General features: G+C 49.9%; 164 protein-coding genes, 5 tRNA genes and 10 pseudogenes (2 of these 179 only partly in view). 54 read left to right on the forward strand and 125 right to left on the reverse strand.

Going from position 1 to position 230,686, the window contains the following annotated elements:
- From KMZ15_RS05395 to cysS, 3 genes are all read right to left on the reverse strand, one after another.
- Positions 1-96 carry the 5' end (the start) of an acetyl-CoA carboxylase carboxyltransferase subunit alpha gene (locus KMZ15_RS05395; RefSeq protein ID WP_223691379.1) on the reverse strand. It extends 888 nt beyond the left edge of the window, so the window shows 96 of its 984 coding nt (coding positions 1-96); it begins with the start codon at positions 94-96; its stop codon lies beyond the left edge, outside the window.
- A 95-nt stretch (positions 97-191) separates the two neighbouring features.
- Positions 192-1,094, reverse strand: a complete 903-nt coding sequence (locus KMZ15_RS05400; protein ID WP_223691381.1) for a DNA-3-methyladenine glycosylase — start codon at positions 1,092-1,094, stop codon at positions 192-194.
- A gap of 43 nt (positions 1,095-1,137) precedes the next feature.
- Positions 1,138-2,529, reverse strand: a complete 1,392-nt coding sequence (cysS, locus tag KMZ15_RS05405; protein ID WP_223691383.1) for a cysteine--tRNA ligase — start codon at positions 2,527-2,529, stop codon at positions 1,138-1,140.
- A gap of 122 nt (positions 2,530-2,651) precedes the next feature.
- On the opposite strand from cysS, the gene KMZ15_RS05410 reads away from it, so the two are divergent.
- The 3 genes from KMZ15_RS05410 (at position 2,652) to KMZ15_RS05420 (ending at position 4,711) form a co-directional block, all read left to right on the forward strand.
- Positions 2,652-3,263, forward strand: a complete 612-nt coding sequence (locus tag KMZ15_RS05410; protein WP_223691385.1) for a tetratricopeptide repeat protein — start codon at positions 2,652-2,654, stop codon at positions 3,261-3,263.
- 133 nt (positions 3,264-3,396) lie between these two features.
- Positions 3,397-3,891, forward strand: coding sequence for a peptidylprolyl isomerase (locus KMZ15_RS05415; RefSeq protein ID WP_223691386.1), 495 nt, complete (start codon positions 3,397-3,399; stop codon positions 3,889-3,891).
- A gap of 13 nt (positions 3,892-3,904) precedes the next feature.
- Positions 3,905-4,711, forward strand: coding sequence for a UDP-2,3-diacylglucosamine diphosphatase (locus KMZ15_RS05420; RefSeq protein WP_223691387.1), 807 nt, complete (start codon positions 3,905-3,907; stop codon positions 4,709-4,711).
- On the opposite strand, the gene KMZ15_RS05425 is transcribed toward KMZ15_RS05420, so the two are convergent.
- On the reverse strand, positions 4,694-5,578 hold the full coding sequence (locus KMZ15_RS05425) for an RNA methyltransferase (protein WP_223691388.1): 885 nt from the start codon (positions 5,576-5,578) through the stop codon (positions 4,694-4,696). The genes KMZ15_RS05420 and KMZ15_RS05425 overlap by 18 nt on opposite strands.
- A gap of 172 nt (positions 5,579-5,750) precedes the next feature.
- Between KMZ15_RS05425 and KMZ15_RS05430 the strand changes: the two genes are divergently transcribed.
- Positions 5,751-6,554, forward strand: a complete 804-nt coding sequence (locus KMZ15_RS05430; RefSeq protein ID WP_223691393.1) for an inositol monophosphatase family protein — start codon at positions 5,751-5,753, stop codon at positions 6,552-6,554.
- Between the two features lie 272 nt (positions 6,555-6,826).
- Here the strand turns inward: KMZ15_RS05430 and zapE are convergent, their stop codons facing one another.
- The 16 genes and pseudogenes from zapE to KMZ15_RS05510 all read right to left on the reverse strand — a co-directional run bounded on the left by zapE (position 6,827) and on the right by KMZ15_RS05510 (position 24,627).
- Complete coding sequence (gene zapE, locus KMZ15_RS05435) at positions 6,827-7,933, reverse strand: cell division protein ZapE (RefSeq protein WP_223691395.1); 1,107 nt, start codon at positions 7,931-7,933, stop codon at positions 6,827-6,829.
- A gap of 81 nt (positions 7,934-8,014) precedes the next feature.
- The gene (gene lpdA / locus KMZ15_RS05440; protein WP_223691397.1) at positions 8,015-9,451 is read right to left on the reverse strand and encodes a dihydrolipoyl dehydrogenase; all 1,437 of its coding nucleotides are present in this window, start codon (positions 9,449-9,451) and stop codon (positions 8,015-8,017) included.
- Between the two features lie 27 nt (positions 9,452-9,478).
- A complete protein-coding gene (gene odhB, locus KMZ15_RS05445) occupies positions 9,479-10,729 on the reverse strand; it encodes a 2-oxoglutarate dehydrogenase complex dihydrolipoyllysine-residue succinyltransferase (protein ID WP_223691399.1) in 1,251 nt (416 codons plus the stop codon).
- Between the two features lie 123 nt (positions 10,730-10,852).
- Entirely contained in the window at positions 10,853-13,708 is a 2,856-nt protein-coding gene (locus KMZ15_RS05450; RefSeq protein WP_223691401.1) for a 2-oxoglutarate dehydrogenase E1 component, read from the reverse strand.
- 195 nt (positions 13,709-13,903) lie between these two features.
- Positions 13,904-14,251: an ISC system 2Fe-2S type ferredoxin gene (gene fdx, locus KMZ15_RS05455; protein WP_223691403.1), complete on the reverse strand. Its 348-nt coding sequence runs from the start codon at positions 14,249-14,251 to the stop codon at positions 13,904-13,906.
- Positions 14,252-14,281: 30 nt separating this feature from the next.
- Complete coding sequence (gene hscA / locus KMZ15_RS05460) at positions 14,282-16,159, reverse strand: Fe-S protein assembly chaperone HscA (RefSeq protein ID WP_223691405.1); 1,878 nt, start codon at positions 16,157-16,159, stop codon at positions 14,282-14,284.
- An 11-nt stretch (positions 16,160-16,170) separates the two neighbouring features.
- On the reverse strand, positions 16,171-16,701 hold the full coding sequence (hscB, locus tag KMZ15_RS05465; protein WP_223691407.1) for a Fe-S protein assembly co-chaperone HscB: 531 nt from the start codon (positions 16,699-16,701) through the stop codon (positions 16,171-16,173).
- A gap of 91 nt (positions 16,702-16,792) precedes the next feature.
- The gene (gene iscA / locus KMZ15_RS05470; RefSeq protein ID WP_223691412.1) at positions 16,793-17,116 is read right to left on the reverse strand and encodes an iron-sulfur cluster assembly protein IscA; all 324 of its coding nucleotides are present in this window, start codon (positions 17,114-17,116) and stop codon (positions 16,793-16,795) included.
- 52 nt (positions 17,117-17,168) lie between these two features.
- Positions 17,169-17,585 carry a Fe-S cluster assembly scaffold IscU gene (gene iscU, locus KMZ15_RS05475; RefSeq protein ID WP_223691414.1) on the reverse strand — a complete coding sequence of 139 codons (417 nt, stop codon included), beginning with the start codon at positions 17,583-17,585 and terminating at the stop codon, positions 17,169-17,171.
- A 113-nt stretch (positions 17,586-17,698) separates the two neighbouring features.
- A complete protein-coding gene (locus KMZ15_RS05480) occupies positions 17,699-18,922 on the reverse strand; it encodes an IscS subfamily cysteine desulfurase (RefSeq protein ID WP_223691416.1) in 1,224 nt (407 codons plus the stop codon).
- 41 nt (positions 18,923-18,963) lie between these two features.
- A pseudogene (gene iscR, locus KMZ15_RS05485) lies at positions 18,964-19,419 on the reverse strand (Fe-S cluster assembly transcriptional regulator IscR); the annotation flags it as partial.
- Positions 19,420-19,633: 214 nt separating this feature from the next.
- The gene (gene pssA / locus KMZ15_RS05490; protein WP_223691417.1) at positions 19,634-20,518 is read right to left on the reverse strand and encodes a CDP-diacylglycerol--serine O-phosphatidyltransferase; all 885 of its coding nucleotides are present in this window, start codon (positions 20,516-20,518) and stop codon (positions 19,634-19,636) included.
- Positions 20,519-20,639: 121 nt separating this feature from the next.
- Complete coding sequence (locus tag KMZ15_RS05495; RefSeq protein WP_223691419.1) at positions 20,640-21,284, reverse strand: phosphatidylserine decarboxylase; 645 nt, start codon at positions 21,282-21,284, stop codon at positions 20,640-20,642.
- Positions 21,285-21,293: 9 nt separating this feature from the next.
- Positions 21,294-22,310, reverse strand: coding sequence for a ketol-acid reductoisomerase (gene ilvC, locus KMZ15_RS05500; protein ID WP_223691421.1), 1,017 nt, complete (start codon positions 22,308-22,310; stop codon positions 21,294-21,296).
- 29 nt (positions 22,311-22,339) lie between these two features.
- Positions 22,340-22,831 carry an acetolactate synthase small subunit gene (gene ilvN, locus KMZ15_RS05505; RefSeq protein WP_223691428.1) on the reverse strand — a complete coding sequence of 164 codons (492 nt, stop codon included), beginning with the start codon at positions 22,829-22,831 and terminating at the stop codon, positions 22,340-22,342.
- An 8-nt stretch (positions 22,832-22,839) separates the two neighbouring features.
- Entirely contained in the window at positions 22,840-24,627 is a 1,788-nt protein-coding gene (locus tag KMZ15_RS05510; RefSeq protein WP_223691429.1) for an acetolactate synthase 3 catalytic subunit, read from the reverse strand.
- A gap of 440 nt (positions 24,628-25,067) precedes the next feature.
- Between KMZ15_RS05510 and KMZ15_RS05515 the strand changes: the two genes are divergently transcribed.
- Entirely contained in the window at positions 25,068-25,796 is a 729-nt protein-coding gene (locus KMZ15_RS05515; RefSeq protein WP_223694721.1) for a TetR/AcrR family transcriptional regulator, read from the forward strand.
- Here the strand turns inward: KMZ15_RS05515 and KMZ15_RS05520 are convergent.
- The 4 genes from KMZ15_RS05520 to hemC all read right to left on the reverse strand — a co-directional run bounded on the left by KMZ15_RS05520 (position 25,793) and on the right by hemC (position 30,024).
- Positions 25,793-27,025 carry a heme biosynthesis HemY N-terminal domain-containing protein gene (locus tag KMZ15_RS05520; protein ID WP_223691430.1) on the reverse strand — a complete coding sequence of 411 codons (1,233 nt, stop codon included), beginning with the start codon at positions 27,023-27,025 and terminating at the stop codon, positions 25,793-25,795. The genes KMZ15_RS05515 and KMZ15_RS05520 overlap by 4 nt on opposite strands.
- A gap of 3 nt (positions 27,026-27,028) precedes the next feature.
- The gene (locus KMZ15_RS05525; protein WP_223691431.1) at positions 27,029-28,135 is read right to left on the reverse strand and encodes a uroporphyrinogen-III C-methyltransferase; all 1,107 of its coding nucleotides are present in this window, start codon (positions 28,133-28,135) and stop codon (positions 27,029-27,031) included.
- 18 nt (positions 28,136-28,153) lie between these two features.
- A complete protein-coding gene (locus tag KMZ15_RS05530; RefSeq protein WP_258134736.1) occupies positions 28,154-28,975 on the reverse strand; it encodes a uroporphyrinogen-III synthase in 822 nt (273 codons plus the stop codon).
- Positions 28,976-29,040: 65 nt separating this feature from the next.
- Positions 29,041-30,024, reverse strand: a complete 984-nt coding sequence (gene hemC, locus KMZ15_RS05535) for a hydroxymethylbilane synthase (RefSeq protein WP_223691434.1) — start codon at positions 30,022-30,024, stop codon at positions 29,041-29,043.
- Positions 30,025-30,221: 197 nt separating this feature from the next.
- Here hemC and argH point away from each other — a divergent pair, with 197 nt between their 5' ends.
- The gene (gene argH / locus KMZ15_RS05540) at positions 30,222-31,628 is read left to right on the forward strand and encodes an argininosuccinate lyase (RefSeq protein ID WP_223691436.1); all 1,407 of its coding nucleotides are present in this window, start codon (positions 30,222-30,224) and stop codon (positions 31,626-31,628) included.
- A 141-nt stretch (positions 31,629-31,769) separates the two neighbouring features.
- On the opposite strand, the gene KMZ15_RS05545 is transcribed toward argH, so the two are convergent.
- The 9 genes from KMZ15_RS05545 to apbC form a co-directional block, all read right to left on the reverse strand.
- A complete protein-coding gene (locus KMZ15_RS05545; RefSeq protein WP_223691438.1) occupies positions 31,770-34,043 on the reverse strand; it encodes an arginine/lysine/ornithine decarboxylase in 2,274 nt (757 codons plus the stop codon).
- Positions 34,044-34,167: 124 nt separating this feature from the next.
- On the reverse strand, positions 34,168-34,737 hold the full coding sequence (gene dcd, locus KMZ15_RS05550) for a dCTP deaminase (RefSeq protein WP_223691440.1): 570 nt from the start codon (positions 34,735-34,737) through the stop codon (positions 34,168-34,170).
- 211 nt (positions 34,738-34,948) lie between these two features.
- Complete coding sequence (locus KMZ15_RS05555) at positions 34,949-36,745, reverse strand: ABC transporter ATP-binding protein (RefSeq protein WP_223691442.1); 1,797 nt, start codon at positions 36,743-36,745, stop codon at positions 34,949-34,951.
- A 3-nt stretch (positions 36,746-36,748) separates the two neighbouring features.
- Complete coding sequence (locus tag KMZ15_RS05560) at positions 36,749-38,497, reverse strand: asparagine synthase C-terminal domain-containing protein (RefSeq protein ID WP_223691444.1); 1,749 nt, start codon at positions 38,495-38,497, stop codon at positions 36,749-36,751.
- Positions 38,418-39,215 carry a lasso peptide biosynthesis B2 protein gene (locus KMZ15_RS05565; RefSeq protein WP_258134737.1) on the reverse strand — a complete coding sequence of 266 codons (798 nt, stop codon included), beginning with the start codon at positions 39,213-39,215 and terminating at the stop codon, positions 38,418-38,420. Before KMZ15_RS05565 ends, KMZ15_RS05560 begins: the two co-directional genes overlap by 80 nt.
- Positions 39,216-39,330: 115 nt before the next feature.
- Positions 39,331-39,465: a burhizin family lasso peptide gene (locus KMZ15_RS05570; RefSeq protein WP_223691449.1), complete on the reverse strand. Its 135-nt coding sequence runs from the start codon at positions 39,463-39,465 to the stop codon at positions 39,331-39,333.
- A 100-nt stretch (positions 39,466-39,565) separates the two neighbouring features.
- Positions 39,566-39,700, reverse strand: coding sequence for a burhizin family lasso peptide (locus KMZ15_RS05575; protein WP_223691451.1), 135 nt, complete (start codon positions 39,698-39,700; stop codon positions 39,566-39,568).
- A 196-nt stretch (positions 39,701-39,896) separates the two neighbouring features.
- Positions 39,897-40,430 carry a superoxide dismutase family protein gene (locus KMZ15_RS05580; RefSeq protein WP_223691454.1) on the reverse strand — a complete coding sequence of 178 codons (534 nt, stop codon included), beginning with the start codon at positions 40,428-40,430 and terminating at the stop codon, positions 39,897-39,899.
- Between the two features lie 131 nt (positions 40,431-40,561).
- Complete coding sequence (apbC, locus tag KMZ15_RS05585) at positions 40,562-41,650, reverse strand: iron-sulfur cluster carrier protein ApbC (protein WP_223691456.1); 1,089 nt, start codon at positions 41,648-41,650, stop codon at positions 40,562-40,564.
- A gap of 375 nt (positions 41,651-42,025) precedes the next feature.
- Between apbC and KMZ15_RS05590 the strand changes: the two are divergent.
- Positions 42,026-42,664, forward strand: a pseudogene (locus KMZ15_RS05590) (OmpA family protein); the annotation flags it as partial.
- A 63-nt stretch (positions 42,665-42,727) separates the two neighbouring features.
- Here the strand turns inward: KMZ15_RS05590 and KMZ15_RS05595 are convergent.
- The 4 genes from KMZ15_RS05595 to KMZ15_RS05610 form a co-directional block, all read right to left on the reverse strand.
- Positions 42,728-44,050: an IS5 family transposase gene (locus KMZ15_RS05595; RefSeq protein WP_223691461.1), complete on the reverse strand. Its 1,323-nt coding sequence runs from the start codon at positions 44,048-44,050 to the stop codon at positions 42,728-42,730.
- 429 nt (positions 44,051-44,479) lie between these two features.
- Positions 44,480-45,271, reverse strand: a complete 792-nt coding sequence (locus KMZ15_RS05600) for a hypothetical protein (protein WP_223691463.1) — start codon at positions 45,269-45,271, stop codon at positions 44,480-44,482.
- A 10-nt stretch (positions 45,272-45,281) separates the two neighbouring features.
- Complete coding sequence (locus KMZ15_RS05605; RefSeq protein WP_223691465.1) at positions 45,282-54,980, reverse strand: hemagglutinin repeat-containing protein; 9,699 nt, start codon at positions 54,978-54,980, stop codon at positions 45,282-45,284.
- 147 nt (positions 54,981-55,127) lie between these two features.
- The gene (locus tag KMZ15_RS05610) at positions 55,128-55,286 is read right to left on the reverse strand and encodes an HRDC domain-containing protein (RefSeq protein ID WP_223691467.1); all 159 of its coding nucleotides are present in this window, start codon (positions 55,284-55,286) and stop codon (positions 55,128-55,130) included.
- A 78-nt stretch (positions 55,287-55,364) separates the two neighbouring features.
- On the opposite strand from KMZ15_RS05610, the pseudogene metG reads away from it, so the two are divergent.
- Positions 55,365-57,047 (forward strand): annotated as a pseudogene (metG, locus tag KMZ15_RS05615) (methionine--tRNA ligase); the annotation flags it as partial.
- Here the strand turns inward: metG and KMZ15_RS08965 are convergent.
- A complete protein-coding gene (locus tag KMZ15_RS08965) occupies positions 57,046-60,306 on the reverse strand; it encodes a translocation/assembly module TamB domain-containing protein (protein WP_308710172.1) in 3,261 nt (1,086 codons plus the stop codon). The pseudogene metG and the gene KMZ15_RS08965 sit on opposite strands and share 2 nt — an antisense overlap.
- Positions 60,306-62,021, reverse strand: coding sequence for an autotransporter assembly complex family protein (locus tag KMZ15_RS05625; protein ID WP_223694725.1), 1,716 nt, complete (start codon positions 62,019-62,021; stop codon positions 60,306-60,308). Before KMZ15_RS05625 ends, KMZ15_RS08965 begins: the two co-directional genes overlap by 1 nt.
- A gap of 305 nt (positions 62,022-62,326) precedes the next feature.
- Here KMZ15_RS05625 and KMZ15_RS05630 point away from each other — a divergent pair, with 305 nt between their 5' ends.
- The 5 genes and pseudogenes from KMZ15_RS05630 (at position 62,327) to KMZ15_RS05650 (ending at position 65,766) form a co-directional block, all read left to right on the forward strand.
- A complete protein-coding gene (locus KMZ15_RS05630) occupies positions 62,327-62,512 on the forward strand; it encodes a DUF3460 family protein (RefSeq protein WP_223691469.1) in 186 nt (61 codons plus the stop codon).
- Between the two features lie 13 nt (positions 62,513-62,525).
- A pseudogene (locus KMZ15_RS05635) lies at positions 62,526-63,383 on the forward strand (ScpA family protein); the annotation flags it as partial.
- 74 nt (positions 63,384-63,457) lie between these two features.
- On the forward strand, positions 63,458-64,294 hold the full coding sequence (panC, locus tag KMZ15_RS05640; protein WP_223691471.1) for a pantoate--beta-alanine ligase: 837 nt from the start codon (positions 63,458-63,460) through the stop codon (positions 64,292-64,294).
- Positions 64,295-64,403: 109 nt separating this feature from the next.
- On the forward strand, positions 64,404-64,790 hold the full coding sequence (gene panD, locus KMZ15_RS05645) for an aspartate 1-decarboxylase (RefSeq protein WP_223691481.1): 387 nt from the start codon (positions 64,404-64,406) through the stop codon (positions 64,788-64,790).
- A gap of 64 nt (positions 64,791-64,854) precedes the next feature.
- Complete coding sequence (locus KMZ15_RS05650; protein WP_223691483.1) at positions 64,855-65,766, forward strand: cobalamin-binding protein; 912 nt, start codon at positions 64,855-64,857, stop codon at positions 65,764-65,766.
- A gap of 13 nt (positions 65,767-65,779) precedes the next feature.
- On the opposite strand, the gene aroC is transcribed toward KMZ15_RS05650, so the two are convergent.
- The 5 genes and pseudogenes from aroC to aceE all read right to left on the reverse strand — a co-directional run bounded on the left by aroC (position 65,780) and on the right by aceE (position 73,103).
- On the reverse strand, positions 65,780-66,880 hold the full coding sequence (aroC, locus tag KMZ15_RS05655) for a chorismate synthase (RefSeq protein ID WP_223691485.1): 1,101 nt from the start codon (positions 66,878-66,880) through the stop codon (positions 65,780-65,782).
- Positions 66,881-66,962: 82 nt separating this feature from the next.
- Positions 66,963-67,409: a CBS domain-containing protein gene (locus KMZ15_RS05660; protein ID WP_223691487.1), complete on the reverse strand. Its 447-nt coding sequence runs from the start codon at positions 67,407-67,409 to the stop codon at positions 66,963-66,965.
- Between the two features lie 80 nt (positions 67,410-67,489).
- A pseudogene (gene lpdA / locus KMZ15_RS05665) lies at positions 67,490-68,911 on the reverse strand (dihydrolipoyl dehydrogenase); the annotation flags it as partial.
- Positions 68,912-68,955: 44 nt separating this feature from the next.
- Positions 68,956-70,326 (reverse strand): dihydrolipoyllysine-residue acetyltransferase, encoded by a 1,371-nt coding sequence (locus tag KMZ15_RS05670; protein WP_223691489.1) that lies wholly within the window; start codon positions 70,324-70,326, stop codon positions 68,956-68,958.
- An 83-nt stretch (positions 70,327-70,409) separates the two neighbouring features.
- Positions 70,410-73,103 (reverse strand): pyruvate dehydrogenase (acetyl-transferring), homodimeric type, encoded by a 2,694-nt coding sequence (gene aceE / locus KMZ15_RS05675; RefSeq protein WP_223691491.1) that lies wholly within the window; start codon positions 73,101-73,103, stop codon positions 70,410-70,412.
- Between the two features lie 375 nt (positions 73,104-73,478).
- On the opposite strand from aceE, the gene folD reads away from it, so the two are divergent.
- From folD to KMZ15_RS05695, 4 genes are all read left to right on the forward strand, one after another.
- The gene (gene folD, locus KMZ15_RS05680) at positions 73,479-74,354 is read left to right on the forward strand and encodes a bifunctional methylenetetrahydrofolate dehydrogenase/methenyltetrahydrofolate cyclohydrolase FolD (protein WP_223691494.1); all 876 of its coding nucleotides are present in this window, start codon (positions 73,479-73,481) and stop codon (positions 74,352-74,354) included.
- 7 nt (positions 74,355-74,361) lie between these two features.
- Positions 74,362-76,437 carry a M3 family metallopeptidase gene (locus KMZ15_RS05685; protein ID WP_223691497.1) on the forward strand — a complete coding sequence of 692 codons (2,076 nt, stop codon included), beginning with the start codon at positions 74,362-74,364 and terminating at the stop codon, positions 76,435-76,437.
- Between the two features lie 257 nt (positions 76,438-76,694).
- Positions 76,695-76,931, forward strand: a complete 237-nt coding sequence (locus tag KMZ15_RS05690; RefSeq protein ID WP_223691499.1) for a type II toxin-antitoxin system Phd/YefM family antitoxin — start codon at positions 76,695-76,697, stop codon at positions 76,929-76,931.
- 56 nt (positions 76,932-76,987) lie between these two features.
- Positions 76,988-77,356 (forward strand): CCDC90 family protein, encoded by a 369-nt coding sequence (locus tag KMZ15_RS05695; RefSeq protein ID WP_223691501.1) that lies wholly within the window; start codon positions 76,988-76,990, stop codon positions 77,354-77,356.
- 31 nt (positions 77,357-77,387) lie between these two features.
- Here KMZ15_RS05695 and clpB read toward each other — a convergent pair whose 3' ends face one another.
- Genes clpB through ispD form a run of 3 tightly spaced genes read right to left on the reverse strand, consistent with a single transcriptional unit; the run spans position 77,388 to position 81,271 of the window.
- Positions 77,388-79,985, reverse strand: coding sequence for an ATP-dependent chaperone ClpB (gene clpB / locus KMZ15_RS05700; RefSeq protein WP_223691504.1), 2,598 nt, complete (start codon positions 79,983-79,985; stop codon positions 77,388-77,390).
- Positions 79,986-80,039: 54 nt separating this feature from the next.
- Positions 80,040-80,519, reverse strand: a complete 480-nt coding sequence (gene ispF / locus KMZ15_RS05705; RefSeq protein ID WP_223691506.1) for a 2-C-methyl-D-erythritol 2,4-cyclodiphosphate synthase — start codon at positions 80,517-80,519, stop codon at positions 80,040-80,042.
- A 17-nt stretch (positions 80,520-80,536) separates the two neighbouring features.
- Positions 80,537-81,271, reverse strand: coding sequence for a 2-C-methyl-D-erythritol 4-phosphate cytidylyltransferase (gene ispD, locus KMZ15_RS05710; RefSeq protein WP_223694727.1), 735 nt, complete (start codon positions 81,269-81,271; stop codon positions 80,537-80,539).
- 116 nt (positions 81,272-81,387) lie between these two features.
- Between ispD and mfd the strand changes: the two genes are divergently transcribed.
- Entirely contained in the window at positions 81,388-84,852 is a 3,465-nt protein-coding gene (gene mfd, locus KMZ15_RS05715; protein ID WP_223691508.1) for a transcription-repair coupling factor, read from the forward strand.
- A gap of 32 nt (positions 84,853-84,884) precedes the next feature.
- Here mfd and KMZ15_RS05720 read toward each other — a convergent pair.
- Positions 84,885-84,960: transfer RNA gene (locus KMZ15_RS05720), tRNA-Arg, on the reverse strand.
- A 190-nt stretch (positions 84,961-85,150) separates the two neighbouring features.
- Between KMZ15_RS05720 and KMZ15_RS05725 the strand changes: the two genes are divergently transcribed.
- Positions 85,151-85,741 (forward strand): cytochrome c5 family protein, encoded by a 591-nt coding sequence (locus KMZ15_RS05725; RefSeq protein WP_223691517.1) that lies wholly within the window; start codon positions 85,151-85,153, stop codon positions 85,739-85,741.
- A 34-nt stretch (positions 85,742-85,775) separates the two neighbouring features.
- Here KMZ15_RS05725 and KMZ15_RS05730 read toward each other — a convergent pair whose 3' ends face one another.
- On the reverse strand, positions 85,776-87,848 hold the full coding sequence (locus KMZ15_RS05730; protein ID WP_223691519.1) for a UvrD-helicase domain-containing protein: 2,073 nt from the start codon (positions 87,846-87,848) through the stop codon (positions 85,776-85,778).
- A gap of 884 nt (positions 87,849-88,732) precedes the next feature.
- On the opposite strand from KMZ15_RS05730, the gene KMZ15_RS05735 reads away from it, so the two are divergent.
- Positions 88,733-90,172 carry an MFS transporter gene (locus tag KMZ15_RS05735; protein WP_223691520.1) on the forward strand — a complete coding sequence of 480 codons (1,440 nt, stop codon included), beginning with the start codon at positions 88,733-88,735 and terminating at the stop codon, positions 90,170-90,172.
- A gap of 293 nt (positions 90,173-90,465) precedes the next feature.
- Here KMZ15_RS05735 and KMZ15_RS05740 read toward each other — a convergent pair whose 3' ends face one another.
- The gene (locus KMZ15_RS05740) at positions 90,466-91,011 is read right to left on the reverse strand and encodes an antimicrobial peptide resistance and lipid A acylation PagP (RefSeq protein ID WP_223691523.1); all 546 of its coding nucleotides are present in this window, start codon (positions 91,009-91,011) and stop codon (positions 90,466-90,468) included.
- Positions 91,012-91,810: 799 nt separating this feature from the next.
- On the opposite strand from KMZ15_RS05740, the gene KMZ15_RS05745 reads away from it, so the two are divergent.
- Genes KMZ15_RS05745 through KMZ15_RS05755 form a run of 3 tightly spaced genes read left to right on the forward strand, consistent with a single transcriptional unit; the run spans position 91,811 to position 93,542 of the window.
- Positions 91,811-92,479: a CsgG/HfaB family protein gene (locus KMZ15_RS05745; RefSeq protein ID WP_223694729.1), complete on the forward strand. Its 669-nt coding sequence runs from the start codon at positions 91,811-91,813 to the stop codon at positions 92,477-92,479.
- Positions 92,480-92,517: 38 nt separating this feature from the next.
- Complete coding sequence (locus tag KMZ15_RS05750) at positions 92,518-92,886, forward strand: DUF4810 domain-containing protein (RefSeq protein ID WP_223691526.1); 369 nt, start codon at positions 92,518-92,520, stop codon at positions 92,884-92,886.
- On the forward strand, positions 92,886-93,542 hold the full coding sequence (locus tag KMZ15_RS05755) for a DUF799 domain-containing protein (RefSeq protein WP_223694731.1): 657 nt from the start codon (positions 92,886-92,888) through the stop codon (positions 93,540-93,542). Before KMZ15_RS05750 ends, KMZ15_RS05755 begins: the two co-directional genes overlap by 1 nt.
- Before the next feature lie 304 nt (positions 93,543-93,846).
- Here KMZ15_RS05755 and KMZ15_RS05760 read toward each other — a convergent pair whose 3' ends face one another.
- Complete coding sequence (locus KMZ15_RS05760; RefSeq protein WP_223691528.1) at positions 93,847-94,788, reverse strand: WD40 repeat domain-containing protein; 942 nt, start codon at positions 94,786-94,788, stop codon at positions 93,847-93,849.
- Between the two features lie 62 nt (positions 94,789-94,850).
- On the opposite strand from KMZ15_RS05760, the gene KMZ15_RS05765 reads away from it, so the two are divergent.
- Positions 94,851-95,816 carry an IS481 family transposase gene (locus KMZ15_RS05765; protein ID WP_223691530.1) on the forward strand — a complete coding sequence of 322 codons (966 nt, stop codon included), beginning with the start codon at positions 94,851-94,853 and terminating at the stop codon, positions 95,814-95,816.
- 691 nt (positions 95,817-96,507) lie between these two features.
- Positions 96,508-97,254 carry a hypothetical protein gene (locus KMZ15_RS05770; RefSeq protein WP_223691532.1) on the forward strand — a complete coding sequence of 249 codons (747 nt, stop codon included), beginning with the start codon at positions 96,508-96,510 and terminating at the stop codon, positions 97,252-97,254.
- A gap of 448 nt (positions 97,255-97,702) precedes the next feature.
- Here KMZ15_RS05770 and KMZ15_RS05775 read toward each other — a convergent pair whose 3' ends face one another.
- From KMZ15_RS05775 to KMZ15_RS05815, 9 genes and pseudogenes are all read right to left on the reverse strand, one after another.
- The gene (locus KMZ15_RS05775) at positions 97,703-97,861 is read right to left on the reverse strand and encodes a helix-turn-helix domain-containing protein (protein WP_223691534.1); all 159 of its coding nucleotides are present in this window, start codon (positions 97,859-97,861) and stop codon (positions 97,703-97,705) included.
- A gap of 168 nt (positions 97,862-98,029) precedes the next feature.
- A complete protein-coding gene (locus KMZ15_RS05780) occupies positions 98,030-102,301 on the reverse strand; it encodes an NACHT domain-containing protein (protein WP_258134738.1) in 4,272 nt (1,423 codons plus the stop codon).
- Between the two features lie 442 nt (positions 102,302-102,743).
- Positions 102,744-102,819 (reverse strand) — tRNA-His (locus KMZ15_RS05785).
- 124 nt (positions 102,820-102,943) lie between these two features.
- Positions 102,944-103,672, reverse strand: a pseudogene (locus KMZ15_RS05790) (GNAT family N-acetyltransferase); the annotation flags it as partial.
- A gap of 317 nt (positions 103,673-103,989) precedes the next feature.
- Positions 103,990-104,259 (reverse strand): annotated as a pseudogene (ftsB, locus tag KMZ15_RS05795) (cell division protein FtsB); the annotation flags it as partial.
- Between the two features lie 112 nt (positions 104,260-104,371).
- Complete coding sequence (gene eno, locus KMZ15_RS05800) at positions 104,372-105,655, reverse strand: phosphopyruvate hydratase (RefSeq protein WP_223691552.1); 1,284 nt, start codon at positions 105,653-105,655, stop codon at positions 104,372-104,374.
- A 50-nt stretch (positions 105,656-105,705) separates the two neighbouring features.
- A complete protein-coding gene (kdsA, locus tag KMZ15_RS05805; RefSeq protein WP_223691554.1) occupies positions 105,706-106,560 on the reverse strand; it encodes a 3-deoxy-8-phosphooctulonate synthase in 855 nt (284 codons plus the stop codon).
- The gene (locus KMZ15_RS05810) at positions 106,557-108,242 is read right to left on the reverse strand and encodes a CTP synthase (RefSeq protein ID WP_223691556.1); all 1,686 of its coding nucleotides are present in this window, start codon (positions 108,240-108,242) and stop codon (positions 106,557-106,559) included. The genes kdsA and KMZ15_RS05810 overlap by 4 nt, the downstream gene beginning before the upstream one ends.
- A gap of 162 nt (positions 108,243-108,404) precedes the next feature.
- Complete coding sequence (locus tag KMZ15_RS05815; protein ID WP_223691558.1) at positions 108,405-110,930, reverse strand: DNA internalization-related competence protein ComEC/Rec2; 2,526 nt, start codon at positions 110,928-110,930, stop codon at positions 108,405-108,407.
- A gap of 212 nt (positions 110,931-111,142) precedes the next feature.
- On the opposite strand from KMZ15_RS05815, the gene KMZ15_RS05820 reads away from it, so the two are divergent.
- A complete protein-coding gene (locus KMZ15_RS05820; protein WP_223691560.1) occupies positions 111,143-111,520 on the forward strand; it encodes a CCDC90 family protein in 378 nt (125 codons plus the stop codon).
- Positions 111,521-111,536: 16 nt separating this feature from the next.
- Here KMZ15_RS05820 and lolD read toward each other — a convergent pair whose 3' ends face one another.
- Both lolD and KMZ15_RS05830 read right to left on the reverse strand, forming a co-directional pair.
- A complete protein-coding gene (gene lolD, locus KMZ15_RS05825; RefSeq protein WP_223691562.1) occupies positions 111,537-112,256 on the reverse strand; it encodes a lipoprotein-releasing ABC transporter ATP-binding protein LolD in 720 nt (239 codons plus the stop codon).
- Positions 112,249-113,502 carry a lipoprotein-releasing ABC transporter permease subunit gene (locus tag KMZ15_RS05830; protein ID WP_223691565.1) on the reverse strand — a complete coding sequence of 418 codons (1,254 nt, stop codon included), beginning with the start codon at positions 113,500-113,502 and terminating at the stop codon, positions 112,249-112,251. Before KMZ15_RS05830 ends, lolD begins: the two co-directional genes overlap by 8 nt.
- 73 nt (positions 113,503-113,575) lie before the next feature.
- Between KMZ15_RS05830 and KMZ15_RS05835 the strand changes: the two genes are divergently transcribed.
- The 3 genes from KMZ15_RS05835 to KMZ15_RS05845 are packed head-to-tail and all read left to right on the forward strand — an operon-like array spanning position 113,576 to position 116,546.
- The gene (locus KMZ15_RS05835) at positions 113,576-114,733 is read left to right on the forward strand and encodes a regulator (RefSeq protein ID WP_223694733.1); all 1,158 of its coding nucleotides are present in this window, start codon (positions 113,576-113,578) and stop codon (positions 114,731-114,733) included.
- Positions 114,730-116,424: a single-stranded-DNA-specific exonuclease RecJ gene (gene recJ / locus KMZ15_RS05840; RefSeq protein WP_223691567.1), complete on the forward strand. Its 1,695-nt coding sequence runs from the start codon at positions 114,730-114,732 to the stop codon at positions 116,422-116,424. Before KMZ15_RS05835 ends, recJ begins: the two co-directional genes overlap by 4 nt.
- A complete protein-coding gene (locus KMZ15_RS05845) occupies positions 116,421-116,546 on the forward strand; it encodes a hypothetical protein (protein WP_258134739.1) in 126 nt (41 codons plus the stop codon). The genes recJ and KMZ15_RS05845 overlap by 4 nt, the downstream gene beginning before the upstream one ends.
- Before the next feature lie 22 nt (positions 116,547-116,568).
- Here the strand turns inward: KMZ15_RS05845 and KMZ15_RS05850 are convergent, their stop codons facing one another.
- The 8 genes from KMZ15_RS05850 to KMZ15_RS05885 form a co-directional block, all read right to left on the reverse strand.
- The gene (locus tag KMZ15_RS05850; RefSeq protein WP_223691569.1) at positions 116,569-117,294 is read right to left on the reverse strand and encodes a 3-ketoacyl-ACP reductase FabG2; all 726 of its coding nucleotides are present in this window, start codon (positions 117,292-117,294) and stop codon (positions 116,569-116,571) included.
- A gap of 141 nt (positions 117,295-117,435) precedes the next feature.
- Positions 117,436-117,909: a beta-hydroxyacyl-ACP dehydratase gene (locus tag KMZ15_RS05855; protein ID WP_223691571.1), complete on the reverse strand. Its 474-nt coding sequence runs from the start codon at positions 117,907-117,909 to the stop codon at positions 117,436-117,438.
- 2 nt (positions 117,910-117,911) lie between these two features.
- Entirely contained in the window at positions 117,912-119,087 is a 1,176-nt protein-coding gene (locus tag KMZ15_RS05860; RefSeq protein ID WP_223691572.1) for a beta-ketoacyl-[acyl-carrier-protein] synthase family protein, read from the reverse strand.
- Positions 119,088-119,120: 33 nt separating this feature from the next.
- Positions 119,121-119,558, reverse strand: coding sequence for a thioesterase family protein (locus KMZ15_RS05865; RefSeq protein WP_223694735.1), 438 nt, complete (start codon positions 119,556-119,558; stop codon positions 119,121-119,123).
- Positions 119,558-121,165, reverse strand: a complete 1,608-nt coding sequence (gene hutH / locus KMZ15_RS05870; RefSeq protein ID WP_223694737.1) for a histidine ammonia-lyase — start codon at positions 121,163-121,165, stop codon at positions 119,558-119,560. The genes KMZ15_RS05865 and hutH overlap by 1 nt, the downstream gene beginning before the upstream one ends.
- Positions 121,166-121,229: 64 nt before the next feature.
- Complete coding sequence (locus tag KMZ15_RS05875; protein WP_223691574.1) at positions 121,230-122,948, reverse strand: AMP-binding protein; 1,719 nt, start codon at positions 122,946-122,948, stop codon at positions 121,230-121,232.
- A gap of 55 nt (positions 122,949-123,003) precedes the next feature.
- Positions 123,004-123,279, reverse strand: coding sequence for a phosphopantetheine-binding protein (locus KMZ15_RS05880; protein ID WP_223691576.1), 276 nt, complete (start codon positions 123,277-123,279; stop codon positions 123,004-123,006).
- A 95-nt stretch (positions 123,280-123,374) separates the two neighbouring features.
- Positions 123,375-124,079, reverse strand: coding sequence for a beta-ketoacyl synthase chain length factor (locus tag KMZ15_RS05885; RefSeq protein WP_223694739.1), 705 nt, complete (start codon positions 124,077-124,079; stop codon positions 123,375-123,377).
- A 132-nt stretch (positions 124,080-124,211) separates the two neighbouring features.
- On the opposite strand from KMZ15_RS05885, the gene prfB reads away from it, so the two are divergent.
- The 3 genes from prfB (at position 124,212) to xth (ending at position 127,688) form a co-directional block, all read left to right on the forward strand.
- A protein-coding gene (gene prfB, locus KMZ15_RS05890) for a peptide chain release factor 2 (protein ID WP_223691579.1) occupies positions 124,212-125,316 on the forward strand; the annotation gives its coding sequence in 2 pieces (ribosomal slippage) (positions 124,212-124,292 and positions 124,294-125,316; 1,104 coding nt in all).
- Between the two features lie 21 nt (positions 125,317-125,337).
- A complete protein-coding gene (gene lysS, locus KMZ15_RS05895) occupies positions 125,338-126,846 on the forward strand; it encodes a lysine--tRNA ligase (protein ID WP_223691581.1) in 1,509 nt (502 codons plus the stop codon).
- A gap of 62 nt (positions 126,847-126,908) precedes the next feature.
- Positions 126,909-127,688, forward strand: a complete 780-nt coding sequence (gene xth / locus KMZ15_RS05900; protein ID WP_223691583.1) for an exodeoxyribonuclease III — start codon at positions 126,909-126,911, stop codon at positions 127,686-127,688.
- A 37-nt stretch (positions 127,689-127,725) separates the two neighbouring features.
- On the opposite strand, the gene KMZ15_RS05905 is transcribed toward xth, so the two are convergent.
- The 8 genes and pseudogenes from KMZ15_RS05905 to KMZ15_RS05940 all read right to left on the reverse strand — a co-directional run.
- Positions 127,726-128,628 (reverse strand): LysR family transcriptional regulator, encoded by a 903-nt coding sequence (locus tag KMZ15_RS05905; RefSeq protein ID WP_223691585.1) that lies wholly within the window; start codon positions 128,626-128,628, stop codon positions 127,726-127,728.
- Between the two features lie 15 nt (positions 128,629-128,643).
- Positions 128,644-130,281, reverse strand: coding sequence for an ABC transporter substrate-binding protein (locus tag KMZ15_RS05910; protein ID WP_258134740.1), 1,638 nt, complete (start codon positions 130,279-130,281; stop codon positions 128,644-128,646).
- Positions 130,278-131,951 (reverse strand): ABC transporter substrate-binding protein, encoded by a 1,674-nt coding sequence (locus KMZ15_RS05915; RefSeq protein ID WP_223691587.1) that lies wholly within the window; start codon positions 131,949-131,951, stop codon positions 130,278-130,280. The genes KMZ15_RS05910 and KMZ15_RS05915 overlap by 4 nt, the downstream gene beginning before the upstream one ends.
- Before the next feature lie 107 nt (positions 131,952-132,058).
- The gene (locus tag KMZ15_RS05920; protein WP_223691589.1) at positions 132,059-133,735 is read right to left on the reverse strand and encodes an ABC transporter substrate-binding protein; all 1,677 of its coding nucleotides are present in this window, start codon (positions 133,733-133,735) and stop codon (positions 132,059-132,061) included.
- The gene (locus KMZ15_RS05925) at positions 133,732-135,330 is read right to left on the reverse strand and encodes an ABC transporter substrate-binding protein (RefSeq protein WP_223694743.1); all 1,599 of its coding nucleotides are present in this window, start codon (positions 135,328-135,330) and stop codon (positions 133,732-133,734) included. The genes KMZ15_RS05920 and KMZ15_RS05925 overlap by 4 nt, the downstream gene beginning before the upstream one ends.
- Before the next feature lie 115 nt (positions 135,331-135,445).
- Entirely contained in the window at positions 135,446-137,071 is a 1,626-nt protein-coding gene (locus KMZ15_RS05930) for an ABC transporter substrate-binding protein (protein ID WP_223691597.1), read from the reverse strand.
- Positions 137,072-137,156: 85 nt separating this feature from the next.
- Positions 137,157-138,071, reverse strand: a complete 915-nt coding sequence (locus KMZ15_RS05935; protein WP_223691606.1) for a LysR family transcriptional regulator — start codon at positions 138,069-138,071, stop codon at positions 137,157-137,159.
- 417 nt (positions 138,072-138,488) lie between these two features.
- Positions 138,489-138,631 (reverse strand): annotated as a pseudogene (locus KMZ15_RS05940) (IS3 family transposase); the annotation flags it as partial.
- Between the two features lie 382 nt (positions 138,632-139,013).
- Between KMZ15_RS05940 and KMZ15_RS05945 the strand changes: the two are divergent.
- Entirely contained in the window at positions 139,014-139,970 is a 957-nt protein-coding gene (locus KMZ15_RS05945; protein WP_223691607.1) for a hypothetical protein, read from the forward strand.
- Positions 139,971-140,008: 38 nt separating this feature from the next.
- Positions 140,009-140,842 carry an aminotransferase class I/II-fold pyridoxal phosphate-dependent enzyme gene (locus tag KMZ15_RS05950; protein ID WP_223691608.1) on the forward strand — a complete coding sequence of 278 codons (834 nt, stop codon included), beginning with the start codon at positions 140,009-140,011 and terminating at the stop codon, positions 140,840-140,842.
- Between the two features lie 466 nt (positions 140,843-141,308).
- Here the strand turns inward: KMZ15_RS05950 and KMZ15_RS05955 are convergent, their stop codons facing one another.
- The 7 genes from KMZ15_RS05955 to KMZ15_RS05985 form a co-directional block, all read right to left on the reverse strand.
- Positions 141,309-141,536 (reverse strand): hypothetical protein, encoded by a 228-nt coding sequence (locus tag KMZ15_RS05955; protein ID WP_223691610.1) that lies wholly within the window; start codon positions 141,534-141,536, stop codon positions 141,309-141,311.
- Positions 141,533-149,080 (reverse strand): hemagglutinin repeat-containing protein, encoded by a 7,548-nt coding sequence (locus KMZ15_RS05960; RefSeq protein ID WP_223691612.1) that lies wholly within the window; start codon positions 149,078-149,080, stop codon positions 141,533-141,535. The genes KMZ15_RS05955 and KMZ15_RS05960 overlap by 4 nt, the downstream gene beginning before the upstream one ends.
- Before the next feature lie 34 nt (positions 149,081-149,114).
- On the reverse strand, positions 149,115-150,863 hold the full coding sequence (locus KMZ15_RS05965; RefSeq protein ID WP_223691614.1) for a ShlB/FhaC/HecB family hemolysin secretion/activation protein: 1,749 nt from the start codon (positions 150,861-150,863) through the stop codon (positions 149,115-149,117).
- Between the two features lie 295 nt (positions 150,864-151,158).
- Positions 151,159-152,460: a serine--tRNA ligase gene (gene serS / locus KMZ15_RS05970; RefSeq protein ID WP_223691616.1), complete on the reverse strand. Its 1,302-nt coding sequence runs from the start codon at positions 152,458-152,460 to the stop codon at positions 151,159-151,161.
- Between the two features lie 65 nt (positions 152,461-152,525).
- Positions 152,526-153,848, reverse strand: a complete 1,323-nt coding sequence (locus tag KMZ15_RS05975) for a replication-associated recombination protein A (protein ID WP_223691618.1) — start codon at positions 153,846-153,848, stop codon at positions 152,526-152,528.
- Positions 153,849-153,896: 48 nt separating this feature from the next.
- Positions 153,897-154,616 (reverse strand): outer membrane lipoprotein chaperone LolA, encoded by a 720-nt coding sequence (lolA, locus tag KMZ15_RS05980; protein ID WP_223691620.1) that lies wholly within the window; start codon positions 154,614-154,616, stop codon positions 153,897-153,899.
- 12 nt (positions 154,617-154,628) lie between these two features.
- Positions 154,629-157,001, reverse strand: coding sequence for a DNA translocase FtsK (locus KMZ15_RS05985; RefSeq protein WP_223691623.1), 2,373 nt, complete (start codon positions 156,999-157,001; stop codon positions 154,629-154,631).
- Positions 157,002-157,207: 206 nt separating this feature from the next.
- Here KMZ15_RS05985 and trxB point away from each other — a divergent pair, with 206 nt between their 5' ends.
- Both trxB and KMZ15_RS05995 read left to right on the forward strand, forming a co-directional pair.
- Positions 157,208-158,167, forward strand: coding sequence for a thioredoxin-disulfide reductase (gene trxB, locus KMZ15_RS05990; RefSeq protein WP_223691625.1), 960 nt, complete (start codon positions 157,208-157,210; stop codon positions 158,165-158,167).
- A gap of 382 nt (positions 158,168-158,549) precedes the next feature.
- Positions 158,550-158,780, forward strand: a complete 231-nt coding sequence (locus tag KMZ15_RS05995; RefSeq protein ID WP_223691627.1) for a DUF4351 domain-containing protein — start codon at positions 158,550-158,552, stop codon at positions 158,778-158,780.
- A 7-nt stretch (positions 158,781-158,787) separates the two neighbouring features.
- Here KMZ15_RS05995 and KMZ15_RS06000 read toward each other — a convergent pair whose 3' ends face one another.
- From KMZ15_RS06000 to rpsO, 6 genes are all read right to left on the reverse strand, one after another.
- The gene (locus tag KMZ15_RS06000) at positions 158,788-160,461 is read right to left on the reverse strand and encodes an NAD+ synthase (protein ID WP_223694745.1); all 1,674 of its coding nucleotides are present in this window, start codon (positions 160,459-160,461) and stop codon (positions 158,788-158,790) included.
- 74 nt (positions 160,462-160,535) lie between these two features.
- Positions 160,536-160,898 (reverse strand): preprotein translocase subunit SecG, encoded by a 363-nt coding sequence (gene secG / locus KMZ15_RS06005; protein ID WP_223691629.1) that lies wholly within the window; start codon positions 160,896-160,898, stop codon positions 160,536-160,538.
- 46 nt (positions 160,899-160,944) lie between these two features.
- Entirely contained in the window at positions 160,945-161,715 is a 771-nt protein-coding gene (gene tpiA, locus KMZ15_RS06010; protein WP_223691631.1) for a triose-phosphate isomerase, read from the reverse strand.
- A 9-nt stretch (positions 161,716-161,724) separates the two neighbouring features.
- The gene (locus KMZ15_RS06015) at positions 161,725-162,729 is read right to left on the reverse strand and encodes an NAD(P)H-quinone oxidoreductase (RefSeq protein ID WP_223691633.1); all 1,005 of its coding nucleotides are present in this window, start codon (positions 162,727-162,729) and stop codon (positions 161,725-161,727) included.
- An 18-nt stretch (positions 162,730-162,747) separates the two neighbouring features.
- Positions 162,748-164,910, reverse strand: coding sequence for a polyribonucleotide nucleotidyltransferase (pnp, locus tag KMZ15_RS06020; protein ID WP_223691635.1), 2,163 nt, complete (start codon positions 164,908-164,910; stop codon positions 162,748-162,750).
- Positions 164,911-164,996: 86 nt separating this feature from the next.
- On the reverse strand, positions 164,997-165,266 hold the full coding sequence (rpsO, locus tag KMZ15_RS06025; protein WP_223691637.1) for a 30S ribosomal protein S15: 270 nt from the start codon (positions 165,264-165,266) through the stop codon (positions 164,997-164,999).
- 198 nt (positions 165,267-165,464) lie between these two features.
- On the opposite strand from rpsO, the gene KMZ15_RS06030 reads away from it, so the two are divergent.
- From KMZ15_RS06030 to KMZ15_RS06040, 3 genes are all read left to right on the forward strand, one after another.
- Positions 165,465-166,013: a hypothetical protein gene (locus KMZ15_RS06030; protein WP_223691640.1), complete on the forward strand. Its 549-nt coding sequence runs from the start codon at positions 165,465-165,467 to the stop codon at positions 166,011-166,013.
- Between the two features lie 38 nt (positions 166,014-166,051).
- Positions 166,052-166,128 (forward strand) — tRNA-Pro (locus tag KMZ15_RS06035).
- Between the two features lie 47 nt (positions 166,129-166,175).
- Positions 166,176-166,673, forward strand: coding sequence for a BspC domain-containing protein (locus tag KMZ15_RS06040; RefSeq protein ID WP_223691642.1), 498 nt, complete (start codon positions 166,176-166,178; stop codon positions 166,671-166,673).
- Between the two features lie 62 nt (positions 166,674-166,735).
- Here the strand turns inward: KMZ15_RS06040 and yaaA are convergent, their stop codons facing one another.
- From yaaA to bamC, 19 genes are all read right to left on the reverse strand, one after another.
- Positions 166,736-167,521, reverse strand: coding sequence for a peroxide stress protein YaaA (yaaA, locus tag KMZ15_RS06045; RefSeq protein WP_223691645.1), 786 nt, complete (start codon positions 167,519-167,521; stop codon positions 166,736-166,738).
- Positions 167,522-167,539: 18 nt separating this feature from the next.
- On the reverse strand, positions 167,540-168,295 hold the full coding sequence (locus KMZ15_RS06050) for a Fic family protein (protein ID WP_223691648.1): 756 nt from the start codon (positions 168,293-168,295) through the stop codon (positions 167,540-167,542).
- Positions 168,296-168,439: 144 nt separating this feature from the next.
- Positions 168,440-168,745: a DUF2818 family protein gene (locus KMZ15_RS06055; RefSeq protein ID WP_223694747.1), complete on the reverse strand. Its 306-nt coding sequence runs from the start codon at positions 168,743-168,745 to the stop codon at positions 168,440-168,442.
- Positions 168,746-168,747: 2 nt separating this feature from the next.
- Complete coding sequence (nuoN, locus tag KMZ15_RS06060; protein ID WP_223691650.1) at positions 168,748-170,268, reverse strand: NADH-quinone oxidoreductase subunit NuoN; 1,521 nt, start codon at positions 170,266-170,268, stop codon at positions 168,748-168,750.
- 9 nt (positions 170,269-170,277) lie between these two features.
- Positions 170,278-171,771 carry an NADH-quinone oxidoreductase subunit M gene (locus KMZ15_RS06065; RefSeq protein ID WP_223691652.1) on the reverse strand — a complete coding sequence of 498 codons (1,494 nt, stop codon included), beginning with the start codon at positions 171,769-171,771 and terminating at the stop codon, positions 170,278-170,280.
- A 22-nt stretch (positions 171,772-171,793) separates the two neighbouring features.
- Positions 171,794-173,791 (reverse strand): NADH-quinone oxidoreductase subunit L, encoded by a 1,998-nt coding sequence (nuoL, locus tag KMZ15_RS06070; RefSeq protein WP_223691654.1) that lies wholly within the window; start codon positions 173,789-173,791, stop codon positions 171,794-171,796.
- Between the two features lie 14 nt (positions 173,792-173,805).
- Positions 173,806-174,114, reverse strand: a complete 309-nt coding sequence (nuoK, locus tag KMZ15_RS06075) for an NADH-quinone oxidoreductase subunit NuoK (RefSeq protein ID WP_223691657.1) — start codon at positions 174,112-174,114, stop codon at positions 173,806-173,808.
- A gap of 17 nt (positions 174,115-174,131) precedes the next feature.
- Positions 174,132-174,785: an NADH-quinone oxidoreductase subunit J gene (locus tag KMZ15_RS06080; RefSeq protein WP_223691658.1), complete on the reverse strand. Its 654-nt coding sequence runs from the start codon at positions 174,783-174,785 to the stop codon at positions 174,132-174,134.
- Positions 174,786-174,797: 12 nt separating this feature from the next.
- Complete coding sequence (gene nuoI / locus KMZ15_RS06085; protein ID WP_223694749.1) at positions 174,798-175,286, reverse strand: NADH-quinone oxidoreductase subunit NuoI; 489 nt, start codon at positions 175,284-175,286, stop codon at positions 174,798-174,800.
- Between the two features lie 81 nt (positions 175,287-175,367).
- The gene (nuoH, locus tag KMZ15_RS06090; RefSeq protein WP_223691659.1) at positions 175,368-176,426 is read right to left on the reverse strand and encodes an NADH-quinone oxidoreductase subunit NuoH; all 1,059 of its coding nucleotides are present in this window, start codon (positions 176,424-176,426) and stop codon (positions 175,368-175,370) included.
- Positions 176,427-176,442: 16 nt separating this feature from the next.
- Positions 176,443-178,803 (reverse strand): NADH-quinone oxidoreductase subunit NuoG, encoded by a 2,361-nt coding sequence (gene nuoG / locus KMZ15_RS06095; RefSeq protein ID WP_223691660.1) that lies wholly within the window; start codon positions 178,801-178,803, stop codon positions 176,443-176,445.
- Positions 178,804-178,815: 12 nt separating this feature from the next.
- Complete coding sequence (nuoF, locus tag KMZ15_RS06100; protein ID WP_223691661.1) at positions 178,816-180,120, reverse strand: NADH-quinone oxidoreductase subunit NuoF; 1,305 nt, start codon at positions 180,118-180,120, stop codon at positions 178,816-178,818.
- Positions 180,117-180,593, reverse strand: coding sequence for an NADH-quinone oxidoreductase subunit NuoE (gene nuoE / locus KMZ15_RS06105; RefSeq protein ID WP_223691662.1), 477 nt, complete (start codon positions 180,591-180,593; stop codon positions 180,117-180,119). The genes nuoF and nuoE overlap by 4 nt, the downstream gene beginning before the upstream one ends.
- Before the next feature lie 81 nt (positions 180,594-180,674).
- Positions 180,675-181,928, reverse strand: coding sequence for an NADH-quinone oxidoreductase subunit D (locus tag KMZ15_RS06110; protein ID WP_223691663.1), 1,254 nt, complete (start codon positions 181,926-181,928; stop codon positions 180,675-180,677).
- A 46-nt stretch (positions 181,929-181,974) separates the two neighbouring features.
- Positions 181,975-182,616: an NADH-quinone oxidoreductase subunit C gene (locus tag KMZ15_RS06115; protein WP_223691665.1), complete on the reverse strand. Its 642-nt coding sequence runs from the start codon at positions 182,614-182,616 to the stop codon at positions 181,975-181,977.
- Between the two features lie 61 nt (positions 182,617-182,677).
- Positions 182,678-183,154: an NADH-quinone oxidoreductase subunit B family protein gene (locus tag KMZ15_RS06120; RefSeq protein WP_223691667.1), complete on the reverse strand. Its 477-nt coding sequence runs from the start codon at positions 183,152-183,154 to the stop codon at positions 182,678-182,680.
- A gap of 64 nt (positions 183,155-183,218) precedes the next feature.
- Positions 183,219-183,578 carry an NADH-quinone oxidoreductase subunit A gene (locus tag KMZ15_RS06125; protein WP_223691668.1) on the reverse strand — a complete coding sequence of 120 codons (360 nt, stop codon included), beginning with the start codon at positions 183,576-183,578 and terminating at the stop codon, positions 183,219-183,221.
- Positions 183,579-183,705: 127 nt separating this feature from the next.
- A tRNA-Leu gene (locus tag KMZ15_RS06130) sits at positions 183,706-183,790 on the reverse strand.
- An 83-nt stretch (positions 183,791-183,873) separates the two neighbouring features.
- Entirely contained in the window at positions 183,874-184,998 is a 1,125-nt protein-coding gene (gene bamC / locus KMZ15_RS06135; RefSeq protein WP_223691669.1) for an outer membrane protein assembly factor BamC, read from the reverse strand.
- 303 nt (positions 184,999-185,301) lie between these two features.
- Here bamC and KMZ15_RS06140 point away from each other — a divergent pair, with 303 nt between their 5' ends.
- Genes KMZ15_RS06140 through KMZ15_RS06150 form a run of 3 tightly spaced genes read left to right on the forward strand, consistent with a single transcriptional unit; the run spans position 185,302 to position 192,748 of the window.
- Positions 185,302-186,528: an efflux RND transporter periplasmic adaptor subunit gene (locus tag KMZ15_RS06140; protein ID WP_223691670.1), complete on the forward strand. Its 1,227-nt coding sequence runs from the start codon at positions 185,302-185,304 to the stop codon at positions 186,526-186,528.
- Positions 186,525-189,635, forward strand: coding sequence for an MdtB/MuxB family multidrug efflux RND transporter permease subunit (locus KMZ15_RS06145; protein ID WP_223691671.1), 3,111 nt, complete (start codon positions 186,525-186,527; stop codon positions 189,633-189,635). The genes KMZ15_RS06140 and KMZ15_RS06145 overlap by 4 nt, the downstream gene beginning before the upstream one ends.
- The gene (locus tag KMZ15_RS06150) at positions 189,632-192,748 is read left to right on the forward strand and encodes a multidrug efflux RND transporter permease subunit (protein WP_223691672.1); all 3,117 of its coding nucleotides are present in this window, start codon (positions 189,632-189,634) and stop codon (positions 192,746-192,748) included. The genes KMZ15_RS06145 and KMZ15_RS06150 overlap by 4 nt, the downstream gene beginning before the upstream one ends.
- Positions 192,749-192,763: 15 nt before the next feature.
- Here the strand turns inward: KMZ15_RS06150 and wzxE (KMZ15_RS06155) are convergent, their stop codons facing one another.
- The 5 genes from wzxE (KMZ15_RS06155) to wzxE (KMZ15_RS06175) form a co-directional block, all read right to left on the reverse strand.
- Entirely contained in the window at positions 192,764-194,017 is a 1,254-nt protein-coding gene (gene wzxE / locus KMZ15_RS06155; RefSeq protein ID WP_368859501.1) for a lipid III flippase WzxE, read from the reverse strand.
- An 89-nt stretch (positions 194,018-194,106) separates the two neighbouring features.
- Positions 194,107-194,841 (reverse strand): lipopolysaccharide N-acetylmannosaminouronosyltransferase, encoded by a 735-nt coding sequence (gene wecG / locus KMZ15_RS06160; protein ID WP_223691673.1) that lies wholly within the window; start codon positions 194,839-194,841, stop codon positions 194,107-194,109.
- Positions 194,841-196,166, reverse strand: a complete 1,326-nt coding sequence (gene wzyE / locus KMZ15_RS06165) for an ECA oligosaccharide polymerase (protein ID WP_223691675.1) — start codon at positions 196,164-196,166, stop codon at positions 194,841-194,843. The genes wecG and wzyE overlap by 1 nt, the downstream gene beginning before the upstream one ends.
- On the reverse strand, positions 196,153-197,250 hold the full coding sequence (locus KMZ15_RS06170; RefSeq protein ID WP_223691677.1) for a TDP-N-acetylfucosamine:lipid II N-acetylfucosaminyltransferase: 1,098 nt from the start codon (positions 197,248-197,250) through the stop codon (positions 196,153-196,155). The genes wzyE and KMZ15_RS06170 overlap by 14 nt, the downstream gene beginning before the upstream one ends.
- Entirely contained in the window at positions 197,251-198,513 is a 1,263-nt protein-coding gene (gene wzxE, locus KMZ15_RS06175) for a lipid III flippase WzxE (RefSeq protein WP_223691679.1), read from the reverse strand.
- A 269-nt stretch (positions 198,514-198,782) separates the two neighbouring features.
- Here wzxE (KMZ15_RS06175) and wecB point away from each other — a divergent pair, with 269 nt between their 5' ends.
- The 4 genes from wecB (at position 198,783) to KMZ15_RS06195 (ending at position 208,014) form a co-directional block, all read left to right on the forward strand.
- The gene (gene wecB, locus KMZ15_RS06180) at positions 198,783-199,913 is read left to right on the forward strand and encodes a non-hydrolyzing UDP-N-acetylglucosamine 2-epimerase (RefSeq protein ID WP_223691681.1); all 1,131 of its coding nucleotides are present in this window, start codon (positions 198,783-198,785) and stop codon (positions 199,911-199,913) included.
- 90 nt (positions 199,914-200,003) lie between these two features.
- Positions 200,004-201,299 carry a UDP-N-acetyl-D-mannosamine dehydrogenase gene (gene wecC, locus KMZ15_RS06185; RefSeq protein WP_223691683.1) on the forward strand — a complete coding sequence of 432 codons (1,296 nt, stop codon included), beginning with the start codon at positions 200,004-200,006 and terminating at the stop codon, positions 201,297-201,299.
- A gap of 235 nt (positions 201,300-201,534) precedes the next feature.
- The gene (locus KMZ15_RS06190; protein ID WP_223691685.1) at positions 201,535-202,419 is read left to right on the forward strand and encodes an IS982 family transposase; all 885 of its coding nucleotides are present in this window, start codon (positions 201,535-201,537) and stop codon (positions 202,417-202,419) included.
- 432 nt (positions 202,420-202,851) lie between these two features.
- Positions 202,852-208,014: an NACHT domain-containing protein gene (locus KMZ15_RS06195; RefSeq protein WP_223691687.1), complete on the forward strand. Its 5,163-nt coding sequence runs from the start codon at positions 202,852-202,854 to the stop codon at positions 208,012-208,014.
- Positions 208,015-208,188: 174 nt separating this feature from the next.
- Here KMZ15_RS06195 and KMZ15_RS06200 read toward each other — a convergent pair whose 3' ends face one another.
- Complete coding sequence (locus tag KMZ15_RS06200) at positions 208,189-210,309, reverse strand: hypothetical protein (protein WP_223691690.1); 2,121 nt, start codon at positions 210,307-210,309, stop codon at positions 208,189-208,191.
- Between the two features lie 172 nt (positions 210,310-210,481).
- Between KMZ15_RS06200 and KMZ15_RS06205 the strand changes: the two genes are divergently transcribed.
- Positions 210,482-211,609: a glycosyltransferase gene (locus KMZ15_RS06205; RefSeq protein ID WP_223691692.1), complete on the forward strand. Its 1,128-nt coding sequence runs from the start codon at positions 210,482-210,484 to the stop codon at positions 211,607-211,609.
- 173 nt (positions 211,610-211,782) lie between these two features.
- Here the strand turns inward: KMZ15_RS06205 and KMZ15_RS06210 are convergent, their stop codons facing one another.
- The 4 genes from KMZ15_RS06210 to KMZ15_RS06225 all read right to left on the reverse strand — a co-directional run bounded on the left by KMZ15_RS06210 (position 211,783) and on the right by KMZ15_RS06225 (position 219,408).
- Positions 211,783-216,810, reverse strand: coding sequence for an NACHT domain-containing protein (locus KMZ15_RS06210; RefSeq protein WP_223691693.1), 5,028 nt, complete (start codon positions 216,808-216,810; stop codon positions 211,783-211,785).
- Between the two features lie 306 nt (positions 216,811-217,116).
- Complete coding sequence (gene rffA, locus KMZ15_RS06215; RefSeq protein ID WP_223694753.1) at positions 217,117-218,247, reverse strand: dTDP-4-amino-4,6-dideoxygalactose transaminase; 1,131 nt, start codon at positions 218,245-218,247, stop codon at positions 217,117-217,119.
- A gap of 4 nt (positions 218,248-218,251) precedes the next feature.
- On the reverse strand, positions 218,252-219,001 hold the full coding sequence (gene rffC, locus KMZ15_RS06220) for a dTDP-4-amino-4,6-dideoxy-D-galactose acyltransferase (protein ID WP_223691696.1): 750 nt from the start codon (positions 218,999-219,001) through the stop codon (positions 218,252-218,254).
- Between the two features lie 245 nt (positions 219,002-219,246).
- Positions 219,247-219,408: a hypothetical protein gene (locus tag KMZ15_RS06225; RefSeq protein WP_223691698.1), complete on the reverse strand. Its 162-nt coding sequence runs from the start codon at positions 219,406-219,408 to the stop codon at positions 219,247-219,249.
- A gap of 53 nt (positions 219,409-219,461) precedes the next feature.
- On the opposite strand from KMZ15_RS06225, the gene KMZ15_RS06230 reads away from it, so the two are divergent.
- From KMZ15_RS06230 to KMZ15_RS06245, 4 genes are all read left to right on the forward strand, one after another.
- The gene (locus KMZ15_RS06230) at positions 219,462-219,617 is read left to right on the forward strand and encodes a hypothetical protein (RefSeq protein WP_223691700.1); all 156 of its coding nucleotides are present in this window, start codon (positions 219,462-219,464) and stop codon (positions 219,615-219,617) included.
- A 72-nt stretch (positions 219,618-219,689) separates the two neighbouring features.
- Positions 219,690-219,848 carry a hypothetical protein gene (locus KMZ15_RS06235; RefSeq protein WP_223691703.1) on the forward strand — a complete coding sequence of 53 codons (159 nt, stop codon included), beginning with the start codon at positions 219,690-219,692 and terminating at the stop codon, positions 219,846-219,848.
- A gap of 240 nt (positions 219,849-220,088) precedes the next feature.
- A complete protein-coding gene (locus KMZ15_RS06240; RefSeq protein WP_223691705.1) occupies positions 220,089-222,797 on the forward strand; it encodes a hypothetical protein in 2,709 nt (902 codons plus the stop codon).
- A gap of 252 nt (positions 222,798-223,049) precedes the next feature.
- Positions 223,050-224,147: an ABC transporter substrate-binding protein gene (locus KMZ15_RS06245; RefSeq protein ID WP_223691708.1), complete on the forward strand. Its 1,098-nt coding sequence runs from the start codon at positions 223,050-223,052 to the stop codon at positions 224,145-224,147.
- 569 nt (positions 224,148-224,716) lie between these two features.
- Here KMZ15_RS06245 and KMZ15_RS06250 read toward each other — a convergent pair.
- A pseudogene (locus tag KMZ15_RS06250) lies at positions 224,717-224,872 on the reverse strand (2-hydroxycarboxylate transporter family protein); the annotation flags it as partial.
- 326 nt (positions 224,873-225,198) lie between these two features.
- Here KMZ15_RS06250 and KMZ15_RS06255 point away from each other — a divergent pair.
- From KMZ15_RS06255 to KMZ15_RS06265, 3 genes and pseudogenes are all read left to right on the forward strand, one after another.
- Complete coding sequence (locus KMZ15_RS06255; protein ID WP_223691710.1) at positions 225,199-226,047, forward strand: hypothetical protein; 849 nt, start codon at positions 225,199-225,201, stop codon at positions 226,045-226,047.
- Between the two features lie 199 nt (positions 226,048-226,246).
- Positions 226,247-226,765 (forward strand): hypothetical protein, encoded by a 519-nt coding sequence (locus KMZ15_RS06260; RefSeq protein ID WP_223691712.1) that lies wholly within the window; start codon positions 226,247-226,249, stop codon positions 226,763-226,765.
- Between the two features lie 543 nt (positions 226,766-227,308).
- Positions 227,309-227,530: pseudogene (locus KMZ15_RS06265) on the forward strand (integrase); the annotation flags it as partial.
- Positions 227,531-227,554: 24 nt separating this feature from the next.
- Here the strand turns inward: KMZ15_RS06265 and KMZ15_RS06270 are convergent.
- From KMZ15_RS06270 to pheT, 4 genes are all read right to left on the reverse strand, one after another.
- A tRNA-Pro gene (locus KMZ15_RS06270) sits at positions 227,555-227,631 on the reverse strand.
- Between the two features lie 74 nt (positions 227,632-227,705).
- A complete protein-coding gene (locus KMZ15_RS06275; RefSeq protein ID WP_223691721.1) occupies positions 227,706-228,092 on the reverse strand; it encodes a MerR family transcriptional regulator in 387 nt (128 codons plus the stop codon).
- 30 nt (positions 228,093-228,122) lie between these two features.
- Entirely contained in the window at positions 228,123-228,518 is a 396-nt protein-coding gene (locus KMZ15_RS06280) for an integration host factor subunit alpha (protein ID WP_308710638.1), read from the reverse strand.
- A gap of 43 nt (positions 228,519-228,561) precedes the next feature.
- Positions 228,562-230,686: the 3' portion of a phenylalanine--tRNA ligase subunit beta gene (pheT, locus tag KMZ15_RS06285; protein ID WP_223691724.1), read on the reverse strand. The gene runs 305 nt beyond the window's last position; only the last 2,125 of its 2,430 coding nucleotides appear in the window; the start codon falls outside the window, past its right edge; the stop codon is at positions 228,562-228,564.

Genomic DNA, 230,686 nt, shown 5'->3' on the forward strand with positions numbered 1-230,686 from the left:
ATCAACCGCCGAATCATCTTGCACAAAGCGCAATTCGTCGATTTTTGTTTCAAGCTCAGCGATCGGCTGCTCAAAATCCAAAAAAGTGGTTTTCATTTTATTTACAATCCTTATTTCCCACGCAAAACATGGGCGTCAACACTAAAGTAGGGCTTATATTGAGTGCACGCTTGGGCACTACAACAATCGCTTTAATAATCAACCGGCAGTGGATCAAGGCTACGCCACATATACCAAGTCGCAACTGTGCGCCAGGGTTCCCAATTTGCGGCAACCTCACGCGCCTCGCTGCGCGTAACCGGCTCGCCACTAAAGTAATTCAGTCCAATCGCACGAATTAAACCCACATCGTCAAGCGGCAGCACATTAGGTCTTAGCAGGTTAAAAATCAAAAACATTTCGGCCGTCCAACGGCCAATCCCACGAATTTGCGTCAGCTCCAGGATCACCGTCTCGTCATCCATGGTTGTCCACTTATCAACATGCAGCGCACCCGATACAAAATGCTGCGCCAGGTCAAGAATGTATTCCGCTTTTCTTTTTGACAGGCCGCACTGGGCAAGTGTTTCGACATCGAATTTCAAAAACTGCTTAGGAGTCAATTTAGGGCATGTTTTTTCAACCCGCTGCCAAACCGTTTGCGCCGCTTTCACTGAAATTTGCTGGCCTACAATTGAACGAGCTAAAGTGACAAAGGGTTCTCCCCGGCCAATCAAATGGACCGGACCAAACTTCGGAATCAACTTTTTAAGAATCCGATCGCGCTTCACTAGGTCGGCGCAGGCCTTATCCCAATAGGCTGGCCGCGTGGCAGTAGGCTGCAAGGTGTCGACCGGCAAAGGCACGGCGGTTTCTTGCAGCCCGCGTTTAGCAGCCATGGTGGCTTTCGCTGTGGGCGTAGCTTGGGCCGTCACTACCGTGGATCTCGTCACTTTGCCCATGGTCGATTCAGACGCCACAACTTTGGTTGCCTGGCGCGCTTTTGTCGCGGTTGCCCGTACCGGCGACTTTTTGACCGCGGCCACACTCGAGCGTAATGCTACTTTAGGAACTGTCTTACTGGCTAAGGTCATCGTACCCCCTACTTTGCCCACTCAGTTATCCTATCAGGATCAAATTGCGCGCAGACCATGTTCATCAAGCACGCCTCCATTCAGTCAGCGCATCGGATTTATCCTCAAGCACCACACCCGCGGCCAGAAGCTCTGCACGAATTTGATCTGCTACACGATAATCTTTAGCGCGCTTGGCGGCTTGCCGCTCAGCAATACGCGCGGCAATCACCTCAGCATTCAAGGCGGTGCTCACGGCAGGGGTGATTTGCAAAAATGCCTGCGGCACGCGCGCCAGCAAGCCGAGAATCTCAGCTAAGCCCTTTAACTGCCGCGCCAGCGCCGGATCCCGGCTTTTATTCACGGCGAGCGCTAACTCGAACAGTACAGCAACCGCGATCGGCGTATTAAAGTCATCGTTCATGGCCGCGTGAAACCGTTGCGCATGCGCTTCATTCCAATCCAGCGGCAAGGTATCCGGTTCAGTCTCTTTCAGCGCCGTATAAAGACGTGTCAACCCACCGCGGGCATCTTCAAGATGAGTGTCGCTGTAATTAATTGGGCTGCGATAGTGAGTGCGCAAGATAAAAAAGCGCACCACTTCTGCATCAAAATTAGCCAACACATCGCGAATTGTAGAAAAATTACCCAGCGACTTCGACATTTTTTCATCATCGATCTGCACATAGGCATTATGCATCCAGTAATTCACAAATGCATGCCCATTAGCCCCCTCGCTTTGCGCGATTTCATTTTCATGATGCGGAAACTGCAAATCTTGTCCGCCACCATGAATATCGAATGTGTTACCAAGCAATGAACAACTCATCGCCGAGCATTCAATATGCCAACCAGGCCGCCCACTGCCCCATTTAGAATCCCAGCGAGTATCGGCCGGCTCATCGGGCTTGGCACGCTTCCATAAAACAAAATCAAGCGGATCTTGCTTAGCCGCGTTGGCCGCAACGCGCTCGCCGGCGCGCAAGTCATCGGGAACAAAGCCTGCGAGCTGACCATACGCGGCAAATTTGCGCACCGCGTAATTCACATCACCATCGGCCGCCTGATAGGCATAGCCGTTTTTTTCCAAGGCCTCAATCAGCGCCAGCATCTGCGGCACAAAAGCTGTCGCACGCGGCTCAAGATCGGGACGTTCCACCCCCAGTGCCGCAGCATCTTCATGCATCGCACGGGTAAAACGTGCGGTCAGCGCGGCAATGGTCTCGCCGTTTTCTAAGGCGCGGCGAATGATTTTGTCATCAATATCAGTAATATTCTGGGCATAAGTGACCCGATAGCCAAGCGTGCGCAGCCAACGCCTGACCACGTCAAAAACAATCATGACGCGCGCATGCCCAAGATGACAATAGTCATACACCGTCACGCCACAGACATACATCTGGACTTCGCCAGCCACCAGGGGTATAAAAATCTGCTTGTCGCGCGTAAGCGTGTTATAGATGCGCAGTGAATTCATAGAAAACCGTGAGCCGGCCGTCAATACTTTACCTACAGGCTAAAGTTTACGCACCGGAATTTTGGAAAATAGCGAACGTTTTGTTAAAATGGTCGAGAGTATAACATTGTGGATTTAAAGCTATGAAGACCCCCAGTCTGGCCTATGCCGTGCGTATTTGGATATTCCTCTTATGCGCCGGCGGCACCCTCAGTAGCGCATACGGGCAGTCCAAACTGGCTATGGACAGTAGTATACCCACCAGCCATATTGCCAGCGCTGAGCACGCTGGACTCACCGCTCAACTGCACACGCTAGAGCAACGCATCAAAAACCATCCTAACGATGTGCAAGCACGCTTTAAGCACGCCACCATGCTGACCCAACTTGGCCGCGATCGCGAGGCCGTGAGCGCGTTCCAGGACCTCATCCAACGCTACCCAGAATTACCTGAGCCCTACAATAACTTAGCCTATCTACACAGCAAGCATGGCGCCTATGAAGCGGCGCGCGTAGCACTGGAAACGGCAGTCAGCGCTAGCCCTGACTATGCGCTAACGCAGAAAAATCTAGGCGCGCTCTATTTACAACTTGCCGCCCAAGCATATCAACAGGCGCTTGAGCTCAAGCCGCGCGATACGCTTTCTGCTCAGCGGCAACAGCAAATAGACGCTATTCTAGCCATGCCCGCCAAACTAGGTCATGACCCTGCTAGCCCTCTTACTATCGCGCCGGCCACCAGTGGCTTAAAATAAGAGAGACTCCCTTAGTATCATGTTTTATGTGATGGTTAACTACCCTCACACGGGATGAAGAGAGTTTCCATATTCCCGGTGGATTTTATCCACCTACTTTTTTTCCATTTTTATTTTAATAAGGATATCTTTGATGATCGAATTTCACACCAACCATGGCGTCATTAAACTCGAACTCAACGCTGACAAAGCACCTAAGACGGTCGAAAACTTTATCAACTATGTCAAAAAAGGACATTACGACAATACGATTTTTCATCGTGTTATCTCAAACTTTATGATTCAAGGCGGGGGCTTTGATACTGCTATGCAACAAAAACCCACTGATGCTCAGATTGCTAATGAAGCCGATAATGGTTTAAAAAACACGCGTGGCGCGATTGCCATGGCCCGCACCAGCGACCCGCATTCAGCCTCAGCGCAGTTTTTCATTAATGTGACAGATAATGCCTTTCTCGATTTCTCCAACCCTACCCCACAAGGCTGGGGCTATTGCGTCTTTGGTAAAGTGGTGGAAGGCTTAGACATCATCGATACCATCAAGGCAGTCAAAACAGGCTCAAAGCAAGGCCATCAAGATGTACCCCTTGAAAACGTCGTGCTCCAAAAAGCGCTCATCGTTGAGTAAGGAATTTTCAGAAATGCCTAAACCTGGCAGTGCATCGAATGACCTCATGAGTAATCAGCCAACCGATGCACGGCCGGTTTATTTTATTTCGGACTTACATCTAAGCGCAGCTATTCCATCTACCGTGGCCGCGTTTAGGCATTTCATCGAGATCACCGCAAACGATGCGCAGGCGGTTTATATTCTTGGCGATTTATTTGAGTATTGGATTGGTGACGATATGCTCGTCACGCCCTTTGCCAAAGAGATCAGCGCGCAGTTGCACACCCTGACTGAGCGCGGCATTCAACTTTACATCATGCCTGGCAACCGGGATTTTTTGCTGGGCACGCACTTGGCTCAAGCAGCAGGGGCGAAGATGCTAGAGGATCCATCGATTATTTATGCATTTGGCGTGCGCATTACACTCGCGCATGGCGATGCACTGTGCACTGCCGATCGTTTCTATCAAGGGTTTAGAAAAATTGTACGCTGCCGAGCGCTGCAGCGCTTTTTTCTGAGCTGGCCGTTACCTTGGCGGCTAGCGCTAGCCGCGCGCATCCGGGCACGTAGCCGTGCGCAAAAACGCCCGCATGAACGGATACTAGGAGATGTGACAGAAGCTGCCGTGCGGCAACTTTTTGCACAACACGGCACCACCACCATGATTCATGGCCATACTCACCGGCCCGCCCAACACCAGCATGGCACTGCAACACGCTGGGTACTTACCGATTGGGATTACGATCATGGCAGCCCACGTGGCGGGTATCTAAAGCTGGATCAAAGCGGCATGATGGCGTGGCCGCTAGAGTCTTCCGCACTACGCCACATCGGATGATTTTGTTTTCAATACAATGTGTTTGGCTAGGCCACGCAAAATATTGATTTCCTCACGCTCAAGCCCCGTACGTGCAAAAAGCCGCCGCAGCCTAGGCATCAGCTTTTTCGGCTGTGCCGGATCTAAAAAATCTAAGGCAATCAATGCATTTTCAAGATGCGCAAACATCTGTTCAATTTCATCGTTGGTGGCAAGCGCGCTCACTGACAAGCCATTGGCCAACGCAGGTGTATGATCATTACTAACCTCCTCAAGGCCTGCCATCCTGAGCTCATAAGCGAGTACCTGCACGGCCTGCGCAAGATTAAGTGAACTGTAGACTGGATTAGCCGGAATATGAACCAGCGCGCTGCAACGTTCAACGTCTGCATTGGATAAACCAACACGCTCATTACCGAAAACATAGGCAAAGCCGCCCCCTGCAGCCAATAAACACGCCTGTTGTGCTGCCGCACGGGGCGTGAAAATGGGCGGACTATAACCACGCGGCCGAGCCGAGAGCGCAACCGACCATTGCACGCCAACTAAGGCTTCTTCAAGCGAATCGACAACCTGTACAGACGCGAGTACATCCTGTGCGCCACTGGCCATCGCAATCGCGTCAGGATGCTTAAGCACATTGAGTTCGCGCGGTTTGACCAGCACCAGCCGGGTAAACCCCATGGTTTTCAAGGCCCGCGCAGCAGCGCCGACATTACCGGGATGGCTAGGCTCAACCAGCACAAAACGCGTCAATGTCAAATCACTCCCTAAGCACTGCGCTGATGCTAGCGGGGCCGTTTGCGGGTCATTTTTTTGTGGCATATATGATGTATGGGCAGTCAGTTCATTAAGGTGGTCGGTCAGGCCGGTGAGATCTTTTGTCATAGCCAGTCCGGCTTCCTTATTTAGCAAATTTTAGGCAATTGTAAATGCTTATCCCGCCCATGCGTATGCGCAAACCCTGCATGAAGCATATATCTACCCCTCGAAAGTCCATAAGTCCGTTAAAATAGAGGGTTTATAAATTTGCAAAAAGCTGGTAAAAAGGACCTCATTCATGCATCCTATGCTCAATACTGCCGTCAAGGCCGCGCGCCGGGCCGGGCAGATTATTACCCGTGCTTCGCTTGACCTTGATCACATTCAAGTGAGCAAGAAACAACACAATGATTTTGTGACTGAGGTGGATAAAGCCGCTGAGGCGGCCATTATCGAAATCTTGCTGACCGCTTATCCAAAACACGCCATTTTGGCCGAAGAGTCAGGCCACTCTGGGCAATCCTGCTCTGACTATCAGTGGATTATTGACCCGCTGGACGGCACCACGAATTTTATTCACGGCTTTCCGTATTATTGCGTATCGATTGCGCTCTCACATAAAGACGTGATTATGCAGGCGGTGATTTATGATCCAACCCGCAATGACCTCTATACTGCCTCGCGTGGCAGCGGCGCCTACCTGAATGACCGCCGTCTGCGCGTGGCACGCCGCGACCGGTTAGCTGACGCATTACTTGGCACAGGTTTTCCATTTCGCGATCAACAGGGCATGGATACTTATTTAAAACTTTTTGGGCAAATGACAGAAGCGTGCGCAAGCCTACGCCGCCCGGGTGCCGCCGCACTTGATCTGGCCAATGTTGCGGCCGGCCGGCTCGATGGTTTTTTCGAGCAAGGACTTCATTTCTGGGATATGGCAGCAGGCAGCCTGATGGTGACTGAAGCAGGCGGATTGGTCGGCAATTACACCGGAGACTCAGATTTTGCTGAGCTCGGCGAAATTATGGTGGGCAACGCCAAATTGTACGCACAAATGGCGCAAATTCTTAGCCCATATTCAAAGGTTAATTTAAAAAGCTAATATAAAAGCTTAGGGTTCACGCCCAAAAAATAGAGTCTGCCATACCTATCAGACTTTGTTTTTTTTATGTGAACCCCAAGCTTACCTAGAGTTTTTTGCACGTGGGCCTGTGCTAGGTTGTTCAAACAAATGATAATAAAAAAGGGCACGCAGTATTAAATCAAGCTCCCACTAACCTGAGCTACCTTGCGCCTCGTTGCCTGAGTAGCTCGGCATTTTGAGGGCTCAAATTGTGGGTCTACAGATGCTAGCCACTGATCTTCTCTTGTCAGTTAAGTCGGCGCCGTCAGTGAAGTGCTCATCGCCCGGCATGGTGTTTCTAGGTAGGTTTTTGACTGCATTTCAATAATCCGCGACACGGTACGCGCAAATTCATTGACCAGTGGGCCACCAAAATAAAGCTCTGCAGGTGGCACTTCAGCTGATATTAAGAGCTTAACTTTATGATCATATAAAACATCGATCAGCCAGGTAAAACGGCGGGCCTCAGACGCCATGCGCGGAGTCAGTTGCGGCACATTTGAAAGGATGATCGTATGAAAGCGATTGGCGAGTTCAAGATAGTCATTTTGTGAACGAGGGCCACCACACAGGGTTGCAAAATCAAACCAAACAACTTGGCCAGCACGACGTAACGCAAGAAGTTTACGTTGCTCAATACGCAATAGTGGGCTTTCATCCGGCATGGCTGCCAGCGCCACAAAAGTTTGACGCAAGGCTTCATCAACTGACTCGCTCAGCGGCGTATAGTAAATATTCGCTTGTGCGAAGGTCCGTTGCCGATAATCGACGCCACCATCGACGTTGATGATTTCAAGCTTGGTATTGAGCAGATCGATCGCCGGCAACATCCGGTCACGATGCAGGCCATCTGGGTACAGCAGGTCGGGGTGGTAATTTGAGGTTGCCACAAATTGCACGCCACTTTTGAATAAGCGCTCAAGCAAACGAGACAGGATCATTGCATCGGCAATATCCGACACGTGGAATTCATCAAAGCAAATTAAGCGATAGCGTTTGGCAATATCGCGCGCTAAATGATCCAATGGATTAGCGGTTTTTTTAAGGTCTTCAAGCTGCCGGTGCACTTCACGCATAAACTCATGAAAATGCAGTCGGATTTTATTTTGTAGTGGCACACAGGCATAAAAGCTATCCATCAAGAAGCTTTTGCCACGCCCAACGCCCCCCCACATATAAATGCCTTTAGGCAATTCACCCTGGTTGAGCCACTTCAGGAATAGGTTGGAGTGCCGAGCTTGGTAGTTGACCCATTGATCATAACAACGTTGTAAACCCATCACGGCCGCACGCTGAGCCGAGTCCACACGATAACCACGGCTTTCGAGCTCACGCTCGTAATATTCAATGACATTCATTGCGCACCCAAATAAAAAAGACGAGTCGCCTCGCCTTTTTTATTCGCCTTTGCTGGGCTTTTAGCATTTATTTATCACGCACTACATATTCAGCGCGCGCTTTTCCACGGCCAACGCCGCTTCACGCATCACTTCAGACAAGGATGGGTGAGGATGGCAGATACGACCGATATCTTCAGAGGCGGCTTTGAATTCCATCGCAACCACCGCTTCAGCGATTAAATCGGAAGCGGCAGACGCGACAATATGCACGCCAAGAATTTCATCGGTTTTGGCGTCCGCGAGCATTTTGACAAAACCCTCTGCCTTCGCCATACCCAGCGCGCGGCCATTGGCGGCAAATGGGAATTGCCCCGCTTTGTAAGCACGCCCTTCTTGTTTGAGTTGCTGTTCAGTCTTGCCAACCCAAGCAATTTCTGGCGAAGTGTAAATCACCCATGGGATGCAATTGTAGTCAATATGCGGCTTTTGGCCGTCAATCACTTCGGCGACCATAACGCCTTCATCTTCCGCTTTGTGGGCGAGCATTGGACCTCGCACCACATCGCCAATCGCATAGAGGTTAGGCAGTTTTGTATGGCAATGATCATCGACGTCAATCATGCCACGTTCGTTCACTTCTAAGCCAATATTCTCTAAGCCCAAGCCATCCGTATTTGGCACCCGGCCCACCGAGACGATTAAACGGTCAGCAGCCAGCGTCTGTGCTTTGCCATCTTTATCAGTATAGGCAATCGAAACACCCTGTTGCGTGGTTTTGACTGCGCCGATTTTGACCCCAAGGTGAATCTCTAACCCTTGTTTCGTCAAGTGTTTCCAGGCTTCTTTTGAGACACCCTCATCAGCTGCCGCCAGAAAGCCTGATGAGGCTTCTAGCACGGTGACTTGCGCACCTAGCCGCCGCCAGACAGAGCCAAGCTCAAGGCCAATGACACCCGCACCGATCACCGCCAGTTTTTTAGGTACTGAATCAAACGACAGCGCCCCTTCGTTATCGGCAACAATCCGGTTATCGACGGGGATCTGCGGCAAATGGCGCGCTTTTGAACCGGTTGCAATGATCACATGCTGACCGGTAATGGTTTGTGCCGCACCTTCGCCGCTGACTTCGAGTTGGTAAGTGCCATCACTCTTGCGAGCCGTAAATTTAGCGTGGCCTTTGAACCAATTCACTTTGTTTTTACGAAACAAAAACTCAATGCCCTTGGTCATTTTGCTCACGATGTTGTCCTTGCGGGACAGCATTTTCGCTAAATCAAGAGCCACTTCGCCCTTCACTTCAATGCCATGCTCGGCAAGGTGATGAGCCGTATGCTCAAGGGTTTCAGACGAAGCCAACAGCGCTTTGGATGGGATACAGCCCACATTCAGGCACGTGCCACCCAGGGCTACTTCACCGTTTGGACTTTTCCATTTTTCAACGCAGGCAACGGATTTGCCAAGCTGCGCGGCACGAATGGCGGCAATATAGCCGCCAGGGCCACCGCCAATCACGATGACATCAAATTGATTAGACATAATTCAGGTCGCAGAAGTGATAGAGGATTACAGGTCGAGCAGAAGTCGGGCTGGGTCTTCTAACGCCTCTTTGATTGCCACCAGCGCTAATACTGCTTCACGGCCATCGATGATACGGTGGTCATAAGACATTGCTAGATAGTTCATCGGACGAATCACGATTTGACCATTTTCTACTACAGCGCGCTCTTTGGTTGCATGTACCCCGAGAATCGCTGATTGCGGCGGATTAATGATTGGCGTCGAGAGCATTGAGCCAAATACGCCACCGTTTGAAATTGAGAAGGTGCCGCCGGTGAGGTCTTCTAGCGACAGTTTGCCCTCTTTCGCCTTTTGACCGTATTCAGCAATCTTGTTTTCAATGTCCGCCAAACTCATTTGATCGACATTACGCAATACCGGCACAACGAGCCCACGCGGTGAACCAACTGCGATACCGATATCGAAGTAGCCGTGATAGACGATATCGTTGCCATCCACGGAGGCATTCACGATTGGATATTTCTTTAATGCATGCACAGCGGCTTTAACGAAGAAGGACATAAAGCCCAAACGCGCGCCATGTGCTTTTTCAAATTTATCTTTGTACTTACTACGCAGCTCCATAACAGGCTGCATATTGACCTCGTTAAAGGTCGTCAAAATAGCATTCGTTTGTTGCGATTCAAGCAAGCGCTGTGCAATCCGTGCGCGCAAGCGTGACATCGGCACTCTTTGCTCAGGCCGGCCGTCGAGCGATTGGCTCGTATTGACCGCAGCTTTAACCTCAGGCAGCGCCGGTTTGGCAACCGCGCGCAGTGGCGTGGTGGAAACTGTTGCGACCGCAGGCTTGGCTGATTGAACGGCGAGTACATCACCCTTCGTGATCCGCCCATCGCGCCCACTGCCTTCCAGTTGAGCGGCGCTAATGCCTTTTTCATCCATCAGTTTCGCGGCTGAAGGCATCGCTTTTGCACTGACTGGTTCAGTTGGCGCGGCAGAGGCTGGCGCGCTCGCTGCCGGCGTTGCTTGGGCCTCACTCGATACCGACGCTTGCGCCTCAGTATCAATTCTGGCGATGACTTCATCCGCAATCACGGTGTCGCCGTCTTGGCGGATAATTTGTGCCATGATGCCGGCGGCAGGCGCAGGCACTTCAAGCACCACCTTATCCGTCTCAACTTCAATCACAATCTCATCTTGCGCGACCGCTTCACCGGGACGCTTTTTCCATTGCAGCAGCGTCGCATCAGCGACGGATTCGGACAGCTGCGGGACCTTGACTTCTACAATAGCCATTGACTTTCCTGAACATATCTTTAAAAAACCGACTACACGTCTATTTTGCTACATAACCAACGCTAACGCAAAATACTCGCACACTTATTTCATACAGCGTGGGCCCAATTGGGCCCAACGCTTTTATTTCACGCGCACTGCACCTTTCAAACGGCCAAACGCTCCATCAATAAGCTGCTTTTGCTGCTCATAATGTTTGGCGTAATAGCCGACCGCAGGCGAAGCAGAGGCTGGGCGGCCACTATACGCGAGCTTCTGCCCTTCTTTCATGCCTTCCAGCAAATGATGCTCGATATAGAACCAAGGTCCTTGGTTTTGCGGCTCATCTTGGACCCAGACTACTTCGGTTGCATGCTCATATTTCTTGAGTTCCGTTTCAAACGCTTTATGGGGAAATGGATAAAGCTGCTCAACGCGGATAATTACGGCATCTTTCAGTTTGGCTTCGCGGCGATGTGCGACCAGATCAAAATAGACTCGGCCGGAGCAGAGCACTACCCGCTTGATCTTTTTAGGATCGAGCGCCGTATCGGTTTCACCAATGATCGTGCGGAAGGTCCCTTTGGCAAGCTCAGACAAGCTGCTCACCGCTTCTTTATGACGCAGCAGTGATTTTGGTGTTGCCACGATTAATGGCTTACGGAACAGACGAATCATCTGCCGGCGCAATAGATGGAAAATCTGCGCTGGCGTTGTCGGCTGCACCACTTGCATATTGTTATCTGCGCACAACTGCAAATAACGTTCAATCCGCGCCGATGAATGCTCTGGCCCTTGGCCTTCATAACCATGGGGCAACAGCATCGTCAGGCCTGAAACACGGCCCCACTTGACTTCACCCGATGAAATAAATTGGTCAATCACGACCTGTGCGCCATTCGCGAAATCACCAAACTGCGCTTCCCATACCACCAGCGTGTTTGGCTCAGCCGTTGAATAACCGTATTCAAAACCGAGAACCGCCTCTTCCGACAGCACCGAGTCAATCACATTGAATACGGCCTGATTATCGGTCACATGTTGCAATGGAATATAACTGCCATGATCCCAGCTTTCGCGATTTTGATCATGCAGCACCGAATGTCGGTGTGTAAATGTACCGCGGCCGCTGTCTTGGCCAGTTAAACGTACAGCATAGCCAGAAGCCACTAACGAAGCATAAGCCAGGTGTTCGCCCATGCCCCAATCAAGCGGTGCCTCGCCTTTACCCATCGCACGGCGGTCATTGATCACGCGCTCAACTAAAGGATGCAACTTGAGCGTTTCTGGAATTGTCGTCACGCGCTCAGCTAAGCGTTTCAGCTCAGCCAGTGGCACAGCAGTGTCCGCCGCATCGGTCCATTTACGATTTAAAAATGGCATCCAATCTACCGCATACTTACTCTTGTAATTCGACAACACTGGATCAACCGTATGTTGCCCTTCGTCCATTGCTTTGCGATAGCGCTTCACATAAGCATCCGCTTCATCGCTGGTTAAGACGCCTTGCGCGACCAGCTTTTGCGCATATAGCGCGCGCGTGCCTGGATGCTGAGCAATTTTTTTGTACATCAACGGCTGCGTTACCGCAGGGGTATCTTGCTCATTGTGTCCAAGCTTGCGAAAGCAAACGATATCTAGCACGACATCTTGATGGAATTGCGTGCGGAAATCGACAGCGAGTTGAGTCGCCAGGATCACTGCTTCTGGATCATCGCCATTCACATGCAGCACCGGCGCTTCGATCATCTTGACGACATCTGAGCAATACAACGTTGAGCGCGCATCGCGCGGATCCGATGTAGTAAAGCCGATTTGATTATTAATCACTACGTGCACTGTGCCATATGTGCCGTAACCACGTGTTTGAGCTAGGTTAAGCGTTTCCATCACAACGCCCTGCCCAGCAAATGCTGCATCGCCATGCACTTGTACTGGTAATACTTGGCGTCCATCTAGGTCACCACGACGCTCCATCCGTGCTTTGGCCGAGCCTTCCACGACTGGGTTTACGATTTCAAGGTGGGATGGATTGAAAGCCAGCGACAAATGAACGGGACCACCTGCGGTCGATACATCGCTTGAAAAACCTTTATGATATTTGACATCGCCCGCAGGTAATTCATCAAAGTGCTTACCTTCAAACTCAGCAAAAAGATCTGCTGGCATTTTGCCAAGGGTATTGACTAAGATATTTAACCGGCCACGATGCGCCATGCCAATCACAATTTCTTGCGCCCCTTTGACGCCAGCACGATGCACCAGCTCGTCCATCGCTGCAATAAAACTCTCTCCGCCCTCAAGCGAAAAGCGTTTTTGGCCGACAAACTTGGTATGCAAGTAGCGCTCAAGCCCCTCAGCTGCAGTGAGTCGCTCAAGAATATGCTTTTTCTTTTCAGCGGAAAACTCCGGCGTTGCGCGAATCGATTCAAGGCGTTCTTTCCACCAGCGTTTTTGCTCAGGGTTGCTGATATACATGAATTCAACGCCAATCGTGCCGCAATACGTATCGCGTAGCGCTTTGACAATGTCCCTCAACGTGGCTTGCTCAGAACCAAAATATAAGTCGCCAGCATCGAAAGTTTGATCCATGTCAGCTTCCGTGAAACCATAGAAAGCAGGATCAAGCTCAGCGATCTGCTGGCGTTCTTGGCGCTTAAGCGGATCAAGGTTAGCCCAGCGCGAACCTAGAAAACGATAGGCATCAATGAGTGATTGAACATGCACTTGCTTACGTGCAATCGCCAAATCAGCACTGCCTGCCCGTTGCAAAAACGCATTTGCTTTAGCGCGTTGCGCAAAAGATTCAACGATTGGGCCATGGGCGACATCGTTTGCATTAGAACCATCAACAGCTGGCACGTTCTGCAACGCATCGAAATAAGCGCGCCAATGATCTGACACTGAAGCGGGATTGTTGAGATAAGCCTCATAAAGCTCTTCAACATATGGCGCATTACCGCCAAATAAATACGAATTTGATTGAAATTGTTGCATCATCTGACGCTCACCTTTCCTCAAGTTTGTCGAGAAATAGCGGGTTAATTAAACCTCCCGCAGCACGGCCTGGCCATTTAGCGGATCGCAATTAGCGCCCAGGAAGGAGTGTGTAAACACACGACAGCTTCAATCAAATAACTGACAGAAGCTGCCTATCCATAGATTTTAACATAGCAGACGACAGCACATATGCTCTCAATGCTTTTCTTTTGCATGATTAATTGTATAACGTGGAATTTCAACCACAATATTAGCGTCAGCATCGGCCGGGATAAGCGCTTGGCACGATAAGCGTGAAGTGGCTTCTAGACCCCATGCCATATCGAGTAAATCTTCTTCAATTTCATCGGGACGGCCAAGCTTATTAAAGCCTTCACGCACAACCACATGACAGGTTGTACACGCGCACGATTTTTCGCAGGCGTGCTCGATCTCAACCCCGTTTTCAAGCAATGTATCGCAAATACTTTTCCCGGGTACCGCGTCAATGACGGCGCCCTCTGGGCATAATTCGAGATGAGGTAATACAATGACCTGAGGCATCTAGTGTTCCAGTTTCGATTAAGAGTAATTTTATTGTTCAGTCAGCTCATCCACTTTGCGGCCAGCAAGCGCCGTGCGGATATTTTGGTTCATGCGCCGTGCGGCAAATTCATCGGTGGCGGCTGCTAAAACCTCAATGGCGCGCTCAAGGACATCGCTGTGCGCGCCATTTTTGACTTCCTGCAGCGCTTTTGTGGCGGTATCAATGGTTGCTCGCTCTGCCGCACTGAGCAAATCTGCATCGCGGGCTAAAGCGCTTGCTGTTGCGGCCAATAACCGTTCAGCGTCGACTTGTAGTTCGCGCAATGCACGCGCATGTTTATCGATATTGGCCGCTTGGAAACTGTCATCAAGCATGCGACCGATCTCTTCATCGCTTAAGCCGTATGAGGGCTTAACTATGACTGAAGCAGCCACACCGGATTGCATCTCACGCGCAAACACGGACAATAAACCATCGGCATCCACTTGATAGCTTACTTGAATCCGCGCAGCGCCAGCTGTCATTGGCGGGATCCCACGCAACTCAAAGCGCGCCAGCGAGCGGCAATCTGCCACGAGTTCACGCTCGCCCTGCACAACATGGATCGACATTGCCGTCTGGCCATCTTTGAAGGTTGTAAACTCTTGCGCTCGCGCCACCGGAATGGCCGAGTTACGTGGAATAATTTTTTCCACCAAGCCACCCATCGTTTCCACTCCGAGCGAGAGCGGAATCACATCCAGCAGCAGCCAATCATCCTCATCACGCCGGTTACCCGCTAACAGATCCGCTTGAATCGCGGCCCCCAGCGCCACCACTTGGTCCGGATCAATGCCGGTGAGCACTGGCTGCCCAAAAAACAGTTCAACCGCGCGGCAAACCACTGGCATCCGCGTGGCGCCACCGACTAACACAATGCCTTGCACATCTTTTGCCGCAATCTGCGCATCGCGCAAAGTTTTGCGCATGGTCACTAAGGTCCGCTGTACGAGCGGCTGAACGAGTTCAGCAAACTCGGCCTCGCTCACCGTCACGGCGATCCGTACGCCATTTGAGAGCAGAAGATCAATACGGGTTTGTGGTGCACTCGATAACGCTTCTTTCGCGCTACGCGCAGCATCCAGCAACAGTCGCTTATCGCCAGCAGTTAATGTTGGTGTGTCTGGCGCCGCTTTGGCCAGCACATATTCCAATAATGCCTGGTCAAAATCGTCGCCGCCCAGCATTGAGTCGCCACCGGTGGCCAGTACCTCAAATACGCCTTGCGTCAACTGAAGAATCGACAAGTCAAAGGTGCCGCCACCTAGATCATAGACCGCATAGATTCCTTGCGCGCCACTCTCAAGACCATAGGCAATTGCGGCGGCAGTGGGTTCATTGAGCAAGCGCAAGACGTTAAGGCCGGCAAGCTCGGCCGCATCTTTGGTGGCTTGCCGTTGCGCCTCATCAAAATAAGCCGGCACCGTAATCACTGCGCCAACCAGCTCGCCCCCGAGCGAGGCTTGTGCACGTTGCTGCAAGGCGGCAAGAATTTCAGCCGAGACTTCGACCGGGCTTTTGACGCCAGCTACCGTTTTGATTTGCACCATGCCAGGCGCATCAACCAAGTCATACGGCACGTGCGCCGTATTTTCTATTTCTGCTTTGCCACGGCCCATTAAACGCTTGACCGAAACAATCGTATTTTTAGGGTCAAGTGCGGCCTGTTCCTTGGCCAATCGGCCGAGCTGCGGTTTACCCGTTGCTAGATAGCGCACCACGGAGGGCAATAATAACGCCCCGTCCAGATCAGGCAGTACCTCGGACACGCCATTACGCACCGCAGCAACTAATGAATGGGTTGTGCCAAGATCAATGCCAACCGCCAGCCGCCGCTCATGAGGTGCTGGCGCTAGACCGGGTTCGGAAATTTGTAATAGAGCCATCAGATTGCCTTTTACATGTATTCAAGTTTTTCAATCTGAGCCTGCGCTTCGTGGACGACGCGTTCGATAAACATCAATTCGCGCACCACATCAGCCGCGGCTTGATCCATCTGAGTCTTAAACAGACTCGCGAGTTTTGCAAAACGCGTCGTGCGCGCGGCTTGCAATGTATCGAGCAACACCTCAAGCTCCGGCAGATTTTTTTCTAGTTTTGCGGCTTCAATAGATTCGCGCCATTCTAGCTGTAGCATTAGAAAGGCGCTTGCCATCACGGTGTTATTCTCGGCCTGCGTTTCAATACCGCGTAACTGCAATACATAAATCGCCCGTCGCAATGGATCTTTTAATGTGCGATAGGCATCGTTAGCCCGCGTCGCCCATTGCAAGGCAACCCGCTTTTGAGCCTCAGAATCCGCTGCGAAACGATCCGGGTGAGTATGCGCCTGCACCGTACGATAAGCACTAGCAAGTTTATCGTCATCAATTATGAAACTTGTAGGCAAGCCAAATAATTCGAAATGAGTACTGCTTAAAGATGACATGGAAATTAAGCCGCCAAGCTCTTAGCTAACGACAAAAAACTAGCATAAATCAGCGCTACGCTCAGATGCTAGATTGGTTGCCGCTGCTGTTTTAAATTCGGAATGATTCACCGCACCCACATTCATCTTTGACATTTGGATTCTTGAATTTGAAACCTTCATTCAAGCCCTCCCGTGCAAAGTCCAATTCAGTACCGTCAATGTAAGCCAGGCTCTTTGGGTCAACTACGACTTTTATGCCATAACTTTCAAATACTTGGTCTTCTGGCGCCAGCGCATCCACATATTCAAGCTTATACGCAAGCCCAGAACAGCCCGTCGTACGCACGCCCAAGCGCAAGCCAACCCCTTTACCACGGCGTAGCAAATATTTTTCCACATGCTGCGCCGCTTTTTCAGTCAACGTAATGGCCATCTTCACTCAGAAAAATGTAGGGCGTGTCGCCCTGCTTATTTGCCTTCTAAAATTAAGCCGCTTGCTCAGGTGCAGTCAGCTCAGCCACTTTGCCATGACGCTCTTGATAATCTTTCACGGCAGCTTTAATCGCGTCTTCGGCCAGAATCGAACAATGAATCTTCACTGGCGGCAGCGCCAATTCTTCAGCAATGTGCGTGTTCTTGATTGTCAACGCCTGATCAAGCGTCTTACCTTTAACCCATTCAGTCACCAGCGAGCTTGAGGCAATCGCTGAGCCACAGCCATAGGTCTTAAACTTTGCATCTTCAATCACGCCGTCAGCGCCCACTCGAATTTGCAGCTTCATCACATCCCCACAGGCCGGCGCACCCACCATGCCAGTGCCAATGCCGTCCCCGCTTTTATCAAATGACCCAACGTTACGGGGATTCTCGTAATGATCGAGTACCTTATCACTGTATGCCATGATCTAACTCCAAAAAAAACCTTTTATTGACTCAGCTAATTTCAGCCAAGTTACATACTGCATACCACTTTAGGCGAAGCGCAAATCGTTTATCGAATCGGCTCTAGCCGCCGTCAATGTGCTGCCCAGACGATCGAATTCAGATCGACCCCTGCTTGGTGCATTTCCCACAATGGCGACAAATCGCGCAACTTAGCAATTTTACTTTCCATCAAACGGATCACGTAATCCATTTCCTGTAACGTCGTAAAGCGCCCTACAGAAAACCGAATTGAACTGTGCGCCAGTTCATCATTACGCCCAAGCGCACGCAATACATAAGAAGGCTCAAGCGAGGCCGAGGTACAAGCAGAGCCAGATGATACGGCGATATCCTTGACCGCCATAATCAACGATTCGCCCTCAACAAAATTAAAGCTAATGTTCAGATTGTGAGGCACGCGCTGCTGTGTATCGCCGTTTACATACACTTCTTCCATTTTACTTAGACCCTGCAGCAGTCTGTCATAAAGCGCACGCGCATGCTTAGTGTCAGCGTCCATTTCTGCATGAGCTAGGCGAAAAGCTTCGCCCATGCCGACAATCTGGTGCGTCGGCAAAGTGCCTGAGCGCATGCCCCGCTCATGACCGCCGCCGTGCATCTGCGCTTCGATGCGCACGCGCGGTTTGCGGCGAATATACATCGCGCCAATGCCTTTAGGGCCATACGCCTTATGCGCAGAAAAAGACATCAAATCAACCTTTAAGCGGGCTAGATCAATCCCCACCTTACCTGCCGCTTGCGCTGCATCCACATGAAAAATAATGCCTTTATCGCGACAAATCTCACCGATTTGCTCAATATCTTGGATCACACCGATTTCATTATTGACCATCATCACCGAAACTAAGATCGTATCGGGACGAAGCGCTTGCTTAAAGACATCAAGATCCAACAAGCCGTTTTCTAAAACCTCAAGATAAGTCACCTCAAAACCTTGTCGCTCAAGCTCACGACAGGTATCCAGCACAGCTTTGTGCTCGGTTTTAACGGTAATAATATGCTTACCTTTGCTTTGATAGAAATGCGCAGCGCCTTTTATAGCCAGGTTGTTCGACTCAGTCGCACCCGAAGTCCAAACAATTTCACGAGGATCGCAATTGGCCAAGGCCGCCACTTGCGCACGCGCGTCTTCTACCGCTTGCTCCGCCGTCCAACCATAAGAATGGCTGCGCGAAGCCGGATTGCCGAAATGCTCGCACAAATAAGGGATCATTTTGTCCGCAACCCGAGGATCAACAGGCGTAGTCGCGCTGTAATCCAGATAGATCGGAAGGCGGGGAAGAACGTTTTTCATTAATGACTCCGAAAACCTTAAATTATATCCATCGTACTGACACGCTGGTCACGTAATACGGTCAAGCGAGGCTCAGCAGACATAAACTGCTGAGCCACCAAATCTTGTAGTGATACTGAATCAAGGTACTCACGCATTCTTTGATTCAATGTCGACCATAATCTATGCGTCATGCAATGTCCTTCTTGATGAGAGGCATGATCGCAGCTACCTTTGCCACCGCAGCGTGTCGCATCAAGCGCTTCATCAGCTGCAATAACGATATCTGCGACTGTAATTTCTGCAACTTGCCGGCCAAGTTTATAGCCGCCACCTGGCCCACGCACACTCTCAACAATGCCATGCCGACGCAGCTTGCTAAATAATTGCTCAAGATACGACAGCGAAATGCGTTGCCGCTCGCTAATGACGGCAAGCGTAACAGGGCCTTTGGCGCGGTGTAACGCTAAATCTAGCATGGCGGTCACAGCGAAACGGCCTTTTGTCGTAAGTCTCATAGGTAAGCAAAAACATCAAAGCGGACAAAGTGATCAAATTAGGTTCAGTAGCCTAACTATTTCTATGCACTGCACTCACTAAGTACACTCAATAACCTGACTATCTTTGTCAAGTATAAATAACCTAGGAATTTAGTCAAGTATAGGAGGGCTTTTATTCGCTCGTTCTGTAAAAGAACCGGCAAAAAGCCAAAATTAAGCCGAGCCTAACAGCTCACTCTGTATCACTCTTTTCTGAAGGTTGCCGGTCTTTGGTGCTTGGATTGAACTTACCACGCAGCATACGAATTACCCAGAAGACATAGCCTGAAAGCCCATACAGAACAAATAAGCCAAACAACATAATTGGTGGGTCGGACGACACCAGCACAAAAGCCAGCACCACCAACAAAATCACCCCAAATGGCACGCGATATCGGATATCCAGGGTTTTGCCGCTGTAAAACGGCGCATTTGAGACCATTGTGATGCCGGCATAAAGCGTCAACGTAAAAGCCACCCAAGGCAGCCAACTGAGCTTCATCGGAATCCGGTTATCAATCACCAGCCAGACAAAACCCGCAATCAAGGCAGCCGCGGCGGGGCTTGGTAAACCTTGGAAAAAACGGCTGTCGATTTTATTCAGGTTGGTATTAAAGCGCGCTAAGCGTAATGCCGAGCCCGCACAATAGACAAAGGCCGCGAGCCAACCCCAACGCCCTAAATCCTTTAAGGCCCATTCATACATGACTAACGCAGGCGCCACGCCAAATGACACCATATCGGATATGCTGTCATATTGCTCACCAAAGGCACTTTGCGTTTTTGTCATACGCGCCACCCGGCCATCCATCCCATCGAGCACCATAGCTGCAAAAATCGCAATCGCAGCCATTTCAAATTGCTGATTCATCGCCTGCACAATGGCAAAAAATCCACAAAAAAGCGCCGCCGTGGTAAATGCATTCGGTAACAAATAGATGCCCCGTTTGCGTAAGCGCCTTTGACGCTCAACCCTTAGCGTATCTTCATTATCAACCTCACCTTCGGCTTGACGGCGAAGCGAGCGCGGCAAAAACGTACCGTTTTGACGTACGCGGCGCAGCTTGGAAGCAGACATTCAAATTCCTTTAAAAAAGCGCAGCTGATCTAACATTTCAGGTTATGCGATACCTTTGGGCCAGGGACTTGGGGCGTGCCACAAGTCCCTAGGTTAGGTAGGGGACGCTTGGTCGATTTCTTCAAGACTCAAATTCAGCCAGAATAGTCGAAGTAGCAAACACTTTCTCACCAATCGCAACTTTTGGGCGGCTGCCAAGCGGCAGATACACATCAACCCGCGAGCCAAAGCGGATAAAACCGTAACGTTGACCGCGCTTAACAGACTCATTCGTCGTCACATAGCACAGGATCCGGCGCGCCACGAGTCCGGCGACCTGAACCGCAGTCACGGTTTGTCCTGCCTCTGTTTCGATCACCAACGCATTACGCTCATTCTCAAGCGAGGATTTATCCAGCGCTGCATTGAAAAATGCCCCAGGAAAATAAGCCGCTCTTTTAACCACGCCATCGACCGGCGAGCGCTGCGAATGGGCATTGAAAACATTCATAAATACACTAATCATCAATGCTTCACGCTCAGCGTAGGGGTCGCGGCAAGTTTGCACCGCCACCACGCGGCCATCAGCTGGACTGAGCACAGCATTAGCTTGGCTTGGAATCGGGCGGGGCGGATCGCGGAAAAATTGCACCACAAATACGGTCAGCAGCCAAAATGGCCAAGACCACGCAAAACCGGCAAAGATTTGCACGACGAGCGTCAAAACCGCGATAAATAACAAAAAAGGCCAGCCTTCGCGGGCAATAATTGGGTGAGGATAGTTCATATATGTCGTTTAATTTTTTGATTGGTCAACCAGCTTATTTTTCGTAATCCAAGGCATCATTGAGCGTAATTTGCCACCCACTTGCTCAATTTGATGCTCAGCATTTAAACGCCGCCGCGAAATCAGCGTAGGCGCGCCTGTCAGATGCTCAGTGATAAAGCTTTTTGCATATTCGCCACTCTGAATATCTTGCAGCACTTTGCGCATCTCATCTTTGGTTTTTTCAGTCACAATGCGGGGGCCGGTAACATATTCGCCATATTCCGCATTATTCGAGATCGAATAATTCATATTCGCAATCCCGCCTTCATAGATCAAATCAACGATCAGCTTAAGTTCATGCAGACATTCAAAATAAGCCATTTCCGGAGCATAACCGGCTTCGACCAAAGTTTCAAAACCCGCCTTGATCAATTCAACCGTGCCGCCACATAAAACGGCCTGCTCACCGAATAGATCGGTTTCAGTTTCTTCACGGAAATTCGTTTCAATAATGCCTGCGCGCCCACCGCCATTGGCGACTGCATAGGACAATGCTAACTCACGCGCCAGTCCCGATTGATTCTGCGCCACCGCGATTAAATGAGGGACGCCGCCGCCTTGAGTATAAGTTGAGCGTACCGTATGGCCTGGCGCTTTAGGCGCAATCATAATCACATCTAGGTCAGCGCGCGGCACCACCTGCCCATAATGAATACTAAAACCATGCGCAAAGGCCAGGGCTGCGCCCGCTTTGATATTGGGCTCAACTTCGCGCCGATAAACGCTACCAATCTGCTCATCAGGCAGCAACATCATCACAATATCCGCGCCCTGTACGGCCGCGGCCACTTCTTTAACCATCAAGCCAGCCTGTTCAGCCTTATGCCAAGACGCGCCATCGCGGCGCAGACCAACCGTTACCTTAACCCCGCTATCGTTCAGGTTAAGCGCATGAGCATGGCCTTGCGAACCGTAGCCGATAATGGTTACGGTTTTACCTTTCACTAAAGAAAGATCTGCGTCTTTGTCATAATAAACTTTCATTCATATTTCCTTATAAAATTTCAAGCCATTTAAAGTTTGAGAATACGCTCGCCACGTCCAATGCCTGAAGCGCCGGTACGGACTGTTTCTAAAATCAAGCTGCGCTCAATGCTGTCGATAAAGGCATCAAGCTTGCCACTATCCCCAGTTAATTCAAGTGTGTAGGTTTTATCCGTTACGTCAATAATGCGGCCGCGGAAAATCTCAGCCATGCGCTTTATTTCCTCGCGCTCTTTGCCTACTGCCCTGACTTTGATCAGCATCAACTCACGCTCAAGATACGCGCCATCCGTCAAATCAATGACCTTCACGACCTCAATTAAGCGGTTGAGATGTTTCGTCATTTGTTCAACAATATCTTCCGAGCCAGCCGTCACTAAGGTCATGCGTGATAGCGAAGGATCTTCCGTTGGCGCTACCGTGAGCGTTTCGATATTGTATGCGCGCGCGGAAAAAAGCCCAACCACACGCGACAATGCACCGGGCTCGTTTTCTAGCAAAATAGAAATGATGTGCTTCATAACAAAAATTAAAGGTCTTCTGAGCCAAGCAACATTTCAGTAATGCCCTTACCTGCTTGCACCATCGGCCAAACATTCTCGGTAGGATCCGTCTGAAAATCTAAAAAGACCGTACGATCTTTTAGCCGCAATGCCTCTTTCAAAGCAGGCTCAACATCGACGGTTTTCTCAATCCGTATGCCAACATGACCATACGCTTCCGCCAGCTTAACAAAGTCAGGTAGGGCTTCCATATAAGAGTGCGCATAACGCTTACTATACTCAACTTGTTGCCACTGACGCACCATGCCCAAGTAGCGGTTATTCAGCGAAACAATTTTCACCGGCGTATTATGCTGTAAGCAGGTAGATAGCTCCTGAATGCACATTTGGATCGAACCTTCGCCGGTGATGCAAACCACATCATCGTCAGGATACGCCATCTTCACGCCCATCGCTGCCGGCAAGCCAAACCCCATCGTACCAAGACCGCCAGAGTTGATCCAGCGGCGTGGCTTATCAAAGCGGTAATATTGCGCCGCCCACATCTGATGCTGGCCTACATCTGAACAGACAAAGGCATTACCCTGGGTCAGTTGATACAGGGTTTCAATCACAAATTGCGGCTTAACGATCTCGCTTGTCCGATCATAGTTTAAGCAATCAATGCTGCGCCATTGCTCAATTTGCGCCCACCAAGCAGCCAGGGCTTCGCGTTTGACCGGCAAGCGCCCGGCCTGCAATTGCCCGAGCATATCTTGCAAAATTTCTTTGACATCGCCGACAATCGGAATATCCACTTTGACTCGCTTGGCAATCGATGAAGGATCGATATCAATATGGATAATCTGGCGGGGGGCTGACATAAAATGCGCTGGATCGCCAATCACTCGATCATCAAAGCGCGCCCCAATGGCAATCAGTACATCACAATGCTGCATCGCCATATTCGCTTCATAGGTGCCATGCATGCCAAGCATGCCGAGAAATTTTCGATCAGAAGCACGAAAGCCGCCTAGCCCCATCAAGGTATTGGTGACCGGATAACCGAGTAAATCAGCAAATTGATTAAGCTCAGCCGACGCATTGGCGAGAATAATGCCACCGCCGGCGTAAATATAGGGCCGTTGCGCAGACAGCAAAAGATTCAACGCTTTGCGGATTTGGCCAGCATGGCCCTTGGTAATGGGGTTATACGAGCGCAGCGTAAGGTTTTGCGGATACTCAAAACGGCACGGCATTTTTGAGATATCTTTTGGAATATCAATTAAAACCGGGCCAGGCCGTCCGCTTCTTGCAATATAAAAGGCTTTGCATATCGTCGTTGCCAACTCATGCACATCTTTAACCAAAAAATTGTGCTTCACGCATGGACGTGTAATGCCAACTGTATCGCATTCTTGAAATGCGTCTTGTCCAATCGCCGTGGTCGGTACCTGCCCGCAGAGAATCACCAGCGGCACTGAATCCATATAGGCCGTGGCAATGCCGGTCACGGCATTGGTCACACCGGGCCCTGAGGTGACCAGACAAACACCCACCTTACCGGTTGCGCGCGCATAGGCATCGGCTGCATGGACCGCGGCCTGTTCATGACGCACTAGAATATGCGCAATCTTATCTTGTTTATATAGCTCATCGTAAATATAGAGAACCGAGCCGCCGGGATAGCCCCAAATATATTTAACCTGCTCTTGCTCAAGCGAACGGATCAGCACAGTCGCGCCAATCGAGTCACCTAGAGTAGGCGCATTTGACTCAGACACTGGAGAATTGGCGGCAGAAGATTGCTCGTTACGTTGATTGATTACACTCATTTCTCACCATTTCCAATTTTTGGTAAAAATCGATCAGGTACTTTGCTCGGGGCCAGCTTATGGCTAGCCCAAGCAACTGAGGCTCTCTCATGTCTCAAGGGATGGTGCGGTGGCGTCAATGGCCAGTTTTCAACAGCCCTTTGAGATCCACAACACACAATTTTTTACAATAAGAGAGCACTTTTTACTTAGAACCCAGGACGATAGCTTGCTACTATGCGTCGGTCAAGCAGAAATTTACGCCTTGCTTGGTAGAGCAGATGAGCGCACACAATAATGGTTCTCATTACGCCCCTCAAAATCATTGAGGCTCGTTGTACAAGCACGACACAAGGCCCCGCCTAACTGTGCTTAAGCTCACTATAATGGCTTATAGTCCCGTAATAGATCCAAGCCGCTCTTCTTAGACTTATCTAAATTTAAAATAGGGATATAAAATGATAGACGCAAAACCACCTCGCCGCACGCGTGAGCGCATTCTTGAACTTTCTTTAAAACTTTTTAATGAAATTGGGGAGCCCAACGTCACGACAACCACCATTGCTGACGAAATGGAAATTAGTCCGGGCAACCTTTATTATCATTTTCGCAATAAAGATGACATTATCAACAGCATCTTTACACAGTTTGAACAAGAAATCGAGAAACGCCTGCGTTTTCCAGAAAATCATCGGACGACCATCGATGAAGTGTGGGCCTATCTACAATATATGACCAATTTTCTTTGGCGCTACCGGTTTCTGTACCGCGACCTGAATGACCTGCTGGCACGCAATCGCACACTTGAGACGCATTTCAAACAAATTATGGAACATAAGGTGCGCTTTGCGCGGGATTTATGCGAGTTGCTGGTCGCTGACGGCGAGATGGCAGCCACGCCGGCGGAGATCGAGACCATGTCAACCAATATGTGCGTGCTGGCGACTTATTGGCTGTCCTATCAATTTGTCATGAATCCGCGTAAATATAATGACCAAGCCGCGATTGGCGCAGAGCTAAATCAAGCAAGCCGGCATATTTTATCAGTCATCGCGCCTTATTTACGTGGCCGCTCACGCCAGCTCTTCGATGACCTGCTCAGCGGAAAAATTCCGCCGAAAGAATATGTTTCCCCTGCCAAAGCCGCGAGTCAACAAAATGAGAGTTCAATTTTGAAGACAGTTCATTAAGGAATATTAGGGTACCCCCCCATTTTCAATTCAAACACAAGCGCGCTGGCTCGATAGTGCTCGCTCGCCTGATCACGCTGACCCAGCTCTTCGTGCAAACGAGCCAGCGCCCGATGCGCTTCTGCGCGCAACATAACGCTATCCTCGCTGCGGCTGGCAAGGCGCAATGCTGTTTCCAGAAAAGCTTGCGCTTTGCCCCATAGTTTTTGCTGCTGGCACAACCCCCCCAGCGTAAACAGCAAATCAGGGTCGTCTGGGTGCTCAAGTTGCCATGCCTCTGCTCGTTGAATTAAAGGCAAAGGATCCTGGCCCGCGCATTGAATATAACGCCGTAACAAACACGCATCCCAATGCTCAGCAAGCACTTCCTCAATAATGCGCCGAGCCTCTTTATGCCGCTCTAAAGCAATCAGTAGCTGCGCCGCCAAATCCGCTGTGCGTGGCCTCTGTTGTTCCGAGAGAGGCAGGCTATGCCAACCCATAAGAAGCGCTTGTGCCTCATAACGGCATTCATGCAAAACGTGCTCTGCCGCCACCTGCTGCAAGCGCTGCCACGAACTGGCGAAGGGGTGCAACGCTTCATGCGCATTGAGGGCTTTGATCACCTGTAACACTTGTGGCCAATGCTTAAGCTGTTGGTGCGCACGTAGGGCAATGTGCTGAGCCGAGAAACGGCGCGCGCTTTGAGCTGGCATCTCACTGAGTGCTGCCAAAGCCCCTTCTGCATCATGCGCATCGATGCACATTTTAGCGCTGGACAACAGCCTAGCTTCTTGCCACTGACTTGCAGTGGCCTGCGCCAACCATTCATCGCGGCGGGCATATTCATGCAGTTGATGCGCAGCACGTGCGCCAATCAACGCTGCAGCATCTTTATTTTCCACACTCAGAGAGGCGGTACGAGCCGCTTTTTCCGCCCGGGTAAAGCGGCCAGCAAAAAGGTGACTCACCGCAGAGGACAGCGCATCACGCGCCTTAGCCGCACGTAAACGCATACGATATGCCGCTAAACGTGCGGGCATTTGGAATAAATGAGCCAGCAAACGGAGCAGTAGGTAGAATGCAATAAATGCGGCCACCAGCATCACGCCGAATAAATGGATCGACATATCGATGCGGTAAGGCGCCTGGATAATCAGCACTTGCCCCGTGCCCAAACTGCCCAGCACCGCAATCAAAACAGCTGCCGTAAATAAGAAAGCCAGCCATAAAAGCCCTCGGATTGCCATCGCTTAGCTCCCGCTTTTTTGTTGACGCACAGCTTGCAAGCTGGCCTCTAAACTTGGTAACGCCACGTCGGCAGAAGCTTGTTCAATCTGTTTGATTGACTCAAGCGCACTACTCGTATGCGCTGAGGCCGCATCGAAATAACGCGTCAGAGCAGCTGTCACCCCCTGCACATCCGCTTTTAACTGGACCGCATTACGCGCAAAAAGCGATAAACGTGCCGCTAACAGCCTTAGCTTTAAATTCTCACGTAAAAAATAACCTTGATCCGGCGCAACGAATAAAGTGTCAGCATGATCAAGCCGGCGCACTTGTACGAAACTCGCTAGCTGCTGCATCACGCCGGCCTTAAAACGCTGCCAGCCAATTTGCCACAGGGGCGGCTTGCGCTCAGTCGGACTCTCGCTATTCGCTGTTGGCACGGCTAACGGCACGGCCGCCTCGCCCGCCAGCGGCAACGTATCAACCAGCGCCAAGACCGCATCCAGTTTGAGCGCAAGTCCCATCAGGTCAATATGCGGCGTTGCTTTTAACGCTTCCAGGTCCCGCCCAAGCGCTTTACGCACCGCCAACGCTCGCGGTGAAGTGCTGGCGGCCAATTGCGTATCGGCATTGTGCAGTGTCACCAAAACCCGCTGAGCATTGCCGGTCAGCTGCAACTGCTCATTGGCAAACGCTAAGGTCTGCTCGACTTCAGCTAACATCCAATCATCCCGGCTTTGCGTCAATTTTTGCGAAAGACTCTCCAAGGCCTGCTGTCGAGTTTGAGTTTCGTCCAACTTGCCCGTCAACTGCACCAATTGCATTTGCACCTGGCCTAGCGTATCAAGTGCTTGCTGGCTCTTGATACCCGCTTCAATCAACGCGCGCTCATTGGTCTGTTGGCGCTCAATAAGTTGGGTATTTTCAGATTTAAATTTTTGGTGCAAGACGTAGCCGCCAGCAAGCCCGCCGGCCACCGTCAATAACCAGATCAACCAAAGCCAAAGCATGCCAGCCGCGCGTTGCGGCTTAGTTGCCGCAGGCGCAGAAAGAAATGGCTGCGCGCCGCTGGCTGGTTTTGCTGGAACTTTCGATGAAGCTTCTTGCGTCAGATTTTTATGATCAGTCATGCTTATACGCCTATAGCGCTAACTTGTGGAAAAAAGCAAAGCACGCGCAATCGATTCATCGCCCGCGTGACATTGCGTAATCGTAACAAAACCCGCCGCATCCGCACATTCGGCAATCCGTGCGTGCGGCACAATGATCGGGGAGCGCTTCAGCGCGCTTTGCTCAGCCTCACTTAAATGGGCTTGAGCTAAGCGCTCCAAGTTACGCACCCCTTGCGAACTCGTCAACAGCCAAGCATGCGGCTCACCCGCCAGCAATGCGCGTACGCGTGTCCATTGAGCTAGCGTAGGCACAGGCAGCGCGCGGCGGTAGGCGCTGACCACCTCAATCTGAGCGCCCTCTGCACGTAAGGTATCAGCCAGCCATTCACGGCCGCTGTCGCCGCGTACAATCAGCACGCTACGCCCGTTTAATGAGGCCAAGCCAAGCGTTTGATCGAGGGCTGCTGCCAGCGCCTCAGAGTCATATCGCACCGCTTGGTCTGCGCTCCGCTGAGCCGGTGCAATGACGCGCTGTAATGGCGCGGCAATGCCGTACTGCTTAAGCGCGCGGACACTGCCTGGCCCGACCACAGCGATGGGCACCATCGCTGGCCATTGTAGCGGCAAATGAGCCGAGGCAAATTCAATCGCCGCCGGCGACACAAAAATAACCAGTGCATATTGCTCCAGCACAGCAAATGCCTTAGCCAACAGCGTATGGTCATTCGTTGAGAAAATCTCGATCAGCGGAAACTCAAAGGCCTCCATGCCAGCTACCGCCAATGCCTGGAGCAGGCTAACAGATTGCCCTCGTGAGCCAGTAAGCACAGCGGTACGCGTCATAGCCTGCAGCGGCATACACATCATTGGATTAAACAATGGTAAAGCACGCTACGCCCACGCGCCATTAAAAAACTGCCCATCTATTCGCCATGCGCCGGGGCGGCAGGCGAACTCAGCGCTTGCACAATCTCATGCGCGCCCTGCCTACCTAATTCAGCGGCGACACTCTGCCCAAGCGCTACCGCCTGCGCCAGCGTACTTGGCGTTGCTTGACCTTGCGCGCACAGAACCCGCCCACCATCAGGCGTTGCCACCTTCGCCTCTAAATGCAACAGCTCCCCCTCCCATTGAGCAAAAGCCGCCAATGGCACGTCACAACTACCGCCAAGCGAGCAAGACACAGCCCGTTCAGCCTCAACTGCGAAGGCCGTGCGGTGATGATGCAACGGCGCAAGCCAAGCTTCGACATCAGCACGCTCTGCACAAATTTCAATCCCCAGTGCGCCTTGTCCAGCAGCCGGCAAACTCTCACTCGGCTCCAGCAACAGGCGAATACGTTCACTCAAATCAAGCCGGATTAAGCCCGCAGCCGCCACGATAATCGCCGCATATTCACCGGCATCCAATTTATTCAGGCGGGTATCCAAATTGCCACGCAACGGGTGCACTTTAAGGTGCGGATAGCGCGCGCGCACCATTGCCTCGCGGCGCAAACTCGAGGTGCCAACCACGCTACCCGCTGGCAATCCAGCCAGCGACTCGTAATAAGGAGAAACAAAAGCATCGCGCGGATCCGCTCGCTCCAAAATAGCCGCCAGCTTAAGCCCCTCTGGCAATAACATCGGCACATCCTTTAACGAATGCACCGCAAGGTGAGCCCGGCCATCGGCCAGTGCATATTCAAGCTCTTTAACAAAAAGGCTCTTGCCACCGACCTTCGAGAGGGCACGGTCGAGAATCCGATCACCGCGCGTTGTCATGCCCAGGATTTCAATCTTTGTCGCTGGATATAATTTTTGCAACGCATCGCTGACATATTGAGCTTGCCACAGGGCTAAACGGCTTTGTCGCGAAGCAATCACTAGCGTGCTAGGTGCTCGTAACGGAGTTGACTTAGAATGCATTGCAACACAGGTAAATTAAAAATGAATGGTAGCACGCACTCGCTGCCTTTTTGCAAAAGAGCCGCTTAACTTTGTTCAGTTCACTAAGCTTTACAAACTCTTTCTATATGGATGATAAGCCACGCAGGGCTTGTTATAATCTAAAAATCTTTGAACTGCATAGGCCAGGTGGCCTATCCCCTCTATTGGCGATCTCAATGACCTCTCAGCTTAATAAAAAAGGCGAAGCATGGTCGGCTCGTTTTTCCGAACCGTTATCCGAACTCGTCCAGCGCTACACTTCATCGGTTTTTTTTGATAAACGGCTTGCCTTCGTCGATATCGAAGCGTCACTCGCCCACGCCACGATGCTGGCGGAATGCGCCATCATCAGCCTGGACGACCTCAACCAGATCAAGCGTGGGATGGCGCAAATCCGAGACGAAATAGAAGGCGGTGAATTCAACTGGCAGCTTATTTTAGAAGATGTCCATTTAAATATTGAAGCGCGCCTCACTACACTGATTGGCGACGCGGGTAAACGCTTGCATACTGGCCGCTCGCGCAATGATCAAATCGCGACGGATATGCGGCTCTGGTTACGCGGTGAAATCGATCACATCCATACGCTGCTAATTGAGTTGCGGCGTGTTCTGATCGACCTTGCCCAACATCACGTGGCGACGATTTTGCCCGGTTTTACGCATTTGCAAGTGGCTCAGCCCGTCACCTTTGGCCACCATTTACTGGCTTATGTCGAAATGCTGGCGCGCGACAGCGAACGTTTACTGGATTGCCGCAAGCGCGTTAACCATCTGCCCTTAGGCGCTGCTGCTCTGGCCGGCACCAGTTACCCGATTGATCGGCAGCGGGTTGCCGACTTACTTGGCTTTGATAAGCTATGCGCCAATTCACTCGATGCCGTTTCCGATCGAGATTTTACGATTGAATTCACAGCCGCAGCCGCTCTGATTATGACTCACCTCTCGCGTTTCTCTGAAGAACTGGTGCTGTGGATGAGCCCGCGCGTGGGGTTTATTGATTTAGCTGACCGTTTTTGTACCGGCTCATCGATCATGCCGCAAAAGAAGAACCCAGATATCCCCGAGCTCGCCCGTGGCAAGACTGGTCGCGTCAACGGCAACCTGATAGCGTTATTGACCTTGGTTAAAGGGCAGCCGCTGGCCTATAACAAAGACAATCAAGAAGATAAAGAGCCCCTATTTGATACCGTTGATACCATAACCGATACCTTGCGAATCTTTGCAGATATGGTAAGCGGCATTGAGGTCAAACCCGCAGCCATGCGCGCAGCAGCATTACAAGGGTATGCGACGGCCACGGATTTAGCCGATTATTTGGTCAAGCGCGGCGTACCGTTTCGCGATGCGCATGAAGCCGTGGCGCATGCAGTACGCGTTTGCGTCGAACGCGATTGTAATCTGACCGATCTCACACTGGCTGAGTTACGCGGTATCCTGCCGGAGAATGCATCCTTAATCGAGCCAGAGGTGTTTAGCTATTTAACGCTCGAAGGCTCAGTCGCAAGCCGCCGGCATCCAGGTGGCACCGCACCGGAACAAGTCCAGTTGGCACTTAATGCCGCTCGTGAAGCGCTTAAGTAACGTCAGTGCAAGTTGCCGCTTGCAAAGCGCTAAGTAACATCAGTGCAGATTGCCGCTTGCAAAGCGCCTAAGTAACGTCAGTTCGGATAGTGTAACCTGACGTTACTTAAACTTAATTCAACACTCTATTTGATGCACAGGTCATGCGCTGCGCACACAATCGACAAAATATTCAGCGCGCCCATTCACGGTCTCTGCCACCAGACCGTGAATATCCGTATAAAAACCCGGAAAATGCTGGTTAAATTCACGCGCAAATTGTAAATAACGGACAATCGCACGATTGAAGCGCTCGCCTGGGATTAACAATGGAATGCCCGGCGGATAAGGCGTTAATAGTACGCTCGTGACGCGGCCTTCGAGTTCATTAATCGGCACCCGATCGATTTCGCGGTGCGCGAGTTTGGCAAACGCATCAGCCGGCTTCATCGCAGGCTCCATATTGGACAGATACATCTCAGTGGTCATCCGGGCCACATCGTTTGACTTATAGACCGTATGAATCTGTTGACACAAATCCTGCAAGCCGACTTTTTCATAGGCCGGATAGCTGGCCACAAACTCCGGCAAGATGCGCCATAGCGGCTGATTACTGTCGTAGTCATCCTTAAATTGCTGGAGTTCGGTCACCATACTATTCCAGCGGCCTTTCGTAATGCCAATGGTAAACATGATGAAAAAAGAATAGAGTCCGGTTTTTTCAACAATGATGCCATGCTCAGCAAGATAGCGCGTTACTATCGCAGCGGGGATACCCGTCTCGCCAAATTCTCCGTCTACATTAAGACCTGGCGTGATAATCGTCGCCTTGATCGGGTCCAACATATTAAAACCTTCGGCAAGCGCGCCAAAGCCATGCCAACGGTCATTCGGCGCCAGCATCCAATCTTCACGGTCCCCGATGCCTTCTTCAGCTAAAGCGCCTGGCCCCCAAACCTCAAACCACCAATCAGCCTCATAGTCAGCCCCCACTTTGCGCATGGCACGGCGAAAATCAAGCGCCTCGGCAATCGATTCCTCGACCAGCGCAGTGCCACCAGGCGGCTCCATCATTGCAGCCGCCACATCACACGAGGCGATAATCGCGTATTGCGGGCTGGTTGAGGTATGCATCAGATACGCTTCGTTAAAGCGATGCCGATCAAACGTAGAATGCTCCGAATCTTGCACCACAATCTGCGATGCTTGCGAAATACCCGCCAGTAATTTATGCGTTGAATGCGTCGCAAAAACCAGTGCACCGGTGCGTGCGCGGCCAGCGCCAATCGCATGCATATCCCGGTAAAAGGGGTGAAACTCGGCATGTGGCAACCAAGCTTCGTCAAAATGCAACGTGTCCAGCAGATCTCCAAGCAGCTCTTTAATCATTTCAACGTTGTACACCACCCCATCATAGGTGCTTTGCGTGATGGTCAAGATCCGCGGCCGCACGAGTGGATTTTGCTTGAGCACCTCACGTGCAAACGGGTTAGCTTCAATCTTGCGGCGAATGTTTTCTGGCTTAAATTCATCCCGTGGAATGGGGCCGATAATCCCATAGTGATTGCGTGTGGGCGTTAAAAACACGGGGATCGCACCGGTCATTGTAATCGCGTGCAAAATCGATTTATGGCAATTGCGGTCAACCAAAACAATATCATCAGGCGCCACGGTTGCATGCCAAACAATCTTGTTAGAAGTCGATGTGCCGTTGGTGACAAAGAACACATGATCGGCGTTAAAAATGCGCGCGGCATTATGTTCAGAGGCGGCCACTGGACCCGTATGATCAAGTAATTGGCCCAATTCATCGACAGCATTGCACACATCAGCACGCAGCATGTTCTCACCAAAAAACTGATGGAACATCTGACCAATCGGACTTTTTAAAAACGCGACGCCCCCCGAGTGTCCTGGGCAATGCCATGAATATGAACTATCCGCAGCATAGTGGGTCAACGCCCGAAAAAACGGCGGCGCCAGCGAATTAAGGTAGCTTTTCGCCTCACGTATAATATGGCGCGCCACAAACTCCGGCGTGTCTTCAAACATATGAATAAAGCCGTGCAACTCGCGCAAGATATCGTTTGGAATATGCCGCGAGGTGCGCGTCTCGCCATACAAAAAAATCGGCAGATCGGCATTACGCCGGCGCACCTCGGCGATGAAAGCACGCAAGGCAATCAAAGCGCCCATGATTTCGCCATTTTCATCGACACCGCTGGCGCTGATTTCATCGTCATCAATTGAAAGAATGAAACACGAGGCGCGACTTGACTGTTGCGCAAAGGATGTCAGATCACCGTAACTCGTTAAGCCAAGCACCTCCATGCCTGCGCCTTCAATTGCTTCAGCCAATGCACGAATACCAGAGCCCGAAATATTTTCGGAGCGAAAATCTTCATCGATAATAACGACGGGAAAACGAAATTTCATTAAAGAGGTTTCTCAAAGACGAGGGAGAGAATTTCAAAGCGTGGATACCGGGTAGGTCTGCCCAAGATAGCAAGCACGCAGCGTTTTACTCAAACTTCAGCGGCCAAAGCCGCACATTAAACGCTTAAGCTTTGGGCAAAGTCACGCCTCTTTGCCCTTGATATTTTCCGTCACGATCACGATATGAGACCTCACATACCTCGTCGCTCTCAAAAAATAATACCTGCGCCACGCCTTCATTAGCGTAAATCTTGGCGGGCAGCGGTGTCGTATTAGAAAACTCCAGCGTCACAAAACCTTCCCATTCTGGCTCAAACGGCGTCACATTAACGATAATGCCACAGCGCGCATAGGTCGATTTTCCTAGGCAAACCGTCAAGACACTGCGCGGAATCCGAAAATACTCAACCGTACGCGCCAGCGCAAACGAATTGGGCGGAATAATACAAACGTCTCCCCTAAAATCAACAAACGATTTTTCATCAAAATTTTTCGGATCGACGATCGTTGAATTGATATTGGTGAAGATTTTAAATTCGTCCGCACACCGGATATCGTAGCCATAGCTTGAGGTGCCATAGCTGACAATCTTTTGGCCATCTTCGCCGAGACGAACTTGGTTCGCTGAAAACGGCTCGATCATCTTATGCGTTTCGGCCATACGCCGAATCCATTTATCGGATTTAATTGTCATTCGATGTGCTGAGAAGAGAAGTAAAAGCGACTATTTTACTTGATTGAAGCAGCTTGGTGGGACCCGCTACACATTCGCCGGCCTGGCGCTGAATGTGGTGCCTCGCTGCCGGCACCACCGCTGGCTGACTGCGGCTTAGCTTAACGCAGGTCCACGCTATAAAACAATAGCATGATTGCGCTTAATGCTTGCGCTGCCACTACCTGCCACTTCAAAACGCGGCGCTGACTTGACGCTGTTCAAGCATAGGGGACCCAACCTGCTTATGCCAAAGGCTCGCATAAATGCCATTTTTCGCCAACAAACTACCATGCGTGCCTTGCTCAGCAATCGCGCCATCTTTTAACACTAGGATCAAATCCGCATGTTGAATGGCTGATAGCCGATGAGCGATGATAAGCCGGGTGGTTTGAAGATAACGTTCATGCAAATGCTTAAAAATCGTCGCTTCAGTTTGCCCATCAAGGGCGGCTGTTGGCTCGTCTAAAAGGAGTAAATGACTTTGCCTCAAAAGTGCGCGGGCCAGCGTGACACGCTGCCGTTCCCCGCCTGAGAGTTTGTTACCGCGCTCACCAATTTGAGTTTCGAGCCCAGCAGCTGCAGCCGCAATCACTGGCGTGAGCGCCGCTGTGCTGATGGCCCGCGTAAGCTCTGCCTCTGATGCATGCGGACAAGCAAAATTGATGTTTTCGCGTAACGACCGATCGAGCAAATGCGCGTCCTGAGTGGCATAACTGACCGACTGACGCAACTTTTGCTCAGAAAACGATTCGATCGGTCGACCATCAATCAAAATCGCTCCGCTATCCAATGAATACAAACGCAATAACAACTTCATCAAGGTCGACTTACCAGCGCCAGTCGGGCCGACAATCGCACAAAATGCACCGGCTGGAACGGTAAAGCTCGCATCTCGCAAAACGTATTTACTCGGAGCATGGCTAAAACTCGCCTGCTTAAATTGGATCGATGGCGCTCGCTCAAACAGCGCATCACTAGCAGACTTGAAATCCCAGCGGGTCTCCAATTTATCCAGCAGCTCTTCGAGATTGAACAAACCAAGCCGTGCTTCACGGATGGCATAACCAAAAGAACTCAATGGCAGGGTGAATTGCAAAAGGTAACCATTTAACAGCGCGAAGTCGCCCACGGTAAACCGCTGCGCAAAGATATCTCGGCACGCCATACTCGTCAGCGTAGCGAGCCCAATGCCAACAATCAGTAACTGCAGCACGCCGAAGATTTCCATTTTTCGAGCAAGCTGGACACTCGCTTGTTCTCGCGCCTTGTAAACTCGGTCAAGCTGTCTCAATTCGCCCGCTTCATTTGAAAAAGCTTTGACCGTATCGGCATGCGTGAGGGTATCAATCAGCACAGTTGAGGCACGGTCCGAAGCCAGATTTTTCTGACGCTGTAAGCCCGTATAATAGGAAATCGTTAGGGTCGTGGAATACAGATACGCCGATAAAAATCCGAGTAGGACAAAAGCATAAACCGCGCCAAACATAAAAAATACGACAATGCAAGCTAGGCTAATTTCAATGCAAAGTGGCGCAATATGCCAAAAAATCCCAATCAGAGCACGCATCACACTGTCTTGTGCGCGGCTTACCTCGCTCGCCGAAGCACCGCTTTGGTGGTCACTCAGCGCAGCAGCGGGACGGTTAAGGACTTGGCTAACATAATTGACCGTGATCGACCGTTTGATGCGCTCATTGATTGCCGTCACCAGATACTGCTCACCACGCCGCAACGCTTGTGAGAAAAACCACGCACAGCCATACGCTATACACAGCGCATAAGCGGTGATTGATGAAGTCGATAAATTAGAAAAATCGTCAATCAACAATTTAAGCAGCACTGGCGTCACCACGGCCAGACCAATTGAAAATCCGGTACATCCGGTAGCTGCAATCACTTGCCAGCGCGCATACCGCTCAGCGGTCCATAAGCAGCTAAACAGAAAACGAATCGCCTTAAAGGCTTTAGGCATTTTGACTAATTTCATTGGCTATTGCCATCCTTGAATAAAGAGTTCTGCGGCATAAAGATGAAGAATATCCATAAAATATTCGCTACGACCTTTGCAACTTTCCTGGATTGCGTGACGGGTTTTAATTGGGTCGATATACCCTTGCTTAACAAGAAAACCCTCAAGACAGTGCGCCATCACATGATCCTTATGTTGGCGTATGCCGAGCAAATCGATACCGGAGGTTTCACCTTTGTTACGCCGCCAGAGATGTGGATAGCCGGTTGCCTCGGAGACGGCTTGCCGCACGATAATCCGATTATGGGGACCATCAAAATGACGGTAGCTGGGTATCGACAGCGCATATTCGACCATTGGCTGGCAAAGAAATGGATAATGCGTACCCTTTTTGAATGGATACGCTGGCGTCCTGACATCATCAAGCGCCAAATAGGCGAGGAATAATTGGTATAACTTGCCAGGCAAGCGAGTCTTGGTTTTTTGCATAAACGGATGCAAATGAGAGCGGCCATCAAGGGGGGGTAATTGGGCCGCGTCAGAGATTAAGCCAAATGTGCCGCTCACGCCCTCGGAGGGGTCCGCAGCGAGTGCAGACTTGATAGCCTGCCACCCAATGTGCGCGAGCGATGTTCTACGGATCAACGCCAAATCCATCGCAATCCGAAACAACTGCCGCCAGCGCAACGTGAGCATGGCATCGGCCAGCACGCCAAAAGGCGGCGGTGCTAGAAAGAGCGAATCCCCGCCATGTCCGCTAATCAAAACACTATTTTCACGCTCTTCGAGCCGGCTCGCAAAATGCTGATTAAAGGCCAGCAAGCAATATCGGATATGCGGCTTGGCAACACGCGGCAGATCTTTGACCGGCGCAAACGATAAAACGTCAGTGTCGATTTCACCGAGCTGAGCACCGGCGCTTTGGGCGACGCGGCGGGCATGCTCAAGTTCGTTAGACGAGCCCACCGCCGAATTGTAATAATGAGCGCAAGCAATCCGCTGCTGAGCAGGCGCTACCGCGCGCAATGCCAATAAAACAGAGCTCGACTCTAAGCCGCCTGAAAGTTCTAATACCGGCCGCTCATCGTTTGGCATCTGCAAGCTCAGGTAGTTTTTCAAAATCTCATACGGATTTTGAGAGGCTAAGCCATCTGTCGCGCTCATCAGCGGATTCCAAACCGGCAACATTTCCGGCTTATGTCCATGCGTATAGAAAATAGCGCATCCTGGTGGCAGCTCCGAGACACCCTCAAATGGCAACTCGCCACTTTGCACTGAACCGGTTCGCAGCCAAGTGGTAAAAAACGAGGTATTCCATCCCGGGCGCTCGCCCCTCTCCTTGAGCGTCTGATGCAAGCAGGTCATGCTGTCTGAAAACAACAACCCGTGGCGCTCAGACCATGACCAATAGATTGCCCACTGGTTACTCGGATCGCAACAGCAAATGAATTTCTTGGCTACCTTATCAAAGCAGACAAATAAATACCGCCCCCAAAATTTAGCGGTTAATAAAGACGGGCCTTTTAAGGCAATCTCACGCAAGTCATTTTCATTAATTTCAGTATTGTCTTGCTTTGAAAAAGCTTGCCCATAAAAGCCATAGAAATACGCTTCGCTCTCACGATACAGAGTGCATGTAGTATGGCGCTCGTCTGCTTCCTGCCATAACGCACCGGCTATTTGGCCGGTTTTATCTTGAGTTAAAACCCAGTCCCGGTTTGGCGTTAAAAATTCCTGTGTTTGGGGATAAATGATGCCGAGAACGGTCATAGGGTAATTCCAAGAGCGGTGTTGGAAATTCAAGAATGACGGACAGCTCCTTTCTTCTCAGAGCACTGTCGCCAATGATCGCATGGTCAGTTTCCGACCACGCATGCGCATAAAATGGGAAAGATTGGACGCCAATTAGCAGCTTTGATGCCAGGCCGGCACGCGCACACACGAGCGTTAGCGCTGCAGACCACTCCAGGCATTTAGTGGGTTTTGGATAGAATAAACACGCCCAATTGAGTGCATTCACAAAAGGCGTGTATTCTTCTGTTTGCCCAAAACGCAAATCATTTTGCCCAATAGCTTGAGAACACAGTTGCAAGACGCCAGTGAGCCCCTGCTTTGTAGCGTGCTTGTGTACCGCTCTTAGGTCAAGCATCGCTCTTATAATCCAGCGCCAAGCAGGCCTATGCTCAAAAGCATTATCCGCCAGCTTCCACCCATTAGCAGACATCCCTCCTGTTTGCGGGGAAGGACTGACCGAATTTAATTTGGGATCGACTGCCGGAAAGGTTTGCTCTGTGACTAAATGGGCCTCAATTAATTTTTGCAAAATACTGGTATTGGAGGCAACATTCACTTCAAAAGAAGCCGAATCAAGGCCAAGATAAGGAGCGACTGCGGCTGACTGCCCATGAGATAAAACGACGTACCGATCACGGATCACGTCGAGCACAATAATTTGCCCTGAAAAACAAGCCCCAAAAATATTGGGCATCAAATGATGAGGCATCTATCTTTTTTATGTAATTGTTTTCCAAAAACGCCAGACAAAGCACCTAAGAGTAGATTAAGTGCTTGTGTCTGGCACCTCCCTTATGAGCCGATGATCCTTATAGGAACCGACCAACGCCAGCTTCTCTATATTGTCCTGAGCCACCCATGGTTGCTTCAGAAGCGCTAAATTGCGTTAACGCTTCATCATCTAATTGGATAGCTTGCGAATTGAGTTCTTGATTCTTAATCATGGTTTTCTCCCCATTTTTTCGTTGAAAGAATGCCAGGCAAGTCATTTATTTGCTTCTAGAATACTGGCCTGGCATTCGTTAGGCGACGATCAGTCGATCCTTATAGGAACCGACCAACGCCAGCTTCTCTATATTGTCCTGAGCCACCCATTGTCGATTCGGAAGCACAAAACTCGGTGAGAGCTTCGTCTTTCAATTGGGTATCTTGTGTGGTGGTTTTTTTGCTATCGGTCATGATTACTTCCTCATTCTAATAATGAAAAATAAACCGCCCCATACTGCAGACGGATGACATCTGCTGCACACGGATGGAATCATCACAAACGAGGATTACCTCTAAATTCCATCACGTGTTTTCGTACTATAGAAGGTTAAAAAAAATTATGCAATAAATTTTTTGAGTTTTTTTAACCAAAATAGACTACCTACACCTACCGTCGAATCACGCCACAAGCAAGCCGTGATTTTCCTACAGAAGTATCCTCATCATGCAGCACAACAACCGAGCGGCCGATCACTGAACGAATACCGTCCAATGTCAATTCAGTGACCACCACAAAACCCGTTGCGACACCATTTGTGTCCGCTTTAATATTGGGCATATTGCCTGCTGGGCGCGCGTTACCCGGTGTGCCACTCCAACTCAAGCGACTCGGGTCGAACACTTGACCAGTATTGCGTGCAGTGAATGCATCGCAGTGGCCCCGTTCATAAATTTGAAATCTGTAATCACTGTTTGGCGGTAAGTCCACGATATTGTAGGTGACCTGCATACCATCTGCACGCTCAACAAAATTAACCGTACCGCGTGCAGTACCCCCCACCACCGGCAGAAGTATCGCGTGCGCGCTCTTTTCACGCGGCCCGAATAAAGTCGAACATCCGGCATTCAGCACACTGAAAACACCCACTATCATCAGCATGATAAAAACCGGAGAAAGCACCTTGCCTGATTGGTTTTTCATGCAATCCTCTAATACTCGTACTGCGATAAAATGCGGTCTTTATGAAAAAAATTAGCCCCCCATCACGCTAACTCAAACATCATAATACTGCTTTCGAGGCAGAATATGGGAAAATTGTACTCGCTAAGACGCTAGGTATTTTGCACCACAATATCTGGAAACTTTGAGCGCATATCGCGCGCCTTACGCGCAATAGCAATGGCAACTTTGCGAGCAATTTCACGATAAATGCCTGCATTGTGACCTTGCGGCTGCGCCACCACAGTTGGACACCCCGCATCGGTGCGCTCACGAATACTGATATCAAGCGGCAAACTACCCACCAGTTCAACGCCGTATTGAGCGCACATTTGCGCTGCACCGCCCGCGCCAAAAATAGGCTCTGCATGCCCACATTGAGTACAAATATGCGTACTCATATTCTCCACAATGCCAAGAATTGGAATCCCCACTTTCTCGAACATTTTTAGCCCTCTTTTAGCGTCAAGTAAGGCAATATCTTGCGGCGTAGTCACAATCACCGCGCCAGTCACTGGCACCCGCTGCGCTAGCGTCAACTGGATATCCCCAGTACCCGGCGGCATGTCGATAACTAAATAGTCTAGTTCACGCCAGTTGGTTTGCTTTAGCAACTGATCAAATGCAGACGTGACCATTGGCCCCCGCCAAACCATTGGCGTATCCGTGCCAACCAAAAAACCAATCGAATTCACTTGAATGCCATAGCGCTCAAGCGGCTCCATCGATTTGCCGTCTTTTGATTCAGGCTTGCCCTCAAGGCCAAGCATCATCGGCTGGGATGGGCCATAGATATCGGCATCCAGCAGGCCAACGCTCGCTCCTTCGGCCGCCAGCGCCAGCGCTAGGTTAACGGCTGTGGTGCTTTTACCCACCCCACCTTTGCCAGATGCGACGGCAATGATATTTTTCACATTGGGGAGTAATTTAATACCGTGCTGAACCGCGTGTGCGGTAATTTGCTGCGAAATAGTGATGTCAACACTCTCCACCCCAGGCAAGGCAGAAAGCGCATGGGTAATGCGAGTATGCAGCGCCTCAAACTGACTTTGCGCCGGATAGTTGAGCACCACATCAACCGTCACGCAGCCTTTTTCGATCGCACTATGGTGAATGCTTTTTGTTGAGATCAGGTCCTCGCCCATATGCGGATCGATAATCTGAGCGAGTGCAGCTTGAATCTGAGCGTTATCAATACTCATAAAATTTCTATCTCATTCATTGTAACGGTAGCGGGCCTATTGGGCCGCAGGGTAAAACTACGCAGCACAAACCTGCCATAGCCCTATCCCTTAAGCTTAATAACAGCGGCTCGAAATCATTCATCATAACGCGAGATCAAGGCAAATTGGATAATTCAAACTGATACAAAGCATTCAGGTGATGCGCAATTCAGACAATGACCGAAGAAATATCAAAATATATTGCACAAAACGCTCGCTCTAGAGCAACCTTAATCTATTCACACTCAGACAGTAACTCAAACTGATGCTTGTGTGAAGGTCATCCTTACAGTTAGGGTTGCGCCAGTGGCGGCAACAAACTTTAGCGCCATAACTTAATCTCCGGAGTGTATTATGAACATTAACTCAAAAAAAATCGTCCAACCTTTGGCTTCTTGCCTACTCGTTAGCGCACTTTTGGCAGGTTGTGCAGCGCCTGCTGGGCAACAAAACAATGCCGCGCTAGGCACTGGCATCGGTGCTGCAACGGGCGCTGGCTTGGGCGCGCTAATTGGCAACTCGGAAGGCGCAATGATCGGCGGTGCAATCGGCGCCGTAGCGGGCGGTATGACGGCTTACAACTGGTCAGCTATTAAGCAACGCTTAGCAGGCGCCACACAAGGCACTGGCACGCAAATCACTGAACAACAAGACGGTTCGCTCAAAGTCAATATTCCGAGTTCAGTCTCTTTTGCAACGAATAGCTATCAAATCCGGCCAACATTTACGCCGGCTCTTGATGAGGTGGCGCGCACCTTAGTGCAAAATCCAGAGTTGGTCGCCCGGATCATTGGTCACACCGATAATACCGGCGCGGTCCCTTACAATATGACGCTCTCACAAAGCCGCTCACTAGCGGTGGTTAACTTTCTCGTCAGCCGCGGCGTTGCCTCTGGCCGGCTCTCCTCTGAAGGGCGCGGGCAAGCTCAACCCATTGCGGACAACCTCACACCGACTGGCCGCGCGCAAAACCGGCGGGTCGAAATTTTCTTGTACCCGCTGCAAGCAAAACCTATCCAGTCGGTCCTGAATAAATCGTTTTGCGTACTATGTGATCTAAAAACTCAAACCAACAGTAAAGGTATGACGGAATAAAACGGATAAAAGAAAGACGTAAAAAAGCCGAAGCTTTCTGAGGATCATACGTAAGTTATGCCCAGCACCACAGAGCACCGCGTGCATGGCATCGCCTAACGCGCCTTTGAGCCAATTTCGGTCTAGTTTCCCATCCGCTTTCATATGGCCAATAGTGGGCTCAATGGCACTGCGTCGTTTGATGACCGCGCGTAGCGTACGTGTGATACCCCGACGCATACCAGAGTGATAGATTTTTACGCCATCGATCTCAATGCCTTTGTAACCGCGATCAACGATCGCAACCTCTGGAGTCACATCACACAGGATCGCTGCTTGTTCTAGTGCTTCGGCCAGCGTATGACCGTCATAAGGATTTCCTGGCATTGAGCGTGCGCCAACCACCAACCCTTCCTGGTGAGTCGTCGTGATCGATACTTTCACACCGAACTCGTAAGGCTTACGCGCCTTGCCCTTGGCTATGCATTCCACTTCTGGGGCATGCAGAGCATAGAGTTTGTCTTTATCCTTGGGCCTTTGCGAAATGATTCGTTTTGTGCGGGATATCAACTCTCTCAATGCATCACGGCCTTGTACGGCCACTGACTCGATTTGTCTCTCAACGTCACGCATCACTCGCCCCACTCGCGAACGTAGTGTACCCAACGCCTTGTTCATTCGTTTGTACTGCTTCGCGTGCGCATAACGGCTGATCTGGGTTGATAGGCGAGGCGCAATTCGGTTGTAGTTTTGCCGTAACTTTAAACCGTATTGTGCCGCCACTTTCACCAGATGCTCTCGGCAACGCTCTAGCAATCGCGAATCGGTAGGATGCGATATCGCCTTCTCCATCACCGTGGTGTCAACGATCACTCGTTTTACGCTCGATGCTTTGATGACATCACTACGTTTGGCCGCTTCGATCGTCTCCGCTAATAGCTCTTCTACGCCCGCTTCACCAAGCCGATTACGCCAACGCGTTAGACTTGACGGGTCAATCGGTGCCTCAGTTTGAAGGTACGTTTCCCCTGTAAAAAATTGTTGGTAGGGGTTTTCCAGCCAACCCAACACCACCTCTTCATCAGACAAATTGAATGCGTATTGCAGATACAGTAAGCCGGCTATGAGCCGCGGCGAGGTCGCAGGTCGACCTCTGTTTGAGGTGAAGCTCTCACTCATCAACGCGCTAAGCTGATCCCAGTTGATTAAACCCGCCAGTCGCACCAACGGATGCTTCATATTGATCTGTTCGTTTAGCGGATGCCGGAATAAATCTCCTGTGCTCGCCGTTGCCTTTGGACCCATTCTTGCCTCATCACAAATTGCAGGATTTATTTTCTTAATATGCCATTTTCTTGCAATTTATGCCACCCTATCTCGACGCAAAACCTTTACCACAAAAGAACTTACGAATTATTCAGGACCGACTATCCAGTGAAATCAACAAAATTGCCAAAGAAATTGAGAGCTTAACGGGTAGTCTTCTGACAAACCTTTCGGCGCACAGAGAGAATCATTCTCTCTGTGCCGCCTTCTTCTCTTGTTTCTTATTACGGGGCTTTAGTCCCGTTTTTTTGTCTCTCGAGTTTGGGCCGCTGTAAGCACGGGCGCACTGACCGAAACCGTCAAACCCATGTTTTTCTGCAGGAATCAATTCATTTTCGTTTTAAGGCGCCACCAGTAGAGACTGCTTTGGTCATCCAAAGCGAAACTCACCTTGCCCTACGGCCTAGCTTATTCTTCATAATTATAGTGCGCTGGCACTTTATAATCTTCCGGGAAATCGGGCCCAAATCGTTCATCTAAGCAGGCATTTACTAGCGCCTTTCTAACTGCACTAGAAAAATTATAAAGTTGAAAATTTATTAACCTAATTCTTTGAAGGATTGCTCGAACTGCTCGCAAATCCTCTTGTATAGATGCTTTTTCATATGCATCAAAAGCAATCTGCAAAGCTAACAGTTTCTCATTGAAAATTTGATTAAAGTCACTTTTTAGGTTGATGCCCCATATTAAATTCCTCGTTCGTTTATCCATGCGCTCTAATTCCTCATCCTTCACACCATGAGACCGAACTAGATCCATTAAGATATTTCTAATTATATTTAAATTTACTAATCTTTCTTGAGTAACTTCATTTTTTTCTTTATGGAAATATTTGCTTGGAATAGTGTAACCTTTTTTAAAAGAAGGCCAATTGAAACTTTTATTGTTAAGCACCCTTGTTAAATCGTATGAAATTGCATCGAATGGACTACTTGCCAATGATCCAATTCTTAAATATACATCCATCAGGCCTGCCTTAGCCGCCAGCATATCTTTTTCTGGTAACGCTTTGTTATATAACTCGATCGCTCTCTCTATTTTTTCAAAATCCCTCTTAAAAGATTTGTTATAATCAGCTCTCCAATCAATATACGACGCATATCCAGTTCTTTTATGCGAAGCCTTCAGATCAGCATATGTCAAACCATGAGATTGAAGAAATTCCATTAAACGTGCTTTAAATTTATTAAAATCCAACATTACATCCCCTTTATTTTACCAATCTTCTACCCTCTGCCTTTCGCGTTTTATCCCGATTAATTGTTCTATCAAGATTTAAAACGTGCTTGGAAACTCTATTCCTAGAATATACTTCCAAATGATTTCTATGCAGTTTATCTAAATACATCAAATCACCATTTTTTATTTCATCTCCAATTCCTTCAGTTGCTCTGTATATCCTCTCCCCATTATAGAACTCGTTAGTAGGAATAGTCACGCGCTTTACTTCCTTACCAAACTCTGTTCCATTAAAAAACTGCTCCATATTATCCACAGAACCAGCATTCGGCACATAATCCTTATCTCTATTGGCTTTCACCCCCTTACTAAAAATAACCGTGTCAAATATATCTAACCCTTCGGCAATCGGCGTCTCCATCACATTACCTGCTGATTGAACCTCTCTTGGCCTCGCCAAAGGCTGAACGATATGCTCTCCAGATTGATTAGGCATGCCTTCAAGCCGCACTTCTTCATCCTGATGCCATGCCATGCCGGGAAGCAGGGGCGGCTGCTCTGGTTCTATCAGCGTTATCATCGGCGGCGGAGGCGGTTGCACTAACTGATTACCGTCTTCTCCAGGCTGTTCGGTATTTGTTGCCCGCTTTTTATACTCTTCATAAAAATCCATGGCTCCTTTCGTCACCACCGCACCTGCAGCCACTGCGCCTAATAAGCCTAATAAAGCAAGTCCAGGTGGGGTTGCCACTAACGGTGCTGCCAGCACCATGGCATTATTTTCTATTTCAATCTGCGCCGCATGCTGCGCGGATGTCGCATCAACCCCTCCTGCATCCGCAAGCCCCGCCACTAGGCTAGTGACTATATTCTTGCGCGCGTCTTTCTCTTCTTCAGACACGCCTTCTACAGGACCTAACAGAGTATTCACCAACACACTTGCGCTCGCGCCCAAGGCCGCTGCGCCACCCGATTGCCCCCGCGCGACTGCGCCGCCATAAGCTAATGCCCCATGCAAGGCGGCACGCACCGTTTCATCATGCAGGCTATCTGCAATATACTTGATTTTTTCGGCACCCAGGCTTTGCAAATAGTTGAGCGCCGCTGCCTGGGTAAATTGCGCGCTCGTCCCAGTCACATTGCCCGATGCCGCTGCCGTCAGCGCAGTGACGATGCGACGGTAGGTGCCTCCTGCTCCCCATTGCTTATTCAAATTCTGCGCCTGCGCCCGTAACTCAGCCGCGACTTCCAGCAATTCCTGCCGCTGCGCTACAGGCATGAACTCATCATTGGCCAGCGTCTCTATATTTTTGGCCCGCTCAAGCTTATGATCCGCTTCCCGGGCTCTATTGACGATAAAGGTACCCGCTTCCCGACCTAATGCATTGACGATATCAAAGCTAGCCTCAATCTCAGCCCGGTTAAAAATCGGCGCTAACGTTTGATGACTCTGTGCCGGATGACGGTTTAGGTCTGCAATCGTCTCTGCCGCACTGTGCCCCGTCAGTTCCATTTGCCGGGCCTCATCCGTAATCACAATCTCCGCACCACTAATCGCACTGCGGGTTGTGGACTGCGCCTGACCAGAGGCACTCATCACAATCGGTATCGCAGCACTCATGCCACCCCGGCTCGCCAACTGATTACCACTATGGGCAGGCGTTGTCACTTCTCCCGATTGCTTCGAGCCCACCCCTTTGCCACTTTGACTGTACCCTCCACCTAAACTGATACTGCTTGCATCATAGCTCGCTTGATTCGTCAGATCAGTCTGTTGCAGGGTTCCTGTCATTAGAGTGTTCCTCCCTGCCCGCACTGCCTGTTCAGCCCCTGCAATCACGCCACCGACAAGCTTCGTATCACCCTTAACGGTTACCTGAAAACCTCCCTCTCCCGCCTGAATCCCCGCCTGTTCCGCGACGCTCAGATAATGACTGTCCATCCTACGTTGCGAGAAATGCAGGCTGGCCGCTGAGACAGAACCTGCTGTTACGCTGCCACTGATACTTTGAGAGTGGCTATGGTAAGTCGCCGTGTTTTGCACACTTTCTATTTCAAGATCCCCCTCAATCTGCGCTGTAACCTGCTCCCCAGCTATCTGCGCGCCTTTTAGGCGCACATCGCTTTGTGCCTTGAGCGTCAGCTTGCCACCCGCTTGGATCAAGGTCGGCGTATAGCTGATTTGCGCCCCATCTGCATGGCCATGCCCAACGCTCACCGCCAGCGAGGCCCCCACTGAGTTCTGGCGGCCAAGCGTTGTCGCCATCCCCACTGCAAAACTCCGGCTCTGCTGCTGACTCTGCTCAATCAAGCTATTCGGCGCAGCTTCCACATTCAGTCGACCTTCTACGTTAAGCGTAATATCCTGTTTTGCTTCTATGCGGGCACCAATCAGATCCAGCGTGGACTCTTCTCCTAAGCCACTGACCTGGATCGATATATTCCCACCTGCCGCCAGTGTGCTGTTCAGCGCCGTCTTGCTCAGCTGCGTCTGCTCTGTTTCATAACGATCTTCGCCAATCATGGCGCTCACTGTCGCGCCACCCACCGCTTTGGGATCCGCCTGGATCGCATCGTAGGCATTTTTCATCGCCAGTGCACCTGCGCCTGCCGCTAACGCCTGCATCCGTGGATCACTGACCTGGGTACTGGCCTGCAGCATCTGCTGATTCGTTTGCGCCGCTGCAAGCACGGGCGCACTGACCGAAACCGTCAAACCCGATTGCTGCCATTCACTACGCTGCCAGACCCTGCTCTCCTCATAGGCCACATCGATCTTGGCCTTGCCAGCTTGAATCTGGATATCGCCTATCGGCACAACCAGCTGACTGCCGCTTTGCTCGTATTCATGGCCGGCAAAGGCTCTAACATGGCCAGATACACTGCCTATCACCGAACCAATCTGGGGCGTGTGCTCATTTTCTTGAGCGTCTTTTTGTGTCCGCGTGCCCACCGTCACTCCGAATTTCCCGCTATCTAATAAGCCTGAGCGTTCTTTAACGGAATAGTGCTGGCCTCTCTCAGCCTGCTCGACAGCTTTTTGCTTGATATTGTTGGCCGCATGGAGATCCACATCGTGCATCCCGATCACGTTTGAGCCCATGATATTCAGGTCATGTCCGGCTTCTATCTGTACCGTGCCCCCGGATAAGGTACTGCTCAATGCTTGTTTTCTATACAGTTTGTTTTGCGTTAATTCGCTCGAAGAAGAGAATGCAGTGCTCGATTCACGATAATGAGACTCCTCAAAATCCGTCTCTTCATAGGCTGCCTCCACGTTAATATCTCGATCCGCTTTGACAGAAAGTCCTTTTCCAGCATTCACATAAGCGCCAGCCGCATGGATATCCCGACCCGCCTTAAGTTCAAGTGAACCGCCCGTTTCAATTTGCGTGCCGATTTCTGTTTTTCTGCTTAGGCTTAAGTCATTGTGTTCATCCCAGACTAATTGGTGTTGAGCACCTACAGTGGCGGTACCTAGTGTGAGGTCGCCTTTGGCTTCTAAACGGGCGTTTTCAGCCACCTTGATTTGAGTCGAGGCCAAATGAATATCCGACTCGGCATACGCGTCCAACTGCTCGGCTTGGACCCGGGTGACACCATCTAGCGCCGTCTGGCTGCCGCTGATGGCATGGGTCGTATGGGTTTGGCTTTGGAGATGGATATCCTGTCCAGCTTTTAAAGTCATTTTTTTGACGGCAATCAACTGGCCAGCGCGACTATCGATGTTATGGCTCGCCTGCATCGAGAGGGTGTCCAAGCTGACGATTGCGCCGCGCTGGTTATCAATATTGCGTGCAGTGAGAGCCATCTTGCCGCGGCTGATCATCGTGCCGGCATTTTTAAATGGGCGGTCGCTGTGCAGTTCAATGGCGTTGGCTGAAATCAGCGAGCCGCCCAGCGGAACTGGACTGGCATCTCTTTTCGCGAGATAGACTTTGGGCGTCAGGACCGTCTGTTCTGAGCCGTCGGGTAATTTAACGCTTTGATTCACCAGCCAAACTGGGCTCGCGCTTAAGGCGGCAATTTGCTGCGGCGTGGGCTCTATGCCGAGGGTCAGATGGTGTTGCTTGGCCCAGTTTGCCCCCCTATGCATTAACGCTTTGAATTCAGCAATTGGGTTTCGATAGCCGGATAGATAGTAGTGACCCGTCAAGCCAATGATCTGGTCACGAATCAGTTGCTGTTCATAAAAGCCATCTCCTAAGCGTTTGGGCACGTGTTGGGGGTCGAGATTGAGTAAATTCAGCAAGAAATTGCTAGAAACGGTATCGCTGTTACGCGTAAAACGGGGATCGGTTTGAATTAGATACGCTCGATCAGGATCGAACTGAAAGTGCTGTAAGCCACTATTTAAGAAAGGGCTGCTGCGGGTTAAGGCAGAGGTGCTCAGCACTAACGCTGTAGAGGGCGCTTGCTGGTCAACCGCGGTGTATTGTTGAGAGACGGCTACATTCAGAGTGTGGTGTTCTATCACCGGAGCGGGATGGTAGGGTACGTGCCCGCTCCAATCACGAGTCCAGCCCCGACTGAACATGCCACCATGCCAGTCTCTGTCTGACCATTGCGATGTTCCCTGATCGGTCGTGATACGCCGACCGTTGGCATCACGGTTATTAATCTGAGCCACTCCACCTTCGAGGTCACTGAGCGCTCCCCCTGCAATAATCCGGCTTTTATCATTAAAAACCGCTCCCGATAAGCGGATCGCCCCACCCGCTTGAATTTTACCGGGTTCGCTGTGCGTGACCACGGTCGTTGACACACGACGGGTAAAGTTATAGTTAGTAAAACAAAACACTTCTGTACCGGAGTGGTGCACTCGGTAAAGGCCCCCTACGTCACCATGCCATCCGATTTGAGATCCATCGTAGCGTTGGTTGGTATGCTGATCCTGACATTCGTGTATCTCCCGCTCTTCGATCAGCCTTTCTTGGGTCTCGAACCTCGAATTTTGATTGATCAACTTTTTTGCATGGATCGAGAGATCACCTACCGCATCAATCGTTGATCCATTATTGAGGATGCGTTCACTGCTGACCTGCGCTGTGGACTGAGCATCCAACTCACCGCCAATGGCTAAACTACCGCCGCTATAGAGCACGCCGCGCTCTAAGTTTTGAACCTCCTTAACACCGATTTTAAGACTGTTTTGCGCGAAGATCACACCAGCCATGTTAAGCAACATAGAGTTGAGCCTATCATGCGCGCCGATTGAAACCGTATCGCCAACAATCAAAGCCGAGCCTGGTTTCAACACGTGCCTTTGAGGAGGCTGCATAGTTTTGTAATTGTCGTTCCATCCCTGTTTATTATTCTCTATCTGGTCACCCTCGATCAAGACTTGACCCTTGCCGTGCAAAATACCATCGTTGATTAAACGATCTACTGAAACATAGAGATCTCCATCACTTTGTAAGACCCCTTCTATACAATTCAAAAAATTTTTACTTTTCAGCGATAATCTGTCGCTTGCAGACACTGTACCGTTGAGGTTGGCGAAAGATTGTTCTGCTTGCAGATTGACATTCTTCCCTGAAATCTGACTGTTAGCCCCATTGAAGATACCTTGCGCCTCCAGCATGACTCCGCCTTGAGCACTGATCAGGCCGCCTTGTGTTTCTGGATCTATACTCTCGCCATTTTTGATGGTATCCGAGAAAATCTTTATTTCACCTATACCGGTGTTGATGATCTGACCTTCATCATGGTTTAACACTTTCTTCGCATGCACTTCAAGCAAGTTAGCGTTATGGGTGGGTTGCGATGGGTGCGCCTCATCCGACCCTACAATGATTTTTCCTTTAAGGTTATTTAAGCCGATGGTGTCAATCTCGATTTTTTGGCTGGCCGATAACGTGCCAGCTTGATTACTTAAAAAAGAGGAGGCTTTTATTTTGAGCGCTTGATTCGAAAGAATTTTCCCGCCTTCAATATTCGCTATTTTAGGTGAGGTGACAGAAAGAAGGCCTTGAGCAAAGATTAAACCGGCTCCTTTTTCACCTTCATCATCGCCATTCATTATTGCGTAGTGGGCCACAATCTGAGCCTGTCCTGTGCCAGTATGGAGCAGCCGGCCTGCGGTATTGTCAATCATGTTGACCTGTATATCTAATACGCTTTGATCGCCATTGGCTTCTATATGGCCCTGCGTATTATCAAGATTTTTACTCCTCAGAATAAGATCCGCACTCGTTGTGATTTGCCCATTTTGATTGTCCAAATGATCGGCTTGGATCAATAGCTTATCTCTTGACTCAATGGTGGCAGACGTGGTGTTGTTTAGAGTCTGTGCTGAACCTTCTACTTTGTGCTGAGCATTGAGGGAGCCCCCTATCGTCAATTCGCCATCGCTATGCACCAAGCCATGTTCTTGGTTGTGTAGGGTCTGTGCGCCGATGGCAAGCTGGCGGCGCGCCATGATGGCCCCTGCTTGATGCGCGTCGGTATCCTCGCTACCATCATTGACTAGGCTCTGCGCACTGATAACTACAGTGCTGCCTTGGATTACTCCATCATTTCTAAGCTGATCGTGTAGGATTAGCGTCAAAAATCGTCCGTCGATCAAAGCGCTTGCTTGATTCTCTAGGGATCTCGCCTTAAGAGAAATATCGCCCTCTATTTTTAACTCCCCTTGATTCAGTAAGCTACCCGAACTCGAAATCGATAGGTTGCCGCTTGCATACATCTTGGCCTGTTGGAATACAGTCAGCCCGCTTTGGCTAGGTTGCGCTTCCTTATCTGGAGGCTGTGTACTGACTGTACCCTTCCAAGAGCTTGCCTCCGTGTCACAAACTTGACTGACTCCGCTTAGCAGGTGAATACTCTGCGCCTGCACTACGCCCTTTATTTTGAAAATGTACGCCATTAAATCCAATGTATCGCTTGCAAATACCGTACTGCCAGCGTCGAAAAAAAGTTCTTTTGCATTCAAACTCACATTTTTCGCTAAAATCTGACTTTTATTTCCATTGAAGATTTTTTCTGCTTCCATCTCGATCTTGCCCTGCAAACGGATCAGACCACCTTGCGTCTCACCTTTATCCAGCATGTTACGCACTTCCTTCGCCTGCACTGTAAGCACGCCCGCGTAATGGGTAAGGTTATCCGGACTATGGGCGCCAGTCGAGGTCGCCGTCTTGGCTGCTTCTTCCGTTCCTACACTAATGAGCCCTCCAGCGTAGTTGTTTAAGCTACTGGTGTTAATGTCGATTTTTTGGCAGGCCGATAAGGTAGCAAATTTATTGTACACATAGTCGGCAGCTTTTATTTCGAGGGTTTGGTTCGAAAAAATGACCCCTCCTTTGTCATTGACTATTTGAGAGGAGGTGACACTCACAGGGCCTTTGCCGAAAATAAATCCCCTCCCTTTTACCGCATCCATATTGCGATTCAGTATTGTCTGACGGGCCACAATTTGAGTCTGTCCTGCACTTGTATTCAGCAGTCGGCCAGAGGCATTGTTAATCAGGTTGACCTGCACGTCCAATACGCTTTGATCCCCCCTGGTTTCGATATGAACTTCTTGATTGTCAAGCACCTGACTTTTCAGAACAAGATCTGAATTCGCTATGATTTGCCCTTTCAGATTGCCCAACTCATCATTCACTGAAATATGGAAATCGCCCTCACTTTGCAAAATCCCTTTATCTAAATTGACAAGAGAATGAGCCTTCAGCGAAAACTTGTCGCTTGCGTACACCGTGCTCGCAGCGTTGGAGATGAGTTCTTTTGAGTTCAGATCCACCTCCTTCCCTAAAATCTGACTTTTATTCGCATTGTAGATTTTCTGTGCTTCTATCACTACCTTGCCCTGAACACGAATTAAACTCTCTTGGGCTTTTTCACCCGTATACGCAGTGTTGATGACCTCCTGAGCATTCACTTCAAGTACGCCTACTAAGTCAGGAGCGTGACGGGATGGACCTTGTACGCTATGGGAAGCCTCCGCCTTGAATTTCTCATCTTCGCCAACAGTTATCAAGCCTCCTACATTCTGTAATTTATCGGTGTCAATCTCTATTTTCTGGCCAGCCGATAAGGTGCTCAATTGATTGCCCAAGTAGGGGGTTTTTATTTTGAGCCTTTGATCCGAAATAATTGCTCCGCCTTCATAATTTACTATTTTTGGGGAGTGAATCGTAACCGGACCTTTACCAAAGATTAAGCCAGCCCCTGTTATCGCTTTAGTATTGAAATTCGCTATCGTTACCTGCGCCACAATCTGAGTCTGCCCCATTCCTGTATGAAGCAGCCATCCGGAAGTATTATTAATCGCAGCAGTGTAAACATCTAACACGCTTTGATCCCCCTGAGCTTTTATGCGCCCTTCCTGGTTTAGAATGACTTGACTGTTTAGGATAAGGTCAGAATGTGCTGTGATTTGTCCATTTTGATTGTTTAACTCACCGACTTGGATCGAGAGTTTTTCTTTTGACTCAATCATAGAAGAGCCGGAATTCACCAGCACTTGGGTTGAGTCAGTCAATTTGCGTTGGGAACCGAGGGCATCTCCTATAGTCAGTTCGCCATCGCTGCGCACTAATCCTTGTTCTTGGTTGCGCAGACTCTGTGCTTTAATTGTAATATGACGGCGCGCCAGTATTGCACCAGCTTGATGCTCCTCGGTATTATTCGTGCCATCATTGACCAGGTGCTGCGTATCAATAACCACAGCGCTGCCTTGAATGACTCCGTAGTTTATAAGCCGATCTTCTGCTTTGAGCGTAAGGTAAACGCCATCTATCAAAGACTTTGATTGATTCTCAAGCTCTTTTGCCTCTAGGGTTATTTCACCTTGAGTCTGTAGAGTACCTTGATTAATTAAGCGCTTAGTCGTCGAAATCGATAGATGACGGCCGGCACTCAATTGATTTTTATGTGTATAGTCTTCTTCAAGCTTTGCGGCAAGATCAAGCGCCGCGCTCAGCGTTCCCGCACCCGTAAAATTGACCGCTTTGACGGTTAAATTACCGTTTGATTGAATCCGAGGGCTGGCATTATCTAGCGTATCAGCTTGAATATTCAGATGCTCTTTAGCCCACACTCTAGCTGTCTCGATGAAGTGCAAGCGACTCGCGCGTCGCGAACCTTGATCGGTCTCGCTACGTGCGATGGAGAGTTCCTGTTGCCGCGTAATCATGGGCAGACCCGTATTCGCGTAATTGATTTCGTGCGTCCCTGTGCTAATGTTGATCTTATTGGCGGACAATTCTCCCTCTACTTTAATGGAGTACGCAATCAGGTCAATTTGCTCAAACTGTTTGAGTGTCGTGTTGCTTTTGATCGTAATTTGACCTGCCTTTACGCGAAAGGCCTGAAGCTCGCCATCACTATTTAAAATAGGCTCGCCTGTGCTGAGCACAAGATGTTTGGTATTGAGAAAATTACATCCCCAACACTCAATACCGTTAGCATTGGAAAAAACGAGTTGAGCCGGCTCCCCGGCGATTTTTATCACGCTATTCAGTTGAGAAAGCGTGCGCCCTATCACGTGATTCAAAATAATCCGAACAGTAGAGCCGTTCTGCAAGGTTACGCCGGGTGGATCAACGTTGAAATTTGGGTGTTCGTTATATGAAATGCCTGCCGCATTGGGCTGGGCGGTATTCACAGTCGGCGAGTCTACTTCCTCACTAGGGTGGGGTGTTATTGGCTCTTGTCTGTTAGGGGCAATAGAAGCAGATCGAATTTGTTGAATCGAAACCCCATTAATTGGTCTTAACATCATTCACCCCGTCTAATAATAATTAATTAGGAGTTTAAATGATGGTCTTTAATATAACAAATAATTTTTTAATTTTAATTGTATGATAATTTCATTTATTTAAATAATATTTTTAATAAATGTGATTTTCTAAAACTTACTCTCGATGCTTTAATCCTCACCCGCAACCACTTCTAGTAGCTGTGTCCCAAAGCGCTCCAGTTTGAGAGCGCCAACACCCGATACTGCGCGTAACTCACTCATTGTCGAGGGAGCAAGCTGGGCCAGTTCAACTAAGGTGCTATCGTGGGAAATAATGTAAGTAGGCACGCATACAAAGCAACTTAAATCGCACTAGGTACACTCGGGCTTTGCTAGAATCGATGCTTTGCCTGATTGAACGCCCCTATGCCCACTCGCCGCATTCTTGTCACTTCTGCCCTTCCCTACGCCAACGGCCAAATTCATATTGGTCACTTAGTTGAATATATACAAACCGATATTTGGGCTCGAGCCTTGCGTATGCACGGCCATCAGGTGTACTACGTAGGGGCCGATGATACGCACGGCACACCCGTTATGCTGCGCGCAGAAAAAGAGGGGGTCACGCCGCAAGCCTTGATCAAACGAGTTTGGGCCGAACACAAACGGGATTTCGATGACTTTGGGATTTCTTTTGATCATTATGATTCGACCGATTCCGCCGCCAACCAACAGCTTTGTGAGCAAGTTTATCTGACCCTGGCGGACGCTGGCTTAATCGATACGCGCGAAATCGAGCAAGCGTATGATCCAGTCCGCTCGATGTTTTTGCCTGACCGTTTTATTAAGGGTACCTGCCCCAAATGTCAGGCTCAAGATCAGTATGGCGATTCATGCGAAGTATGCGGCTCGACCTATCAATCCACCGAACTGGTGAACCCTTATTCAGTGGTTTCCGGCGCGACGCCAATCCGCAAAGTTTCAACTCACTATTTTTTCCGGCTCTCCGATCCGCGCTGCGAAAATTTTCTGCGGCAATGGGTGGCTCAGCTGGCGCAGCCTGAAGCCCGCAATAAGATGAGCGAATGGTTGGGCAGCGGCGCCGAGAGTCAAGACGGTCATACCACTCAACTCGCTGATTGGGATATTTCACGCGACGCACCCTACTTTGGCTTTGAGATTCCCAATGCGCCAGGTAAGTATTTTTATGTCTGGCTTGATGCGCCGCTTGGCTATTATGCAAGCTTTAAAGCGTTATGCGATCAACGGGGACTGGATTTTGATGCTTGGGTTAAACCCGGTAGCACCGCTGAGCAGTATCATTTTATTGGCAAAGATATCTTATATTTTCATACGTTGTTTTGGCCAGCGATGCTAGAGTTTTCCGGTTACCGCACGCCAACCAATGTATTTGCGCATGGTTTTCTGACCGTCGATGGGCAAAAAATGTCGAAGTCACGCGGTACCTTCATTACTGCACATAGTTATATTCAAGCAGGACTCGACCCAGAATGGCTGCGCTATTATTTCGCGACTAAGCTGAATGGCTCGCTAGAAGATCTTGACTTGAATTTTGATGACTTCATCCTGCGTGTCAATAGTGACTTGGTGGGTAAGTATGTCAATATTGCCAGCCGCACTGCTGGTTTTTTAGCTAAGCGCTTTAATGGTTGCGTACTAGACAGCGCCATGCATCATCCATTACTGGTGCAACTACGCACTGCGCTGCCGACCATCGCCGCCCACTACGAAAGCCGCGATAGCGCACGCGCATTACGCATCACCATGGAACAAGCCGATGCGGTCAATCTTTATATTGATACAACCAAGCCCTGGAGTCTGGCGAAAGACCCTACCCAAACAACCACATTACATGAAACATGTAGTGTCAGTTTAGAAGCGTTCCGCTTGCTCACGCTTGCGCTCAAACCTGTTTTGCCGGGCTTAGCCGCTAAAGTTGAGGCTTTCCTTAGCATTGAACCCCTGACCTGGTCGCATGATTTAACTCCGCTCACGGCTAAGCAACCGCTTCAACCCTACCAGCATTTAATGACACGTGTTGAAGCTAAGCAAATTGAGGCGTTATTAGCGGCCAACCAGAGTTCACTCAATCAAAGCGCCGGTTAAAGAGCAAATCAATGCCATTGAGCGTTCCAGTATGGGCCGTCAGTGACCAACTGCGAGAAAATTGCCAAGTCGCTTTGAAAATGCTGGCCGCGGTTGTGAGCCCTTGTTCATAGCCCAGGACAAAACGTTCATTCAGCGCCTTGGCAAGGTTAGCGACCTGCGGATCGGTTAGCCCGGCCTCACTTTGACCAATCGAAAATTCGTCGAGACCAATCGTTTGCGCGATCCGCTTGCCGCCAACGCCGCCTAGTAATGCAAAGGCTGCCGCGGCGGTATTTGTTTGCCCCAGATTCATGCTGTCACTGCTGCCATGCCCAAATAGCAGCCAAGAAATTTTTTCACTGTCAGGTAAATTGGGTTCTGAAACCAACCGTGCGTTCGGCATACGTAAGGTACCGCTGACCTGCACGCCAACTTCAACTTCCTGATTACGCCGCATCGCAAGAACATTAATACTTGGATTAGCAATCGGTCCATTAAATCCAAAATAGCCATTTTCAATCGCAAGCTTGCGACCAAATGCTTCATAGGTTGAACCCTGAGCGACCCGAATATCGCCAACGGCATGGAGTGGTTGGTTAAATTCACTGGTTACGCCTAATTTGCCACGTAGTTTTAAATCTGCGCCAGCGCCATGAAAACGAAAATCACGGCCGAGATCGATATGGATTTTTGCCGCCGGCAAAAAACGACCGGCGGACCGCTCGCCATCTGGCGCGACAAGGTTCAGTGCGGCCCCTGCTAGCTCGTCATTGGCGCGGATAATCACCACATCATCGCCCAGTTTAGGTGCTGACGTGGCCGGCAAATCAAACAGCGCATGATCTATCTTAAAGTCGCCGTCGATCGCTAACCCGCCTGCGGCATCATGATTGGCGAGCACGGCCTGGCCAGAGAGGGATAACTGTTTGTCTGGCGTGGCAAAGAGTTCGAATTTATCCGCGACGATCTTGGCCGATAAAGCAGGGTTGACATGATCCAGTGCAATGCTCCCAAGAATGCGCAAGGTACCTTCCACACCATGAAATTCAACCTGCCGAAAATCAACCCGATTCTCAGATAGCGCAATGCGCACAATACCTCGCGTCAATGCAATCTCATCATCGAGCAAGTTTGCGGCTAGGTCATCACCGCTTAATAGGCCCGAAAATTTAGGTTTGGCAATCTGTCCGGCCAGAGTCAAGTCCATCGCTAAACGCCCCTCAAACACATATTGCGGGCCAAGCAAAGCGCTCATGGTTTTGAGCGAAGGCAGTGACGCGGTGATCCGTCCTGACAGCGGCGCCTCAGGCGCAATCGACAACTGGCCCTGATTTAAACTCAGTGATGAATGTAAATTCGCCTCCAATACACCAAGCCGCGCAGCGTGTGCGCGCAGGCTGAGATGAGCCTGCCGCTGGCCAGATAAATCGACGCGTGCTGACAGGAGATCAAGGCCAAGCGCGGTGAATTTCCGGCTAGCATTGAGCCTTACATCGCCTGTTCGACGCATCAATTGTAAATAGCCAGTCGCCCTCTCGCCTAATGAAAAATCCCAATCACCATCCAAGACAAGGTCGGTTTTGAAAGCATCCATCTTACCGGTTAAGGCCTGCTCAAGACGCAATAACCAACTCGCATCAATCCCTTTTAGCGTTCCTGCTGAACGAATCAGGCCCGGCTCGTAAACCAATGCGCGTAAATCAAGCATTGCTTGCTCAATCTCTAATTGCATCGCTCCAAGGCTGAAACGTTTAGGCTCGATGCTGATGGCAACAGGTGCGACGAGGCGTAGAATGGGCAAGCCCGCGGCTACATTGAGTAGCGAGCCACGGTTTTCAAACTGGGTCAGCGTACCGTGCCAACTCATCTTCGCTAAGGTGCTTTGTAAGCTGCCATGCGCAGCCATACTTAGATCGAACGGCTTTTTACTGGCCTGGCCGACTGCATTTGCAGTCAATCGATGGCGCTCGCGCGTACCCGCCACCCGTGCTTTCAGGGTTTGCACCGTCACGCCGGGCATCACGAGATTACGCCCATCCAGGTTCAATACGAGGGCGCTATTGGCCGCCTCATGCATCTCGATCTGCCCCGTTGCCTGTTCAATGCGAGTTTGGCCCAATCCAAGCGACGCAGCTTGATAACTCGCAACAATATTAGGCTTGGCAAAATGCCCACTTAAATGCCCTTTTGCTTTGAATCTGCCACTTAAACCAGAATAAAATGCTGCCAGCCGTTCAAGGTGAGGCGCATTCAGCTCAAACAACAACTGGTCGCCTGGCTGGCCTAAGCTACCTTGCCAAACCGTTGTATTGCCCGCAATCGAGAGTTGTACTGAGTTTAACAAGACGCGTTCTGCGCCTAATTGCACAATGCCCGAGCCGGTGAGCGGCAGGCCGGCATAAACGCTATCATATAACTTAAATTTTAACTCCGCCGCCGCTTCTACAGATGACGCTGAAAATGGCGGCGTGATTTCAATCCGAGCATGGCTTACCAGTTTGGCACCTAGTGCGTCCACATCGATGATCATCTGCTCAAGCGAACCCGATAAACGCAGATGCACTTGTTGGATTGGCCAAACAGATTTAGGGTGCAACCGGCTTAAGAAATGAGCCGTGCCAGTCAGCGCAAAAGGTTGGCGAGCATCAAGCTGGAACTCCCCTTTAAGCTCGCCAAAGGGTGTGATGAGTTGCTCAACGGTAAGTTGATGGCGATCACGATTGCTACGAGCGCGCACAGCCAACTCGCTGAATTCAGTCACCGAGGCGCTTGCTTTGCCTGTTTCATCGGTAATGTGCGGTGTATCTGGCGGCACCTGATGTAAACGCAAACGGTCAACGCGCAGCTCTAGAATCTCAAATGCGCACGGCAGCGCAAGCTTCTTTGACAGTGATGGCAAGCTCGATGTTTTAGCCGTTTTGGGGGTAGGGGCAAAATGTGCGTCCACCGTGCCGATACGCAGCCAATCTACTTTCAAGCGCCATGGCTTGCGCGCAAAACCCCACTGACCATCGATCCGGTCAATGTAGATTTGCTTGCCTTTAGCCCGCCATGCGAGTTGTTGCACATGCAAGCCGCTAGCCAGAGTGCCGCCGTCTAGGGCACCGCTTAAACGGCCGCCCGACAGCATGAGCGCAATTTGCCAGAGAGAACGAGTTCCTTTTTCGGTATGGCTGGCATACAAAAGTGTACCTGCCATCAATACGGCGATTGCCAAGATACCTGGCACCAGCCAACCGAGTACGCGCCACCCCCTCATCAGAATGCAATGCCAAGTGTTAAATAGGGCCGAATCCTACGATCCCGCAAACCATACCCCAAATCCAAGTTAATCGGCCCTACCGGGCTACGCCATCGCATTCCTATGCCCATCCCTTGATAAAAGGTTTTTTCTGTCCATTTGTCGGTGGCGGTTCCTAGATCATAAAATACGGCCGCGCCCCAATCCCGATTAAACCAATGCTGATATTCACTGCTTGCCGTAACTAAATGCTTCGCCGGCAGGACCGAGCCGGCTACTTCATGGCCAATACTTTGATAGCCATAGCCGCGGACCGAATTAACCCCGCCCGCCCGGAATAACAACGAAGCTGGAATACCCGTTGAACCACCCGCAGTCAAAACACTACCTAATTCTGCACGAAACAAAACGAGATCGTTTTTGCCAAGCGGAAAATACTGGCGCCCATGCATATAGAAACGTCCAAACGATTGCTCCGTCATCAAATCTTTCACAGCAAACCCGGCCGATAACGAAACAATATTACCTCGACGGGCAAACATCGGGTCATCGACATCTCGGCGCGTCCATGACCAAGTTGGCACAAGCGCACGGCTCACATCTGGCGCGCTGGCATTTTGGCTTAGCTGATCTTCGTAATACAGCAGTGACCAAGCATAATCATAATTCTCTAATGAGCGTGCGCGTTGAGCACCAAGACGCAGGCTGCGAATATCCGTATCTTCAATGTTAGTGCGGGTGTGAGTCGCTAATAAGCTGTTGGTATAAGCTTTGCGATCAGGCGGCATCGATAGACGCAGGGCAATGTTTTGCTGGTGCTGCTCGAATTGGCCTTGCGCATTCAAGATCCAACTGCGGCCAAACATATTGTTATAGACATAGTTACCTTGCACCCGAGCGCCTGTATCGGATGAATACCCAATCCCTGAACGAATTGAATGCCATGGATATTCACTGACTTTCACTTTTACCGGCACGTGGTGCGGCTGGCTTGCATCGTTTGCCACATCGACTGCGACACTGGCAAAGTAAGTTGTGTTTTGCACCTGCCTTTGCAATTCAAGTAGCCGCTCCACGCTATACAGCTCACCCGGCTGCAGCGGGTTCACATGATGAATGATTTTTGCAGGATACCGCTTTAAGCCACTAATTTCGATCGCTCCCATGGTAAAAGTCGGGCCGCTATCGAACGTGGCCGCCAGCCTAGCCTGCTCACTACGAGGGTCAATCAACGCTTGCGCGTGGAGAATTTTGGCCGCGGCATAGCGTTTTGCTTGCAACGCTTTTAATGAAGCGTTTTTAGCTCCCTCCCAAGCAGACTGACTAAATGCATCACCGCGGCGCAATGTCCAGGCACGACGCACCAGATCCTCACGCGCAGGCTCTTCGGTTTGGATAGCTCCCGTAAAATTGAGCGCCACCGATGAAATCGCCGTGCACGGGCCAGGCTCAAGGCTGATGGTAACCTCCGGCTGATTGCCAAGCGTGACGACATCTGTCGTCACCACGGCACTAAAGTATCCTTCTGTTTCAGCGAGCTCACGCGCTTGTTGAGGCGCGGCCGTCACTAAAAACTCAAACTGTTCATCACTGATATCAGCGCGCTTGGCAAAGCGCGCCAAATCCAAATGCTTTTTAAGCAAGGCTTTGAGCTTGCGAGGCGCTTCAATATCAACGGTATATTCTGCTTGTGCAGACACGGGTAAACAGGCCAAGATGATGACCAGTCCAATGCCACATACCCCTTGCCAATCGCGCACTCGTTTGCTTATTTGTTGTCCGATCTTGCTCAAACTGGGTTCCAATAGAATTTTCCGATCGCTTACATAGATTCAGAAATTGCCGCAAGCAATAGCATTGGAACACATTTATACCGCCAATTTCACCCCCAAAGACCTAAAAATTAACCTAAAGCCGGCATTCAAGGGCAATTTAATATAAGATTGAACCCGATTGAACCCTAATGAAGTCGATCGCTCGTTAAGCTTACGACTGCGTTAAGCCTTAACTGCGAGAGCTATCCAATATTTTGCTTAAAATGAGTCGCCACTACCAATCCGAGATTACTCAGTTTATTCACCAGCTCAAACAGCAACAGCCTGCGCTGGAAGAAGCACAGCGTCGCGGGCGCATGTTATTGTGGGATAAATCCCCGCTCAACCTTGACGAGCGGGCGCGGCAGCAGACCTCCCGTATCCAGCAAAAGCCCTACGTCTATTATTAAAGTGACTTAAGTCATGAAGCGGCCGGCACTAAGCGCGATAGCTGACGACGCGTTGATGGCGCCTACTGCTGATTCAACGCCAGATACGATTGATGGCGTGGCTTATGCGCATCTGTATGGCGAGCCGCTTTTTAAACTGCCGCATGATCTTTATATTCCGCCAGATGCGCTGGAAATTTTTCTCGAAGCATTTGCAGGGCCGCTTGATCTGTTGCTTTATTTAATTCGTAAACAGAACTTCAATGTGCTTGATATCCCAATGACTGCCGTCACCCGCCAATACCTTGAGTATGTTGAGCAGATACGCAACCACAACCTTGAGCTAGCGGCCGAATATCTGCTGATGGCGGCGATGTTGATTGAAATCAAGGCGCGCATGTTGTTGCCGGTCAAAAAAGCCGCCCCAGATGAAGAAGCGGAAGACCCGCGCGCTGAACTGGTGCGGCGTTTGCTCGAATACGAGCAAATGAAGCTCACGGCGCTCAAACTCGATCAGCTGCCGCAACTTGGGCGCGACTTCCTACGCGCCAACATTTATATTGCACCCAGTCTTGCCCCGCACTTGCCTGAGGTGAGCACCGAAGATCTGCGCACAGCTTGGGCAGAACTCATGAAACGTGCAAAACTTGTTGAGCACCACCGCATTACCCGTGCCGAGCTCTCGGTACGCGAGCATATGAGTGTTATTTTACGTAAATTACAGCACGCCCGCTTTATTGAATTCAGTGAACTATTTGAACCGACATCAACAGCGCCAGTCATCATCGTCAATTTTATCGCCATCCTTGAACTGGCGCGTGAAACACTGATTGAAATCACGCAGGCAGAAGCGTTTGCGCCAATTTATGTCCGCCTCTCTTATACCCCTAGCACCCTTGAATCTGCGCCAACCAGCGATTCACTCTTAACGACTGGCCAAGCAACCGCTCTGGAATCATTCCATCTATGAAAATCATTCGCTCGATCCAAGAACTGCGTGATCAATTACGAGGCCAAAATCGCACGGCTTTTGTACCTACAATGGGTAATTTGCATGAAGGACATTTATCCTTAATCCGCCTCGCCCACCATCATGGTGACCCAGTCATCGCCAGCATCTTCGTCAATCGCTTGCAATTTGGGCCACAAGAAGATTTTGCCCATTATCCACGCACCTTTGAAGAGGACCTTGAAAAACTACAACGCGAAAATGTCTATGTGCTGTTCGCGCCCACCGAAACGGATTTATATCCGGAACCACAGCACTATCGTGTGAATCCCCCCGATGGCATGAGCTCGATCCTTGAGGGCGAATTCAGACCCAGCTATTTCCAAGGCATGTGCACCGTAGTCATGAAGTTATTCTGCTGTGTCCAGCCACGCATTGCGGTCTTCGGCAAAAAAGATTACCAACAGCTGATGATCGTACGCGCGATGAGTCAACAATTTGCGTTATCCACTGAAATTATTGCCGCCGAAACGGTGCGGGATGAGGATGGCCTGGCGCTTTCTTCACGCAATATGTATCTTAATCAAACAGAGCGCGCTGAAGCGCCCATGCTATTTAAAACACTATCGGATATACGCCGCAAAATTATTGAAGAAAACCATAACGATTTTGCTACACTCGAGCAAGAAGCGATGGCTCAGCTCGCGGCCCGTGGCTGGGAACCGCAATATATTACGATTCGCAAACAGGCCGATTTGCAGGCCTTAGCTGCGCACGAAACAAATGCGCCATTGGTGATCGTCGCGGCAGCAAAACTCGGGACAACCCGTTTGATCGATAATCTTGAAATTTAAAGCAAGTGCAATCAACAGAGCCAAGATAGATCTCCACCTCCTTTGGCTTTGATCTTTTGCCGGATTCCCTTTATTATCTTCCTATCATTCATTTTATTAAGGACTGTCTATGCAACGCGTTATGCTGAAATCAAAAATTCATCGCGCCGCAGTCACTCACTGCGAGTTGCACTATGAAGGCTCATGCGCGATCGATGAAAATTTACTCGAAGCCGCCAACATTATAGAAAACGAAAAAATCGATGTTTGGAATATCAATAATGGCGAGCGTTTTTCGACTTACGCGATACGCGCCGAGCGCGGCAGCGGCACGATTTCATTGAACGGCTCAGCGGCACGGCGCGCGCAGTTAGGCGACCTGGTGATCATCGCAGCATTTGGCTTTTTTGATGATACTGATATACGTGCAGGCAATGTTAAGCCTAATTTGGTGTTTGTGGATCATAACAACCGCATCAAGGGCAGCCGTGACCATGTACCGGTACAAGTATCGTAGCCGAATTAGTTGCTTGGGTCATTTGTCAGTCAGTTAGGCGGGATAATACTGAGCTTGCAACGAAATGCGCTTACATAAAAATTTGATCCAACTACTGATTAGCGTGCTAGCAATAACACCCTATAGTGCCTCTGCAAATATCCAAGTGACAGACGATGTCGGCACAGTAGTCACGCTTACCACACCGGCCAAACGGGTGATTAGCCTAGCACCGCATCTCACTGAATTAATTTACGCAGCCGGCGGCGGATCTGTATTGCGCGGTACTGTCAAGCATAGCGATTACCCAAATGCCGCGAGACAGTTACCGCGAGTGGGCGATTACCAAGCACTTGATTTGGAGCAAATCATTGCGTTGCGACCTGATTTGGTGGTGGCTTGGCAGCATGGCAATGTGGAGCGTCAGTTGAACGCCCTGCGCAAATTACATATTCCGATTTTTTATAACGCGCCACGCCAACTCAACGATATTTCTATCACGCTTGAAAAATTTGGCATTTTATTTGACACCCGCGCCACCGCCGATTCAGCCGCGGCTCGATTGCGTGCAGACATTGCAGCGTTACGCACACGCTATGCGCAACGCGCACCGGTACGGGTGTTTTATCAAGTATCTGATCAGCCTTTGATCACGCTGAACGGCAAGCAAATAGCCAGCGATGTGATTAGAGTATGCGGCGGCCATAATGTGTTTGCTGATTTAGCACCAGAGGTCCCTGTTATTTCGCTAGAAGCGGTGCTGGCAGCTGACCCGCAGGCAATTATTGTGTCGCGCCCTAGCGCAATCGCAACCGGTCAAGCCCTACCCAGCTTAGAGCGCTGGCGCAATTGGCCGCAACTGAGCGCCACTCAGCATAATGCTCTTTTTGCGATTGATGCAGATTTACTCGACCGCCCCGCCCCACGCATTGCGCAAGGTGCCGCACGACTGTGCAAAGCACTTGATACCGCACGCAATCGGCTTAAGCAGGAATAGGATTATAGCGGGCTTATCTCGCTGAAGCAGCAATACGCGGCGTTAACACCTGCACGTCACCGCACTGTGCGCGATGACGCAGCACATGATCCATCAATACCAAGGCGAGCATTGCTTCAGCAATTGGCGTGGCGCGAATGCCAACACAGGGGTCATGCCGCCCAAAGGTCTCAACTATCGCCGGAGCACCAGTTTTATCAATCGACTGGCGTGGCGTGCGAATGCTCGAAGTCGGCTTAATGGCAAGAGAGACGGTGATATCTTGGCCACTCGTAATGCCGCCAAGAATACCCCCGGCATGATTACTCATAAAGCCAGCCGGAGTCAGTTCATCACCATGCTGCGAGCCACGCTGGGCGATGCTGGCGAAACCAGCGCCAATTTCAACCCCTTTAACGGCATTAATGCCCATCATCGCATGCGCAATATCCGCGTCTAGTCTATCAAAAACGGGCTCACCCAGGCCAACTGGTACGCCACTTGCGATGACCGTGATGCGTGCACCGATTGAATCGCCTTCTTTACGCAGTTGATCCATATAAGCTTCTAGCTGCGGCACAATCTCTGCATTAGGGGAAAAAAATGGATTTTCTGGCACATAGGCCCAATCAATGAATGGAATATTAATCTCGCCAAGCGCGGCCATATAGGCTTGTATTTTGATTTTTAGATGCTCGTGCAGCCATTTTTTTGCGACGGCGCCTGCCGCTACCAAGGGCGCTGTTAAGCGTGCCGATGAACGGCCGCCACCGCGATAGTCGCGCAGACCATATTTATGCCAGTAAGTATAATCTGCGTGGCCAGGACGAAAAGTATCGACAAGATTGCCGTAATCTTTGCTCCGTTGATCCGTATTACGGATCAACAGTCCAATTGGCGCACCCGTCGTGATGCCCTCGAAGACACCGGAAAGAATTTCAACACTATCGTCTTCTTTGCGCTGCGTCACATGACGCGACGTGCCAGGCTTACGGCGATCTAACTCAAGCTGAATATCATTTTGCGTCAGGGTCAGTCCAGGCGGACAGCCATCGATGACACAGCCAATCGCCGGACCGTGGGATTCGCCAAAGGTGGTAACCGTGAAAAGCGTACCAAGAGTGTTACCGGACATATCCGCTGGCCTAAAAAATTAAACGGAGAATTGAGAAAAGCGGCATTGCCGGCCCAGTGTACATCATCTCAAGGCAGCCATTTCATTGGCTTTCGGTTTCAGGCCAATCCCGAATATAGGCTTTGAGCATGCGGTTTTCAAAACCTTGCTCCTCAACCACGGCTTTAGCCACATCGTAAAACGAAATCACCCCCATTAAGGTGCGCTCATTTAACACCGGCAAATAGCGTGCATGTCGTTCTAGCATCATGCGGCGGACCACATTAACATCCGTCTCGGGCGAACAAACCAATGGACTGCTATTCATAACGTCACGGATAGTGGTGGCGCCAATCACGCCGTCACTTGCTCGCAAAGTCAGAATAATCTCTCGGAAGGTGAGAAGACCCACCAGATTACCCTCTTCCATCACGACCAACGAACCAATATCGTGCGTCGCCATGGTATCCACCGCTTCGAGCAACGGTGTCTCAGGCCTTACCGTGAAAAGCGTATTCCCTTTGACTTTCAGTATGTCACAGACTTGCATAGATCCCTTCCTTGGGCTGACTCAATGTCTGGATGCTAACGGAAAGCTTAGCAAAGATAAAGTAGGCTGTTCGGCCAAGGCTATTTCTTTCGTTGCGCAGGTAAGTCGGTGCAGACGCCTTCAAACAGTTCGGCCGCCATGCCAATTGATTCGCTGAGCGTCGGATGGGGATGAATCGTTTTACCTATATCGGCTGCGTCTGCCCCCATCTCAATTGCCAGGCAAAGCTCGCCAATCAGATCTCCCGCGCTGGTACCGACAATCCCGCCGCCAATCACACGGTGCGTAGTTTGGTCAAAAATCAGTTTGGTAAGACCTTCATCGCGGCCATTGGCAACGGCGCGGCCGGAAGCGGCCCACGGAAACACTGCTTTGCCATATTGAATGCCTTCTGCTTGACACTGGGCTTCCGTTTTGCCCGTCCACGCCACTTCTGGATCCGTATAGGCAACCGAAGGGATCTGATACGCATCAAAATAAGCTTTCTGGCCGGCGGCGACTTCCGCCGCAATATGCCCTTCGTGCACAGCTTTATGGGCCAACATAGGCTGACCCACGACATCGCCAATTGCAAAAATATGCGGCACATTGGTGCGTTGCTGTTGGTCAACGAGGATAAAGCCGCGCTCATTGACCTGGACGCCGGCTTTGTCGGCGCCGATTTGATGGCCATTAGGCTTGCGCCCGACGGCTACCAGCACCAGGTCATAACATTGTGCACTGCTAGGCGCCTGTGCGCCTTCAAAACTAACATGAATCCCATCATTTTTTGCTTCGGCTTGAACCGTTTTGGTTTTGAGCATGATCTGCCCAAAGCGAGGGGCATTAAATTTCTCCCATACTTTGACCAAATCACGATCGGCCCCGGCCATCAGGGTATCCGACATTTCAACAATATCAACTTGCGCGCCAAGCGCTGAATAAACGGTTGCCATTTCAAGGCCGATGATGCCACCGCCAATCACCAACATGCGCTGTGGAATCTGCCGCAATTCAAGTGCGCCCGTTGAATCAACGATGCGCGGGTCAGCCGGCATAAAAGGCAACGGTATTGACTGCGAGCCCGCCGCAATAATGGCATGCTTGAATTTGACCTGGCGCACCTGACCGGCGTCAGCTTGGACGGCCAGTTGGTGAGGGCTAGTAAATTCACCTACCCCATTTATAACTTGCACTTTACGCGCTTTGGCCATCTGCGCTAAGCCGCCGGTTAGCTTATCGATCACCCCAGATTTAAAGGCACGCAGTTTATTTAAATCGATTTGTGCTTCGCCAAACGAGATACCGTGCGCCGCCAAGGCTTTCACTTCCGCACTAATTTGCGCGGTATGGAGCAAGGCTTTCGACGGAATGCAGCCGACATTTAAACAGACCCCGCCAAGCGTTGGGTAACGTTCAACCAGTACCGTGTGCAAGCCAAGATCAGCGGCTCGAAACGCTGCAGCATAGCCACCGGGCCCAGCACCTAGTACCAGTAAATCACACTCCACCGGATCCGCTGCTAGCGGCTGTTTAGTTTCAATTGAACTCATCTATCAAACCTTTACTACAGGGTTACACGGCGGAAATCGGCTAGCACAGCAGCCAGATAGGCGTTAAAACGAGCCGCTTCAGCGCCATCGATAACGCGATGGTCATACGATAAAGAAAGCGGCAGCATGAGACGTGGCATGAACTGCTGACCATCCCATACCGGGCTTAGCGCACTACGGCAAACGCCCAAAATAGCCACTTCAGGCGCGTTGATAATGGGCGTGAAGTAGGTGCCGCCAATACCGCCTAACGAAGAAATTGAAAAGCAGCCACCCTGCATCTGGTCAGATTTTAGCTTGCCTTCGCGGGCGAGTTGAGCCAGTTCTGCGGTCTCTTGTGCAATTTCCTGCACCCCTTTTTGATCGGCATCTCGAATCACCGGCACCACCAGACCATTCGGGGTATCTACCGCAAAGCCAATGTGATAGTACTGTTTATAAATCAGGTTATCGCCATCCAGACTAGTATTAAAGCTGGGGTATTGTTTAAGCGCCGCAACGCTGGCTTTGATTAAAAAAGCCAGCATGGTGACCTTGGCGGCAGTTTTATTATTTTCTTGGTTTAGCTTTACCCGGAAAGCTTCAAGCTCTGTAATATCAGCATCTTCATTGCTCGTCACATGGGGAATCATGACCCAATTGCGATGCAGGTTAGCGCCTGCAATTTTTTTGATACGCGATAAGGGCTTGGCTTCGACTGGGCCAAATTTTGTGAAGGCAACTTGTGGCCAGGGGAGTAAATTGAGGCCACCACCGGCGCCGCTCGCTACCGCGCCCGAGGCCGGCAATCCACCTTGCAATGCAGCCTTTACGTAAGCGCGCACATCGTCTTGTGTGATACGTCCTTTAGGCCCGCTGCCGCTAATCTGCTGCACATCGACCCCAAGCTCGCGCGCAAATTGGCGTACTGAAGGACTGGCATGGCTTGCCGTGCGGTCTGCTGGCGGGCTGGCTACGCCAGTTAGAGCCGTTGCCTCTGCTGACGTTGGTGCTAACGCGGGGCAAGGCGGCTGGCTCGAGTTGGCTGAGACTGCTCCCTGCTGCTCAGTGGGCGCACCTACTGTACTCTGCGCTACCGGCAATTGAGGGCGATTCGTGGCCGCTTCTTGAGCCGGCGACGCGTGCTCGGCTAGCGGAGCTTCAGCCACGCTCTCAAGCAAGACAATCACTGTGCCCTGAGAAACACGCGCGCCGGGTTTCACTTTGATTTCTTTGACCCGACCAGCGCTGGGACTCGGGATATCCATCGTGGCTTTGTCCGACTCGAGACTCAGCAAAGACTGCTCTTCCTCAACCATGTCTCCTGGACCCACCAGCACTTCAATGACTGGCACGTCAGCGTAGTCGCCAATGTCCGGTACTTTAATTTCAATGATTTGACTCATTATGTGTTCTCTAAGAGGAGGATATGCAACCCGTATAAGGGGCTGCACTATATCCTATCCATACATCGATATGAACAGGCCTACTAAACGGTCATTGGGTTAGGTTTAGCCGGATCGAGCTGATATTTGGCTAATGCTTCAGCCACCAGCTGTGGCTTAATCGCGCCTTCATCCGCCAAGGCTTTGAGCGCCGCCACGGTGACCCAATAGCGATCAACCTCAAAGAAGTGGCGCAGCTTCTCGCGTGTATCCGAGCGGCCAAAACCATCTGTCCCCAAGACCACATAGCGACCTGGCACAAAAGCCCGGATTTGCTCAGCAAAGGCGCGTACATAATCCGTTGCCGCAATCACTGGGCCTTTGGCGTCTTTTAGCAATGTCTCAACGTGAGAGTGCTTTGGCGCCTCAGCAGGATGGAGTAGATTGTGTCGCTCAGTGGCTTGCCCATCTCGAGCAAGCTCAGTAAAGCTTGGGCACCCCCATAGATCGGCAACCACCCCCCAATCTTTTGCTAGTAGGTCGGCAGCCGCAATCACTTCATTGAAAATGGTACCTGAACCGAGCAGTTGCACGCGGGGCATTGTGTCCTGCTGAGAATCGGCTTTCTTAAAGCAATACATGCCTTTCACAATATCTTGCTCAATACCTGCCGGCAATGCCGGATGCTCGTAGTTTTCATTCATTACCGTAATATAGTAATAAACGTCTTCTTGCTCCTGCACCATCCGGCGCAAGCCATCTTGCATAATGACCGCGAGCTCATAGCCAAATGTCGGATCATAGCTTACGCAGTTTGGAATCCCGGCTGAAAACAGATGCGAATGGCCATCTTCGTGTTGCAACCCTTCGCCATTGAGCGTCGTGCGTCCAGCTGTCGCGCCCAGCAAAAAGCCACGCGAGCGCATATCGGCAGCAGCCCATGCCAGATCGCCAACGCGCTGAAAGCCAAACATCGAATAAAAGATATAGAAGGGAATCATCTGCTCGCCGTGCGTTGAATACGCCGTTGCCGCCGCGATCCAGTCGCACATCCCGCCCGCTTCGTTAATCCCTTCTTGTAAAATCTGGCCAGTTTTTGATTCTTTATAAAACATCAGCTGATCAGAATCCTCCGGCACATATTTTTGGCCGTCCTGATTCCAAATACCAATCTGCCGGAACAAACCTTCCATGCCGAACGTCCGCGACTCATCCGGCACAATCGGCACGATCCGCTTACCCAACGCTTTATCTTTGAGCAAGATATTTAAAATCCGCACAAAAGCCATCGTCGTTGAAATCTCGCGGCCTTCTCCGGTTCCTTTTAAAACCGGTTCAAAACTAGTTAACGCGGGCACTGGCAACGGCTCAGCCTTAGCGCGGCGAGCCGGCAAATAACCGCCTAACGCCATGCGCTGCTGCCGCATATAGGTCAGCTCTTTTGAACCCTCTTCAAATTTCAGGTAAGGGACATCGGCCAGGGCTTCATCTGTAATCGGCAGACGGAATTGATCACGGAATTTTTTCAGTGCATCAATCGGCATTTTCTTTTGCTGATGGGTGATATTCATCGCTTGACCTGCTTCACCCATGCCATAGCCTTTAATTGTTTTGGCTAAAATTACGGTGGGTTGGCCACACGCTTGCGACGCTGCGGAGAAAGCTGCATAAATTTTATGCGGATCGTGTCCGCCACGATTTAAGTTCCAAATATCGTCATCTGACCAATCTGAAACTAATGCTTTGAGCTCTGGTGTATTGAAAAAATGCTCGCGCACATAAGCGCCGCTTTCAGATTTGTAAGTTTGGTATTCGCCATCAACGACTGCCCTCATGCGGCGCATCAGTACACCCGTTTTATCACGGGCAAACAAAGCATCCCAGCGGCTGCCCCAAACGATCTTAATCACATTCCAGCCCGCGCCACGAAAAGAAGACTCCAATTCCTGGATAATCGAGCCACTGCCGCGCACAGGACCATCGAGCCGCTGTAGATTGCAGTTCACCACAAACACCAAATTATCGAGCCGTTCGCGGCCGGCCATGCCAATCGCACCGAGGGACTCGGGCTCATCGGTCTCGCCATCGCCCAAAAAGGCCCATACTTTGCGCCCTTCGGTTTGAACGATGCCACGCATCGCTAGGTACTTCATGAAGCGCGCCTGATAAATAGACATAATTGGCCCCAACCCCATCGACACGGTTGGGAATTGCCAAAAATTCGGCATTAACCATGGATGCGGATAAGACGAAATGCCGTTGCCCCCCACCTCTTGGCGGAAATTATCCAGTTGCTCTTGCGTCAGCCGGCCCAACAAAAAGGCTCGCGAATAAATGCCCGGCGACGAATGGCCCTGCATAAAAATCAAATCGCCCCCATGCTCCTTAGAAGGCGCATGCCAGAAATGGTTAAAGCCCACGTCATACAGCGTAGCGGCGGAGGCAAAGGAGGCGATATGGCCACCTACGTTCGTCTCTTTACCCGCGCGCAAGACCATCGCAACGGCATTCCAGCGCGTATAGGATCGAATGCGGTGTTCAATGTCCGAGTCCCCAGGATATTGCACTTGCTGCTCAACTGGAATCGTATTGATATAAGGCGTGGTTGCCGAAAATGGCAAATGAGCGCCACGCAAGCGGGCGAGCTCAATCTGTTTTTCAATCAAATAGTGAGCACGTTGCGGGCCAACACTGGCCAGCACGCCTTCAAGCGCCTCTAGCCACTCACCCGTTTCTTCGGGATCTTCATCGTGTTCGACAGCAATATATTTCAACACTTCCTTGGGTACGGCAGACATTTTGTCTCCTGATGAAAGAACTGCTTCCCTGTTTGACGTATTTCGCTTTAGACAGCGATTTAAGCCGAAACAGGTCTTAACGGCCAAATTGTAAAGAGCGCACATTCAGCAATGCAAGAAGAATTTCCAAATTACGGGACATATTCCCATAATGTGAAAAATTATTGCATTGCAGCATAAAATTGAGGGCAAAACAAAGCTCGGTGAGCGCCGCCCGCGACAGAGATCAAACATGCGTTGAGAATAACCATGCCTCTTTGCAGCAATGACATAGCCAGTATAATGTGTTGCTTTCCATCAACAAGGTATTTGTTTTGTAGCCTCATCGACACTCTACAATTTTGCCAGACTACAAAACTCGCCCTCTACTATCTCATGACCGCTACTTTAATTAACGGCAACGCCCTCTCAAAAATTGTCCGCGCTGACGTCGCCGCGCGCGCTGCTACTCTTGCCCAACAAGGATGCCGGCCTGGGCTGGCGGTGATATTAGTCGGCGACAATCCAGCCAGTGCTGTCTATGTCCGCAATAAAGTGAAAGCCTGTGAGGAACATGGCCTGCACTCTTCATGCGACCGTTACCCAGCAAATCTCAGTGAAGCCGAGTTGCTAGCGCGCATTGAGATGCTCAATCGCGACCCAGCCATTCACGGCATTTTGGTGCAATTACCTCTGCCGGCACATATTAACAGCCATAAAGTGATTGAAGCCATTGCCGCCGCTAAAGACGTGGATGGCTTTCATATTGCCAACGCCGGCGCCTTACTCACTGGCCAACCGCGCTTTCGACCCTGTACGCCATACGGCGTTATGAAGATGCTGCAAGCTTCACAGATTCCGCTGAGCGGCGCCGAGGCGGTCGTGATTGGCCGCTCAAATATTGTCGGCAAACCGATGGCGCTGCTGTTACTTGAGGCTGGCGCCACGGTCACCATCTGCCATAGCAAAACGCGGGACCTGGCCGCTCATACGCGCACAGCGGATATCGTGATTGCAGCTGCCGGTCAGCGCAATCTCCTGACGGCCGATATGGTTAAACCCGGTGCGACCGTCATTGATGTTGGCATGAACCGTGATGAAGCAGGTAAACTTTGCGGTGATGTTGATTTTGAACAGGTCAAAGAAGTGGCTGGCCACATCACGCCGGTACCTGGCGGCGTCGGTCCAATGACCATCACCATGTTGCTTGTGAATACCGTTGAAGCGGCCGAACAAGCATGTACAGATCACCTCAATTCACAGATCGCTTAAAAATTTTATGAAATCTGATAATCCGCTGCTCGACTTTTCCGATTTACCACGCTTTGCGCAGATTCGCGCCGAACACGTCACGCCCGCGCTGGATGAGTTGCTCGCCAATGCAACCGCCGCCATTGAGCGTGCCAGTGCAACTGACACGCCGGCTGACTGGCAAAATATAGTGGCGGCCGTCGAGCGCGCAACCGAGCCGCTGTCGCGCGCGTGGGGCGTAATTGGTCACCTCAATGCGGTGGCTGACACCCCAGAGCTACGTGCAGCGCACAGCGAAAACCTCCCACGTGTCACTGAATTCTGGACCAACGTCGGCCAAAATTTAGCGCTCTACGAAAAATATAAGGCGATTGCGGCAAACCCCGATAACTCAGACTTATCTGCGGCACGTAAAAAAATCCTCGATAATGCGCTACGCGAATTCAGGCTTGCCGGCGCTGAGCTAGATGACGCCAGCAAGCCACGTTTTGCGGCCTTGCAAGAGCGTCAAGCGAATTTATCAAAAGCCTTTTCTGACCACGTGCTTGATGCCACCAATGCCTATTCATATCTAGTGACCAATGAGGCTGAGTTGGCCGGCTTGCCCGCCGATGTGCGCGAGAGCGCGCGTCACCTGGCGACTAAAAATGGTCAAGCAGGCTGGGCCTTTAGCTTGCATTTCCCGTCGTATTTCCCGGTGATGCAATCTGCTCAACATCGGCCACTGCGCGAGGCAATGTACCGGGCATATCATAGCCGGGCATCAGAATTGGGCGTCCAATACAGCAACGGTAAGCTTGAGTGGGACAATACCCAAAATATCATCGAACAGCTTACCCTGCGCGCCGAAGAAGCGCATATGCTCGGTTACGCCAATTTCGCTGAAGTGTCACTGGCCTCCAAAATGGCCGAGTCCCCAGCGCAAGTCAAACAGTTTCTTGATGATCTAGCGCAACGCGCCCGCCCCTATGCAGAAAAAGACTGGCAGCAATTACAAGATTTTGCCGCCAGCGAGCTTGGCTTGGCCGAGTTGGCGCCATGGGATATTACCTTTGCCTCTGAAAAATTGCGTGAGCAGCGCTATGCGTTTTCTGAAAATGAAGTCAAACAGTATTTCCCTGAAAATACCGTACTTGCCGGTCTATTCAAAGTTGCCGAAACGCTTTTTAATATTACTTTACGCGCTGACCACGCGCCGGCCTGGCACCCCGATGTACGATTTTTCCGCATCGAAAACGCCAGTGGCCAATTAATCGCCCACTTCTACCTTGATCTTTACGCCCGCGAAGGCAAACGTGGCGGCGCCTGGATGGATGATGCCCGGGCTCGTTGCCGCCAGCAAGATGGTGCCATCCAAACGCCGGCTGCCTACCTAGTATGTAATTTCTCAGCACCGATCGGCGACAAACCTGCCTGCTTCACGCACGATGACGTGATTACCCTGTTCCATGAATTTGGCCACGGGCTGCACCATATGCTCACGCGCATTGATGAACTCGCCGTCTCCGGCATTAATGGCGTTGAATGGGATGCGGTTGAATTGCCGTCGCAATTTATGGAAAATTTCTGCTGGGAATGGGAAGTATTGCACGCCATGAGCGCGCATATTGATACTGGCGAGCCACTACCTCGAACTCTGTTTGACAAAATGCTGGCCGCCAAAAATTTTCAAAGTGGTTTAGGCACGCTCAGGCAGGTCGTTTTGTCGATGTTTGATTTGCATTTACATACTGACTTTGACCCGACTGGTACCACCCGCGTCGACGAACTGGCACGCGCTCTGAATGACACCTACCATGTCATCTCGCAGGCCCCGTTCTCGCGCTGGCCAAATACCTTCAGCCATATTTTTGCAGGCGGCTATGCGGCTGGCTATTACAGCTATAAATGGGCCGAAGTGTTATCCGCCGATGCTTATGCGGCATTCGAAGAAGCCGCGCAAGCCCAAAATGGCAACGTCCTTGACCCGATTATCGGCGCTCGCTACCGCACAGAAATACTTGAAACCGGGGGCAGCCGGCCCGCGATGGCGTCATTCACAGCGTTTCGCGGTCGTGAACCCACGCTTGATGCGTTGTTGCGCCACCATGGGATGAACGTTTAAAGATAGCCGAGACAGCCTCTAAAATCAGAGGCTGTTTAGCAGCGTCAGCATAGTTGCGCGGCACACTACTTTGCTCACGCGCCTCAAGAAAGGCGCTGACGAAGGCCTTCAGCCGGGTTAAATCAAACACATGGCGGTTGCCCCTGCTGCCACACCAAAAATCATACACAAAAATTGCATCAATAAGCTTGCGCTCTCAATTAAAACCAAATAGAATAAATATAACTTTAATAGGTTAAATAGATGGAGATTAAATAATGCGAGTAGTCGATATTTATGAAGCACAAATCAAGTTATGCGGCCTCATTGAGGCGGCGCTGGCGGGCGAGCAAATTGTAATTGCCGATGGCAGTCGTTTTTTAGTTAAGCTCGTGCCGTGGAAGCAAAATGCCAACATGCACTATAAACCTGGCTTAATGCCTCAAAAGCATTCGCCTCTGAGAAGGTTACCCGAACAAATATATGCACTGTTTAAACGGAGAGAGGTTGCATAGTGCTTACCAGCAACAAATACGAATATGCTACATTAACTCAATATAGGACGCTTCTCATGAGTAAATTAATCTTTGACACTTACGAGTTCATCAAGCGGCTGACTGCAGCCGGCATGCCGCTCGAGCAGGCGGAAACTTTATCCGGCCTGCAAGCGCAGCTTATCGATGAGAGATTAGCCACAAAAGACGATTTAGCCCAGCTTGAAGTTCGGGTAGATGAAAAATTTTCTCATGTGCATAAAGATATCAGTGAATTACGCAAAGATATAGATACCCGCTTTGAACTTGCAAGCAAAGATACGGATATCAAGCTTTCCAAGCTAAGAGATACTTTAGTGGCCTGGGTGATCGGTCTGTTTTTAGCACAAACGAGTTTATTAGTTGGCTTATTCAAATTACTGCCCACTTCTTCAGCAGCGGTTTGAAGTGTAGTAGTTCTGATCACAGCTAGTACAATTAATGCACTACCCGCTCAAAGACAAACCGCCCATCTTGATAATCCACCGGAATCAAATCTTTCGGGCCAACTTTTCCTGAAAGAATCAACTTTGCAATCGGGTTTTCGATTTCCTGCTGAATAGCGCGCTTAAGTGGGCGAGCGCCAAATAACGGGTCATAGCCAATCGCGCTGATTTGTTTCAGCGCTGCCTCCGATATCTCCAATTGCATGTCGAGCTTTACTAGACGCTCAGTCAAGTTAGCCAGCTGGACTTTCGCAATAGACTCAATCTGCGCGCGATCCAGCCCATGGAAGACGACCACTTCATCAATCCGGTTTAAAAACTCTGGTTTGAAATGCTGTTTGACTTCAGTCCACACGGCATCACGCACCGCCTCATGAGGCTCATCCACCATCGCTTGAATCAGATGCGAGCCCAAGTTAGAGGTCATTACAATCACGGTATTCTTAAAGTCAACTGTACGCCCTTGCCCATCGGTCATGCGGCCATCGTCTAGTACCTGCAAGAGAACGTTGAAAACATCGGCATGCGCTTTTTCAATCTCGTCAAGCAGAATAACGCTATAGGGTTTGCGCCGGACGGCTTCAGTCAGATAACCGCCCTCTTCATAGCCAACGTAACCAGGCGGCGCGCCAATCAGTCTTGCTACACTGTGTTTTTCCATGAATTCGCTCATGTCGATGCGAATCAAATGATCCTGCGAGTCAAATAAGAATGCAGCGAGCGCTTTACATAGCTCCGTCTTACCCACGCCGGTTGGGCCCATAAACAAAAAAGAACCATACGGCCGCCCCGGATCTGCTAAGCCGGCCCGCGAGCGCCTGATGGCATCGGCCACCGCACGAATCGCTTCGTCTTGGCCAATGACACGCTCATGTAGCTTGGCTTCGATATGCATCAGCTTATCTCGCTCGCCTTGCATCATGCGAGCGACTGGAATACCCGTTGCGCGCGAGACCACTTCAGCAATTTCTTCCGCGCCCACTTGGGTGCGTAATAACTGCGGGCGAGTGGCTCCCGGCTTTTTTTCGGTTTCGGCTTGGGTCACCTGTTTAAGCTGTGCCTCCAATTGAGGAAGTTCGCCATATTGCAGTTGCGCCACCTGATCTAGCTTACCTTCGCGCTGCAAGCGAGCAATCTCAACCCGGGTGCGCTCAATTTTTTCTTTAAGGTGTGCGCTACCTTGCACGGCCGCTTTCTCGGCATTCCAAATTTCTTCGAGATCGGCATATTCCTTGCCAAGCCGGTCAATTTCCACCTCAATCAACTGCAAGCGCTTTTGCGAGGCTTCATCTGGCTCTTTTTTGACCGCCTCACGCTCAATTTTTAACTGAATCAAGCGGCGCTCAAGCCGGTCCATGGCCTCCGGCTTAGAGTCAATTTCCATTTTAATTTTGGCAGCGGCCTCATCGATTAAATCAATCGCCTTGTCCGGTAAAAAACGGTCTGTGATATAACGGTGCGAAAGCTCAGCAGCCGCTACAATCGCTGGATCGGTAATCTGAATGCCGTGATGCAATTCGTATTTTTCTTGCAAGCCGCGCAAAATTGCGATGGTGGCTTCTACGCTAGGCTCGTCAACTTGCACCCGCTGAAAACGCCGCTCAAGCGCGGCATCTTTTTCGACATATTTGCGGTATTCATCAAGCGTAGTCGCGCCAATGCAATGCAACTCGCCGCGCGCGAGCGCAGGCTTCAGCATGTTGCCTGCATCAAGCGCGCCTTCAGCCTTGCCAGCACCCACGACAGTATGAATTTCATCGATAAAAACGATTGTCTGCCCTTCGTCCTTGGCAACGTCGCTGAGCACGGCTTTCAGCCGCTCTTCAAATTCGCCACGATATTTTGCACCTGCTAAGAGGGCCGCCATATCGAGCGATAAAACACGCTTACTTTTAAGTGATTCCGGCACTTCTCCGTTGACGATGCGTTGTGCAAGCCCTTCGACAATTGCCGTTTTGCCCACGCCAGGCTCACCAATTAATACCGGGTTATTTTTTGTGCGGCGCTGTAAAATTTGGATTGACCGGCGAATTTCGTCATCGCGGCCAATCACCGGATCAAGCTTACCCGCCCGCGCCCGCTCAGTTAAGTCTAGCGTATATTTCTTCAGGGCCTCGCGCTGGCTTTCTGCTTCTGGGTTACGCACAGAGTCACCACCCCGCACAGCGGCAATCGCGGCCTCTAGCGCCTTGCGCGTTAAGCCATGCTGGCGCACCAACTGACCTATTTCATTTTTATCGTCGGCTAGCGCCAGCAAAAACATTTCGCTGGCAATATAGCTATCGCCGGCTTTTTGCGCTTCTTTATCCGTCTGATTCAACAGACCTGTAAGATCACGGCCAAGCTGCACATTGCCATCCGTGCCTTGGACTTTTGGCAAACGCTCAAGCGCACTACTGAGCGCTTGCTGCAATGCCTGAAGGTGCACTCCAGCATGCGCCAGTAATGAGCGTGCAGCACTATCGGGCTGCGCGAGCAGCGCCAACAGCAAATGAGCCGGTTCGATATATTGATGATCGTTGCCAACGGCCAAGCTTTGCGCATCAGCCAATGCTTGCTGAAATTTGGTGGTAAATTTATCAATTCTCATTGAACGCCTCTATCTCGGTTACTGCACTACAAGTTAGGGTGACTGATGAGTTTTTCAAGGCCGTCTTAGCAAAACCACCGCCTCCGCAGAGATGCCTTCGCCCCGCCCAAGAAAACCAAGCTTTTCGTTAGTTTTCGCTTTGACATTCACACAATCGAGCGGCACCTCTAGGTCAGCGGCAAGATTTGCGCACATCATATCAATATGAGGCGTGAGTCTAGGCGCTTGCGCAATTACCGTACTATCTAGATTAACCACCATATAGCCCGCAGCTTGCACTCGATTTAGCGTCTCGCGCAGCAGCGTCCGGCTATCAGCGCCCGCAAACTGCGGATCCGTATCGGGAAAATGCCGCCCAATATCGCCCAGCGCCGCCGCGCCCAAAAGCGCATCAATCACGGCATGCAGCAACACATCGGCATCCGAATGGCCGAGTAATCCTCGCTCGTAAGGTATTCGCACACCACCAATGATAAGGGGCCGCTCTGGCACCAACTCATGAATGTCATAGCCCTGTCCAATACGAAATTGCATGCTTAAATCCCCTTATGTTAGATTTTTTGACGACCCAGGATGGCTTCGATGATGTCGAAATCATCCGGGTAGGTGACCTTAAAATTACGCAAGCTGCCTTGTACTAGTTTAGGCGAATGTCCTAACCCTTCAAAAGCACTCGCCTCATCAGTGAGTATATGCCCTTCTTGCTGCGCACGCACGAGCGCATGACGTAGCATCCCTAGTCTAAACATTTGTGGTGTCTGCGCTAGCCATAACTGGGTGCGTGGTTCGGTGCGCAAAATAGCCGGTAGCGACGGTGCAACCCCTGCTGCAACCTCACTCGCCGGCGCCTGGCGCTTTAAGGTATCCGCCAGTGGCAATGCCACAATGCCACCCACCGGATCATCACGTACGGCACGAATCAGCGAACGGATCAACTCTGGCTGGATACCCGCACGGGCGGCATCGTGCACCAACACCCAATCATGATCACGCGCGCCAAATTCCGCCAACGCCTTTAAGCCGTTAAGGACCGACGCTTGGCGACTGTCACCGCCACAGCGGCGCACCGCAAAACGCAAGCCACTAAAACGGCGTGGGTCAAAGTGAGTATCATTGGGCGCCAATACCACGAGCGTTTGGGTTAACTCAGAACACGCATCAAAAGCCGCCAGCGTGTGATAAAGCAGATTGTGACCTGCCACCATGCGATACTGCTTGGGCAATTGAGCGCCTGCCCGCTGCCCAGTGCCAGCACATGGGATAACTACAAAAAGACGTTCATTCACAAGCACTTTATCGTCAACCAAAATAAAAAAATCGATTCAGATTCTATAATAGCCCCTTTGCGGCGAAGTTCTGAAAGAGCTCGCCACGCTACTTATGTATTATGCCTTGTTGCTCTATGCCTGAAAACATCACGCTCGCTTCTCCTCCTGTCCCTAGCTTAGTCAAGCCCGGTCAGCGCTTTGTCTTTGATGGCGCATACGGCTCAGCCGATGCGCTGGCACTCGCGCGTTATTTCACCACCCATCGCCCACAGTTACCCTTGCTGGTGGTCTTTTGCGCACTCGCAGCCGACGCTCAGCGACTGCAGCATGAAATCGCTTACTTCGCACCTGAAGCGCGCGTACGCCTTTTGCCGGACTGGGAAACCCTGCCTTATGATGCTTTTTCGCCACATCAGGATTTGGTTTCAGCACGGCTGGCAACCCTGCATGATCTGAGCGCGGGGCGCTGCGATATTGTGCTGGTACCCGCCACCACCGCCCTTTACCGGATGGCGCCGCCCTCTTTTATGGCGGCCTACACGTTTGAATTTACGCAAGGTGAGCAGCTTGATACAGCACAACTTAAAGCGCAACTGACCCTCGCCGGTTACGAGCATGTCAGCCAGGTCATGCGACCCGGCGAATATTGCGTGCGTGGCGGGCTGATTGATCTTTTTCCAATGGGCTCTGCGTTGCCTTACCGGCTTGATTTATTTGATCATCAAATTGATTCGATCCGCGCTTTTGATCCAGATACCCAACGCAGTCTCTACCCAGTGCGTGAAGTAAGATTGCTACCGGGCCGTGAATTTCCGTTTGACGAGCCTGCGCGCACTGCGTTTCGCAGCCGCTGGCGCGAACTCTTTGAGGGCGACCCAAGCCGGGTGCCGCTTTATAAAGACATTGGCGTCGGCATACCGTCAGCCGGCATTGAATATTATTTACCGCTGTTTTTTGACAAAACAGCAACACTTTTTGATTATCTGCCGCCCACTGCTCACTTAGCAATGATTGGCGATCTAGATACAGCAATCAAGCAGTTCGCCGCCGATACGAAACAGCGTTACACATTTTTGTCTCATCATCGCGAGCGGCCCATTCTAGAACCGGCACGCCTTTTTTTGTCAGATGAGGATTTTTTTACCCAGGCTAAACCTTTTGCGCGCCTTATTCTAGCAACGCCAGCTGCCGGCCAAGCGCGCCGCACGCACTGGGCTGAGCCACTGCCGAACCTCTCAGTGAACCGTCAGGCCAGCGACCCGGTGGCCGCACTTCGTGACTGGCTAGGCAAGACATCGCAACGCGTACTGATTGCGGCCGAATCCGCTGGGCGACGCGAAACCATCCTGCAAATGCTTGGCGAGCATTCTCTCAAGCCCGCTGTGCTTGACACTTTTGCGGCTTTTACAGATGAGACGCTGCGCTTTGCACTAACGACCGCGCCACTGGCCACGGGCTTTGCCTTACCCGCCGAAGATCTTGCCATCATCACAGAAAGCGAACTGTACGGTGGGCTGGCGCGACGTGTCGGACGCCGCCGGCAAGAACAAGCGAGCGACGTCGATGCGATGGTGCGCGATTTGTCCGAACTTAAAATTGGCGAACCCGTCGTGCATAGTCAACATGGCATTGGACGCTATCACGGCTTAGCCTCAATGGACTTAGGCGAGGGCGAGACTGAATTTTTACACCTCGAGTATGCCTCCAATAGCACGCTCTACGTGCCGGTTTCGCACTTGCATATGATTTCGCGCTATAGCGGCGCTAGCCCAGAGAATGCCCCCCTCCATGCACTCGGTTCCGGCCAGTGGGAAAAAGCCAGGCGCAAAGCCGCCCAGCAAATCCGCGACACTGCCGCTGAACTGCTCAATCTGTACGCTCGCCGCGCGGCCCGCGAGGGGCATGTTTTTTCTCTATCGCCCGATGATTACGAACGTTTTGCTGAAAGTTTCGGCTTTGAAGAAACGCCGGATCAGGCCGCCGCGATTGCGGCTGTGATGGCAGATATGACCAGTGGCAAACCGATGGATCGACTGGTCTGCGGCGATGTCGGTTTTGGTAAAACAGAAGTGGCGCTGCGTGCTGCCTTTATTGCGGTGTTAGATGGCAAGCAAGTGGCGCTGCTAGCGCCCACGACACTTCTGGCCGAGCAACATTTTCAGACTTTTTCCGATCGCTTCGCAGATTGGCCGGTTAAAATTGCCGAGTTATCGCGCTTCAAAACCACCCAAGAAATTGCTCAAGCAATCACTGCATTGCAGGCCGGCACCGTCGATATTGTGATTGGCACCCACAAATTATTGTCGCCACAAATCAATTTTAAGCAACTCGGGCTGGTCATTATCGACGAAGAGCACCGCTTTGGCGTACGCCAGAAAGAAGCGCTTAAAACCTTACGCGCGCAAGTCGATGTGCTCACGCTTACCGCGACGCCAATCCCCCGCACGCTGGGGATGGCGCTGGAAGGGTTACGCGATTTCTCGGTGATTGCCACCGCCCCTCAAAAAAGGCTAGCGATTAAAACTTTTGTGCGCCGCGAAGACCACAGCACAATCCGCGAGGCCATGCTGCGCGAACTCAAACGCGGCGGCCAAATCTATTTTCTGCATAATGAAGTTGAGACCATTCAGCAGCGTCGCCTGATGCTCGAAGAGTTGATGCCCGAAGCCCGCATCGCAGTCGCGCATGGGCAGATGCACGAACGTGAGCTGGAACGCGTGATGCGTGACTTTGTTGCTCAGCGCACCAATGTGCTCTTATGTACCACCATCATTGAAACCGGTATTGACGTACCCAGCGCCAACACGATTTTGATGCATCGCGCAGATAAATTCGGCCTCGCCCAATTGCATCAGTTACGTGGCCGCGTTGGCCGCTCGCATCACCAAGCTTATGCTTATTTACTGGTGCACGATCCAGAAGCGTTAACCAAACAGGCCATGCGCCGACTCGAAGCGATTCAGCAAATGGAAGAGTTAGGCTCAGGCTTTTATCTAGCCATGCATGACCTTGAAATCCGCGGCACCGGTGAAGTCCTGGGAGACAAACAGTCAGGGGAAATTCATGCCATTGGCTTTCAACTTTACAGCGAGATGCTGCATGATACCGTCAACGCACTTAAAGCTGGCCATGAGCCGGATCTGACCGCACCGCTTGCCGCTGCTACAGATATCAATTTACATGTCCCCGCACTGTTGCCTGCAGACTATTGTGGCGACGTGCAACAGCGACTGTCTTTATACAAACGACTGGCAGGCTGCGCCCTTGACGATGCTATCGATACCATCCACGAGGAACTGATTGACCGCTTTGGCAAGCTTCCCCCGCCGGCCCACGCACTGATTGAAACACACCGCTTACGCGTAGCCGCCAAACCCCTTGGCATTATAAAAATCGATGTGTCAGAAAGTGCAATCACCCTGCTGTTTATGCCTAACCCACCGATCAACGCGGCGTACATCATTGCGCTGGTACAAAAGCATCGTCATATCAAACTGATTGGGCAAGACAAGCTGCGGATTGAAACTCAGGCGCAGGATCTGCCGGCACGGCTGACGACGCTAAGAGCGACCTTACGTATGTTGCGTGGGTTAGAGTGACAAGTATAAAGAGGCGTATTTTTATTGTATTTTGGCGCGCCCGGCTGGGATCGAACCAGCGACCTTCGGCTTCGGAGGCCGACACTCTATCCACTGAGCTACGGGCGCTTGGCAAAGCGAGAGACTGCTAAGCGAAGTCGCAAGGATACCCGTTTCAGCTCACGAAGTCTATGTGTTCAGTGTGAATATCTAGCTATCTGCCCTCTGATCGGGCTTTTCCATCAAAAACACCCCCCTCAAATCAATCGTTTAAACTTATAATTTGTTGATATCGTTCAATAATGGAGACAAAACTAGCATGAGCGAAAACCATCACGACGCACTCATTAAAACTCCGCGGCAGCTTATTGTAGTCGTCATTGCTTCTTTTTTGATTCCAGTCGTAGGCATTCTCTTGCTGATCGAATATGTTGATAATACCTATCGTGCAGGCACAGGCACCGATGCTATGTCACCAGCCTCCATTGCTCAGCGCATCGCCCCCATCGCTCAGCTCGAAATCCGCGAAGCAGCAGCAACACCAGCATTAAATACCGCCGCCACCACGCCAGAAAACGCTTTGCCGACTACGCAAACTACCGCCTCAGCCGCGCTGGCTGCACTGTCTGCAATCCCCACCCCATCAGTTGCCGGCAGTGGCGCCGATCTGGCGCAAGCCGGCAAAGCGCTCTACTCACAATTTTGCGTTGCCTGTCATGGCACTGGCGTGATGGATGCCCCTAAACTCGGCGATAAAACCGCCTGGGCGCCTCGCTTAAAAGAATCGATCGAGACCATCTATAAATACGCTCTGCATGGCAAAGGCAATATGCTGCCTAAAGGCGGCTCAAATGCCCCTGATGCTGAAGTTAAAGCAGCGGTTGATTATATGATCAAAGCCGTTAAATAAAATTGATTGATCCCTAATCAATAGGGCGGCGAGACTAATTTAACAGGGCTTTTAAATTAGCCAAACGGTCTTTCGGCGTCATCGGGGCGTCTTCTGGCGCGCCCGGCGCACTCTCCTCCAGCACCATTTCTGCAATAAAACGCGACGGTTCACATACTTGCGTTTGCTGCGCATAGTTACGTTTAGTGCAATACGTAAGATGTAGACTGCGCTTGGCGCGAGTAATGGCGACGTACATTAAGCGTCTTTCCTCTTCAATGCGCGCATCATCCATTTCAACACCTTCGCCCCCTCGATGCGGCAAAATTCCCTCTTCACAGCCGATTAAAAATACATGCGGATACTCAAGTCCTTTGGCTGCATGTATGGTTGACAGTCGCGCTGCATCAGGGTCTTCATCACGGCCCTCAAGCATTGACATCAAAGCCACCATTTGAATCAGTTGCAATAAGTTTTTACCTGTATCGGAGAGACCATCGGCCGTATCAAAGCCAGTGGCTGTTTGCTCCTCTAGCTCAGGCTTAGTGCCTTTACGTTTAAGCCACTCAAGAAATTCAAGGACATTTTGCCATTTGGTCCGCGCCTGGCGCTCATCATATGTATCATATAGATAAGCCTCATACTGAATGCCCGCCATTAAGTCATCCAGCAAAACCGTCGCGGGCTCTTTCGCCGCGCGGACCCGCAAGCGCTCAATAAAATCACAAAATGCGCGCAGCGGCTCAAGTTGGCGCACCGCAAGCCGTGCTTCAAGCGCCCCCATATAAACCGCCTCAAACAGCGAACACTTCGCTTGTCCAGCAAATGCGCCAAGGGATTCAAGCGTCGTGTTACCCACACCACGGCGAGGAGTGGTGACCGCCCGAATAAACGCTGGATCATCATCCGCATTGGCGATCAGCCTTAGATACGAGCACACATCCTTAATTTCAGCGCGCTCAAAAAATGATTGCCCGCCTGATAAGACATATGGAATTCGCTCACGTCGCAGCACTTTCTCTAATACCCGCGCCTGAAAATTACCGCGGTACAGAATCGCATAATCGCGAAACTGCGCCCGCCGCTCAAAGCGATGTGCGGAGAGCCGAAATACCACTGACTCAGCCTCATGCTCGTCATCATTAGCCGCCGTTACCGTAATCGCATCGCCCACCCCATGTTCGCTCCATAATTTTTTCTCGAACAGCTTGGGATTGTTAGCAATCACATTGTTAGCCGCATCCAAAATACGCACGGTCGAACGATAGTTTTGCTCCAGCTTGATCACTTTTAGCGCAGGAAAATCAACTTGCAGTTGCTTGAGGTTTTCCAGTGTCGCGCCACGCCAACCGTAAATCGCTTGATCGTCATCACCCACCGCTGTAAATGCTGCCCGCGGCCCAGCTAGCCACTTCAGTAAAGTATATTGGCAAGCATTGGTGTCCTGATATTCATCAATCAGCAAATAACGTAAGCGGTTTTGCCATTTGTCGCGGATCTCTTCATTAGCCGCTAAAAGCTCGGCCGGAATACGGATCAAATCATCAAAATCCACTGCCTGGTAAGCGCTCAGCGTGGCGACATAATTACGATAAATCAGTGCTGCCTGATGCTCATCTTCATCGCTAGCGTTGGCAAGCGCGCTCTCCGGCGCTACCAGCGCATTCTTCCAAAGCGAAATCGCGCTTTGAATACGGCGGATCAGTGCTTTGTCAGTGGTGGCCGCTTGCTCTTGGACCATCGTAAAGCAATCTTGCGCATCCATGATCGAAAACTGCGGCTTCAAGCCTACATGCTCGGCTTCTTGCCTGAGCATTTGCAGGCCAAGCGAGTGAAAGGTGCAAACCGTGAGTTGCTTAGCAGGTATCTTGCGCCCTTCCTTGCCAGGCGCAGACATGGTTTTGCCTTCCAGTAGCTGAGCCACACGCTCACGCATTTCGGCAGCGGCTTTATTGGTAAAAGTTACGGCGGCAATATATTTAGGCTCAAAGCCTCGCTCTTCAATCAGATACGTAATTTTTTGCGTAATCACGCGCGTTTTGCCGCTGCCCGCGCCCGCGAGCACCAGGCAAGGCCCATCAAGATAGCGCACCGCTTCGCGCTGCGCTGGGTTCAAACCAGCGGACATCGTATGCTTTATATTCAGATAAAAAGGCCGTGAATCGGCACAAGGGGGATGATCTTAACACGCGCAGAAAAAATATTGAGATGCGACTTGTTAATGCAAAAACGCATTACAGATTGGCATCAACGCAGCCAATGCCGACGACATCATTTCGGCAGAAGAAGTCGAAGACGAAGCAGCGACCTAGCGCACAGAAACACGGTGCAAGATAACTGGCGCTAGCTCATGCAACTGGTCTGGACTCGCCCAGCCAAGAAGACCGAAAAGCCATTCGTAAGTATATCGCTGCCGATAATCCAAATGCAGCGCTCGACTTACACTGGCTCAGCGGGAAACACAATATGCTACCATCCGATTTAATTATAATATAAAGGAGACATAACCATGAGCGAAACGATTTGCGCCTTCCAAGGGCGGCGCTTTTTTCGACCAAAAACCCAATATGTTGAACGTCGCTGTGTCTCGTGCCAAGGACAGCTTCCTCGTTATTGGCAACCTAGCATTGTTCGATGTGGCCAAACGTAGCCGCCCTTCGGGACTCTTAGCAACGTACTTCTTCGATGAGGAGTGGAGTTCGGCTCTTGAATAGATGGAATGGCAACCTCCCTTTTGTGGTAAAGGTTTCTCGTCGAGATAGGAGGGCATAAATTGCAAATAAATGGCATATTAAGAAAATAAACCCTGCAATTTGTGGTGAGGCAAGAATGGGTCCAAAGATTCGGCTTTTTTACGTCTTGCTTTTATCCGCTTTATCCTGCTCTACCTTTGCTATTGGTTTGAGTTCTAGATCAAATAGTTCGCAAAATTATTTATTCAGGACCAATTAGGTATTTTTATCGAGATAATTTATTATTAATACAAGCGGAAATTTTTAAATTAAGAAAAAAATGAACAAAGCTAATTCGCTAATACAGCCGCTAACCAACCGCCCCCTTTTTATTCTTCAGTGCATTATTGCTACCGTTCTTCTAATGGAGGGCATTGACGCAGGCATGCTCCCGACTGCTCTACCTGCTATTGCCGCAAGCCTTCATGCCGACATGACACAGTTAAAGTTGGTTTTTGTTTCATATTTTTTGGCCGTGGCTATTTCCATTCCGATTAGTGGCTGGTGTGCTGATCGCTTTGGAGCGCGCAATATTTTCTGTATCGCGATTACTATTTTCATACTGGCCTCAATTGCCTGTGCCAGTGCTCCAAATTTTTATATTTTCGTAGTTGCTCGTGGTCTGCAAGGAATTGGCAGTGGAATGGTCATGCCTGTTGGACGATTAATACTGGTTCGCTCAATGGCTAAGAGCGAGTTCTTACGAGCTTTCTCATACATAACGATTCCTGCCACAATCGGAGTTACTGCTGGCCCAATGATTGGAGGTTTTTTGACCACCTATATTCATTGGAGTTGGTTATTCTGGATTAACGTACCCATAGGGGTTACTACTATCGCGATTGGCATGAAGTATATCCCTAAATTTCGTGATGAACCTCCACCTTTCGATTTAATTGGTTTTCTTCTTTCCGGCTTTGGCTTGGCGGCAATAGTATATGGATTTTCGGCTATTGGGGACCAATCATTGCCTCTGTATATAGTAGCTACACTAACAGTGTCTGGCGCTGTTTTTATGCTCGTTTATTTTTGGCATACACGAAAAACGGTGGCCCCCGCACTAGACTTGAAGATTTTTGCTATCAAAACTTACCGGATAGGTGTAATTTGTGGCTTTATAAGCCGTACTGTAGGCGCTGGCGCTTTTTTCTTCCTTTTACCAATGATGCTTCAAGTGGAGTTTGGTTTTACTCCCCTACAATCGGGAGCCGTAACTTTCGCTAGTGCGGCAGGATTTTTAGTCGCTAATTTTTTTATTCATAAAATATTACGTCGCCTCGGTTTTCGTCGGGTACTCAGTATAAATGCGATTATCGGAGGTATCTGTATTGGAATGCTTGCATTATTTTTGCCGACGACCCCACATATTGTAATGATTGCGATGTTATTTGTAGCTGGGTTTAGCAAGTGCTTGCAATACACGGCGTTGGATAGCATGTCTTATGCTGATATGCCACAGTCAGCAGTAAGTCGGGCGACAACCGTAGCAAGTGTTTCGAAGCAGCTCGCAGTAGCAGCTGGGGTCGCTTTTACAGCGTTGGTGTTACGAAGCATTGAAGTTGTTCGCGGAGTTTTCTCTGCCGACATTACCAATTTTCAAATTGCGTTCATTCTTGTTGCAATTCCTGCCATGATGAACATTTTTATAATTCTGCACATTGCCACGGACGCTGGCGATGAGATTTCTGGCTACCAATCTCATGCAAATCATTGCGACTGACCCCAGTGTTATTTTAGTTTAAAAAAACTTATGGACAGTTTGTTGATAGCGCGTTTTGGGCTGCTATGCAAGCCTGATGCTTAGGGGCCCACCTACTCCAGAAGCGAGAGCTCTTAAAGCTTTGCTAGCCCGTCAGGAAGCCATTTCTGAAGACTTGATGCGTGAACGTAATCGGCAAGAAAAATGCAACGCAATCCCCACCCATAAGTGTGTTCAGGAGTCCCTCGAAAATAGCATTACTTTCCTGCAAATGCAGTTAAAACAACTTCGACAAGAACAGGGTAAACAGGCTCTTAGAGTTGATAGCGCATCCAAACCAACCCCAACGCTCCTTTTTTGCGTGGGACCACTGTACTCATCAGCGAAAACTTCTTAAAACGTACTGAACCTATCGGCAATAGCACTGGCAAAGGTAGGTAATGAAGTATATCTTCCCGTCCCGTCAACCCCACGGTAAAACCTCCACCTAACGAAATCGGACCAATTGGTTTAGTGAACCATTGACGTGCATAGCCAACAATCGGCTGAAGATGCTTATATGAATCAGCAAACGCCAAAACATACAAAAAATCTTCACGTCCATTGGCGTCAACCCAGTGCTTGCCAACGCCGCCTCCATACGCTTTAGAGTTCAATTTTTTTCCGCTAAACGTAGCACCTGCATGCCAAGCATAACCCGTTAGGTAAATATCCCAACCTCCCTCTTGATAAGGTCTGACGACATGCTGGCTGATAGAGGCTGTCTGCGCACCGCTAACATCGGCATGCTCGTTAGCAACGGCGGTTAACTGAAATACGATGGCGGTTGTTATAAAACAAAAAATTTTCTGAATTTTCATAGGATAAGTATGGATTACATATTAAGTTCTGAAACAACACTATATTAAAATCAATTGTCAGCTATGCCTTAGAGCTACGATAAAAAAATATTTTCTGAAATACCTCTCTCCTTTCTGGTAAGTTGAAATAGAGACCCATTCGAAGTATTGCTGACTTGCTTTGCAAACTGGACACGTATCTCCCAAAAGATACTTAAAAAGCAGCGCTGACTTGAGGCGAGTTCATAACATGAGACCCAACTTGCTTATGCCAGAGACTCGCATAGATGCCATTTTTCGTCAACAAGCCGCCACCAGATAGCGTGTTGCCTCTCTCGCCGAACTGGGTTTCCAGCCCAGCATTTGCCGCGGCTATGACCGGTGTAAGCGCAGCAGTGCTAATGGCCTGCGCGATCTCTGTATCCGCTGCTTGCCGGCAAGGTCACATCGTTGCGCTTACACCACCAATATCGCCACTGGAGGCATCACCGCAAAACAAAAATGAGCTCTTGCTGCTTAACTTTCTACTTTTAAAAACTATTAAAAATGGGGAGATTATCCTATAAGGCATTCAAGAATTGAATCTTTCCCCTACTTTTTTGTCAAATAACTTTATCAATAACAAATGACCGCTTAAACCTTTTTTATTGGCGTCAACTATTGACGACTTACTCATTATTAGGTATTTTTACGCATTAGTTGCATCAATGTCTCGCTAGTATATGATTATTCACATCCAATAAGAACTGATCCTATGAAAATTGAAAAGCAAACAAATTTTTCGCTCACGAGGCATATTATGAAAGCACCTTCTAGGGCGATGGCAGGCATAACTGTCGGTACAGCCCTGCTTGTCGTCATGCTGGGTGGCTGCGCGACCGAAACGTCGCAGGTGCTGCCAGTGCAGAAAGTGGAAAGTGCAAGCCGTCCCTACGCGGGTATCCGCGCACCCATCGCGGTGGGCAAGTTCGACAATCGATCAGCCTACATGCGCGGCGTGTTCTCGGACGGTGTGGATCGCCTTGGCGGCCAGGCCAAGACCATCTTGATTACGCACCTGCAGCAGACCAACCGCTTCAACGTGCTCGATCGCGACAACCTGGCCGAGATCAAGCAGGAGGCCACCATCAAGAACGCGGCGCAGAAGCTCAAGGGCGCGGATTACGTGATCACCGGCGACGTGACTGAATTCGGTCGCAAGGAAACCGGCGACCGCCAGTTGTTCGGCATCCTAGGACGCGGCATGGAGCAGGTCGCCTATGCGAAAGTCAGTCTGAATGTGGTTAACATCTCCACGTCTGAAGTGGTGTTCTCGGCTGGCGGAGCAGGCGAATACAAGCTGTCAAACCGTGAAGTGATCGGTTTTGGCGGCACCGCCAGCTATGACTCAACGCTCAACGGCAAGGTGCTGGACCTGGCCATGCGAGAAGCCGTGACGAACCTGGTCAATAGTATTGAAAGCGGTGCGTGGAAGCCAGGCGCGCAATGAGACAAAACAACAGAACATCAAAAAGGATAACCACAGTCATGAGCAAGACGTTTACGATATGGCGAGCGACCACTGCTGCCATCATGGGAGGCGCGCTGCTGGCCGGTTGTGCCGCGCCGAGCAAGCCGCTATATCAGTGGGAGGGCTACCAGCCGCAGGTTTACGAATACTTCAAGGGCGCATCGAAGGAAAAGCAGATTGCTGAACTCGAACGCGGCCTGGAGAAGATCAAGTCAACCAATGGTGCGGTACCACCAGGCTACCACGCCCACCTGGGCCTTCTGTATTCAAGCTTGGGCAAGGATGACCAGATGGTCCAGGAATTCCAAACCGAGAAGGCGCTGTTTCCAGAGTCGGCAGCCTATATCGACTTCCTGATGAAGAACGTCAAAAAGGGGACCCAATGATGACCCAGCGCTTCCTGAAACTGTTTACCGCCGCTGGCCTGGTTATGTTGATGGCGGGTTGTGCAGCGCCAACCAAGAACGTCGACTATTCGGCCTTCAAGGCCAGCAAGCCGCGCTCGATCGTGGTGTTACCGCCGCTCAACAAATCGCTGGAAGTGGGCGCAACCTACGGCATGCTGTCGCAGGTGACTGTGCCGCTAGCCGAGGCGGGCTACTATGTTCTGCCGGTCACACTAGTGAACGAGACCTTCCAGCAAAATGGCCTGACCGTTGCCAGCGATATCCACGGCGTGCCGGTCGCCAAGCTCAGAGATATCTTCAGCGCTGATGCTGCTCTGTACATCACTATCACGCAGTACGGCACCAAATATATGGTGTTCGACAGTGTCAGCACCGTGGCGGCCAATGCCAGGCTGGTGGACCTCAGGAGCGGCCAGACGTTGTGGACCGGCCAAGCCAGCGCGTCGAGCAACGAAGGCAACAATAACAGCGGCGGCCTGGTTAGTATGCTGCTGACAGCGGTGGTCAAGCAGATCATCCACAGTTCAACCGACCGGAGCTATGGGATTGCCGGAACGACAAGCTTTCGTCTGTTATCGGCGCAACCAGGCGGCATCCTCTACGGCCCGCGTTCGCCCAGCTACGGCACGGATTGACGCTCTGCGAAGTATAACAATAGTCAAATTTTCTTTTAAACAAACAACTCAGCAAGCTTTTCCTCCTCAGAGAGTAACCTTGCCCCCGTTTAGCGTATCCCTTAGCCGAACGGATTATGCTGCCAGCGTGTAGCGTGCCGGCTTAATTTTTAACAATTTTTTCTCCCTTACTGAATTTTAAACCTTCAGTAAGGGATTCTTTTCTCGGGGGCAAGGTCAGTGGCTTTAGCCAAACTCCACTTTTTCATACCAGCGCCTCGATTTCGACATCACCGAGGATTCGCTCAGGATTTTCTTGCCTACCTCACAGCGATAACGGCTCTCCCACTGCCCCCCTTTGCTTCAACAGTGTCCGATTCACCTCGCTTAAGCCTTCTACGCCTTCTATAAATGTACCCTTCATGGTCAGTTCGGCATGCGGTGACATCCAGCGTAGCCGCACCTGAACTTCATCACCCTCGCCGATCACCTGCCACTGCCGAACGAACTCATCCTCACTGCCCGTCACCAGATCGTTGCCGCCGACGGACCGTTGCCAGGCAATACTGTAGATTCTCCCGCTAAAACCTTCAATCACCGCCTGACACTGACCCGAGGCGACTGCCCACAGACGAACGGTCTCGTCCTTACTCCCCGAGGCGATCTGATCGCCGCTCGGCGAATACGCTACGCTATTAACCTCAGAGTCATGTCCTTGTAAGGTGTGGCGCAGCGCGCCGCTTGCCGCGTCCCACAAACGAACGGTCTTGTCATCACTCCCCGAGGCAATCTGATCGCCGCTCGGCGAATACGCTACGCTCCTAACCTCAGAGTCATGTCCTTGTAAGGTGTGGCGCAGCATGCCGCTTGCCGCGTCCCACAGACGCACGGTCTTGTCATCACTCCCCGAGGCAATCTGATCGCCGGTCGGCGAATACGCCACGCTCCTAACATAATCGTCATGTCCTTGTAAGGTGTGGCGCAACGCACCGCTTGCCGCTTCCCACAGACGAACGGTATAGTCAGAACTCCCCGAGGCGATCTGAGCGCCGCTCGGCGAATACGCTACGCTACTAACCGCATCTTCATGTCCTTGTAAGGTGTGGCGCAACACGCCGCTTACCACTTCCCACAGTCGAATGGTATGGTCATCACTCCCCACGGCGATCTGATCGCCGCTCGGCGAATACGCTACGCTATTAACAAAAGAGTCATGTCCTTGTAAGGTGTGGCGCAGCGCACCGCTTGCCGCGTCCCACAGACGCACGGTCTTGTCCCAACTCCCCGAGGTGTGCGATTTACATACATCGTTTCAATTAAAATAGGCGGATGAACGCACAAATACGCTGTCGACTTAAATGGGTCAAACTATACGAAGAGCTGGGAGATGCAGGCGTGGTATGTCGACGTTGTGGCATCTCCCGGCCGACATTACGCAAGTGGGTTAAACGCTATCAACAAGAGGGCGAAGTGGGCCTGGATTCAATGAGCCGCCGTCCACACCACAGCCCTAATCGCAAGGTCACGCAGACTGACCAGGACAATATTTTGCGTATGCGTGGTGAGAATAAGGGCGCACGCCGCATACAAAATGAACTTCGTCTATATGAACAAAAAGAATTGTCACTGCGGACCATTCATAAAGTTTTGGTCGCGGCAAAAGTCAATCCGCTGGTCAAACCCAAACGGTCAATTCCGTCTAAGCGATATAGTCTTCTCATTCCAGGTGAACGCGTACAAATAGACACCATGAAAGTCGCACCAGGGGTGTATCAATATACGGCGGTGGATGACTGTTCGCGATTTCGCGTGTTGGCAGTTCATCCACGCCGCGATGCCCGCCACACCTTGCTTTTCCTTGATCGCGTGATAGAAGAAATGCCCTTTCCGATTCAACGGATTCAAACGGATCGTGGAACCGAATTTTTCGCTGAAAGCGTACAAAGATATTTGATGAGCAATTGCATTAAATTTCGTCCAATTCCACCTCGTTCACCCCATCTCAATGGCAAAGTCGAGCGTTCTCAACTCACCGATAAAATTGAGTTTTGGTCACGCTATTCACATAAAGAACAAGGCATTGATCAGCGTATTGAAGAATGGCAGTTTGAATACAATTGGCGACGCCCACACGGCTCTCTTTCTGGAAAGACTCCCGTTGGCAAGCTTGCAGAAGTAGGCGCACAGATCCCGCTTTCTGAAGACATTACTTCTGCTTATGACTTACGCAAAGAACGCATCCGTTATAGCAATTGGAAAGTCGATTTAGCTATCGCTGCTATGGATTTGCAATAACCCTACTGAACTAATCATCTCACTCATTTTTACCCTAAAAAACATTAAAAATGGTTTGCAGAAAAGTGAAACGATGTATGTAAATCGCACACTTTAAACGACGCCAAACCAAAACTAATTCCGTAGCGCTACCCGGTACCACGCCATGGTGCTGAAGAATGGCTTGAGCCGTGTGCAGGGTGATCTGCACGCACGGTTCTCAGAGGAGGGCGAAGCAGCAATGCTTCGCTCTTACTCGACACATTAGTCACCAGTTTCGACGACATCTAATCCTTTCGACACCTCAACGATGATTCGTTTACACTCGTCTTCTGAGAACTCACCTGACGCATAATTTTTGCGCCTTTTCCTTGACGCTCACTACAACGGCTCTTTACCGATGCAGCTCAAGGTAGTTTGGAACCTGCGCCTGTACGCCGATTCCGAGGGGCCTACCCTCATCTTCGATACAGCATTGCGACCGAGGCTCGCGCCTCTACGCATTCGTGACACACTAGTGGCCAGAATTTACTCTGCCTTACCTGCTAGGATTTTAGTCAGCCTCCCTCTTCTTGGCTCATTGGAAAGCTAAAAAATTATTGCTTAATGCGCTTTACCTTCCTATAGTAGGGAAACACGCTACAAGTCCCTCGCTTGTTATTGACGTGCTTCCCACAATTAGCAACATAGCCTAATAGACATGGAGGTTAGCATGACACACATAGACCTTTCTAGTATTTCCAGAACTGTACCTGCTCAAAATACTTATCATCAGGCAGTAGATAGTACTGCCACAGTAACTAATAATGCTCTTTCGATTGTAAACGATCAACTAAATGGAAAAATTGAGGAGCTGACGCGGCGACTCTTCCAAATAGAAAATTTTATTAAAGACCAAAATCAAAAAATTGAACAAAAAGACCAAAAAATCTTAGATTTAGAAACATCCATCAAAGAACTCTCTGGAAAATCAAATAAAGCTTCAAATACAATTTCAGATTTACAAGTAAAAGATCAAATTCTTTTTATTTTTTCAGATACATCTACGCGCAGCTTAATTTATCGTACGCACGGCTTTAAGAGGTCTAGCGGTCCTGGGATTGCGGGTGAAGCAGAAGTGATGATTGAATTCAAGCCAAATTTCCCTAAAGAGTTTACTCTTGACATCAAAGGTCATATTCCCAGTTTTGGTTCTGATGGCATAGAAAATGGAATTTTTGAAGTTCATATCGGAAAGCTTGAAGAAAAACGGCATAAAGAAGAATTTCAATTAGTTCAAGAGGGTTGGGGAAAAGATTACACTAGAGATTATGCTAGTGTTTCATTTAAAACAGAGGATGAAGATAATAATACTATTTGGATTAATCTACCAAAAGCTCCTTATGATGAGAAATATGAAGAATATAAAAAAGTTGGAATGAAACTTTATTCTTTAAATATTATCCCAAGAGAAAAATAGGAATATCTATAATAGTCAATATTATTTCATGGAAAGCCCTAGTGAAGGACTTTCCCTTTGCCTATAACTACTAAAAATTGTCGCAGTCCCATCTTTATCAATAATTTGTTCTATCCAATTTTCAGGCATCGGGGAAATAAATGAGACGATTGCAGCTCATTTTTTGGCAGCTGGAGCGCTGTTAGTAACAAACAATACTCGCCATTTTGAGCGGGTTGAGGCTCGCTTGCTATTAGCTATCTGGGCTTCTTAATAAAAGGCTTTCATCAAGCTTTGAACAGAGACCTAAAAACTTGACAGGCTCCTACGCTTGGTTACAGCCGAGCCAGCTGAACCCGCTTTCTGTGAATGTCGATTGCGGATTGGACAAATCAACTCCCTCTAGAAATTTATCTAATATCCCTTTGTCTATCTTCGTCATATGTTTTCTTTTTTAGTAACTTCATTATCATATGACTTCTTTCACACAAAATTCCTGACACCCTCGGATTGTCTTAGTGCAGCATCCGAACTCTTTGGATAGCTCCTTAGCGCTCTTGCCCGCTTGCACTAACTCTATTATTTGTTGACGAAAGGCCGCTGGATACGGTGCTCTAGACTGATTCATTACAGACTCCTTTTAGGTAGTTTAAAAGTGTCCGCGAAAAGAAGTCAACATCACTCTTCTCTCTAAAATACTTTTCTACTTCCTTTTTTCTATAACTACCCTACACTCTACTCTCTGTCCCTTTTACCAAACTCGCTTTTCCATTGCTATTTTCTAGAGGGCTATTCTTTACCGCCGCTCTCTTTCCATGACATGCTCAGCTGTCTCCGCGGCGGACACCCTTTGCGCCTCCCACAGCCGCACCGTATTGTCATAACTGTCCGATGCGATCTGCAACCCGCTCGGTGAATACATCACGCTAATAACCCAGTGAGTATGTCCTTCTAAGGTGTGCACAAGGGCTCCGCTGTGCGCGTCCCACAGACGTACCGTCTTGTCATCACTCCCAGAGGCGAGCTGCAAACCGCTCGGCGAATACACCACGCTATTAACAACAGAGGTATGTCCGCGTAAGGTGTGCCCAAGGGCTCCGCTGTGCGCGTCCCACAGCCGCACCGTCTTGTCACCACTGCACGAGGCGATCTGCGTTCCGCTCGGCGAATACACCACACTACTAACAGAGTAGGTATGTCCTTCTAAGGTGTGTCCAAGAGCTCCGCTTTCCGCGTCCCACAGCCGCACCGTATTGTCCCAACTGCCCGAGGCGATTTGCGTTCCGCTCGGCGAATACACCACGCTACTAACATAGAAGGTATGTCCTTCTAAGGTGTGTCCAAGGGCTCCGCTTTCCGCGTCCCACAGCCGCACCGTATTGTCCCTACTGCCCGAGGCGATCTGCAACCCGCTCGGCGAATACACCACGCTAATAACCTCGTCGGTATGTCCTTCTAAGGTGTGCTCAAGGGCTCCGCTGTGCGCGTCCCACAGCCGAACCGTATTGTCATCACTGCCAGAGGCGAGCTGCTTTCCGCTCGGCGAATACACAACGCTATAAACAGTGGAGGTATGTCCTTCTAAGGTGTGCTCAAGGACTCCGCTTTCCGCCTCCCACAGACGTACCGTATTGTCAAAACTGCCCGAGGCGATCTGCAAACCGCTCGGCGAATACACAACGCTATTAACACCTGAGGTATGTCCTTCTAAGGTGTGCTCAAGGGCTCCGCTTTCCGCGTCCCACAGCCGCACCGTACGGTCTAAACTGCCCGAGGCGATCTGCGTTCCGCTCGGCGAATACACCACACTCCTAACAGTGGAGGTGTGTCCTTGTAAAGTGTAGAGTGTTGTCCAATTCGAAATATCATTTACTCTGGCTGCGTCACTCTCAAGATCATCCTCGTAGGATTGATCATCCGATGAGGAATCACTCAAACTCTCCTCTCTCTCCTCTTCAACATACGACCAATCTACATACTCCACTCCTGACATCTTCGCACCACTTAAATTCGCATCACCATGCTTTATATTTGTATTGCGTAAATTCACCTTCCTTAAATCCGATCCCTCAAACTGTGCTCCTTCAAACTCTCCTTCACTCAGATCCGCTCCAGGTATCTGTATTCCATTTAAATCCCACTTCTTAAACGAAAAACCCGCTTTAACTAAAATCGTGATCGCGTTCGACGCCGCTTGCCGCAACTCACCATCCGTTTTCGACCGCTCCACTACCTTTAACAACTGCTCCTTAAATGCAGCCTCTTGATTTGCACGATCGGTCAACAAACCCACTACTCCCTTATCACCTACCCAGTGCTTCGGCCATAACGATAACTCTACAAGCTTTCGACGCGGCACTGCTGCTTCAATTTCAAAACTATAGACTGATGCATCGCTGCCTCGACGCGAACGGCTTTCTACCTCCGTGCAGGCATCGAACGAATCAAACAACCTCCGCACCACGCAATATTCCAACAGCGATTTATGAATAAAACGATATTGCGTTCCACTTCGTATCAACGGCCACGTTTCTCGCAATAGTTGCTTCTTCTCTTCACGACCAAAAAATACTTCTTTCCAACTCCCTTCGTCTTTTAGCGACGAATACTCTACTACCGGATTGCCCACATTCTTTGTATACAGATGCACTCCTAACTCTTTCACAAATCCCAGCCCGTGTTCGGCAAATCCTTCGTCGCTCAGCTCTCTAAACAGCTCTCTTTTTGCTCCTGTTAAATTTTGCGTGCTTAACCACTGTTGGTTCCGATCAAACCACTGCCTAAAGAACTGGTCATACAGATCCAGACGTAATTGCACGGCACTTCGCTCTTTCTCTTCATTTTCCAGGTACGGCAAAGCTTCCAGCACCACTCGCAGTAAAAACGGCGTGCTCACCAGCTCTTTTAAATGATCTTGTTTAAGAGCGAACTGATACTGTTGCGCTGTCCAGCCCATTGCGTTGCGCTCCACATATTTTTCTAAATATTGAGCCCGATCTGATTCTGAAAACTCCGTAATCTCCAATTCTTGAAATAACTCGTCCTCGCCCTTAAGACGCAGTTTCGGTTGAAAACGTTTTCCATACTCACCCCCAAGATACTCGCTGCCGCAACTGATTAACATTTGCCCCTGCCAGTTCCCAGAACGGTTGATCTCATTACTCAGATACAGATTTCGCGTCTGACGTATCTCATCATAACCATCCAAAATAAATACAAATTTCTCCTTTTTCTTTAACTTCTCTACCTGATATTCTGACAACCCTCTTTTCTTTAGTGCTTTACCAATCAGATCGTGTTCTGGCTTATCGATACTCGCCAGTGATATAAACAACGGAATCGCATCAGCCGCTTCTTTTCTAGTCTCCCATAAGTGCTTTTCTAGAACTCGGCTAAACGTCGTTTTCCCCGACCCAGAATCTCCCTTCAACAAAATCACCCGTTTATCTTTGAGCAACCCTTCGACTTGCGCTAACAGGCCTGTAGCAGCTCCTTGCAGACTCGCTTTACCTTGCGGTTCAACATACAGCTGTAGCGTTTCATTAAATACCTCATCTTCCTTCAGCGCAGCAAAATACTGCTCTTTCAGCGCGGCTCGGGGGTCTGCATTCAGCAACCGCAGCTGGTGATGCTGCTGTTGCACCGTGGACGCAAGCTGGCTATGCAGCGCTGTCCATATGCCATCGAAAATGCCGTCTAAGAGCTTCGCAAACTCTAGCTTGCCAAACTTTGAATCTCTCTTTAAGCTCGAAATAAACCTGCTGTGCCCATCCCAAAATTTGTTCAGAAACGTTTTAGCCTCATCGCTACCCACCAACAGCCGCTCGAGCACCTTAAATAGCACTCCATGCGGACCTTGGTTCAGATAGACTTCTTCTCCCTTCTTGGCTTGCAAATCAAAGCGCAGAGGATCCTCCATACGAACCGTCGTCGATTCAATAAAATCCTTCAGACAGTAGTCATAGCTATCGGGGGTCAATGAAACCGGGATTATGCCGTGGTGACCTTTCAGATGCGCTGCTCGTATTTCCAAAAACGCCATTTCCGTCAACACATGATGGAACTCCGACTTATACTTTTCCTCCTGCGAAAATTTTCTGACAACCTCACGTAAAGCTGGAGTACCCTTTTGCTTATCGTCTTTGAGGTAGGCGTCTCGGTCTTCGTCATAAGCTTTTTTAAGCTCATCACAAAACTCTTTATAGGACTGCCCTTTTAGGTAGCTTCCTAACACATCTGAACAACATACGATCACCTTATCCACCGGCTCAACATCCGCTCGCAACTGAGCAGGCAGCAAGCACAGCTGATTGGTTAAGATATCTTCTAGCTTCCCATCCGCTTCCAGATTTTCAACCACGCTTGAATACGCTTGTCCTATCGGCGTTTGGTCCGAATAAAGCGTCACCCCTCGGATTTTAGATAACTTATTGATTAAATATTTGGATGTCGAGGCCTTCGCCTCTCCATGGTCTTTATTGTCATGCGCATACACCAGAAACAGGCTCGGTTTATTCGACACCTCTAAGGAGTTAAGCGTCAACAGTGCTTTTTCAAACAGATAATCCACCAACTCGCTTTTTTCTTGGACCGACATGACAGGCGACAGCCGATGCATTGAAGTAGAAGTCGCCGCCAGTATCAAAGTAGGCACTGCGCCCGCAGGTAACGACTTAGTTGACACTTTAGGAACTGACTTGATCCCTTCGTAACCCCACGCTTGCGCTTTTTTGTAACTCGCCTGCGCTTTTTCCAATTTTCCTAATTTCACCAAGAGCTCCGCGCGCTCAAAATAAACCTCGCCTATGCGCTGCCGTAATGCATCTTCTTCGCGTGTCTGAGGCGTACGTGCTTGGCTCAAAGCGCTTTTCATCTCCGATAACGGAGGAGCAAGTTGGTATGCATCTCCGGCATGTTTAAAAGTCACTTTTGCTTGGTCATACAAAGCTAACGCTACTTCAAAATGCTGCATCGTCTTCTGTAGACGAGCTTGTTCCAAATAGCTTTGCGCCTGCACCTGAAATTGTTTACCTATCAGGGCTTGAGAAACAGGGTTACCCAACATCATCCACACTCCTTTTTGTTATTCGGTTCTAAAGCAATCGTTTTAGGACTTATGGTTCTACAACCCTTGTCTTGACCACCTTGTTCTAAATGCTATTCCGTCGAAGATGGTTTCGTGTGCGAGTTTACTTCAAAAATAAACACTCAATTAGTCGCAATAAAGGCTAAAAACCCATAATTCGCCATTGGGACGAAGCAAAAATCCATAATCTGTTGTTTTAATTGATTTTTATTCGGATTCGGAGTGCGGCATGCCCATCTTTGCATCACCCCTTCAAATTTTTAGAGTGAAAAGGCCTTTTACTGTACATTCATCCAGCCATTTTGAATGCTTTTTTGGCGCTTAGTTTTTGAAGATTTGAACGGCTACAAAATAGGCGTTTGTTGTAAAGTTACTAAATCCGTTGTAAAGTTTGGATTCAAGAACCCCGCAAAGCCTTATGTGGTGGGGTGACCGACGGGGCTCGAACCCGCGACAACTGGAATCACAATCCAGGACTCTACCAACTGAGCTACGGCCACCACTGAGAAAGACATATCAGCCAGCCAAGAAACAGCTCGCTGAAAAAGGTGAATTATACAAAGCCCAGGGCTCTTGCGCTAGTACTATTTAACAATCTTCTTAGCCAACGCATAAACCTCACTCTCACCTGGCTATTTCAAAGCAATCGCTATGCTGCTCAGCAGCCAGAAAGTGCTTGGCATAACGCGGATTAATTTCCGAGAGTTTGAATAATGTCAGGAAGTCAGCTGTATTGAAAGCTGAATCAAACGCAGGCGCGCCGCAAATTTTTGCGCCAAGGCGTAGATACCCCTTGATCAACGGCGGCAGCGTAACGTTTGTCCCCGTTTGCAGCGAGTCAACTGGCAAAGCGACGCGCGGAAAGGCGCGATATTGACTTGCCGTCATCGATTCCGCTTGTAACGTCCGGTATAGATTAGCCGCAAAATGACCGCCGTCAGCCACTGAGACACTCGCACAACCGAGCATTGTTTCATAACCATGCCGCTGCATATAGTCAGCCAAACCTGTCCATAGCGACATAATGACCATGCCGCGGCGGTAATCGCGATGCACGCAAGAGCGGCCCACTTCGACCATTTTCTCGCGTAAAGGCGCCAATTGCTCAATGTTAAATTCGCCTTGTGCGTATAGGCGTCCGAGGCGCATGGCCCGGTGTGGCGGTAATACGCGGTAAGTGCCTACGATTTCGAGCGTTTGTGGATCACGCACGAGCAGATGATCACAGTGTGCATCGAATTCGTCGCAGTCAAGACCCAGCGCGCCACCAATGCAAGCACCCATTTCTTCGGCAAATACACGATAGCGCAAACGTTGTGCGGCTTGCACCTCTGCTTCATCGCGAGCCCAGCTCACCAGCAATGGTTCTGTTTTCTTGCACGTCCTCACGCAGGATGTGATATCAGGGGCCGGCCATTGCACCCGGTTTAGCATTCGTTCCATGTAATCAGTATCTCATTCTTGCAAATGCTCTGGTCACCACACTATAAAGCAGCTAGATACATTGCTTCTAGGTTGCTCTTTATGCAATTGTTGCAAACTAACAACAAAAGAGATTTCATCTTTTCATTTTGCCCAGCTTGGCCTTTTTACCGACTGGGCAGAGTACGGCTATTGGTGGGCCTGTTGGGGCTTGGCTGCGCTTTCTCCTGCTTGATGCGAGGCGGCGGATCAGGCGCCACCCTCACAAAAATTTCCCCTTCTTTGACCATCCCTAGTTCATAGCGTGCGCGCTCTTCAACGGCTGCCACTCCGTTTTGCAGATCGCGTACCTCTCCTGCTAGCTGCTCATTGCGTAATTTTAGCCCGACATTCTTTTGTTGCTGGCGCTCAAGCTGCTGTTTAAGCTCATGCACATGCAACCAGCCGCCATGGCCCCACCATAGCGGATACTGGATCAGGACCAGTAAAATGGTCAATACAATTGTGACAAGCCGCATCGTATAACAAGAATAAGCCAGTGCGCCACAGTTTGGCGCTTACACACTACAGGTTGCGATGCGCGGGGTAAAACAGGCGGGAAGATGAAACTATCCGCTCTGCAGTGACCCATTACCGCAGATTATAGAATGCTGCGCGACCACTATAGCTGGCGACCTCGCCTAAATCTTCTTCAATTCGCAATAGTTGATTGTATTTTGCAACTCGATCACTGCGCGACAGCGATCCCGTTTTGATCTGCCCGGCATTGAGACCCACCGCGATATCGGCAATCGTCACATCTTCCGTCTCGCCCGAACGATGCGACACCACAGCCGTGTAAGCCGCACGCTTGGCCATTTCAATCGCGGCAAAGGTTTCAGTCAGTGTGCCAATCTGATTAATTTTGATCAAAATTGAATTGGCAATGCCACGATCAATCCCTTCTTTTAAGATACGCGTGTTGGTTACGAACAGATCATCGCCCACCAATTGGATTTTTTTGCCCAGCTTATCAGTCAATAGCTTCCAACCATCCCAGTCATTTTCAGCCATGCCGTCTTCGATGGATACGATAGGGAATTTGTCAGCCAGCGCACCCAAGTAATCGGTAAATTCACTGGCGCGCAGTTGCAGTCCTTCGCCTGCGAGTTGATATCGGTCATCCCGATAAAATTCGCTCGCCGCACAATCAAGCGCTAACAACACATCTTCGCCTGCCCGATAGCCGGCGGCTTCGATTGCTTGCAAGATCGTCGATAGGCATTCATCGTTGCTAGCAAAATCCGGTGCAAAACCGCCTTCATCGCCAACGGCTGTGCTCATGCCACGCTTAACTAGAATGTTTTTGAGCGCGTGGAACACTTCGGTGCCGCAGCGCAGCGCTTCACGAAAGCTCGGCTGGCTCACCGGTACAATCATAAATTCTTGAATATCAAGGCGATTGTTCGCATGGGCGCCACCATTGATAATATTCATCATCGGCACCGGCATTTGCATGGCTGCTGAGCCACCAAAATAACGATACAGCGGCAAACCCGCTTCTTCAGCCGCGGCCTTGGCTACCGCCATTGATACCGCAAGCAATGCGTTAGCGCCAAGCCGTGATTTGTTGTCAGTGCCGTCGAGCTCAAGCAAAATTTTATCTAAAAAGGCTTGTTCACAGGCATCAAGGCCGATAACCGCTTCACAAATCTCAGTATTAATATGCTCGACCGCTTTGAGTACCCCCTTACCAAGGTAGCGGCCAGACTCACCATCACGCAGCTCAATGGCTTCACGCGAGCCAGTCGATGCACCTGATGGCACGGCGGCGCGACCCATGGTGCCTGATTCAAGCAATACATCGCATTCGACCGTAGGGTTGCCCCGGGAATCAAGTATTTCGCGGCCGATAATATCAACGATGGCACTCATGATTTCCTCAAAAAATAATCAGATTAAAAATTTTAATGCTTTCAGCAGGTTTAATGAAAATCATCTTCCAGCAACGGCACCCGTTTTACAGCAGTATCTAATGCGCTTAGGGTTTCAAGCAACGCGCGCATTTGTTTGAGTGGCACCGCATTGGGGCCATCCGATTTTGCTTTTGATGGGTCTGGATGAGTTTCCATGAAAAGCCCAGCAATACCCGTTGCCACTGCAGCGCGTGCCAGCACTGGAATAAATTGACGCTCGCCGCCTGAAGAGGCGCCCTGCCCGCCTGGCAGCTGCACTGAATGCGTGGCATCAAAGACGACTGGCGCGCCCGTCTCACGCATAATCGCCAGTGCGCGCATATCGGAAACGAGGTTGTTGTAACCAAATGACACCCCTCGTTCACATGCCATAAACCGGTCCTCATCAAGCCCGGCCTCGCGCGCCGCAGCGCGTGCTTTACTGATGACGTGTTGCATATCATGGGGCGCTAGGAACTGGCCCTTTTTAATATTCACGGGCTTACCTGAACGCGCGCAAGCCTGAATAAAATCTGTTTGGCGGCATAGAAAAGCTGGCGTTTGCAGAACATCGACGACTTCGGCAGCCAATGGCACTTCATGCTCGGCGTGCACGTCTGTCAATACTGGCACGCCAATCTGGCGCTTTACTTCAGCTAGAATCTTCAGCCCCGCGTCCATCCCTAGCCCACGAAATGACTGGCCTGAGCTGCGGTTAGCCTTATCGTATGAGCCTTTATAAATGAACGGAATAGCCAAGGCAGCACAGATTTCTTTTAGCATGCCAGCCGTATCGAGCGTGAGTTGCTCGGATTCAATGACACAGGTACCCGCAATCAGAAAAAACGGCTGCTGAAGCCCAACCTCGATATTGCAAAGCTTCATAAACAATCCTTAGCAACTGAGGCAATCTGAGTTTTTATACGCCCGTGCTGATAATGCAGAGCGGCTAGCACAAAAGCTTTAAAAAGCGGATGACCATCACGCGGCGTTGAAGTAAATTCAGGGTGGAATTGCACGCCAACAAACCAGGGATGCAAATCGCTATGCAACTCCATCATCTCAGGCAGGTTTTCAGTCGGCGTGCGGGCGCTGATTGACATTCCCTGCGCTTCGAGTTTTGGCACAAAATGGTTGTTGACCTCATAACGATGACGGTGCCGCTCGCTCACATAGGCGCCATAGATTGCTTCGGCGTGGGTATCGGGTTTAACTGGGCAACGCTGAGCGCCTAAGCGCATCGTGCCGCCCAGGTCGGAGTCCTCGCTACGCTTTTCGATGCGGCCATCGCCCTCTTGCCACTCAGTAATCAGCGCCACTACTGGGTGCGGCGTTGCGGGATCAAACTCAGTGCTATTTGCCTGGCTCAGCCCGGCAACATGGCGGGCGAATTCGATGACAGCCAATTGCATGCCGAGACAAATGCCCAGATATGGGATTTTTGCTTCGCGCGCATATTGAATGGCCGTGATTTTGCCTTCAGTACCCCGCCGGCCGAAGCCACCTGGCACTAAAATTGCGTCTAAATGCGCAAGGCTGCTCGGACCGTCTCTTTCAATCAACTCGGAATCGATATACTCAATCTCGACCTTGGTCGAGGTGTGAATTGATGCGTGCTTAAGTGATTCGATTAAAGATTTATACGATTCAGTCAACTCAACATATTTGCCCACCATCCCAATGGTGACGCAATGTTGCGGGCGCTCAAGGGCTTCAACCAATTTAGCCCAAACCGACAGATCAGCCGGCGCAGGCGATAATTCAAGTTCATTACAGATAATTTCGTCAAGGCCCTGATCATGCAGCATTTGCGGAATTCTGTAGATATTATCGACATTCCAGACTGAAATCACAGCCTCTTGCGGCACATTCGTAAACAGCGAAATTTTAGCGCGCTCATCATTTGGAATTGGACTCTGTGCACGGCACAGCAATGCGTGCGGCAAAATGCCAATTTCACGCAACTTTTGCACGCTATGTTGAGTCGGCTTAGTTTTCAGTTCACCAGCAGCGGCCAAATAAGGGACTAAAGTCAAATGCACGAAACAGGCCTGGTGACGGCCCAAGCGCAAGCTCATCTGCCGCGCCGCCTCAAGAAAAGGAAGCGATTCAATATCGCCCACCGTGCCGCCGATTTCAACAATCGCGACATCAGGCTGCCCACAGGTTGCCTCTTGCGCACCACGCTCGATAAAAGTTTGAATTTCGTTAGTGATATGCGGAATCACTTGCACGGTCTTGCCAAGATATTCACCACGGCGCTCTTTACGAATCACAGATTCATAAATCTGCCCAGTCGTAAAGTTGTTGGCCTTACGCATTTTAGTGCTAATAAAGCGCTCATAATGGCCAAGATCAAGATCCGTCTCTGCGCCATCTTCGGTCACAAAGACTTCACCGTGCTGAAACGGGCTCATTGTGCCAGGATCAACATTAATATACGGGTCAAGCTTGAGCAGCGTTACTTTAAGGCCGCGCGATTCAAGAATCGCAGCCAGTGAAGCGGCGGCAATGCCTTTACCAAGAGAAGAGACGACACCACCGGTGACAAAAACGTATTGAGTCATTGCTAAATTGCTCGCAGGAAAGCCGAATTATACCGTGCACAAGCGCTGATGTTTTAGGCTCTTTGCAAATCTTTCGTTTTATCGCATTTAGATCAATCCAATCCCGGCCCATCGATCAAGTGTTTTGGCTAAGCTGGCATTAGCGTGGCGTACCTAATTCAATCAGCGGCCCATCCAGTAGCGCCGGTGTGCCGTACGGTAACGTTCAACAAAAAATTCAGCGCCGGCAGTCTCAAATTGCACTGCGCCATCGTGATCACTGCGATGCAAGTTGCTGCCATGCGCTTGGTAACGGGCCACCACAGCGGCATTAGGATGCTTAAACCGATTTCGATACCCCACCTGAAAAACCGTCTCGCGTGGCGCCACGGCCGCCAAAAAACCTGCCGTTGATGAAGTCCGGCTGCCATGATGCGGGGCCAGCAATAGGGTTGCACTTAACGCTGCCGGATTATGTGTCAGCAAAGCGCGTTCTTCACGTGCTTCGATATCACCCGGCAGCAATGCTGCATGATGGCTATTACTAATATGCAAGACACAGCTTACTTCGTTGCGTGCCTCACGTCCGCCACGCGCCTTACTGCTCTTGGTTGCTGCTCGAGTTAATCCTCTGCGCTCATTCGTTTCATTGGGCCATAGCATGGTAAAACGGACACCGTCCCAAAGCCAACTCTCGCCGGCATGACATGCCGCAAGGTCCCTTACCTGCTGCGCGCGCGCCTGCCGCCACAGCGCATGTTTAGGCGGCAGTGACGCCCGCATGCGAGCCACGGGCAATTCAGTCAACACAGCTCGCGCGCCACCAGCATGATCATTATCGGCATGGCTAATCACCAGCGCATCGAGTTGTTCAATACCTCGCGCGCGCAGAAACGGCAGCACAATCCGCTGACCTGCATCAGCCGTCATATCGTAGCGTGGCCCGGTATCGAACAGCAGTCGATGATGAGCCGTTTCAATCAGGGTGGCAGCGCCTTGCCCAACGTCTAACACCGTAATGCGAAATTCGCCCTCTGCGGGGGCGGAAGAGAGTGGCAAAGCCAGCGGTAAAAATAGGAGCGGCGCGGCACCTCGTAAGGGCCAACCGGGCAACATCAAACTCCAACCCATACCAAGCGCAGCAAATGCAAGGGCGAGCACATCTGGCGTACGGATTGAATAGAGTGCCCACGACGGCGCCGCAATCACATCAAGGACCTTAGCCAACACCATTAAGAATGCGTGTGCCACCTTCAATATCAGCGCATCAAGCGGCGCTGGCAGCAGCACCCCCAGCAGCACGAGAGGAGTCACCAAAAAGCTCACCCATGGAATAGCAAATGCATTGGCCAATGGACTTAACAACGGTACTTGTGCAAACCAGAGAGCAGTCAATGGAATGAGGCCAAGACTGACAGCTCCCTGGATGCGAGCAGATGCCGTGAATGTTGCCAATAGGCGGCGCCATCGGTACACTCCCCAAGCATAGATGCCGCGTATAGAAAGAATGCTGCCATTCATTTCTTTGGCCGCTTTATCCGCTGCTTTAGAGTAAGCCATGCGACCGGCGCTTGCCGCCAATAAAATCACCGCCACGGCACCAAACGAGAGCCAGCAGCCAGCCGTGATCGTGGCCCAAGGGTCAATCGCAACCACCACCGCCAACGCCCAGGCCAAGACCACCGAGACTGCAACGCGGCGCGCACTCGCAAACGACAACGCCACAATCAACAGCATCAACAAGGCCCGTTGCGCAGGTATGCCAAACCCAGCCAGCCCAGCATACAGCAACCCTGCAGCAGCACCTGCTACGGCCGCCACCCGCGGTGCTGCCAACCACAGCGGCCAGTGATCACCGATAAAGCACGAGTGCCGCCACAACCAGCCGGCCAGCGCCGCAGCAAAACCAGCGACGAGTGAAATATGCAAACCTGAGATCGCCACTAGATGGTTTGTACCCGTGCGTGTAAAGCGCTGCCGGTCATCCGCTGAAATTCCCGTTTGTAAGCCAATCGCCAGTGCGCTGACTACCCCTGTATGCGGTGCGTGCGCTAACACTTCATGAATACGTAGATGCTGCCTATCACGCCAACGTTCAAGCGCCATCAGAAGACCGCTCGCACGACCAGCCATACGCTGTGGCGCGGGTTGTTCACGCACATAGCCAGTCGCCCGTAGATTGCGCTCAAGCATAGATGCTTCAAGGTCAGCTGCGTGATAGTTCGCATTGCCATGCGGGCGCACCAGCCTGATGGTGAACATCCAACGTTCACCCGGACGTATACGCACAGGCAGCGTCCCCGCTTGCGCATACCAACTCAACTGGACCAAACGTGGCATTAACGGCACGGCGGGATCGCTTTGCTCGATTTTGAAGACAAAGCGCGTGCGGCGTGTATCGCTGAGTGGCACACTGGCGATAATGCCCACTGCTTTGATATCGCGCCGCTCCAGCTCAATCGGCAACGCCCACGCCAAGCGAATCTGTGCTCGCCATGCTGCCCAGCTATAACCCGCAATCAAGGCCGCGCATAAGATCAATAGAACTTTGCCCCAAGGCCACTGGATACGATGTAAAACACCTGCAGCTAAGGTAAAAAGGGCCAGCAATACAACGCATAGGCTTAAGCCCAATCGCGAAGGGAGTTCAGCGCTTTGCTGTAATGCCCATGTACCCGCTGCAAAACCGCACAGCACTGCTCTTACCATAGCCGCCCATACCTAGCCTCTTTTTAATAATTTGATTATGCGTGAATGGGATCAGACTGGAATGGCACAACGCCAGAATTGGCCATTAGGCCTATGAAATTTACGGTTAGTTTTTACCTATTGTGTGGTGTAATCAATCAGAAATTTTTTGCAAAAAAACTCTCAATTAATGCTACCATTAAGTTTAAATTTAACCTTTTAAATTAGTTATAATGACTGCCATTCCTTTCGACACACTACTATTCGTTGAAACGCTCACAGAAACAGGCGTCGACGAAAAACAAGCCAAAGCAATTTCTACTGCAGTGCATGACTCATACAAAATGGCAGGGTTCGTGACTAAGACAGATCATCGCTTGTTTGAATCAAGCATTCGCTCCGACCTCGACAAACTCTCGATCGAACTTCGTCATGAAATAAGCGATCTACGCAAAGATATGAACACTCGGTTTGCTGCTGTTGACGCTAAATTAGAAAGCCTTCAACTCCATTTGACACTTAAAATAAGCTCAATCATTGGCGGCATTCTGATTGCAGGCTTAAGTGCTTTAGGTATTTTCATGAAAGCACTCATTTCAGCCAACCTATAGTCTTAACAAAAAGAAGTTAAACAACAGTCGTCGCTAGCAACGCTCCTTCTTTCAACTGCAATACCCGATCACAACGCATAGCAAGCTGTGCATCATGTGTAACGATCACAAAACTCGTATTTAACGTTTGCGACAACTCAATCAGCAATTCAAATATTGTATTCGCTGTACTTGCATCCAGATTACCTGTAGGTTCATCCGCCAACACACAAGCAGGGCGATTAACCAAGGCGCGCGCCACGGCTACCCGTTGACGTTCACCGCCCGAGAGTTCACCTGGGCGATGCTGAGCACGCGCTGTCAGTTCCACTCGCGCTAGCATCTGAGCGGCAATCTCACGAGCATCGGCAAGTGAAAAGCGGCGAATCAGAAGTGGCATCGCGACATTATCCAGCGCACTAAATTCAGGCAACAAATGATGAAATTGATAGATAAAACCTAATGCCTGGTTACGTAAGGTCGTGCGCTGCCGGTCACTCAGCGCAGAAAACGCTTTACCCAACAGTGACACCTCCCCTTGATCCGGGTCATCCAGCCCACCTAAGATATGCAATAAAGTACTTTTTCCGCAACCCGATGCGCCAACAATCGCGAGTTTCTCGCCGCGCCGTACTGCTAGCTGCACATTATGTAGAACTTCCACGCGTGTGCTGGCCTGGGCAAAAGTTTTGGTAATGCCGCTGGCCTGCAACACAACGTCTACTGCCGGCTCCGGCCTTTGGTTCTGTTTATTCATAACGTAAAGCCTCCGCAGGCCGTACGCGAGCAGCCTGCCAACTAGGGTACAGCGTTGCCAGCACCGATAAGACACAAGCGATTGCGCCAATTTTAATGACATCAAGCAGCTTCAGATCCGATGGCAGTTCGCTAATAAAATAAATGCTAGGGGGCAAAAAGCGGATACCCAATACATGCTCGATAAACGGCACAATAGTTGGAATATTTACGGCAATTAAACAGCCCAGTGCGACCCCAAGCAGAGTACCGCATAAGCCAATGGTCATGCCCTGTACCATAAAGATTTTCATAATCGAGCTAGGTTGTGCGCCTAGCGTGCGTAAAATCGCGATATCCGCCTGCTTGTTGGTGACCGTCATCACCAATGATGAGACCAGATTGAATGCCGCGACCGCAATAATCAGCGTCAAAATGATAAACATCATGCGTTTTTCGATTTGCACGGCCGAAAACCAGGTTTGATTCTGCCGCGTCCAATCACGAATATAAAGATCTCCCGCTAGCGCTCGAGTGAGTTCAAGCGCAATCTCCGGCGCGCGTTGCATGTCCTGTAAACGCAGCCGCACACCGGTTGGGGCCGTCAGCTGGAACAGCGTCTGCGCATCCGCGATCTCCATTAAAGCTAAAGCGCTATCGAATTCGTAATGGCCCGACTCGAAAATACCCACCACCGTAAACTGTTTAAACCGTGGCAGCATACCAACCGGGGTCATTGATCCTTGTGGTGCAAGCAAGATAAGCTTTTCCCCTACTTCGACCCCGAGTTGCTGCGACAGTTGTTCACCCAGCACAATGCCGAATTCACCGGGCTTTAGATCAGCCAAACGCCCAGCCTTCATCTCTGCGCCCAAGCCCGATACCTGCTCCTCGAGTGACGGCTCCACCCCACGCAGGACAACCCCTCTCATGATGCCTTGACGAGTCAGCAACGCCTGCGCCTCGACATAAGGCGCCGCTGCCAGCACCGCTCGGTTGCGCAATGCTTCATGCGCAGTTTGCCGCCAATCAACGAGGCCCCCGCTAGGCGAAAAAACTTCAACGTGGGCAAGTACCGAAAGCATCCGATCCCGCACCTCCTTTTGAAAACCGTTCATCACTGAAAGCACGATAATCAGCGCCGCGACCCCAAGTGCAATGCCCGTCATTGACATCAGTGCAATGAAAGAAATAAAGCCATTTCCGGTTGTCTTTTTACCTGCGCGCGTATAGCGCCAACCAATCTGCCATTCGTACGGAAGTTTCAAGTTAAGCTACCAAAATCAGAAATCAAATATTAAACGATGGTGGAGTTTGCCATACAATGCAGCTGCTATGACTATGCAATCTCCTGCTCTCCACCTGCTATTACCGTTCTCGCTACCGGCGCTGCGCGCTGCTCGCCATACGTTACCTGCTTTGCAGCAAGGTGCGCTGGCCAAATTACTCGCACGCGCAACACTAACAGAAAAATCTGTCGGCGAAGATTTTCAGCGGACATTACCGCATGAGCGTTGGCTAGCGCACCGCTTTAAGGTGATTGATGCGGCGACACTTGATGAAGCGCCGCTCGCGCCCTATATGCTGCTAGCCGATCAGGTCGCGCCCGTTACCGTGACACTTAACACGGTACTCGCTACAAGTCATATCCATTCAGACGATACCCCAATTTGGGCGTGCGTCGAGCCGGTACATGTACAAATCGCCCATGATCACCTGATCCTGATTGACCCAGCGCACCTGGAGCTTGCTGCGGATGAAGCCACCACGCTACTTAAAACCGCCCAGCCACTAATTGAATCACTAGGCATCACGCTCGTCGCGCCCACCCCTTTACGCTGGTATATCTCGGCGCCCTTCTTGCATGGGCTATCGGGCGCCTCACCGCTACGCGCCGCCGGACGCAATATTGAAATCTGGCTGCCCCATGAAACTCGGACAGGCGCCGCCTCACGCGCGTGGCTGAAGCTTCAAAATGAAGTACAAATGGCCTGGTTTGAGCATCCGATCAATGATGCACGCGAAACACGCGGTGTCTATACGGCAAATTCGATCTGGCTGCATGCGCAAGGTTCGTTTAAACCCGTCACCAGCCCATTTAGCTGTATCTTAGCCAATGCGCCCGCCGCGCGCGGCCTGGGGCTGGCCGCCGGATTAACAGCGCAGCATCAAGTCAACCTGCCGCCCGCTCACTTTGATCAGCTCGCTCTGTTTACCACCGCCCAGGCCACTCGTGCTCCTGCAACTAAAATACTGGTTGAGCTAGATGATTTAACGCTGCCATTTTTGCAGCAAGATTGGTTTCACTGGGCGGCAACGCTCACTACTCTCGAGCATAATTGGTTTGCGCCTGCGCTCGCTGCGCTACAAAGCGGCGCCTTGCGAACCCTGACGTTAACCCTATGCGGGGACACCTCTTCACTCACTTTAACAGTAACGCGTGCTGACCTGCGCAAATTCTGGCGCCGCCGATCAACCGCCTCACTGCTTGAATTATGACCCAAATTACTCCACGTTCGTGCGCACCTGCCCAGACTGAAGTTCTGATTCGCCAAGGAATCCATCCGGTACTGGCCCGTTTGTATGCCGCGCGCGGCATTTGCCATACAGACGAGGTTGAAACTCACTTTACGCACTTACTCGCGCCCGCTCAACTCAAAGGCATTGACGACGCAGCCATACTGCTTGCCGACACCATTGCAGCGCGCGGAAAAATGACGGTCATCGCAGATTATGATTGCGATGGCGCGACCGCCTGCGCGGTCGCTGTGCGGGGCCTACGCTTATTTGGCGCAAATGTCGATTACTTGGTCCCCAATCGCTTCGAATACGGTTATGGACTGACCCCAGATATCGTGGCGCTAGCCGCCAAAGGACAGCCTCAGTTACTGATTACGGTTGATAATGGCATTGCCAGCGTCGATGGGGTTGCTGCCGCTAATGCGCTTGGCCTAGAGGTGCTCATCACCGACCATCATTTACCTGGCGATACCTTACCAGCGGCTCGTGCGATGGTTAATCCGAACCAACCGGGCTGTACGTTTGCGAGCAAACACCTAGCGGGGGTGGGTGTGATGTTCTATGTTTTACTTGCCTTACGTGCACAATTGCGTCAGCGTGGCGCCTTTAGCGACCGCCCAGAGCCCCGCCTGGATAGCTTGCTTGATCTCGTCGCCTTAGGCACCGTCGCTGACGTCGTCAAGCTCGATGCAAATAACCGGGTCTTAGTCGCCCAGGGGCTTACACGCATCCGTGCCGGCCGGATGCAAGCTGGCATCGCCGCCCTCTTTCGCGCCGCTGGCCGTGAGGCAAAATCTGCATCCGGTTTTGATCTTGGTTTTGCGCTTGGGCCCCGCCTGAATGCAGCCGGCCGGCTGGCGGATATGTCGCTTGGCATCGAATGCTTACTCACGGATGATGTTGGCCGCGCTTGGGCGCTGGCTCAGCAACTTGACGCGATGAACCGCGAGCGGCGTGAAATCGAAGCGGAGATGCAGCAGACCGCACTGGCCGAGCTCGCCGAGGTTGATCCGTCTGGTTGCACCACCCTCACCCTGTTCAATCCAAGTTGGCACCAGGGGGTCATTGGGATTGTCGCCGGGCGGCTCAAAGAACGTTTTTTCCGGCCCTCGGTGACATTTGCCCTCGCTGATGACAGTGGCGATCTTGTGAAAGGCTCGGGTCGCTCGATTCCAGGCTTTCATTTACGCGATGCGCTCGATCTAATCTCAAAGCGGCACGCCGGCCTATTAACCAAATTCGGTGGCCATGCAATGGCTGCTGGCTTGACCCTGCGCACAGTTGATGTACCGCGCTTTAAGGAAGCCTTCGAAGCGATTGGCCGTGAATGGCTCGGTACTGATTCATTAACCCGCGTGCTAGAAACGGATGGTGATCTCGAAGATGCTTATTTCACCCCGCAATTTGCTGAACTACTGGACAATCTGGTGTGGGGGCAGGGGTTTCCAGCACCGATTTTTTCAACTGAATTTGGGATTGCCTCGCAAGCGCTCGTTAAAGAGCGGCATTTGAAGTTACAGCTCATGCGCGGCAGGCAACGTTATCAAGCGATTTGGTTTAACCGCACCGAGCCATTACCTGCTCGTGCGCTGATTGCGTATCGGCTCGTGCGCGATACCTGGAACGGCGTTGCACGCGTGCAATTGGTGGTAGAGCATGCACTTGCATGAATCGCATCAGCCGAGAGCTATTGAAGCATCTAGCAAGCAAGTATATCTGGTGGAAAACGCCAGATGAAACCATGTTGATGCCTCAGCGCGTGAGCTTGATTCGTCCGACAACAGACCCTTAAAAGGGCCAAAAACATAGCTTGCTTAAACAATTCCACCATTCACACCAATGACCTGACGCGTAATATAAGCGGCTGCATCAGACATCAAAAAACTGACTAATGCGCCAACTTCAGAAGATGTTCCAACACGCTTCATTGGCACTTCTTTTGAGGCTTGCTCGCGCAATTCCGGATTGATCATCTCAGTTTCAATAATACCGGGAGCCACGCAATTGACCGTGATCGCGCGGCTCGCGAGTTCTATCGCCAACGCTTTGCTCGCTCCGATCAAGCCCGCTTTGGCAGCACTGTAATTCACCTGTCCACGGTTGCCAATCATGCCGGACACCGACGAGATCGTCACAATTCGCCCGCCGGCTTTCGCGCGCACCATAGGCATCGTGAGCGGATGCACAACATTGTAAAAACCATCGAGACTCGTATCAATCACTGTATCCCAGTCCTCGCCGCTTAGCGCAGGGAAAACCGCATCGCGTACCACGCCGGCATTACACACAATGCCATAATAGGCTCCGTGTGCCGCCACATCCTCTTCAAGCATCTTAGAGCATATGGCGCGCTCACGCACATCAAAGCGCAGTGCCTGGGCTTGTCCGCCCTGCGCCACAATACCTGCCACCACCGCTTGCGCTTCAGTCCAGCCACTATGAGCATGGATCGTAAGCGCAAAGCCATCAGAGGCGAGCTGCTCGGCAATAGCACGGCCAATACCTCGGCTTGCCCCTGTCACTAATACGCGGCGCTTCATTCAATTGACTCCTCAGGAATTCTAAATCGCTGCAATTTTAATCATTTGTGTAGCACTTTTAATCAGCACCAACTACGAGGCGCTGCCCATGCTTCCGTTAACCTCAATTAGACGATGGGGAAACAGCAGAGGAGCGCCGATTCAACTAGAACCACCATGCCGCTGCATAAAAGCCGAAAAATCCGGCGGCTGGAACACTTTCAGTACCGCCTTGGCCGCGAGTTCACCGCCCTGCCACAACTCGCAGTCATACGCCTGGTTACCATCAGCCAACGCTAATATTTGCTGAACCTCTACTTTCAGCAATGTATTCGCCTCGAACGCTGCACAAAATGCCTGATACTGGCGCGAACCTAATAACACACCAGCTTGTGGCGGTCCGCCATCGGATTGAGCAGATAGACCAGCATGGGCAGCCATGGCCTGCGCCATTAACTCGAGGCCAATCCATACTGGCATCCGCGCGTCAGGATCAGCATACCAAGCGTCGCCACGCACTCGATACTCAGCACTTAGCGTTTTGTTGGTAAAAGCCGTGACCCGGTCAAGTAATAACATTGTGCCGCGATGCGGCAGTAAAGTTTCAATCTCAGGAAACCCGTGAGAAGAGCCCATGATCAGCCACCAATGATAAGGCTGACATTGCTGCCACCAAAGGCAAACGAATTACTCATGCAGGTTCGCTGCCGCAAGCCTTGCCCAGGCTGTACCAGATCAAGCCGTGGCAGTTGCGGATCAGCCTCCCCATCCCAGATATGCGGCAGCAAAGAGGGCGTCATACCATTTAGCAGCAGCCAGCAAAAACCCAGCTCAGTTGCACCTGCCGCCCCCAGCAAATGACCCACCAATGGCTTAGTGCCACTGGCCGGCACGCCAGCCGGAAACACGCGCTGCATCACGCGGCTTTCCATTTCGTCATTTTTTGGAGTAGCCGTCGCATGCAGATTGACGTAGCCAATTTGAGACGGAGTGAGCGCCGCATCGTCAAGTGCTGCGCGCAATGCCATTTCAGCGCCCTTCCCTTGTGGATCAGGCGCAGAAATATGATACGCATCACTGGCTTCACCCACACCCAAAAGTGCAATCGGCGCTTCATCACGGCTCATAATAAAAAGGGCCGCCCCTTCACCAAGGTTAATCCCACGGCGATTGCGACTCATAGGATTAGCGCGCTGCGGACTGATCGACTCTAACGCACTAAAACCACCCAAGGTCAAACCACTCAGCGTATCTACCCCACCCAACACCACGGCATCGCATAAGTCAGCTTGCAACCATCGGCGGGCCACCGCGAAGACTTTTGCGCTGGAGGTGCAAGCCGTCGAAATAGTATACGCCGGGCCTGTCACATCAAGTACTTTGGCCAAGAATGGCGCAGCTGCGCCGATTTCAACCTGCTGGTAATCATAGCCAGCAGGTGCTGCCCGGCCGGCGGCCCATTCAGCGAGCATGGCCTCGCCCGCGACAATGCCCGAAGTTGTCGTACCCAACACCACGCCAATCCGTGAGCGGCCATAGCGAGATAATATTTTTTCAAGCTCGACTTCTATGGTTGCCAGGGCAGCCAGTAATAGGCGGTTGTTACGACAGTCATCGCGCGCCAACGCCGTCGGCGGTGCTGGCAATACCTGGCTTACCCGACCCACAGGCAAGCTGCCAAGCGCATCACTCACCGCTTCAGTGACCATACTCGAAGTGTCGCCCTCAGCTAAGCGACGGCCAATCACGGCTAGGTCATTACCCAGTGCATTGATCATGCCAAGGGCATTTAAATAGTAGCGTGGTTTACTCATCAAGCACTCTGAAGAAGATAGGGTTAAACACGCTCAACGAACTGCAGAGAGCATCGGCTCTAATTTATCCAACAGCTCGCGTGGTAATACAAACTGCAACGCTTGCGTCTGTGCATCCACTGCCACTTGAATCGTATAGCCTTTAGTCAGCGGCTCACCACTTTCCCGGTCAGTAATTAAATAACCGATTTTAAGCCGGCTTTCATATTCGACGAGCTTAGCGCTCACGTCCAACAACTGGCCATAGCGAGCAGGCCGCAAATATTTCAGCCGACATTCAACCACCGGCCACAGATAGTTTGATAAACGCATCGCGTCATAATCGAAACTACGCAGCAATGCGCTACGCGCGATTTCAAAATACTTGACGTAATGGCCGTGCCAGCAGATATTCATCGAATCAATATCGTGAAACGGCACTTCAATGCCGACCGTAGCAGTCAGCGCGGTTTGGTGGATCGGCTTAGCCATCATAATTTGCCTGTCTGATCTCGAGCGCTCGCCAAATCTGTATAGAGGGGAGCCACACCCGCGCGGATCCAATCCGCAGTCCCACGCAAATCAAACTCAAGCGCCCGATCTTCATCGACGAAAGCGGAGTGGGTGGCAGACATCTCCATGAATTCCGTTAAGACAACAGGTGGCTGCGGTATCGCCGAGTCACGCAAACGCAAGGTGACGGCTTGCACCGTGGCTAGCGTATGTGCAGCAGCAACCTGTTCCGTCAACGTCAGCACCCGTAAACAGTCGCGCGCGGCAATCGTACCCATGCTGACTTTATCTTGATTATGGGACTCCGTTGAACGTGAAAACACGCTCGCCGGCATGGTCAATTTAAGGGCTTCGGCAGTCCAAGCAGACGCACTAATTTGCACCGCCTTAAAGCCATGATTGATCGCCGCGCGCTCACCTATGCTGCCAGATAAATTACGCGGCAAACCATGATTGAATTTGTCATCGACCAGCAAGGCAAGCTGGCGATCCATTAAGTCAGCTAAATTTGCCACTGCAACCTTAAGGGCATCCATGGCAAACGCAATATGGCCGCCATAGAAATTGCCACCGTGCAACACGCACTCATCGTCTGGATCAATCAATGGATTGTCATTGGCACTATTTAATTCATTTTCAATATCACGCCGGATCCAGCTCAGCGCATCACGCGCCACCCCAATCACATGCGGCGCACAGCGCACCGAATAACGATCTTGCACACGCTGCGCACTGCTGTCCGGGCGGCCGCTTAGATCTGCGCGAATCCACGCTGCTGCCTCGCCCTGCCCTATATGGGGCTTGGCCTCAAACAGTCGCGCATCAAAATGCGCTGCGCGCCCATTCAAGGCAACGGTAGTAAGTGCCGTCAGCCGGCACGCCAAACGCGTCAGATAGTCAGCCCGGCGCCAGGCCAGGCAGGCCAAGCCCGTCATGACTGCCGTACCATTCATTAGCGCCAGCCCTTCTTTCGGCGCCAGCACAAGCGGCGCAATGCCAAGCTCAGCGAGCACATCGCGCGCCGCACGCAATTGGCCACGATGCGACACTTCACGCTCACCAATCAGCGCGGCAGCGACATAAGAAAGGGGCGTTAAATCGCCACTCGCGCCCACTGAACCTTCAGCTGGAATACGCGGTAACACCCGCTGGTTAATCAGCTGCATGAGTTTGTCAAGCAACTCCCAGCGCACGCCAGAATAGCCGTGCGCCAACGAATTGAGACGCGCCACCATGACCGCCAGCGTTGCATCCGTGTCTAAATATTCGCCCATACCACAGCCGTGATAACGGGTCAGCTGCAACGGTAATGCCGCCACCAAGGCTGGCGGCACGCTGACCTCGCAGGCATCTCCATAGCCCGTATTCACACCGTAGACTGTCGCACCACTAGCCAGGCAGGTGCGCAAATAATGGGCGCCACGCTCAATCCGTTCACGAAATGCCGCCTGATCGGCGAGCCGCACCTCTGCGCCGCGCTCAGCAACGGCCAGCACCTCCTCAATCGTGACCCGGCGTGCGCCGACGACGATATGCTCAAGGCTTTTACCTACTTCTTCATGGGTCGTTCGATATAAGTTATACATTTCATTCACTAGGTCATTCGATATACGTTATATATTTCATTCACTTTGCTAAGCACTAGCAAATCTACACAATAGCGTCCTTACTATAAACAATCCGCCCCGTTGCATAGTCATGCTCACCCACATGGTAGCGAAAGGTAATCCGCGCACGCCCGGGATCATGCGCGAGCGCAAGCCGCAGCGTGGCGCCTGGACGCACCATAGAGAGGAATTTAATTTGCTCAAGCGATTGGAAGCCATCACATAGTGCAAAATAATGCGCGACATAGCGGACAACCCAATCGATCTGGACCACGCCTGGTAAGATCGGCAACCCCGGAAAATGACCGCTGAAGTGAATCAAGGTTGACGGCACATGTAGCTCAAGCAGCGCTGTATCGCCATTGCACCATTCAGCGAGCAATTCAGGTTGCAGTGGATTTTTTGCGAAGCGCGCGGCAAGATCAGTCACCGACAATTTTCCTCGCTCATCAAAAGGCAACTGCATACAAAAGCGCCAATGACGGGGCAACACGACCCCATCGAAATGCTCAGCTAAATAACGGCGTAAGGCCTGCGTGATAGACAGACGGCTCGCGGCGCTACGCCATGCCTGTATGCCTTCCTCAGTTAAAGTCAGCAGCGCGCCAAGCGTTAGCCGCGCGCCATTCAGCGGCACAACCGCGGCCTGCTTAACCCACGGGTGCTGCATCAGCACGTGCTCTAGCTCAGGTAACGAAACACGTTTTTCTTCGAGCTTAATGATTCGATCCAGTCGGCCCCGTAAACGAAAGCGACCATCAACGTCGATCTGCACCGCATCTTCCATGCGCCACCACTGATCGTCAGGCAGATGTGGCGAACGCAGTTGCAATGCACCATCGGCAGCACACCGCACAGCAACCGCTGGCATCGGCGTCCAGGCATCGCTCACCACATTTTGATGCTGCGCTTGACGCTGACAACGCCAAGCAATCCCGCCGGTTTCAGTACTGCCATACACTTCGATTGGCGCAGCGCCAAACGCTTGCGCATAGACCGCGGCAGTCTCAGTTGCCAGCGGGCCACCCGAAGAAAAAATCAGTCCCGGCAGCGGTGCAAGCTGGGCTAGGTTAATCAGCGCAGGCCAGCGCGCCAACTGCGCCGGGCTCGACACCAAAACCGTCTTCTGCAACGCAGCCAGCCGGGCCCGCACGTCCGCGGGGTCAACACAGGTCATGCGATCAAACGGCTGACCGGCAGCAAGCGGCCATAACAAACGAAACAGCAAACCATAAATATGGTGATGCGGCACGCTAGCGACCACGGTAATACCTTGCATCACCGTACCCCACAGCGTCGCCAACGTCTGAATTTCCGCCTCAAACTGTGCCAGCGTTTTGTGGATCACCTTCGGTACGCCACTACTGCCCGAAGTGACAAGACTCAGTGGTGCACGCGGATCAATCGTCAACTCAGCGCACAGACCACCGTCCCCGCTGGCAAGCAAACCGTCTAGATCATCCAGCACGCTATCGTATAAACCAGCGAGCGGCAAGAGCGCCGCTGGCTTATGATTGGACGGCAGCACAATCTGTTTACCTGCTGCTAGCAACGCAAATAAGCCACAGACAAAATCAAATGGATCGCTCAAACACAATGCCCAACGCGCGCAGCTCCTATGGCGCTCGCCACCTAGAGCGCGCACCGCAGCACATGTACGTTCGGTAAAGAAGCGCCAGTCCAGCACATGATCACCGTCAATACATACCGGCCGGGTATCAACGCAATCGTGACTAAATAACAAGTGTAAAGATGTGGTCATGCAAAATAAAGTGTGCCGTTCCAAACAACGGTTTGGTCATCTCTCAAAAAGCGCTTTAAGATTCAGGCAACGCATTACGCTGGCTTGTAACCCAATCAGCCAAGGTACTCACCGAACGGAAATGTTCGCGCATACGACTATCCGTGGTTTCAATGGGCAGCTGATATTTTTTGCGCAGCGCAATCCCAATTTCCAGCGCGTCAATCGAATCGAGCCCAAGGCCATCGGTGTTAAAAAGAGGCGTATCGTCGCCGATATCCGCTAGGGTCAAATCCTCAAGATTAAGCGCGTCAATCAAAAGCTGTTTGAGCTCAAGTTTTAAAGCAGTCATGGTCTTTCCAGTGTTGTTTAGATTAATTCTCTGTTGAAATCACGCTCAATTTCATGCGCTTCGAGAAGCTCTCGTTGCCTATCAATAAATAGCCATTATGCTTTTCTATCACGCCACTGCCAGGACCAGCTCGACCCGGCGCCCTCCCAGCAAGTGGCTTGATGTGTTTCAAGGCAATGCAAAGCGGCATTCAATTGACGCGGGTAGAGCGAGCGCTCCGGCACCTGCGCTCGTTCACTGCTACGCACATGGCATTCAAGCACGCCTGGCGCATCGTCGGCTATCCACAAGGCCAGTGCAGCAGATGGCGCATCGGTCTCGTCGACCGAAGCAAAAATTGGGTCAGGCGGTTCGTCCGCATAGATCACCAATATCGGTGCCTGCGGATCAGAGGTATATTGCGCAAACGCCTCAAGCAATGCGTAACCCAGGGTCTCAGAGCCCGCCGCTAAGGCGGTGGCATTTGAATGGTCGCCCCGCATCATACTAAAAACACCGGCGGCCGCATTCAAAACCGAAAGACTGAATGCATTCGGCGATAAAGACTGCATCGGTTCTTGCGCTTGTGCTTTGAGCAACTCCGTGGTGCGGCGTGACTCCCCATGACGAGAAGCGAAGATCACTCGCACCGGTTGGTCAGCCAGCACGCAATCATGCGCCACTTTGAGTCCCATTTTCGATAGCGTACTCAAACGCCGCCGCAACATCGGCTCAATAAAATTCACCTCGAGCGCAGCCGATGTCTGCGCACTCCATGCAGACCAACGGGCAACAGGCAAGGTCCAAGCTAAATCAGGCATGTTAATCGGGATAGGATAAGAAAATAGGGATAAATTCAGTGCAAAATAACCCTTTATCATATCAAACTCAAAAAGCACTGCCATCTCCAATCCGTTATAATTTGCTTTTTTCCAGCAAAAAATACGCCTAATATGGAAGCAGAACGCCTCAACGCCATCAACACCACTCTTACTGACTTATGCACTCGTGCCGAAGAGCTTCGGGGGTTTCTTTGACTACGATACCAAAAAAACCCGTTTAAGCGTCCTCAATCAAGAGCTCGAAGACCCGGCTACCTGGGGCGATACAAAACGCACCCAAGCGCTTGGCAAAGAAAAAAAACAGCTCGCAGGGGTGGTCACTATGCTCACCTCTTTGGATAACGATTTACGCAATACACAAGATCTGTTCGAGCTCGCTCGTGACGAAGCAGACGAAGACACGTTGCTTGCCATCGAAGCGGAGGTCGCAACGCTCGCCACCCATGTCGCAGATATTGAATTTCGTCGTATGTTTAATCATCCGGCCGACCCTAATAACTGCTTTATTGATATCCAAGCGGGAGCGGGCGGAACCGAGGCATGCGACTGGGCCTCTATGTTACTGCGGCAATATCTACGCTACTGCGAGCGCAAAGGTTTTAAAACCAGCTTACTAGAAGAGTCAGCCGGCGAAGTGGCGGGCCTTAAGAGCTCAACCATTAAAGTTGAAGGGGAATATGCGTATGGCTATTTGCGTACCGAAACCGGTGTGCACCGGCTGGTGCGTAAATCCCCCTTTGACTCGTCGGGCGGACGACATACCTCATTCGCCTCTATTTTTGTCTATCCAGAAGTAGACGACTCAATCGAGGTGGATGTGAATCCAGCTGATTTGCGCGTCGATACCTTTCGCGCCTCAGGAGCCGGCGGCCAGCATATCAATAAAACGGATTCCGCGGTACGCCTCACGCATCTGCCAAGTGGTATCGTTGTGCAATGCCAAAGCGACCGCTCACAGCACCGTAATCGTGCCGAAGCCATGGCGATGTTGAAATCGCGTCTATATGAAGCTGAATTACGCAAGCGCCAAGCTGAGCAAGACAAGCTTGAATCCAACAAAACCGATGTTGGCTGGGGCCATCAAATCCGCTCCTATGTGCTTGATCAAAGCCGCATTAAGGATTTACGCACAGGCGTCGAAATCAGCAATACCCGCGCCGTATTAGACGGCGATCTCGATGATTTAATCAGCGCCAGCCTGAAACAAGGCGTATAAAACTTTATTAGAAACTGCATAATGTCCGATTCGACCCCAATCCCTGCTAGCGTGCAAGAACGGCACGAGAAACTCAACGCCTTACGCGCGCAAGGCTGCGCCTATCCAAATGATTTTCAGCCGACCCATCAGGCGCTCGAACTCCAGACGCAGTATGCCGAGGCCAATAAAGAAATGCTTGAAGAGCAGGCCCTCGAAGTAGCCATTGCTGGGCGCATGATGCTCAAGCGCATTATGGGCAAAGCCAGCTTTGCCACGGTACAAGATGGCAGTGCACAAATCCAACTCTTTATCACCGCGGCTGAAGCCAGCGCCGATCTCTATGAGTCATTCAAAAAATGGGATCTGGGCGATATCGTTGCCGCCCGTGGTTTACTCTTTCGCACCAATAAAGGGGAGCTATCGATACGCTGCACCAGCTTACGCTTATTAGCCAAGGCGCTGCGGCCACTGCCCGATAAATTCCATGGGCTAGCCGATCAGGAGATGCGCTACCGGCAGCGTTATGTGGATTTGATGGTCACACCGAATACGCGTAAAACCTTTATCGCACGTACTAAGGCGGTTTCATCCATCCGCCGCCAAATGGAAGCAACAGGTTTTCTTGAAGTCGAAACGCCAATGCTTCACCCCATCCCAGGAGGTGCCGCTGCGCAGCCTTTTGCCACGCATCATAACGCGCTCGATATGCAAATGTTTTTGCGCATCGCGCCAGAATTGTATTTAAAACGGCTGATTGTGGGTGGCTTTGAGCGTGTGTTTGAAATCAACCGTAATTTTCGTAATGAAGGCGTTTCACCGCGGCATAACCCAGAATTTACAATGATGGAATTCTATGCAGCCTACACCGATTACCGGTGGCTGATGAATTTCACCGAAAAACTGATCCAGCAAGCGGCCATTGATGCCTTGGGTACTGCCAAGATCCAATACCAAGGGCGAGAGCTGAATCTTGCGGCCCCCTTTCAACGACTCACGATCACTCAAGCCATTGCAGAATATAGCAGTGAGTACCGCGATGCGCCCTTACATGATAAAGAGTTCTTAACCCAAGAACTCAAAAGGCTAGGCGTTAATACGCAAGAAGCCAAATTTTTCAACGCCGGGATTGGCGCGCTACAGCTGGCATTATTTGAAGAAACCGCCGAAGCAAAACTATGGCAGCCGACTTATATTATTGATTATCCAATTGAAGTATCGCCCCTGGCACGCGAATCGGATACCCAACCAGGCATTACCGAACGTTTTGAACTTTTTATTGCTGGCCGTGAAATCGCCAATGGCTTTTCTGAATTGAACGACCCGCAGGACCAAGCGGCGCGATTTAAGAAACAAGTTGAACAAAAAAATGCCGGCGACACAGAAGCGATGTACTATGACGCCGATTATATTCGCGCACTTGAATACGGTATGCCCCCGACTGGCGGCTGCGGTATTGGCATTGACCGACTGGTCATGTTGTTAACGGATAATGCAAGTATTCGCGATGTGATTTTGTTCCCACATCTGCGGCGCGAAGATTCGGCATAAACCTAAACTCCAAACGCCTAGCCTGGATATCGATCTTAGTCTAGGCAAGGTATACTAACGGGATGAAACTCGCCAGCTGGAATATTAATTCACTCAACGTACGTTTACCGCATGTCATCGACTGGCTGGCTGCCAATCCAGTCGATGTGCTTTGTTTACAAGAACTCAAGCTGCCAGATGAAAAATTTCCTGAGGCACAATTAAAAGCTATCGGGTATCGCAGCTTCTATGCCGGCCAAAAAACCTATAATGGCGTAGCGATCCTCACGCGGGAAGATATACCATTTGACGCGGCTAGCATCCAACGCAATATTCCCGGTTTTGACGATCCGCAGCAGCGACTGATTGCCGTCACGCTCAACGGCACCCGAGTCATTTGCGCCTACTTTCCAAATGGTCAGGCTCCAGGCACCGATAAATTCGCCTACAAACTAAAATGGATGGACGCGCTCAGCACCTGGCTAGAAAGTGAACTAGCCCAATATGAGCGGTTAGCCTTGCTCGGAGACTACAACATTGCCCCCACAGAACGCGATGTGCATGATCCATTAGCCTGGGAAGGACAAAATCTGGTTTCCCCCGATGAGCGGGCTGCATTTACCAGGCTGTGCTCGCTTGGACTGACCGATGCCTTTCGCTGCTTTGAACAAGCTGAGAAAATTTATAGCTGGTGGGATTACCGGATGCTTTCATTTCGCCGTAATGCAGGGCTCAGAATCGATCATATCTTGCTATCGTCTACACTGACTGCGGCTTGCGAGCGCTGCATCATTGATAAAACCCCGCGTGGCTGGCTGCAACCCTCTGACCATGCGCCCGTCATTGCTGACATAAGAGATTGACGCATCGGCAACTCATCTCACAATTTTCACCAAAGCTTTATTTAAAAAGCGATAATTTCGTTATGATCTGCCGCAACAGTTGATTCACTGCGGCAGGAAGAGGCCTGCCACGCCTGACAAACAAACGGCTTTCTGGAGTATTCAGGATGGGGTTATCAATCTCCAGGGCAACCAAACCGTCAGTTTCAATCCCCGGTTTTAGACTCGTTGCCATAAATGCGACGCCCTTGCCGGCCTTAACAAACCGTTCCAGGACAGTGATTGAATTGGTCGTCAAGCTCGGGGCGAATCGAATTTTTTCCGAATCCTCTAGCGCCTGAAGCATTTTCAACAAACCAGAAGAAGCCGACAATAGCCCTAACGGGTAGCGCAATGCATCTGCTAACGTAACCTTTTTCTGGCGAGCCAACGGGTGCTTTTTACCAACCATTAAACGCACCGGCCGTTTTGCGCGCGCACAGCAACGCAACTCAGGAATATCGGGCGGGTTATAAACCAGTCCAATATGGGCAATATCTTCGGTCACTTGGTCGACGGCTTCATTGGTCAATACAGTTTCAACATGAATATTTAACCGGGGATACTGTTGGCAAAAGTCATTCAGCACCTCATTCATCAGCGGCTCAATATACCCTTGATTGACGGCGATATAGATACGGCCACGCTGGAGACTGCGCATTTCCTCCAAATAGGTTTCTAGGCGCTCTTGGTGCGCGTGACGGTTCCGACAATATTCAAGCACAATTTCAGAAGCTTCATTCGGCTGTAAACCTCGTGGGTGACGATCAAACAACGTCACCGCTAGCTCTTTTTCCAACAACCGGATCTGCCGGCTCACCACTGAGGGCGCTGTATTTAAAACTTCTGCTGCATCACGGATCGAGCCCTGTGTTAGCACCTCGTAAAAATACTGCATTCGCCGTTGGTTAATTTCGTTCATTATGAATGCTTGCCTTTATTTCAAACTGACGCCCGTAAACACAGTTGCGCTAAGAGGATTGATTTTGAAGCCCGTGACATTTTTATTAATTGGCTGGTAGGCCGTTGCATGTAAGATTGGCGTAAATGGCAATTCACGGTTGAAAATCCGCTGCGCTTCCTGATAAAACGCTGCACGTTTCTCAATATCATTCGTTTGGCGTGCGCCTTTGATTAAAGCATCAAACGGCGGATAGCACCATTTTGAGTAATTAAGGCCGCTCATTGCATCGCAGGTAAGTGTTACGCCAAACCAATCATCCGGATCAATATTACCCGTCCAGCCAATAAGCATCGCATCGTGCTCACCATCATGTCCATCCTTAATATATTTGCCCCAGCTATGAGTCACAATTTTCGCTCTCACCCCAATCTTCGCCCAGTCAGCCTGAATTATTTCAGCTGTTAGCCGTGGGTTGGGGTTATAGGGCCGCTGTACTGGCAAGGTCCATAGCGAAATTGTAAAGCCTTTAGGGTATCCTGCCTCTGCCAGCAAAGCCTTCGCCTTTTCTAAATCAAACAACTCGTCTTTAAGTGTTTCATCATGAGACCAAAGTGCCGGTGGAATCGGTGCGCTTGCTACTTGTGCCGCACCTTCCCGTCCACGGAACGTAGCTTTAATAATAGCCTTTTTATTAATTGCCATATCGAGCGCACGACGAACCAAGACATTATCAAGTGGCGGATGCAGCACGTTATAAGCCAAATAACTAAGATTCAAACCAGGCTGGCTTAATAATTCGAGCTTAGGATCTGCTTCAATAGCCGCAAAATCAGCGGGTCGCGGATAACTCATTATCTGACACTCATTACGCCTAAGTTTACGTACTCGCTCCGCAGCATCAGGCACAATTTTAAAAATCAAACTCGATACTTGCACATCCTGTGGTCTCCAATATTTCGAGTTACTGTCAAAACGAATTAGCGCATCTTCAGCCTCCGTTTCTTTAGTATAGCTCCGAAAAACAAACGGCCCCGTTCCCACCGGCCACCAATTGATATTCGATGCTTTGCCAGCTTTTAACAACTGATCGGCATATTCAGCTGACAAAATGGAAGCAAACGCTAAGCCAAGATTCGTTAAGAATGGTGCGTTAGCCGACTTCAAAGTAAAGCGCACCGTGTATAAATCCAGTTTTTCGATCTTTGTAATTTCTTTATCAAGCCCTAAGTTCACAAAATAAGGGACAGGGGCTGGATAAGCTTTACGGAAAGGATGGTTTGGATTGCGCATTCGCTCGAAAGTGAACAGCACATCATCCGCATTAAATTCTCGTGTAGGCCTAAAATATGACGTGGTATGAAACTTCACGTCACGCCGTAAATAAAAAGTGTACCGCAAGCCATCCGGTGAGATATCCCAGTGAGCAGCCAAGCCTGGGCCAATTTCAGTGCTGCCCCGCTTGAATTCAACCAACCGATTGTGAACAGTGAAGGCGCTTACCGTATATTCAACACTTGTTGTGAATTGCGCTGGGTCAAAACCAGCTGGGATACCTTCGGAGCAGTAGACAAGTGTTTTATTCGGGAGCACTGCATGAGCGGGAAAGATAAAAGTAAAAAGAAACAAGACTGCTAAGTCTATAAATGCCGCGCGGAAGTAAGACACTCTCATTTCAAACCAACTCCCGTGAATAGCACAGCATTAAGTGGATTAATCTTAAAATTAGTCACATTTTTATTGACCGGCTGGTAGGTTGTTGCATGTAAGATTGGCGTAAATGGCAATTCACGTTTGAAAATTTTTTGCGCTTCTTGATAAAGTATCGTACGGTTGTCTATATCATTGGTTTGGCGTGCTGCTTTGATTAAGGCGTCAAATCCAGGATTACACCATTTTGAACTATTAAAAGGGCTCTTTACCGCATCGCAAGCAAGCAAAACGCCTAACCAGTCATCTGGATCATTATTGCCCGTCCAACCGATAAGCATCGTATCGTGCTCCCCCTCATTTGCACCTTTAATGTATCGGCTCCATTTGTGGGCTACGATTTCTACCTTCACCCCGATTTTAGCCCAATCTGCTTGAATCATCTGAGCCACTAACCGTGGATTTGGATTATAGGCTCTCTGTAAAGGCATAATCCACAGCGAAATTGAAAAGCCTTTAGAATAACCAGCCTGCGCCAATAAAGCTTTAGCTATTTCTAAATCAAACGGCTCGTCTTTAAGTGTTTCATCATGAGACCAAAGTGCTGGAGGAATCGGTGCGCTTGCTACTTGTGCCGCACCTTCCCGTCCACGAAATATAGCTTTAATAATAGCCTTTTTATTAATTGCCATATCGAGCGCGCGGCGGACCAAAACATTATCAAGTGGCGCATGCAACACGTTATAAGCTAAAAAGCTAAGGTTCAAACCTGGCTGGCTTAATAATTCGAGCTTAGGATCCGCTTCAATCGCCGCAAGATCTGCAGGCCTCGGATAACTCATTATCTGACACTCATTGCGCTTGAGTTTACGTACTCGCTCCGTAGCATCAGGTACAATTTTAAAAATCAAACTCGATACTTGCACATCCTTTGGTCTCCAATAATCTGGATTGCCGTCAAAGCGGATGAGTGCACTTTCATCTTCTGCTTCTTTGGTATAGCTCCGAAAAATAAACGGACCGGTCCCCACCGGCCACCAATTGATATTAGACGCTTTACCAACTCTTAACAGCTGCTCGGCATATTCAGCTGATAAAATCGAGCCAAACGCCAAACCTAAATTCATCAGAAACGGGGCATTAGCAGATCGTAACGTGAAGCGCACCGTATATAAATCTGGCTTTTCGATTTTTTCAATTTCTTTATCAAGCCCTAAATTCACAAAATAAGGGACGGGCGCTGGATAGGCTTTACGGAAACGATGGTTCAGATTACGCATCCGTTCAAACGTAAAAAGCACGTCGTCCGCATTAAATTCTCGCGTAGGGATAAAGTAAGGGGTTGTATGAAACTTCACGCCCCGTCTTAAATAAAAAGTGTATTGCAAGCCATCTGACGATACATCCCAGTGAATAGCAAGGCTAGGATAAGGTTCTGCGCTACCCTGCCTAAATTCAACTAGCCGATTATGGATCGTGAATGCACTCGTGGTATATTCAGCTTTCGATATAAACTGAGCTGGATCAAAACCAGCCGGCGCCCCATCAGAGCAATAGATAAGTGTTTTATTTGGAAGCGATGCGTGTGAAGAGGAAACAGCAAAAGCAAGCACTACAGCCATCAAACTTGCCATACATACAAATGTCAACTTAATGTCATGTGTAGCTCGCCTCATCAAATCACTGCTTTCCATCGGGTCCCTCATGCTTCATACAATAAAGAGCTAATATCACTCACAACCATTGATCTCACTGGATCTCTACAAGACAAAACCAAATATGAAGGCGGATATGCGCACCGTCATTTCAACCCCACCCCCATGAATAGTATGGCGCTAAGCGGATTAATCTTGAAATTGGTCACGTTCTTGTTGATTGGCTGGTAAACACTTGCATATGCAATAGGTGTAAATGGCAACTCGCGCTTGAAAAGCTGTTGCGCTTCCTGATAAAGAATAATACGTTTATCAATATCATTGGTTTGTCGCGCTATTTTAATTAAAGCATCAAACGCTGGGTGACACCATTTTGAGTAATTAATACCGCTTGTTGCATCACAGGTGAGCATCGGACCAAACCAATCATCTGGGTCGCTATTACCCGTCCAGCCAATAAGCAGGACATCGTGCTCGCCTGCTTGTGCGCGCTTAATATATTCACCCCATTCGTGAAAAACAATCTTCGCTTCCACGCCGATTTTTTTCCAATCATCCCTAACCATTTCAGCTATCCGCCTCGGGTTATAGTACCGTTGTGTCTGGCTAGTCCAGAGTGAAATCGACAAACCGTTAGGATAGCCTGCTTGCGTCAGTAAAGCTTTTGCCTTTTGCAAATCGTATGGAGCATCTTTTAGTGTCTCATCGTGTGACCAAAGAGCTGGTGGTATTGGTGAGCTCGCTATTCGTGCTACCCCCTCTCGACTTTTAGTAGCTGCAGCAATAATTGCCTTTTTATTGATTGCCATATCAAGTGCGCGGCGCACTAGAACACTATTAAGCGGCTCATGTGAAACATTGTATGCGAGATAAGTAAGGCTAAGCCCCGGTTGGGTCAGCAATCGAAGGTTTGGATTAGCTTCAATGGAAGCAAGATCACTTGGACGTGGATAGCTCATTACTTGGCATTCGTTACGCTTCAGTTTATAAAAACGCCACATCGGGTTAGGCACGATCAGAAAAACCAGCTTAGAGATCTGCACATCAGCCCGCTTCCAATAGTTAGGATTGCCATCAAAGCGGATTAACGAGTCTTCGATTTGTGCTTCTCTAGAGTAGCTGCTGAAAATAAAAGGACCCGTACCCACGGGCCACCAATTAATATTGGCTGCTTTACCAGTTTTAAGCAATTGCTCCGCATATTCAGCCGACAAAATCGATGCAAAAGCCAGACCGAGATTCATCAAAAATGGTGCATTGGCCGACTTTAGCGTGAAGCGTACTGTATAAGAATCAAGTTTCTCGATCTTCGCAATTTCTTTATCGAGGCCCAAGTTAGAAAAATAGGGGAATGAAACTGGATAGGCTTTACGGAAAGGATGCTCTGGATCATGCATACGCTCAAAAGTGAAAACTACATCGTCGGCATTAAAATCACGTGTCGGCTTAAAAAACGATGTTGTATGAAACTTTACGCCCCGCCGCAGATAGAAAGTATAAGCTAGACCATCTGGAGAAATATCCCAATATACTGCAAGGCCAGGCCCAATATTTGTAGTACCGCGCTCAAACTCAATAAGCCGGTTATAAACTGTGAATGCGCTTGCAGTATATTCAACGGGTGTTGTAGATTGTGCTGGATCAAAACCTCTTGGACTTGCCTCAGAACAATAAACTAGGGTTTTATTTGGAAGTGTCGCGCGAGCAGGTATGGAAAAAGTAAATAATGCAACTATTAATATTGCTATGGAAACAGATATCCTTGACACACCCTGCATGGCTGACATTAAACCATTACCATTCGTCAAATCTTTTCTCATCATTTCAACCCCACCCCCATGAATAGTATGGCGCAAAGCGGATTAATCTTGAAATTGGTCACGTTTTTGTTGATTGGCTGGTAAACACTTGCATATGCAATAGGTGTGAATGGCAATTCGCGCTTGAAAATCTGCTGTGCTTCTTGGTATAGCATCGTGCGCTTTTCAACGTCATTCGTTTGGCGTGCTGCTTTGATTAAAACATCGAATACTGGGTGACACCATTTTGAATGATTAATGCCGCTTATTGCATCGCAAGTGAGCATCACACCAAGCCAGTCATCCGGATCGCTATTGCCTGTCCAGCCAATAAGCATCGCATCGTGTTCACTATTATGCGCACCTTTAATATATCTGCTCCAATTGCGAGTCACGATATTAGCTTTCACCCCAATTTTTGCCCAATCGGCCTGAATCATTTCAGCTGTCAGCCTCGGGTTGGGGTTATAGGGGCGCTGCACCGATGAAATCCATAACGAAATCGCAAAACCTTTAGGATAGCCCGCTTGTGCTAGCAAGGCTCTTGCTTTTTCCAAATCAAATGGCTCATCTTTGAGCGTTTCATCGTAGGACCACAGCGCTGGAGGGATTGGTGCGCTCGCTATTTGCGCAGCATTTTCCTGTTCATAGAAAGTGGCTTTGATAATAGCCGCTTTATTGATTACCATATCAAGCGCACGACGAACTAATACGTTATCAAGCGGCGGATGCGACACGTTATAAACCAAATAGCTAAGGTTCAAACCAGGCTGGCTGAGTAACTCAAGCTTCGGATCTGCTTTAATAGTGGCAAGGTCACTCGGTCTCGGGTAGCTCATTACTTGGCATTCGTTACGTTTTAACTTACGTACTCGCTCAGTAGCATCAGGCACAATTGTAAAAACGAGCTTCGATAACTGCACATCCTTTGGCCTCCAATAGTCTGGGTTACCATCGAAACGAATCAACGCATCTTCAGCCTCAGCTTCTTTAGTATAGCTCCGAAAAATAAATGGCCCGGTCCCCACCGGCCACCAATTGATATTGGATGCTTTACCAATGTTTAATAACTGATCTGCATATTCAACTGACAGAATAGAAGCGAAAGCTAGCCCAAGATTCATCAGAAACGGGCCATTGGCCGACTTCAGAGTGAAGCGTACTGTATACGGATCGAGTTTTTCGACCTTTGTGATCTCTTTATCAAGCCCTAAGTTCACAAAATAAGGGGCTGAGGCCGGGTAAGCTTTACGAAAAAGATGCTCTGGATTACGCATCCGCTCAAAAGTAAAAACCACATCATCCGCATTAAACTCCCTTGTTGGCCTGAAATATGATGTGGTATGAAATTTCACGCCTCGGCGCAAATAGAAAGTATATTGCAAACCATCTGGTGAGATATCCCAGTGAGCAGCCAAACTCGGGCAAATTTCAGTGCTGCCCGGCTTGAATTCAACCAGCCGATTATGAACACTAAATGCGCTCGCCGTATATTCAACGCCCGTTGTAGACTGAGCTGGATCAAAACCAGCCGGTCGCCCTTCAGAGCAATAGGTAAGAGTTTTATTTGGGGGGGTGGCGCGAACAGGCATTGAAGCCGCAACTGATAGCACTGCCATCAACAAAAATACCAGCAATCTGCCCTGTATGAGCGACATCAAATTATTGCTTTTCATAAGGCCTTCTTTCATACCTCATACGATAAAAAAACAGCATAATCAAGCAAAATACTACTCACTCCAAACCAACCCCTTTGAATAATATAGGGCTAAGTGGATTAACCTTGAAATCTGTAACCTTTTTATTGATTGGCTGATAAATAACTGCATGTGCAATTGGCGTAAAAGGTAACTCACGTTTGAATATTTTTCGAGCTTCTTGATAAAGCATCATGCGTTTATCAAAATCTATTGTCTGGCGAGCAGTACTTACCAGAGCATCAAAATCTGGATGGCACCACTTCGGATAATTAACACCAGTTATTGCATTACACGTAAGTAACGTACCTAGCCAATCGTCCATATCACTACTTCCAATCCAACCTATCAGCAGTGCATCGTGCTCACCTGCATGTACACGTTTAATATATTCACCCCATTCATGTGAAACAATACGAGTTTTTACTCCAATCTTTTTCCAATCTTCTTGAATCATTGCAGCCATTAATTTCGCATTCGGATTATAGGGGCGCTGTATTGACATTGCCCACAATGAAATCGAAAAACCTTTTGGATAACCAGCTTGCGCCAACAACTTTTTAGCTTCTCTCAAACGAGAATCATGCTGTACATTTTGCAGTTCTTCTTTATAAGGCCATAAAGCCGGTGGTGCTGGCTCAGTTGCCACCTGTGCATGTCCATCAAATACTGTATTAATAACGGCTTCTTTATTGACCGCCATATCGAGCGCACGACGCACAAGAGTATTATCTAGAGGTTTATGCAATACGTTGTATGCTAGAAAACTAAGATTAAGACCAGGTTGACTAAGCAATTTAAGATTTGGATCAGCTCTAATCAGATCAAGATCATCTAGACGTGGGTAACTCGCTATATGACATTCATTTTTCTTGAGTTTTTGTATGCGTACAGCAGGATCAGGCGTAATTATAAAATTTAATTTAGATACTTTAACATTAGCCAGCTCCCAATAATATGGATTGCCATCAAAACGAACAGTTGTATCTCGATTGTAGCTATGAAAAATATAGGGTCCTGTACCAACAGGCTGCCAATTAATATATTCTGCTCTGCCATCTTTTAATAACAAATCTGCATATTCAGCTGATAGAATAGAGGAAAAAGCTAATCCAACATTCATTAGAAACGGCGCATTCGCAGACCTTAGCGTAAAACGTACAGTATATGGATCAATTTTCTCGATCTTAAAAATTTCCTTATCAAGGCCTAAATTAACAAAATAAGGAAATTGAACCGGGTATGCTTTATTAAAAATATGCTCTGGATTGCGCATCCGTTCGAAAGTAAAAAGTACATCGTCTGCATTAAACCCACGTGTGGGTTTAAAGTAGGAGGTTGTATGAAACCTTACATTCCGTCTTAAATAAAAAGTATAGTTCAGAGCATCTGGTGAGATATCCCAGTGCATTGCGAGCCCTGGTACGATTTTTGTAGTGCCACGTTCGAATTCCACAAGCCGATTATAGATCGTATATGCACTTGTAGTGTAGTCAGTAATCAACGTAGCTTGAGAAGGGTCAAATCCCGTAGGACTACCCTCAGAACAATAGATCAATGTTTTATTTGGGAGGGCGGCATACACATTAGGCACATTGAGTCCAACAACTGCTAAAGCAATAATAGCTGTGGACATGATACAAATCAATGGATCGTTCTTCATAAGAGCCCCCGTAGTACTGAAACATCTGATGTTCCACTTTGTATTGCCAACTTACTTGGTGATTAAAACCCACTTACTCTTAAGCTCAATATTTAAAAAGTGATAATTTTTTTTCTGCTTGCTTCAATAGTTCATTAATAGCCCGAGAAAGGGGCCGGCCTTGTCTTACAAACAAATGAACCTCAGGAGAAACCAAGATAGGATGATCAACATCTAATGCAACCAGTTCACCCGTTTTTATTTTTGGATATCTTAGCGAATGCGCCATGAAAGCCACATTAAAGTTTCCACCAATAACAAAGTGCTCCAATACTTTTATAGAATTTGTAGTTAGCATTGGTTCTAATTTAATCTTCTCTGAAGTCTGAAGCAACTGAATTGTTTGAGCTAAACCCGACAGCGAAGACATTAATCCTAATGGATACTGTAGCACATCAGCAATGGTAACTTTATGCTGACTAACAAGTGGGTGAGCTTTTCCTACTAATAACCGTACAGGACGATTTACCCGCATACAACACCGAATATCAGAGTTCTCTGGTGGATTATATCCAAGGCCTATATGTATATCATCTTGAATAACCTGCGTAATGATCTCACTTGTTAGCAAAACTTCGACATGAATATTTAAACGAGGATACTGCAAACTAAAGTCATTCAGTACGTCATCCATCAAAGACGTAACATACCCTTCATTGACCCCAATACGGACACTACCGCGCTGCATGCCGCGCATTTCCTGCAAGCAAGACTCCATATACTCTTGACTGGCATTACACCCGCGATAATATTGAAGTACAACTTCAGCCGACTCAGTGGGTACTACCCCACGTGCACGCCGCTCAAAGAGTGTCACAGCGAGTTCTTCTTCGAGTAGGCGAAGCTGGCGAGTAATCACCGAAGGAGCTACATTTAAATGCTCTGCTGCGCCACGAATCGTTCCACGCGCTAGCACCTCATAAAAATAACGTATGCGCCGCTGATTAATCTCTCTAAGCATCGTCTTGCGCGGGGAGCCTCGGTTTCACTCCGAGGAGGGATAGCGCATCACGCATAACGTGACCTGTTCTCCGCATTGCCTTTGTCAAAGCTATCCTGCATTCAACATTCGTATCAACTTCTGCTTTATAGTTTTATATGCTCCAGCTCTCTAGAGCTAAGTAGCTAACGTCTGAGTTTATTCTTATTTTCATAAAAAGCATCAATCTTTCTACTACGCTACTTTTATGCTAACGATGACAATAGTAGCACTCGTATAAGTCATACGGAATATATTTTTTATTCTTAATGTTGTTTTATTCACAACAACAGCCATGTACCCAGTAGAGAGATAGCTCTACAATGCTTCATTAGTAATTAAATAGTTTTTTAAACTGTAAATTTAAATTTATTAAAAATACTTTATAATTTTCTTACGCTCGAAGACAGAATGAACATCTTCTCGCCTTTGGCGGCAAACCAGGCCGTAGCTTTTGCCAATATATCGCGCTCCATCTGTAGCTGGCGTACTTGACGGCGTAAGAGACTGATCTCTTCACGCTCTGCAGCACTTGGGCCCGCCTTGATCGATGACTTAGGTTCTTCAGCTATTGAGGCTTGGGCTACCAACTCATAATGGTCAACAGTAAAAATAGATTTTCTGAAATTCATGTCATTTTTCTAGCAGGAAATAGCAGTCCCAATTACATGGGAAGCAAAATTGAAATACGCATAAGAAATTCAGACAACTCATCCTCACAAAACTGAGCTACCTGTAACGTTAGCTAATTAATTCTTAGGGTCTCACAAGCGATAATTTTTTACATATACCCGACCGCAATACATGATTAATCACCCTATGTCAATAATAAATAGGGGCCTGATTTAGAGAAATTTTAGGATTAGAATTTATATCAGAGATTTGCATTGTTCATTGGACTATCTGATAAGAGAGGTGAGCAAAATGAGGCAAAGAAATTTTAAAGCTCTGATTTTAACGGGATCTAAAGGCCAAGCTAGATGGCGAGTTGGTCTAGTGACTGAATATCCTGCTACCGCCGTGCCAGGCGAAGCGCTGCGCATACTAGCCAAGCTTGCTAGCCAAAAAGCAGGAAATGCATTACGCATATTGGTTGCTTGCGATTCGCCTTTAGTACCTAAAGAATTAATGCAGGCAATTACTGTTAATAAAATACAGGGTGGCGCATTATTCGGTGGTGCGCTTACAGAGGTGGATTCAACTTTTACTCTTTCTGCCCTACCTCTGATTAAGGGTGAAGCCCTTAACGCCGGCCACCTAGAAACTCAACAATTTCGACACCGCTTCACACGGGCATTTGGCTTACATAGACAACGGCTAGTTGCTACGGTCCCCATGCCACCCACAGGCTTATGGACACTTGAGCCAGTTAAAACAGCACAGAGTTTAACGGGATTGCGTATCCGAACCTATGATGCGCTTTCTCAGTCTATTTTTCAAATGCTTGGGGCTAATGCATCGAATTTACCTTTTGCACAAATTGAGGCTGCACTATCCGATAAGCGCATAGAAGGTGTGCTTTCATCGGGAGACGGCGCTGCCGGAAAACGACTATCGGCAATATTTCCTCATTATTTGGCGCTTAATTATGCAATCCCTGTCACATTTCTAGTTTTAAATGAATCCACCTTAGCCGACATGCCCCACTGTATGCAACGAGGCATTATATGGGCTGGCGCTGAAACGGAGCGCCGCTACTGGGAAGCTATCTCTAGCCGAACGCAGAGTAATTATCAACGCTTGCGTGACAACGGAATCATCGTACAGACTGATGTACCTCCATGCCTAGCGCATTTGCTACAAGATGCGGCGCATCAATGCAGATGGCAAACGCTTACTCAACTGACTGTGGCTAATCAAAATGCTAATACAGCAGCATAAGCGCTATCTTGTAAGCGATATACCTCCGAAGGGCCTTTATGTCTGCAATTGTTACCACATCGCGTCTGCCAATTATTGAGAGCTCTATATTTGCGCGCATGTCTCGCATTGCAGCGCAATTTAATGCAGTTAATCTATCGCAGGGTTATCCTGACTTTCCTCCCGATGAAAGGCTTATTGAAGCTTTATTTAATGCTGTACAGTCAAACTACAACCAATATAGCCTGTCAGAGGGAATTGAGGCGCTGAGAGTAGCAATTTCCAAGATGTTTACGGTTTTGTACAGTATGCCAGTTGATCCCGTCGTTGAATTGACAGTGACAGTAGGAGCAACTCAAGCTATTTTTGCTACGGTAAGCAGTTTGGTTCACACTGGAGACGAAGTCATTTTTTTTCAGCCTGCATTTGAATGCTATATGCCAGCAATCATGCTGGCTGGAGGAATTCCAACTGCTCTGCAGTTGCATGGTCCTACTTTCTTACCTGATTGGGATGAAGTAGAACAAGCCATCACCGAGCGGACCAGGATGATTATTATAAATAGTCCTCATAATCCAACTGGGGCATGCTGGTTGCAAGCTGATGCCCGCCGACTCGGTGAGTTGGCTGATAAATATGGCTTCATTGTATTAAGCGATGAGGTGTACCACAATATTTTATTTGAACAGCAAGAGCACGTTACTGTATTTTCTGAACCTCGATTACGTGAACGAGCCGTAGTGGTTGGTTCGCTGAGTAAAATCATGCATGTAACTGGTTGGAGGATAGGTTATGCGATTGCATCGGCTGCGCTTACAGCAGAAATCCGGAAAGCGCATCAATTCCAGACATATGCTGCTCCGACACCGTTGCAATATGCGATTTGTGTATAAGGATATGGGCTAAGCTATCCCTGAACTGACACCTAGTTTGTGAACTTGCGATTCCTTTAAAACTCTGGTTGATGGATTGGGAAGTAGCGCATCTGCCACAATACCTTTCCTTTTTATATCAACCACAACCTCCCTACCTACTTTCGCCCCCTTAACCGCCATCCCAACAGCCGCTGCCCCAACACCTACCGGCAAAGCATCTCCAGCCGCTATCTCACCAGCTGTAATCGCCGCCTGATTCTAGCGGCAGCAAGACGGCTTGCGCCGCTCTTAATTCCTCCACCGTTTTGGGGCTTTGCGTACTCTTTCTCGCGCCGCCAACTCTTCATTACCACTCACTTTGTGGGTCATGCTTTTCTCCTTAATAGCATAATCTTATTATTCATTTTATTCGGAATTGGTATTACTCTTCTTCTGACTAGTTCATCTCGTTTCTTACAACAAAAAATAATTACCTTAAAAAAACTTATTTCAAATACCTTTGAATTTCATTAGCCTTTTCAAAAAACTTCCTAGGAATTTTTTCATTTTCAATAACCCAATTAAGCTTATCACGAAGTCGAAATGCAACTTCTAATCCTGTTGCGCCTCCATAAATTGCAACCCGAATTTCCTCCGCCATAGCATGAAAGCCCTCATGCTCTAGTAATTCAGCTAAACTAAATGCTTTTTCTGATGCAAGGATGGTATTCACTTTTTTCCTCCGATTGTACTAAAAAATTCAGCTTTTACTCCTGCAGACGGAACAACTACCTCAAATGCGCCACCAGTATTTCCCTGAAGCCCAGGTGCTGGCCGCACAACAAAATGCCCCCCTGAGTTTACTAATCCTCGTTCAACAAAATTCACTCTTTCAATATTCTGCTTAGGAATACCGTAGCGTAATCCATAGTTTGGAGCTGTTAATGGATTCTCTATCGCCCAAAACTGCGCTTCAACTGCCTCGCTCAAACCAGTAGTTCCTGAGCGAAATACAGGAGCGCCTTTTGCGATTGGTCCACGCAGAGCTAAAGCTTTCGGTGACAAACTTTGCCATGCCAAACCATATGGCGTAGGTACTGCCAATCCAGTTTTGACGCCGGCATAATTAACGCCAGCAATTGTTCCAGTTACGCCTCGTATACTAACTGCTGTCGTTACTGCTGTGGTTCCGACTTGATGACCAAACTGCTCACCAGCCAACCTGAAATTGCCCTCTCCTGCCTGATCCAGTGCATGACCGACTTGTGCTTGCATTCTATTGGCCGCCTCCTTGGGACGAGTGACGATGTCATATAATCCTTTGCCTACTCCCGCCAGCGTATCAATTGGGTGTGATGTTGTGTTCCATATACCGTCAGCTATACCCTTTACATAGTCACTGACTTGCTGTAAGCCTAGATTTGACGGAGGAATAATGGTCTGCGGATTTGCACTAAAAATTGTACTATCAGTACGTTGATAGCCCGATGCATTACCAAACATCGGCACCGCATCGCCCCACTGGTCATAACCAACTTTAACCCCTGCATAGAGAGCTTTATATCTATAAGCTTCTAAATAAGCGGCCGCCTGAGTATCCCACTGCCCATCCCGGCCCGACTCTGCATTTACCATCCTCTCTAGCTGCACTTCCAATCTTCCTGCCGCCTGCTGTTCTGTTATGTCCGCATGTTTCGATGCATAGATTTTTGCTAAATGTTCATGAATAATATTCTTCTCATCCGGATGCAACTGCCGATTAAACTTATCCGCAGCCAATGCCCCCCCAGCCCCAGTAAGCGCGCCTGACTGGCTGCCCACGGCTCCACCCACGATCGCCCCAGTTGTACCCGCCAGCATATTCGTGACGACATTTGATACCGTCTGCTTCGCGTTTGGATTGGTCATCCCGGCCATTGCTTGATTAACCCGCGCAGACACCTTTGACGCCGCTAGATCACCGGCCACTGTCCCCGCTATGGCACCGCCCACGTTGCCACCAGCCATCTTGGCCCCTAGCCCAGCAACGGCTGCATGTAGCCCTATCCTCCCTAGCTGGCCTTCTCCCCATAACTTGCTGTCTGGATTTTGCGCCGCTAGCTTATTTGCAAGATCGCCGCTCACTTGCATCCCTAAGTTCGCGGATTCACGCCCCAGTTCTATCTTTTCTTGGACTTCTTGTAAGTCAAAGATCTTCTGTAGTGTTTGATGCGCATTTTGGGTATCGCGCTTTAAGCCTTGCGTGCTGTCTTGTCCTGTTTCTTGGTCGCGGCGCACTTCAATCCGTGCTGGCGAGATGGCCGCTTGAGTTGTGCTCGAAGCTACGCCCTGCATCCCGGTCAGGCCCAAACCAGAAGGGGCATTGGCTAAACTATTCGCCGCTATATTTTGTTTGGCGCTGGCAGCACCACCATAGCTCGCTGAGAAGCCGCTGCTGCGCGCTTCATACTGCGCTTTATTTTGTAGATCAGTAAAACCCAGTGTTTCTGTACTTAGCACGCTCTTACTTGGCGCTGCGTTCGCAATCTGAGCGCCATTTAACTGAGTGTGCTTCCCTACCTGAATTTCAAAGCCTTCTTTGCCCGCAATTAACCATGTTGGCAAATTAACACTGGCATAGTGGCTTTTGACCTGTTCTTGGCTCCCCCCTAGGCTGCCATTTACTCCGCCAGCACCCAATACACCACTCAGCCCAGCGCTTAAATTCGTCTGGCCTTGGTGATACGCGTCGCTATCTTGCTGGCTGGTGAGCGTTAGATTTCTACCAATATCCGCTTTGATCTTCTGGCCACTTAGCTGAGCACCGGTGAGCGTTGCATCACGGCCTGAGGTGAGGGTTAAGGTATCAGTGGCAATAACGCTGCTGTTAGCGTACTGCGCACTCTGACCATCAGCATGTCCATTGGCAACTTGGCCGCTGGCAAATAAGGCTAGGCCGGTTTGTTGGCCCACGCTTAGCCCCACTCCCGCCGTGAAGCCACTGCTGTTTTGCGTGCTTTGATGGTGTACGGTGTTGGCGACGCTTTCGAAGACCATATCATGGCGCGCAGCAAGGTTAACCTCTTTGCCTTTGATTTGACTGCCCTTTACGGTTAAATCACCGCTCTTTTCATGGCCATCTCCGGTTGCCATGATATTGACCCGGCGATTCGCTACTAGATTTGAGCCGCGCGCTGTGGTTTGTATCGTGTGCGCTTCATGTTCACTTTGGCTTGAGCCAACACTGAGTTCAAGCCGTACACTTTTGCCTCCGGCAGCGCCCTGAGTCCCGTTTGCGCCTCCTTCTGGGCCGCTGGTTACCGCGGCGCTACTGAGTTGAGCCACCGCATAGGCAGCTTGCGCTTGCTTGACGGCTTTGAGCCGAGGGTCATTGACTTTACTCGCGCGGTCCATGTGACGATAGATTGCCCTCGCTTTCTCCACTATCTCGCCGCCTAGCCCTACGCTTAGACCGCTTTGCTCAAAAGTGTGTCGTTCGCTTTGGGCAAGTACGTCGTGCACACTAGCAAGCGTGATATTTTGGCCGGTCACGTTCAAATCCTGGCCGGCATATAATCCGCTCGCTTTAAGCTGAGTGTCTTTGCCTGAAACGATAGTGACGTCGCCCGCTAATGAGGCAATCGTGCTATCCGTATGAGTGATTTCCAGCTCACCCGCTTGGGCGTGTTGGGCTTGTGAGCCAATCGTGACCCCTATACCACCACCATTTAAGAGGCCTGATTTCTGCTGCTGGGATTGGTGGGAGTGCGAAGCCGTATTTTGTGCGGCCGTCAGATGGATGTCGCCTTCTGCCGCCAACGATACTTGCTGGTTAGCCACCACATCGCTGCCGTGTACTGTTAAATTTTGACCGGACTTAATTCTGACTGTGTTGCCGCTTAATAGGCTGCCGGTTGCCTGTGTTTGGTTAATCGTATCGCGCGTGGCGTTACTGCTGGAGCTCAACAGGCCTCGCCGCGTATGGCTATGCCCTTCATCAAAGTTATGCTGTGTTTGCCCCGCTTTAATAGTTACATTGTGCTCAGCTGTCGCCGTGAGCGTGCCTTGCTGGCTCGTGAGATTTGCCGCTTTGGCGGTGAAATTATGACCGGCGGCAAGCTGGAGATTGCCAACCGTTTGGATCGTACTGCCAATTTCATCACTTAAGCCTTGTTTAAGAAAATTATTGTCGTCACGAACCATGTTCTCCTGGTAGCCAACCGTGAAGGCGCCCAGGTTTAAATTATGACCAGCTGTGATGGTGGTCTGATTTTCTGGGCTGGTGTTGCTAATCTCGGCAGCCGTGAAAGTCGCATCGCGCCCGGCGCTAGCGCTGAGTGAACCATTCGATGTCAGGCTAGCAATGCGATCAAGATGAGTACGGCTGAAGTGACTGGCGCCCGTTGTTTTAGCGCCTTGCTGGGTGGTGGAAAGCAGATTTAAATCTCGGTCAGCGCGAACGGCTAAATGGGTATCGCCAGTTAGGGCACCACCATGGTTGTCTAGGTCGGTGCGAGCGTGCAGGGTTGTTTCGCCCCCTGTAATCTTTCCGCCTAGGTTTTTAATCTCTGCAGCGTCGACATTCACCTTTGTGCGGCCAGCCATCGTGCCTTCATTCATCATGTCTTGGCGCAGGCTCAGCTTGAGCGCGCGACCTGAGATTAAGGTCCCATCTCCTTTGAGATCGTCCTCTTTGACATAGGCATAGACTTGCGGAACTAATACCTTTTGCACCGCGCCATCGGCAAGCACCACCTCGCGTTGAACAGGCCAGACGATATCGCTGGTAAGTTGCGCCATTTGCGCTGCGCTCAGCGCGATGCCAGGGCGTAGTTTCAACTGATCCGCGAAATGTAGGCCTTGCTCCATCAACGCACGATATTGCACTTCGTCGTTGGTATGATTGTGTAGGAATCGGCGCCCCGTGAGCTGGTTGATTTGTTCGCCTACTAAGCGTTGTTCGTAAAAACCGTCGCCCAAGCGTTTTTGGACGACCGCAGGATTTTGCGCCATGCGCTTGAGCATATATTCTGCGTCAAGCTTCTTGTGGGAGCGGGTAAAGTGAGGGTCGGTTTCGATCAAAGTCAGGCTGTCTGGCTTAGGAGTGTGTCGAAACAAAGTGTGATTGGGTAAGGTAATCGCCGGAATTTGGGTGCGAATTATCGTCCCGGCATGGCCCGCGATATCACTTGGCGTCGGAATCGAAATTTCTTCTAGGCTGCGTGACAAAGCTGGAGTCTGAGCGCCCGAGCGAGTAGAGTGGGTATGCTCGAGCACTTTTGTCACAGGCACTGTGATGGTGTGGAGCTCATCAGCTGGGGTATAAGGAATAGGATGATTCCAATCACGCGTGTGATGATTCTTCCATCTGCCGCGATAGCGAGACGTACTATATTGGCTGCTCCCAGCTTCCTGCACCGTACGAGTCCCTTCGGCTTCAATGTTACGCAGATTGCTCAGATCCCCGGTGATACGGCCACCAGCGATGAACTGGCTTTTGTCGTTGTTCAGATCATGGCCGCTTAACCGCAGATCGCCTCCCGCAACAATCTTGCCAGGGTCGCTACTGTTGACCACGCTTTGAGTTTCAGTACGCATCACGTCATATTTAGTAAATCTCCTGACCTCCCAGTTTTGATGGCGGTACTGGCCTGCGCGGGACCAACCTTCCCAAACAAAATGGTGCTCAGGATATCGGTTTGGATCTCCCTCTGGCTGAATAAAAATAGCCCTGCTAGGCTCCCCTACCGGAACAGTTTTAAGGGTAAAGGGCGCATTTGTATTATTCAGTGTATCGACGGCCAAATTTAGGTCACCAAGCGCCTCAAGCGTGGCACTGCTATTGTCGAGTTTCTCAGCTTGACCGATGGCGCGATGGCATCCATCGAGCTCTCTCCCCAAAGCAAAATCACTTTCACTGCCAAGTAGGCCATGTTCGCGGTTGGTGAGCGACTGCACACCAATATCTAGTCGTTTGCGCGCGCTCACGTTCGCCGCGCTGGTAACGCCATGCACCGTTTCAGCGCCGTTATCCAATCTAGTTGCGCCGATTGCAATATGATCGCCATATATCCGGCCGGTACCCAGGTTATTAACCTTACCCGCCTGAATCAAGGTTTCATCGCCATTGATGAGACCACGGTTTGTCAACGATTCAAGGGCCACAAGCTCAGTCTGGCTGGCGTTGATTTCTCCTGTACTCGTATTGTCGATACTCGCCGCTGAGACCGTTAAACGATGACCCGCGTCTAAGGTTTGGCGGTTATGCAATGCGCCTGTCAAGCTCAGCGTAGCATCGCCGCAGGCGGTGATTTTGCCAGTGTTATGCAAATCATTCAGCAGCTTGATATCGAGCTGGCCATTGGAATGTATTTGACCATCGCTGTTCAGGCTATGGCTGTCTACTTTAAGCTTGGTGCCGGCCAGCACAGTTCCGCCAGTATTTAGTATGCTCAGCCGTTTGTCGGTAGGTGATCTCCTCTCGGGCGCTTGCAACGCTACCGCCTGGCGTGAGGAGATCCATCCTGAGCGATTATCGATCTGCGTCGTGCCAATCAGGGTTAACGCACCATCGGTTTGAATCGAGCCGAGCTGGTTATCAATTGAATCTGCTTGAATCGTGATTTTTTTACCGGCCACTCCGTGCTCACTGCCTTGAGTGTTCGCATTGTTGAGTACGCCCGTTGTCATGCGGAGGGTACCTTTTGAGTGGATCAAGCCAGTTGGGTTGTCCACTGTGCCACGCTCAGTTCCATCCAAGGCTAGAAACTCGTCAGCGCGAATCACCCCCCGCTTATTTTTAATCGAATCGGTGATCAGCGTGACTGTTTTGCCTGCCAGTCCACGCGCGCCATTGTGGGTATGGGTATTGTCGAGTTGGCCGGTGGTTACGCGGAGCTTACCTTTCGAATACATCACACCAGCCGTGTTATTCACGACGCCATTCTTCGCCCCATCCAAGCATAAAGACTGGTTAGCGCGAATGACACCTTTTTTATTCTGAATCGAATCGATCATTAGCGTGACCGTTTTGCCTTGCAGTCCACGTTCGCCGCTTCGAGTATTGGCATTGTTGAGGTTACCGGTTGTCACCCGGAGCATGCCGTTCGAATGGATCAAGCCAGCCTGATTGTTGATCTTGCCCGGCACTTGAGCACGCAGTCTGCCAACCGCTTTGATGCTTCCTTTTGAATTATTCAAATTGGCGCTGGCGATGGACAAGTCGTTCATGGTGGCAATCTGGCCGCTATTGTTGAGGCGAGCGGAGCCGGTATGCAAGGTCGTGTGGCCATGTGCCGTCAGTATCCCTCGGTTGATGAGAGGGCCACGGGTGCTGATGTCTAGCGTGCCTTCATGGCGCACACTGCCTTGTATGGCGCCTTGTGCGGTTTTAATGCGAGTCGGGCGGCGGCTATCGATCTCGCCGGAATTTTCTAGAAAGCCATTCAGGGTGATTTCAATTTGGCCCGCTTCCATGCCGATATGCCCAGCATTTCTAACCCCCACGCCGGTCTCCGTGCCAACCAATTTAATTTTGTTGGCGTACAAACCACCCAGTTCTGCAACATCAATCGCGAGCACGGGCGCCGGACTGGCTGGTTGTTGCAATGGGGTCACCACGTCGCCGCTGACTAAATTAGCGCCCGTGATAATTTTTAGCTGATTGGCCTGGAGTTGGTCATTGATCAATACAGCTCGCGCAATCAGCTCGGTGTAATCGGCTTTACCCGATTGCAGTCCATCGCCTTGCACGGTAATTAAACCATGTTGTACTCGATAGCCGTCAAGATGGCCATTCTTGTTGATGATCGGCGTCCCTGTCGTTAAGGTCGCGCGGTGAACATTAATAAAACCGCAGCCCTCGCAGTACAAGCCAGAAGGGTTGGCAATGATCACTTGAGCTCGGTCGCCAACCACTGTTAGAGGACCCTTCAAATAACTCGGATGGCTGCTGTTCACTTGGTTTAGGATGGTGCGCGCGGACCTCGCCAGCAAATGAGGATTCTGGGTGCGATCATTGTTCCAGGCCAGGCCTCTGTCAGCATCGAATTGGCTGTAATCGTTTTTCGATAGCCCTTGATCGTTTGGGATTTGAATGTTGATCAGGGGTAAACCATCGGGTGTACTAAGAATTGTCGGTCGATGGTGAGGCTCCGCGTTGGGGTCCGCTACAATGCGTGCGACATTCAGGCTGCGCGCGGCCGCCGCTTGGACGAGCGTTGCCAGCAGCACGGTACAAACGATGCGCGCTAAGTAGTGAAAAGAGATAAAACGTTGTTTGTTAATAATCTGTGCCATCGGACGGCCCCACTTAACGCGATGTGATAATTGATTAAAATGAATAGCTCGCGCTAAATCCCGCTGTTACATTGGCCGTGTCAAACACCTCTGGCTTTTTAAAAGGCCGGCCTGCAAATACATCGTATTGCACATTTTTGAAGCCACCGCGTAGCCCAATGACACCGCCCGCTAGCCGACTACCTGGCAAAAATTCCGTCGACGGGCCGCCCAGTTGGCCATAATCCACCCCAACATATAATTCTTGGCCGCTTGAGCCTAATGCCAAGCCTAAATCATTGCGGATCAGCCAACCCCGCTCGGCTAATAAAGTCAGTTCGCCATCAAAGCCGCGCACCGTATAGCGCCCGCCTAGCGAGAAGCGGTCTTGCGGGATCAGTGGGGTGCGCTGCCATTGCGCGCGCCAAACACCGTTGTAGCGGATTTTTTGGCGCGCCAGCGTGAACGGCATATCGAGAGCAACCTCGGCGCTAAAAAACTTGGGGTAAGAGGTGCCTTCGCCAGACTCTGCTTCGGCAGCAAGCAGCGCATTTAAAGCACCGGTGCCACGTTGATGCGCAACCTGGATGGCGAGTGCACCGCGGCCAATATATTCTCGATGAGCGAGAGCCAACTCCCATCCAGCCAAGCGGCGGCGATGATGATCGAGCTCGGTGCCCTCTATAAAACTGCTTGATTCCTTGAAATACCCCCGTAACGAGGCGGTCAGCTTGCGCGACGCATCGCGATAAAGCAAACGTGACAATTTAATTTCATTGTTTTGGCTCGCACCGCTATACATATAGTTCTCATACGGGCCGGCCACCGTCTGTTGGTAACCATATCGACTAGCGGTCAAGCCTAACAGCCAATAACCCAACGGCACGGAGTAATGAATCGTATGGCCGCGCGTGCCTTTAGGGCCTGCTCCGCCGCCCCTTAAGCCTTGGCTAAAACTCACATAAAACAAATCATTTAGCGTCCACCAGTGATCCACCGAAATCGACACATTGCCCTGATATTTGCCCGTTGCTTTGCTGCCTGCATCATCTGCTGAGAGTGTTAGACGCAGCGGCAAACTCTGCTGCCAGTCGATCATCAGATCGCTTTCTCCAGGCTGAGCATCCGCTTGGGCCGCAGGGGTAATATCGATATTGGCCTCGACCGTTGGCACGCGCTTAAAATTCTCTAGACTTTGCTCAATGTCACGCAAATTCAATAAATCGCCTGCTTTGATGGGCACGGCATTCCATTGCGTCGCGCGCCCCGCTGTTTTTGCGGTAAAACGAATCGTGTGCAGGCGGCCGGGAATGACCGTGAGTGTGAGAACGCCGCTTTTAAGATCTTGCGGTTCAGCCAGTACGCGAGTCGTGACATAGCCTCGCTCAATTAAGGCGTTTTGCACTCTTTTCATCACTAGATTGATCCCCTGTGCGCCTAAGCAGCGGCCGCTGGTCGGATCATCTGGTCGATTCGCCGCTTGCAGCGCCCAGGCGAAGCGGTGGCTTTCCTCTCCTTTTAAGACAATCAGCTCAATTGGAAAACAGGGCGTTTCAGAAGTAGGAAGCTTGCATGACAACTCTGCCGCCTTGGCTTTGTCTTCATTTGATAGACGCACATCAGGCGTATGCTCTTGTTGTTGGCGCAATATACGCTCGTGCTCTTGCTGGCGCAGCAGTCCTTGTGTGTCTTTGCCTGTGAGAACTTTGTCTTTGAGTGCTGATGTAGGCAAAGCTTGGGCATATAGATCAGGTGCGAAACCGCCTATCAACAGCAATGCCGCGTAGAAAAAAATAGGGAGCATCCAAGCCTTGTATGGTCTGCGCGGAGGATCCATGGGACACACCATTTTTATTTGTAATAAAAAAGCGAGAGTATACACGCTACAGCAGCCTATAAGTGTCAATTTTGCCAAAACAGAATAAACACATTTTCTTTAATTTAATTGGCTTAACTGCAAGGAAATGTTGATTTTTGGGTATTTTGATTGAGTCAATCATACACAAGATATTCTAGCAATTTGTGGCGACAAAATCTAAAAATATGATCTGATTGACCGGTTGATTATAGTAAGGGGCCGCCTGACCCCAAAGCGTTTTTTACGCACTCGGCTCAAGCCGTTTCATGCCACCCAAATAAGGCTGCAACACATCCGGCACACTCACCGTACCATCCGCATTTTGGAAATTTTCAAGAATCGCAACTAAAGTACGCCCAACCGCCAAACCTGAGCCATTTATTGTGTGCACTAGTTCCGGCTTACCTTGCCCACTGCGAGAACGTGCTTGCATCCGCCGTGCTTGAAATGCTTCCATATTCGAGCATGATGAAATTTCACGATAGGTATTTTGCGACGCCAGCCATACTTCAAGATCATATGTTTTGGCACTGCCAAAACCCATATCGCCTGTGCACAATAAGACTTTCCGATAGGGCAGTTCAAGTTTGCGCAAAACCGTTTCGGCATGGCCTACGAGTTCTTCGAGCGCTTGATAAGAGTGCTCAGGTGGCACAATTTGGACCAACTCAACTTTCTCAAACTGGTGCTGGCGAATCATGCCGCGCGTATCACGGCCGTAACTGCCTGCCTCTGATCTAAAACAGGGCGTATGAGCCACCCATTTGAGTGGCAGTTTATCCACGGCCACGATGGTTTCTCGCATCAAGTTAGTGAGCGGGACTTCAGCCGTTGGAATCAGATAAAAGTTCTCAGGCGCATGGCCCTCATCACTGGCTTTATGCGGCACTTTAAATAAATCTTCTTCAAATTTAGGTAGTTGACCGGTACCGCGCATAGAAGTGGCATTGACGATATAAGGCACCTGAATTTCTGTATAGCCATGTTCAGTCGTGTGCAAATCAAGCATAAATTGCGCCAAGGCACGTTGTAGCCGCGCAAGCGGGCCACGTAGTACCGCAAAGCGCGCGCCACTGAGCTTAACGGCACTATCAAAATCGAGTCCAAGCGGCCCCCCAATATCGACATGGTCTTTAATCTCAAACTCAAATTGGCGCGGGGTACCCCAGCGGCTTACTTCAGTGTTTTGTGTTTCGTCACGGCCTAGCGGCACACTTTCGTGCGGCAAGTTAGGCGCGTCCAGCATGAACTCGGTTAACTGTGCTTGAAGCTCATTTAGTCTTAGCGCTGAGTCTTTGAGCACATTGCCAATGCTGTCTGCTTCAACCAGCAACGCCGAGCAATCTTCTGCTCGACTTTTTAAGACGCCAATTTGCTTTGATAGGCTGTTGCGGCGTGCTTGCAGTTCTTCAGTGCGCACCTGTAGCTCACGTCGCTCTGTCTCAAGTTTTATAAATGTCGCACGGTCTAGCGCGTAACCACGGCTATTAAGACGGTGTGCGACGCCATCAAGGTCTTTACGCAGCAGTTGGATATCAAGCATGGAAAATAAGGTAGGGCAAACAGAATAAACTGCGATTTTAACTTAGGTTTTAACGGATGCTGCGCTTATGTTTTTGGGTTAACGCCATGTTCAGCGCGCCAAGCTACATCAAGCTCATCTAGCCGCTTAAGTTTTTCAGCAATCTTGGCTTCAAGGCCACGAGGCGTTGGTTGATACCAATTAGGGTTGGTGATGCCATCCGGCAAATATTGCTCTCCGGCCGCGTAAGCATCCGGCTCATCATGCGCATAGCGATATTCATGCCCGTAGCCGAGTTCTTTCATCAGCTTGGTTGGAGCATTGCGCAGATGAACCGGGACTGCACGGGATGAGTCTTTGCTCACAAATTTGCGCGCTGCATTGTAGGCGCAATAGCCAGCATTCGATTTTGGGGCTGCGGCAAGGTAGAGTATGGCTTGTGCCAGAGCGAGCTCACCCTCTGGCGAACCAAGCCGCTCATAGGTCTGCGCCGCATCCAGCGCGATGCCCACGGCGCGCGGATCGGCCAGGCCGATATCCTCCCAAGCCATACGAATGATTCGCCGTGCCAAATAATGCGGATCTGTACCACCATCTAGCATACGGCAAAGCCAATATAGTGCTGCGTCTGGATGGCTGCCGCGCACCGCTTTATGGAGTGCGCTAATTTGGTCATAAAAAGCCTCACCGCCTTTATCGAAGCGACGCAGATTTTCTGCCAGTGCGCTGCCCAGTAGTGCTTCGTCAATTTCATTTGTCTGCTTAAGGACTGCTGCGCGGGCGGCGATTTCCAGATTATTCAGCAGCTTGCGAGCGTCGCCATCGGCTGTTTCAATTAGTATTGCGCATGCCTGTGCAGTCAATGAAATACCACCAAGCGCAGCGCTTGCACGCTTTAGCAAATCCTCTAACTCACTCGCGTTAAGGCTGGTGAGCACATAAACGGCTGCGCGCGAGAGTAGTGCGCTGTTTAACTCAAATGACGGGTTTTCAGTGGTAGCGCCGATAAAAATAAAAAGGCCCGCTTCAACGTGTGGCAGAAATGCGTCTTGCTGGCTTTTATTGAAGCGATGCACTTCATCGACAAAAACCAGCGTTTGACGACCATGCGCCTGATACATACGCGCCATTTCAACCGCTTCTCGAATCTCTTTGACCCCTGCTAAGACGGCAGAAAGAGCAATAAACTCGGCTTTAAAAGCATCTGCCATAAGTCGTGCAAGCGTGGTTTTGCCCACACCGGGCGGCCCCCATAAGATCATCGAATGCGGCTGGCCCAACTCAAAGGCGACCCGCAATGGCTTGCCTGGCCCAAGCAAATGCTTTTGGCCAATCACCTCATCGATCACTTTGGGCCGCAACCGCTCAGCCAGCGGTGCGGCTGGAGAAGAATCATCGGCAAACAACATGGGCCGCTTTTCTATTTTTGCAAGACGTGGGATAAAACACGCTAACGCTCATCCCTGAATCACATCGACGCCTTTCGGTACGGTGAATTTGAAACGATCAGGAGGCACTGTCGGATTTTTCTTCATATCCGTAAAAACCAATAAAGTGACATTGCCGAATAGATCAAACAATTTCATAGCCTCGAGATTCCCGCCTCTAAATCCAATAATGACACGCTGAAATTGCGTATCGGCCGCTTTCGGCTTGAGCTCAAGCCAGTCTAGCCCTGCTTGTTTACCAATATCGCGCAGTCTGAAATTCCGATTAAGATCGTTGCTGCCAAATAAAATCGCTGCTGGGCTGACGCCTAGCATACGGTCAAGCTTACGCTTGATGACTTGCTTGAGCTCTTTATCGTAGATATAAAAATATTCGCCATCAGACTGCAGAACTTGGCGGGAAGGCTCTTCATAAGTCCAGATAAATTTACCCGGCCGCTCGAATAAGAAAAAACCACTGGATTTACCACTTTCTTCCTGCGGCCATGTACCCTGGTCAGGGAGGTCTTTCATTTTCTTTGGGTCAGTTTTAATCTGCCGCTGAACAAAACGGCCTTTTGCCGTTTGCACTTGCGCAACAAAATTATTCAGCTGCTCAGTCGCATTAGTGTAGGTAGATCCACCGGCGTACGCAGGTGGTGCAAGGCTTGCCGCTGTGAACGCCGAGACCGCTAGCCCTCTCGTTAGCCAAAGTCTAAAATTCAATAAAGTTACTGTTTTAAGCTTCATCTCTTACCTCTTCTAGTTCGGGTCACGATTGGGCACCAGAATTTCACGGTTACCATTTGCTGCCATTGCCGATATTAACCCTGCTTGCTCCATTTGTTCAAGCAACCGGGCTGCACGATTATAGCCAATTCGCAAATGGCGCTGTACCAGCGAAATAGAGGCACGTCGGTGTTTGGTGACAATTTCAACGGCTTGATCATAGAGTGGATCGGCTTCAGCGTTTTGCCCACTGCCATTGGTATTGCCCAGTCCTTCATCAATCTCACTATTGCTACCTCCTTCTAGAATACCTTCAATATAGTTCGGTTCGCCCTGCTGTTTCAGTTTTTCGACCACCCGATGCACTTCTTCATCAGAAACAAAAGCGCCATGTACACGAACCGGCAAACCTGAGCCAGGCGGCAGATAAAGCATATCGCCCATGCCCAATAGCGATTCAGCGCCTTGCTGATCCAAGATTGTGCGCGAGTCGATTTTCGATGAAACTTGAAAGGCAATGCGGGTTGGCACATTGGCTTTAATCAATCCGGTGATGACATCAACCGATGGCCGTTGCGTCGCAAGAATTAGGTGAATCCCTGCCGCTCTCGCTTTTTGTGCAATCCGTGCAATCAATTCTTCCACTTTTTTACCCACTACCATCATGAGATCGGCCAACTCATCAATCACCACGACAATATGTGGCAGCCGCTCAAGCGGTTCGGGCATATCTGGCGTTAGGCTAAATGGATTCGGGATGGTTTCTTCGCGCTTGTGCGCCTCATCAAGCTTATGGTTATAACCACTGAGATTACGCACCCCAAGCTTACTCATTAATTTATAACGGCGCTCCATTTCAGCAACCGTCCAGTTTAAAGCATGGCCTGCTTGCCGCATATCGATCACCACCGGACACAACAGATGCGGCACGCCATCGTAAACGCTCATCTCAAGCATCTTTGGATCGATCAAAATCATCCTAACTTGCTCAGCTGTTGCCTTATAAAGCAACGATAAAATCATGGCGTTAATGCCGACCGATTTACCCGATCCAGTCGTACCTGCCACCAGCAGATGCGGCATTTTGGCTAAATCAGCGACGATCGGCTTGCCGCTGATATCTTTACCTAGTGCAATGGTCAGCATCGAAGCTGCGGCTGCATAAGCTTCGGAACCTAAAATTTCAGACAAGCGGACTGTTTGCCGGCGCAAATTGGGTAGTTCAAGGCCCATACAGTTTTTGCCTGGAATGGTCTCGACCACGCGAATTGACACTAACGAGAGCGAACGCGCTAAATCCTTCGCCAGGTTAACCACCTGACTACCCTTCACGCCGATAGCTGGCTCAACTTCATAGCGGGTAATAACGGGTCCTGGATAAGCCGCAATCACGCTGACTTCAACTCCAAAATCCTTTAATTTTTTTTCGATCAAACGTGAAGTAAATTCAAGCGTGTCAGCCGACACAGTTTCTTGTGTAGCCAAAGGTGCATCAAGCAACGCAAGCGGTGGCAAAATACTATCAGGCAAGTCATGAAAAAGCGTTTGCTGTTTTTCTTTTTCAATCCGCTCAGATTTAACTACAGCGCTCGCTGCCGGCACAATACGCACAGGCTCGTGTTCTTCAACCCGCACACGGTCCTGTTCGAGCTTGCCTTCACGGCGTATCGCAGCAGCCTCGCCGACTTTGCGATCACGTCGTGCTTCATAGTGCATTTGAATGAACATCAGCGCGGCGACGATCCCATCGCCAGTGCGCTCAGCAACATTTAACCAAGAAAAACGAAAGAAAAGGGAGACCCCAATCGCCAGCAGTAACAAAAGGGCCAGCGTGCCGCCCGTGAAGCCTAAAGCGTGCAATACTTGCGCTGCCACAGCATCCCCCAGGACGCCACCTGGTGCACGCGGCAAGCTAGTTGATAAGGACCACAGCCGCATTGCCTCAAGACCAACACTGGCAATCAATATCAAAGCAAAAGAAAATAATTCAATCAGCCAACTGCCCTCTTGCAGCAGCCCATGTTCTTGCTGTATGTCTGCCGGACGGCGTTCAGCACGGGCTGGCGGGCTCTTACTTAGATCATCAGCTTGCCCATCGGCCGGCGCTATGCGCCAGTAACCCAATACCACGCGGCGCCCGAGCCATACGGCCCACCAATAGGCTGAGAAACCGAAGAGCAAGAGCAAAATATCAGCCGTCCATGCGCCTACGCGCCCCCCCCAGTTTGCAATACCGTTAGCTTGCACCGCATGCGTCCAGCTCGGATCAAGCGGGCTATAGCTAAGCAGCACCATGAATAAAAAGAATACACCTGCAAGCTGCAGCAGCCAACGAATTTCAACAACAAGGTGTGAGATCCTGCGCGGCAACGCTTGTGCGCTATAAGAGAAAGGAGATTTCGCCATGAACCAATATGTGCTATGTGCTGCCCGGGGGACAGGCCCCACTGAATTAAGCTAGTTTAGCCTAAACTGTCACACGCGGACCGCAGCGCCGACCATCGATACGGCGCTTTACAGTCATGAACGCGCACGATAGCTCAAACCCGCACGCCTAAACAAACATATAATATGCTATTTGGTGCTTAGATCCTAAATTTTTCGTCCTTGATATGTCATCCACAAAACATGCAAAAGTTCTCATCCTAGGCTCCGGTCCAGCCGGTTATACGGCTGCCGTCTATGCGGCACGCGCTAACTTGTCGCCAATGCTCATTACTGGCCTGGCACAAGGCGGCCAATTAACGACCACCACAGAGGTCGAAAACTGGCCCGCCGATGCCCAGGGCGTACAAGGTCCAGAATTAATGGAGCGCTTTCTTGAGCACGCTCAGCGCTTTAATACCGAAATTGTGTTTGATTATATTCATACGGCAAAGCTTGATGAACGGCCTCTACGTCTGATTGGCGAGACCAACGAGTACACCTGCGATGCATTGATTATTGCAACCGGCGCTTCCGCCCAATATCTTGGCTTGCCGTCTGAAGAAGCCTTTATGGGCAAAGGCGTCTCCGCCTGCGCCACCTGTGATGGCTTTTTCTACAAGCAACAAGACGTTGCGGTCATTGGGGGTGGCAACACCGCTGTCGAAGAAGCGTTGTATCTTGCCCAAATCGCAAAAAAAGTCACCGTGATTCACCGCCGCAGCGCGTTCCGCGCTGAGCCTATTCTCATTGACCGGCTGCTGGCCAAAGAAAAGGCCGGCATAGTCGAAATCAAATGGGATCATGTGCTGGATGAGGTGCAAGGCGATGCTACCGGCGTAACAGGCATTCGTGTCAAGCACACCCAAACCAATCAAAGCACGGATATCCCCTTGCAAGGCGTGTTTGTTGCCATTGGCCATAAACCTAATACCGATATTTTCGCTGAACAACTCGAGATGAAAAACGGTTATATCCTGACACACGCTGGACTCGTAGGCAATGCAACAGCCACCAGCGTGGCGGGAGTTTTCGCTGCAGGCGATGTACAAGATTCGATCTACCGACAAGCGATTACCAGTGCCGGCACTGGCTGCATGGCTGCGCTTGATGCACAGCGGTATCTTGAAAGTCTCACGGATAAATAAGGTGATTTATTCTGAGCCAAGCTCTGCCTGTTGAGCAGCAGCGGCAAAACCGGTGACTTAGATTTCGTCCAAAATCACCCCTGACCCTTTTTAATCCTGTATCTCATGCCGACAAAATGCGGAGCCCCCAAAAATGGAGGCGAGATTGAGAATTAATGGTGCGGCATAGAATTAAAATATTTACCGCCGCCCGCAGGCACACGACCACATCTTATGACTTTTGATATATATCAAAACAAAGGCGGAGCGAATACAGTATAGGAATTATTCACTCGCTCTATTTCCAAAAAATTCCGATGACAAAGATGGGGGATTAACTTTACCCAAAGAGTTTGAAATTCGCTACAATAGTTCAATCAAACAACTGGAAGGAGAACATAACGTGCGATATATAACGAGTGTAGAGCGTATTGGCAGAGAGCAAGGTCTTGAAGAAGGTATACAACAAGGTCTACAGCAAGGCCAATCTACTTTATTGAAAACTCTGCTAGAAAGTAAGTTTGGTACTTTAACCGAACCCTATCAACAGCGCCTCAATACAGCGAATGTGAATACTTTATGCCAATGGGGCAAACGTATTTTCTCTGCGCAAACGCTTGACGAAGTTTTTTGAAAGACATTCACAATACTTCGTTAAAGCGTGAGGTAATCGGATAGCGCCAGTCACGCCCGAAGGCACGTGAAGTAATGCGCAGACCAATCGGTGCTTGACGCCGTTTGTACTCGCTTAGCTTGATAAGCCGGGTGATGCGCGCGACATCTTCTGGCTTAAATCCAGCTGCCACAATGTCAGCGCCCGAACGACCCTCTTCCATATATTGCTGCATAATGGCATCTAGCACTTCGTAAGGCGGTAGGCTGTCTTGATCAGTTTGATTCGCGCGTAGCTCAGCAGAAGGTGCACGCGTTAGGATACGCTCAGGAATAATGTGCTTAAGCACAAAAGCATCGCTCGTGTTCCGGTAGCGGCATAGCCGGTAGACTAAAGTCTTGGCGATATCTTTAATCACCGCAAAGCCACCTGCCATATCGCCATATAAAGTGCAGTACCCGACTGCCATTTCGCTCTTGTTGCCCGTTGTGAGCACAATCGAGCCTGATTTATTCGACAACGCCATCAATAAAGTACCGCGGATGCGGGCCTGGATATTTTCTTCTGTCGTATCTTCGGCCAGTCCATCGAAGACTTTAGCAAGTGATAAACGGAACGTATCGAATACTGAGGTGATCTCGATTTCGTCATAGTGAATATTGAGACGGCTAGCCATTTGGCGTGCATCGGCAATTGAGATATCAGCGGTATAGCATGATGGCATCATGACTGCGCGAACACGCTCTGGCCCAAGCGCATCGCATGCAATAGCCAATACCAACGCCGAATCAACCCCGCCTGAAAGGCCAATCAGCACGCCAGGGAAACTGTTCTTCTCTACATAATCACGCACGCCAACGACCAATGCTGCATAGACTTGCGCTTCTAGAGAAGATTCAGGCGCAATTTTGCTAAGTTGTGGCGTTGCTCCATCGAACTCAACCAATGCAATGCCGGCTTCAAATTGCGGCATGCGGGCGACACATTCCCCTTGCGCATTACACACGAAAGAGCCACCATCAAACACCAGCTCATCTTGCGCCCCGATATTGTTCACGTAAACGATCGGCAACCCGCTTTCACGGATGCGCGCACGTACTATATCTATACGTAGGTTATCCTTACCGAGGTGGTAGGGTGAGCCATTGGGTACAAGCAAAAGCTGTGCACCTGCAGCTTTTGCCTCTTGCGCTGCTGCCGGATACCAAATATCTTCACAAATCAGGATTGCGCAACGTACGCCATCCAGTTCAAAGACATAGGGCTTTGGGTCTGTCGCAAAATAGCGCCTTTCGTCAAACACCTCGGTATTAGGAAGCTCTTGCTTGAGATACGTGCCAAGCACACGGCCATCTAGCAAAACTGAGGCCGCATTAAAGGTATCGCTCGGCGGTACGTTAGATTTAAGTGGCCGATTTGCATGAGCATCAATACGATGGGGGTGGCCGACGACTACATGCAGCCCTTTGAAGACACTTAACTCAGAGGCAAGTTGCGTTAGGGCAGTAGCGCTTGCGGCATAAAATGATGGCCGCAACAGCAAATCTTCAGGCGGATAGCCAGATAGAACCAACTCTGGCATAACCACTAAACGAGCACCTAGTTGATAAGCGTCACGGGCAGCAGCCACAATAGCCGCTAGATTACCAACAAAGTCGCCAACGGTTACATTGATTTGAGCAAGGGCAATACGCATTTTTATATAGAAAGTAATTAATTAGCTCGCCCTACTCGGTCAAGGATCAGCCTATGGTTTTTTTTACCTTAACCTTAATTTCACTTTGGCACATCTTGACCTGGCGCTGGCGTACTTGCCGGCGGCAAAGAAGCTTTGCCCGAATGCGTCCCAACTGGTACGGATGTGACGACACCTTCCAATACGCCCGCTGAGGATTTAGGTTTTTGCGAACCAATAAAGGTCAGGCTAAGCGTAGAGACAAAGAAAATCACCGCCAATATCGCTGTTGTGCGAGACAAGAAATTCGCCGCACCGGTTGCGCCAAAAAGACTGCCGGATGAACCACTGCCAAATGCCGCGCCCATATCAGCGCCTTTTCCGCGTTGCAACAGCACTAAGCCAATAATTCCCAAAGCAGATAAAAATTGTGCGACGACAATCAAATTTTTTAATACCAACATTTATTCACCTTAATCTGTAAACGTGTTCAGAAATAGTTGCGAGCGCTTAAACTGCAGCCGCTTTGCAAATCGCAAGAAAATCTTCAGCTTGTAACGATGCGCCCCCCACTAGGCCACCGTCAACGCCTGGCTCAGCCAATAGTGCGCGCGCATTGTCCGGCTTCATACTCCCTCCGTACAGCACTAAAGCATGAGCAAGTTTAGCATCCACCGCGGCCAATACGCGGCGCAAAAACAGGTGCACCGAACCGACCTCTGGCACACTTGCACTCTTGCCTGTGCCAATCGCCCAGACGGGCTCATAGGCAAGCACAATCCGCTCGGCTTGGGCAACCGTTAACGTCGTGAGCACAACCTGCAACTGCTTGCCAATCACCTGCTCCGTTTGCCCGGCTTCACGCTCAGCCAATGTTTCACCCACACAAATAATAGGCGTCAAGCCAGCTTCGAGGGCGCGCTTTGCTTTAATGGCCACTTGCTCGTTGCTTTCTTGATGATATAAGCGCCGCTCCGAATGCCCAACAATCACGAAGCTGGCGCCAAACTCGGCAACCATTGGCCCCGCCACTTCGCCCGTATAAGCGCCGGCTAGATGAAGCGAGATATCCTGTGCGCCCCAAGCCACGCAGCTTTGCTGCAACAGGGTTTGTGCTTGTGCGAGATAGGGAAATGGTACGCATACGGCAGCCCGAGTCGACGCGTTAAATTCGGCGGCGCCTGCTGCCAGTGCGTTCAATAGAAGCGCATTGCCAGCTAAGCTGCCATGCATCTTCCAATTACCGACGATGAGTTTAGTCTTAAGTTTTGAATTTGTCATAAAGCAGGATTACCATGCCAACATAATTTTTCCAATATGGTGCCCTTCTTCCATCCAAGCGTGTGCACTGGCTGCCTCTGCCAGCGGGAAAACTCGGTCAATAACGGGCCGAATTTTACCCATTTCTAGCAGCGGCCATACACGTTCTTTCAGCTTCACTGCGATCTGCGCTTTGCAACGGGTTGAGCGTGAACGTAGCGTCGATCCCGTTAGGGTCAAGCGCTTGGTCAGCATCTCAGCCAGATTAATGCTAGCTTTGGCGCCCCCCAAAAACGCAATCAAGGCAAGCCGTCCATCTGGCGCCAAGGCTTTCAATTCGCGCGCAATGTAATCCCCTCCAACCATATCGAGAATCACATCAACCCCTCGTCCAGCCGTCAGCGCAGAGGTCACCGCCACAAAATCTTCGGTTTTGTAATTGATTGCCCGTTGTGCGCCAAGGCTTTCGCAAGCGCGGCATTTGGCATCGCTACCGGCCGTGGCAAAAACACGGTGACCGAATGCATGCGCGAGTTGAATCGCCGCTACACCAATGCCGCTTGAGCCACCTTGTACCAATAGAGTTTCATCTTGGCCACGCTCAGTCGCGCCTAGTTGCGCGCGATCAAACAGATTACTCCAGACCGTGAAGTAAGTCTCGGGTAATGAAGCCGCCTCAAGTTCTGACCAGCCAACAGGCACTGGCAAACATAGCGCTACAGGTGCTGCCGCGAATTCGGCGTAACCGCCTCCTTGCAGCAAAGCGCAAACACGGTCGCCTTTTCTGAGCTGCCAACGGTTATCTACATGCTGCAAATCGCCTTCTACAATCTCGCCTGCAACCTCCAAGCCAGGCAGCTCAGAGGCGCCTGGCGGCGGTGCATAGTGGCCTGCGCGCTGCAGCAAATCTGGACGATTCACCCCGGCGGCGCTGACCCGAATCAATACTTCGCCCGGCTGCAAAACAGGCCGAGCACACTCGACCTGTTGCAAGACCTCTGGCGCACCATAGGTCGTGATTGCGATTGCTCGCATAGCAAGAAAAAACCAGGCCTAACGGATTGGATCCATCGGCTCCAAGGTTGTTGGGCTCGCTTCTTCCATGACAGGGTTTCTGTCATTGATCACGGCTTTAGCAGACAACCGTACCCGGCCTTTTTCATCGGTCTGAATCACTTTGACTTCTACCGTTTGCCCTTCTTTCAAGCGATCGCTCACCTCTTTAATCCGCTCGTTAGCGATTTCAGAAATATGCAGCAGACCATCACGCCCTGGCAAAATATTCACAATCGCGCCGAAATCAAGTAGTTTAAGCACCGTGCCTTGATAGATTTGGCCAACGGTAACATCCACCGTAATATTTTCAATGCGGCGCTTAGCTTCAGCAATGCCTTCGCTGCTCGTGCTCGCAATCGTGACCATCCCATCTTCAGAGATATCAATGGTGGTGCCCGTTTCTTCAGTGAGTGCGCGGATGACCGAGCCACCCTTGCCGATCACATCGCGGATCTTGTCTGGATTGATTTTAAGCGTCACCATGCGTGGCGCAAATGACGATAATTCTGTGCGCGCGCCGGTTACTGCTTCTTGCATCTTGCCAAGGATATGCAAGCGCCCTTCTTTTGCTTGAGCTAGCGCAACTTGCATGATTTCTTTGGTGATACCAGCAATCTTGATATCCATTTGCAAGGCCGTTACGCCTGTTTCCGTACCTGCCACCTTGAAATCCATATCGCCGAGATGATCTTCATCACCCAAGATATCGGTGAGCACCGCAAAACGGTTATCTTCTAGGATCAGCCCCATCGCAATACCCGCCACATGAGCCTTAAGAGGCACGCCCGCATCCATTAGGGCGAGACTACCGCCGCACACAGAGGCCATTGACGACGAACCATTCGACTCGGTAATTTCGGAAACGACGCGAACGGTGTAGCCAAAGTCTTTTGCATCGGGCAAACAAGCAGTAAGCGCACGTTTGGCAAGCCGGCCATGACCAATTTCACGCCGTTTTGGAGTGCCTACTCGGCCTGTTTCGCCAGTGGCAAAAGGTGGCATATTGTAATGCAGCATAAAGCGGTCGCGGTATTCGCCATCAATCGCATCGATGGTTTGTTCATCGCCCTTAGTACCCAAAGTCGCAACCACCAACGCCTGTGTTTCGCCGCGAGTAAACAGCGCAGAACCATGGGTACGAGGCAGAACGCCTGTGCGGATCGTAATCGGACGCACCGTGCGCGTATCGCGCCCGTCAATGCGTGGCTCGCCCGCAAGAATTTGGCTGCGCACGATACCGGCCTCAAGATCAAACAGCATACTGCCAATCGCGACTTCATCCAGCGCCTTCACACCCGCGGCGAGCGCCTCTTCTGCCAGTTGTTTGTTGACCGCGTCATAGATCACTCGCACCCGCTCGCTACGCATTGATTTCTCGCGTATCTGATAAGCCGCTTGCAGATCATTCAGCGCTAGCGCGCTAATCCGGTTAAACAATGCTTCATCTTTCGGCGCAGGCTGCCAATCCCACTCTGGTTGTCCGCCTTCACGCACTAGATCATAGATCGCATCAATTGCCGTTTGCATCTGCTCTTGGCCAAACACCACAGCGCCTAACATAACCTCTTCAGACAATTGATCCGCTTCCGACTCAACCATTAATACGGCTCGCTCAGTGCCGGCTACGATAAGCTCAAGGGCAGAGGTTTTGAGCTGGCTGCGACTCGGATTCAACACATATTGACCATCAATAAAAGCGACTCGCGCAGCACCGACCGGACCATTAAACGGAATCCCGGAAACAGCTAACGCAGCGGACGCGCCAATCAGCGCTGGAATATCCGTTGGCACTTCTGGATTGACTGACAAGACGTGCACCACGACTTGCACTTCGTTATAAAAATTCTCGGGAAAAAGCGGACGCAAAGGCCGATCAATCAGACGAGAGATCAGTGTTTCACTTTCAGATGGACGTCCCTCGCGGCGAAAAAAACTGCCCGGAATCTTACCCGCTGCGTACGTTTTTTCAATGTAATCCACCGTCAATGGAAAAAAATTCTGACCTGGCTTTGCGCTTTTTGCGCCAACCACCGTTGCCAGAATAACCGTTTCATCCATATCGACCAGGACAGCGCCACTGGCTTGACGAGCTATTTCGCCCGTTTCAAGACGGACGGTATGCTGTCCCCACTGAAATTCTTTGACAATCTTCTTCAACATACTATTCCTTATTTTGTGTGCCGCAAAAAGCAAAATGCCTGCATCAGCAATATGGCTGATACAGGCATATGATCTCAATACGGCATTTACTTACGTAGACCCAATGCTTGGATCAGCGCTTGATAACGCTCGAGAGATTTCTTTTGCAAATAATTAAGCAAACTACGGCGGCGGCTGACCATTTGCAGCAAGCCACGGCGGCTATGATGATCTTTTTTGTGGGCTTTGAAATGGACGGTCAATTCATTAATGCGCGCCGTCAATAAAGCAACCTGCACTTCGGGCGAGCCCGTATCTTTATCCCCGCGAGCAAATTGCGTGATAATTCCAGATTTTTTTTCACCTAAAACGGACATAATTTTCCTTTATAAAACAAGCGGTCACGGAAGAAAGGCCGTGCCGTGGACGAACATAACAACTTAAAACTGTATGGACTTTCTTTACCATACAAAGGGTGAGTATACTACAGTTGGTTTCGCCGCTTCTCGTTTTGGGCTTGTCCTGCAAATATATGCAACCGATTGTCATGCAAATACCATCAACCTTTAATTGCCATGCAAATATATTTAACCCTTCTATCCTTTTTCTCAGGCCCATGGCTACGCAACGCACTCACGGCCACAGCCATCTCAAGCCTTGCTGCCTGCGCTGCGCCCTGGCAAAACGTGCAATTTGGCCCGGATCAAGCCTCCGCCATTGCAAAATTAGGCCAGCCGCGTGAAACGTATGAATTGCCCAATGGCGGCAAACGACTGATGTGGCCTTCTCGGCCTTTCGGTGAAACAACAACCGCTATCGACATAGACGCCGATGGCAAAATTTCTCGGGTGCGGCAAGTATTAACTGGGCGAGAGTTTGAGCGAGCCCAAATTGGCCTATGGACTCAGCACGATGTTTTAATCAATTTTGGCGAACCCGTAGAAATTGCCAACTTCCCTCGCATGCAACGCGAAGTATGGAGCTACCGCTATATGGACAATGACGTTTGGTACGTGCTTTACAACTTTTATTTTGACTCAAATGGCATCCTACGTTCCATGCAGCAAACCCCAGATCCTCTGCATGATCCAGGCCACCGAAATTTATTTCGCAGATTTTTTTGACGTAGCGCTCAACATCTAATAGAATCTCGCCTTGTCGTCGGGGCGTAGCGCAGCCTGGTAGCGCATCTGATTTGGGATCAGAGGGTCGCATGTTCGAATCATGTCGCCCCGACCACATACTACATATAAGTTTTTTTATTACCTCTACCATTCATCAATACGATGCGCCAGCTTATGCAGATTGTTGTGCTACTGGTGAGCTGCTTGACGCTCCTCTTACCGCTTCCAAGCCGTGCTGACTGGCATGTCGGGCGTCTTGATTTGGTCAAGCAATTTATCGCTGAGCAGCAGGCTAGCCCTCTCGTTGCAGACTGCGCAGCCCATGCGCGCTTTGTTGCAACCACGCTGCCACTTTACACCCGGATTGAATTTCCTGATGGCGCGTTAGACACTGGACAGGCCAGTATCTTGCCTTGGAATCAAGCCTTCGGTAACGCTAAACAGCGTGTTAAGGTGGATACAATGGTGCTCATATCCGGTGTTGGCTACCGTAAACCAGAACGGTCTAAGCCAGATGTTTTGCAATTTCGCTGTGGTTACTCGGCCAACCAGCTGATGGCCTTTGATTATAACGAACCCAAGCCAGCACCCGCTAAGCGTCAGACACCCCGCCGGGTAAAGCGCCCATCTCAAAGACAAATCAAACCATCTGCGTGCTAAATCAAATAACTTAAGATAAAATCCGGCTAATCGTGTCCGAGTGACCGACTTGAAAATTTACTTTACGCCGCAGCACGCCGCCTAAACACCCAATTGAATTCATCCGATGCTTGCGGTTCAAACAGATACCCTTCGTCATCAAAATGCTTTAAGCGCGCCACCTCATCAATACGATTCACAATGGCATAGCGCGCCATCAAACCACGTGCTCGCTTGGCGTAAAAGCTAATGATTTTATAACGGCCATTCTTCCAGTCTTCAAAGATTGGCGTGACCACGCTCGCTTTCAGCTGTTTAGGTTTAATCGACTTGAAATATTCAGCCGATGCAAGGTTAAGCACAATAGGGGAGGCACTGTGGATTGTATCGGCTAATTGGGTATTCAGTGCTTGCGTAATTCTTTCGCCCCAAAAAGCATATAAATCTTTGCCATACGGATTGGACAAGCGGGTACCCATTTCAAGTCGATATGGTTGCATCAAATCCAGCGGCCGCAGTACGCCATATAAGCCAGATAAGATCCGTAAACGATCTTGTGCCCACATCAGCGCTTCAGTCGATAGCGTTGCTGCGTTAAGCCCAGCATAAACATCGCCATTAAAAGCCAGCGCAGCTTGCTTCGATTGAGCCGCAGGAAACGCCGGCGACCAATCCGTATAGCGCTGAAAATTTAAGTGCGCGAGTTCATCTGAAATACCCATTAAGCTTGCAATCTGGGCTGGGGATAAAGTGCGTAGCACCTCAATCAATTCAGTGGACGCCTTAACAAAATCGGATCGCGTAGCGTACTCAAGTGGCGCTGGGGTTTTGTAATCAAGCGATTTAGCTGGGGATAAGATGATGATCATCGGATCGATAAAGATTCTTTAAAATTCAGCCTGCGGATGACAGTCCCATAGGAAGGCCATCATCTCAGTGGCATCTTGACTCAAATAAAAGCGTACCATCTTTTCATTAAATGCCTGCGCTTTAGCTGCAGGCACGCTGATTGCATCAATACCATTTGACATTAAGATGCCGTTCATCATGAAACGAGAGGTCCGCTTATTACCGTCGAAAAAAAACTGCTGCAAAGCGCCGAACAGGAAAAATCCCGCAGCCTGTTCAAATGGCTGCCGTACATATTCTTTTAACGCAGCAACGCCGCGCATAAAAGTTCTATGCAACTTGTCGGCTCCGGCCACAGTCGGCAGCGGCGTGTAATCGCCATGTTCCCCTAAGCCTACGTTTGGTGTATAGCGTATCTCGTGCCCTTCGCCGCGAAAATGGCCCCATTCGAGGGCTTCATAGCAGGCCACAAGACTATGAAGTTCACAAAAGTGCGCTTTATCCAGTCTAAATTGCAGGTTTTTAACCATTGCCAGCAAGCGCTTAGCACTTTGAGCTAGATTAAGAATTTGTGCTTGATCAGAAATCCGGCGGCCGCCCACTGTAACGCCATCCAGCAAGGTCTTGACTTCAGGGTAAGTGAAAGGATTGCTTTCAAGTACGCCCGCGTCCCAGACGAATTCGGGCAGCATCCGATGAAAGCGGAAACAGACTCGTTCAAGGCTATGAATCGGGATCTGCTGCGGGATTTTCTCCCGGTCCCAGCAAAAGCCCAATTCAGTAAAAAGTTCCATGTATAAATGATAATACTTTATGGGGTTCAACACCGACGAATCTAAGCAATCAGCGCAACTCTGGCCTTGAGTCTATCGGCAGGTAGGCAAAAACTCAAGTATTGTATGAGGCTACTATAGAGCTATTTCTCAAGCACGATTTTTTCAGCGCTTCATGAGGTAGCAAAACACAAACCCCGGAAAAGCCAGCACCAGAAAAAAACAAAAGGTCACGGTGTAAAACGGCCAGCCCTGCGCAAAAACATTCCCCGCCCGCGCTTCTAGCAAAAAGCTCAGTGCGCCGACAACTAAATAAAACACCAGCAACTCAAGCAATCGCCAGCCAATGCGCTTGCGTTTGGCGGCGAGTACCCAGGGCAAGGGCAAGCAGCCCAAAACCCGCTGATTCAGAAACGGCAAATTAGCCAATAGCACAGCCAATCCCACGATAAACCAGCCGGCTGCGGACATCATTAGGGCAGCAGCAAGGTTTGCTGGAGCACACGCATACAAAGCGACATTAACGGCCCTGGCATCAGGCCCAAGGCTAATAACGCGAAACCATTTACGACTAGCACGATGCGCGCACCCGTATAGGCCACCAGAGGCGTTTGATCAAGCGGTGCATCAAAATACATCAGCTTAACAATCCGTAAATAATAAAAGGCGCCCAATAGCGAGGAGAGCACAGCCAGCACCACCAGCCAAGTCAGACCTGCATTCATCGCCGCTTCAAGCACCGCAAATTTCGCATAAAAACCTACCGTGGGCGGCAGACCGGCAAGGGAGAACATCATCACCAGCATGACCAACGCAAAAAGCGGCGAGCGTTGGTTAAGCCCTTTAAATGCATCGATACTCTCTACCTCAAAATCACGCCGCGCCAGCAACATCACCACCCCAAAACTGCCAAGCGTAGTCAATAAATAGATGATGCTATAAAAGGTTGCCGAGCTATACGCGCCGACCAGATTACCCAATTTGCCGCCCACTACACCAGACAAAAGAGCCAGCAGCACAAAACCCATATTTGAGATGGCTGAATAGGCTAGCATGCGTTTGATATTTTTTTGCGCAATGCCCACTAAATTGCCGATGACTAAAGAAAGCGCGGCCAGTATCACCAGCATTTGCTGCCAATCAATCGCCAATGGCAAGAGGCCAATCACCAATAAACGCAGTCCCCAGGCGAAAGCGGCCACTTTTGGGCCACCGCCAATTAATAATGTCATCGCAGTCGGCGCGCCTTGATAGACATCAGGTACCCACATGTGAAATGGCACCGCACCCAGCTTAAAAGCGATGCCTACAACAATAAAAACGACGCCGAAGAGCAATACCGTATAGTTAATGCGACCTGAGGCAATCGCCCGAAACACTTCGTCTAAATCAAGCGAGCTGGTTGCGCCATACAACATCGAGATGCCATAAAGCAAAAAACCAGAAGCCAGCGCCCCAAGTACGTAGTATTTCATCGCCGCTTCGGTGGCTAGTTTAGGCACCGATTGCGTGGCTGGCGTCAATAGAGCGGTTGTGTCTGGGCGTAGCGCAATTAATGCATACAGTGACAATGACATTAATTCAAGCCCGAGATACAGGATCAGAAAGTTATGACCCGAAATCATCACCAACTGTCCAAGCAACGAAAACATCGCTAGCAAATAAAAATCACCCCGAAAAAGCCCACGCTCCTCAAGGTATTTTCTTGAATAAATCAGTGCGATGGCAAACCCTGCGGTGACGGCTGCCTTCATCAGATTAGCGAATGGATCAATCACATACATATTGTCGAAAAAATAGTGTGATTGGCCATGGGCAGCCAGTAATAAATAACCGAGGGCCGCGAGCAGCGACGAAATGACGGCAACTAGATACGTCGCACGACGCCCGGCCAGATTCGTGGCGCCCGTGACAATATCGTTCAGCCAAGCAAGTATAATTGCCAACAATAAGAAGGCATCAGGCAACAGCATGGTCATATGGGTATTTTGCATACAGTGGCCTTATGATGGAAGTTTTGACTGCGCAACATGAGACAGCAGCTTGGCGACCGAGGTATGCATTACTTCGGTTAATGGCTTCGGCCAAACCCCTAACGCCAAGACGAACGCCGCCAGCACAAACAACATGGAAAACTCGCGCCGGCTGAGATCTTTTAGCTGCGCGACCTGTTGGTTAGCTACCGCGCCAAACTGCACTCGTTTATACATCCACAAGGTGTAGGCTGCGCCCAAGATCAAAGTGAAGGCAGCCAGCAAGCCAATCCAGAAATTGAAACGAACCGCAGCTAAGATCACCATCCACTCACCGACAAAACCCGATGTGCCTGGCAAACCGCAATTCGCCATTGAAAATAACATCGAGAACGCGGCAAATTTTGGCATCACATTCGCCACCCCGCCGTAATCCGCCATTAAGCGGCTATGCATACGGTCATACAATACGCCAATGCATAAAAACATCGCGCCGGATACAAAACCATGCGAAATCATCTGCACTAGCGCACCTTCCATGCCGAGCGCATCAAAAATGAAAAAACCCAACGTCACAAAGCCCATATGCGCAATCGATGAGTACGCGACAAGCTTTTTCATATCGGTTTGCACTAACGCCACTAAGCCGATATAAATCACAGCGATAAGCGACAAGGTAATCATCACCGGCGCTAGCAGATGGCTCGCATCAGGCGCGATCGGCAGCGAGAAGCGCAGAAAACCATACGCGCCAAGCTTCAGCATCACTGCCGCCAACACCACCGAGCCGCCGGTTGGCGCTTCAACGTGAGCATCAGGCAACCAAGTATGGACTGGCCACATTGGCACCTTCACGGCGAAGGCCATAAAAAACGCAGCAAATAACAACACCTGAGGCAGCATCGCTAACGGTAGCTGGTGCCAAATAGCCAGCTCAAAGCTGCCCGAGTGCGCGTATAAATACAGGAGCGCAACCAGCATCAGCAACGAGCCAAAGAGCGTATAGAGGAAAAATTTAAACGCGGCATAGACACGGTTTGGACCGCCCCAAACACCGATGATGAGATACATCGGAATCAAGGTTGCCTCAAAAAACACATAAAACAGCAAGCCGTCTTGGGCGCAAAAGACCCCGACCATTAAACCAGACAAAATCAAAAAGGCAGCCAGATATTGCGCAATATGCCGCGTCACTGAAGTCCAACTGGCAATGATCACCAACACGGTGATCAAGGCGGTTAACACTACAAACCACAGTGAGATGCCATCAATGCCAAGGTAGTACAAGACATTAAAACGCTCAATCCAATTGGCCCGCTCAACAAACTGCAGCGCCGCCGTGTGCGCATCGAAATGCGTGATCAGGGGTAAGGTAACGATAAAGCTCAAGCTCGCGCCGAGCAATGCCAGCCAGCGCACCAGCGCAGGTTTAAGGTAGGCACTGCTGGCCAAGACCAAGACGCCAAAGGCAATCGGCAAGCCGATAGCTAGGCTGAGAAGCGGAAAAGATTGAAAAGGTTGCATTTGGATACGGGTCTCTGGCTTCTTATTTACCGCCAATCGTGACAAACAGCGTTAGCAGCGCTAGCATGCCAACGATCATCGCGAATGCATAGTGATAGATATAACCGGATTGCAAAGAGCGCATCACACTTGCAAACCAGCCGACTAGGCGCGCACTGCCATTCACCGCGGCGTCAATCACTTTGCGCTCACCGGTTTGGGAAAAGCGTGCGCCAATTAAGAGCGCGCCTCGCGCAAAGACCGCTTGATTGATTTTGTCCAGATAATATTTGTTCTCAAACAGCGTATAAAGCCAGCTACAACGGGCCTTAATGGCTATCGGCAAAGCCGGGTACTGCAAATAACCCAACCATGCCACCGCCACCCCGGCGCAGGCCAGCCATACCGGTAACGTCGTCAACGCATGCAGCGCCATTGCAGTCCAGCCGTGGTATTCAGCCGCCATCGACTGCAGCGCAAGGTGACTCGAGCCGATATAAATAACTTTTTCAAATGCCACCCCATGCTCGAAAAATTGACCGTAGAGCAGCGGGCCAATCGCCAATGCGCCGCTGATGACGGAGGGGATAGCAAGCAGCATCAACGGCACGGTAACCACCCATGGCGATTCATGCGGCGTATGCGCGTGACTACTATGGCTATGATCCGGACTGTGCTTAAAGCGCTGTTTACCGTAAAACACCAGAAAAATCATCCGGAACGAATATAGGGCGGTGACAAAGACACTCGCCACAACGGCAAAATAGGCAAAGCTCGAGCCCACAATAGTTGAATATTTGACCGCTTCAATAATTGAATCTTTTGAATAAAAACCTGAGAAAAACGGCGTGCCAATTAATGCCAGCGAGCCAATCAGCGAGGTCAGCCAAGTGATTGGCATGGCTTTACGCAAGCCGCCCATATAGCGCATATCTTGCTCATGATGCATGCCAATAATCACCGAGCCTGCCGCCAGAAATAGCAAAGCTTTGAAAAACGCGTGCGTCATCAAGTGAAAAATAGCCACCGGATACGCCGACACCCCCAAAGCAACTGTCATATAACCCAGTTGTGACAGCGTCGAATACGCGACCACCCGCTTGATATCGTTTTGCACCAGACCAAGCAGCCCCATTAGCAAAGTGGTGATCGCGCCGATAATTAACACAAACGACAGCGCACTGTCGGTTAATTCAAACACCGGCGACATCCGCGCCACCATAAAGATACCCGCGGTCACCATGGTGGCGGCGTGAATCAGCGCCGAAATCGGCGTTGGGCCTTCCATTGAATCAGGCAGCCAGACATGCAGCGGAAATTGCGCGGACTTGCCCATCGCGCCGATAAAAAGACAAATGCAAGCGACGGTTAAGAGGCCCCATTGAGTACCCGGGAAAGTCAATGCGGCGAGCGCTTCGCGTTGCGCAAACACATCGCCATAGTTGAGCGAGCCCGCATACGCAAATAGCAAGCCAATCCCAAGAATAAAACCAAAATCGCCGACCCGATTGACCAGAAACGCTTTCATATTGGCATAAATTGCGGTTGGCTTGGTGTACCAAAAACCAATCAGCAAATACGACACAACACCGACTGCCTCCCAACCGAAAAAAAGCTGTAGAAAATTATTGCTCATCACGAGCATCAGCATCGCGAAGGTAAACAGCGAAATATATGAGAAAAACCGCTGGTAGCCCGGGTCATCCCGCATGTAGCCAATCGTATAAACGTGCACCATCAGCGAGACAAAGCTGACCACACACATCATCAATGCGCTTAACGAATCAATTAAGAAACCAATTTCAAATTTGAGCGTACCTAAACGCATCCATTCGTATACGGTTGCGTTATAACCGGCACCGCCGATCACCGCAGATAAGGTCAGTGCCGAGAGCACAAAGGCAATCGCCACACCGACGATGGTGACCGTGTGTGCGCCTGCGCGACCGATGGTTTTGCCAAAAAGCCCAGCGAGCAAAGCCCCCGCTAGCGGCGCTAGCGGAATTGCAAGCAGCAAATTAGAGTCAAGTGTTGCTGTCATTAGAAGTAACCTAATTAACCTTTAAGCTGATCGAGATCTTCGACATTAATCGTGTCAAACGTACGAAACAGGGTGACTAAAATCGCCAGCCCAATGGCAGCTTCAGCGGCTGCCACAGTCAGGACAAAAAAGACAAAAACCTGGCCATGCGCATCGCCAAGGTAGCGTGAAAAAGCAACAAAATTAGTATTGACGGCAAGTAACATTAATTCAATTGCCATCAAGATCACAATCAGATTGCGTCGATTTAAAAAAATGCCAACGATGCTAATCGCAAATAAAATTGCAGCAAGAACCAAATAGTGGGCAAGGGTCAGAGTCATCTTTATTCCTTTTGCGTTTAGCTCGGGCTTTTGCCATCCGCGGAGTCAGCAGACGCAGATTGGCTTGCAGCACCCTCAGAATTTTCTTCTGAAGGCATTTTTACAATCCGCAGCCGGTCTTCGCGGCGCACGCGAATTTGCTTTGTCGAGTCAGTGCGCTTACGGTCTTTGCCATGGCGTAGCGTTAACGCAACCGCTGCAATCATTGCCACCAACAACAAAAGGCCTGCGATTTCAAAGGCGAAGATATATTCGGTATAGATCAATTTGCCCAGCGCATGCGTGTTTGAAACGGCATCAGCCTGACTCGCTGGCGCGGTCGCCCCACCATACCCGCGCCATAAAATTAAGGCCATCTCAGTAATCAATACACCACCGATAATCATTGCGGTTGGCACAAAGCGTTTAAAGTCGCCCCGCAGTCGCTGCAAATCCAGGTCGAGCATCATTACGACGAAGAGAAAAAGCACCATCACCGCGCCAACATAAACCAGGACCAGTAGAATCGCCAGAAATTCGGCGTGCAATAGCAGCCAGAGCGCGGCCGCGTTAAAAAAAGCCAGCACCAAAAAAAGCGCCGACTGTACCTGATCAGGCGCTGTGATCACCCGCAGCGCCGAGACGACTAGAATCGACGCAAAAATATAAAACAGTAAAGTTGTGAATTCCATTTAGCCTCTCACTCAACGATAGGGTGCGTCAGCGGCTTTGGTTTCAGCAATTTGCGCTTCATACCGGTCCCCCACCGCCAATAACATGTCTTTGGTGAAATACAAGTCACCTCGCTTTTCACCGTGATATTCGAGGATTTGAGTTTCAACAATCGAATCGACTGGACAGCTTTCTTCGCATAACCCGCAGTAAATGCATTTGGTTAAGTCAATATCATAACGTGTGGTGCGGCGCGTATTGTCTTCACGTAATTCCGATTCAATCGTAATCGCCAGCGCCGGACATACCGCTTCGCACAGCTTACAGGCAATGCACCGCTCCTCCCCATTAGGGTAGCGGCGGAGTGCATGCAAGCCTCGAAAGCGTGGCGAGAGCGGAGTTTTTTCTTCTGGGAATTGCACCGTAATCTTGCGTGCAAATGCATAGCGCCCAGTCAGCGCCATGCCTCGGAAGAGTTCAATTAAGAAAAAACTCTTAAAGAAATTTTTAATCGCGGTCAACATAATTCGATCCGTTAAATCGGCTTGGCAAAGCAGCCTGAGCAACACAGCGTCGCCCGATAAGGCTCTGTTACAAGACCTTTATTGCCAAATATTCCATGGTGACATAATCCAAAACCCCACCACAGCAAGCCAAACAAGCGTCACTGGAATAAAAATTTTCCAGCCCAAACGCATAATTTGGTCATAGCGGTAACGCGGGAAAGTCGCACGCGCCCAGATAAAAATAGACAACAATAGAAAAACTTTGAGCGCCAACCAAATCACGCCGGGGATAAATGAAAGCACGGCTAACGGCGCATCCCAGCCACCTAGAAAGAGCGTCGCAGTCAGCGCCGCAATAACGATCATATTGATGTATTCAGCCAGGAAGAAAAGCGCAAACGCCATCCCCGAATAATCCACCATATGACCCGCCACAATTTCCGACTCGCCTTCAACCACATCAAATGGGTGGCGGTTGGTTTCAGCAATACCCGAAATAAAATACACCCCAAAGATGGGCAAGAGCGGCAGCCAATTCCATGACAGCAGGTTAATCCCTAAGCCAGCAAAGATCCCGCGCTGTTGCGAATGAACAATTTCAGACAAATTCAAACTGCCGGCGGTCATCAACACCACGACCAGAGCCAGACCCATCGAAATTTCATAAGAAACCATCTGCGCCGAGGCACGCATAGCCCCCAAAAAAGCGTACTTGGAGTTTGACGCCCAACCTGCAAGGATCACACCATAGACCCCCACCGATGAAATCGCCATCGCATATAAGAGGCCGGCATTCACATTCGCCAAGACAGCTTGCGCCTGAAATGGAATCACGGCCCATACGGCCAGCGCTGGCGCCACGGTCATAATCGGCGCCAAGATATAAAGCCAGTGCGTGGCCTTAGCCGGCGTGATGACTTCTTTGAGCAGCAACTTAAGCACATCAGCAATCGGCTGTAGCAGCCCTAATGGCCCTACCCGATTGGGTCCTAGCCGCACATGCATCCAGCCGATCAGCTTACGTTCCCATAAGATCAAATAAGCGACCGACAAGAGTAGCCCAACGCAGACCACAAGAATGCGTATCAGGAGCCATACTGTGGGCCAGGCAACGCCAAGCGCTTGCATACCAAGCGTATTGATTGTATCGAACATAATGGAGGCCTTTGCTTTACGCCCTTTCTATCCGTAACTCGCCAAACAGGCTGCCGAGTTGAGCCGAGGCGTGCGTTGCGGCTGGCACACGCGCCACCGTCTCCGGCAAACGTGCATCACGCACCGCCGGCATGGTCACTACATAGTCACCTTGACGCACCCGCACCGCGTCGCCTGCTGCCAAGCCAAGCTGGTCGAATAGTTTTGCTGGCAACGATACCCGTGACGCTGCTTGCGCAGTACGGGTCAGTTGTAAAGATTCAGCACGACGCACCAGCGGGTCGGCATGATAGATCGACACCTCAGGCAAGCGCTCGAGCACCGTGACGCCAGTTTCCAGCGCTGGCTGATCGCTCTGCTTCAGCTTCAGCGACGGTGCGCTCTGACTGCTATTCGAGAGCCGCGCGGTAATCTCAATGCCCTCAAGAGCGGTAGCACGCACGGCTTCAGCGGTCTCATACGCAAAACCAGGCAACTCTAGCAATTGGCCCAGCACCGTTAGAATCTTCCAACCTGGGCGGGCTTCGCCTAGTGCTTGCACGACGCCATTAAAACTTTGCACGGTACCCTGCGCATTGATCAAAGTTCCAGCGGTTTCAGTAAACGCCGCCACCGGTAATAACACATCGGCATACTCCAAACCGTGCTTAAAGGTGGCTAGACTCACCACCATCTCGGCCTGCGCTAGCGCCGCGCGTGCCTGGGCCGGATCTGCTGTGTCATATTCCGCTTCTACGTTAAACAGGAGATAAGCCTTGCGTGGTTGCTTAAACATCTCCGCGGCAGACAAGCCGCCGGCTCCCGGCACAGCACCAACAAGGTGCGCTCCGACGGTGTTGGCCGCTTCGGTTAAAAAGCCGAGGGTCGCGCCGGTGTACTGCGCAATCCACTGAGCTGCGGCATAGAGCAAGCTGAAATCTGGATGCTGAACAACCGCATTGCCTAACAAGATCGCGCGTTGCGCGCCTAATTGAGGAAGACCGAGCTGAATGGCTATTTTTCTAGCAGCGGTTGAAGGCGTCACGCCGTTAAATACCTCAGGTACCGCTAGATTGCTCGCCTGCGCAAGCGCCACGGCAATCCCAGCCAGCTCCTCTAACCAAGCAGACGGGGCGGCAACTAAACGCTGTGCCGTTGGGATCAATGCATCATCATCTATCGCGTGCAATAAATGAATCTGAGCGCCGGCTTTGGCCGCTTGCCGCAAGCGTGCCGCAAACAACGGATGATCACTGCACAGTAACGCCCCCACCACCAGTGCGCTATCAAGGTTTGATAAAGCAGCAATCGGCATGCCGAGCCAAGGCGCGGTAGGTAAAGTCTCGCTAAAATCACTTTGCCGCAAACGGAAGTCAATATTTTCAGTGCCTATCCCACGGGCGAGCTGCTGCCACAGATGAAGCTCTTCCACTGTACTGTGCGGACTAGCGAGTGCGCCAATTGAAGCTGCGCCATGGCTTTGCTTGATCTTGCTTAAACCCTGCGTGACATAGGCTAAGGCAGTTTGCCAATCGACTTCATACCATTGCCCATCTTGCTTGATCATCGGCTTGGTCAAGCGCTCGCTGCTATTGAGCGCTTCATATGAAAAACGATCTTTGTCGGAGAGCCAGCATTCGTTAATCGCTTCGTTCTCAAATGGCAAAACCCGCATCACACGGTGACCTTTAACTTGCACCACCAGGTTAGCGCCGACGCTATCATGCGGGCTAATGGATTTACGGCGAGATAGCTCCCAGGTCCGCGCACTGTAACGGAATGGCTTTGAGGTCAGCGCACCCACCGGGCAGAGATCAATCATATTACCCGACAATTCCGAATTGACGGTTTGGCCAACAAAAGCAGTGATTTCAGCATGCTCGCCGCGCCCCAGCATTCCCAGCTCCATCACACCAGCCACTTCTTGCCCAAAACGCACGCAACGCGTGCAATGAATGCAGCGCGCCATTTCTTCCATCGAGACCAACGGGCCGATATTTTTATGAAAGACAACACGCTTTTCTTCGCTATAACGGGAATGTGATTGACCATAGCCGACGGCCAGATCTTGCAATTGGCATTCGCCACCTTGGTCGCAAATCGGGCAATCGAGCGGATGGTTGATGAGTAAAAATTCCATCACCGCTTGCTGTGCTTTGACGGCTTTTTCTGAGCGGGTTTTGACCATCATGCCAGCCGATACCGGCGTTGCACAAGCGGGGACCGCTTTCGGCATTTTTTCAACTTCAACCAGACACATCCGGCAGTTGGCCGCGACCGACAGTTTTTTGTGATAGCAAAAGTGCGGGATATAGGTATCCACCTGCTGCGCAGCCTGAATCACCATCGTACCCTCAGGTACTGCAATTTTTTTACCGTCTATTTCCAATTCAACCATTTTGCGACCGTATCAAAAAGATTCGACTGGTTGAGCAACCAGACAGCGCTTGTGTTCAATATGATGCTCGAATTCATGCCAATAGTGCTTGAGCATGCCGCGCACAGGCATCGCAGCAGCATCGCCCAAGGCACAGATGGTACGACCCATGATGTTTTCAGCGATCGAATTGAGCAACTCAAGATCATCCGGGACGCCCTTGCCATGCTCAATCCGATGAATCACACGGTAGAGCCAGCCGGTGCCTTCGCGGCACGGCGTGCACTGGCCGCACGATTCTTCATAATAAAAATAAGCCAAACGCAATAGCGCGCGCACCATACAACGTGTTTGATCCATCACAATCACCGCGCCAGAGCCAAGCATAGAGCCCGCTTGCGCGATGGAATCATAATCCATATCCGTTTGCAGCATGACTTCAGCTGGCACCACCGGCGCCGATGAGCCACCGGGAATCACCGCCTTGAGCTGACCATTGCCGCGCATCCCGCCAGCACAGGCTAATAAGGTGGCAAATGACGTGCCCAGCGGTACTTCATAATTGCCAGGCTTGGCCACATCGCCTGAGACCGAAAAGATTTTAGTGCCACCGTTATTCGGTTTGCCCAGCTCCAAATATTTCTGCGCGCCAAGCGCAAACAAAAACGGGACCGCGGCAAACGTTTCTGTATTATTGATGGTGGTCGGTTTGCCATACAGGCCAAAACTTGCCGGAAAAGGCGGTTTAAAGCGTGGTTGACCTTTTTTGCCTTCTAGCGATTCAAGCAATGCGGTTTCTTCACCGCAGATATACGCGCCATAACCGTGGTGCGCATACAGCTCAAATGAAAAATCTGAGCCAACAATGTTGGTGCCTAAGTACCCTGCCGCGCGCGCCTGTTCAAGAGCCAACTCAAAGCGCTCATAGGCTTGCCAGATTTCACCATGAATATAGTTATAGCCAACGGTAATACCCATCGCATAAGCGGCAATCGCCATGCCTTCGATCAGCGCATGCGGATTGTAGCGCAGGATATCGCGATCCTTAAACGTGCCAGGCTCGCCTTCGTCAGAGTTGCACACCAGATATTTCTGGCCTGGAAACTGACGGGGCATAAAGCTCCATTTAAGACCGGTTGGAAAACCAGCACCACCGCGCCCGCGCAGACCCGAAGCTTTAACTTCGGCAATCACGTGTTCAGGGGGGATTTTCTCAGCCAGAATACGCTTAAGCTGTTGGTAACCGCCACGCGCGAGGTAGTCCTTGAGCTGCCAGTTCTCGCCGTTCAGTCCAGCCAAGATCAATGGTTGCAGGTGGCGTTCGTGCACACACGTCATCGCGCAAGCTCCTCGAGCAACTGATCAATTTTGTCACGACTCATAAAACTACACATTCGTTTATTGTTCACCAACAACACCGGCGCATCGCCGCAGGCGCCCATGCATTCGCCTTCGCGCAGCGTAAATTTGCCATCTGGCGTGGTTTCGCCAAAGCCAATACCCAGTTTACGTTTCACATAATCGGCCGCCGCCTCTCCACCCGATAAAGCACAAGGTAGATTGGTACAGACGGTAATTTTATGCGTACCCACCGGCGTCGTTTGATACATGGCATAAAAAGTCGCGACTTCCTGCACAGCAATGGCAGGCATAGCGAGATAATCCGCAACAAAACGGATCACTTCAGCCGAGAGCCAGACATGCTCATCCTGCGCGACCGCAAGCGCCGCCATCACAGCGGACTGTTTCTGCGCAGCCGGATATTTGGCTAGCGCACGATCAATTTCTTTCAAAGCTTCAGCAGAGAGCATTGTGAAGATCACTCTTTTAATTACATCACTGGCTTAAAAGACAGCCATAAATAAACTATAACGCCTAGGCGCAGTTCCTGATTAACGATCAATTTCACCAAATACAATGTCTTGCGTGCCGATAATCGTTACCGCATCAGCAATCATGTGACCTTTTGCCATTTCATTTAAGGCCGACAAATGAGCAAAACCGGGTGCGCGTATCTTCAAGCGGTAAGGCTTGTTAGCGCCATCTGACACTAAGTAGATACCAAATTCACCCTTTGGATGCTCAACCGCCGCATAGGTTTCTCCAGCGGGCACACAAAAACCTTCAGTGAACAGCTTGAAATGATGAATCAGCGCTTCCATATTGCTTTTCATCTCAAGCCGATTAGGCGGCGCAACCTTATGGTCATCGATCATCACCGGACCCGGATGTTGCCGCAACCAGTCTATGCATTGACGAATAATACGAGTTGACTGCCGCATTTCTTCAATGCGCACCAAATAACGATCATAACAATCACCGTTGGTACCAACTGGAATATCAAAATCAAGCTGAGCGTAAACCTCATAAGGCTGCTTTTTGCGCAGATCCCACTCAACCCCGGAACCGCGCAACATCGGCCCGGTCAGGCCAAGCTGCAAGGCGCGCTCAGGACTCACAATACCAATATCGACTAAACGCTGCTTCCAGATCCGATTATCGGTGAGTAAGGTTTCATATTCATCGACGCAGTTTGGAAAACGTTGGCTAAAATCATCAATAAAATCAAGGACTGAACCCTGACGCGCTTGATTCAGCTTGGTCAGCGCCTTGGCATGACGAATTTTAGAGGCTTTATATTGCGGCATCGCCTCAGGCAAATCGCGATAAACACCGCCTGGGCGATAATAAGCCGCGTGCATACGAGCGCCTGACACCGCCTCATAAACATCCATTAAATCTTCACGTTCGCGAAACGCATACAGAAAGACCGCCATCGCACCGACATCAAGCGCGTGTGAACCCAGCCACATTAAATGATTCAGGATCCGCGTAATCTCGTCAAACATCACCCGGATATATTGTGCGCGGACCGGCACGGTAATGCCTAACATCCGCTCAATCGCCATCACATAGGCATGCTCGTTGACCATCATCGACACATAGTCGAGACGGTCCATATACGGCACCGATTGCAGATAGGTCCTGGTTTCAACAAGCTTTTCAGTAGCCCGGTGGAGCAAACCAATATGAGGATCGGCGCGCTGAATCACTTCACCATCAAGCTCCAGCACCAACCGTAGTACCCCATGGGCCGCCGGATGCTGTGGACCAAAATTCAGCGTGTAGTTTTTGATTTCTGCCATCTTAGCGATCCCAACTTAATCTTCGCTTCATATGTCGTAGCCTGGGTTAATTAGGACGGTTTGGCTTCAAGCCACCGTAGCCTTCTTCGCGGATGACGCGTGGGATAATTTCGCGTGGCTCGATGGTTACCGGCTGATAAATCACCCGTTTTTGCTCAGGGTCATAACGCATCTCAACGTAACCAGAAACCGGGAAATCTTTGCGGAATGGATGACCGATAAAACCATAATCGGTCAAAAGACGACGCAAATCCGGATGCCCGTCAAAGACTAAACCGAACAGATCAAATGCTTCGCGCTCATACCAATCGGCTGAACTCCAAATGTCAATCACCGAAGGCAACACCGGCAACTCGTTATTCGGCGCAAATACTTTGACACGTAAGCGCCAATTATGGGTAATCGATAAGAGATGCGAGACGGCGGCAAAACGAGGACATATCGACTCATCTTGAGCCACGATGAGTTCGCGCTTAGCAACCTCGTCATACACGGAATAATCAACACCGCACAAGTCAATCAGTTGCTCAAAGCACAACGAAGCTTCATCGCGTAGCGTGCGCATCACATCGAGATACTTATTGGCATTGACCACGGCTGTAATCTGCCCAAACGCATGCGTAATGCGCACATCAGTACCAAAGGTTGCCTCGAGATTCGCCATGAGCGCTGCGAGCTTGCTTGTCATTGAGGAAGACCCCACTTCAAATACCGTATCAAAAATTTTGCTTAACTGTATTGCAGAGAAATTAGCGCGCAATCGTATTCGTACGAGTGATCTTAGCCTGCAACTGAATAATGCCGTAAATTAGGGCCTCAGCCGTCGGTGGGCAGCCTGGCACATACACATCAACCGGCACAATCCGGTCACAACCCCGTACGACAGAATATGAGTAATGATAGTAACCACCCCCATTAGCGCATGAGCCCATCGAAATCACCCAGCGCGGTTCTGCCATTTGGTCATAGACTTTGCGCAATGCGCTCGCCATTTTGTTACACAGCGTACCCGCCACAATCATCACATCGGCTTGGCGCGGACTGGGCCGAAACACAACGCCGAAGCGATCGAGATCATAACGAGATGCACCCGCATGCATCATTTCAACCGCGCAGCAAGCAAGACCAAACGTCATCGGCCATAACGAGCCCGTGCGCGTCCAATTAATCAGCTTGTCCGCAGTGGTGGTAATAAACCCTTCTTGCAGGACGCCTTCAATACTCATAACTTTGCGCTCCGCTCCAGATCAGCATTAATCTGCCCTCTGCATTTGCTATACCTCACCCTGATCACTCCCAGTCGAGTCCGCCTCTGCGCCAGATGTAGGCGAAACCCAGCACAAACTCGAGCAGAAAAATCATCATCGCGAGAAAGCCCGGCCAGCCAATATCTCTAAGCGCCACGCCCCACGGAAAAAGAAAGGCAGTTTCTAGATCAAAGATAATAAACAAGATCGCGACTAAATAATAGCGCACATCAAATTTCATGCGCGCATCTTCAAATGCCTCAAAGCCGCATTCGTAAGGTGCATTTTTCTCGCTATTCGGGCGATTGGGGCCCAGTATCTTGCCGATACCGAGCAATATCATACCCAAACCCGTGCCCACGAGGATAAAGAGCAAGACAGGAAACCAAGCTGCGAGGTTCAAGACAATCCTCTATCGTTTTAGGCTGCTAGCGGACATCATCAATGCCCAGCTATACATACCTATATCCATAAACTCAAACAATAATGCCAGCCGAAGCACACGCTAAGCAGCTGGCATTGAAAATACATGGTGCCGACGATGAGACTCGAACTCATACGGCTTGCGCCACTACCCCCTCAAGATAGCGTGTATACCAATTTCACCACGTCGGCACAGACTATGTTTACACAAATTGCTGCAAAGCCGAGATTCTAACGTGTTCGCAGCGATTGTTCAATGCAATTACAGCGATTGTTTAACGCAATTGATCAGCAAGCAGCGATAAGATGCGCTGCGCTGACGGTGAAACATCCATTTCGCCGTCATCATTGACCACGGCCACGCGAGTTGTGGTCTGAGTCATCGCCCGCACACGCAGTTTGTACTGCTTTACCACTTTCTCTTTTTTGCCACGAAAAACCTGGCTCCAAAAACTAGGCTCAGCCGCAGCAGCCGTGGGTTCAACATAACGCACGGTATACATGCCCTGAGCACGGTTGCCCTGAGCAACGCTGAAATTACCGCGTTCAAGTGTATAGCCTATATATAACCACACCCGGTCAAATGGCTCAGCAAAATCGATTTGGGTCAAACTAACGGGAGCCGGCGCACTCTGCTGCGCGGGTGAGGCTAGCGCTGCCGTCGAAAGAGCAACCCCAGTCACAGTCGGTGCTTGACTCGATTTATTCGGCCCCAATGCCAGCATCAAACGCTGCAAATATTCGGCTTCAAGAACCGGATCATGCGGAGCGCTTTGCCATTGGCTCATTTCTTTGTGACGGCCTACCAACACCTCACGCATGCCCTTCTGGCTTAATAAGATCGTGCTTCCCCCCTGCGGGCGGCTCTCCAGGCGAAGGCGATATTGATTTTTTTCGCCCGTCACATAAGCATGTGAGAATGCTTTAGCGAGCGTGTTGCGGATAATGCCTTGGTCAATATTGGTATAAGTTTCTTTCCAGTCCGTTTCCATCACACCCCGCTCAGGGGCATCAAGCGTGAGCGAAAAACCTTGCTCTTGCCAAAACTGACGGATTTGCGGCCACAGTTGCTGCGGGGTTTGCTGCTCGACGATTAGCCAACGCATACTGCCTTGACGCTCAATATGCATGCCGACAATCGGCTCAAGCGCCCGCTCGAGCGGCACCATAACAGGCTCAGGACGCAGATACGAAGACAGCGATACCGTGCCATCTGGCCCCGGGGTACGCTGCTGGGTTGTCGCATACGCCATATCAGGCGGGACCACGAGCGGTGTAGATTTCGATTTTGTTGCGCCTTGATAATCAATGGCATTGGGATTAGGCGAGCTACACCCCGCTATCGCGAGAACAAATATCGAGCGCGTCATTGCGCGCAGCATCATAGTAGATTGGATCATTAGATAAAACCGCAGAGTAAATCGGAGGAATTTTGTGATAGGGAGCACATTTGTTTTGGATTTTAGCATGGCGCTTATCATTACTGATCGCATAAACTCATCACCGCCGCCTCAAGGCGATGTGCTTTTGAGTTAACGCTAACACTTACCATACACTTTTTTGTCTTATCTAGTGTACGCTAATAGTTTATGAGTCAAGAAGCTGCTATTGTGGTGCGCTCTCTGATTGTGATGCCTCTGGATTAAGGATAGTTAGTTGAGTGGCATCGGCATAGTGAAAAAAACCAGCAAAAGGAACGTTAAATGACTGAGGGCCAACAGATAACGCCTGTTAAGCGTTTCTTTTTACAAACGCTTAACAGGATGCGCGTCATGCCGCGGCGCACCTGGCTGCTACTGCTTACGCTTTTCACCCTAGCGCTTGCCATACTGATCTGGCGCGGCTGGCTCCACCCAACCCACGCCAACTCAGCAACTAAGCTGCAGAGTAGTTCGCGCCTAGACAGCGCTCAGGTGCAAACTGTACGTGTCGCGCAGGTCACGCTCGGCGAGATGCCGATTGAACTTAATGCACTCGGCACCGTCACCCCACTCGCCAGCGTAACAGCAAAAACGCAAGTCTCAGGCACGCTGATGAAAGTGATGTTCAGAGAAGGGCAATTTGTGCAAAAAGGCGATTTACTCGCCCAAATTGACCCACGACCCCATCAGATTAATTTGCAAAATGCACAAGGCATACTGGCTAAAGATCTCGCTTTACTCAAACAGGCTCAAGCGGATCTTAAACGCTACCGAATTTTGTTGAAACAAGATTCAATTTCGGCGAAACAAGTGGCAGATCAAGCCTCACTGGTCGAGCAGTATCAAGGCATCGTGCAAGCCGATCGCGCTCAGGTCGATCAATATAAACTTAATTTGGCGCATTGCCGCATCACCACCCCAATTAGTGGCCGCGTCGGTCTACGGCAAGTTGACGCCGGTAATTATGTACAACCTAGCGATGCCAACGGCATTGTGGTGATTACACGGATGCGGCCAACTAGTGTTATTTTTAGTTTGCCTGAGGATGCCCTGCCCGCAGTGCTCAAACGTTTGCACTCGACACAAAAATTACCGGTTTCTGCTTACGATCGCAACCGCAGCATAGTGCTTGAAACGGGGCATCTGAAAACCATTGATAATCAGATCGATACGGCAACCGGCACCATAAAATTGCGAGCCCACTTCGCTAATCAGCAAGATATGCTGTATCCGAACCAGTTCGTGAACATTAATCTATTGGTCAATACCCTACGTGGCATCGCTATCGTACCCAGTCCAGCGATTCAAAACGGCTCGATCGGCCCTTATGTCTATATTGTCAATGCAGATCGCACCGTCTCCGTGCGTACCCTTAAAACTGGCCCGGTTAGTGGTGAATACACCAGCATCAAGGCGGGACTAACGCCCGGAGAGCAGGTCGTGATTGACGGCGCAGATCGCCTACGTGAAGGCACAAAAATCGCCATTGCACCCGCTCAACCGGCATGAATCCCTCGCGCGCCTTTATTGTACGTCCGGTTGGCACCAGCTTATTAATGCTGGCCATTCTGCTGGCTGGGTTGGTCGCGCTACGCTTCTTGCCCATTTCAGCCCTGCCGGCACTTGATTATCCGACGATTCAAGTACAAACCTTCTATCCGGGCGCAAGCCCGGAGGTGATGACTTCAGCCGTCACCGCACCGCTTGAGCGCCAATTGGGTCAGATGCCAGGCTTAAAACAGATGTCATCGGCTAGCTCAGCGGGTGCCTCCGTGATTACGTTGCAATTCAATCTTGATTTGTCACTGGATACCGCTGAGCAAGAGGTACAGGCGGCCATCAATGCCGCGAACAATTTATTGCCCACTGATCTTCCCGCCCCCCCCATTTATGCCAAAATCAACCCGGCCGACGCGCCTATCCTAACGCTGGCGCTAACCTCAGCCACGCTCCCCTTAACCCATGTGCAAAACCTCGCCAACACGCAGTTGGCGCAAAAAATATCGCAGGTCTCAGGGGTTGGGCTGGTGAGCTTGAGCGGCGGACAACGGCCGGCCGTGCGGATTCGCGCCAATCCACGCGCCTTGGCCGCCTATGGCTTAACGCTGGATAGTTTACGCATAACCCTAGGCACACTGAATGTGAATACGCCTAAAGGTAGCTTTGATGGACCATCGCGCGCTTACACGATCAACGCGAATGATCAACTGCAAAGCGCTGACGAATACGCCAACGCAATCATCGCCTATAAAAATGGCCGGCCGATTAAATTAGCCGACGTTGCCACCGTGATTGAAGGTGCTGAAAACGATAAGCTTGGCGCCTGGATGAACACAACCCCGGCAGTCATTTTGAATGTGCAACGCCAACCGGGCGCCAATGTGATTCAAACCACGGATAGCATCAAGGCCTTGCTACCGCAATTAAAACAAGCGCTGCCGGCCGCCTTGCAAGTCACCGTCCTGACCGACCGCACCACCACCATTCGCGCCTCCGTGCACGATGTACAGTTTGAACTCCTGCTGTCGATTGCGCTCGTGGTACTCGTCATGTTTGTGTTTTTATCAAACTTCTATGCCACTTTGATTCCGAGTTTATCCGTCCCTTTATCGCTGATTGGTACGCTTGCGGTGATGTATTTATGGGGCTTCTCGCTCAATAACTTGTCTTTGATGGCGTTAACCATTGCCACTGGCTTTGTGGTGGATGACGCGATTGTTATGATCGAAAATATCGCGCGTTTCATTGAAGAGGGCGAGAGTCCATTGCAGGCCGCGCTAAAAGGTTCAAAACAGATTGCGTTTACAATTATTTCTCTCACCATCTCACTGCTCGCCGTGCTGATTCCACTGCTTTTTATGGGGGATGTGGTTGGCCGGCTGTTTCATGAATTTGCGCTTACTTTGGCCATTGCTATTTTGATTTCGGCACTGGTATCGCTCACCTTAGTGCCGATGATGTGCGCCTATCTGCTGCGCTCGGGGTCTACCCAAACCAACCGATACCTACACACATTCGAAGTTAAAACACGGGCTTTTTTCGAGGCCACGATCATGCACTATGGACGTGCATTGATTTGGGTGCTCGCTCATCAGTCGCTGACGTTATTGCTCGCGCTAGGGACTTTGCTACTGACAGTACTCTTATATTTATTCATTCCAAAGGGATTTTTTCCAGTCCAAGACACGGGCATCATTCAAGGCATTGCGCAAGCATCGCAAACTACTTCGTATGCGGCGATGGCACAACGTCAGCAGGCCCTAGCCGCCGAGATTATGCAAGACCCAGATGTGATGAGCCTGTCGTCGTTCATCGGGGTCGATGGGTCAAATATCGCCTTAAATAACGGACGCTTCTTAATCAATCTGCGCCCGCATGGTCAACGCACAGCTCAAGCCAGTGAAATCATCCGACGACTGCAACAACGCGTGGCATCGATTGCTGGCGTGTCACTGTATATGCAGCCCGTGCAAGATTTAGCCATTGATGCAACGGTCAGCCCAACCCAATATCAGTTCATTCTACAAAACGCCCAAGCAGATGAATTCGATGTCTGGTTACCTAAACTCATCACGCGCTTGCAACAGTCTAAAGTCCTTGCCGATGTAGCCACTGACTTGCAAAACAATGGTTTATCCATTTATGTGAAAATTGACCGCGATAACGCGGCCCGCTTTGGCATCACGCCAGCCACGGTCGACAACGCACTCTATACGGCCTTCGGCCAGCGCATTATTTCAACTATTTTCACCCAATCAAACCAATACCGCGTCATCCTGGAGGCCGATTCGGTAGCACAACAAGGCATGAGCGCGCTGGCTACGCTCGGTTCAATCTATTTGCCATCGACAACTTCTGCCAGCGGCCAAGTGCCACTCACAGCGATTGCTAGCCTCAGCGAGCAGCGCGCACCCCTGATCGTCAACCACCTCGGCCAATTTCCAGCCGCCACGGTTTCGTTTAATTTAGCGCCCAATGCATCACTGAGCGCTGCCGTCCAAGAAATTGAAAAAGCCTGCGCTGAAATTCAGCTACCCAACTCATTTAACCTACGCTTTCAAGGTGCCGCGCTCGCCTTCAAAGCCTCGCTCACTAACCAATTGTTTTTAATTCTAGCGGCGATTATCACGATGTATATCGTGCTTGGGGTCTTATACGAAAGTTTTATTCATCCCGTCACCATCTTGTCAACCCTGCCTTCAGCCGGCGCCGGCGCGCTCCTTGCACTGGTGATCAGTGGCCACGACCTGGATGTGATTGCAGTCATCGGCATCGTGCTACTGATTGGTATCGTTAAAAAGAACGCCATCATGATGATCGATTTCGCCCTCGAAGCGCAACGCACTCAAAAGCAGTCGCCGCACGCGGCTATTTACCAAGCTTGCCTATTGCGCTTTCGGCCGATTCTAATGACCACACTCGCCGCGCTCTTTGGTGCGATCCCATTGATGCTTAGCTCAGGAGTTGGCGCCGAACTACGCCGGCCGCTTGGCATTGCAATTGTCGGCGGGCTGATCGTCAGCCAGGTCCTAACGCTCTTTACCACACCGGTTATTTATCTTGCTTTCGACCGCTTAGCACAGCGCTTTAAACGCCAAGCCCCAAGCACACTATGAATTTATCGCGTCTATTTATTGCACGCCCAATTGCAACGACGCTGTTGTCGGCCGGCATCATGCTCGCTGGCATTTTTGCTTTTTTCAAACTGCCGGTGTCACCCCTGCCGCAAGTTGATTTCCCAACGATTTCGGTAGAAGCAAGTTTGCCAGGGGCCAGCCCCGAAGTCGTCGCCACCAGTGTCACCAGCCCACTCGAGCGCCGCTTGGGGCAAATCGATGGCGTCACCGAAATGAGCTCGGCGAGCTCAAGCGGCTCAGCTCAAATTATTTTGCAGTTTGAACTAAATCGAAATATCGATAGCGCCGCGCGCGATGTACAAGCGGCCATTAATGCCGCGCGCGCCGATCTGCCCAGTCATCTGAAACAAAACCCCAGCTATAACAAAGTCAATCCGGCTGACACCCCGGTCTTAATCCTCGCGCTCACCTCACCCACTCTAACGCGCGGCCAGCTCTACGATTCAGCGGCGACGGTACTGCAACAAGCGCTGTCTCAAGTACCCGGCATTGGTGAAGTCGCGGTCAGCGGCTCCGCCAATCCAGCCGTGCGGATTGAACTTAACCCACAGGCGTTGTCTCAATACGGAATGAGTCTTGAGACGGTACGCAGCGCGCTCGCAGCGGCCAATCAAAATATGCCCAAAGGCGCTCTAGAGCATGGTGCTCAGCGCTATCAACTCTACACCAACGACCAAGCAACCCAGGCCAGCCAGTACCGTGATCTGATTATCGCTTACCGTAACGGCGCAGCCGTACGCTTAACCGATGTCGGCAAGGTCAGCGATTCCGTTGAAAATGTACGCACGCTTGGCTTGTTGAATAACCAACCTGCCGTACTGGTGATCCTTTACCGGCAGCCGGGCGCTAACGTCATCGACACCGTTGACCGCGTCAAGACGCTCTTGCCGCAACTAGAAGCCGCCCTACCTGCAGCGGTGAATATTACGACCATCGCCGATCGGACTAAAACCATCCGTGCTTCCTTAAAAGATGCTGGCTATACGCTGGCAATTGCGGTTGGCCTAGTGATTTTTGTGGTCTTCGCCTTTTTACGCAATGCTCGGGCAACCCTGATTCCGTGCATTGCGGTACCGATTTCAATCATCGGCACTTTTAGTGCCATGTACCTGCTTGGCTATAGCATCGATAACCTGTCATTGATGGCGCTCACGGTTGCCACTGGCTTTGTGGTCGATGACGCGATCGTTGTATTGGAGAATATTTCACGCCATATTGAAGCCGGCAAATCGCCGTTGCGCGCAGCCCTGGCCGGCGCGCGCGAAGTCAGCTTTACGGTACTGTCTATTTCAATTTCACTGGTCGCGGTTTTTCTACCTATTTTATTGATGGGCGGCATCGTCGGTCGCATCTTCCGCGAATTCGCACTCACGCTCTCATTGGCGATTGGTATGTCGCTGCTGGTGTCGCTGACGCTCACTCCGATGATGTGCGCGCGCCTTTTACGCGCCCGAAAAACCTCAGCCGAACCCGTACCAACAGGCCTAGCGCGTACTAGCAAACGCTTTTTCGAGGCGTTGCAGCGAGGTTATCAGGTTTCTCTCAATTGGTCGCTACAGCGACCTAAACTGATTGGGCTCATCTTACTTGCCACCATCACATGCAATATCTATCTGTATATTGCCATTCCTAAAGGTTTCTTTCCGCAACAAGATACTGGAATTTTAGTCGGCAGCATCCGCGCCGACCAGAATACCTCATTCCAGCTGATGCAAACAAAGCTGGCGCAATCGATGGCAATCATCAACGCCGATCCTGCCATCGACACTATCGCGGGTTTTATCGGTGGACGACGCGCCAATGCCGGTTTCATGATCATCTCATTAAAACCACGCCCTGAGCGCCAACTGAGCGCTGCGCAAGTGATCGAACGGCTGCGCCCAAAACTCAACGCAGTGGCGGGTAGCCGGGCTTTCTTATATGCCTCACAAGATATTCGGGTGGGTGGGCGGCAAAGCAATGCGCAATATCAATTTACTTTGCTCGGCGAATCATCGGCTGAACTCTATCGCTGGGGGCAAAAACTCACAGAAGCACTGCAGCACAAGAACGAACTGACCGATGTGAATAGCGACGCGCAACAAAAAGGGCTAGAAAATATGATCGTGATTGATCGCGCTAGCGCCGCGCGTTTTGGCATAACACCCGCACAAATCAGCAGCACACTGTACGATGCGTTCGGCCAACGGCAAGTTTCGACCATTTATAACTCGTTAAACCAGTATCACGTGATCATGGGACTAGCCCCGCAATACACGCAAAATCCCGCGTCACTCAATGATATTTATTTGCGTACGGCTAGCGCGCAAACGATGGTGCCATTATCCGCGTTTGCCCAGTATCAACCAGGTTATACGCCACTTGCTGTATTCCATCAGGGACTTTTTGCCGCGACCACCCTCTCATTCAATTTACCGCCCGATAAATCGCTATCCGATGCCACCGCAATCATTCACGGGACGATGAACGAAATCGGGGTGCCCGCCACCATCCACGGCAGCTTTGAAGGCACCGCCAAGGTTTTCCAAAAGTCATTAGCGAACCAGCCACTGTTGATTCTCGCAGCATTTGTTGCGGTTTATATTGTGCTTGGCATTTTGTATGAAAGCACCATTCACCCTCTGACGATCCTGTCAACGCTCCCCTCGGCAGGTGTCGGCGCACTGCTTGCACTGCTCTTATGCAACACTGAATTTAGCTTGATTGCACTGATTGGCGTCACGCTGTTGATCGGGATTGTGAAAAAGAATGCCATCATCATGATCGATTTCGCCATCGCTGCAACACGTCGTGGCAGCACTGCGCGCGATGCCATTTTTAACGCGTGCCTATTGCGCTTTCGACCCATTATGATGACCACCTGCGCAGCCATGCTAGGCGCACTGCCACTGGCATTCGGCCAGGGTGAAGGCGCTGAACTGCGGCGCCCGCTTGGCATTACGATTATTGGTGGCCTACTGGTTAGTCAAATCCTAACGCTGTATACGACACCGGTGGTCTATTTGTATCTGGAGCGGTTACGCGAGCGATTGGCACAGCGACGCGCGTCAGCACCCAACGCTGGCCACTATAGTGATAACAGGCATATTTGAAGCTAGCATCATCCCTTACCTTCCCTTTTTACAATAGATCAAAAATGCTGTCGCGCACAATGCAAAATAAACAATGTAAGTCGCGGCGTAAGCTTGCACGGCCCCAAGCGCACCACCAGATGGAATCAAACAGTGCGAAAAAAACGTGAGCAAGCCAAATTGGCTGATTTCCGTCAACACACAAAAACACAGCGAGGCTCGCGCAATCACTAGGTAAGCAAACATATAAGCACTGACCTTGAATACATCGCCGCTCAACTGCCACGCAAAAAGATCACGCATTGGCTTAAAATCAGCTGAAAACAATAATTCAATCACGATATCGCGCAGCAGCCATATACTCAAGCTCATCACTAATGCCAGTGGTAACAAGAAGCATTGGGCACGACCGATTTCACGCGCGAGGCCTATCTTATTTTTTTGCCTAGCCAGCATGGGCAGCAAATATACGGTAAAAGGCGCCGTGATAAATTGCAAATAAGCCATGGAGATCTGACTCACTCCCTGCCACAGGCCAACCTCGTCCCAACCATGACGAGCTGCCAAGAGCTCTCTCATCATGGCGTAGGCCAGCGGCAGCATAATGGCAGTGATTGTCGCCATTGCAGTAAATTTGCATAAGCCGCAAGCCAGCGTGCTGTCCCATATTGGCTTCAGCGATACGATACCGCGCTTAAACAGCATGACTCCTGCCGGCAAAACCAATAACGCTGGTGCTAAAGCTAATCCAATCAATGCACTAGAGTAGTCACCGAGACGAAATGCGAGCCAACATACCCCTAGGCCTAGCAGACTGCCAGCGATCACCGACAGCGCATTGCCCCTCGCATCACACTGACCTTTCAGGATGGCCAGAAACAAATTGGCGTAAGCAATACCGAACTGGATGAAGGCTATCGCCCACACGACACTCTGCAAATCTTCACGACCAAACAGCAGTTGACTCAGAGGAGCTGCCGCCAAGATAAACAACAGCGCCAGTACACACGAGAAGCCAAACACTATAATAGAAGACGTGCCGAGCAGACGGCGTAAGCGGACCGGATCATGCTGAAATTCGGCGACGTATTTGGTCACTCCGTTGTAAATACCGGCGCCTGAAAGTACGCCCAACAGAGTAACCAGCGCTATAAAATTTCCAGCGCGACCCATGCCATCTGGACCAAAAGCGTGCGCCATCCACTTAACGACCAGCAGCCCCAATCCCATTTTAATCAGGGTGGCAGCCGCAGACCAGGCTAACGCCCGCCCCATGGATAGTTCAGACAAAATAGCTCACAAACGCACTTTTCACAGCCCGATGGTTAATAGTGAAGAACGGCCAGACGAAAGGTTGACGCAACTGCGCGCCTAAACACTCACAGTTGGCCACGATAGTGATAACTAGCGTATTTGCATAATCTCGCCACACGCCCAATGCGGGTTGGCTGGGCCAGCACTCGGTAGAGCCACTCTAAACCTAAGGATTGCCACACTTTGGGAGCTCGTTTAACCGTACCGCTAAAGACATCGAAGGTGCCACCGACCCCCATATACAATGCATTTGGATAAATTTGCTGGCAGCAGCGCATAAAGAGTTCTTGTTTAGGCGAACCCAGAGCAACCGTGACCAGCGCGGCACCACTCTCTTGAATCGCTTGAAACAGTGCTGAGCGCTCTTCCTCTTTAAAGTAGCCACTATGGCTACCCACAATCTTAACGCCCCAAGCGGTAATCAGCTTCTGCTCTACTTTGGCTAACACCTCGGGCTTACCGCCTACGAGAAATACCGGTATGCGTCGCAAGCCAGCGCTTCTCATCAAAGCTTGCCACAAATCGACACCAGCGATGCGCTGCAAACAGGATGCTGCAGCATACTTTCGCTTAATCGAACGAACGATGCTAATGCCATCGGCATATTTGTATTCAGCAGATTCAATCAACTCGCTGAGGAGCGGATTTTGTTCCGCTAAAATTATTTTTTCAGCGTTAATCGCAACTAGCATACCCGTTTTCAATGCACCATCGGCCAGCAGGTAATCGACAAATTGAGCTTGCTCCTGAAAACCCCAAATGCCAATGCCGCGAATATCATATTTTGGAATAGCACTCATCAAACTCCCCCGATTTTTTTCTGCCTGTGCCGGCCAGCTATCAATAAACGGTACAACAATTTGGCCAATAGCAGGCATGAGCCAAAGACCAAACAATAGAATCCTAGGCGCGAAACGAAGGCATCTAATCCTTCCCTGACCAAAATAATAATGTGAAATAATAGGCCAAAGCAAAAAGCCTGCATCGTAGCGCTCGTATAGCGATTCTGCGCATATCTGGCCGCGCGATATAAGCCATCAAGCCCTCTAATAATCAGGCCGACCACCATCGCCCCCAGCACAAAAGACCACCCCCCCCCCATAATCAGAAGCGATCCAATCAGGGTGGGTGAAATTGCTACAGCAAAGTATTGCCGTATCTGCCAAGTAAAATAATTGGCCGTATTCAGCACTAGGTTCGGACGTTCAGGCCATAACCATTGAGGAATATAGACATAGAAATCGCGAACAATCGGCGCTAACCCCTGGAAATCGATTTCACGATACTTCTCTAATAACAGCGCCAGACTTTCCCAAGGCGAAAAAGTGTCGCGCGTTAGGTAAAGCAGCGTCTCTATCCGCTCCGCACCCTGAACATTTAGCCCGTAACGCTGTAACGCCAGCCACGTCATCACGCCAATCGCGGCCACCCCAGCAAACAGCAGTGTTCTAAGCCGGATATGATGATCGGCAATACCAATAAATAAAAACAAGGCGAATGACAAAGCGATATTGGCGCGTGTGCCCCCAACAGCAAAATAACTGAGTACGCCAAAGCTAATGGTTGCGACAAGAAACATTAGCCAAGATTTAACGCTCGGCCGCAGGAAATAAAGCACCAGCATAGCGGGTATAAAAAAATAGAAAAGGCGCTTAAAGGGAAGTAAAAAAAGGTCTTTAGAAAAGAGGCGTTGACCATAGCTACGCGAGCTAAAAAATAGCCAGCCATTATTTAGAATGAAGATAACCAACGCCACTACAGCAAGCAACGTCAGAAGCACCCACAGCAAATGCGTTTCTTCACGCTTCATGGTGAACAAGGATGACCCTGAACGCCAAAACGGTGGCAGCTTAACTTTGTAGGTGGCGTAGTAAAAAATATAAAAACCCGCCGGCAACAGCAATGCATAAGCTAGATAATTCGGTGGTGAGATAGGTAAACCAAAATGCAGCACTAGCCAACAAGAGAACGGAAAACCAAGATAAAAAGTGGATAGATAAGCCAGCGAAAAGCATAGATTAAAACTAAATCCAACTAAGCGGAATTCACGATAGGCAAGCGCCAGCACAAATGAACCTGCTGCCAACCAGAGCATTAAAAGAATCAGGAAATTAGCAAGCGTCATCGAGAGTCTCTCCATTGGTAATCGCCAACGCGCGTTGCCAGCCTGTGATGTAATTAGGATTGAAAAAAGCAATCTGGGTCTGATCTAATTGAGCCATTCGGTGCTGGGTTTCACGCACAATCTCAGGGCTCAAGTCATCGCCATGAAATAACACCGGTACGCGCTGCTCAGCAAGGTCTTGCTGGAAAGGGTTTTGCCGGCTGATAACAAATGGAATACAGAGTTGGATCAACAAGCATAGGGTGCCAACCCCCTGCTGCCGATTAAACAGGAAATAGCCCAAATCACATTGCATTAAGAGCTTTCTGTACTCGTTAAAATCAATTACTTTATTGATGAACTCGACCTGCTCCGGCGCGAATAATTTTTCAGCTTCCGCGCGAATCTCATTGCCATATAAGTCGTTGCCCAATGGATAGCCAAAAGGCAGCAGGATACGCACCTGCTTGCCAAATTGCTGGTAAATCGCCCGCAATCCTTCAATATGACGATTCGAGCGATCGCCAGAGTTGCCCAGCAAAATCGTCAGCCGCTGCGTTGCAGGTTTCGGCAAACGAGGGAGATTTTGCGCCGGTGGCATACGGGTCGGAAAATAAAGCAGCGTAATAGGAACGTGCGGATAGCGCTGCTGATAATAAGCCAGGTCTCCGCGGGTAGCAAACACCCGCCCAACACGCCCTTGTACGCAGCGCCTTAACACATAAAACAGCTTAAATCGAAATCCAGCTGAATCTTCATAAAGATCTGCCCCCCAAATATGCCAACTCACTTGTGCTGCGCGAATGCGGCCAGTCAGGAGCAGGAGCCAAATACCTAGATTAAACTGACCATGAAAAAAGAAGCGCTGCTCGCTGCATTTTTTTGCCAGCACGGCCACGGCCTTCGCCAGCGCTCGTTTATCCGGTAATACTCTGACCTGCAATGCGGGGTAATTGCCCAATTGCGCCGGCGCTCGAGCAACCACCCAAAAACATAATGGCATTTGAGAGTGCGGCAACTCTGGTGCGAGTATGTCATTAAAAAAGCTCAGCACCGTCCGATTGTGGTGCTCAATATCGGAACCCAAAATATGGATGACAGACACTCACTCTCCCCTTTTGCAATAGATAAAAAATATGTATACACATAAAGCAAAATAAACCGCATACGTCGCCGCGTAAGCCTGTACAGTCCCAAGCGCACCGCCAATTGGAATCAACCAGTGCGAAAGTAACAAGAGCAAACTAAACTGGAGCGTTTCTGCTAATACATAAAAACGTAAGGAGGCTTTCACAATGATTAAATAACCGAACACATAAGCACCTACCTTGAACACATCACCGCTCAGCTGCCATGCAAAAAGATCGCGCATCGGCCTAAACTCAGCGGAGAACAATAATCCAATCACCACATCGCGCAATAGCCACACACTTAAACTCAAGCCTAGCGCCAGCGGTAACAAAAAGCGTTGCGCACGGCGAATCTCATACGCCAAATCTGGTTTGGTTTTGAGCCTAGCAAGGGTTGGCAGCAAATACACGGTAATAGGTGCTGTAATCAACTGTAGATAAGCATCCGAGATTTTGCTCATGCCCTGCCAAATGCCCACCTCCTGCCAACTATAATGCGTCGCCAGCTGCTGCCTTATCATGACGTAAGCAATCGGTAGCGTGAGCGAAGTGATAAGCGCCATCGCGGTAAATTTGAACAGACCACGAGCTAGCGTGCCATCCCATGTGAGCTTTAACCCATGCCACGGTATGATCTTGCGTTTAAGCAACGCTATCGCTGCCGGCAAGATCAACAACGCCGGCATCAACGCTAAGCCGATGAGCGCTCCCGCATAGCCACCTAGACGGCAAGCCAGCCAATATGCCCCCAGACCTAACAGACTGCCACTCATGACCGATAGCGCGGCGCCCTTCGCATCGCACCGGCCTTTTAAAATGGCCAAAAACAAATTAGCAAAGGCAATACCAAATTGAATAAAGCCCACGACTCGCAGCACACCCTGCAAATCTTCGCGACCAAACAATAATCGACTTAGAGGGGCCGCAGCCACTATCAGCACGAGCGCCAGTAACCCGGAAGAGCCAAGCACGATAAGTGCAGAGGTGCCAAAAAAACGGTGCAAGCGGACTGCATCAAACTGAAATTCAGCAACGTATTTGGTCACCCCATTGTAAATACCCGCGCCAGATAACACGCCTAACACCGTGATCAGCGTCATAAAATTTCCGGCGCAGCCTACCCCCTCTGGGCCAAAGGCAAGTGCTAACAATTTGATGAGCAGGAGTCCCACTGCCAATTTGATCAGGATGGCAGCCGTAGACCAGACCGAGGCTCGTGCTAAAGATAATTTAGGCAAGCTCACTCACATTTGCATTGCTGAGTTCAACTCTATGATTTAACTGCACCCCGTCTCTCCCCTGATTAGAATTTTCTATAGTTGTAGTCTCTACAAACTTAGTCGATATGACTGCCGCCCCACTTACAACCTAAACTTTCCAACCTAGTCTTTAGGGATGTTATTCTAGCGTAGGATTATGCGAGAAAAAAAATCCGCTGTTTAAACAGCATCATTTGTTCAGTCTATCTCCGCACGGATGATGGCTGCAAATCAAAGGCCGACAATCGATGAAAAAAATATTAACTGTTTTTGGCACACGCCCGGAAGCCATCAAAATGGCCCCGGTTGTGCGTGCTCTTAGCAAACATACTCAATTTGAAGCTAAAGTGTGCGTTACCGCACAACACCGGCAGATGCTTGATCAAGTATTGAATCTTTTCAATATCAAGCCCGATTTCGATCTAAATATCATGCAGCCAGGGCAGAATCTCTTCTCCATCACAGCCAACATCTTAGAAAGCTTCAAACCTGTGCTAATGGAATACCAACCTGATTTTGTTCTGGTCCATGGCGATACTGCAACGACCTTTGCCGCCTCGCTAACGGCTTATTACTTGAAAATTCCGGTCGCGCATGTCGAGGCGGGTTTGCGCACCGGCAACTTGTATTCACCCTGGCCAGAAGAAGCCAATCGTAGATTAACCGGCACCCTGGCACATTTACATTTCGCCCCTACAGCGCAATCACGCGACAATCTTCTGAAAGAAAATATCGCCGCTGAGCGTATCGTGGTAACCGGAAATACCGTGATTGATGCGCTCTTAGAGGTTAAACAAAAAATCGCCAGCAACCCTCAACTGGCCACTAGCCTTGTCAAACAATTCCCCCAGCTCAATAGCACACGACGGCTGGTTCTCATTACCGGACATCGCAGAGAGAATTTCGGCGATGGCTTCGAACGTATTTGTACAGCCATCGCAACCCTTTCCAAACGCTACCCCAAGGTCGATTTCGTTTATCCGGTTCATCTTAATCCGCATGTGCAAGAACCCGTCCAACGCACCCTCAAAGGAATCAGCAACATTCACCTGATTGAGCCACTGGACTATTTGCCGTTCGTCTACCTGATGATGCGCTCAACGCTGATCCTCACCGACTCGGGAGGCGTGCAAGAAGAAGCCTCATCGCTTGGCAAGCCGGTCTTGCTCATGCGAGAAAATACAGAGCGCCCCGAAGCATTAGAGGCCGGTCTCGTACGTCTGGTCAGTACGGATATCGACACCTTGTGCCAACAGGTTAGTCTGCTGCTTGATGACCTAACCGAATATAACCAGATAACGTCGCACGCGCATAACTTATATGGAGATGGCAAAGCATCTGAGCGCATCGTGCAAACGTTAGCTGCCTACCAAGCATAATTAGACACGGGCCAAACACGGTGGGCAATGCACTCGACCCACATCATAAATTGATCAAGGGTTGGCAAATTTTTTGATTAAAAAATTTCTATGAAACAGACGAATTTTAAGAAAATATGTGTAGTCGGTCTTGGCTACATCGGCCTACCTACTGCCGCGATACTGGCTTCCCGGAAAGTCAAAGTAGCCGGCGTCGATATCAACTCCCACACGGTCGACACGATTAATGCGGGAAAGATTCATATTGTTGAACCAGAGCTTGACATCATCGTGCGCGCAGTGGTGCAAGAAGGCTATTTAAAAGCTTCAACTCAACCTGAAACAGCCGATGCATTTATCATCGCCGTGCCAACCCCTAGTAAAGAGGATCATCAACCTGATCTAAGTTATGTGCGCGCAGCAGCCGAATCAATCGCTCCGGTACTCAAGCCAGGTGATCTGGTGATATTGGAGTCGACCTCCCCCGTGGGAACCACCGATCAGATGACCGCCTGGCTCAAAATAGCTCGACCCGATTTAGCCTTTCCTACTACTCATCAAGAAAACGAAATACCTGATGTCAATATCGCGTATTGCCCTGAGCGCGTGCTACCCGGCCAAGTCATACGCGAACTGGTTCACAACGATCGCATTATCGGCGGCATAACAACCCGCTGCACCGAGCGCGCGCAAGCCTTATATCGTGTCTTTGTTACAGGAAAATTGCTGAGCACCAACGCCCGCACAGCAGAAATGGTGAAGCTGACGGAAAACGCTTTCCGTGATGTCAATATCGCATTCGCAAATGAACTTTCGCTGATTTGCGACCAACTCAGCATTAATGTATGGGAGTTGATTAAACTCGCCAATCATCATCCCCGGGTGAATATACTACAGCCAGGTCCGGGCGTCGGCGGCCATTGCATTGCGGTTGACCCTTGGTTTATCGTCAGTCGCTCACCTGAGCAGGCAAAACTCATTCGAACCGCCCGACAAATCAATGACCATAAGCCAGAATGGGTGATTAACAAAGTTAACGAAGCGATTGATCAATGTCTGGCAAGTGGTCAACGCGCAGCCCGCCAAGAAGTTGTCGTTGCCTTACTGGGATTAGCGTTTAAGCCTAATATTGATGATTTTCGAGAAAGTCCGGCAGCTCATATTGCAAAAAAACTACTCGCTACTTCAGAGGCGCGCTTTATTGTGGTTGAACCTTTTATTGACCAGTTGCCGGCCGATTTGGCCCACGCCCACTTGGCAGATTTAGAGCCGGCGCTAGCCGCAGCCGATGTCATCGCCGTCTTAGTCAAGCATGATTGTTTCAAAGCAATGATCAAACTGCTTAAACATCCTGCGCGACTAGTCGATGCTGTAGGGATCTTAGAAGACGCTGAGCATCTTCAATAGCTTCTTTAGCAGTCATCAAGGAGAGTGTTTCATTCCGGGGGCTGAAGCTTCTCAAACGCGTGTGCAAGTAGGCTATTTGTGCCCATCCCCCAAAAATGTAAAGTTAACCTCAGTTCGGGATAAGGAAAGCTAGAGAGCAGAGAAAAATATTTGATTGAAAGCAAGCGAGCGCTAAGCATTTCTAGGAGAATTTAAGTTTTGCGACCAGAACCCTCTCAGAAAGGACAAAGCGCTCATGGACAATCTTACCGAACTTTATTGCTTGATGGATGATTTTTGCAAAGAATTTGAACCCGAGCTTAACAAAAAACTGCTATCGAGCGGAAAGCGACAACGCCTACGTGCTACGAGTTTGTCTTTGGCAGAACTGATGACGCTCGTTGTTCTTTTTCATCAAATTCGCTATCGGCAATTTAAGTCCTTCTACTTGAATCATGTTTGCCAACATCTGCGTGAAGCCTTTCCGAATCTGCCTTCGTATAATCGCTGTATTGAGTTGCTACCGCGCTGTAACCTTGCTTTGGCCGCTCTGTTTGAAACCCTCAAAGGCCAATGCACAGGAATCTCTATTGTGGATTCCACACCTATTGCAGTCTGCGACAATCTACGTATTAGCCGTCACCGTGTATTTGATGGCTTAGCCGCTCGAGGTAAAAGTTCCACAGGGTGGTTCTTTGGCTTCAAGCTGCACGCGGTGATTAATCACCAAGGTGAACTGCTTGGGCTGAGGTTCACGCCGGGTAATATCGATGACCGTAAGCCCGTGCCTGATCTCGTGCACTCGTTGTTTGGCAAGCTTTATGCCGACAAAGGCTATATCTCAAGGAAACTGGCCCAATCCTTGGAGGATCTTGGCGTTGCGCTTGTTACCAAGGTTCGACGCAATATGAAGCCTATTGTTCACACCCCTTTTGATCAGGCTTTATTTCGCCTCCGATCGCTTGTCGAAACCGTCTTTGATGAATTGAAAAACCTATGCCAGATCGAGCATACTCGCCATCGCTCTCCTATTAACTTTGCTGTTAATCTACTCAGCGGAATCATCGCTTATTGCCTTATGCCCAACAAGCCTAAATTGCCTTTGCAGCACTTCTACCAGGAAGCGCTTAACCCGAACTGACGTTAAAGTTAGCCAAAAAATCTCCCTAAAGAGATGATTGTCACGCGAGTGATCCTTCATCTCCCTCTTCAAGTGCTTTGCCCCAATATCCCGGATCAGCGTATCGTGCCGCCAGTGCATCCATATCTACGACGGATGCCTCAGCTGTGAATTCGATCTTCCCAAAGAGCTTTCCATGTAAGACCCAACACTCATGTCACTTGCCGTCATTTCGATGACAGCAAACAATGAATGACGACACTGGCAAAGTACCGATATACTCCCTGTGCGGGCCGGAGCAGCGGGTCAAGAGGGGGGCATTACCTGCTAGCCATTATGCTCCTAGCGCACTTAGGTCCAGTAAAAAACTGCCAAAACAAAGCATCGGTGCGGACTGGCTCAAATGAGTACTGCACTGCAATACCTAACAGTAAAAAATAACAGGAAAGCACTATGTTGGCCAGACCCTTGCACTCAACACCTACGACCTCTGCCAGTCTAGCGCTTGCTCAAACCTATTTAGATGCGGGTCGACATCACAAGGCGGCTGAGAACCTGGATGTCGCTTTTATCTTGTATGACCAGGCAAAAGTAACCTTTAGACAGGCTGCGGATGCATACCAGGTAACTCCCCTCTTATCCCAATTAAAGAGTGCCCTTGCCAATGCCCAGACATCGCAAACCCCCGAAGAAAAGGCCTTGCGGGAACGCATCGCTGAGGTCTATTTTGAGCGCGCCGAACTGCTGGAAAAATTAGGCAAACCCGCTAAAGCGCAGGCAAGTTATAAAAAAGCGCAAGCCTGGGGCTATGAGGAGACTAAGTCGGCCACTACTATGCCGGTCATGTCGCTGTTTACGAGCAGCGCGCCAGCTGTGACTCAGACGGCCATATCTGCTGCCTCCCTGTCTGCCCAGCAAAAAAGCGCGCTGGTGGATTACCTGTTTGAAAAGGCGCTGTTAACTCTGAGCGCTTTAGAGGTATCCAATAAACCTAGCCTGTTTCTGGTCTATGCGCACGACAATTTCGCACACGGCAAAGCTGAGGCCAGTACATCTAAATATTTAATCAATAAGCTATCCAAAATTCAAGTCAATCTGTATTCCGATCAAACGCCGATGGGAAAAAAATATTCCGACTCGCCAGAAGCTCTGAAAAAGGATGGCAAGCTCGAAGATATTTTAACCAATCAGCTGTGTTTGTTGCCCACCCAACTAAGAGACGACGTGAAACCGGTCAATAAGGTCGTCGTCTGTTGTTCTGAGGTATTGGGAAGCTATCTAAAATGGCCGGACTATGATCGCTTTTATCAGGAACTTCGAGCCGCCTATCTGAAAGATCGTGAGCAACCGGCCAATGCAGAAATCCCCGAAATCCGTGAGGTGGTCAGAAAATTTTCACAAGAGGAAAACTATAAAGCAGAGTTCCATCATGTATTGACGGAAATGGCCTTTTTGCAAATCCGGGCAGAGTATCTGAAAGATCACGGCATTATCCCGGTTTCGTTAACCCAAGGGAGCTATGATCAATGCCTGGCGAAATTTATTTCAGCGACGATCGTTCGGATGGAGGACTGCCTGCGCTTTGAGGCGCAAGCCCAAACAGGGCGAGAAGTGTATTCTAATCAAAGTCGGCAGGGCGTGCTGTTTAAGCTGATTGAACGGCTGTTAGTAAGCAGCGATGAGGCTAAAACGTTTCTGGACAAGTTTTGGGATGGACATGGCAATTTTATTGCCCGTTTAAAAAAAGAGCTGCCGCTTGGTCACCTTGAGTTTGCCCAGTTAATAGATGGCATCTTTGACGACATCCGCACCGCGTTGCATAGTCAGCTGGCCTCCACCGTGCAGCAACAGCACCACCAGTTATGGGTGCTGAATGCCGACCCGCGGACTACGCTAGAGGCGCAATATTTCGCTGCGCTCAAGCAAGATGAAGCGTTTAAAGAAACCCAGCAGCTGTATATTGAACCGCGTGGCAAAGCGAGTTTAGATGGGAAGGCGGAGACGTTTGACCTTTTATCCAAAGTTAAAGCGCTTATCAAAGATAAACACGTGGTGCTGTTGACGGGGGACTCGGGGGCGGGCAAATCCACCTTGAATCGCGTCTTAGAAAAGCACTTATGGGAGAATAAAAAAGCACATGATGCGATACCGCTGTTTATTTCTTTGCCGAGTATTGACAAGCCTGAGCACGATCTGATTGGCAAAGCGTTAAAGAAAAGAGGGCTGTCAGAATTTCAGATTCAGAAATTAAAGCAAGAAAAACAAAAGTTCGTCTTTATTCTGGACGGCTATGATGAGATTCGGCAGACCCGGAACCTGTATCTGAGCAATCACATCAACCAGCCTGACGGCTGGCAGGGCCCCATGATCACCAGCTGTCGCAGTGAATATCTGGGCTGGGACTATCAAAGCCGTTTTCAACCGAATCCGCCTCGGCAGGGTGAAGACCCGTCCTTTCAAGAAGTGGTGATCGCGCCGTTTTCAGAAAAAGAGCGCAAGCAGTATTTAGAAAAATATGTGCAGCACAACTCAATGGGCTGGGCGGTGCAACAATATCAAGAAGCCCTCGCACAACCGCATTTAAAAGATTTAGCTAGCAACCCCTTTTTGCTGCGCGTGGTGCTAGAAGCATTACCGTATCTGGAAAACGAGGGGAAAGTGCGAACTGCCATCCAGTTACGCATAGACCTGTACGACCAGTTCGTCAAACAATGGTTCGAGCGCAACCAGCGACGCTTAAGCACACAAAATTTAGCTGAGACCAAAAGAGAGATCTTTAGAGAGTGGTCCGATGATGGCTTTACCGAGCACGGTATTGAATTAGTGCGAGACTTAGCAGTGCATCTGTATACAGAGAATGCTGGTAATCCGGTTATCGAGTATTCATTGCGCAAAGACAAGGGGAGTTGGAAAGACACCTTTTTTGGCAAGGAAGAAGAAAAGCAACTGCTGCGAGAAGCTTGGCCCCTGATTCGAAACGGTAATCAATATCGCTTTATCCATAAATCACTGCTGGAATATTGTGTGGCACGCTCGCTCTTCGATTCGTTCGATGCGTGCCTAGCGCCTAAAACTCGTCCCCGTCGTGGTAGCGACGCTTCCGTCTATAGTTTTGAAGACCAATCTGTTTTGCCTTCCCAACGGCGGCAAGACTTATCGTTAGCCCCTAAGCATTGGGTTGGCGATCTGGGCGTGGTGGGATGGTTGACTGAGCGCGTTCAGCAAGAGCCTTCATTTAAGGATCAGCTCTCAGCGATTATCGAGCGCTCCAAAACCGACAAAGCGGTGCGCCAAACTGCGGCCAATGCTATGACGGTCTTGGTCAGAGCGGGGATACGGTTTAACGGAGACGATTTAAAAGGGATTCGGATCCCAGGAGCGGATTTAAGCCATGGCGTATTCGATTCTGTGCAGTTGCAAGAGGCGGATTTAAGAAAAGCCAAACTGCACCAGATATGGCTGCGTCAGGCCAATTTAAGTGGTGCACAGATGGCAGGGGTGCAGTTTGGCGAATGGCCTTATCTCGCAGAAGAGAGCCCGGTGTATTCCTGCGTGTATTCTCCGGATGGAAAAGCTTGCGCCGTAGGTCTTAGGAACGGTCGGATCAGCGTATATGAGACCTCAGATTGGAAAAAGATTTTGACCTTAAGCGGCCATACGGGTTCGGTTAGGAGCATCACGTACTCGCCGCAAGGGGATCAACTCGCATCAGGCAGCTATGATAAGACAGTGCGTCTATGGGATGCCAAAACGGGCGCGTTGCTTCACAAATTAAGCGACCATGTAGATTGGGTTACTGGCGTCGCGTATTCACCGCAAGGGAATCAGCTTGCCTCGGGCAGCTATGACCAGACCATACGTCTGTGGGATATCAAAACTGGCAAGTTGCTTCGCACATTAAGCGGCCATATCGATGATGTTACTGGCGTCGCGTATTCACCACAAGGGGATCAACTCGCCTCGGTCGGTAGGGACAATACCGTGCGATTGTGGGTTGTCAAAACGGGCAATTGTCTGCGCACCTTAATCGGGCATACAGATCTCGTTTGGAGTGTTGTGTATTCGCCTCTAGGAGATCAGCTCGCCTCAAGCGGTAGAGACGGCACCATTCGACTGTGGGATGCCAAAACAGGCGTATTGCATCACACCTTAAATGGCCATATGGGTGGGGTTACTAGCGTCGTGTATTCGCCGCAAGGAGATCAACTCGCATCAGGCAGTAGAGACAATACCGTGCGACTGTGGGATGCCAAAACGGGCGTACTGTGTCACACCATAAAGGGCCATATAGATGCGGTTCAAAACGTCGCATACTCACCGCAAGGAGATCAACTCGCATCAGGCAGCCATGATAGGACAGTGCGTCTATGGGATGTCAAAACAGGCGCGTTGCTTCACAACTTAAGTAGTCATACAAATGTGATTCAAAGCGCCGCGTACTCGCTACAAGAGGATCAACTCGCCTTGGGCAGTCACGACCATACTGTACGTCTGTGGGATGTCAAAACGGGGGATTGTTTGAGCACCTTACGTGGCCATAAGAGTGAGGTAGCTAGTGTTGCGTATTCACCGCAAGGGGATCAGCTTGCCTCGGGCAGCTATGACCAGACCATACGTCTGTGGGATATCAAAAAGGGCAAATTGCTTCACACATTAACCGGCCATATCGATGAAATTACTAGTGTCGCGTATTCACCACAAGGGGATCAGCTCGCCTCGGGCAGTTTGGACAATACCGTGCGTTTTTGGGATGTCAAAGCAGGCACTCCAATTTTCGCCTTAAAGAGTCGTATGGGTGGAGTTACTAGCGTCGTGTATTCGCCGCAAGGGGATCAGCTCGCCTTGGGCAATTTAGACAATACCGTGCGTCTGTGGGGGCTTGAAAAAGGCGATAATCTGCGTACCTTAAGCGGCCATAAGGCTTCTGTTTGGAGTGTCGCGTATTCACCGCAAGGGGATCAGCTTGCATCAGGCAGTTACGACTTTACCGTGCGACTGTGGAATGTCAAAACAGGCACTTGTCTGTGTATCTTAGACGGCCATACAGATTGGGTTAAGAGTGTTGCGTATTCACCGCAAGGGGATCAGCTTGCCTCGGGTGGTTTGGACGGTACTGTGCAACTGTGGGATGTCAAAGCGGAACAGAATAAGAGTGTGAACGTGATTCGCGGTTTTGGCGGTGCAGTCACAAGCATTGCCTGGAAAGAAAAGTCTAACAGCAACTATTTAGTAACTTGCAGCGAAGATAGAGCTGTTCGCCAGTGGGAGGTGAAGAAAGAGGGGGAAGAGCATAAGGTGATTTTGCGCTGGAGTTCAGCGCATGAGGTCCTTACGGTGACAGGTGCTGTAATCGAAGGGGTAGGAGGGTTGAACGGAATCAATGAGCAGTTGCTAAGGCAGCGCGGGGCAGTGGGTGAACCATTTTCACCTCCCACGCAGGAGCGCCCTTCTAAAGCGGAGCTTTCCCCTATACTGGAGGAGCTCCCTTCCAGACCGGAGCTTCCCCCTAGGCCGGAGCTTTCCCCTAGACTGAGGCCCGATGCCACGTCGACCCCTGCCAGATGGGCCGTCGGCGCTGGACCCCACAGATACTACCCCTATTCCTCGGGCAATTGATGGTTTTCATTTTGGTAGGCTGACCCTTCAGCAGTTTGAGTAATTGGGCCGACTCCTCTTTATGAACATAATGGGCTGGGCGAATCGGTCGCTGGCCCAGGGAAAACCGGGGACCCGACGCAGACGACTCGCCGTTCAAGGAGGCGGCTTAGAAACGTCAGCCCCCAGTTTGGATCACTCTCCATCAATAGAGAGCGTTCCCTCAATGCGGACTCTAGTACTGAATGGCGGTGCGACCGCATTAAACTGGCCTTCCTCGATACGCCCTGTCTCAAGCAAAAATGAAGGCGGGGTAAAAGCGGCTGGAGCCAGTAAAATTTTGCCGCGAACAAAATGGACCTGAGTGGCTTGATAGTGATTCACCCCATCCACTAACTGAATATGCGCTACGTTTGCATGCGCTACGATGCTGCGGTAAGGTCCTAAACGCCAATGGATAAGGCGATCATTGCCAACGCGAGACAATAGAGCGCCTTGATTGGCGGTATTTGACAAGACGGCATTACCGGCTAGGGTGAAGTGCTGCTCAGCGGTACCGGTTAAACATAGGGCAACATTTTCAATGCGGCACGCATCTAGTGTAATGTTATGCGCCGCGATCCACAGAGAAGCGCTTGCTCGATTGCCCTCAAAAGTGCAATGATTGAAGAAAATAGCACTGTGAGCATGCACAGAATTTCTTTCGACTGGTGGCAAGTGCGTTTGGCAATACTGTCCGAGAGGATCCTCTGGGCTGCTGGTTAAATCATGCCGGCTATCCAGCCTGAAACTACAGCCATTGAAGGTATTCGACCGGCAAGATAAAGCCGTACGCTGAACCAAGGTCAGCTCACTAGCCACCGTGCAGCCTCGCAGTTGAACCCCATCCGCATTAAGTCGCATAATGCCGGTATTGGACCGGCCAGCCACGTGCAACACATGGACATCATCCAATGTTAGGTCAGTGACTTTCTCATTGGCAATAAAAAGTGTACAGGTATGGTTGCGTACCGTAATGCGTTTGGCTGAAGCCCCCCACTGCTTGCCTGAATTAGCAAAAGATATCGCGCCCGCATTCCCTGAATAGACTAGGTCATGCTCATATTGTCCGTGCGTCACAAAGGCGCCATCATGATCACCGTTGCTATGACAATTTTCTACGGTGCAATATGCACTCGAAACAAAATCATTCAGATGCCGAGCATTGGCAGAACTGCACTCCAAAATATGTCCGTAAAGACAATGGATATGCTGGGTTAAGTAGCCAGCGCCACCATGCTTTATGTTGACCGGATTGGTTAATGAGCACCGTTCAGTGCGAAAGAATGCGCACCAGCGCCTGATAATGACGCTCCAGAAAGTTGCCTTTGCATGAATTGCCGATACATTACAGGACACTGCATATTCAAACGCAATAGGGTGAGAGCCGGTATTTGGAGTCGTGCCATGCCCGATAAAGCGCATATTGCTAATATGGACCTGTTCAATAACACTCACCTGCGTCCAACGGATCTGCCGCCCTGCGAACAAAGGCCAACCATTTTTATAATTAACCCGAACCTGCTTTGCATCAATAATGTGTGTAATTTGGACTAATTTTTGCAGCTCTTTTGCTAAAGGCTCGCCCGGTGCGTCAGACTCAAGCTGATACCACTGCCCAACAGAAAACGTGCTTGCATCGCTAACCGGAAAAATATCAGTCTGTTCCGGCAATACTGCATTCAGGGTAACAGTATCCGTATTGGCAGCAGGCTTACCACTAAAGAACAGCACCGCGGCCAAAGCGTTAATCTGTTTCGCGCCAACCGGCTCTATCCCGAGCGTAGTTACCTTTTGACCTCCAAAATCCAGCGTGAGGTTGCTACGATAAAAATGGTGGCGGCGAACAAAATTGAGTGGCGTATGCGCCTCGATACGATGAATCGTAGGATCATTCACCATCGCTGCCAGCGCATTATCTGCGTTCATCTCCGCATTAAAAACACCAAATTGCCTAAAATCGGCAACTCCTTCATGCAGTTGAAGCCAGCGACCTTTAGCCTGACTCACAGCAGCAATAACCGTGCCACCGTTAATCATACGTTCAGAAGATGCATCCCAATAAACCAGCATCCCTCCGCCATCGCCAGCACTGTAATAGCCTAATGTGATGACCACCGTACCGTCCCCCGGCTGCGTAAGACCTAATTCGATCAAAGCGGCAACTGACGCAACCGGTTTGATCGCATTTGCCGAGATAGTTGATTTTAAAGGCGCCAGAGCGAATCCACCGGCGGCCATGCCTAGAGCTGTGCTTAAAAAATAACGGCGCGTCATAAGTAACCTCTCCTCTCCCTTAAAACGAATCATATTCTAAAAAATTGATTTTTTATCCAGTTTCCCCTATAAGTGGAAATGAGTAAAAAATAGAATCCGTGGGTCTTCTGCATAATGAATCTGATTAAAGAAGAGTTCCTTTAAATGTGTTGTAGCTAGAAAAATATTGACTATGCTTAATTTCACGCTCAGCTTTACTGTCTCAACCCTGGTCATTTTTTTGATTGTGCGTTATCAGCATTTGCATGAACATTTATCGGCTGACCACAACCTGTCCGGCCCACAAAAAATCCATCAGCAACCCGTACCACGTATCGGCGGCATTGCGATCCTCGCCGGCCTCACCGTAGCCGCCGGTCAGCTTTACCTCAACGATCCGCGCCTTTCGTTGAGCATATTATCCCTCGCCGCCTGCGGACTGCCGACTTTTTTAGCAGGCCTCACTGAAGACTTAACTAAACGCGTAACGCCATTCATTCGCCTCAGCTGTACGATAGTTGCTGCCGGCCTGGCCTATTTCTTGCTTGACCTTTATGTGACACGCACCGGCATCGCCCTGCTTGACTCAGTCATTGCTTATCCGGCTATCGGCTGCTTCTTTACCCTACTTGTGATAGCAGGCCTCGCCAACGCGATTAATTACATCGACGGCACTAATGGCTTAGCTGCAATGATTACGTTTTTGATGTCTGCATCGCTTGCCTACGTTGCACACCAAGTCTCTGACACGGCCATACTTTCGGCATCACTGATTATGATGGGAGCCATTCTCGGTTTTTTTATTTGGAATTTTCCGACTGGACGGATTTTTATGGGCGATGGTGGCGCTTATTTCATTGGCTTTATGTTAGGTGAATTATCTATTTTATTGGTTATGCAACATCCTGAGGTTTCTGCTTGGTATCCCGCCTTAATGCTACTTTACCCAATTTTTGAAGTATGTTTCTCAATCTATCGTAGACGCTTCTTACACGGCACCCCAGTCACCTTAGCAGATGATCGGCATTTACATACGTTGATTTACAAACGGCTCATGCGTCCAACGGCGAACGTACAAGATACGCGCACGCTGACCCAGTGTAATGCACTGACGGCACCTTATCTTTGGCTGTTATATTTGATTGCGGTGGTGCCTGCGACGCTCTTTTGGCAGCATACCGCCGTGCTAGTTTGCTTCGCTATAGTGTTTATCGTAGCTTACGTCTGGCTTTATGCCAGTATTGTGCGGTTTAAGACACCATGGTGGCTATTGTTTGGGCGACATCGCACACGCATGCAAGCCAGCAAACGCTCCCACTGATGATGAGCCTACGCTAGCAGCCAGCTTAAAGGCATTGACCCGTAGCAGGTGCTGTTCAGCCCGTCACGCCCACACAGCACTTCGCTCAGAAAATTTTACTGAGATACGGTAAGAACTCCATGAACCTTGCAATTACCCACAAATTTTCGCGTTTAAAATCTGTTAACAAAAATCTAATTGTCTGTTTTAACTAAGCGTGAAACTGGCTCACCCACTGCCCCGCGCTGTTGTAACAGTCTTTTATTCACCTGGCTTAGACCTTGTACCCCTTTTAACAGCATCTCCGTCACCATCAGTACTTCATGCCCCGAGCTCCAACTCAGTTTTACTTGATAGCCCTCTTGTTTTCTTTTCACTTCCCACTGACGTACTGATTTATCTTCGCTGCCACTCGCTAAATAGAGCACGTTGTTCGTCGCTTTCCAGGCAATGCTATAAACGGCCCTATTAAAACCTTGAAGCACTCTGAGGCACTGACCCGAAGTGGCGTTCCACAGTCGCACCGTCTTGTCTTCACTGCCTGAGGCAATCAGCTCTCCGTTCGGAGAATATGCCACGCTATATACCCAGTTTTTATGTCCTTCCAAAGTGTGGAGTAGCGCTCCATTTTGCGCGCTCCACAGCCGCACTGTCTTGTCATCGCCTGCAGAAGCTACCCGCTTTCCATTGGGTGAGTATGTCACGTTCCTAACATAATCTTGATGTCCTTCCAAAGTGTAGCGTAGCGCTCCATCTCGCGTATCCCACAATCGCACGGTTTTATCCCAGCTGCCAGAAGCAATTTGCTTCCCGCTTGGCGAGTACGCTACGCTCCAAACATAATTTTGGTGCCCTTCCAAAATGTTGAGTAGCGCCCCTTTTCGCGTGTCCCACAACCTGACAGTCTTGTCCTCGCTGCCAGAAGCAATCTTATCTTTGTTAGGTGAATACGCTACGCTTGTCACATAATCTTGATGCCCTTTCAAGGTATAGAGCAGTGTTCCGTCTTGAGCGTTCCACAGCCTCACAGTGTTATCCTCACTACCAGAAGCAACCTGCTCTGCATTGGGCGAATACGCTATGCTTCTAACTTTATTTTGATGCTCTTGGAGAGTTCGCAGCAACGTACCGCTGCACGCATCCCACAACCTAACAGTCTTGTCTCCACTGCCGGAAGCAAACAGATCGTTGTTAGGTGAATACGCTACGCTTGTCACATGATCTTGATGTTCTGCTGGAGCATGAGGCTTGCTCAGTGTTCCACCTCTTATATCCCACAGTCGTACAGTCTTATCATCACTGCCTGAGGCAATCTGCTCTCCACTTGGCGAGTACACTACGCTCTTAACAGAGGATTGATGTCCCTCCAAAGAGTAGAGCTGCGTTCCGCTTCTCACCTCCCAAAGCCGTACAGTGCCATCAGAACTGCCGGAGACGATCTTTTCTGCATTGGGCGAATACGTCACGCTTCTAATAGAGGATTGATGTCCTTTGAGGGTATGGAGTAACGTACCACTGCGCGCGTTCCACAGCCGTACGGTCTTATCTTGGCTGCCTGATGCAATCTGCTCTGCGTGGGGTGAATAAGCTACGCTCCAAACAGCATCTTGATGTCCTTCCAAAATGTGAAGCAGTGCTCCGCGTTGCGTGTTCCACACCCGCACGGTCTTGTCCTTACTGCCTGATGCAATCCACTCCGCATTCGGTGAATAAGCTACGCTCAAAACATTATGTTGATGTCCCTCCAACGTGTTGAGTAGTTTTCCACTTCGGGCATTCCACAGTCGCACGGTAGTGTCCTCAGCGCCAGAGGCGATCTGCTCTCCGTTTGGTGAATACACTACACTTCTAACAAAATCTTGATGTCCTTTCAAAGTATGGATTAGCATTCCATTCTGTGCGTTCCACACCCGCACGGTCTTGTCAGAACCACCAGAGGCGATCTGCGCTGTGCTTGGAGAATAAGCAACGCTATTAACAGAATATTGATGCCCTTTTAAGATATGAGTTCTTGCCCAGCTTGAGGTGTCGTATACGCTAATCTGACTATTCTCAAGGCCCATTACACAGGCCCCCCCATCTGGCGAATAAACGCAAGACGTTACCTGGCTCTTTTCCTCAAGCGTTGGCCACTCACCAAACCGCACCCCTTCCATTTTGGCTCCGCTTAAATTGGCTCGGCGTAACCAAATTTTGCGGAAGATGACTTTCCTTAAATCCGCCCCTTGCAGCTGCGCTGAATCAAATACCCCTTCACTCAGATCTGCCCCAGGAATCTGAATGCCTTTCAGATCGACCCCATTAAATTGCACACCCGCCCTAACCAAGATCGTAATCGCGTTGGCCGCGGCTTGACGTACTGTTTTATCTGCTTTAGAGAGTTCAATAATGTCGAAGAGTTGTTGCTTAAAGGTAGACTCTTGCGCAACACGCTCGGTCAACAAGCTAACCACCCCCAGATCGTTGCACCAATGTTTAGGTGCTAAAAGTAATGTTGGCTGCACCGAGCGAGATGGCACAGAATTGAGATCAAAACTGTAGGCGGATGCATTGCTTCCTCGGCGGGAACGGCTACCTACCGACACGCAAGCATCAAATGAATCGAACAGCGCACGCGCTACCAGATATTCCAACAACGATTTATGGATAAACCGATATTGGTTACCGTTTCGCGATAGCGGCCAGGCTTCTCGCAACAGTTGCTTTTCTTCGTCCCGGCCAAAAAAGGCTTCCTTCCAACTCCCCTTGTCTTTGTGTGACGAATACTCGACAACGGGATTACCCGCCTGCTCTATATAAAGATTTGTCGCCAAATCTTGTGCCAATGCAATACCGTGCTCAGCAAAGCCTTCGTCGCATAACACTATAAAAATTTCTCTTTTACTTTCCGCTAAATCTTTTGCACTTAAACGTTGCTCGTTACGCTCAAACCATTGTCTGACAAACTGACCATAGAGATCTAAGCGTAATTGGATAGCCGTGCGCGCTTTCTTCTGATTGACCAAATAAGGCAGTGCCTCGAGTATCACACGTAGCAAAAATGGATTTTGGGTTAAGTCATTGACATGGGGTTGTTCAAGCGCGTCTTGATATTGCTGCGCGGTCCAACTCATTGCGTGAAGCGTCGCATATTTTTCAAGATATGCATTACGTTCTTCGATTGAAAAAGGCTCAATCGCCACTTCTTCGAAGAACGCATCTTTTTCCTGTAAAAGTGGATTGGGTTGAAAACGGCTTTGGTAGTGTTGGCCTAAATATTCAGTACGACAACTGATCACCATTTGCCCTAACCAGCTATCGGGCTGGTTAATCTGATTGCTCAAATACAAGTTTTGCGTCTGCCGGATTTCATCGTAGCCATCCAGGATAAAGATGAACTTTTGCTTTTCTTTTTTTATCTTTTGAATTTGTAACTCGGATAGACCTCGTCTTTTGAGGATTTTAACAATTAGATCTTGTTCGGGTTTATCAATGCTCGGCAACGCAATAAAAAGCGGAATTGGATCACCTTCGTTTCTTTCTTCCCATAGCTGTTTTTCAAGTAGGCGGTTAAAAGTCGATTTGCCGGCTCCAGAATCTCCCGTTAGTAGCAACACTTGTTTATCGCTTTGTAAAAATGCCTGCACCTGGTCTAAGAGAGAAACGGTTTCGTTAGCTGCTTTGCCTCTGGGTTCCACATAAAGCTGCTGGGTTTCTGCGAAGGTCTTATCTTGCTTAAGCGCAGCGTCGTACTGAGCTTTTAGCGTTACTTTAGGATCCACATTCAGCACCTGCCATTGTCGGTGTTGCTGCTGCACCGTAAAGGCCAATTGACTATGCAACGCTGTTCTGATGCCATCAAAAATCCCATCCAATAGCCTCGCCAACTCAAGCTCACCCAGCCTGGACTCTCCATTTAATCGCGAGATACATGCGCTATAGCCTTGCCAAAACTTGTTCAGAAAGGTTCTCGCTTCATCACTACCCACTAACAACCGCTCAATCAGCTTGAACAGGACCCAGTGTCGGCTTTGATTCTCATACACGACTTTGTCTGCTTGGGTTGGGTTCTCAAAACGCGGTATATCTTCCATCCGAACCGCCGTGGCTGGAATAAAATGCTCTAGGCATGCCTGATAGCTATTCGGCGTTAACGCGACAGGGATAATCCCATGCTGATCTTGCAGCTGCTCTTTGCGAATTTGAAGAAAAGCGATTTCCGTCAACACATGATGAAAGCCATCTCGATACGCAGGCTCGAGAGAAAATTTTTTGACTACCTCACGGATAGCAACGGCTGAACTTTTCGATGAGTCCCCCGCTTTGCGATACGCTTCTCGATCTTGGAAATAAGCACCCCGCAGTTCCTGGTAGAACGTCGTATAGTCGGCCCATTTTAAGTAACTGCCTAATACCTCAGAACAACAAACCACGACCTTATCGACTGGCGTCACATCCCCTCGCAGTGGCGTGGGCAATAAACAGAGTTGATTGGTAACAATATCTTCAAGCTTACCGTCTTCTTTCAACTCTTCTAGTGAGCTGGAATACGGCTCCCCTTTGGGTGCTTGGTCAGAATACAGATTAACTCGGATCTGGGATAATTTATCGATTAAATATTTAGACGTACTGGCCTCAGCCTTGCCGTGAGCAGGATTGTCATGCGCATAAACGAGAAACAAGCTGGGCTTATTCGATACCTCTAACGAGCCAAGCGTCGCCAACGCCTTCTCAAAGAGATAATCCACCAGCACATTTTTTTCTTGGGCTGACGAGGCCACCTGCAGTTGCTGAACAGGTATTTCAGTAGAGGTTGCCGCTCGGGCTAGAACGCGACGGGCTGGTTTAGATGCCGCAGGCCCGACAGATTCAGGCTCACTGCCCAGATAACCCCATGCTTTGGCTTTTTGGTAACTCGCTTGTGCTTTGCCAACCTGGTTTAATTTTTCTAGCAGTTGAGCACGCTCGAAATACACTGCGGCAAGGCGTTGGCGTAATGCCTCGTCTTCGGCTGTTTTTGGTGTCTGAGCTTGGATGACAGCATTTTTTACTTCAGATAAGGAAGGCGTTAGCTGGTGTGCTTTTGCAATATGTTTAAAGGCAACTTTGGCCTGGTCATAAAAAAATAAGGCCATCCCAAAATTCTGCGTTTCTTTGCACAGATTCGCTTGATATAGCGCATTTTGCGCTGAAGCCTGCATTTGATTGATCATTGGGGCGGGAGAAACAGCACGACCTAACATGGTTCATTTTCCTTATTCAGGGTCTATTCAACTGCAACGAACGGGAAGCAACACGAATCTACTTCAGTCGAAGTGCTGTTGCAATGGAATTTTAACCCCCTGCACAATATCAGTTAGGGTGCCTTTATCCCTATCGAATTTGGCTACTGCCGCATGCTGTTCTGGCCAGAATCCCATTCTCATCCTTATCTTCACTCCATCGCTTCTGTTTAATCTAGAGGAGTCCAGTATGCCTTCTTCTCTCCCAAGCGCCAAGTCTGGGGTTCATGGAGTTCTTACGAGATACGCAGGCGCATCAAGGATGCTTCAGGCAAAGTAGCGGGTCACAGCGTTTATCACAGTGCGGTGGGTCATATCTGTCATGTTATAGAAAAGCGGCAGCCGCACTAAACGCTCACTCTCTTTGGTCGTGTATCTGTCATCACCGTGGAAGACACCAAACTTCTGCCCCGCAGGAGAGCTATGCAGTGGAACGTAGTGAAAAACAGCCAGAATACCAGCGTCGCGCATCGCGCTAATAAAAGCATTACGATCTTTGATGTCACGCAGTTTGAGATAAAACATATGTGCGTTGTGGTCGCAGTCTGGCGCAATCACAGGCAGTTCAATGCGCCCTTGCTGCGCCAAAGACTGAAATGCCTGAAAATAGCCGTGCCACAGTTCAAGACGGCGCGCGTTGATCTGCTCGACTGCCTCTAGCTGCGCCCACAGATAGGCTGCCTGTAAATCAGACATCAGATAGCTAGAACCGATGTCTCGCCACGTATATTTATCCGTCTGACCACGCAGGAATTGGTTGCGATTTGTCCCTTTTTGACGAATAATTTCCGCCCGTTCGACCTGTTCAGCCTGGTTGATCAAGATAGCGCCACCTTCCCCACCCGCGGTAAAGTTCTTGGTTTCGTGAAAACTGTAACAACCAATGTGGCCGATACTCCCCAGCGCACGACCTTTATAAGTGGCAGCTACCCCTTGTGCGGCGTCTTCTACTACCCACAGCTGATGTTTGTCAGCAAGCGCCATAATGGCATCCATCTCACAAGCAACGCCTGCATAGTGAATTGGAACGATAGCTCGAGTTCTGCTGGTGAGTGCCGCTTCAATCCGGGTCTCGTCTATATTCATGGTGTCAGGGCGCACATCAACAAAGACAATTTTGGCGCCACGCAGCACAAAAGCATTCGCGGTGGAGACAAACGTAAAACTGGGCATCACCACTTCGTCGCCTGGCTGAATATCGAGCAAGATAGCCGCCATTTCCAGCGCTGCCGTACAAGAGGGGGTCAGTAGCACTTTGTGGCTGTTAGTATACTGTTCAAACCACTGTTGGCAGCGTTGCGTAAAGTTACCATCACCATTTAGCACATTGCTGGCTAACGCAGATTGGATATGGCCTAATTCAGTGCCGACCAGAGCCGGGGTATTAAATGGAATCATCATCTCACTTATATAGCCAATAGGAAATTCCGGCCAGCTGAGCGCCACTAGCAATATAAAGGCTCATCGCACTCAGATTGCTGGTTTGAGTTGCCACGCTCAACTGCTTGACATTGAGCGCCGCACACCAGTGCCGCGCAGCCTTGATTAATACTTTACCTAAGCCGCGGCCAGTCAAATCGGGGCGGATAGCTAACAAGCCAATACGGGCTGCATCGTGCGTCAACTTGCGCACAGTGACAAAACCATGAATGCCGCTTGTGTCTTCAATCACCAGGCATGCATGATCGAAGAGACCGCGCACCGCCTTTTCTGCCCAGACTTGGTAGAAGCGATCACGCTCCTCCTCCGTGTACCAAGGCGCACGAAAGCGGCTAGCAGAAAATAGCCCTTTGGCGACAGCACGTATAGCCAAGATATCCGGTTCAGAGGCAATACGATAATTTTGCTTATCGGCTAACGCGTTAATCGGTAAGCTGAAATCAGCCTCACCTTCGATAAATTGGAAACCAAGCTTAACCAGCTGATCCAATAAGTCGAGTCGATTAGCTAGAATCTTGCTTTGTACAATATCGAAGTTTGTAAACACTATTTGCGCTGGCGGCACGCCTTGACTATCAAAAACAAACCTAGCACACTTGCGAGCGAAAAATTCACTTTCCCATACGAGCGGCTCAAGTTGGGCGCGCAACGGGTGCTCTTGATTGCATTGTGCAGGTGCGCGTTGTGGTTCAATGATGCGATCTAATTGCACTGCAACGCTCCCCTGATTAGAATTTTTTTACCCGTTCTCTACGAACGCGACATAGCTAGCGTTCGTTCCAAAGCCCCCCGACTCCGAGACGCTTTATTCTAGCGCAAAATTATCTGAGAAAGGCAAGCAAGGGGCTGCAACAGCGTCACTGATTGAATTTTGAATAAGCTGCCTTAAGCGGAACCCAAAACTTAGACTGCAGATACTTATCATGCCCTTAAATGCGCTTACGCGCTCGTCCTTAGCTAGGCATCTGCGCCGTGCTCTCTGAGCAGGCGCGCATTCATTTCACTTAATCCTACTGCGCCTTCTATATGGGCTCCTGTTGCTGTCAGCGCTGCTTGGTGCGAGGTCCACTCTAATAACACTTCACACTTATTTTCTAATAGCACAAGAAATATTTGCACTAACAAAATCCATCCAACTGATTGCGCTATCGGCAATACCGGATGATGTATTGATGACGCATAAGCTTTGTGCGGTAATGAAATTAGCGAAAAAATACATCTACACTTGGGATTTTCCGCAACTCGCGCCTAAGGTATTTGAACTCTTTGAGCGCTATCCATTAGCGCTTGAAAAAATAAGATTGTTACTATATTATCTAGCAAAATAAGTTCGAGGAATGGATAAACAGGAGTTTGTCCAATTTGGGATTAACCATGCACCACATTATCAGGAGGACATTATGTCGATTGCACAATCTTGGATTGAGGAAGGACATCAAAAAGGCTTGCAAGAAGCTACGCTTGAAATAGCTAGAAATATGTTGGCTGAAGGTGTGGCGCTTGATTTTATCAAGCAAGTGACCAAGCTTTCTGACGATAAAATTTTAGCGCTTATGTAATATCTCATCGTTAGATATGGGGATGGCGTCTTTTGAGCGCATGAGTTGGATATGAGAGTCGACAAAAAATACATGTATCCAGCTTGTCACCGGTAGGTCTCTTTCCTTAACATACTCAATCTTCATCTCCTGTCTATCAAAATCTTCCTCAGGGCTCTGCTTTTACTTAACCCGAGCTAGGGTTGTGATAAGCAGATTTAGGATCCAGGCCTAATTGCCGAGTAATCAGAAAATACTGTAATGAAAAAGAAGGTCAAAAGAAAGTTTGAATTACTCACATTATCCCAGTTGCTTGCAGCACAGACCGGTAGCTTACGGGCACCGGAAGACGTGGTAGCGAAAATAAATGCTGATGATCGCTTAGAGCTTCGCGCCGACATGTTCGTGAACGACGAGCAGTGGGCAGAGGCAATCCATACGTATGAGGGTATGCGGCATACAACATGGCGAACCCAAGAAAAGTTGGCCTATTGTCTGTTCCAACTCGACAAGTTTTCACGAGCGCTGTCCATGTTACTAAGTGGACCTCAAAAGCAATCACCCATAGCACATTGCCTCCGCATTTGTTGCTTGCTGGACGGCAAATCGTGGGTGCCGGATGAGGTTAAGCCACAAGTCAAACAGTCATTGACCATTGCCTTATCTAATATTGCTCAAGCTCCGCTCATGGCCTTTCGGCTTTTGGATATTTTATATGACTCAGGAGACGAGGATGTGGAGCAGCGTGCGCTCTGGCTTACGCAAGCGATTTCGGTTTATCCAAACTCTCAGTGGGTACTTTCAGCGTATGCTCGCCTTGCTCTCGTATATTCCTTTGAACCACTTGGAAATGTCAGTAATCATCTGATCAAGGCTATCGATGCCAATTCGGACTCATCTTTCATTTGGCTTGCCTGTACGGTGGCTCTTCGTGCTCGGGCTGATACTGTAACTGTAGATAGACTGCTAACCATCTTGCGTAATAGAGCGAGCCCGCAAAACAATCGTTGGTTATCGTTGACGATAGCGGAGGAACAGTTTAAAGCAGGAAACTTAAATGCTGCGGATCAACTTTATTCTGAGGTTGAGGAGCAGGGCCCCGAACTCATTTGTGGTGCAGGTCCTGAGCGATACGATTGGGGGATCGTTGCACTCGCTAGTAGAGGCAAAGTGGCTGTAGCTCTTTCAATGAACGACGACAGCTTGATCCAACAACGGCTCGTTGATTTTGAAAAAAATATCAAGCGGATACCCGAAGAGTGGCGCTTTTCCGGATGTAGTCTTGTGGTTGAGACGTCGCAACCATTCTGGATAGGAGGCGAAATAATCACCTATGAGCCGTATTTTGATTTGCTATCTCATCGTGACAAAGTGCTGAATTTGGCTGCTACAGTTGAAATGCGGGGCTTCTTGCGCTTAATCTGGGCTAATTTTGAACGCAATCAGAAGGGAGAGTTTACTTCTACCGGTGCTGAACAGGTTGATCTTGCCGCACAGGAACTAGCGCACCCTATCCTCGCGGAAGCCTTATATGAAGTGGCTCGGCAGCGCGGAGAATGGGTTGCAGCGGGGGCGGCATTGACCCGTTTCGAGGTTTTCCGAGAATCCGAAAAAGAATGGATCGGCGATTCGATTCATTTAGGTGCAATCGATGGCGCAAAGCTTAAGCATGTGCGCGATTTTACAAAAGGCTTTCGCAACGCTGTCAAACAATTATCGAACCAAGTGGACTTGGAGGCTGCTGTTTGCTTCTATGAAAAGGTAATCCGGCAGCCACTGCTTGAGCACGAGCTACATAAAGAGATGTTGTCCTTGCTAAGTGATTTGAAGGGGCGAGGAGAGTTCGACATCGGTTTTGATTACGGACTTGCGAACCATTTTCTAGGGAATTTCGATGTCGCGAAAGAATCGTATTGGTCACTCGCTCCCAATATGCCGGACGCAGCTGCTAATAATTTGCTTCTAATCGCGTTAGCTCAACGTTCTGATGCTGATATATTCCTACTGGAACAACTGGTTGCAGAACAGTCGACCCTAGCGGATGACCAGCGACTCCAGACACTTGAGACCCTAGCCGAAAACATCACGGCAACTCGTAGAAAATTGGCTGCCGACCCGGTGGTTGTCAAGAAATCGATAATTTTAGAAAAGCTGTCAATATACCCACGCTCAGTGCAAGTGTCAGCGCTCTCCGAATTGGGGTTTGAAGAAGCGCTGACTCTTATTAGCCTCTTTCGTGTGTGCGGAGATTTAGAGCAAGACCTTTCTCTGGAACCTTTTGAAGCATCGGAGACTCCTCTTGCACCTAGCTCATACTACTACGAAGGTATTTTCGGGCTGATGGGAAATGGGTTGATTTCGATTTCTCCCGATACCTCAGATGATGCCTTCTTAGTGAGTAACAATGAGGTAGTTTATTTATTTGACCGCATTCGGTGGGCTATACGTCCCGAAACGCTTGATTTCGTCAAGCAGATAGAAGGCGTTGCAGCATCCGGCCAATGGCCAGACCGCTGGTTCAGGGAGGCGCCATCTGTTATCTTTGGGTTCGCCATATCTGAGTGCCTCACGTATATGGCGCATTGTGCCGATGAACGCAGAATGAAAGCTCCCCAAGGTGAGAAGACTCGACTTACTATAGCAAACGTCTTACGCGATCACTCTGTGGCGCAAGCGCATAGTCTTATTTGGATGAGCACTAGAAATGCCGCTGACTACTTTGTAAGGGGAGGAGTCTCAAAGCTGCAGGCCGCTAATTCTATTGTGACGCGCCTGCAAACAATGGTTGATCGCGCAAGAGCAGAAGGCTGGGATGTAAAAAACTACGGAAGGCATAAAGCCAGCCCACGCTCGCAGATGAGTTACACGCTCTATGATACGTTGCTGAAAGTGGGCGAGCGTGGGTTTCGCGAGTGTCTAACCGAAATTAGGTTGCCAGATGGTAGTCCCGTTTATCAGCAGCAACTATAACCTGTGTGATTTACAGACATAGTCAGCACAGTTATTAGAATTGAACTGATATGGAAATATAGATCTCAAATTCGCTTGCAAAAAATTGAAATGATGTCTGTAAATCGCACAAATCAAGGAATTTTGGCCTAAACAAGTAGGCCCTCAGGTCGTCCCACGAAGTAGTCGTGGCTAAATTGTCTATTTTCTCGGATAAACTAACGCAAAACACGCTACTTTCCCCTTCGTTGACGCCTTGAGATCATTATTAACATGGATAATGAAAATCAGCCTAAAAGCCCGGGCCGCCGTAACATAATCAAGCTGTTGGCTGTAGGTGCTGCCGTCTACGCGCCTTTCGTTTGGACTCGCTCTAGAACAACTCCGAAGGAACAAATCGTTGTTCGAGACCCGGGGGGACTTATCTCTGAGCTATATAGAGAGGTGTTCTATGACCCTTTCGAGCACAAGACCGGCATTAAAGTTATCGGCGCTTTATCTAAACCAGAACCCATCGCACAAATTCGGATGATGGTCGAACAAAGTAATTACTCGTGGGATATTGCAAACCTGAACCATAGATCCGTCTTGCTTCTGACAACTGGCAACAACATTTACCTGGAAGAGCATAGACTTAAGCACGATCCGATCATCTCGGGAATTGCGCCCCAATTTTTATCGCCTTATGGCGTTGGGACAAATGTATACACCACTGTGCTGACGTATCGAACAGATGTTTTTAAGAATTGTCGCTCCCCGCAATCATGGCAGGATTTTGGGGACGTAAATAACTTTCCTGGTCGCCGCAGCCTACGCAATCTCCCCTTTGAAACCATCGAAATAGCGCTGATGGCCGCTGGTGTATCACTAGATAAAATTTATCCTTGTGACCTTAACAAGGCGTTAGAAAGTCTCAGTAAGATTGAACCTTATATTCCTGTTTGGTGGACAACGGGAGCACAGAGCGAACACTTCTTAAACTCGGGTGAAGCGGATTTGATGTCAGCCTTTATTTCTAAGGTTCAGAAAGCAATCAAAGACGGTAAACCATTAGCGTTTTCATGGGACCAGCATATCTATGCCTATGAGAATTGGACGATTCTTAAGGGAACCCCTAAGGCTAATGCGTGCCGCGAGTTTATTAAATTCGCTTCAGATCCGAAGCGACAGGCAAAGCTTGCGCCGTATGCGATTGGCCCAACACATACTGACGCTTTCAAATACATTGATAAAAAGCAGACCAAGCTTCTACCAACTTATCCGGATAACCTCAAGAAAGGCTTATTTATCGATGCTTCATACTGGCTTGAGCATCAAAATATAGTCTTCGATCGTTTCAATGAATGGAAGCTAGGGTCAGTAAATGCATAAATACTTTGATTTTTAGCTCCCATCGATGTGGGGCATCCCCAAACTACTAGCGTAGCTCAGCGCTTGGCGCTAGCTCACTCGTCTATTCATTTAGAGCAATTGGCCATTAAAATGATTTATAGAATAGCGACACAAAGTTACCATTCCGGTAACTAGACGATAACGTAAGCCGGAAAACAACAATGGGTTTCAGACGTGAATCTGTAACCCATTGATTTTATTGGTCGGGGCGAGAGGATTCGACCCACTATATAGGGGAATACGGGGAATTCTAGGGATTCAATGCCTTGATTTTGCAAGGCTTTACGCCCGTATAGTTCCCTCGATTCCCCTCATTTGTCCCAAGCTATGACGCTTGATCGTGCTCACTGATAACCAGCGGTTTCTGGTCGCACTGTGTGCACGTAGCCTGAAGCGCGCGGAGTTTGTCTATCTCTTGTTGGTCATCGGCAGCTAGAAAGCAAAATAGGTTGCATCGCCATTTAAATAGGAAATTTAGGAAAAATTCGTTGAAAGATAGGGGGAGAAAAATCAATGAATTTGAGCCTAGACAAGTAGGCCCTCAGTCTCTACGAAATCATCCCAAGCAAGAGAATAGCTGCAGTAATAGTGAGTGCTCCCCCTAGGCGAGCCGCTATTTGTGCAAACGGCATCAATTCTAGGAGGTAGGCTGCAGACAATATCGCCACGTCACCAATACCACCCATACCGCTGTAGCAGGCATTAGGCGGCCATGCGCTACGATGTGCGCAGGACTAGAACCAAACCTATACACCATAATGGTTTCCGGGCAGAGGCTGGCATAAAGTTGTCATTTCTAATTTTTAGATGAGGGGTAGCGGAATATAGGTTTAAATGACTTGATTTTGCCGTTTCCGTCACCTAACCTGAATTTATAACTATCTTAGAAGAAGAATAATCGCCTTATCCTATAGTTATATTTTCTCTTTTTTGAGATATAAATCATTGGAGGTATATTAGTTCATAGCTATTGGTTAATTCATTCAAATTGGGATTTGTTTTAGTTATTTTTCAGTTCAAGGAGATAGCAATGGGTGCCGTAGAAAGTGTTCTTCGTGAAGTAGAGAAAGTAACAATAAGACCTTTGGGGGAAGTGGCGCGGGAAGTAGAGAAAGTGACGATAAGGCCCTTAGGGGAAGTCGCACGCGGTGTAGAGAAGGTGACGATAAGGCCATTAGGAGAAGTCGCGCGTGGCGTAGAGAAGGTGACGATTAGACCTTTAGGCGAGATTGCGCGTGAATTAGAGAAAGTGACAATAAGGCCATTAGGAGAAGTTGCGCGTGGCATAGAAAAAGCAACGATAAGGCCATTGGGGGAGATTGCCCGTGATTTGGAAAGAGCGTTAGTAAGACCTTTAGGAGGTATTGCAAGTAGAACCGTTTTGATCATGGAGCGATTGATACATATAGTCGAGCGTAAATCATCTATGGGAGCCAACATAGACGATAGGCAGGCTTATCAAGAAACTCTGAATGAAGTGGCTGCAGACGTAGTGCAATTGCAAGGAGATATAAATGAAGCCATAACAGAAACCCCACCAGCCGAAACAGATCATATAAGGTTTTTAGGTGAAGCAGATAGATTGGTGGGTATGCTAGGGGACAATGTAGGGCAACTCCAAAATAATGAAGAGATCTTGCAACATAATGAAGAAGTCCTTCAAATAAATGCGGAGCTTATTGAGGACCGTGAAGCGGTTCGCCGAGATAACCAAGAACTTGTAGCCGAAAATCAGAATCTTAGGGAGCAGTTAGAATTTTTAGAGGCTAGAATTTTGGAGGCTATGACAGAGGAAAATAATAGCACTCAATCAGATGATCATTATGGTGATAATAATGAAGATTATGATTATCACGTTCCTCAGGCAAATTTTGCCTAATTCATCTTTTCCATTATTACTTTGGTAATAATGGAAAGTTTAAACTCCTATTAAAACGATAATGCGGCCTATTTTCATTTCAATACTATTATTTAGTATCTCCCTTATAAGCTGTGGCGGCGATAATCAGGATGGCGATCATATCAGTTTTTCCCAGAAGCCGATTACGCTAGGAGATAATAAGAAAAAAATAAAATCCTTGGCAGAAATTACAGATGACCTAGAAAAAGTGACCGTTGATTCTTATGTGGCAGATGGCAACGAAGATCCTTTAGGAAATATAGCATGCGACTTAAAAAAATCTCTTCCTAAGCCTTTAGGAGAATTTTATGGTAAGTTTATCTTGCTGAATAAACGTTTAATAACGGTATTTAAATGTGGATTGTATAGGGAAGATTGGGAAAGCGTTCTCAATCAAATCTTAAAAGATACGCTACAATTAAAATCAGAGATTAATGAAACGGCATCGACAACACCAGGAACTGAAAATAATATATTAGAATTTCTGGAAGGATTAAGTAAAGTAGTTGAAAAAACCCAAGTTAATACGGAATCGCTTGATAAAAAGTTTAAAGAAATTATTGCATATAATGCAGCACGTCAACATAATCTGAGTCTTGTATCTGAACAAGAATACCTAAAGGAAGAAATTAAATTTAAATCGGATTTACTGATAGCTACAAAACTCATGTATGAGCTTGTAAAAAAATTTAGTTAATTATAATAGGTTGTGTACGGGTGTGGCACTCATTTCCACCCCTGCCTGTCCCTTGCCATTCTCACAAATAGCAACTTGCTTAGGGCACACTTACTATCACTAACATCCATTCGGGATAAGCGATTCTGAGTAGATTAACAGCAAAGTGAGCATAGACAAGCAAGCCCTCAGTTTCTACGAAAGCAGTCCAAGCATGTCAGTAGGGTCGAAGACTGGCGCGCGCACTTAGGCTCCGGTGGCATTTCCACTGCTTTCGCAGTGGCCCTCAGCCCGGCTACCATGGTCACGTTTCCAGCCCTCGCCACGCCAAACCAGGGCTTGCGGTTTTCCCGCACCCGGCTTTCCTGTTTGCTTCACGTTAAGGTTTATGGGACTTATCATGCTGAGAGTCCTTTCGGTAACCTACTGTGGACCTTATAGCCGTTGAATAGCTTCAGTGTTTCATACAGCCAGTTCCTACTCCATCTCTGATGGGCAAACAGAAAAGCAGTACCAAGACCAACATAGCGCGCAACGTGCTACTGAACAGCCACGCACTAGAGTCCCTACAACATGCGGCACACCTACGCCACGATGATGCTCATGGCTAGCATGACTCCCGCTTTCTGCGCGCGGCAGTTAGGCCACAGCATAGAATTTTTCCTGAGTACCTATTCCAAATGGCTAGACGGTGCTCAGAACGATCTGGAAATGGCGCGGTTTGAATCTAACCTTATCGCAAATTTGCCCCAAATTTGTCCCAGGAAAAGCAGTCTAGGCTTATAAGTCACTGTTTTTTAAGAAAATTTCTGGTCGGGGCGAGAGGATTCGAACCTCCGACCCCTTGCACCCCATGCAAGTACGCTACCAAGCTGCGCTACGCCCCGAACAAGCGAGAAATTATAGCAGAGCAAAAATGCGCTTTGACACTTCTTGCATAAAACAAAGCTATTTAGGCCAATTATTTTTGCAAGATTTTAATTACGCGCTCAATATCGTCACGCAACCGGCTGACGTCAAGCGCGGGTACATCGGCCTGGGGAGGTGGTTCAGACGCACTCGTTACGCTGCTGGTATGGGCGAGTGCCTGATATGAATCTAAGCGGTTGCGCGCACCATTGATGGTGAAACCTTGTTCATATAGAAGCTCTCGAATGCGGCGGATCAAAAGAACTTCATGGTGCTGATAATAACGACGGTTGCCGCGCCGTTTGACTGGACTAAGCTGAGTGAATTCTTGCTCCCAATAACGCAAGACATGGGGCTTTACAGCACAAAGCTCACTCACTTCACCAATCGTAAAGTAGCGTTTTGCAGGAATTGGCAGCAAGGTAATTTTTTGTAGCATCACTGAGTTCACCTCAACTCACCCTCAAAGTCAAAGCGGCGCATAAGCTGATGCTTGCACTGCCGGCATATTGCCTTCGACCAGTTCTTTGAGTTTCTGGCTGGCATGGAAAGTCACGACCCTGCGCGCAGCAATCGGGATCGTTTCCCCGGTTCTGAGATTGCGCCCAGGCCGCTGCGACTTATCACGTAATTGGAAATTGCCAAAACCGGATAGTTTGACGCTTTCTCCTCTTTCAAGCGCGTCGCCAATCAGCTCGAAAAAAGCATCCACCATTTCTTTGGCTTCACGCTTATTTAAACCCACTTGATCGAATAGAAATTCAGCGAGCTCGGCTTTGGTCAGAGTTGGCACCTCGCTTGTAGACGAGTTCTGAGATAAATCCTGGGGTGGATTTGCTGACTCTAACGCTGCGTGCTGCTCCAATACCTGTGCGCTCAATACCGTTGGGTTCATATTCTCAAAGCTCTTAGCCGCGCAAACGCGCATCATATACTCGAACCAGGCGGTCAACCAAAGTTTTAATGGCTAGATCAATCGTTGCATCTTGCAAGGTTCCTGCAGTATCTTGCAAGGTTATCCGAAACGCAAGGCTTCTTTGCTGGGAAGACTGAACGCCAGGTTCTGCTTTAGGACGAAACTCATCAAACACTGTAATTTGCTGCACGTGTTTACAGGCTTCATCAGCGCGGGCTTTTTGCATTTCATCAAGCAATTCCTGCGCCTTAATTTTATCGCTAACGAGCACTGCAATATCACGCCGCACAGGCGGAAATTTTGAAATCTCAACCACTGTTGGCAAAGTACGCTCACGCAATGCGTTGATATCGACTTCAAACAGAACAGGCGCATGCGGTAAATCATATTTTTGCAACCAGCGTGGATGCAATTCACCAATCCAGCCAACCTGTTTGCCGGCTAACTCAATGCGCGCACTGCGCCCTGGATGCAATGCTGGATGCTCGGCTGGCGTAAAGCGCAGCGTTGCCGGGGCAAACAGAGCGACTAGGTCGCCTTTAAGATCAAAAAAATCAACCAAGCGCGAGGCGGCTCCCCATTGTTCTGGCCAAACAGGCCCATACGCCAACGCCCCCACACACTGCGGCTGCGTTAATCCAGCCACCGTTAAATCACCTGCTGGCACCGCTGGGTCCAGAGAGAATACCCGCCCTATTTCAAACAGACGAATATGCCCAGCCTTACGCTTTAGGTTATAACTCAGCACATTCACTAAGCTGCCAAGCAGCGTGCTACGCATTACCGATAGTTGAATGGCAATCGGGTTTAACACCCGCACCGGCGACGCATTGCCGGCAAAATCTTGCTCCCAGGCTTCGTCCACAAAACTAAAGTTGATGGTCTCCGCATAGCCCAGCGCTGCTAGTTGATGTCGAATTGGATGCACTGAGCGCTGCGTTTCACTCGCCTCGCGCATGATATTGAGGGCCACTGGCAAACGTACAGGAATATTCTCAAAACCATAAATACGGGCCACCTCCTCAACCAGATCTGCCTCAATCTCAAGGTCAAAACGATAGGATGGAGGCATCACGGTAAATTGATCACCTTTATGTTCAAAAGGCAAATCAAGGCGCGTAAAAATGTCTGCGACTTCATTTGGACTAATCGCCACCCCAATAATGCGGCTCGCCTGTGCCGCATGTAACGTGACTGGCTCACGTTTTGGTAAGGCAATCATTTGATCATCAATCGGCCCAGCTTCGCCCCCACAAATATCGACAATTAGGCGAGTCATATATTCGAGGTGAGCGACCGTAGTCGCATAATCGACACCACGCTCAAAACGGTGTGCCGCTTCAGTAGTGAAATTATAGCGACGCGCCCGCCCGCGGATACTATCTGGCCACCAAAACGCAGCTTCTAGGTAGAGACTGCAGGTGTCAAGCGAGACCGCAGCATGATCGCCCCCCATCACGCCAGCCAAGCTTTGCACTGCCTGCTGATCGGCAATCACCCCGACCGTCTCATCCAGCTCAACTGTATTGCCGTTCAGCAGTTTAAGTGATTCGCCGGGTTGCGCCCAACGCACGTCAATTGGGCCTTGAAGTTTGTCGAGATCGAAGATATGTGTTGGCTGGCCCAGCTCAAGCATCACATAATTAGAAATATCGATTAATGCTGAAATACTACGCTGACCGGAGCGTTCAAGACGCTCGATCATCCATTTAGGGGTTTGTGCACGGGCGTTCACATGGCGCATCACCCGCCCTGAAAAACGCCCGCAAAGATCCGCGGCAGACACTTTGACCGGCAGAACTTCCGTCAAACTGGCTTGAATCGGTGCAAAGGCAGGCCGGCTCAAAGGTGCGCCAGTAATCGCAGAGACTTCCCGAGCAATGCCCAAAATCGACAGACAATCTGCCCGGTTTGGCGTTAACTTAATGTCAAAAACCATCTCATCAAGATTCAACGCTTGCCGAATATCTTGCCCAACGGGTGTATCCGCTGGCAAAATCAGCAGACCGACGGCATCATCTGAAATTTTAAGTTCACGCGCTGAGCACAGCATGCCCTGGCTTTCGACGCCACGCAACTTGCTGTGCTTAATCCGAAAAGGCGCGCCATCAGCGCTA

Origin of the sequence: Mycoavidus sp. HKI (genome assembly GCF_020023735.2) — a bacterium.
Lineage (GTDB): Bacteria > Pseudomonadota > Gammaproteobacteria > Burkholderiales > Burkholderiaceae > Mycoavidus.

Bases quoted from the DNA above. Each gene is read 5' to 3' on its own strand.
- KMZ15_RS06030 (WP_223691640.1), top strand. From the start codon at position 165,465: ATGCAAATATATTTAACCCTTCTATCCTTTTTCTCAGGCCCATGGCTA.
- wecC (WP_223691683.1), top strand. From the start codon at position 200,004: ATGAAACAGACGAATTTTAAGAAAATATGTGTAGTCGGTCTTGGCTAC.
- lpdA (WP_223691397.1), bottom strand. From the start codon at position 9,451: ATGTCTAATCAATTTGATGTCATCGTGATTGGCGGTGGCCCTGGCGGC.
- KMZ15_RS05525 (WP_223691431.1), bottom strand. From the start codon at position 28,135: ATGACTGATCATAAAAATCTGACGCAAGAAGCTTCATCGAAAGTTCCA.
- KMZ15_RS05780 (WP_258134738.1), bottom strand. From the start codon at position 102,301: ATGATGTTGGGTAACCCTGTTTCTCAAGCCCTGATAGGTAAACAATTT.
- KMZ15_RS06110 (WP_223691663.1), bottom strand. From the start codon at position 181,928: ATGGCAGAAATCAAAAACTACACGCTGAATTTTGGTCCACAGCATCCG.
- nuoK (WP_223691657.1), bottom strand. From the start codon at position 174,114: ATGACTCTGACCCTTGCCCACTATTTGGTTCTTGCTGCAATTTTATTT.
- secG (WP_223691629.1), bottom strand. From the start codon at position 160,898: ATGTTGGTATTAAAAAATTTGATTGTCGTCGCACAATTTTTATCTGCT.
- KMZ15_RS05685 (WP_223691497.1), top strand. From the start codon at position 74,362: ATGAAATCTGATAATCCGCTGCTCGACTTTTCCGATTTACCACGCTTT.
- rffA (WP_223694753.1), bottom strand. From the start codon at position 218,247: ATGATTCCATTTAATACCCCGGCTCTGGTCGGCACTGAATTAGGCCAT.
- clpB (WP_223691504.1), bottom strand. From the start codon at position 79,985: ATGAGAATTGATAAATTTACCACCAAATTTCAGCAAGCATTGGCTGAT.
- rpsO (WP_223691637.1), bottom strand. From the start codon at position 165,266: ATGTCCGTTTTAGGTGAAAAAAAATCTGGAATTATCACGCAATTTGCT.
- trxB (WP_223691625.1), top strand. From the start codon at position 157,208: ATGTCATCCACAAAACATGCAAAAGTTCTCATCCTAGGCTCCGGTCCA.
- KMZ15_RS05945 (WP_223691607.1), top strand. From the start codon at position 139,014: ATGAGGCAAAGAAATTTTAAAGCTCTGATTTTAACGGGATCTAAAGGC.
- KMZ15_RS05565 (WP_258134737.1), bottom strand. From the start codon at position 39,215: ATGCCCAATATTTTTGGGGCTTGTTTTTCAGGGCAAATTATTGTGCTC.
- KMZ15_RS05775 (WP_223691534.1), bottom strand. From the start codon at position 97,861: ATGAATCAGTCTAGAGCACCGTATCCAGCGGCCTTTCGTCAACAAATA.
- KMZ15_RS05965 (WP_223691614.1), bottom strand. From the start codon at position 150,863: ATGCTCCCTATTTTTTTCTACGCGGCATTGCTGTTGATAGGCGGTTTC.
- KMZ15_RS05910 (WP_258134740.1), bottom strand. From the start codon at position 130,281: ATGAGAGTGTCTTACTTCCGCGCGGCATTTATAGACTTAGCAGTCTTG.
- KMZ15_RS05850 (WP_223691569.1), bottom strand. From the start codon at position 117,294: ATGAAGCGCCGCGTATTAGTGACAGGGGCAAGCCGAGGTATTGGCCGT.
- iscA (WP_223691412.1), bottom strand. From the start codon at position 17,116: ATGGCCATTACGTTGACTGAAAAAGCGGCGCAGCATGTGGAAAAATAT.
- KMZ15_RS05420 (WP_223691387.1), top strand. From the start codon at position 3,905: ATGCCTAAACCTGGCAGTGCATCGAATGACCTCATGAGTAATCAGCCA.
- aroC (WP_223691485.1), bottom strand. From the start codon at position 66,880: ATGTCCGGTAACACTCTTGGTACGCTTTTCACGGTTACCACCTTTGGC.
- iscU (WP_223691414.1), bottom strand. From the start codon at position 17,585: ATGGCATACAGTGATAAGGTACTCGATCATTACGAGAATCCCCGTAAC.
- hscB (WP_223691407.1), bottom strand. From the start codon at position 16,701: ATGTCATCTTTAAGCAGTACTCATTTCGAATTATTTGGCTTGCCTACA.
- nuoF (WP_223691661.1), bottom strand. From the start codon at position 180,120: ATGACGTGTGTGCACGAACGCCACCTGCAACCATTGATCTTGGCTGGA.
- KMZ15_RS06200 (WP_223691690.1), bottom strand. From the start codon at position 210,309: ATGACGCGCCGTTATTTTTTAAGCACAGCTCTAGGCATGGCCGCCGGT.
- panC (WP_223691471.1), top strand. From the start codon at position 63,458: ATGAAAATCATTCGCTCGATCCAAGAACTGCGTGATCAATTACGAGGC.
- KMZ15_RS08965 (WP_308710172.1), bottom strand. From the start codon at position 60,306: ATGAGGGGGTGGCGCGTACTCGGTTGGCTGGTGCCAGGTATCTTGGCA.
- KMZ15_RS05415 (WP_223691386.1), top strand. From the start codon at position 3,397: ATGATCGAATTTCACACCAACCATGGCGTCATTAAACTCGAACTCAAC.
- KMZ15_RS05575 (WP_223691451.1), bottom strand. From the start codon at position 39,700: ATGACCGATAGCAAAAAAACCACCACACAAGATACCCAATTGAAAGAC.
- hemC (WP_223691434.1), bottom strand. From the start codon at position 30,024: ATGCATTCTAAGTCAACTCCGTTACGAGCACCTAGCACGCTAGTGATT.
- nuoE (WP_223691662.1), bottom strand. From the start codon at position 180,593: ATGCTCTCTGCTGAAGCTTTGAAAGAAATTGATCGTGCGCTAGCCAAA.
- KMZ15_RS05885 (WP_223694739.1), bottom strand. From the start codon at position 124,079: ATGCCTGATTTAGCTTGGACCTTGCCTGTTGCCCGTTGGTCTGCATGG.
- KMZ15_RS05875 (WP_223691574.1), bottom strand. From the start codon at position 122,948: ATGACCACATCTTTACACTTGTTATTTAGTCACGATTGCGTTGATACC.
- KMZ15_RS05555 (WP_223691442.1), bottom strand. From the start codon at position 36,745: ATGAAATTAGTCAAAATGCCTAAAGCCTTTAAGGCGATTCGTTTTCTG.
- lolD (WP_223691562.1), bottom strand. From the start codon at position 112,256: ATGAATAAACAGAACCAAAGGCCGGAGCCGGCAGTAGACGTTGTGTTG.
- KMZ15_RS05690 (WP_223691499.1), top strand. From the start codon at position 76,695: ATGCGAGTAGTCGATATTTATGAAGCACAAATCAAGTTATGCGGCCTC.
- KMZ15_RS05935 (WP_223691606.1), bottom strand. From the start codon at position 138,071: ATGCTTAGAGAGATTAATCAGCGGCGCATACGTTATTTTTATGAGGTG.
- KMZ15_RS05930 (WP_223691597.1), bottom strand. From the start codon at position 137,071: ATGAAGAACGATCCATTGATTTGTATCATGTCCACAGCTATTATTGCT.
- KMZ15_RS05695 (WP_223691501.1), top strand. From the start codon at position 76,988: ATGAGTAAATTAATCTTTGACACTTACGAGTTCATCAAGCGGCTGACT.
- KMZ15_RS05580 (WP_223691454.1), bottom strand. From the start codon at position 40,430: ATGAAAAACCAATCAGGCAAGGTGCTTTCTCCGGTTTTTATCATGCTG.
- KMZ15_RS05545 (WP_223691438.1), bottom strand. From the start codon at position 34,043: ATGAAATTTCGTTTTCCCGTCGTTATTATCGATGAAGATTTTCGCTCC.
- KMZ15_RS05600 (WP_223691463.1), bottom strand. From the start codon at position 45,271: ATGTTGGATTTTAATAAATTTAAAGCACGTTTAATGGAATTTCTTCAA.
- KMZ15_RS06115 (WP_223691665.1), bottom strand. From the start codon at position 182,616: ATGACAAGCAAGCTCGCAGCGCTCATGGCGAATCTCGAGGCAACCTTT.
- wecB (WP_223691681.1), top strand. From the start codon at position 198,783: ATGAAAAAAATATTAACTGTTTTTGGCACACGCCCGGAAGCCATCAAA.
- folD (WP_223691494.1), top strand. From the start codon at position 73,479: ATGACCGCTACTTTAATTAACGGCAACGCCCTCTCAAAAATTGTCCGC.
- KMZ15_RS05815 (WP_223691558.1), bottom strand. From the start codon at position 110,930: ATGGTAAGAGCAGTGCTGTGCGGTTTTGCAGCGGGTACATGGGCATTA.
- wzyE (WP_223691675.1), bottom strand. From the start codon at position 196,166: ATGACGCTTGCTAATTTCCTGATTCTTTTAATGCTCTGGTTGGCAGCA.
- KMZ15_RS05480 (WP_223691416.1), bottom strand. From the start codon at position 18,922: ATGAAAAACGTTCTTCCCCGCCTTCCGATCTATCTGGATTACAGCGCG.
- KMZ15_RS05765 (WP_223691530.1), top strand. From the start codon at position 94,851: ATGAACGCACAAATACGCTGTCGACTTAAATGGGTCAAACTATACGAA.
- KMZ15_RS05670 (WP_223691489.1), bottom strand. From the start codon at position 70,326: ATGAGTCAAATCATTGAAATTAAAGTACCGGACATTGGCGACTACGCT.
- KMZ15_RS05855 (WP_223691571.1), bottom strand. From the start codon at position 117,909: ATGGGCTCTTCTCACGGGTTTCCTGAGATTGAAACTTTACTGCCGCAT.
- KMZ15_RS06275 (WP_223691721.1), bottom strand. From the start codon at position 228,092: ATGCTACAAAAAATTACCTTGCTGCCAATTCCTGCAAAACGCTACTTT.
- KMZ15_RS05630 (WP_223691469.1), top strand. From the start codon at position 62,327: ATGAGTCGCCACTACCAATCCGAGATTACTCAGTTTATTCACCAGCTC.
- KMZ15_RS06055 (WP_223694747.1), bottom strand. From the start codon at position 168,745: ATGTCCGCAGCCGGCTGGTTTATCGTGGGATTGGCTGTGCTATTGGCT.
- KMZ15_RS05750 (WP_223691526.1), top strand. From the start codon at position 92,518: ATGAGCAAGACGTTTACGATATGGCGAGCGACCACTGCTGCCATCATG.
- KMZ15_RS05650 (WP_223691483.1), top strand. From the start codon at position 64,855: ATGCGCTTACATAAAAATTTGATCCAACTACTGATTAGCGTGCTAGCA.
- wecG (WP_223691673.1), bottom strand. From the start codon at position 194,841: ATGAGTGCTATTCCAAAATATGATATTCGCGGCATTGGCATTTGGGGT.
- KMZ15_RS05745 (WP_223694729.1), top strand. From the start codon at position 91,811: ATGGCAGGCATAACTGTCGGTACAGCCCTGCTTGTCGTCATGCTGGGT.
- KMZ15_RS06210 (WP_223691693.1), bottom strand. From the start codon at position 216,810: ATGTTAGGTCGTGCTGTTTCTCCCGCCCCAATGATCAATCAAATGCAG.
- argH (WP_223691436.1), top strand. From the start codon at position 30,222: ATGACCTCTCAGCTTAATAAAAAAGGCGAAGCATGGTCGGCTCGTTTT.
- yaaA (WP_223691645.1), bottom strand. From the start codon at position 167,521: ATGATCATCATCTTATCCCCAGCTAAATCGCTTGATTACAAAACCCCA.
- KMZ15_RS05860 (WP_223691572.1), bottom strand. From the start codon at position 119,087: ATGAGTAAACCACGCTACTATTTAAATGCCCTTGGCATGATCAATGCA.
- KMZ15_RS06015 (WP_223691633.1), bottom strand. From the start codon at position 162,729: ATGCGAGCAATCGCAATCACGACCTATGGTGCGCCAGAGGTCTTGCAA.
- KMZ15_RS06245 (WP_223691708.1), top strand. From the start codon at position 223,050: ATGGATAATGAAAATCAGCCTAAAAGCCCGGGCCGCCGTAACATAATC.
- ispF (WP_223691506.1), bottom strand. From the start codon at position 80,519: ATGCAATTTCGTATTGGACAGGGCTATGACATTCATGAGTTGGTGCCA.
- KMZ15_RS05865 (WP_223694735.1), bottom strand. From the start codon at position 119,558: ATGGCTAAGCCGATCCACCAAACCGCGCTGACTGCTACGGTCGGCATT.
- KMZ15_RS05735 (WP_223691520.1), top strand. From the start codon at position 88,733: ATGAACAAAGCTAATTCGCTAATACAGCCGCTAACCAACCGCCCCCTT.
- kdsA (WP_223691554.1), bottom strand. From the start codon at position 106,560: ATGAAGCTTTGCAATATCGAGGTTGGGCTTCAGCAGCCGTTTTTTCTG.
- KMZ15_RS05845 (WP_258134739.1), top strand. From the start codon at position 116,421: ATGAATCGCATCAGCCGAGAGCTATTGAAGCATCTAGCAAGCAAGTAT.
- lysS (WP_223691581.1), top strand. From the start codon at position 125,338: ATGTCCGATTCGACCCCAATCCCTGCTAGCGTGCAAGAACGGCACGAG.
- odhB (WP_223691399.1), bottom strand. From the start codon at position 10,729: ATGGCTATTGTAGAAGTCAAGGTCCCGCAGCTGTCCGAATCCGTCGCT.
- xth (WP_223691583.1), top strand. From the start codon at position 126,909: ATGAAACTCGCCAGCTGGAATATTAATTCACTCAACGTACGTTTACCG.
- KMZ15_RS06040 (WP_223691642.1), top strand. From the start codon at position 166,176: ATGCGCCAGCTTATGCAGATTGTTGTGCTACTGGTGAGCTGCTTGACG.
- KMZ15_RS06150 (WP_223691672.1), top strand. From the start codon at position 189,632: ATGAATTTATCGCGTCTATTTATTGCACGCCCAATTGCAACGACGCTG.
- KMZ15_RS05430 (WP_223691393.1), top strand. From the start codon at position 5,751: ATGCATCCTATGCTCAATACTGCCGTCAAGGCCGCGCGCCGGGCCGGG.
- bamC (WP_223691669.1), bottom strand. From the start codon at position 184,998: ATGATCCAATCTACTATGATGCTGCGCGCAATGACGCGCTCGATATTT.
- KMZ15_RS05570 (WP_223691449.1), bottom strand. From the start codon at position 39,465: ATGATTAAGAATCAAGAACTCAATTCGCAAGCTATCCAATTAGATGAT.
- nuoH (WP_223691659.1), bottom strand. From the start codon at position 176,426: ATGTTCGATACAATCAATACGCTTGGTATGCAAGCGCTTGGCGTTGCC.
- KMZ15_RS05450 (WP_223691401.1), bottom strand. From the start codon at position 13,708: ATGATGCAACAATTTCAATCAAATTCGTATTTATTTGGCGGTAATGCG.
- KMZ15_RS06190 (WP_223691685.1), top strand. From the start codon at position 201,535: ATGGACAATCTTACCGAACTTTATTGCTTGATGGATGATTTTTGCAAA.
- KMZ15_RS05660 (WP_223691487.1), bottom strand. From the start codon at position 67,409: ATGCAAGTCTGTGACATACTGAAAGTCAAAGGGAATACGCTTTTCACG.
- zapE (WP_223691395.1), bottom strand. From the start codon at position 7,933: ATGAATGTCATTGAATATTACGAGCGTGAGCTCGAAAGCCGTGGTTAT.
- KMZ15_RS05905 (WP_223691585.1), bottom strand. From the start codon at position 128,628: ATGAACGAAATTAACCAACGGCGAATGCAGTATTTTTACGAGGTGCTA.
- fdx (WP_223691403.1), bottom strand. From the start codon at position 14,251: ATGCCTCAGGTCATTGTATTACCTCATCTCGAATTATGCCCAGAGGGC.
- KMZ15_RS06120 (WP_223691667.1), bottom strand. From the start codon at position 183,154: ATGAGTATTGAAGGCGTCCTGCAAGAAGGGTTTATTACCACCACTGCG.
- KMZ15_RS05725 (WP_223691517.1), top strand. From the start codon at position 85,151: ATGAGCGAAAACCATCACGACGCACTCATTAAAACTCCGCGGCAGCTT.
- mfd (WP_223691508.1), top strand. From the start codon at position 81,388: ATGCCTGAAAACATCACGCTCGCTTCTCCTCCTGTCCCTAGCTTAGTC.
- KMZ15_RS05770 (WP_223691532.1), top strand. From the start codon at position 96,508: ATGACACACATAGACCTTTCTAGTATTTCCAGAACTGTACCTGCTCAA.
- nuoL (WP_223691654.1), bottom strand. From the start codon at position 173,791: ATGACAGCAACACTTGACTCTAATTTGCTGCTTGCAATTCCGCTAGCG.
- KMZ15_RS05495 (WP_223691419.1), bottom strand. From the start codon at position 21,284: ATGAACTATCCTCACCCAATTATTGCCCGCGAAGGCTGGCCTTTTTTG.
- KMZ15_RS05425 (WP_223691388.1), bottom strand. From the start codon at position 5,578: ATGACAAAAGATCTCACCGGCCTGACCGACCACCTTAATGAACTGACT.
- KMZ15_RS06255 (WP_223691710.1), top strand. From the start codon at position 225,199: ATGGGTGCCGTAGAAAGTGTTCTTCGTGAAGTAGAGAAAGTAACAATA.
- KMZ15_RS05950 (WP_223691608.1), top strand. From the start codon at position 140,009: ATGTCTGCAATTGTTACCACATCGCGTCTGCCAATTATTGAGAGCTCT.
- KMZ15_RS05730 (WP_223691519.1), bottom strand. From the start codon at position 87,848: ATGTCCGCTGGTTTGAACCCAGCGCAGCGCGAAGCGGTGCGCTATCTT.
- KMZ15_RS06240 (WP_223691705.1), top strand. From the start codon at position 220,089: ATGAAAAAGAAGGTCAAAAGAAAGTTTGAATTACTCACATTATCCCAG.
- panD (WP_223691481.1), top strand. From the start codon at position 64,404: ATGCAACGCGTTATGCTGAAATCAAAAATTCATCGCGCCGCAGTCACT.
- KMZ15_RS05810 (WP_223691556.1), bottom strand. From the start codon at position 108,242: ATGACTCAATACGTTTTTGTCACCGGTGGTGTCGTCTCTTCTCTTGGT.
- KMZ15_RS05985 (WP_223691623.1), bottom strand. From the start codon at position 157,001: ATGGCGAAATCTCCTTTCTCTTATAGCGCACAAGCGTTGCCGCGCAGG.
- KMZ15_RS05755 (WP_223694731.1), top strand. From the start codon at position 92,886: ATGACCCAGCGCTTCCTGAAACTGTTTACCGCCGCTGGCCTGGTTATG.
- dcd (WP_223691440.1), bottom strand. From the start codon at position 34,737: ATGACAATTAAATCCGATAAATGGATTCGGCGTATGGCCGAAACGCAT.
- KMZ15_RS05880 (WP_223691576.1), bottom strand. From the start codon at position 123,279: ATGACTGCTTTAAAACTTGAGCTCAAACAGCTTTTGATTGACGCGCTT.
- KMZ15_RS05835 (WP_223694733.1), top strand. From the start codon at position 113,576: ATGCAATCTCCTGCTCTCCACCTGCTATTACCGTTCTCGCTACCGGCG.
- eno (WP_223691552.1), bottom strand. From the start codon at position 105,655: ATGAGTGCCATCGTTGATATTATCGGCCGCGAAATACTTGATTCCCGG.
- hscA (WP_223691405.1), bottom strand. From the start codon at position 16,159: ATGGCTCTATTACAAATTTCCGAACCCGGTCTAGCGCCAGCACCTCAT.
- KMZ15_RS05820 (WP_223691560.1), top strand. From the start codon at position 111,143: ATGACTGCCATTCCTTTCGACACACTACTATTCGTTGAAACGCTCACA.
- KMZ15_RS05510 (WP_223691429.1), bottom strand. From the start codon at position 24,627: ATGAGTGTAATCAATCAACGTAACGAGCAATCTTCTGCCGCCAATTCT.
- KMZ15_RS06205 (WP_223691692.1), top strand. From the start codon at position 210,482: ATGCTTAATTTCACGCTCAGCTTTACTGTCTCAACCCTGGTCATTTTT.
- apbC (WP_223691456.1), bottom strand. From the start codon at position 41,650: ATGAGTATTGATAACGCTCAGATTCAAGCTGCACTCGCTCAGATTATC.
- hutH (WP_223694737.1), bottom strand. From the start codon at position 121,165: ATGTATAACTTATATCGAACGACCCATGAAGAAGTAGGTAAAAGCCTT.
- KMZ15_RS05605 (WP_223691465.1), bottom strand. From the start codon at position 54,980: ATGATGTTAAGACCAATTAATGGGGTTTCGATTCAACAAATTCGATCT.
- nuoG (WP_223691660.1), bottom strand. From the start codon at position 178,803: ATGGTTGAATTGGAAATAGACGGTAAAAAAATTGCAGTACCTGAGGGT.
- KMZ15_RS05560 (WP_223691444.1), bottom strand. From the start codon at position 38,497: ATGACCGTTCTCGGCATCATTTATCCCCAAACACAGGAATTTTTAACG.
- KMZ15_RS05975 (WP_223691618.1), bottom strand. From the start codon at position 153,848: ATGTTGTTTGCCGATGATTCTTCTCCAGCCGCACCGCTGGCTGAGCGG.
- ilvC (WP_223691421.1), bottom strand. From the start codon at position 22,310: ATGAAAGTTTATTATGACAAAGACGCAGATCTTTCTTTAGTGAAAGGT.
- aceE (WP_223691491.1), bottom strand. From the start codon at position 73,103: ATGTCTGCCGTACCCAAGGAAGTGTTGAAATATATTGCTGTCGAACAC.
- KMZ15_RS06195 (WP_223691687.1), top strand. From the start codon at position 202,852: ATGTTGGCCAGACCCTTGCACTCAACACCTACGACCTCTGCCAGTCTA.
- pnp (WP_223691635.1), bottom strand. From the start codon at position 164,910: ATGTTGAAGAAGATTGTCAAAGAATTTCAGTGGGGACAGCATACCGTC.
- KMZ15_RS06080 (WP_223691658.1), bottom strand. From the start codon at position 174,785: ATGGAATTCACAACTTTACTGTTTTATATTTTTGCGTCGATTCTAGTC.
- tpiA (WP_223691631.1), bottom strand. From the start codon at position 161,715: ATGACAAATTCAAAACTTAAGACTAAACTCATCGTCGGTAATTGGAAG.
- KMZ15_RS05595 (WP_223691461.1), bottom strand. From the start codon at position 44,050: ATGGGTCCAAAGGCAACGGCGAGCACAGGAGATTTATTCCGGCATCCG.
- KMZ15_RS05520 (WP_223691430.1), bottom strand. From the start codon at position 27,025: ATGGCAATCCGAGGGCTTTTATGGCTGGCTTTCTTATTTACGGCAGCT.
- recJ (WP_223691567.1), top strand. From the start codon at position 114,730: ATGACCCAAATTACTCCACGTTCGTGCGCACCTGCCCAGACTGAAGTT.
- ilvN (WP_223691428.1), bottom strand. From the start codon at position 22,831: ATGAAGCACATCATTTCTATTTTGCTAGAAAACGAGCCCGGTGCATTG.
- KMZ15_RS06145 (WP_223691671.1), top strand. From the start codon at position 186,525: ATGAATCCCTCGCGCGCCTTTATTGTACGTCCGGTTGGCACCAGCTTA.
- pssA (WP_223691417.1), bottom strand. From the start codon at position 20,518: ATGTCTGCTTCCAAGCTGCGCCGCGTACGTCAAAACGGTACGTTTTTG.
- KMZ15_RS06050 (WP_223691648.1), bottom strand. From the start codon at position 168,295: ATGGAACTTTTTACTGAATTGGGCTTTTGCTGGGACCGGGAGAAAATC.
- KMZ15_RS05410 (WP_223691385.1), top strand. From the start codon at position 2,652: ATGAAGACCCCCAGTCTGGCCTATGCCGTGCGTATTTGGATATTCCTC.
- serS (WP_223691616.1), bottom strand. From the start codon at position 152,460: ATGCTTGATATCCAACTGCTGCGTAAAGACCTTGATGGCGTCGCACAC.
- KMZ15_RS06235 (WP_223691703.1), top strand. From the start codon at position 219,690: ATGTCGATTGCACAATCTTGGATTGAGGAAGGACATCAAAAAGGCTTG.
- cysS (WP_223691383.1), bottom strand. From the start codon at position 2,529: ATGAATTCACTGCGCATCTATAACACGCTTACGCGCGACAAGCAGATT.
- nuoN (WP_223691650.1), bottom strand. From the start codon at position 170,268: ATGCAAAATACCCATATGACCATGCTGTTGCCTGATGCCTTCTTATTG.
- KMZ15_RS05915 (WP_223691587.1), bottom strand. From the start codon at position 131,951: ATGGAAAGCAGTGATTTGATGAGGCGAGCTACACATGACATTAAGTTG.
- KMZ15_RS05740 (WP_223691523.1), bottom strand. From the start codon at position 91,011: ATGAAAATTCAGAAAATTTTTTGTTTTATAACAACCGCCATCGTATTT.
- KMZ15_RS05925 (WP_223694743.1), bottom strand. From the start codon at position 135,330: ATGGCAGTGCTATCAGTTGCGGCTTCAATGCCTGTTCGCGCCACCCCC.
- KMZ15_RS05530 (WP_258134736.1), bottom strand. From the start codon at position 28,975: ATGCCGCTGCAGGCTATGACGCGTACCGCTGTGCTTACTGGCTCACGA.
- lolA (WP_223691620.1), bottom strand. From the start codon at position 154,616: ATGAAGCTTAAAACAGTAACTTTATTGAATTTTAGACTTTGGCTAACG.
- KMZ15_RS06230 (WP_223691700.1), top strand. From the start codon at position 219,462: ATGACGCATAAGCTTTGTGCGGTAATGAAATTAGCGAAAAAATACATC.
- KMZ15_RS06140 (WP_223691670.1), top strand. From the start codon at position 185,302: ATGACTGAGGGCCAACAGATAACGCCTGTTAAGCGTTTCTTTTTACAA.
- KMZ15_RS06065 (WP_223691652.1), bottom strand. From the start codon at position 171,771: ATGCAACCTTTTCAATCTTTTCCGCTTCTCAGCCTAGCTATCGGCTTG.
- KMZ15_RS05960 (WP_223691612.1), bottom strand. From the start codon at position 149,080: ATGGCACAGATTATTAACAAACAACGTTTTATCTCTTTTCACTACTTA.
- KMZ15_RS05920 (WP_223691589.1), bottom strand. From the start codon at position 133,735: ATGATGAGAAAAGATTTGACGAATGGTAATGGTTTAATGTCAGCCATG.